222 protein-coding genes, 1 tRNA gene, 3 pseudogenes and 1 riboswitch (2 of these 227 cut by a window edge) are annotated in these 219,577 nt (G+C 66.4%); of the genes and pseudogenes, 112 read left to right on the forward strand and 114 right to left on the reverse strand.

Features of this window, described 5'->3' with window-relative positions:
* The 3 genes from QFZ83_RS07935 to QFZ83_RS07945 form a co-directional block, all read left to right on the forward strand.
* Window positions 1-745, forward strand: the 3' portion of a protein-coding gene (locus QFZ83_RS07935; protein ID WP_307504689.1) for a sigma-54 dependent transcriptional regulator. It extends 710 nt beyond the left edge of the window; only the last 745 of its 1,455 coding nucleotides appear in the window; the start codon falls outside the window, past its left edge; the stop codon is at window positions 743-745.
* Between the two features lie 82 nt (window positions 746-827).
* Entirely contained in the window at window positions 828-5,522 is a 4,695-nt protein-coding gene (locus tag QFZ83_RS07940) for a PAS domain S-box protein (RefSeq protein WP_307504692.1), read from the forward strand.
* Window positions 5,523-5,585: 63 nt separating this feature from the next.
* A complete protein-coding gene (locus QFZ83_RS07945) occupies window positions 5,586-6,626 on the forward strand; it encodes a chemotaxis protein CheB (RefSeq protein ID WP_307504694.1) in 1,041 nt (346 codons plus the stop codon).
* Window positions 6,627-6,661: 35 nt separating this feature from the next.
* Here QFZ83_RS07945 and QFZ83_RS07950 read toward each other — a convergent pair whose 3' ends face one another.
* Together QFZ83_RS07950 and QFZ83_RS07955 are read right to left on the reverse strand one after the other, a co-directional pair.
* The gene (locus QFZ83_RS07950; RefSeq protein ID WP_307504697.1) at window positions 6,662-7,075 is read right to left on the reverse strand and encodes an antitoxin Xre/MbcA/ParS toxin-binding domain-containing protein; all 414 of its coding nucleotides are present in this window, start codon (window positions 7,073-7,075) and stop codon (window positions 6,662-6,664) included.
* Window positions 7,072-8,022, reverse strand: coding sequence for a manganese catalase family protein (locus tag QFZ83_RS07955; protein WP_013541486.1), 951 nt, complete (start codon window positions 8,020-8,022; stop codon window positions 7,072-7,074). Before QFZ83_RS07955 ends, QFZ83_RS07950 begins: the two co-directional genes overlap by 4 nt.
* Before the next feature lie 223 nt (window positions 8,023-8,245).
* Here QFZ83_RS07955 and QFZ83_RS07960 point away from each other — a divergent pair, with 223 nt between their 5' ends.
* From QFZ83_RS07960 to QFZ83_RS07975, 4 genes are all read left to right on the forward strand, one after another.
* Window positions 8,246-8,761: a CinA family protein gene (locus QFZ83_RS07960; protein WP_307504701.1), complete on the forward strand. Its 516-nt coding sequence runs from the start codon at window positions 8,246-8,248 to the stop codon at window positions 8,759-8,761.
* Window positions 8,762-8,824: 63 nt separating this feature from the next.
* Window positions 8,825-9,250 carry a TraR/DksA family transcriptional regulator gene (locus QFZ83_RS07965; RefSeq protein ID WP_307504704.1) on the forward strand — a complete coding sequence of 142 codons (426 nt, stop codon included), beginning with the start codon at window positions 8,825-8,827 and terminating at the stop codon, window positions 9,248-9,250.
* Between the two features lie 24 nt (window positions 9,251-9,274).
* Window positions 9,275-10,177, forward strand: a complete 903-nt coding sequence (locus QFZ83_RS07970; RefSeq protein WP_307504706.1) for an NAD(P)/FAD-dependent oxidoreductase — start codon at window positions 9,275-9,277, stop codon at window positions 10,175-10,177.
* Window positions 10,178-10,281: 104 nt separating this feature from the next.
* Entirely contained in the window at window positions 10,282-10,491 is a 210-nt protein-coding gene (locus QFZ83_RS07975; RefSeq protein WP_307504708.1) for a KGG domain-containing protein, read from the forward strand.
* Between the two features lie 33 nt (window positions 10,492-10,524).
* Here QFZ83_RS07975 and QFZ83_RS07980 read toward each other — a convergent pair whose 3' ends face one another.
* Window positions 10,525-11,124 carry a hypothetical protein gene (locus tag QFZ83_RS07980; protein ID WP_307504710.1) on the reverse strand — a complete coding sequence of 200 codons (600 nt, stop codon included), beginning with the start codon at window positions 11,122-11,124 and terminating at the stop codon, window positions 10,525-10,527.
* A 269-nt stretch (window positions 11,125-11,393) separates the two neighbouring features.
* Between QFZ83_RS07980 and QFZ83_RS07985 the strand changes: the two genes are divergently transcribed.
* From QFZ83_RS07985 to QFZ83_RS07995, 3 genes are read left to right on the forward strand one after another with little or no spacing between them, the layout of a single operon-like run.
* A complete protein-coding gene (locus tag QFZ83_RS07985) occupies window positions 11,394-11,897 on the forward strand; it encodes a PA2169 family four-helix-bundle protein (protein WP_307504713.1) in 504 nt (167 codons plus the stop codon).
* A 16-nt stretch (window positions 11,898-11,913) separates the two neighbouring features.
* A complete protein-coding gene (locus QFZ83_RS07990; protein ID WP_307504716.1) occupies window positions 11,914-12,108 on the forward strand; it encodes a hypothetical protein in 195 nt (64 codons plus the stop codon).
* Window positions 12,109-12,125: 17 nt separating this feature from the next.
* Window positions 12,126-12,380, forward strand: a complete 255-nt coding sequence (locus QFZ83_RS07995; protein WP_307504718.1) for a hypothetical protein — start codon at window positions 12,126-12,128, stop codon at window positions 12,378-12,380.
* A gap of 24 nt (window positions 12,381-12,404) precedes the next feature.
* Here QFZ83_RS07995 and QFZ83_RS08000 read toward each other — a convergent pair whose 3' ends face one another.
* The 8 genes from QFZ83_RS08000 to QFZ83_RS08035 form a co-directional block, all read right to left on the reverse strand.
* Complete coding sequence (locus tag QFZ83_RS08000) at window positions 12,405-13,817, reverse strand: Coenzyme F420 hydrogenase/dehydrogenase, beta subunit C-terminal domain (protein ID WP_307504721.1); 1,413 nt, start codon at window positions 13,815-13,817, stop codon at window positions 12,405-12,407.
* Window positions 13,810-15,009, reverse strand: coding sequence for a polysaccharide pyruvyl transferase family protein (locus tag QFZ83_RS08005; protein WP_307504724.1), 1,200 nt, complete (start codon window positions 15,007-15,009; stop codon window positions 13,810-13,812). The genes QFZ83_RS08000 and QFZ83_RS08005 overlap by 8 nt, the downstream gene beginning before the upstream one ends.
* A gap of 11 nt (window positions 15,010-15,020) precedes the next feature.
* Window positions 15,021-16,136, reverse strand: a complete 1,116-nt coding sequence (locus QFZ83_RS08010) for an OBAP family protein (protein WP_307504726.1) — start codon at window positions 16,134-16,136, stop codon at window positions 15,021-15,023.
* A gap of 13 nt (window positions 16,137-16,149) precedes the next feature.
* Entirely contained in the window at window positions 16,150-17,022 is an 873-nt protein-coding gene (locus tag QFZ83_RS08015) for an SDR family oxidoreductase (RefSeq protein ID WP_307504729.1), read from the reverse strand.
* A gap of 61 nt (window positions 17,023-17,083) precedes the next feature.
* Window positions 17,084-17,332, reverse strand: coding sequence for a hypothetical protein (locus QFZ83_RS08020; protein WP_307504732.1), 249 nt, complete (start codon window positions 17,330-17,332; stop codon window positions 17,084-17,086).
* Complete coding sequence (locus tag QFZ83_RS08025; protein ID WP_307504734.1) at window positions 17,329-18,396, reverse strand: SDR family oxidoreductase; 1,068 nt, start codon at window positions 18,394-18,396, stop codon at window positions 17,329-17,331. Before QFZ83_RS08025 ends, QFZ83_RS08020 begins: the two co-directional genes overlap by 4 nt.
* 198 nt (window positions 18,397-18,594) lie before the next feature.
* A complete protein-coding gene (locus tag QFZ83_RS08030) occupies window positions 18,595-18,861 on the reverse strand; it encodes a hypothetical protein (protein ID WP_306878653.1) in 267 nt (88 codons plus the stop codon).
* Complete coding sequence (locus tag QFZ83_RS08035) at window positions 18,858-19,166, reverse strand: hypothetical protein (RefSeq protein WP_013541503.1); 309 nt, start codon at window positions 19,164-19,166, stop codon at window positions 18,858-18,860. Before QFZ83_RS08035 ends, QFZ83_RS08030 begins: the two co-directional genes overlap by 4 nt.
* A 218-nt stretch (window positions 19,167-19,384) precedes the next feature.
* Here QFZ83_RS08035 and QFZ83_RS08040 point away from each other — a divergent pair, with 218 nt between their 5' ends.
* On the forward strand, window positions 19,385-19,588 hold the full coding sequence (locus tag QFZ83_RS08040; RefSeq protein WP_307504737.1) for a hypothetical protein: 204 nt from the start codon (window positions 19,385-19,387) through the stop codon (window positions 19,586-19,588).
* Between the two features lie 21 nt (window positions 19,589-19,609).
* Here the strand turns inward: QFZ83_RS08040 and QFZ83_RS08045 are convergent, their stop codons facing one another.
* Window positions 19,610-19,927 (reverse strand): DUF2934 domain-containing protein, encoded by a 318-nt coding sequence (locus QFZ83_RS08045; protein ID WP_307504740.1) that lies wholly within the window; start codon window positions 19,925-19,927, stop codon window positions 19,610-19,612.
* Between the two features lie 220 nt (window positions 19,928-20,147).
* Here QFZ83_RS08045 and QFZ83_RS08050 point away from each other — a divergent pair, with 220 nt between their 5' ends.
* The gene (locus QFZ83_RS08050) at window positions 20,148-20,678 is read left to right on the forward strand and encodes a DUF4142 domain-containing protein (RefSeq protein WP_307504743.1); all 531 of its coding nucleotides are present in this window, start codon (window positions 20,148-20,150) and stop codon (window positions 20,676-20,678) included.
* Between the two features lie 93 nt (window positions 20,679-20,771).
* Here the strand turns inward: QFZ83_RS08050 and QFZ83_RS08055 are convergent, their stop codons facing one another.
* The 5 genes from QFZ83_RS08055 to QFZ83_RS08075 all read right to left on the reverse strand — a co-directional run bounded on the left by QFZ83_RS08055 (window position 20,772) and on the right by QFZ83_RS08075 (window position 24,896).
* A complete protein-coding gene (locus QFZ83_RS08055) occupies window positions 20,772-21,047 on the reverse strand; it encodes a hypothetical protein (RefSeq protein ID WP_307504745.1) in 276 nt (91 codons plus the stop codon).
* A gap of 22 nt (window positions 21,048-21,069) precedes the next feature.
* The gene (locus QFZ83_RS08060; RefSeq protein WP_013541508.1) at window positions 21,070-21,561 is read right to left on the reverse strand and encodes a ferritin-like domain-containing protein; all 492 of its coding nucleotides are present in this window, start codon (window positions 21,559-21,561) and stop codon (window positions 21,070-21,072) included.
* A gap of 118 nt (window positions 21,562-21,679) precedes the next feature.
* A complete protein-coding gene (locus tag QFZ83_RS08065) occupies window positions 21,680-22,594 on the reverse strand; it encodes an alpha/beta fold hydrolase (protein ID WP_307504749.1) in 915 nt (304 codons plus the stop codon).
* Entirely contained in the window at window positions 22,591-23,490 is a 900-nt protein-coding gene (locus tag QFZ83_RS08070; RefSeq protein ID WP_307504753.1) for a ZIP family metal transporter, read from the reverse strand. The genes QFZ83_RS08065 and QFZ83_RS08070 overlap by 4 nt, the downstream gene beginning before the upstream one ends.
* A 188-nt stretch (window positions 23,491-23,678) precedes the next feature.
* Window positions 23,679-24,896 carry an AraC family transcriptional regulator gene (locus QFZ83_RS08075; protein WP_307504756.1) on the reverse strand — a complete coding sequence of 406 codons (1,218 nt, stop codon included), beginning with the start codon at window positions 24,894-24,896 and terminating at the stop codon, window positions 23,679-23,681.
* Window positions 24,897-24,916: 20 nt separating this feature from the next.
* On the opposite strand from QFZ83_RS08075, the gene QFZ83_RS08080 reads away from it, so the two are divergent.
* Together QFZ83_RS08080 and QFZ83_RS08085 are read left to right on the forward strand one after the other, a co-directional pair.
* Window positions 24,917-25,735: an SDR family oxidoreductase gene (locus QFZ83_RS08080; RefSeq protein WP_307504759.1), complete on the forward strand. Its 819-nt coding sequence runs from the start codon at window positions 24,917-24,919 to the stop codon at window positions 25,733-25,735.
* A 15-nt stretch (window positions 25,736-25,750) separates the two neighbouring features.
* Window positions 25,751-26,047, forward strand: coding sequence for a YciI family protein (locus QFZ83_RS08085; protein WP_307504762.1), 297 nt, complete (start codon window positions 25,751-25,753; stop codon window positions 26,045-26,047).
* 35 nt (window positions 26,048-26,082) lie between these two features.
* Here QFZ83_RS08085 and QFZ83_RS08090 read toward each other — a convergent pair whose 3' ends face one another.
* Both QFZ83_RS08090 and QFZ83_RS08095 read right to left on the reverse strand, forming a co-directional pair.
* Window positions 26,083-26,511 (reverse strand): DUF6766 family protein, encoded by a 429-nt coding sequence (locus QFZ83_RS08090; RefSeq protein ID WP_307504764.1) that lies wholly within the window; start codon window positions 26,509-26,511, stop codon window positions 26,083-26,085.
* Window positions 26,512-26,669: 158 nt separating this feature from the next.
* Window positions 26,670-26,906, reverse strand: a complete 237-nt coding sequence (locus tag QFZ83_RS08095) for a hypothetical protein (RefSeq protein ID WP_307504767.1) — start codon at window positions 26,904-26,906, stop codon at window positions 26,670-26,672.
* A 177-nt stretch (window positions 26,907-27,083) separates the two neighbouring features.
* Between QFZ83_RS08095 and QFZ83_RS08100 the strand changes: the two genes are divergently transcribed.
* Window positions 27,084-27,281, forward strand: a complete 198-nt coding sequence (locus QFZ83_RS08100) for an aminoglycoside phosphotransferase (protein WP_307504770.1) — start codon at window positions 27,084-27,086, stop codon at window positions 27,279-27,281.
* 70 nt (window positions 27,282-27,351) lie between these two features.
* Here the strand turns inward: QFZ83_RS08100 and QFZ83_RS08105 are convergent, their stop codons facing one another.
* From QFZ83_RS08105 to QFZ83_RS08125, 5 genes are all read right to left on the reverse strand, one after another.
* Window positions 27,352-28,134, reverse strand: a complete 783-nt coding sequence (locus tag QFZ83_RS08105) for an exodeoxyribonuclease III (RefSeq protein WP_307504772.1) — start codon at window positions 28,132-28,134, stop codon at window positions 27,352-27,354.
* Window positions 28,135-28,229: 95 nt separating this feature from the next.
* Window positions 28,230-28,544, reverse strand: coding sequence for a hypothetical protein (locus tag QFZ83_RS08110; protein ID WP_307504775.1), 315 nt, complete (start codon window positions 28,542-28,544; stop codon window positions 28,230-28,232).
* A gap of 163 nt (window positions 28,545-28,707) precedes the next feature.
* Entirely contained in the window at window positions 28,708-29,115 is a 408-nt protein-coding gene (locus QFZ83_RS08115) for a VOC family protein (RefSeq protein ID WP_307504778.1), read from the reverse strand.
* Between the two features lie 34 nt (window positions 29,116-29,149).
* A complete protein-coding gene (locus QFZ83_RS08120; RefSeq protein ID WP_307504781.1) occupies window positions 29,150-29,587 on the reverse strand; it encodes a PPC domain-containing DNA-binding protein in 438 nt (145 codons plus the stop codon).
* Between the two features lie 42 nt (window positions 29,588-29,629).
* Window positions 29,630-30,007: a hypothetical protein gene (locus QFZ83_RS08125; RefSeq protein ID WP_307504782.1), complete on the reverse strand. Its 378-nt coding sequence runs from the start codon at window positions 30,005-30,007 to the stop codon at window positions 29,630-29,632.
* A gap of 443 nt (window positions 30,008-30,450) precedes the next feature.
* Between QFZ83_RS08125 and QFZ83_RS08130 the strand changes: the two are divergent.
* A pseudogene (locus QFZ83_RS08130) lies at window positions 30,451-34,564 on the forward strand (CheR family methyltransferase).
* A gap of 39 nt (window positions 34,565-34,603) precedes the next feature.
* On the opposite strand, the gene QFZ83_RS08135 reads toward QFZ83_RS08130, so the two are convergent.
* Window positions 34,604-34,942 (reverse strand): PRC-barrel domain-containing protein, encoded by a 339-nt coding sequence (locus tag QFZ83_RS08135; protein WP_306878635.1) that lies wholly within the window; start codon window positions 34,940-34,942, stop codon window positions 34,604-34,606.
* Between the two features lie 244 nt (window positions 34,943-35,186).
* Between QFZ83_RS08135 and QFZ83_RS08140 the strand changes: the two genes are divergently transcribed.
* A complete protein-coding gene (locus QFZ83_RS08140) occupies window positions 35,187-35,567 on the forward strand; it encodes a hypothetical protein (protein WP_307504785.1) in 381 nt (126 codons plus the stop codon).
* Window positions 35,568-35,582: 15 nt separating this feature from the next.
* On the opposite strand, the gene QFZ83_RS08145 is transcribed toward QFZ83_RS08140, so the two are convergent.
* Window positions 35,583-36,365: a metallophosphoesterase gene (locus tag QFZ83_RS08145; RefSeq protein ID WP_306878633.1), complete on the reverse strand. Its 783-nt coding sequence runs from the start codon at window positions 36,363-36,365 to the stop codon at window positions 35,583-35,585.
* A gap of 170 nt (window positions 36,366-36,535) precedes the next feature.
* Here QFZ83_RS08145 and QFZ83_RS08150 point away from each other — a divergent pair, with 170 nt between their 5' ends.
* Entirely contained in the window at window positions 36,536-37,435 is a 900-nt protein-coding gene (locus tag QFZ83_RS08150; RefSeq protein ID WP_307504789.1) for a nucleotidyltransferase, read from the forward strand.
* Between the two features lie 48 nt (window positions 37,436-37,483).
* Here the strand turns inward: QFZ83_RS08150 and QFZ83_RS08155 are convergent, their stop codons facing one another.
* On the reverse strand, window positions 37,484-37,765 hold the full coding sequence (locus QFZ83_RS08155; RefSeq protein ID WP_306878631.1) for a hypothetical protein: 282 nt from the start codon (window positions 37,763-37,765) through the stop codon (window positions 37,484-37,486).
* Between the two features lie 183 nt (window positions 37,766-37,948).
* Window positions 37,949-38,197 (reverse strand): hypothetical protein, encoded by a 249-nt coding sequence (locus tag QFZ83_RS08160; RefSeq protein ID WP_307504791.1) that lies wholly within the window; start codon window positions 38,195-38,197, stop codon window positions 37,949-37,951.
* Window positions 38,198-38,584: 387 nt separating this feature from the next.
* Between QFZ83_RS08160 and QFZ83_RS08165 the strand changes: the two genes are divergently transcribed.
* Both QFZ83_RS08165 and QFZ83_RS08170 read left to right on the forward strand, forming a co-directional pair.
* On the forward strand, window positions 38,585-39,580 hold the full coding sequence (locus QFZ83_RS08165; RefSeq protein ID WP_307504793.1) for a tripartite tricarboxylate transporter substrate binding protein: 996 nt from the start codon (window positions 38,585-38,587) through the stop codon (window positions 39,578-39,580).
* A gap of 20 nt (window positions 39,581-39,600) precedes the next feature.
* On the forward strand, window positions 39,601-40,584 hold the full coding sequence (locus QFZ83_RS08170; RefSeq protein ID WP_307512659.1) for a D-2-hydroxyacid dehydrogenase family protein: 984 nt from the start codon (window positions 39,601-39,603) through the stop codon (window positions 40,582-40,584).
* Window positions 40,585-40,605: 21 nt separating this feature from the next.
* Here QFZ83_RS08170 and QFZ83_RS08175 read toward each other — a convergent pair whose 3' ends face one another.
* Genes QFZ83_RS08175 through QFZ83_RS08185 form a run of 3 tightly spaced genes read right to left on the reverse strand, consistent with a single transcriptional unit; the run spans window position 40,606 to window position 44,522 of the window.
* Entirely contained in the window at window positions 40,606-42,726 is a 2,121-nt protein-coding gene (locus QFZ83_RS08175) for an acetate--CoA ligase family protein (RefSeq protein ID WP_307504796.1), read from the reverse strand.
* Window positions 42,723-43,541 (reverse strand): enoyl-CoA hydratase/isomerase family protein, encoded by an 819-nt coding sequence (locus tag QFZ83_RS08180; protein ID WP_307504799.1) that lies wholly within the window; start codon window positions 43,539-43,541, stop codon window positions 42,723-42,725. The genes QFZ83_RS08175 and QFZ83_RS08180 overlap by 4 nt, the downstream gene beginning before the upstream one ends.
* 12 nt (window positions 43,542-43,553) lie before the next feature.
* Entirely contained in the window at window positions 43,554-44,522 is a 969-nt protein-coding gene (locus QFZ83_RS08185; RefSeq protein ID WP_307504801.1) for a tripartite tricarboxylate transporter substrate binding protein, read from the reverse strand.
* A gap of 141 nt (window positions 44,523-44,663) precedes the next feature.
* On the opposite strand from QFZ83_RS08185, the gene QFZ83_RS08190 reads away from it, so the two are divergent.
* On the forward strand, window positions 44,664-45,434 hold the full coding sequence (locus QFZ83_RS08190; RefSeq protein WP_307504804.1) for an IclR family transcriptional regulator: 771 nt from the start codon (window positions 44,664-44,666) through the stop codon (window positions 45,432-45,434).
* A gap of 16 nt (window positions 45,435-45,450) precedes the next feature.
* Here QFZ83_RS08190 and QFZ83_RS08195 read toward each other — a convergent pair whose 3' ends face one another.
* Window positions 45,451-46,596: an ABC transporter substrate-binding protein gene (locus QFZ83_RS08195; protein ID WP_307504807.1), complete on the reverse strand. Its 1,146-nt coding sequence runs from the start codon at window positions 46,594-46,596 to the stop codon at window positions 45,451-45,453.
* A 119-nt stretch (window positions 46,597-46,715) separates the two neighbouring features.
* Window positions 46,716-47,612, reverse strand: a complete 897-nt coding sequence (locus tag QFZ83_RS08200) for an amidohydrolase family protein (RefSeq protein WP_307504810.1) — start codon at window positions 47,610-47,612, stop codon at window positions 46,716-46,718.
* Window positions 47,613-47,691: 79 nt separating this feature from the next.
* Here QFZ83_RS08200 and QFZ83_RS08205 point away from each other — a divergent pair, with 79 nt between their 5' ends.
* A complete protein-coding gene (locus tag QFZ83_RS08205) occupies window positions 47,692-49,395 on the forward strand; it encodes a M14 family zinc carboxypeptidase (protein WP_307504813.1) in 1,704 nt (567 codons plus the stop codon).
* Between the two features lie 12 nt (window positions 49,396-49,407).
* Here QFZ83_RS08205 and QFZ83_RS08210 read toward each other — a convergent pair whose 3' ends face one another.
* Both QFZ83_RS08210 and QFZ83_RS08215 read right to left on the reverse strand, forming a co-directional pair.
* Window positions 49,408-49,653, reverse strand: coding sequence for a DUF333 domain-containing protein (locus tag QFZ83_RS08210; RefSeq protein WP_307504816.1), 246 nt, complete (start codon window positions 49,651-49,653; stop codon window positions 49,408-49,410).
* A complete protein-coding gene (locus tag QFZ83_RS08215) occupies window positions 49,650-51,341 on the reverse strand; it encodes a hypothetical protein (protein ID WP_307504819.1) in 1,692 nt (563 codons plus the stop codon). The genes QFZ83_RS08210 and QFZ83_RS08215 overlap by 4 nt, the downstream gene beginning before the upstream one ends.
* Window positions 51,342-51,574: 233 nt before the next feature.
* On the opposite strand from QFZ83_RS08215, the gene QFZ83_RS08220 reads away from it, so the two are divergent.
* A complete protein-coding gene (locus QFZ83_RS08220; RefSeq protein ID WP_307504823.1) occupies window positions 51,575-51,805 on the forward strand; it encodes a hypothetical protein in 231 nt (76 codons plus the stop codon).
* A gap of 80 nt (window positions 51,806-51,885) precedes the next feature.
* Here the strand turns inward: QFZ83_RS08220 and QFZ83_RS08225 are convergent, their stop codons facing one another.
* From QFZ83_RS08225 to QFZ83_RS08240, 4 genes are all read right to left on the reverse strand, one after another.
* Window positions 51,886-54,135, reverse strand: coding sequence for a hypothetical protein (locus QFZ83_RS08225; protein WP_307504826.1), 2,250 nt, complete (start codon window positions 54,133-54,135; stop codon window positions 51,886-51,888).
* Entirely contained in the window at window positions 54,135-54,638 is a 504-nt protein-coding gene (locus QFZ83_RS08230) for a pyridoxamine 5'-phosphate oxidase family protein (protein ID WP_307504828.1), read from the reverse strand. Before QFZ83_RS08230 ends, QFZ83_RS08225 begins: the two co-directional genes overlap by 1 nt.
* A gap of 95 nt (window positions 54,639-54,733) precedes the next feature.
* Window positions 54,734-55,228, reverse strand: coding sequence for a hemerythrin domain-containing protein (locus tag QFZ83_RS08235; protein WP_307504831.1), 495 nt, complete (start codon window positions 55,226-55,228; stop codon window positions 54,734-54,736).
* Window positions 55,229-55,355: 127 nt separating this feature from the next.
* A complete protein-coding gene (locus QFZ83_RS08240) occupies window positions 55,356-55,601 on the reverse strand; it encodes a hypothetical protein (protein WP_306878611.1) in 246 nt (81 codons plus the stop codon).
* Window positions 55,602-55,765: 164 nt separating this feature from the next.
* Between QFZ83_RS08240 and QFZ83_RS08245 the strand changes: the two genes are divergently transcribed.
* Entirely contained in the window at window positions 55,766-56,038 is a 273-nt protein-coding gene (locus QFZ83_RS08245) for a hypothetical protein (protein WP_306878610.1), read from the forward strand.
* Between the two features lie 35 nt (window positions 56,039-56,073).
* On the opposite strand, the gene QFZ83_RS08250 is transcribed toward QFZ83_RS08245, so the two are convergent.
* The 5 genes from QFZ83_RS08250 to QFZ83_RS08270 are packed head-to-tail and all read right to left on the reverse strand — an operon-like array spanning window position 56,074 to window position 62,176.
* Window positions 56,074-57,399 (reverse strand): four-carbon acid sugar kinase family protein, encoded by a 1,326-nt coding sequence (locus QFZ83_RS08250; protein ID WP_307504834.1) that lies wholly within the window; start codon window positions 57,397-57,399, stop codon window positions 56,074-56,076.
* A complete protein-coding gene (locus tag QFZ83_RS08255) occupies window positions 57,396-58,664 on the reverse strand; it encodes a ribulose-bisphosphate carboxylase large subunit family protein (RefSeq protein WP_307504837.1) in 1,269 nt (422 codons plus the stop codon). Before QFZ83_RS08255 ends, QFZ83_RS08250 begins: the two co-directional genes overlap by 4 nt.
* Before the next feature lie 2 nt (window positions 58,665-58,666).
* On the reverse strand, window positions 58,667-59,206 hold the full coding sequence (locus QFZ83_RS08260; protein ID WP_101490957.1) for a VOC family protein: 540 nt from the start codon (window positions 59,204-59,206) through the stop codon (window positions 58,667-58,669).
* Between the two features lie 37 nt (window positions 59,207-59,243).
* Window positions 59,244-61,139 carry a TRAP transporter large permease subunit gene (locus QFZ83_RS08265; RefSeq protein ID WP_307504841.1) on the reverse strand — a complete coding sequence of 632 codons (1,896 nt, stop codon included), beginning with the start codon at window positions 61,137-61,139 and terminating at the stop codon, window positions 59,244-59,246.
* An 8-nt stretch (window positions 61,140-61,147) separates the two neighbouring features.
* A complete protein-coding gene (locus QFZ83_RS08270; protein ID WP_013542287.1) occupies window positions 61,148-62,176 on the reverse strand; it encodes a TRAP transporter substrate-binding protein in 1,029 nt (342 codons plus the stop codon).
* A 125-nt stretch (window positions 62,177-62,301) separates the two neighbouring features.
* On the opposite strand from QFZ83_RS08270, the gene QFZ83_RS08275 reads away from it, so the two are divergent.
* Window positions 62,302-63,363: a LacI family DNA-binding transcriptional regulator gene (locus tag QFZ83_RS08275; RefSeq protein ID WP_307504843.1), complete on the forward strand. Its 1,062-nt coding sequence runs from the start codon at window positions 62,302-62,304 to the stop codon at window positions 63,361-63,363.
* A gap of 166 nt (window positions 63,364-63,529) precedes the next feature.
* Here QFZ83_RS08275 and QFZ83_RS08280 read toward each other — a convergent pair whose 3' ends face one another.
* Genes QFZ83_RS08280 through QFZ83_RS08290 form a run of 3 tightly spaced genes read right to left on the reverse strand, consistent with a single transcriptional unit; the run spans window position 63,530 to window position 66,428 of the window.
* On the reverse strand, window positions 63,530-65,335 hold the full coding sequence (locus QFZ83_RS08280; protein WP_307504846.1) for an ABC transporter ATP-binding protein: 1,806 nt from the start codon (window positions 65,333-65,335) through the stop codon (window positions 63,530-63,532).
* 6 nt (window positions 65,336-65,341) lie between these two features.
* The gene (gene alkB / locus QFZ83_RS08285) at window positions 65,342-65,989 is read right to left on the reverse strand and encodes a DNA oxidative demethylase AlkB (RefSeq protein WP_307504849.1); all 648 of its coding nucleotides are present in this window, start codon (window positions 65,987-65,989) and stop codon (window positions 65,342-65,344) included.
* A gap of 37 nt (window positions 65,990-66,026) precedes the next feature.
* The gene (locus QFZ83_RS08290) at window positions 66,027-66,428 is read right to left on the reverse strand and encodes a hypothetical protein (protein WP_013542283.1); all 402 of its coding nucleotides are present in this window, start codon (window positions 66,426-66,428) and stop codon (window positions 66,027-66,029) included.
* Between the two features lie 300 nt (window positions 66,429-66,728).
* On the opposite strand from QFZ83_RS08290, the gene QFZ83_RS08295 reads away from it, so the two are divergent.
* Together QFZ83_RS08295 and QFZ83_RS08300 are read left to right on the forward strand one after the other, a co-directional pair.
* Window positions 66,729-67,001 carry a hypothetical protein gene (locus tag QFZ83_RS08295; RefSeq protein WP_234974791.1) on the forward strand — a complete coding sequence of 91 codons (273 nt, stop codon included), beginning with the start codon at window positions 66,729-66,731 and terminating at the stop codon, window positions 66,999-67,001.
* A 95-nt stretch (window positions 67,002-67,096) separates the two neighbouring features.
* Window positions 67,097-68,731, forward strand: coding sequence for a phospholipase D family protein (locus QFZ83_RS08300; RefSeq protein ID WP_307504852.1), 1,635 nt, complete (start codon window positions 67,097-67,099; stop codon window positions 68,729-68,731).
* Here the strand turns inward: QFZ83_RS08300 and QFZ83_RS08305 are convergent.
* The 5 genes from QFZ83_RS08305 to QFZ83_RS08325 all read right to left on the reverse strand — a co-directional run bounded on the left by QFZ83_RS08305 (window position 68,728) and on the right by QFZ83_RS08325 (window position 71,526).
* Window positions 68,728-68,994 (reverse strand): hypothetical protein, encoded by a 267-nt coding sequence (locus tag QFZ83_RS08305; RefSeq protein ID WP_307504855.1) that lies wholly within the window; start codon window positions 68,992-68,994, stop codon window positions 68,728-68,730. The two genes, QFZ83_RS08300 and QFZ83_RS08305, sit on opposite strands and share 4 nt — an antisense overlap.
* A 127-nt stretch (window positions 68,995-69,121) precedes the next feature.
* Entirely contained in the window at window positions 69,122-69,625 is a 504-nt protein-coding gene (locus tag QFZ83_RS08310) for a murein hydrolase activator EnvC (RefSeq protein ID WP_306878601.1), read from the reverse strand.
* Between the two features lie 131 nt (window positions 69,626-69,756).
* Complete coding sequence (locus QFZ83_RS08315) at window positions 69,757-70,245, reverse strand: CreA family protein (protein WP_307504858.1); 489 nt, start codon at window positions 70,243-70,245, stop codon at window positions 69,757-69,759.
* Window positions 70,246-70,255: 10 nt separating this feature from the next.
* Window positions 70,256-70,807 carry an NUDIX hydrolase gene (locus QFZ83_RS08320; protein WP_013542278.1) on the reverse strand — a complete coding sequence of 184 codons (552 nt, stop codon included), beginning with the start codon at window positions 70,805-70,807 and terminating at the stop codon, window positions 70,256-70,258.
* Between the two features lie 17 nt (window positions 70,808-70,824).
* The gene (locus QFZ83_RS08325) at window positions 70,825-71,526 is read right to left on the reverse strand and encodes a fumarylacetoacetate hydrolase family protein (RefSeq protein ID WP_307504862.1); all 702 of its coding nucleotides are present in this window, start codon (window positions 71,524-71,526) and stop codon (window positions 70,825-70,827) included.
* A 159-nt stretch (window positions 71,527-71,685) separates the two neighbouring features.
* Here QFZ83_RS08325 and QFZ83_RS08330 point away from each other — a divergent pair, with 159 nt between their 5' ends.
* Genes QFZ83_RS08330 through pgeF form a run of 3 tightly spaced genes read left to right on the forward strand, consistent with a single transcriptional unit; the run spans window position 71,686 to window position 74,062 of the window.
* A complete protein-coding gene (locus tag QFZ83_RS08330) occupies window positions 71,686-72,603 on the forward strand; it encodes a tetratricopeptide repeat protein (RefSeq protein WP_307504864.1) in 918 nt (305 codons plus the stop codon).
* 22 nt (window positions 72,604-72,625) lie between these two features.
* A complete protein-coding gene (gene maiA, locus QFZ83_RS08335) occupies window positions 72,626-73,264 on the forward strand; it encodes a maleylacetoacetate isomerase (RefSeq protein WP_307504866.1) in 639 nt (212 codons plus the stop codon).
* A complete protein-coding gene (gene pgeF / locus QFZ83_RS08340; protein ID WP_307504869.1) occupies window positions 73,265-74,062 on the forward strand; it encodes a peptidoglycan editing factor PgeF in 798 nt (265 codons plus the stop codon).
* On the opposite strand, the gene QFZ83_RS08345 is transcribed toward pgeF, so the two are convergent.
* Window positions 73,994-74,311 carry a hypothetical protein gene (locus QFZ83_RS08345; RefSeq protein ID WP_307504873.1) on the reverse strand — a complete coding sequence of 106 codons (318 nt, stop codon included), beginning with the start codon at window positions 74,309-74,311 and terminating at the stop codon, window positions 73,994-73,996. The two genes, pgeF and QFZ83_RS08345, sit on opposite strands and share 69 nt — an antisense overlap.
* Before the next feature lie 113 nt (window positions 74,312-74,424).
* Between QFZ83_RS08345 and phaC the strand changes: the two genes are divergently transcribed.
* Window positions 74,425-76,194, forward strand: a complete 1,770-nt coding sequence (gene phaC / locus QFZ83_RS08350) for a class I poly(R)-hydroxyalkanoic acid synthase (RefSeq protein WP_307504876.1) — start codon at window positions 74,425-74,427, stop codon at window positions 76,192-76,194.
* A 53-nt stretch (window positions 76,195-76,247) separates the two neighbouring features.
* Window positions 76,248-77,426 carry an acetyl-CoA C-acetyltransferase gene (locus QFZ83_RS08355; protein ID WP_013542271.1) on the forward strand — a complete coding sequence of 393 codons (1,179 nt, stop codon included), beginning with the start codon at window positions 76,248-76,250 and terminating at the stop codon, window positions 77,424-77,426.
* A gap of 25 nt (window positions 77,427-77,451) precedes the next feature.
* Here the strand turns inward: QFZ83_RS08355 and QFZ83_RS08360 are convergent, their stop codons facing one another.
* Window positions 77,452-78,084: a glutathione S-transferase family protein gene (locus QFZ83_RS08360; RefSeq protein WP_307504882.1), complete on the reverse strand. Its 633-nt coding sequence runs from the start codon at window positions 78,082-78,084 to the stop codon at window positions 77,452-77,454.
* 28 nt (window positions 78,085-78,112) lie between these two features.
* Between QFZ83_RS08360 and yghU the strand changes: the two genes are divergently transcribed.
* Window positions 78,113-78,991 (forward strand): glutathione-dependent disulfide-bond oxidoreductase, encoded by an 879-nt coding sequence (yghU, locus tag QFZ83_RS08365; RefSeq protein WP_307504883.1) that lies wholly within the window; start codon window positions 78,113-78,115, stop codon window positions 78,989-78,991.
* A gap of 216 nt (window positions 78,992-79,207) precedes the next feature.
* Here yghU and QFZ83_RS08370 read toward each other — a convergent pair whose 3' ends face one another.
* On the reverse strand, window positions 79,208-80,125 hold the full coding sequence (locus QFZ83_RS08370; RefSeq protein WP_307504886.1) for a LysR family transcriptional regulator: 918 nt from the start codon (window positions 80,123-80,125) through the stop codon (window positions 79,208-79,210).
* A gap of 148 nt (window positions 80,126-80,273) precedes the next feature.
* Between QFZ83_RS08370 and QFZ83_RS08375 the strand changes: the two genes are divergently transcribed.
* Genes QFZ83_RS08375 through QFZ83_RS08395 form a run of 5 tightly spaced genes read left to right on the forward strand, consistent with a single transcriptional unit; the run spans window position 80,274 to window position 85,261 of the window.
* Window positions 80,274-81,254 (forward strand): tripartite tricarboxylate transporter substrate binding protein, encoded by a 981-nt coding sequence (locus tag QFZ83_RS08375; protein ID WP_307504888.1) that lies wholly within the window; start codon window positions 80,274-80,276, stop codon window positions 81,252-81,254.
* 7 nt (window positions 81,255-81,261) lie between these two features.
* On the forward strand, window positions 81,262-82,152 hold the full coding sequence (locus tag QFZ83_RS08380) for a MaoC family dehydratase N-terminal domain-containing protein (protein WP_307504892.1): 891 nt from the start codon (window positions 81,262-81,264) through the stop codon (window positions 82,150-82,152).
* A gap of 14 nt (window positions 82,153-82,166) precedes the next feature.
* A complete protein-coding gene (locus QFZ83_RS08385) occupies window positions 82,167-83,348 on the forward strand; it encodes a CaiB/BaiF CoA-transferase family protein (RefSeq protein ID WP_307504894.1) in 1,182 nt (393 codons plus the stop codon).
* Entirely contained in the window at window positions 83,345-84,205 is an 861-nt protein-coding gene (locus QFZ83_RS08390) for a CoA ester lyase (RefSeq protein WP_307504898.1), read from the forward strand. Before QFZ83_RS08385 ends, QFZ83_RS08390 begins: the two co-directional genes overlap by 4 nt.
* Before the next feature lie 51 nt (window positions 84,206-84,256).
* The gene (locus QFZ83_RS08395; RefSeq protein WP_307504901.1) at window positions 84,257-85,261 is read left to right on the forward strand and encodes a tripartite tricarboxylate transporter substrate-binding protein; all 1,005 of its coding nucleotides are present in this window, start codon (window positions 84,257-84,259) and stop codon (window positions 85,259-85,261) included.
* 47 nt (window positions 85,262-85,308) lie between these two features.
* Here the strand turns inward: QFZ83_RS08395 and QFZ83_RS08400 are convergent, their stop codons facing one another.
* From QFZ83_RS08400 to QFZ83_RS08415, 4 genes are all read right to left on the reverse strand, one after another.
* Window positions 85,309-85,662, reverse strand: coding sequence for a VOC family protein (locus QFZ83_RS08400; protein WP_307504904.1), 354 nt, complete (start codon window positions 85,660-85,662; stop codon window positions 85,309-85,311).
* Between the two features lie 70 nt (window positions 85,663-85,732).
* The gene (locus QFZ83_RS08405) at window positions 85,733-86,560 is read right to left on the reverse strand and encodes a helix-turn-helix domain-containing protein (protein WP_307504905.1); all 828 of its coding nucleotides are present in this window, start codon (window positions 86,558-86,560) and stop codon (window positions 85,733-85,735) included.
* A 13-nt stretch (window positions 86,561-86,573) separates the two neighbouring features.
* Window positions 86,574-87,089, reverse strand: coding sequence for a CinA family protein (locus QFZ83_RS08410; RefSeq protein WP_307504908.1), 516 nt, complete (start codon window positions 87,087-87,089; stop codon window positions 86,574-86,576).
* Window positions 87,086-87,736, reverse strand: a complete 651-nt coding sequence (locus tag QFZ83_RS08415) for a DJ-1/PfpI family protein (protein WP_307504911.1) — start codon at window positions 87,734-87,736, stop codon at window positions 87,086-87,088. Before QFZ83_RS08415 ends, QFZ83_RS08410 begins: the two co-directional genes overlap by 4 nt.
* A gap of 194 nt (window positions 87,737-87,930) precedes the next feature.
* Between QFZ83_RS08415 and phbB the strand changes: the two genes are divergently transcribed.
* From phbB to ybaL, 3 genes are all read left to right on the forward strand, one after another.
* The gene (phbB, locus tag QFZ83_RS08420; protein WP_013542260.1) at window positions 87,931-88,668 is read left to right on the forward strand and encodes an acetoacetyl-CoA reductase; all 738 of its coding nucleotides are present in this window, start codon (window positions 87,931-87,933) and stop codon (window positions 88,666-88,668) included.
* Between the two features lie 126 nt (window positions 88,669-88,794).
* On the forward strand, window positions 88,795-90,138 hold the full coding sequence (locus QFZ83_RS08425; RefSeq protein ID WP_013542259.1) for a dicarboxylate/amino acid:cation symporter: 1,344 nt from the start codon (window positions 88,795-88,797) through the stop codon (window positions 90,136-90,138).
* A gap of 108 nt (window positions 90,139-90,246) precedes the next feature.
* Window positions 90,247-91,956 carry a YbaL family putative K(+) efflux transporter gene (gene ybaL / locus QFZ83_RS08430; protein WP_307512660.1) on the forward strand — a complete coding sequence of 570 codons (1,710 nt, stop codon included), beginning with the start codon at window positions 90,247-90,249 and terminating at the stop codon, window positions 91,954-91,956.
* 22 nt (window positions 91,957-91,978) lie between these two features.
* Here ybaL and QFZ83_RS08435 read toward each other — a convergent pair whose 3' ends face one another.
* Window positions 91,979-92,383 carry a hypothetical protein gene (locus QFZ83_RS08435; protein WP_307504914.1) on the reverse strand — a complete coding sequence of 135 codons (405 nt, stop codon included), beginning with the start codon at window positions 92,381-92,383 and terminating at the stop codon, window positions 91,979-91,981.
* Window positions 92,384-92,531: 148 nt separating this feature from the next.
* On the opposite strand from QFZ83_RS08435, the gene QFZ83_RS08440 reads away from it, so the two are divergent.
* The 9 genes from QFZ83_RS08440 to QFZ83_RS08480 all read left to right on the forward strand — a co-directional run bounded on the left by QFZ83_RS08440 (window position 92,532) and on the right by QFZ83_RS08480 (window position 104,930).
* Complete coding sequence (locus QFZ83_RS08440) at window positions 92,532-92,762, forward strand: hypothetical protein (protein WP_307504916.1); 231 nt, start codon at window positions 92,532-92,534, stop codon at window positions 92,760-92,762.
* Between the two features lie 83 nt (window positions 92,763-92,845).
* A riboswitch (cobalamin riboswitch) is annotated at window positions 92,846-93,125 on the forward strand.
* A 128-nt stretch (window positions 93,126-93,253) separates the two neighbouring features.
* On the forward strand, window positions 93,254-95,467 hold the full coding sequence (locus QFZ83_RS08445; RefSeq protein WP_307504919.1) for a TonB-dependent siderophore receptor: 2,214 nt from the start codon (window positions 93,254-93,256) through the stop codon (window positions 95,465-95,467).
* A gap of 14 nt (window positions 95,468-95,481) precedes the next feature.
* Window positions 95,482-97,044, forward strand: coding sequence for a PepSY domain-containing protein (locus QFZ83_RS08450; protein WP_307504922.1), 1,563 nt, complete (start codon window positions 95,482-95,484; stop codon window positions 97,042-97,044).
* 72 nt (window positions 97,045-97,116) lie between these two features.
* Window positions 97,117-97,794, forward strand: a complete 678-nt coding sequence (locus tag QFZ83_RS08455; protein ID WP_307504925.1) for an energy-coupling factor ABC transporter permease — start codon at window positions 97,117-97,119, stop codon at window positions 97,792-97,794.
* A gap of 106 nt (window positions 97,795-97,900) precedes the next feature.
* Window positions 97,901-98,965, forward strand: a complete 1,065-nt coding sequence (cobW, locus tag QFZ83_RS08460; protein WP_307504928.1) for a cobalamin biosynthesis protein CobW — start codon at window positions 97,901-97,903, stop codon at window positions 98,963-98,965.
* Window positions 98,966-98,969: 4 nt separating this feature from the next.
* Window positions 98,970-102,782, forward strand: a complete 3,813-nt coding sequence (gene cobN, locus QFZ83_RS08465; RefSeq protein WP_307504931.1) for a cobaltochelatase subunit CobN — start codon at window positions 98,970-98,972, stop codon at window positions 102,780-102,782.
* Complete coding sequence (locus QFZ83_RS08470) at window positions 102,779-103,855, forward strand: ATP-binding protein (RefSeq protein ID WP_307504934.1); 1,077 nt, start codon at window positions 102,779-102,781, stop codon at window positions 103,853-103,855. The genes cobN and QFZ83_RS08470 overlap by 4 nt, the downstream gene beginning before the upstream one ends.
* A gap of 140 nt (window positions 103,856-103,995) precedes the next feature.
* On the forward strand, window positions 103,996-104,508 hold the full coding sequence (locus tag QFZ83_RS08475) for a VWA domain-containing protein (protein WP_307504939.1): 513 nt from the start codon (window positions 103,996-103,998) through the stop codon (window positions 104,506-104,508).
* 83 nt (window positions 104,509-104,591) lie between these two features.
* A complete protein-coding gene (locus tag QFZ83_RS08480) occupies window positions 104,592-104,930 on the forward strand; it encodes a DUF1090 family protein (RefSeq protein WP_307504942.1) in 339 nt (112 codons plus the stop codon).
* A gap of 17 nt (window positions 104,931-104,947) precedes the next feature.
* On the opposite strand, the gene QFZ83_RS08485 is transcribed toward QFZ83_RS08480, so the two are convergent.
* Genes QFZ83_RS08485 through QFZ83_RS08505 form a run of 5 tightly spaced genes read right to left on the reverse strand, consistent with a single transcriptional unit; the run spans window position 104,948 to window position 109,271 of the window.
* Window positions 104,948-105,490 (reverse strand): SET domain-containing protein, encoded by a 543-nt coding sequence (locus QFZ83_RS08485; protein WP_307504946.1) that lies wholly within the window; start codon window positions 105,488-105,490, stop codon window positions 104,948-104,950.
* The gene (locus tag QFZ83_RS08490; RefSeq protein WP_307504949.1) at window positions 105,487-106,341 is read right to left on the reverse strand and encodes a GNAT family N-acetyltransferase; all 855 of its coding nucleotides are present in this window, start codon (window positions 106,339-106,341) and stop codon (window positions 105,487-105,489) included. Before QFZ83_RS08490 ends, QFZ83_RS08485 begins: the two co-directional genes overlap by 4 nt.
* A gap of 23 nt (window positions 106,342-106,364) precedes the next feature.
* Window positions 106,365-107,303, reverse strand: coding sequence for an ABC transporter substrate-binding protein (locus QFZ83_RS08495; RefSeq protein ID WP_307504952.1), 939 nt, complete (start codon window positions 107,301-107,303; stop codon window positions 106,365-106,367).
* A 22-nt stretch (window positions 107,304-107,325) separates the two neighbouring features.
* Window positions 107,326-108,177 carry a PA4780 family RIO1-like protein kinase gene (locus QFZ83_RS08500; RefSeq protein ID WP_013542244.1) on the reverse strand — a complete coding sequence of 284 codons (852 nt, stop codon included), beginning with the start codon at window positions 108,175-108,177 and terminating at the stop codon, window positions 107,326-107,328.
* On the reverse strand, window positions 108,174-109,271 hold the full coding sequence (locus QFZ83_RS08505) for a GNAT family N-acetyltransferase (protein ID WP_307504956.1): 1,098 nt from the start codon (window positions 109,269-109,271) through the stop codon (window positions 108,174-108,176). The genes QFZ83_RS08500 and QFZ83_RS08505 overlap by 4 nt, the downstream gene beginning before the upstream one ends.
* Window positions 109,272-109,639: 368 nt before the next feature.
* Here QFZ83_RS08505 and QFZ83_RS08510 point away from each other — a divergent pair, with 368 nt between their 5' ends.
* A complete protein-coding gene (locus tag QFZ83_RS08510; RefSeq protein ID WP_307504959.1) occupies window positions 109,640-111,604 on the forward strand; it encodes an ankyrin repeat domain-containing protein in 1,965 nt (654 codons plus the stop codon).
* Between the two features lie 160 nt (window positions 111,605-111,764).
* On the opposite strand, the gene QFZ83_RS08515 is transcribed toward QFZ83_RS08510, so the two are convergent.
* Window positions 111,765-111,998 carry a DUF1266 domain-containing protein gene (locus tag QFZ83_RS08515; RefSeq protein WP_307504962.1) on the reverse strand — a complete coding sequence of 78 codons (234 nt, stop codon included), beginning with the start codon at window positions 111,996-111,998 and terminating at the stop codon, window positions 111,765-111,767.
* Between the two features lie 136 nt (window positions 111,999-112,134).
* On the opposite strand from QFZ83_RS08515, the gene QFZ83_RS08520 reads away from it, so the two are divergent.
* Window positions 112,135-112,521: a hypothetical protein gene (locus QFZ83_RS08520; protein WP_307504969.1), complete on the forward strand. Its 387-nt coding sequence runs from the start codon at window positions 112,135-112,137 to the stop codon at window positions 112,519-112,521.
* Window positions 112,522-112,686: 165 nt separating this feature from the next.
* Here QFZ83_RS08520 and QFZ83_RS08525 read toward each other — a convergent pair whose 3' ends face one another.
* From QFZ83_RS08525 to QFZ83_RS08535, 3 genes are all read right to left on the reverse strand, one after another.
* Window positions 112,687-113,121: a VOC family protein gene (locus tag QFZ83_RS08525; protein WP_307504974.1), complete on the reverse strand. Its 435-nt coding sequence runs from the start codon at window positions 113,119-113,121 to the stop codon at window positions 112,687-112,689.
* A 159-nt stretch (window positions 113,122-113,280) separates the two neighbouring features.
* Window positions 113,281-113,550: a hypothetical protein gene (locus tag QFZ83_RS08530; RefSeq protein WP_013542240.1), complete on the reverse strand. Its 270-nt coding sequence runs from the start codon at window positions 113,548-113,550 to the stop codon at window positions 113,281-113,283.
* Window positions 113,551-113,959: 409 nt separating this feature from the next.
* Complete coding sequence (locus QFZ83_RS08535) at window positions 113,960-115,402, reverse strand: PLP-dependent aminotransferase family protein (protein ID WP_307504977.1); 1,443 nt, start codon at window positions 115,400-115,402, stop codon at window positions 113,960-113,962.
* A gap of 99 nt (window positions 115,403-115,501) precedes the next feature.
* On the opposite strand from QFZ83_RS08535, the gene QFZ83_RS08540 reads away from it, so the two are divergent.
* From QFZ83_RS08540 to QFZ83_RS08560, 5 genes are all read left to right on the forward strand, one after another.
* Window positions 115,502-116,245: an NAD(P)-dependent oxidoreductase gene (locus tag QFZ83_RS08540; protein ID WP_307504980.1), complete on the forward strand. Its 744-nt coding sequence runs from the start codon at window positions 115,502-115,504 to the stop codon at window positions 116,243-116,245.
* Complete coding sequence (locus tag QFZ83_RS08545; RefSeq protein ID WP_306878533.1) at window positions 116,242-116,775, forward strand: cupin domain-containing protein; 534 nt, start codon at window positions 116,242-116,244, stop codon at window positions 116,773-116,775. The genes QFZ83_RS08540 and QFZ83_RS08545 overlap by 4 nt, the downstream gene beginning before the upstream one ends.
* Window positions 116,776-116,850: 75 nt before the next feature.
* Entirely contained in the window at window positions 116,851-117,186 is a 336-nt protein-coding gene (locus QFZ83_RS08550; protein ID WP_042579342.1) for an SMR family transporter, read from the forward strand.
* Between the two features lie 6 nt (window positions 117,187-117,192).
* The gene (locus QFZ83_RS08555; protein ID WP_307504989.1) at window positions 117,193-117,993 is read left to right on the forward strand and encodes an APH(3'') family aminoglycoside O-phosphotransferase; all 801 of its coding nucleotides are present in this window, start codon (window positions 117,193-117,195) and stop codon (window positions 117,991-117,993) included.
* Window positions 117,994-118,241: 248 nt separating this feature from the next.
* Window positions 118,242-118,622, forward strand: coding sequence for a helicase SNF2 (locus tag QFZ83_RS08560; RefSeq protein ID WP_307504993.1), 381 nt, complete (start codon window positions 118,242-118,244; stop codon window positions 118,620-118,622).
* Between the two features lie 106 nt (window positions 118,623-118,728).
* Here the strand turns inward: QFZ83_RS08560 and QFZ83_RS08565 are convergent, their stop codons facing one another.
* Both QFZ83_RS08565 and QFZ83_RS08570 read right to left on the reverse strand, forming a co-directional pair.
* Window positions 118,729-119,118: a DUF427 domain-containing protein gene (locus QFZ83_RS08565; protein WP_307504996.1), complete on the reverse strand. Its 390-nt coding sequence runs from the start codon at window positions 119,116-119,118 to the stop codon at window positions 118,729-118,731.
* Between the two features lie 187 nt (window positions 119,119-119,305).
* Window positions 119,306-119,623: a multidrug efflux SMR transporter gene (locus QFZ83_RS08570; RefSeq protein WP_306878526.1), complete on the reverse strand. Its 318-nt coding sequence runs from the start codon at window positions 119,621-119,623 to the stop codon at window positions 119,306-119,308.
* 87 nt (window positions 119,624-119,710) lie between these two features.
* On the opposite strand from QFZ83_RS08570, the gene QFZ83_RS08575 reads away from it, so the two are divergent.
* A complete protein-coding gene (locus QFZ83_RS08575; protein WP_307504998.1) occupies window positions 119,711-120,124 on the forward strand; it encodes a helix-turn-helix domain-containing protein in 414 nt (137 codons plus the stop codon).
* A gap of 36 nt (window positions 120,125-120,160) precedes the next feature.
* On the opposite strand, the gene QFZ83_RS08580 is transcribed toward QFZ83_RS08575, so the two are convergent.
* The 3 genes and pseudogenes from QFZ83_RS08580 to QFZ83_RS08590 form a co-directional block, all read right to left on the reverse strand.
* Window positions 120,161-121,120 (reverse strand): ABC transporter substrate-binding protein, encoded by a 960-nt coding sequence (locus QFZ83_RS08580; RefSeq protein WP_013542232.1) that lies wholly within the window; start codon window positions 121,118-121,120, stop codon window positions 120,161-120,163.
* A 50-nt stretch (window positions 121,121-121,170) separates the two neighbouring features.
* Window positions 121,171-122,254 (reverse strand): annotated as a pseudogene (locus tag QFZ83_RS08585) (sugar phosphate isomerase/epimerase family protein).
* 54 nt (window positions 122,255-122,308) lie between these two features.
* On the reverse strand, window positions 122,309-123,367 hold the full coding sequence (locus QFZ83_RS08590; RefSeq protein WP_307505003.1) for a LacI family DNA-binding transcriptional regulator: 1,059 nt from the start codon (window positions 123,365-123,367) through the stop codon (window positions 122,309-122,311).
* A 170-nt stretch (window positions 123,368-123,537) separates the two neighbouring features.
* Between QFZ83_RS08590 and QFZ83_RS08595 the strand changes: the two genes are divergently transcribed.
* Window positions 123,538-124,203: an FABP family protein gene (locus QFZ83_RS08595; protein WP_306878521.1), complete on the forward strand. Its 666-nt coding sequence runs from the start codon at window positions 123,538-123,540 to the stop codon at window positions 124,201-124,203.
* Here QFZ83_RS08595 and QFZ83_RS08600 read toward each other — a convergent pair.
* Window positions 124,173-125,318, reverse strand: coding sequence for an SRPBCC family protein (locus QFZ83_RS08600; protein WP_307505006.1), 1,146 nt, complete (start codon window positions 125,316-125,318; stop codon window positions 124,173-124,175). The two genes, QFZ83_RS08595 and QFZ83_RS08600, sit on opposite strands and share 31 nt — an antisense overlap.
* Before the next feature lie 102 nt (window positions 125,319-125,420).
* Complete coding sequence (locus QFZ83_RS08605; RefSeq protein WP_307505009.1) at window positions 125,421-126,332, reverse strand: LysR family transcriptional regulator; 912 nt, start codon at window positions 126,330-126,332, stop codon at window positions 125,421-125,423.
* 88 nt (window positions 126,333-126,420) lie between these two features.
* On the opposite strand from QFZ83_RS08605, the gene QFZ83_RS08610 reads away from it, so the two are divergent.
* The 4 genes from QFZ83_RS08610 to QFZ83_RS08625 all read left to right on the forward strand — a co-directional run bounded on the left by QFZ83_RS08610 (window position 126,421) and on the right by QFZ83_RS08625 (window position 131,359).
* Entirely contained in the window at window positions 126,421-127,812 is a 1,392-nt protein-coding gene (locus tag QFZ83_RS08610; RefSeq protein WP_307505012.1) for an acyclic terpene utilization AtuA family protein, read from the forward strand.
* A complete protein-coding gene (locus QFZ83_RS08615; RefSeq protein ID WP_307505015.1) occupies window positions 127,809-128,174 on the forward strand; it encodes a hypothetical protein in 366 nt (121 codons plus the stop codon). The genes QFZ83_RS08610 and QFZ83_RS08615 overlap by 4 nt, the downstream gene beginning before the upstream one ends.
* A gap of 45 nt (window positions 128,175-128,219) precedes the next feature.
* Window positions 128,220-129,185 carry a tripartite tricarboxylate transporter substrate binding protein gene (locus QFZ83_RS08620; RefSeq protein ID WP_307505018.1) on the forward strand — a complete coding sequence of 322 codons (966 nt, stop codon included), beginning with the start codon at window positions 128,220-128,222 and terminating at the stop codon, window positions 129,183-129,185.
* Between the two features lie 77 nt (window positions 129,186-129,262).
* Window positions 129,263-131,359, forward strand: coding sequence for an alpha/beta hydrolase domain-containing protein (locus QFZ83_RS08625; RefSeq protein ID WP_307505020.1), 2,097 nt, complete (start codon window positions 129,263-129,265; stop codon window positions 131,357-131,359).
* On the opposite strand, the gene QFZ83_RS08630 is transcribed toward QFZ83_RS08625, so the two are convergent.
* Window positions 131,360-132,139, reverse strand: a complete 780-nt coding sequence (locus QFZ83_RS08630; protein ID WP_307505023.1) for an NAD(P)H-dependent oxidoreductase — start codon at window positions 132,137-132,139, stop codon at window positions 131,360-131,362.
* A gap of 92 nt (window positions 132,140-132,231) precedes the next feature.
* On the opposite strand from QFZ83_RS08630, the gene QFZ83_RS08635 reads away from it, so the two are divergent.
* From QFZ83_RS08635 to QFZ83_RS08665, 7 genes are all read left to right on the forward strand, one after another.
* The gene (locus QFZ83_RS08635; protein ID WP_307505024.1) at window positions 132,232-133,131 is read left to right on the forward strand and encodes a LysR family transcriptional regulator; all 900 of its coding nucleotides are present in this window, start codon (window positions 132,232-132,234) and stop codon (window positions 133,129-133,131) included.
* 330 nt (window positions 133,132-133,461) lie between these two features.
* Window positions 133,462-134,097, forward strand: a complete 636-nt coding sequence (locus QFZ83_RS08640; protein ID WP_307505027.1) for a hypothetical protein — start codon at window positions 133,462-133,464, stop codon at window positions 134,095-134,097.
* Between the two features lie 960 nt (window positions 134,098-135,057).
* Window positions 135,058-135,843: a hypothetical protein gene (locus QFZ83_RS08645; protein ID WP_307505029.1), complete on the forward strand. Its 786-nt coding sequence runs from the start codon at window positions 135,058-135,060 to the stop codon at window positions 135,841-135,843.
* A 94-nt stretch (window positions 135,844-135,937) separates the two neighbouring features.
* A complete protein-coding gene (locus QFZ83_RS08650) occupies window positions 135,938-136,309 on the forward strand; it encodes a hypothetical protein (protein ID WP_307505034.1) in 372 nt (123 codons plus the stop codon).
* A gap of 106 nt (window positions 136,310-136,415) precedes the next feature.
* Complete coding sequence (locus QFZ83_RS08655) at window positions 136,416-136,769, forward strand: hypothetical protein (protein ID WP_307505037.1); 354 nt, start codon at window positions 136,416-136,418, stop codon at window positions 136,767-136,769.
* A gap of 561 nt (window positions 136,770-137,330) precedes the next feature.
* Window positions 137,331-137,873, forward strand: a complete 543-nt coding sequence (locus QFZ83_RS08660; RefSeq protein WP_307505039.1) for a hypothetical protein — start codon at window positions 137,331-137,333, stop codon at window positions 137,871-137,873.
* Window positions 137,874-138,030: 157 nt separating this feature from the next.
* Window positions 138,031-138,582: a hypothetical protein gene (locus QFZ83_RS08665; RefSeq protein ID WP_307505042.1), complete on the forward strand. Its 552-nt coding sequence runs from the start codon at window positions 138,031-138,033 to the stop codon at window positions 138,580-138,582.
* Window positions 138,583-138,629: 47 nt separating this feature from the next.
* Here QFZ83_RS08665 and QFZ83_RS08670 read toward each other — a convergent pair whose 3' ends face one another.
* The gene (locus QFZ83_RS08670) at window positions 138,630-139,631 is read right to left on the reverse strand and encodes an AraC family transcriptional regulator (protein ID WP_307505045.1); all 1,002 of its coding nucleotides are present in this window, start codon (window positions 139,629-139,631) and stop codon (window positions 138,630-138,632) included.
* 141 nt (window positions 139,632-139,772) lie between these two features.
* On the opposite strand from QFZ83_RS08670, the gene QFZ83_RS08675 reads away from it, so the two are divergent.
* Window positions 139,773-140,165: an ester cyclase gene (locus QFZ83_RS08675; protein WP_307505048.1), complete on the forward strand. Its 393-nt coding sequence runs from the start codon at window positions 139,773-139,775 to the stop codon at window positions 140,163-140,165.
* Window positions 140,166-140,461: 296 nt separating this feature from the next.
* Here the strand turns inward: QFZ83_RS08675 and QFZ83_RS08680 are convergent, their stop codons facing one another.
* From QFZ83_RS08680 to QFZ83_RS08695, 4 genes are all read right to left on the reverse strand, one after another.
* Entirely contained in the window at window positions 140,462-141,718 is a 1,257-nt protein-coding gene (locus QFZ83_RS08680) for a sensor domain-containing diguanylate cyclase (RefSeq protein WP_307505051.1), read from the reverse strand.
* Entirely contained in the window at window positions 141,715-142,158 is a 444-nt protein-coding gene (locus QFZ83_RS08685) for a cupin domain-containing protein (RefSeq protein WP_307505054.1), read from the reverse strand. Before QFZ83_RS08685 ends, QFZ83_RS08680 begins: the two co-directional genes overlap by 4 nt.
* A gap of 161 nt (window positions 142,159-142,319) precedes the next feature.
* Window positions 142,320-142,964 carry a dihydrofolate reductase family protein gene (locus QFZ83_RS08690; protein WP_307512661.1) on the reverse strand — a complete coding sequence of 215 codons (645 nt, stop codon included), beginning with the start codon at window positions 142,962-142,964 and terminating at the stop codon, window positions 142,320-142,322.
* A 188-nt stretch (window positions 142,965-143,152) separates the two neighbouring features.
* Complete coding sequence (locus QFZ83_RS08695; RefSeq protein WP_307505057.1) at window positions 143,153-144,079, reverse strand: LysR family transcriptional regulator; 927 nt, start codon at window positions 144,077-144,079, stop codon at window positions 143,153-143,155.
* Between the two features lie 141 nt (window positions 144,080-144,220).
* Here QFZ83_RS08695 and QFZ83_RS08700 point away from each other — a divergent pair, with 141 nt between their 5' ends.
* From QFZ83_RS08700 to QFZ83_RS08710, 3 genes are all read left to right on the forward strand, one after another.
* The gene (locus QFZ83_RS08700; protein ID WP_307505059.1) at window positions 144,221-145,660 is read left to right on the forward strand and encodes an MFS transporter; all 1,440 of its coding nucleotides are present in this window, start codon (window positions 144,221-144,223) and stop codon (window positions 145,658-145,660) included.
* A gap of 123 nt (window positions 145,661-145,783) precedes the next feature.
* Window positions 145,784-146,140: a hypothetical protein gene (locus tag QFZ83_RS08705; RefSeq protein ID WP_307505062.1), complete on the forward strand. Its 357-nt coding sequence runs from the start codon at window positions 145,784-145,786 to the stop codon at window positions 146,138-146,140.
* Window positions 146,141-146,194: 54 nt separating this feature from the next.
* A complete protein-coding gene (locus tag QFZ83_RS08710; RefSeq protein WP_307505065.1) occupies window positions 146,195-146,869 on the forward strand; it encodes a tRNA-uridine aminocarboxypropyltransferase in 675 nt (224 codons plus the stop codon).
* Between the two features lie 135 nt (window positions 146,870-147,004).
* Here the strand turns inward: QFZ83_RS08710 and QFZ83_RS08715 are convergent, their stop codons facing one another.
* Window positions 147,005-147,898, reverse strand: coding sequence for a DMT family transporter (locus QFZ83_RS08715; RefSeq protein ID WP_307505069.1), 894 nt, complete (start codon window positions 147,896-147,898; stop codon window positions 147,005-147,007).
* A gap of 252 nt (window positions 147,899-148,150) precedes the next feature.
* Between QFZ83_RS08715 and QFZ83_RS08720 the strand changes: the two genes are divergently transcribed.
* Window positions 148,151-149,560 (forward strand): DUF2130 domain-containing protein, encoded by a 1,410-nt coding sequence (locus QFZ83_RS08720; RefSeq protein ID WP_307505071.1) that lies wholly within the window; start codon window positions 148,151-148,153, stop codon window positions 149,558-149,560.
* 25 nt (window positions 149,561-149,585) lie between these two features.
* On the opposite strand, the gene QFZ83_RS08725 is transcribed toward QFZ83_RS08720, so the two are convergent.
* The gene (locus QFZ83_RS08725) at window positions 149,586-150,437 is read right to left on the reverse strand and encodes a phytanoyl-CoA dioxygenase family protein (protein WP_307505074.1); all 852 of its coding nucleotides are present in this window, start codon (window positions 150,435-150,437) and stop codon (window positions 149,586-149,588) included.
* A gap of 35 nt (window positions 150,438-150,472) precedes the next feature.
* Here QFZ83_RS08725 and QFZ83_RS08730 point away from each other — a divergent pair, with 35 nt between their 5' ends.
* The gene (locus QFZ83_RS08730) at window positions 150,473-150,856 is read left to right on the forward strand and encodes a hypothetical protein (protein WP_307505078.1); all 384 of its coding nucleotides are present in this window, start codon (window positions 150,473-150,475) and stop codon (window positions 150,854-150,856) included.
* A 32-nt stretch (window positions 150,857-150,888) separates the two neighbouring features.
* On the opposite strand, the gene QFZ83_RS08735 is transcribed toward QFZ83_RS08730, so the two are convergent.
* The 3 genes from QFZ83_RS08735 to QFZ83_RS08745 all read right to left on the reverse strand — a co-directional run bounded on the left by QFZ83_RS08735 (window position 150,889) and on the right by QFZ83_RS08745 (window position 154,621).
* On the reverse strand, window positions 150,889-151,275 hold the full coding sequence (locus tag QFZ83_RS08735) for a VOC family protein (protein WP_307505081.1): 387 nt from the start codon (window positions 151,273-151,275) through the stop codon (window positions 150,889-150,891).
* Between the two features lie 190 nt (window positions 151,276-151,465).
* Entirely contained in the window at window positions 151,466-152,884 is a 1,419-nt protein-coding gene (locus QFZ83_RS08740) for an alkaline phosphatase PhoX (protein ID WP_307505083.1), read from the reverse strand.
* Window positions 152,885-153,112: 228 nt separating this feature from the next.
* Complete coding sequence (locus QFZ83_RS08745; protein ID WP_307505086.1) at window positions 153,113-154,621, reverse strand: HD domain-containing phosphohydrolase; 1,509 nt, start codon at window positions 154,619-154,621, stop codon at window positions 153,113-153,115.
* Between QFZ83_RS08745 and QFZ83_RS08750 the strand changes: the two genes are divergently transcribed.
* Complete coding sequence (locus QFZ83_RS08750; protein WP_373457497.1) at window positions 154,532-155,431, forward strand: DUF308 domain-containing protein; 900 nt, start codon at window positions 154,532-154,534, stop codon at window positions 155,429-155,431. The genes QFZ83_RS08745 and QFZ83_RS08750 overlap by 90 nt on opposite strands.
* Before the next feature lie 74 nt (window positions 155,432-155,505).
* Here the strand turns inward: QFZ83_RS08750 and QFZ83_RS08755 are convergent, their stop codons facing one another.
* The 5 genes from QFZ83_RS08755 to QFZ83_RS08775 form a co-directional block, all read right to left on the reverse strand.
* Window positions 155,506-156,141 carry a hypothetical protein gene (locus tag QFZ83_RS08755; RefSeq protein WP_307505089.1) on the reverse strand — a complete coding sequence of 212 codons (636 nt, stop codon included), beginning with the start codon at window positions 156,139-156,141 and terminating at the stop codon, window positions 155,506-155,508.
* 110 nt (window positions 156,142-156,251) lie between these two features.
* On the reverse strand, window positions 156,252-157,307 hold the full coding sequence (locus QFZ83_RS08760; RefSeq protein ID WP_307505093.1) for a hypothetical protein: 1,056 nt from the start codon (window positions 157,305-157,307) through the stop codon (window positions 156,252-156,254).
* The gene (locus QFZ83_RS08765; protein ID WP_307505096.1) at window positions 157,304-158,314 is read right to left on the reverse strand and encodes a hypothetical protein; all 1,011 of its coding nucleotides are present in this window, start codon (window positions 158,312-158,314) and stop codon (window positions 157,304-157,306) included. The genes QFZ83_RS08760 and QFZ83_RS08765 overlap by 4 nt, the downstream gene beginning before the upstream one ends.
* Window positions 158,315-158,431: 117 nt before the next feature.
* Window positions 158,432-158,719 (reverse strand): hypothetical protein, encoded by a 288-nt coding sequence (locus tag QFZ83_RS08770; RefSeq protein WP_307505098.1) that lies wholly within the window; start codon window positions 158,717-158,719, stop codon window positions 158,432-158,434.
* A 473-nt stretch (window positions 158,720-159,192) separates the two neighbouring features.
* A complete protein-coding gene (locus tag QFZ83_RS08775; RefSeq protein ID WP_307505101.1) occupies window positions 159,193-160,062 on the reverse strand; it encodes a helix-turn-helix domain-containing protein in 870 nt (289 codons plus the stop codon).
* 185 nt (window positions 160,063-160,247) lie between these two features.
* On the opposite strand from QFZ83_RS08775, the gene QFZ83_RS08780 reads away from it, so the two are divergent.
* The 3 genes from QFZ83_RS08780 to QFZ83_RS08790 all read left to right on the forward strand — a co-directional run bounded on the left by QFZ83_RS08780 (window position 160,248) and on the right by QFZ83_RS08790 (window position 163,451).
* Window positions 160,248-161,117 carry a fumarylacetoacetate hydrolase family protein gene (locus QFZ83_RS08780; protein ID WP_307505103.1) on the forward strand — a complete coding sequence of 290 codons (870 nt, stop codon included), beginning with the start codon at window positions 160,248-160,250 and terminating at the stop codon, window positions 161,115-161,117.
* Between the two features lie 11 nt (window positions 161,118-161,128).
* Complete coding sequence (locus QFZ83_RS08785) at window positions 161,129-161,917, forward strand: alpha/beta fold hydrolase (protein ID WP_307505107.1); 789 nt, start codon at window positions 161,129-161,131, stop codon at window positions 161,915-161,917.
* 61 nt (window positions 161,918-161,978) lie between these two features.
* The gene (locus QFZ83_RS08790; protein ID WP_307505110.1) at window positions 161,979-163,451 is read left to right on the forward strand and encodes an amidohydrolase family protein; all 1,473 of its coding nucleotides are present in this window, start codon (window positions 161,979-161,981) and stop codon (window positions 163,449-163,451) included.
* Here QFZ83_RS08790 and QFZ83_RS08795 read toward each other — a convergent pair.
* Window positions 163,367-164,575 carry an MBL fold metallo-hydrolase gene (locus tag QFZ83_RS08795; RefSeq protein WP_307505113.1) on the reverse strand — a complete coding sequence of 403 codons (1,209 nt, stop codon included), beginning with the start codon at window positions 164,573-164,575 and terminating at the stop codon, window positions 163,367-163,369. The two genes, QFZ83_RS08790 and QFZ83_RS08795, sit on opposite strands and share 85 nt — an antisense overlap.
* A 417-nt stretch (window positions 164,576-164,992) precedes the next feature.
* On the opposite strand from QFZ83_RS08795, the gene QFZ83_RS08800 reads away from it, so the two are divergent.
* A complete protein-coding gene (locus QFZ83_RS08800; protein ID WP_307505115.1) occupies window positions 164,993-165,988 on the forward strand; it encodes an OmpA family protein in 996 nt (331 codons plus the stop codon).
* 6 nt (window positions 165,989-165,994) lie between these two features.
* Here QFZ83_RS08800 and QFZ83_RS08805 read toward each other — a convergent pair whose 3' ends face one another.
* Together QFZ83_RS08805 and QFZ83_RS08810 are read right to left on the reverse strand one after the other, a co-directional pair.
* Window positions 165,995-166,639: a hypothetical protein gene (locus QFZ83_RS08805; protein WP_307505117.1), complete on the reverse strand. Its 645-nt coding sequence runs from the start codon at window positions 166,637-166,639 to the stop codon at window positions 165,995-165,997.
* Between the two features lie 46 nt (window positions 166,640-166,685).
* Complete coding sequence (locus tag QFZ83_RS08810) at window positions 166,686-167,180, reverse strand: Lrp/AsnC family transcriptional regulator (protein ID WP_307505119.1); 495 nt, start codon at window positions 167,178-167,180, stop codon at window positions 166,686-166,688.
* Between the two features lie 65 nt (window positions 167,181-167,245).
* Between QFZ83_RS08810 and ilvB the strand changes: the two genes are divergently transcribed.
* On the forward strand, window positions 167,246-169,042 hold the full coding sequence (gene ilvB / locus QFZ83_RS08815) for a biosynthetic-type acetolactate synthase large subunit (protein WP_307505121.1): 1,797 nt from the start codon (window positions 167,246-167,248) through the stop codon (window positions 169,040-169,042).
* A 147-nt stretch (window positions 169,043-169,189) separates the two neighbouring features.
* On the opposite strand, the gene QFZ83_RS08820 is transcribed toward ilvB, so the two are convergent.
* On the reverse strand, window positions 169,190-170,749 hold the full coding sequence (locus QFZ83_RS08820) for a sodium:proton antiporter (protein ID WP_307505123.1): 1,560 nt from the start codon (window positions 170,747-170,749) through the stop codon (window positions 169,190-169,192).
* 115 nt (window positions 170,750-170,864) lie between these two features.
* Between QFZ83_RS08820 and QFZ83_RS08825 the strand changes: the two genes are divergently transcribed.
* Entirely contained in the window at window positions 170,865-171,443 is a 579-nt protein-coding gene (locus QFZ83_RS08825; protein ID WP_307505126.1) for a TetR/AcrR family transcriptional regulator, read from the forward strand.
* Between the two features lie 92 nt (window positions 171,444-171,535).
* Window positions 171,536-172,276, forward strand: a complete 741-nt coding sequence (locus tag QFZ83_RS08830; protein ID WP_307505129.1) for a 3-oxoacyl-ACP reductase family protein — start codon at window positions 171,536-171,538, stop codon at window positions 172,274-172,276.
* A gap of 24 nt (window positions 172,277-172,300) precedes the next feature.
* Here the strand turns inward: QFZ83_RS08830 and QFZ83_RS08835 are convergent, their stop codons facing one another.
* A complete protein-coding gene (locus QFZ83_RS08835) occupies window positions 172,301-173,314 on the reverse strand; it encodes an alpha/beta fold hydrolase (protein ID WP_307505135.1) in 1,014 nt (337 codons plus the stop codon).
* Window positions 173,315-173,442: 128 nt separating this feature from the next.
* Window positions 173,443-173,919 (reverse strand): MarR family winged helix-turn-helix transcriptional regulator, encoded by a 477-nt coding sequence (locus QFZ83_RS08840; protein ID WP_307505138.1) that lies wholly within the window; start codon window positions 173,917-173,919, stop codon window positions 173,443-173,445.
* Window positions 173,920-174,215: 296 nt separating this feature from the next.
* Here QFZ83_RS08840 and QFZ83_RS08845 point away from each other — a divergent pair, with 296 nt between their 5' ends.
* Window positions 174,216-175,187 (forward strand): hypothetical protein, encoded by a 972-nt coding sequence (locus QFZ83_RS08845; protein WP_013542178.1) that lies wholly within the window; start codon window positions 174,216-174,218, stop codon window positions 175,185-175,187.
* A 58-nt stretch (window positions 175,188-175,245) separates the two neighbouring features.
* Here QFZ83_RS08845 and QFZ83_RS08850 read toward each other — a convergent pair.
* The 3 genes and pseudogenes from QFZ83_RS08850 to QFZ83_RS08860 all read right to left on the reverse strand — a co-directional run.
* A pseudogene (locus QFZ83_RS08850) lies at window positions 175,246-175,350 on the reverse strand (helix-turn-helix domain-containing protein); the annotation flags it as partial.
* 39 nt (window positions 175,351-175,389) lie between these two features.
* Window positions 175,390-177,129, reverse strand: coding sequence for a hypothetical protein (locus tag QFZ83_RS08855; RefSeq protein ID WP_307505143.1), 1,740 nt, complete (start codon window positions 177,127-177,129; stop codon window positions 175,390-175,392).
* Window positions 177,130-177,142: 13 nt separating this feature from the next.
* Window positions 177,143-177,526 carry a response regulator gene (locus QFZ83_RS08860; RefSeq protein ID WP_307505146.1) on the reverse strand — a complete coding sequence of 128 codons (384 nt, stop codon included), beginning with the start codon at window positions 177,524-177,526 and terminating at the stop codon, window positions 177,143-177,145.
* Window positions 177,527-177,699: 173 nt separating this feature from the next.
* Between QFZ83_RS08860 and QFZ83_RS08865 the strand changes: the two genes are divergently transcribed.
* From QFZ83_RS08865 to QFZ83_RS08875, 3 genes are all read left to right on the forward strand, one after another.
* Window positions 177,700-178,056 (forward strand): response regulator, encoded by a 357-nt coding sequence (locus QFZ83_RS08865; RefSeq protein ID WP_013542175.1) that lies wholly within the window; start codon window positions 177,700-177,702, stop codon window positions 178,054-178,056.
* Window positions 178,057-178,118: 62 nt separating this feature from the next.
* The gene (gene dusA / locus QFZ83_RS08870) at window positions 178,119-179,093 is read left to right on the forward strand and encodes a tRNA dihydrouridine(20/20a) synthase DusA (protein ID WP_373457498.1); all 975 of its coding nucleotides are present in this window, start codon (window positions 178,119-178,121) and stop codon (window positions 179,091-179,093) included.
* Between the two features lie 230 nt (window positions 179,094-179,323).
* Entirely contained in the window at window positions 179,324-180,109 is a 786-nt protein-coding gene (locus tag QFZ83_RS08875; protein ID WP_307505156.1) for an IclR family transcriptional regulator, read from the forward strand.
* A gap of 120 nt (window positions 180,110-180,229) precedes the next feature.
* Here QFZ83_RS08875 and QFZ83_RS08880 read toward each other — a convergent pair whose 3' ends face one another.
* Window positions 180,230-180,877 carry a GntR family transcriptional regulator gene (locus QFZ83_RS08880; RefSeq protein ID WP_013542172.1) on the reverse strand — a complete coding sequence of 216 codons (648 nt, stop codon included), beginning with the start codon at window positions 180,875-180,877 and terminating at the stop codon, window positions 180,230-180,232.
* A gap of 144 nt (window positions 180,878-181,021) precedes the next feature.
* Between QFZ83_RS08880 and scpA the strand changes: the two genes are divergently transcribed.
* From scpA to QFZ83_RS08920, 8 genes are read left to right on the forward strand one after another with little or no spacing between them, the layout of a single operon-like run.
* Window positions 181,022-183,184 (forward strand): methylmalonyl-CoA mutase, encoded by a 2,163-nt coding sequence (scpA, locus tag QFZ83_RS08885; RefSeq protein ID WP_307505159.1) that lies wholly within the window; start codon window positions 181,022-181,024, stop codon window positions 183,182-183,184.
* Window positions 183,185-183,198: 14 nt separating this feature from the next.
* On the forward strand, window positions 183,199-183,675 hold the full coding sequence (locus tag QFZ83_RS08890; protein ID WP_307505162.1) for a GNAT family N-acetyltransferase: 477 nt from the start codon (window positions 183,199-183,201) through the stop codon (window positions 183,673-183,675).
* Entirely contained in the window at window positions 183,669-184,718 is a 1,050-nt protein-coding gene (meaB, locus tag QFZ83_RS08895; protein ID WP_307505165.1) for a methylmalonyl Co-A mutase-associated GTPase MeaB, read from the forward strand. The genes QFZ83_RS08890 and meaB overlap by 7 nt, the downstream gene beginning before the upstream one ends.
* 37 nt (window positions 184,719-184,755) lie before the next feature.
* The gene (locus QFZ83_RS08900) at window positions 184,756-186,300 is read left to right on the forward strand and encodes an acyl-CoA carboxylase subunit beta (protein ID WP_013542168.1); all 1,545 of its coding nucleotides are present in this window, start codon (window positions 184,756-184,758) and stop codon (window positions 186,298-186,300) included.
* Window positions 186,301-186,306: 6 nt separating this feature from the next.
* Window positions 186,307-186,990: a hypothetical protein gene (locus QFZ83_RS08905; protein ID WP_306878446.1), complete on the forward strand. Its 684-nt coding sequence runs from the start codon at window positions 186,307-186,309 to the stop codon at window positions 186,988-186,990.
* A gap of 27 nt (window positions 186,991-187,017) precedes the next feature.
* Window positions 187,018-189,066, forward strand: coding sequence for an acetyl-CoA carboxylase biotin carboxylase subunit (gene accC / locus QFZ83_RS08910; RefSeq protein WP_307505170.1), 2,049 nt, complete (start codon window positions 187,018-187,020; stop codon window positions 189,064-189,066).
* Complete coding sequence (bioB, locus tag QFZ83_RS08915; protein WP_307505173.1) at window positions 189,066-190,097, forward strand: biotin synthase BioB; 1,032 nt, start codon at window positions 189,066-189,068, stop codon at window positions 190,095-190,097. The genes accC and bioB overlap by 1 nt, the downstream gene beginning before the upstream one ends.
* A complete protein-coding gene (locus QFZ83_RS08920) occupies window positions 190,094-190,582 on the forward strand; it encodes a VOC family protein (protein WP_307505176.1) in 489 nt (162 codons plus the stop codon). The genes bioB and QFZ83_RS08920 overlap by 4 nt, the downstream gene beginning before the upstream one ends.
* 121 nt (window positions 190,583-190,703) lie before the next feature.
* Here QFZ83_RS08920 and QFZ83_RS08925 read toward each other — a convergent pair whose 3' ends face one another.
* The gene (locus QFZ83_RS08925; protein ID WP_307505180.1) at window positions 190,704-191,201 is read right to left on the reverse strand and encodes an Lrp/AsnC family transcriptional regulator; all 498 of its coding nucleotides are present in this window, start codon (window positions 191,199-191,201) and stop codon (window positions 190,704-190,706) included.
* 121 nt (window positions 191,202-191,322) lie between these two features.
* On the opposite strand from QFZ83_RS08925, the gene yedA reads away from it, so the two are divergent.
* Window positions 191,323-192,240: a drug/metabolite exporter YedA gene (yedA, locus tag QFZ83_RS08930; RefSeq protein ID WP_307505183.1), complete on the forward strand. Its 918-nt coding sequence runs from the start codon at window positions 191,323-191,325 to the stop codon at window positions 192,238-192,240.
* Between the two features lie 14 nt (window positions 192,241-192,254).
* On the opposite strand, the gene QFZ83_RS08935 is transcribed toward yedA, so the two are convergent.
* From QFZ83_RS08935 to QFZ83_RS08950, 4 genes are all read right to left on the reverse strand, one after another.
* Window positions 192,255-192,893, reverse strand: coding sequence for a LysE family translocator (locus QFZ83_RS08935; protein ID WP_307505186.1), 639 nt, complete (start codon window positions 192,891-192,893; stop codon window positions 192,255-192,257).
* Window positions 192,890-193,525 (reverse strand): RnfABCDGE type electron transport complex subunit B, encoded by a 636-nt coding sequence (locus QFZ83_RS08940; RefSeq protein ID WP_013542161.1) that lies wholly within the window; start codon window positions 193,523-193,525, stop codon window positions 192,890-192,892. The genes QFZ83_RS08935 and QFZ83_RS08940 overlap by 4 nt, the downstream gene beginning before the upstream one ends.
* Window positions 193,526-193,542: 17 nt before the next feature.
* The gene (locus QFZ83_RS08945) at window positions 193,543-194,982 is read right to left on the reverse strand and encodes a polyhydroxyalkanoate depolymerase (protein WP_306878433.1); all 1,440 of its coding nucleotides are present in this window, start codon (window positions 194,980-194,982) and stop codon (window positions 193,543-193,545) included.
* A 157-nt stretch (window positions 194,983-195,139) separates the two neighbouring features.
* Window positions 195,140-196,336 (reverse strand): amino acid aminotransferase, encoded by a 1,197-nt coding sequence (locus tag QFZ83_RS08950; RefSeq protein ID WP_307505190.1) that lies wholly within the window; start codon window positions 196,334-196,336, stop codon window positions 195,140-195,142.
* 105 nt (window positions 196,337-196,441) lie between these two features.
* Between QFZ83_RS08950 and uvrB the strand changes: the two genes are divergently transcribed.
* The 10 genes from uvrB to QFZ83_RS09000 all read left to right on the forward strand — a co-directional run bounded on the left by uvrB (window position 196,442) and on the right by QFZ83_RS09000 (window position 205,173).
* Window positions 196,442-198,559: an excinuclease ABC subunit UvrB gene (uvrB, locus tag QFZ83_RS08955; protein WP_307505193.1), complete on the forward strand. Its 2,118-nt coding sequence runs from the start codon at window positions 196,442-196,444 to the stop codon at window positions 198,557-198,559.
* A gap of 234 nt (window positions 198,560-198,793) precedes the next feature.
* Window positions 198,794-199,330, forward strand: a complete 537-nt coding sequence (iscR, locus tag QFZ83_RS08960; protein WP_007828186.1) for a Fe-S cluster assembly transcriptional regulator IscR — start codon at window positions 198,794-198,796, stop codon at window positions 199,328-199,330.
* Window positions 199,331-199,418: 88 nt separating this feature from the next.
* Complete coding sequence (locus tag QFZ83_RS08965; protein WP_306878425.1) at window positions 199,419-200,639, forward strand: IscS subfamily cysteine desulfurase; 1,221 nt, start codon at window positions 199,419-199,421, stop codon at window positions 200,637-200,639.
* Between the two features lie 50 nt (window positions 200,640-200,689).
* Window positions 200,690-201,109 (forward strand): Fe-S cluster assembly scaffold IscU, encoded by a 420-nt coding sequence (iscU, locus tag QFZ83_RS08970; protein ID WP_307505196.1) that lies wholly within the window; start codon window positions 200,690-200,692, stop codon window positions 201,107-201,109.
* A gap of 1 nt (window position 201,110) precedes the next feature.
* Window positions 201,111-201,434, forward strand: a complete 324-nt coding sequence (iscA, locus tag QFZ83_RS08975) for an iron-sulfur cluster assembly protein IscA (RefSeq protein WP_007828190.1) — start codon at window positions 201,111-201,113, stop codon at window positions 201,432-201,434.
* A 63-nt stretch (window positions 201,435-201,497) separates the two neighbouring features.
* On the forward strand, window positions 201,498-202,016 hold the full coding sequence (gene hscB / locus QFZ83_RS08980; protein WP_306878422.1) for a Fe-S protein assembly co-chaperone HscB: 519 nt from the start codon (window positions 201,498-201,500) through the stop codon (window positions 202,014-202,016).
* 6 nt (window positions 202,017-202,022) lie between these two features.
* Window positions 202,023-203,885, forward strand: coding sequence for a Fe-S protein assembly chaperone HscA (hscA, locus tag QFZ83_RS08985; RefSeq protein WP_307505200.1), 1,863 nt, complete (start codon window positions 202,023-202,025; stop codon window positions 203,883-203,885).
* Window positions 203,886-203,894: 9 nt separating this feature from the next.
* A complete protein-coding gene (gene fdx / locus QFZ83_RS08990; RefSeq protein WP_013542153.1) occupies window positions 203,895-204,233 on the forward strand; it encodes an ISC system 2Fe-2S type ferredoxin in 339 nt (112 codons plus the stop codon).
* Window positions 204,234-204,318: 85 nt separating this feature from the next.
* A complete protein-coding gene (dnaQ, locus tag QFZ83_RS08995; protein WP_306878419.1) occupies window positions 204,319-205,041 on the forward strand; it encodes a DNA polymerase III subunit epsilon in 723 nt (240 codons plus the stop codon).
* Between the two features lie 57 nt (window positions 205,042-205,098).
* A tRNA-Val gene (locus QFZ83_RS09000) sits at window positions 205,099-205,173 on the forward strand.
* Window positions 205,174-205,224: 51 nt separating this feature from the next.
* Here the strand turns inward: QFZ83_RS09000 and QFZ83_RS09005 are convergent.
* Window positions 205,225-206,022 carry a DUF1266 domain-containing protein gene (locus tag QFZ83_RS09005; RefSeq protein WP_307505204.1) on the reverse strand — a complete coding sequence of 266 codons (798 nt, stop codon included), beginning with the start codon at window positions 206,020-206,022 and terminating at the stop codon, window positions 205,225-205,227.
* Window positions 206,023-206,366: 344 nt separating this feature from the next.
* Here QFZ83_RS09005 and QFZ83_RS09010 point away from each other — a divergent pair, with 344 nt between their 5' ends.
* From QFZ83_RS09010 to QFZ83_RS09020, 3 genes are all read left to right on the forward strand, one after another.
* Entirely contained in the window at window positions 206,367-207,470 is a 1,104-nt protein-coding gene (locus QFZ83_RS09010) for an NAD(P)/FAD-dependent oxidoreductase (RefSeq protein ID WP_307505207.1), read from the forward strand.
* 130 nt (window positions 207,471-207,600) lie between these two features.
* On the forward strand, window positions 207,601-207,897 hold the full coding sequence (locus tag QFZ83_RS09015; RefSeq protein ID WP_013542148.1) for a DUF883 family protein: 297 nt from the start codon (window positions 207,601-207,603) through the stop codon (window positions 207,895-207,897).
* A gap of 69 nt (window positions 207,898-207,966) precedes the next feature.
* Window positions 207,967-208,677 carry a phage holin family protein gene (locus tag QFZ83_RS09020; RefSeq protein ID WP_306878415.1) on the forward strand — a complete coding sequence of 237 codons (711 nt, stop codon included), beginning with the start codon at window positions 207,967-207,969 and terminating at the stop codon, window positions 208,675-208,677.
* A 17-nt stretch (window positions 208,678-208,694) separates the two neighbouring features.
* Here QFZ83_RS09020 and QFZ83_RS09025 read toward each other — a convergent pair whose 3' ends face one another.
* Window positions 208,695-209,771: a quinone-dependent dihydroorotate dehydrogenase gene (locus QFZ83_RS09025; protein WP_307505211.1), complete on the reverse strand. Its 1,077-nt coding sequence runs from the start codon at window positions 209,769-209,771 to the stop codon at window positions 208,695-208,697.
* Window positions 209,772-209,816: 45 nt separating this feature from the next.
* Between QFZ83_RS09025 and rpiA the strand changes: the two genes are divergently transcribed.
* Entirely contained in the window at window positions 209,817-210,530 is a 714-nt protein-coding gene (gene rpiA / locus QFZ83_RS09030) for a ribose-5-phosphate isomerase RpiA (RefSeq protein ID WP_307505214.1), read from the forward strand.
* An 18-nt stretch (window positions 210,531-210,548) separates the two neighbouring features.
* On the opposite strand, the gene QFZ83_RS09035 is transcribed toward rpiA, so the two are convergent.
* From QFZ83_RS09035 to QFZ83_RS09055, 5 genes are all read right to left on the reverse strand, one after another.
* Window positions 210,549-211,196 (reverse strand): glutaredoxin family protein, encoded by a 648-nt coding sequence (locus QFZ83_RS09035; protein WP_307505217.1) that lies wholly within the window; start codon window positions 211,194-211,196, stop codon window positions 210,549-210,551.
* Between the two features lie 30 nt (window positions 211,197-211,226).
* Entirely contained in the window at window positions 211,227-213,284 is a 2,058-nt protein-coding gene (locus QFZ83_RS09040; RefSeq protein WP_307505220.1) for a M3 family metallopeptidase, read from the reverse strand.
* A 5-nt stretch (window positions 213,285-213,289) separates the two neighbouring features.
* Entirely contained in the window at window positions 213,290-214,141 is an 852-nt protein-coding gene (folD, locus tag QFZ83_RS09045; RefSeq protein WP_307505222.1) for a bifunctional methylenetetrahydrofolate dehydrogenase/methenyltetrahydrofolate cyclohydrolase FolD, read from the reverse strand.
* A 76-nt stretch (window positions 214,142-214,217) separates the two neighbouring features.
* On the reverse strand, window positions 214,218-214,850 hold the full coding sequence (locus tag QFZ83_RS09050; RefSeq protein ID WP_012747279.1) for a response regulator transcription factor: 633 nt from the start codon (window positions 214,848-214,850) through the stop codon (window positions 214,218-214,220).
* Window positions 214,847-217,387, reverse strand: coding sequence for a PAS domain S-box protein (locus tag QFZ83_RS09055; RefSeq protein WP_013542141.1), 2,541 nt, complete (start codon window positions 217,385-217,387; stop codon window positions 214,847-214,849). Before QFZ83_RS09055 ends, QFZ83_RS09050 begins: the two co-directional genes overlap by 4 nt.
* A 217-nt stretch (window positions 217,388-217,604) precedes the next feature.
* On the opposite strand from QFZ83_RS09055, the gene aceE reads away from it, so the two are divergent.
* Window positions 217,605-219,577 carry the 5' portion of a pyruvate dehydrogenase (acetyl-transferring), homodimeric type gene (gene aceE, locus QFZ83_RS09060; RefSeq protein WP_307505225.1) on the forward strand. It continues 757 nt past the right edge of the window, so the window shows 1,973 of its 2,730 coding nt (coding positions 1-1,973); it begins with the start codon at window positions 217,605-217,607; its stop codon lies beyond the right edge, outside the window.

Below are 219,577 nucleotides of genomic sequence, written 5' to 3' on the forward strand. Positions count from 1 at the left end.
GCTGTTCCTGGACGAAGTGACCGAGATGCCGCTGGAGCTGCAGGTAAAGCTGCTGCGGGTGCTGGAGACCGGCACCTTCATGCGCGTGGGCTCCACGCAGGTGCAGCAGACCGATGTGCGCGTGATCGCGGCAACCAACCGCGATGCGGCCGCGGCGGTGGCGAGCGGCCGCATGCGCGAAGACCTGCTCTACCGGCTCAATGTGTTCCCCATCGCCTTGCCGCCGCTGCGCGAACGCGGCGACGACATCGGGCTCATCGCGAGCGACTTCCTTCAGGACATGGCGCGCCAGGAAGGCGGCGGCGCCAAGCACCTGAGCCAGGGCGCGCATGCGCGCCTCGCGGCCTGGCGCTGGCCGGGCAATGTGCGCGAGCTGCGCAACGTGCTGCAGCGCGCCTGGGTGATGGCGAGCGGATCGGAGATCGACGAGGAATGGCTGCCCGCGGCCTCCGCGCAGGGGATGGCCGACGTGCCCGTGCGTACGCCGCAGACGGCTTACGACGACGCGGTCTTCGCCATGCCGCCGGCGGCCACGCCGGAACTCGGGCGCAACGGCGCGCCGGTACCGCCCGCACCGGACGGTCAGCAGCTCGTCATCGAGATCGGGACGCAGCTTGCCGACGCGGAGCGGCGGCTCATCCTCGCCACCTACGAGCGTTGCGGAGGCCACAAGGAGCGCACCGCCGCGCTGCTGGGCATCAGCATGAAGACCCTCTACAACCGGCTCAAGGAATACCGGCAGTAGCCGCCGGAGCCACAGATACCGCGCCGAACCCGAACCCGAACCGAATCCGCAAACGGGACCCGCCAACCACGCAAGGATTGCATTGAACGATTCCACGCCCGACAGGGCCGAAGAGGAAGCTGCCACGCAGTTGGACGACGCGGTGCCGTCGTTCGGCTACGGCCTCCTGCCCCTGGTGGGCCTGGCCGGCGCCGCGGGGAGCGTCGAGGCGCTGTGCGCGTTCCTGCAGGGCACCGCGTCCGATTCGGGCATGGCCTTCGTCGCCGTGCTGAACCTGTCCGACCGCGGGCCGAAGGCATTTGCCGATCTCGTCCAGACGCTGCGCGCGGCGACGGCGCTGCCCGTGGTGCCGGTCGACCAGCGGGTGCGCCTCGCACCCGACACCCTCCACGTGCTGCCCCCCGGCAGGCCGCCGCACATGCGCGGCAATTTCATCGAACCGGCCGAGCTGCCGGCGGGCGGCGGGCGCCACCTGCCGGCGGACCTTTTCTTTCGCACGCTCGCGGATTCGCACGGCCCGCATGCGACGGCGGTGGTGCTCTCGGGGCCGGACGGCGACGGCACCATCGGCATCAAGCGCGTCAAGGAGCGCGGGGGCCTGACCATCGTGCAGGACCCGCGCGAGTCGGCCGAGGGCGGCATGGCACAGACGGCCCTCGCGACCGGCATGGTCGACTGGGTGCTGCCGGCGCGCGAGATGGGCACGCGCATCGCCGCGTACTACCGCCTCGAATCGCAGCTGCGCCTGCCGCCCGAACAGCCGCCGGCGCAAGACGCCGCGATGCTGGAGGATGCCCAGTCGGACCCCGGCGAAGCGGCCCTGCGCGAGGTGCTGGCCTTCGTGCGCGACCGCACCGGCCGCGATTTCGACGACTACAAGCGCGCCACGGTGCTGCGGCGCATCGGCCGGCGCATGCAGGTCAACGGCGTGGGCAACCTGCAGGCCTACCTCGACTGCCTGCGCACGCGGCCCGGCGAGGCCGGCGCGCTGGTGCACGACATGCTCATCAGCGTGACCAACTTCTTTCGCGACAGCGACAGCTTCGCGGCCCTCGAAGCGCGTGTGCCGGAACTCTTTCGCCACAAGGGCCCGGACGACACGCTGCGCGTCTGGGTGGTGGCCTGCGCCACCGGCGAGGAGGCGTATTCGGTCGCGATGCTGCTGAGCGAATACGCGCGAACGCTGGAGAACCCACCGGCCATCCAGGTTTTCGCGACCGACCTGGACGAGGACGCGGTGCGCGCCGCGCGCGACGGCATCTACCCGCTCGCGGCCGAGGCCGACCTGGGCGAAGAGCGCATCCGGCAGTTCTTTGTGCGCGAGCCGCGCGGCCTGCGGGTGCGGCGCGAACTGCGCGAGATGGTGCTGTTTGCGGTGCACGACGTGCTGCGCGATGCGCCGTTCGCGCGCATCGACCTGGCGACCTGCCGCAACCTGCTCATCTACCTGAACCGCGATGCGCAGGCGCGCGTGCTGGAGACGCTGCACTTCGCGATGCACCCGGGCGCGCCGCTGTTCCTCGGCGTCTCGGAGGCGGCGGACGGCGACGGCCGCCTGTTCGCCGTGGCCGACAAGCCGCACCGCATCTACCTGCGCTGCCAGTCGCGCGCGGGCGCAGCGGTGCCGCCCCGGCCCGTCGGCCCGCCGAGAGCGGCCGCGGCGCGGCACTCGCAGGCGGTGATCCCCCTGGCGGCGATTGCGCCGCCCGTCGCACCGCAGGCCATGCTGCCGACCCTGCGCGGCGGGCAAACCATGACCTGGGCCGAAATGCACCTGCAGCTGGTCGACCTGCTGGCGCCGCCCTCGATCCTGGTGGACGCCGGGCACGAGATGCTGCACATCTCGCCCGCGGCCACGGCGTTCCTGTACTTCGGCGGCGGTGAGCCTTCGCGCAACGTGATGCAGGCCATCGTGCCCGACCTGAAGGCCGAACTGCAGACGGCGCTCCATCACGCGCACGAGCGGCACGAGCCTGTGGAGGTGGCACCGGTGCGGGCGCGCATCGCCGGCGGCGAGGTGGAGGTGACCGTCAGCGTGCGGCCGGTGGAGGCCTTCGGCGGCGGCTTCCTGGTGCTGCTGCGCCGCCAGGACTTGCGCCAGGACGTGCGCCAGGACGCGCACAAGGAGGCGGGCGAGGGGAGCTCCGGCGAGACCGCCCCTGCGGCCGGCGACGCCTTCGCCGTCCTGCCGCGTGTGAAGCCCGAGCCCATCGCCAGCCACCTGGAGCGCGAGGTCGGACGCCTGAAGGCGCGCCTGCGCCAGACGGTGGAGCAGTACGAGGTCTCGACCGAGGAACTCAAGGCGAGCAACGAAGAGCTGCACGCGATGAACGAGGAGCTGCATGCGGCCGCCGAGGAGCTGGACACCAGCCGCGAGGAGCTGCAGTCGATCAACGAAGAGCTGACCACGGTCAACCAGGAGCTGAAGAACAAGGTCGACGACCTGGGCCATGCCAACAGCGATATCGTGAATCTGATGGACGCGACGGCCATCGCCACCGTGTTCCTGGACCGGAACCTGCGCGTGATGCGCTTCACGCCGAGCGCGGCGGCCATCTTCAAGCTGATCGCGAGCGACACGGGGCGGCCGCTCTCGGACCTGGTCACCGGGCTGGACTACCCCGAGCTTTCGGGCGACGCGCGCGGTGTGCTGCGCTCGCTGCAGCCTTCGGAGCGCGAGGTCGGCGACGCGCGGGGCAACTGGTATCTGGCGCGCGCGCGGCCCTACCGCACCATCGAGGACGTGATCGCCGGCGTGGTGCTGACCTTCGTGGACATCACCGAGCGCAAGGCCGCGCAGGAGTCGCTCAGGCAATCGCAGGAGCGCTTCAGCGCCATCGTGAACCAGGCCTCGGTGGGCGTGGCGCAGATGCGGCTGGACGGCGAGATCACCTTCGCCAACACCTGCTACCGCGCGCTCACCGGCTACGGGGACGACGAGCTGCTGGGCCGGCGCATGCTCGATTTCGTGCACCCGGCGGACCTGCCGGCCACGCAGTCGCTCTTCGAGCGGCTCGCCGCGCAGGGCAAGCCGTTCCAGGCCGAGAACCGCATCGTGCGCAAGAACGGCGAAGTCATGTGGCTGCACAAGAGCGTGACGGTGCTCACCGACGGCAGCGGCCGGCCCGACTCGGCGCTGATCGTCTGCACCGACGTGAGCGAGCGCAAGTTGGCCGAGGAAGCGCTGCGCGAGAGCCAGGAGCGCATGCGGCTGATGCTGGAGAACGCGATCGAGTACGCCATCTTCTCGGTCGACATGGAGCGCCGCGTGACGAGCTGGAACGCCGGCGCCGAGCGGCTGCTGGGCTACAGCGAGCAGGAGATCCTCGGCCACTCGGCCGACCTGATCTTCACCGAGGAAGACCGCGCCGCCGGCGCGCCGGTCGAGGAGGCCCGCACAGCGCTCGCCGAAGGCCGCGCGGCGGACGACCGGCTGCACCAGCGCAAGGACGGCTCGCGCTTCTGGGCCAGCGGCGCGCTTATGCCGATGCACGACGGCGAGGGCAGGTCGATCGGGCTGGTGAAGGTGCTGCGCGACCAGAGCAAGCAGCGCGCCGCGCAGCAGGAGCTGGAGCAAAGCCGCAGCGAGCTGCTCTCCGCTCTGCGCGCCAACGAGGCCGCGCGCCGCGCGCTGGAAACGGCCGACGCGGCGAAAGACCGCTTTCTGGCGGTGCTCTCGCACGAGCTGCGCAATCCGCTCGCCTCGATCAGCGGCGCAGCCGAGCTGCTCGCGCCCGAATCGCTCGCCACGCAGGACCAGGCGCGTGCCGCCCGCGTGATCCGCCGCCAGGCCTCGGTCATGAAGGTCATGCTGGGCGAACTGCTCGATGTGTCGAGCCTGCGGCAGGGCCGGCTTGCGCTCAGCCGCGAGCGCATCAGCGCGCAGGCCATTGCGGATGCGGCGCTGGAGACGGTGCGGCCGCTCATCGAGCACGGGCGCCACACGCTCGATCTGGACATCGCCGAGGATGAGATCGCGCTGGACGCCGACCCGATCCGGCTCAGCCAGGTGCTGTCGAACCTGCTGTCGAACGCCGCCAAGTACACGCCCGCGCCGGGGCGCATCGCGCTGTCGGTGCGGGCCGAGGTGCGCGACGCGGTGTTCGAGGTGACCGACGACGGCATCGGCATGGAGCCCGAGTCGATCGAGACGATGTTCGAGATGTTCGTGCAGAGCGAGCATGCGCACGCGCGCGCCAACGGCGGCTTGGGCATCGGGCTCGCACTGGTGCGCAACATCGTGGAGCTGCACGGCGGCACCGTCACCGGCCACAGCGAAGGGCTGGGCCGGGGGTGCCGCTTCACGGTGCGGATTCCCACCGCGCGGCCGGCTGCGGCCATGTCGCCGCTCGCACCCGCGGCCGGCGGCGAGGCGCCGGTGCGGCTGCAGCGGCTGCTGCTCGCCGACGACAACGTCGATGCGCTCTGGGGCCTGGAGCAGATGCTCTCCAGGGCGGGCTTCGCCGTCGAGACGGTGAACAACGGCATCGATGCATTGCGCGTGGCACAGGCGCTGCGCCCCGACGCGGCGGTGCTCGACATCGGCATGCCCGGCATGGACGGCCACGAGGTGGCGCGCCGCATCCGCGCCGAACCCTGGGGCCGCGAGCTGGTGCTGATCGCCGCCACCGGCTGGGGCCAGCCGGCCGACCGGGCCGCGGCGCTGGCGGCGGGGTTCGACGAGCACGTCGCCAAGCCGGTGACGGCCTCCGACCTGCAGCGGCTGCTGCGCGCGCACGAGGCGGGCCGCCAGGCACGCCGTTTGCCCGATGCATGAATGCCGCATCCCTACCGGCACCGACCGCGCGCGGGGCCATCCACCCACTTCGCGTTCACGGCCATGACAACGAACAACGAAAAACCTCTGCCCCCAACCCGCACTCCGGCGCGCGCCATCTTCATCGGTGCCTCGTCGGGCGGCGTGTACGCGATGCTCGAACTCGCAGCGGCGCTGCCCGCGAACTTTCCGGTGCCGGTGTTCCTCGTGCAGCACATCGGCGCGCACCGCAGCCAGCTCGCGCAGCTCCTGAGCGCGCGCGGGCCCAACCCCGCCGTGGCGGCGAACGACGGCGATGCGCCGGCCGCCGGCACCATCCACGTCGCGCCGCCCGACCACCACATGCTGCTCGAAGGCGGTGTGATCCGCGTGACCCGCGGCCCGAAGGAACACCATGCACGCCCCGCCATCGACCCCCTGTTTCGTTCGGCCGCGCTGGAGATGGGCGCGGGCGCCATCGGCGTGGTGCTCACCGGCATGCTTGAAGACGGCAGCGCGGGCCTGCGCGCCATCAAGGACTGCGGCGGCACGGTCGTCGTGCAGGATCCGGCCGACGCCTTCGAGCCGGGCATGCCGCGCGCCGCCCTGTCGGTGGTGCGCGCCGACCACGTGGTGCCGCTGTCGCAGATGGCGGACCTGCTCCTTGCGCTGGCCCGCGAAGAACCCGTTGCGCCGGCCGACCGCAACCTCGCACCGTCGCCCGCGCTGCGCCGCGAGCATGCCTTGGGCGAGGGAAGGCACACCATGGAGAAACTGAAAGAGATCGCGACGCCCTCGACCTTCAGCTGCCCCGACTGCGGCGGCGTGCTGTTCGAACTCGACGACAAGCGGCCGGTGCGCTACCGCTGCCACACCGGCCACGCCTTCGGCCTCCGCAGCCTGGCCGCGACCCAGGAGCAGGTGACCGATGCCGCGCTGTGGACAGGCCTGCGCGTGCTGCAGGAAAAAGAAGCGATCCTCCGGCGCCTGGCCGAAGTGCAGCGCGAGAGCGACGCCGCGGCAGCCGCGGATTGCGAGCGCGAAGCCGACGAAATCGCGCAGGTCGCCAACGCGATGCGCAAGCTCACGGTGAAGACGCCCAGCCCCGCGAGCTTCGAGGCGTAGCCGCGAAGGCGGGGCGCGTTGCTCTGCGCGTTGATCTACGCGTTCTGAAGAAAGCGCTCCATGCGGGCCGCCTCCGCCACGCGGGCGGGCTCTGCATCGAGCAACTCGAGCGGCGTTCGGTCGTCCAGCGCGCAGTGCGGCCGAACGAACCACTGCACGCGCTCCCAGTCGTCGGTCCACCCCGCCAGTTCGGCCGCGATGCGCGCGACCGCGCCGCGCTGGGACATGTCCGCCTTCTCGAACTGGAACACCGGAAACCACAGCGCCTCCTGCCAGGTGAAGAACAGCAGGCCGCGGCAGGCGATCTGGCGCGAAAGCCACACGCAGCCGCCCGGATGCCGGTCGGCCACGCGCGGCACGATCTCGCTGTCGCGCGCCAGCCCGCCGGCGGTGCGGTAGCCGGCGAGCAGTTCGGTGAAGCGCCGGTCCAGAGGCTCGATCTCGTTCACTTGCGCGGCTTGCCCTTGGCGGGGTCCAGGCCTTCGGGCTGGGGGCCCAGGCCGGCGGCATCGGCAAGCAGCGCCTGCTCGCCCATGCCGAGTTCGGCGCCGGTCGTCGGATCGATGTCGCGGCGCGACTGGGTGCGTGCCGCCATCTGCTGCACGACGGGCGCCTCGGCATCGGAGAGCGTGACGCTGGCCAGGCCGTCGCCTTCGTCCACCGGCGCGTCGCCCTCTGCAAGCGTGCGGAAGTCCCAGCGCTCGCCCTGGTTCCACGGGCCGCGCAGGTCGGGGTCGCCCTTGGACATGTCGAAGTACACGTTGGTGAAGCGCGGATCGCCCGGCAGCTTGCCCGGCGGGAAGTTCGGCTCGATGGCGTAGAGCGCCTTCTCGAACGACTTCTGGTGCGCGATCTCGCGCGTCATGAGGAAGGTCAGCGCGTCCTTCACGCCGGGGTCGTCGGTGAGGTTGATGAGGCGCTCGTAGACGATCTTGGCGCGCGCCTCGGCCGCGATGTTCGAGCGCAGGTCTGCGGTGGGCTCGCCGATGGTGTCGATGTAGGCGGCCGTCCACGGCACACCGGCCGAGTTGACCAGCGGCGGCCCGCCGCCGTAGAGCACCTGCGTGATGTGGCTGTCGTTGCCCGCGCCGGTGATGGTGCGGTACATCTCGCCTTCTTCCTCGACGCCTTCGGCCAGCCGGCCCTTGGCGCCCTTGTTCAGCATGCCGACGATGGTGCCGATGATCTCCAGGTGGCTCAGCTCCTCGGTGGAGATGTCGAACAGCATGTCCTTGCGGCCCGCATCGTCCTCGCCGAGCGCCTGGGTGAAGTAGCGGCAGGCCGCGGCGAGTTCGCCCTGCGGGCCGCCGAACTGCTCGAGCATGAGGTTGGCGAGGCCGGGGTTGCACTCGCTCACGCGCACGGTGTATTGAAGTCGCTTGTTGTGAGAAAACATGAAATAGCTCCTGGGTCTTGAGTGGGTTGGTGAATGAAAAAGGGAATGCGTCGGGGGCGACGGGCGCCGCGCGGTGCGTTGCGTGCGCATCGCGGCCACCCGGCGGATGTCGCGGCAAGCGGCATGCCGGGCGGCGCATGCAGGGGCCTCATGCGCGGCGACTCCCCGCAGGATCAGTCCTCGTCCGACACGGCGCGGCAGGGCGCGTCCCTAAGTTGATTGCATGACTGCGAACAACACCGCGCCCGACCATCGCGAGACCGTCGACTACCTGAAGCGGCACGCGCTCGTGGTGGTCACGGCCGAGTCGTGCACCGCGGGCCTCATCGCTTCGCGCCTGGCCGCCGCGCCGGGCGCGGGCGAGGTGCTGGAGTGCGCCTTCGTCGTGTACGACCCGAAGGCCAAGCGGCGGTGCCTGGGCGTGCCCGCCGAGGTGCTGGAGCGCAACAACCTCACGAGCGAGCCGGTGGCGCTGGAGATGGCGCGCGGCGCATTGCGCCACAGCGATGCGAACGTGGCCGTGTCCAACACCGGCGTGGCCGACGATTCCGACCCCGAGATCACGCCGGGCACCCAGTGCTACGCATGGGTGTTCCGCGACGCGCAGGGCGTGCGCGAGTTCACCGAGACCCGCGTCTTCGAGGGCGAACGCAACCAGATCCGCGAGGCCAGCGCGGACTACGCGCTCGGCCGCATCGCCCACTACCACGCGCAGAGCGGCGGGCAACACCGCGCCTGACATCGGCCGCGAACAGCGCCGCACTTTCATGCGGACAACAGAGCGAAAGAAAAAGGAACACCCATGACCTCGATCACCGATACCGATACCGACACCGAACGCGAGCGATGGCGCAGCACGCTCGATGCGCGCGAGGCCGTCCTCGCGGCCGATCTGCGCACCGCCGCCGCCGAACTGCCCGATGCGCGCAACGCCGACGACACCGAACGTGCGCGCGCTCCGGCCCGCGACCCCATCGACATCGCAGACGAGCGCTTGCAGAACGGCCTGCGCTATGCGGAGGCCGAGCGCGACATGGCCGAGCTGCGCGACATCGATGCGGCCCGCGCGCGGCTGGAGAGCGGCGAGTTCGGCTTCTGCATCGATTGCGGCACCGAGATCCCGCGCGCGCGGCTGGAGGCGATGCCCGCCGCCGCGCGCTGCATCGCATGCCAGGAGCGCCACGAAGAGGCGCACCCGGCCGAGGTGCGGCTCCCGCCGGACCTCTGATCCGTCCTTCGCTCGTCCTGCGCCATGTACGACGCCCTCGTCGTCGGAGGCGGCCCCGCGGGCCTGCTGGCTGCCGTCTACCTTGCGCGGTTCCGGCGCTCGGTGGCGCTGCTCGATGCCGGGCAGAGCCGCGTCGCGCGCATTCCGCAGTCGCACAACTATCCGGGTTTCGGCGACGGCGTTTCCGGCGTGGCGGTGCGGGACATGCTCCGTGAGCAGGTCGGCCGCTATCCGGTGGACCGGATCGACGGCTTCGCGGAACACGTCGAGCGGCGCGAGGAGGGTGGCTTTCGCCTGCACATGCGGGGTCGCGCGCTCGATGTCGATGGCCGGCTGCTGCTGCTCGCCACGGGCGTGACCGACATTCCGCCTCCGATGCCGCATCTGCGCGAAGCGCTCGAAGCGGGCCTGCTGCGCTATTGCCCGGTGTGCGATGCCTACGAGGTCATAGGGCAGGCGGTCGGCGTGTATTCGGATGGCGAGGCAGGCATCGGCGAGGCGCTGTACCTGCGCCACTTCAGCGCTGACGTCACGCTCTTCATGGCCTCCGGCGGGCAGGCGCTGCCGCCGCCGCAGCGCCGCCGCCTCGCCGATGCGGGCATCCGCTGGAACGATGCGCCCATCGAGGCGATCCGCCGCGAGGGCGGGCGGGTGGCCGTCGTGCACGCGGGCGGCACCGCGTGGTGCGACACGCTCTACTGCGCGCTCGGCGTGGCGGTGCATTCGCGGATGGCCGAGAGCTTGGGCGCCGCGCTCGATGCGACCGGCTATGTCGAGGTCGATGCGCACCATGCGACGGCCGTGCCGGGGCTCTATGCCGCCGGCGACGTGTGCACGGGGCTGAACCAGATCGCGGTGGCGCTCGGCGGCGCGGCGATCGCGGCCTCGGCGATGCACCGCGCACTGCCGCCCGACTGGCCGCGCTGATCGCCTTCGGGCAGTTGCCGGGCACGCCGGTTGCCTCGCACGCGGTGGCGGGCATTCCGGCCCGCGCCAGCACCGCGCTGCATTCGCGGACACCGAAGAGACCCATGACGACGATCGATCACGACGCACCCTTGCGCCCGCGGCGCGGCTTTGCAGGCATGGACCCCGAGCGCCGGCGCGAGATCGCGCGGCTCGGCGGCCGTGCCGCCCACGAACTGGGCCGAGCGCACGAGTTCACGCCCGAGGAAGCCCGCGAGGCGCGCGCCAAGAGCCTGCGCGCGCAGGAGGCGGATGGCGGCGCGTCCGGTCCCTGATGTCGTCGGCCGTGCGGGTTGGGTGGTGCGGCGTCAGTCGAAAGGAATCGCCGCGCGCAGCACCTTCAGCTCGAAGGAGCGCGCCAGCACCGCGTCGAAACCCGCGGCGCTGCTGGTGGCCGGCAGGCCCCGCGTGGCCACCGCATCCTCGATGGCGATCAGCCGCCCATCGAAACCGGCGCCGCGTGCCAGCCGGCCCAGCGAGCGCGCTTCGCCGGCCGAGGTGCGCAGATCGATCACCGCGAAATCCGGCTGCTCGCGCACCAGTGCTTCATACCCGGTCACGGTATTCACCGCGAGATCGATCCGGTAGCCCGCATGCGAAAGCAGCCCGGCAAGGCGTGCGAGGAGGTGCATGTCGTCCGAGACCACGAGCGCTCGCTCGCTCTCGGCGGTGCCATGCCGCGCGTGGGTCATGAGCTCGCCGATGCGCTCGGCGAGTTCGTGCGCCTGCCGCGCGACCACCGCGCCGGCCTTGTGCAGCACCGCGGGCGGCGCGTCGTCGCGCGCCAGCACTTCGGTGGCGGCGGAAATGGCGGCGAGCGCATTGCGCGCATCGTGCGCACAGCGATCGAGTCGGGTGGGAGCGCGAAGAGACATGGACGGATTCATGGCGAAGGGAATGGCGGACATGGCGCGATGCTCCTGCACGCGGTGTGCCTGCCGCTTGCGAAGACGCAGAGGGCGCACCGGGTGCGCGGGCGTCAGTCTTGCGGCAAGTTTTGCCGGCACGGAAAAGACTTACAGCGGCCGTGCAGCGTGGATGACACGCGCGGCGCCGCGAGTGCCCACCATGGGATTTCAGCGGGCACCTGGCGGCACAGATCCAAAGACCAGCCGCGGGCCTCGTTGCCGATCCGGCATTCGCAAGCAATCCATTTTTTTCTGAAGGAGTCCACCCCATGCCCACCTACACCACTGGCGGCACCCCCGTTTCCACCGGCGCCACGCTCGAGGCCGACGACGTGGTCGACGTGCTCGACGACCTCTTGGAGAACGCCCGCGACGGCGAATACGGCTTCAAGGCCTGCGCCGACGAGGTCGAGTCGGCGCAGCTCAAGCAGGTGTTCCGCGACCGCGCCGCGGCCTGCGCGACCGCTGCGACCGAACTGGGCAGGATGATCGAGCGCTTCGGCGGCAAGGTCGACGACGGCGGCAGCGTGAGCGGCGCGATGCACCGCGGCTGGGTCCATGTGAAGGGCTCGCTCGGCGCCGACAGCGCGCTCTCGATGCTCGAGGAATGCGAGCGCGGCGAAGACGCCGCGGTGGCGCGCTACCGCAAGGCACTGAAGGAGCCGCTGCCGGCCGACGTGCGCGCGCTGGTCGAGCGCCAGGCCGAGGGCGCCCAGCGCAACCACGACCAGATCAAGGCGCTGCGCGACCGGTTCCGCAGCAACAAGGGCTGATGAGGAGGATCGCGCCATGGCCGAGACACCCAAGCAGTCGCCAGTGAACATCGACCAGAACCGCGCGGTCGGGCAGGACAGCCCGGCCGAGGGCAGCCACATGGGCCGCGAGGCCGACAAGAAGACCGGCTATCCCGGCTCGCCCGACATCGGCACCAACGCGGCGCAGAAGGCGCAGGTCGGCGAGAAGCTGCCGCCGTCCAAAGACTGAAAGGGAGCAAGTACGCCATGAAGGATTCGATCCGCCAGATCAAGCCTGGGGCCTTCCAGCAGTCGGTCGCGGGCGAGGAAGACCCGGGCGCCTCGATCGACCTGCCGCCCGCCGCCGCGCCCCGGCGCGGCGATGAAGCGCCGGCCGGCACACCCGGCACCGGCGAAGTGCAATGCCCGGCGTGCGGCGGCAGCGGCCGTGGCATCGGGGATGCGGCCTGCCCGGAGTGCAACGGCACCGGCAAGGTGAACCGCGGCATCGGCGGCGGTTGAGCAACGTGGTGGCGCAGGGCGCCGCTACGTGCTTTCCGCCGTCCGCGCGATGCGCGCGAACCATGCGCCGAGCTTGCCGCGTGAGTACGCAAGCGCGTGATAGAGCGCGAGTGCGGCGCGCGCCCAACCCAGGTACAGCCATGGCGCGCGTGCAGCCCGCGACACCGCGAAGAGCCGCCGGCTCCAGGTGCTGATCGCGGCGCGCGTGCGGTACACCAGCTTGCGCTGCCATGCGATGCCGGTGTCGGCATGCACTCGCTTGATCGGGCGCACGCTGCCGGCACGGGCGCGTTGCCAACTGAGTCGGTAAGCGAGTCCTTCGCGCCGGTGCCGCAGGCCCGCCGCCTGTGTGCGCGCCACGAACGCCGCATCGACCGGTGCCAATGCCAGCCGCCCTTCGTCGATGGCGCGCGCCACCATCGCCTGCATGCGCGCACTGCGCACGATCACGACATTGGTGCCGCGCCCGTCGGAGGTATACGGCTCCAGCCACGCATCGCCGAACGCGATGTCGGCGGTCTCGCTCACCACGTCGTCGCAGAAATTACAGGCCTCGTTCTGGAAGAAGCCGGAACCCCAGTCGCCTTCAGCCAGGTGGAACCAGTCGCGCTGCACCGTGCGGCCGTCGCGCAGTTCGAAGTGCGCGGTGTACCAGTTGGCCGGGCGCTGCGCGTTCTTCAGCCGGAAGTCCACGCCGCGCACTTCGGCCATCGGCACGCCCATCTGCACCGCGAAGCTCTCGATGAGGCGCGTGCTCTTCATGTGGCCGCAGAAGAGGCCCAGCGTGGCGACGATGCGCTCGCGCATCACCGGGTCTTCGCGCCGCAGCAACTGCACCGCCTTCACGAAGCAGGGCACGCCGACCACGGCGTAGCGCCCGGGTTCGCGGCGGATCGTCTCCAGCACCTCGGACATCTCCACCGGGTAGTAGCGCGACTTGGCGCCCGCCGCCAGCTCATCGGATGTGCGCGAGAGGCGGTAGCGAAAGAGGCGTTCGCCATCGGCTGGCGCCACGTGCGCGACCGCATCGACCGCGCCGGTGCGCAGCAACTCGTTGGCGGTCCAGCTCACCATGCTGCCCGAGCTGCCGCGTTCGCGAAAGCCGGCTTCCGCGACATGGCCGACATAGGCGGCACCGAAGCGCCCGACCTCGCCGTCGGCATGTGCGGTGTCCGCGAACAGGTCGTCGGCCAGTTGCGATTCGTTGGCCGCGACCGGCGAGAACGGACAGGTGCGCGCAAACGCGGCCGGCCCCTGGCGCAGCCATGCCGGCGCGCCGCGTGGCCTGAGCTCGCCGTAGCGGTCGAGCGCCATGTCGACCCTGTGCGCATCGAGCCGGCCCTGCGCGGCGCAACTGCCGCAGCCGATGCACAGCCCCGCGCGCACGATCGCATCGGGCCCCGCCGGGTTCGCGTGTTCGAGGTGGCGCTCAGGCACGTCGCGCCTCGCGCGCATCGAGCGCGGCGGTCGAAGCCAGCGGCGCCAGCGCGTCCTGCAGGTAGGCCATCGACGTGGCGCGCAGCGCGGCGATGCGCGCATGCACCGCGGCCGCCACCGGCACCGAAAGCCCGACCTCCCAGTTTCCCGGCGCCGTGGCCGCATCGACCAGGTGCCGCCGCGCGCCGAGCGTGACGAGCAGGTCGTCGATCTTGATGGCGCGGTAGGGCGACTGCTCGCAGACGAAAGGCTTGCCGTGGCGCAGCGCGAACACGCAGCCATGAAAGAAATTGGTGGCCACCGCGCCCGCGAGCGCCATGAAGCGCGCGAAGTCTTCGGGGCCGGCGGTGAGCCACTGCACGTCGGCCCAGTCGTTGCGGTAGCCGATGCTCACGATGTGCAGGCCGTGCCGCCGCGCATGCGCGCGCACCCGCTCGGCGAACCAGCCGCTGAAGTTGTGGCCATACAGCGCGATGCAACGCGACGCGGGGTTGTCGTCGCCATCGGCCTCCGGCGGCCGCAGCGCCGAAGCGAACTGAAGGCAGGGGTCGAGCACCAGCGCGGGCACATCGCCCAGGCTCTGCGCGATGAGCGCGCGCGAATTACCGTCGCGCACCGAAAGCGCATCGAAGCGGCGCAGCGCCGCGGCGCGGTGCGGCGGCACGCCGCGCGCCACCGGGTGGTTGCCGAAGCTGGCCGCATAGGCCACGAGGCGACCGGCGCGCAGGCCTTCGCCGAAGAAGGGCGGGCAGTCGCGGAACCAGGGATGCGCGAAGTTCCAGACCTCGTCGCTGCCGACCACCACCGCGTCGCAGCGCGGCATGTCCTGCGGGCTTTCGAGTTCGAAGGGGCGCGTCAGCGGCAGCGCCTCGATGGCGTCGAGAAAGCGCCGCGTCTTGCGCGCATACATGCGCCGGTCGGCGGGCGGCGTGGCGCCGGGCTGCGCCGGCTGCAGCGCGCAGCGCCACTCGGCGAGGTCGATGCGGCGCGAACGGTGGTCGAGCACCACCGCGCGGTACCCCAGGCCGCGCAGCCCTTCGGCCAGGCAGCGGGCCTGCCAGTACGAGCCGTAGTTGATGCAGCGATGGAAGGTGAGCACGCCGACCTGCGGCATCGGCGCGGGCTCCGGCAAGCGCGGCAGGTGGCGCCCGGAGCCATCACGGGGAGGAAGGAGCAGCGCGGGCATTTGCATGACGGACAACGCTAGCGGCGCATGCACGGCACCGCGTCGGACGATGCGCCGTGGCCCGGTGCGTGCCGCACGCGGTGCGCGGGCACGTCGATTGCCCGTGGACCCCGGCCATGAACCACGTCCCCATGCAGGTGCAACTCGGCAACGGGTGGGCCTGTCAGATCGAGGTTCACTGCAAGCAAAACGGTTCTTGCAACGGCCGCGCGGAAGTCTCGTGCAACGGCACGCGGCGCTGCGTGCTGATGGCATTGAACGTCGAAGGCTCCGACGACGTGCTCGACAACCTGATGCAGCGCGTGCGCCTCTACATGGCGCACGCGGCCTGCCCGGAGGACGACGGCGATTGACCGGTCGATCAGCGTGCGGCACCCGCAGGCGCGTGCGCATGCGGCGCGGCCGTCGGGTCGGCGAGCTGCACGGCCTGGCCCTTCTGCCAGGCATCGGCGCCGGGCGCGATGGACGGCGCGGCGATGTCTTCGCGGTTCTTGCGCTTCTCGGCGCTCTGCACGCCGAAGCGGCGGTCGCGCTCTTCCACCATGGCGGCGTTCGCCTGCCCCGTCGGCGGTGAAACCCATCATGAGCTGCGGCGCGCCGAGCGGCAGTTCCTTCTGCTGGTCGGTGTGCCAGGTGTGGAAGGTCTTGCCGTAGGTGCCGACCAGCTTCTTCATGAGCGCATGCTCGGCCGCCTGCGGAATGCCCGGTGCGATGAGCTGGCCCGACTTCACCTCGTGCACATGGCTGTGCCACAGCGCCTTCTCGGCATCGGGCAGCGTGTTGAACAGGCGCTCGCTCACGATGTATTCCACGCCCATGAGCTTGGCCGACTTCTGGTTGCCGTCGAAGATCACGCACTGGATCACTTCGTCGTTGAGCACGGCGCAGTAGTGGTGCGCTTCCATCTGCGCGTCCATTCGGCCGCTGTAGAAGTGGAAGCCGTCGAGGTAGGCGTTGAGCGCTTCGATGGGCGGCTTGTCCTGCAGCAGGGCCGCGCCGGTTTCCAGCACCGCGGTGCCGGCGCGCTTGTCCGCGCCGGGCGCCTCGACGTTCGACGGGCTTGGCTTGTCGCCGCAGGCCGCGATGGCGGCCGCGAGCGCCAGCAGCGCCGCCCCTTGCAGCAGATGCCGCATCGCGTGGCGCGGCTCAGATGAAGGGCACGCCGCCCGTCACCGGGATCGTCGCGCCCGAGATATAGCTCGCCTGGTCGGAGGCGAGCAGCACGTACACCGCCTGCAGTTCCGCGGGCTGGCCGGGCCGCTTCATCGGCGTCTGCTTGCCGAACTCCTTCACCTTCTCGGGCGGCATGGTCGAGGGAATGAGCGGCGTCCAGAACGGGCCGGGCGCCACGCAGTTCACGCGGATGCCTTTCTCGGCGAGCAGTTGCGCCATACCGCCGGACATGTTCTGGATCGCGCCCTTGGTCGCCGCATAGGCCACCAGCGTGGCGTTGGGCTTGTCGGCGTTGACCGAGGCGGTGCTGATGATCGATGCGCCGGGCTTCATGCGCGCGGCGGCGGCCTTGCAGAGGAAGAAGTTCGCATACACGTTGGTGCGGAAGGTGCGGTCGAACTCCTCGGCCGAGATCTCGTCGAGCGACTTGTGCGTCATCTGGAAGGCCGCGTTGTTCACCAGCACGTCGAGCCGGCCGAAGGCGTCGAAGGCCTGGTCCACCAGCTTGCGGCAATGCGCTTCCTCGCAGATGTCGCCGGGCACCGCCACGCAGCGGCGGCCCGCGCGCTCGATCCACTCGCGGGTGACCTTCGCGTCTTCCTCTTCCTCGGCGAGGTAGGAGATGAGCACGTCGGCGCCTTCGCGCGCGAAGGCAATGGCCACCGCGCGGCCGATGCCGCTGTCGCCGCCGGTGATGAGGGCGGCCTTGCCCTCGAGCTTGCCGCTGCCGACGTAGCTCTCTTCGCCGAAATCGGGTGGCGGCGACATCTTCGATTCGAGGCCGGGCGGCTGCTGGGCGGGCGTGGAAAAGGGTGGTTGGGGGCCGGTCTGGCGAGGGTCTGTCATGGCGGGTCCTGTCTGGATCGGTGGAGTTCAGTGGAGGGTTGGAATGGATCGGCGCGGCCGGTCAGGCGCCGGCATCGTTCTCGCGCGGCGTGCCGCGTGCGGCGCGGCGCTTCTGCGTGTCCTTGCTGTCCGCATCGGGACTGGCGGCGTCGCGGTCGGCGGCTTTCTTCATGCCGCGCTCGAGGTCCTGCGTGCCGGCGCCGCCGCCGATGGCGGGCTCCTCGCCGTTCACCGCGTCGGGCGCCTGCACGCGCTGGCCGCCGGAGGCCGGATCAGGGGCTGGACGGGCTGGATTGCGGGGCGTGTTCATCGTGTGCTCCTTGCGTTTCTCGAGAAAAGGGCAAATGCGGTGACGGCGGCGATCGCGCCGAGGCCGAGCCATACCGCATCGGTGGGCTTTGTCTTCCTCTCGCTGCGGAAGCCGCCGTCGATGGCGCAGCCGCGCGAGGGTTCGAAGAGATTGCCGTCGCTGTGCGCGGCGGGCGCGGCACGGCGCATCGCGGCGCCGCCGACCCAGCCGAGCACGCGCGCCATCAGGTTCGGCGCGAGCGCATGCATCAGGATGCCCGGCCGCGCCGGTGCGCCGATGTAGGTGCGTGCGCGCGGCCGCGTGGCCAGCGCCACGAGCGAGGCCGCCACGCGGCGCGGATCGAGCACCGGCGGCGGCGGCGCGACGCGGTGCCCGCTGTAGTTCGCGCCATGCGACATGCCGGGCGAATCGACGAAGGTCGGGAACACCTCGCAGACGTGGATGCCCGGAAATTCGGCGAGCTCCGCGCGCAGCGACTCCGAGAACCCGCGGATGCCGAACTTGCTGGCGGTGTAGGCCGTCGCATAGGGCGTGGCGACCCAGCCGCCGAGCGAGATCATGTTGACCAGCGTGCCGCGGCCGCGCTCGCGAAAGTGCGGCACGATGGCGTAGGCGCCGTGCATGTGGCCCAGCAGGTTGGCCTCGACCACGCGCCGGTGCGAGGCGAGCGGCGTCTCCTCGAAGCGTCCGACGGCGCCGACGCCCACGTTGTTGATCCACATGTCCACGTGGCCGAAATGGGCGATGGCCGATTCGGCGAGCGCCGCCATCGCGGCGGGGTCGGTCACGTCGGTCGGTATGGCGAGCGCGCGTGCGCCGGCCGCTTCGCACTCGGCGGCCAGCGACTGCAAGGCCTTCTGGTTGCGCGCGGCCAGCGCGAGCGAGGCGCCTTGCGCGGCGAAGGCGAGGGCGGTGGCGCGGCCGATGCCGCTGGAGGCGCCGGTGAGCACCACGACCTGCGAGCGCAGCGTGCGCGGGGTGGCATCGGCCGGACCGTCATGGGCCGACGATGGTGTGGATGGCGTGGTTCCTGCGGGGGATTTCGCGGCGGAAATGGGGGACACGGGGCAGCTCCTGCGGGCAAGTGAGGCCCCTACCTTTTGACCTGCGGCGCGCCGCGTGCGCGCGAGGCTTGCGCATCCGGGCGTCGGACAAAGCCCACGGGTTTCCCGCTTGTTGCGTGCATGCCGCAGCCATGCGGGAACCGAGGAAAGGTCGCGGCCCCAAGCGCACTCAAGGCGGCGTTCTGTCCTTGCGTTCAGTCAGTCGTGGCGCCGCCGCGTCAATGCCTCCAGCGCGATCAGCGCGGCATCGAGCTTGTCCGCACAGGCGCGCCACTGGTTGCGCGCGCCCGGCGAAGGCAGCGGGCCGCCGTCGCGCACGGCCACCCGCACGGCGTCGAGCCACACGTCGACCTGCTCGCGCGCGACCGCCTCTTCGGCGCCCTGGTGTGCGAGCGTGCTCTCCAGCCGCTCGATGCGCGCGTGCCAGTCCGCGGCGTCCGCTGCCTGGTCGTTGGTGCGTGTCATGCGCGCTGCACGGAAGAGGGCGCCCGCGGAAACGAAGGCACGGCCCGCGCGCTGCGGGCGAGCGCATTGCGGCCCTCGGCCGTGATGGCGGTGACCACGGCGCGCGCGATGCGCCGCTCGCCGGTGCGCAGCAGCTCGGGCGGCTCGGTCAGTGCTTCGAGCAGCGAGGCGCTGCGCAGCGCGAGGATGCGGTGGATGTCTTCCGGCGCGGAGCACACCACCGGCAACTGCCGGCGCGACAGGAGTTCGAGCAGTTGGTAGTACTCGGCCACGCGGAGGTCTCGGGGCGTCGTCTTTTTTCTCATGCGGATACCTGGAAGGAGAAGGAAGGTCGATGAAGGAAACCGGACAACCTTCTCCCGGCAAACGGCATGCCTGCGCTCCGGGTGCGCCGAGCGCGACAGGCACTTCCTTGGCGATTGGGTGGCGTCCGACACCTCTGCGGCATCGTGCGTTCAGCCTTTGCGGCAAGCCCGCTCGCGCAGCCCGTGCACGGCGCGCATAACCGAAAGGAGCACACACGATGACCAAGCCAAGGAAGCCCGGGGTACCCACGTCGCCGCAAGAAGTGCAGGCGCCGTTGGGCGGTGCGAACGCAACGCAAAAAGCACCCGCGAAGAAAGAAGGACCGACCGCCACGCGCACCACGCGCGAAGGCGCGTCGGTCGGCAAGGCCGGCAACTCGACCGCCGGCGGCGCGGCCGACCAGCTCACGCCGAAGGACTAGCGTGGCCGGCGCGGCCGGGGCTCAGCCCTTGCGGCCGTCGACCTGCGATTCGGCGTCGAGCCAGTCCTGCACCTCGTCGCCGGGTTCGCCGCCGCGGCGCACGTGAGCGTCGTAGGCGGCATTGCGGATGCGCTCTTCCCTTGCGGCCGGGTCCTCGCCCTGCATCGACTGCTGTTGTTGCTGCCGGCCGGGCCCATCGGATGCATTGGACGCAGCGGACGAAGGCTGCGTGGCCGCCTCGCTCGCGGCTCCCGCGCCTTGCGCTCCTTGTGCGCTCGTGCCCAGGGGCTGCTGGTTCTCTGGATTGCTGCTGCTGCTGCTGCTGCTTGTCTTCGGCATGGTCACCTCCTGTATGTACGCCGTTGAACACGCCGGCCAACCTACGCCGTTGCGGTGGCGCCGCCGTCGGACAAGTGCCCGATTTCGACCGATGAATGCGAAAAGTTCGAAGCGCGGCGCGAGAGAATTCTTGGCACGCGGTTTTGATCTTTTTCCTACAGCGAACGCGTCGGCGTGCGTGCGAGCCTGCGGCCTTCGATCAACTCCGTGGAGCGCACCCATGACCCTGTCTTCCCGCCATCTCGCAGCAACATTTGCAGTCAGCTTTTCGCTGCTGGCCGCCTCCTCCGCCTGGGCCGCGGACAAGCTCGCGGCCGCCGACGCCTCGATGCTCAAGGACATCGCCCAGGCCAACATGGCAGAGGTCGAGACCGGCAAGCTCGCGCTCGAGAAAAGCACCAACCCCGAGATCAAGAAGTTCGCCCAGATGATGGTCGACGACCACAGCAAGGGCTTGGCCGACGTGAAGACGCTCGCATCGGCCAAGGGCACCGAGCTGCCCGACGGCCCCGACGTCAAGCACAAGGCGACGGCGCTCGAATTCAAGGCGCTCTCGGGCGACATGTTCAACAGCCGCTATGCGAAGCAGGCCGGCGTCGGCGACCACGAGGCCACCGAGAAACTGCTGAAGAAGACGCAGGCCGAGGCGAAGGACGCCGACCTCAAGGCGCTGGCCGGCAAGATGCTGCCGATCGTGCAGGGGCACCTGCAGCATGCGCGCCAACTGGTCGCCACCACCGACAAGAAGTAGCAACCGCAACCGCACCGCATTGCGGTGTCGGAACGAAGATCGAGGGCGCGAGCTTGAAGCTCCGCCCTCGATTCGCTTTACGCGTCTGCGCAATCAGTGGAGAAGGGGAGGCCTCTGCATCTCGGTGTCGGTGGGGCCGGCCACGTCGGAGGGCTCCAGCACCACGCGCTCGGCGCCGGTCTGCGCATGCACGAGCAGCGCGCGCTCGCGCAGCAGGCCCATGCAGGCGGTCAGCGTCGAGAGCTGGTCGACCGGCTCGCCGCCGGCCAGGAATTCCAGCGTGGCGCGGGGCACATGCACGAACAGGCGCCGGTGGTCGAGCAGCCGGATGCTGAACTCGTAGCCGTCGCCTTCGTAGCAGTCGGACATGCGAACCCGCCCCTGCAGCCCGTCAGGCTGTCGCTTCCTCGATCTGCGCGGCTTCGGCCAGCAGGCCCAGGCGCTGGTCGGTGGCCTGTTCCTCCGAGAGGCTGGTCTGGAGCAGCGGAAGGGCGTCTGCAAAGCCCAGCTTCTTCGCGAGCAGGCACAGCGACGTGTAGCCGGCGATCTCGTAGTGCTCGGCCTTCTGCGCGGCGCCGATGAGCGCCGCATCGAGCACCGGGCCTTTCTCGATCAGGTCGACCAGCGACATCGTTTCTTCGACCAGGCCTTCCATGCCGTCGCACTTGATGCGCTTGAGCTTGAAGCCGCACTGTTCGGCGACCTGCTCCAGGCGCTCGACCTGGTTGCGCGTTTCCTGCAGATGGTCTTCGAACGCCTGCTGCAGATCGGGGTCGGTGGCCGCGCGCGCGAGCTTGGGCAGCGAGCGCGTCATCTGCTTCTCGGCGTTGTAGGTGTCCGAGATCTCGTGCACGAAAAGGTCCTTCACGGACTTGACTGGCATGGATGGCTCCTTCGTTGAGGTGGGTTGAAAAGTGCAAAGGTGGCGGCCGTTCCGCGGCGTCCATGTAGGCCATTTGCGATTCGATTCGCCAGTGCCGCGGCATCGGGTGCCGCTGCCGTCAACGCGGGTTCTTGCCGCGTGATTCCGTTGCTGCAGCGGCTGCGGCACGACCGTCGCCGAGGAACTCGACGAGCAGCGCATTCACCTCGTCGGGCTCTTCGTGGTGCAGCCAGTGCGAGGCCCGCGGCAGCCGCACGACGTGGCCGTTGCGGCAGTAGCGCAGCGCGGCTTGCGCGAGGCCCGGCTCCAGCGCGGAATCGGCATCGCCCCAGACGATGCGCACCGGCGCCTCGATCTTCTCGGCGCGCGGCCGCGCGAGCGGCATGGCGCGGTACCAGTCGAGCATCGCGCGCAGCGCATCCGGCTCGGCCCAGGCCGCGCGGTAGCCCGCGAGCTTGTCTTCGCCGAAGGTGCCGGGGCGGCTCGAATGTGTGAGCGCCGCCTGCAGCAGCGCGAAGTTGTTGGCACGCAGCAGCGCTTCGGGAATCCACCGCAACTGGAAGAAGCCGACATAGGTGCTGCGCAGCATCTGCAGCGGGTGCGTCAGCGCGTACGAGAAGAACGTGGCGGGGTGGGGCGCGTTGAGGATCGCCAGGCGCTCCACCGCCGCCGGCTCGCGCGCCGCGAGGTGCCACGCCACCATGCCGCCCCAGTCGTGGCCGACGAGGCAGAAGCGCGGCGCGTTCAGCGCCTGTGCGATGCCCATCACGTCGTCGGCCAGCGTGTCGAGGGTGTAGGCGCCGGTGCCTTCGGGCTTCTGCGATTCGCCGTAGCCGCGCTGGTCGGGAACCGCCACGCGCCAGCCCGCATCGACCAGCGGCTGCACCTGCTGGCGCCATGCGCCCCAGTACTCGGGGAAACCGTGCAGCAGCATCACGAGCGGCGCGCCTTCGGCGCCCGCGGTGGCGACATGGAGCGACACGCCGTTCGTGTCGAGGGTCCGGTGCATCAGCGTGGCTTCCATCGTGTTCATCCCAAGGCGGTGTCCAGGACCATCATCAGCACGAAGCCGAGCATCAAACCGGTGGTCGCGTGGGCCTCGTGGCCCTTGCGGTGCGACTCCGGAATGATCTCGTGGCTGATGACGAACAGCATCGCGCCCGCCGCCATCGCAAGGCCCCAGGGCAGCAGCGCGGCGGTGAGCCCGATGACGGCCGCGCCCAGCACGGCGGCCAATGGCTCGACCAGCCCCGACAGCACGCCGAGCTCGACCGATGCCAGCTTGCCGTAGCCCACGCTGCGCAGCGCGAGCGCGACGACCAGGCCCTCGGGCACGTCCTGGATCGAGATGCCGGTGGTGAGCGCGGTCGCGCCCACCGCATCGGTGCCCGCGAACGCGACGCCGATGGCCAGCCCCTCGGGCAGGTTGTGCAGCACGATGGCCAAGACGAAGAGCCAAACGCGCTTGAGCGCGCGCGACTCGGGCCCTTCGAGGCCCTTGACGAAATGCTCGTGCGGCACGGCGCGGTCGATCGCCAGCAGCACCATCGCGCCGAGCAGCACGCCCGCGCCCACCAGCGCGCCGCTGCCCCAAGCGCCGGCGCCTTGCGACTTCGCCGCCGCGAGCGCGGGAATGACGAGCGAGAACGAACTCGCCGCCAGCATCACGCCCGCGCCGAAGCCCAGCATGCTGTCGTAGGCGCGCTGCGAGAACTGCTGCGAGAGCAGCACCGGCACCGTGCCGAGCGCGGTCGCCAGCGCGGCGATGCAGCCGCCGGTGAGCGCCGCGCCGACCGGCGAGCCCGAGCGCGCGAGATTCGCGCCTTCGATCAACAGCAGCAGCAAGCCGGCGCACGCGATGCCGGCGCCGAGCCAGCGCCGCGCGGTGCGGGCCGAGAGGGCGGTCTTGGGAAAGCGGATATCAGCCATGCCGGGTACGGGTGTGAGAACAGGGAGCGGGGCGCAACAGGCACGCAGCGTGTTGGCCTGTTGCAGCCGCATTCGTAGGACCCATGCCCGCCGCGCGGGGAAAACCGCCTACTTGCTGTTGTTTGTTCTCGCACCGGCGTCTGTGTGCGCGCAGCTCGCGGAGATCGCCGACCCGATCGGCCGGATGCTCAGCCGGCGCGCTGCAGCTCGCCCATTTCGGAGCGCACGGTTTGCGGCGTCTTGCCGGTCCAGACATGGAACGCGCGGGCGAAGGAATTGGAGTCCTCGAAGCCCAGCAGGAACGAGATTTCGGCGCTCGACATCTCGGTGTTGCGCAGGTAATGGTGGGCCAGCGAATCGCGCAAGGCATCGAGCGTCTGCTGGAACGAGGTGCCCTCGTCCCGCAGCCTGCGTTGCAAGGTGCGAGTGCTGACCGCGAGCTTCCGGCTGACCGCCTGCATGGAGACCTCGCCGGCCGGCAAGGTCTCCAGCAGCGTGCTGCGCACGCGCTCGGCCATGCCGGCGCTTCGGTCGAGATCGGCCAGCCGCTGGCGCAGCGAAGGCTCGAAGAACGACCACATCTTGTGGTTCTCGGTGAGGAAGGGACGCTCGACGTCGGCCGCGGCGAACACCAGCGTGGCCCGCGGCGCATCGGTCACCGGCAGGCCGAAGAACGAGGTGTAGATGAGCGCCTCCGCTTCGGTGGCGGGCGGCGAGGGCCAGCTCACGCGCAAGGGCTGCACCGGGCTGCGCGTTGCGAGGCGCGCCAGCTGGACGAAGAACACCAGCTTGAACGCGAGGAACACGCTGGGCGGCCGCTCGGTGGGGTCGAGGAAATCGATGGTGACGGTCGTGTGCGCCGTCGTGCGTTCGAGCCTGATCGCCATGGGCGCGATCAGCTTCACGTATTTGGCAATCCGCTCGAGGGCGCCGTTCATGTCGGCGCTGCAGAGCGCGGCGAAAAGCTCGGGATCGAACCAGTCGGACGTCATGACCTGCGCGATGCGCAGTGGCGCCGGCAAGTCGGGATCAATCGACAGGGCTTCCGCTTCGAGGGCTTCCCAAAGCCTGAAGAAATCAGCCGAATCCAGCCGGACGTTCTGGCGCGTGAATAAATCGGCCGGCAATTGCGCGCGGCGCAATACGGGGGAGGTGGCAAGTCCGGCGTCCTGCATCAATAACCGCCATCCGGGCCAGACTGAAAAATCCAGAGTTGAATTGCTGCGCCGGACAATTGGAAGGCTTTGATTTTCTGAATTCATGAGGCAGTCTACGCTGCGAATCGCGCCACCGCAATCGCGAAACACGCCAACCTGAGCTTGCCGGGTTGGCGCGTTTTGCCGGTAGATTGGCGCATTCCGCGCGTGCCATTGGCGCAATTCGCAGGCAAAGTATGGGCTGGTCAAATCTCCAACGATCGATTCGAATGAACAAAGAAATGAAAAAAACCGTATTGATTACAGGCGCCTCATCGGGTTTTGGCCTGATGCTCGCCAACAAACTTCACCAGCAGGGATTCAATGTCATCGGCACCAGCCGGGAGCCTGAGAAGTACGCGAGCAGGGTGCAATTCAAATTGCTGCGCCTGGATATCGATGACGACAATTCCGTCAAATCTTTCACCGAAGAATTGTTCAGATATACCCAGCGGCTGGACGTGCTGGTCAATAACGCAGGCTACATGGTCACCGGCCTCGCCGAAGAAACACCCACGGACCTGGGCCGCCAGCAATTCGAGACGAACTTCTGGGGCACGGTGAAAGTCACCAACGCCTTGTTGCCGCATTTCCGGGCGCAGAAGCAGGGGCGAATCATCACGGTGAGTTCCATCGTGGGCCGCATCGGCCCGCCGAATCTCTCGTACTACACCGCCTCGAAGCATGCCGTTCAGGGCTATTTCAAATCCTTGCGCTTCGAGCTGGATCAATTCAATATCAAGGTCAGCATGGTGGAGCCGGTCTGGTTCAAGACCAACCTTGGCAGCCATGCCATTTCAGCGGGAAATGGGCGAATTGCAGATTACGACGCCTACCGCAAACAGGCCAATGCGGCCACGCAAAAAGGACTTGATGAAGCCGAGGCGCCGGATGCGGTGGTCAATACCATCACTCGACTTATTGAAAGCAAAAATCCGAAATTCAGCAATCCCGTAGGAAAGATGACCGGGATGATCCTTTTTCTTCAGAGTTATCTGCCCAGAATGTTCGAAGGCTCGATCTTGAAAAGCGTGCAATCAGCCAAATAGGCATTTGGAATTAATATGAAATACTACCTTTGCAAATTCATTCCGCCGCGCGCGGATTTCCTGGCGACCATGTCTGCCGACGAGCAAACATGGATGAAACAGCACGGTGCTTACCTGAATGAGCTTCTTGTGCAGGAATTGATTGTTGCCCACGGCCCGGTGCTGGACCCGGCCGGAGGATATGGCGTTTCGCTATTCCAAATTGCCGATGATCAGGATATTGCGACCCTGACATCGGCAGACCCGATCATTAAAAATGGCGTGGGTCATTACGAGCATCACCCCATGCTCCATTTGAAATTCCGGGGCTGATTCATTCCAATTGAATTGCGGCCCGAAACAGGAATTCAGCCGCCGCGATCGTCCTTTTCCCTCAGCGCAGTCCATCGCGGATCGGTGTGGCGGCCGCTGTATTCCTGGTCGATCTCGTCGATCACACGGTCGGCGTTCTTCGGGTCGACCGCCGCAAGAATCGCGTCGATCTTGGCCTCGACGCGGTCGTCGCCTTCCTTGGACTGTGGCGAGCCGAGGTACAGCAGGAAGGCGAGGCCGCCCACCTGCCAGAGCAACTGCAGGAACTCGGACTGCCAGTTCTCCAGCGTGTCCCGCATCATCTCGATGAGGTAGCCGTTGACTTCCACCGGATGGCCGAACTGCGTCTGTTCGTTCGCATAGGCGAACCAGCCGAAGACCCAGTGGCCGATCAGCGAGATGAGAAAAAAGCCGGCCGTGACCCAGGCGAAGCCGTAGAGCTTCCAGATCGATTTCTTCTTCATGAGCGAGCACCCCTTGTTTGTTGTTCGACGAAGGGAAATTCGGCGCGCCCCGCAAGCAAGGGGCAGAAGGAAAAAACCGGCGTTGCATCGCCGGAGAGTCCTACGCGTGTGCGGCCACGGCCACCGAACTCCAGCGCGGGCGACGCTGCCCGCTGTCTCTATTGCTTCGCAGGCTGGGGCGCGCTCTGGCTCTGCGCGGCCGGCGGCGGGGAGGGTGCCTCGCCGCGCTTGTCCACTGCATAGAAATACGCCAGCGCGCCGAGGAAGATGAGCACCGCGGCGCTCGCGCCCCAGGCGAACACGCGGCGGTTGTCGCGGTCGTCGCTTGTTTCGCGGAGCTCGCGGTGGTCGTCGCGATGGTCGTCGCTGTGGGTGTTGGTGGGTGTGTTGTTCATTGCCGATCTCCTTTGAGCCAGCATTCGAGCGACCCGCGCGGCGAACTGTAGGAGCGCGCCGCCGTTGGGATGCGGTTGTCTTCTACATGTGCGGCAGCACCCGTGCCTAGCGTTGGAGGCGAACGGCAAGCATCGGATCGCGAGTGCTTCGCCCCGTCACTTCACAGGAGATGCCCCATGGCACAACCGGACTTCGACATCCCCGTTCCCGAGAAAGCCGACTCGCTGCGCGCGCGCCTGCAGGCGCTGGCCGAGCGGGTCGGCGTGCTGGCGCCGGGCGCGCCGCTCACCGACGAACTCGTGGCGTTTGCCGAAGGCGCGATCGACATGGCGCGCGACGGACGCCAGCAGCTCACGGCAGATCGCGCAGCGTGAAATACATCGGGCCGGGCACCAGCGCCGGCGTGCGCGACCGCGTGCCGCCCGGAGCGCCGCGGTGGTGGGCCTACGCGCCGGGAATGTTGAGCTCGACCCATGCCGGCGCATGGTCGCTCGCACCGGTGCGCCCGCGCACGTCGCGGTCCACGCCGGCGCTGCGAAGCATCGGCGCGAGTTCGGCGTTCAGCAGCAGATGGTCGATGCGAAGTCCGGCGTCGCGCGGATAGCGGTTGCGCCAGTACGTCCAGAAGGTGAACGGCACGCGGTCGGGATGTGTCGCGCGAATCGCATCGGTCCAGCCTTGCTTCTGCAGTTGCGCGAACGCCGCGCGGCTTTCGGGCTGCAGCAGCGCGTCGTCGCGCCACGAGGCCGGGTTGTAGATGTCGGCATCGGTCGGCACGACGTTGTAGTCGCCGGCCAGCACGACGGGCATGCCGCTCGAAAAGAGCTTCTTCGCATGCCGGTTGAAGGCCTCGAACCACTGCAGCTTGTAGTCGAACTTCGGCCCCGGCTGCGGATTGCCGTTGGGCAGGTAGAGGCAGCCGACGAGCACGCCGCCGACCACCGCCTCGATGTACCGGCTCTGCGTGTCGGCTTCCATGCCCGGCAGGCCGCGCCCGGTGTCGATCGGCTCCCGTCCGCGCGCGAGGATGGCGACACCGTTCCAGGCACGCTGCCCGTGCGCGACGATGCCGTATCCCGAGCTGCGGATCGCATCGACCGGCAGGGCGGCATCGGGAGACTTGAGTTCCTGCAGGCAGGCGACGTCGGGCTTCGATTCATCGAGCCATTCGAGCAGGCGGGCGAGGCGGCTGTTGATGCCGTTGACGTTGAATGTGGCGATCTTCATCAGGGGCAAGCCGGGGGATCTGAGAGCGTGGCAATGAGCGCGTGAGATCGTCCGGCCCTTTGATCCCGCCGGCTCCGGCCGCGGCGACCGGGCGCTTACCCGACGCGGTTCTCGATCGGCTCGGCAGGCGCTCGCGAGCGAAGCTCGAAGGCCGGACGCCGCCTGCGCTCGCGCTGCACCGGTGGTGCGGCCGCCACGCTGGGCTGCGCTGTTGCGCCGAGTGCGCCCCACAGGCCCGCGAAATGAACGTCCGCCTCCTTGCGCAGTCTGGCGATCTGCTCGATGCGGGCGTCCGGAATGCCCAGGCGCCCGCCTTGCGTGCGCTGGTGAAGTTGGTGAATGGCCGTGTAGGCGGCGGTTTCTGCTGCCATCCAGGCGACGAATGCAGCAGGGGCGGGGTCTTCGGCCATCGGTTTCCTTCGGTGGTGTCTATCTATCTGCGCGCGGCGACATGGAATCTAGAAGCCTTCCGGCAACCATTTGTAGGCGGGCGCCCTCAAGGTGCGCCGGAATACGCCGTCCCGTATCCCGTTCGTCACCCGGAGGCAGAGGCAGCTCGAACGGGAGTCAGCGTCACACCGGCACCTGGACGATGGTGTGGACAAAACAGAGCTTGTGGCCCTCGGGGTCGAGGCAGTAGGCCGCGTAGAAGTCCGGCGCGTACCGTAGCCGGAGGCCCGGCGCACCCTGGTCGGTGGCGCCATGCGCCAGGGCGGTTGCCCAGACGGCATCGACCACGGACCGCGACGGGGCCAGAAAACTCACCTGGCTGCCGTTGCCGCACGAGGGTGGCTGGCCGTTCACCGGGGTGCCGATCACGAACTGCGGCCAGCGCTGGCCCGGATGCTGCCAACAGATTCCCGCGGGGCCGGCCCGCGAAGGATCGACGCTCCGCTGGAGGCCGAAGTGCGCGAGCACGGCGTCGTAGAACGCGCACATCCGCCCGAGGTCTTTCACGCCGATCTGTACGTGGGCGAACATCTTCGAAGGACGCGGCGATGAGGGGATGGCGGGGTCAGGCGTCGATGTCGATCAGGGCCAGTCCGGTCTCGGGGTTGCAGGTCTTGCGCAGGTAGCCGGGCGACTCGATCAGCAGCACCTCGAGCGTCGGCTGCACGGTGGCCTGCAGCACGTGGCCGCCGATCGTGCTGCCATCGCGCCGGCTCAGCACCGCGTGCGCATGCACCTTGGGCCGATCGCCGTCGAGCGCGATGTCGCCGTTGAAGGAAAGCACCTCGACCTGCTCCTGGACCGGAATCCGTTCGTACTCCTTCCGCTCCCAGTCGAAGTAGCCGAGCACCGCGCCACGCAGCGCGCCGATGGCGCTGAAGCGGCTGGCCGAGAGCGCGTTGTCCTCCGCGAATTTCTCCAGGAGGGAGACGACGTCGTCTCCCTTGTCGAAGACCAGCGCGATGGTGCGCTCGGGGCTGGTGTTGAGGATCTTGGATTTCATGGCGAGGGGTTCCTGTGAGGTTGGGCAGGGAGTGCGCGGCGTTCAGCGCGCGGGTTTCTGCTTGCAATCCGTGGCGGACGGCTCCTTGCAGTCGTCCCGCCGCGGCGGTGCCGAGGGCGCTTCAGGCGTCTTGCCGGCGCTGTTCGGTTCGGCGTCCTGCACATGCGCGGGTGGCGTCTTCACCAGGCCGGGGTCCTTTCCCACGGGCGCCGGCTTGGTGAGCGCAGGATCGACAGCGGCGGGTGGTTTGACGATGAAGTCCGATTGGCCGCCTGGCCTTGCCGGCGCATCGGCTGGCGCGCGCTGCTGCCCCGGCGGCGATTGCGCCGCGGCCAGCCCGGCAACAAGTGCCAGCGCACCGGCCATCAAAGCGGCTTTGGCAGCCGACGCCATCGCTGTAACTGAAGCCCCTGCAGACATCGTTCAACTCCTTCGCTCTTGCATGCGGTCCACCGTTTCACCGGGAAGTCCGTGTCCATGTAGGCGCTGTTCACCGGCGACCGCAGGGCGCATTCGCAGCCTCGGCGCCTGGGCCGCGTTGCCATTCCTGGCGTCGAATGCCACGGCGTGACCTCCTACATCCACGGCTGGATTCAAGTCGGAAACTGCACAAATCAGGGGGAGCGACAGGCCGCGACAGGCCGCATCTGCGAACAGCGGCCGTCCAGGATGGCGACCGGCATGAGGAGTTTCGGTGCCTCCTCGACGCGGGCAAAATCGCAATCCGCCACCGAGCGGCTCCATGGCCGCTTCCGTCCATCTGTAGTGAGCACGATTTGCCCGATTCCACATCTTCCGCTGCGGATGAGCCCGTCCCCTCCGAGTCCACCCCTGCCGTCCCTTCCGACGCTTCCGCCGCTTCCATGTCGGACGCGGATGCGGCCCTCATCCCGAGCTCGCTGAATTTCCCGGTCATCGGCATCGGCGCATCGGCGGGCGGTCTCGAGGCACTGCTGCGCTTCTTCGAGCACCTCCCCGCGCGTGCCGGCATGGCCTTCGTGGTGATCCTTCACCTGTCGCCCAAGCACGAAAGCAGCGCCGCCGACATCCTGCAGCGCACCACGCGCATGAAGGTGTCGCAGGTGACCAGGCCCACGCCGATCGAAGTCGACCAGGTCTACGTGATCCCGCCCGGGGTCGAGCTGACGATGAACGACGGCTACCTGCGCGTCGCGCCGAGCGAGCGCGCAAAGGGCCAGCATGTGACGGTGGACGTCTTCTTCCGCACGCTGGCCGAAGCCCATCGCGAACGCGCGGTGTCGGTCGTGATGTCGGGCACCGGCAGCGACGGGGCGGTCGGGCTCACGCGCATCAAGGAGCGCGGCGGCATCGCGATCGCGCAGGCGCCCGACGATGCGGCGCACACCGGCATGCCGATGGCGGCCATTGCCACCGGCATGGTCGACATCGTGCTGCCGGCCGCGGAAATCGGCCAGCGGCTGATCGATCTCTGGACCAACGCCCGCCAGATCCGGATGCCCGATGCCGAGAAGATCGGCGGGTTCGTCGCGCCGCCCGAAACGCAGGCGGCCGCCCAGCAGGCGGAGCAGGCACTGCAGGAAATCATCGGCCTGCTGCGCACCCACACCCGGCACGACTTCAGGCACTACAAGCGGGCCACCGTGCTGCGCCGCATCGAACGCAGGCTGCAGGTGAACCGGCTGACGGACCTGCCGGCGTACCGGGACTTTTTGCGGGAGCATCCGGAAGAGGCCGGGCCGTTGCTGCAGGACATGCTCATCAGCGTGACCAACTTCTTTCGCGACCGCGAATCCTTCGAGGCGCTGGAGCGCGATGCGCTGCCGGAGCTGGTGCGGCGCAAGCAGCCGGGCGACCCGCTGCGCGCCTGGGTCCGCGGGCTGCGCCACCGGCGAGGAAGCCTATTCGCTGAGCATCCTGCTGCGCGAGCAGGCGGAACTGCACGCACGGCCGCTGGAGATCCAGATCTTCGCGACCGACATCGACGACCGCGCCATCGCCACCGCGCGCAAGGCCGTCTATGCGCAAGGCATCGTGGAAGACATGACGCCCTCGCGGCTGCGGCAGTTCTTCATGAAGGACCATGACCAGTACCGCGTATCGACCACGGTGCGCGAGCCGGTGCTGTTCGCATCGCACAACCTGCTGCGCGATCCGCCGTTCTCGCGGCTCGACCTGATCTGCTGCCGCAACCTGCTGATTTATCTGGACCGCGCCGCGCAGGCCCATGTGCTGGAGATGTTCCGCATTGCGCTCAAGCCGGGCGGCTACCTGTTCCTGGGCACCTCCGAATCGGTCGATGCGGTGGGCAGCCTCTTCACGCCGGTCGACAAGAAGAACCGCATCTTCCGCGTCAATCCGGACCTGCCGCCCGGGCGCCACATGCCGCTGATCAGCGACACGCCGCCCGCGCCGCAGGCCGGCGCCTTCGTGCCGCCGCGGCGGGCGTCCAAGCGCACCGGCTCCGAGCGCGCGAGCTTCGCGGAGCTGCACCAGGCGGCGCTGGAGCAGTTCTCGCCGCCCAGCGTGCTGATCAACGCCGAGCACGAGGTGCTGCACCTGTCGAACGGTGTCGGGCGCTTCCTGGAGCGCGCGAGCGGCGAGCCATCGAACAACCTTTTGAACAACGTGCGCCCGGACATTCGCCTGGAGCTGCGCACGGCGCTCTTCAAGGCGAGCCAGACGGCGCGCAGCGTGGAAACGCGGCTGGTCGAGCGGCAGCAGAACGGGCGCCAGGTCTTCCTGAACATCATCGTGAGGCCGCTGCAGCAGGCCGAAGGCGAGTCGCAGCAGCTCACGCTGGTCGTCTTCGACGAGGTCGAGGAAAGCATGCGCGCGAACGACGGCGAGCCGGTCGACGCGGCGCGCGAACTGCTGATCGGGCAGCTCGAGGAAGAGATTCGCCAGCTCAAGCTGCACCTGCAGGACACCATCGAGAGCGCGGAAACCTCCACCGAGGAACTGAAGGCATCGAACGAGGAGCTGCAGGCCATCAACGAAGAGCTGCGTTCGGCCAGCGAGGAACTGGAGACGAGCAAGGAGGAGCTCCAGTCGATGAACGAGGAGCTGGTGACGGTCAACTTCGAGCTGAAGGTCAAGGTCGAGGAGCACGGCCACATCAACGACGACCTGCAGAACCTGATCGCGTCCTCGGAGATCGCCACCGTGTTCGTGGACCGCGGGATGCACGTCAAGCGCTACACCCCGCACGCGGGCAACCTGTTCAACCTGATTCCCTCGGACCTGGGGCGCTCGCTCTTCGACATCACGAGCCGGCTGGACTACCCCGAGCTCGAGGAAGACACGGCGGCGGCCTTCAACGAGCTGCGCACCATCGAGCGCCATGTGCCGAGCGCCGACGGCCGGCACTTCCTCGCGCGCATCCTTCCGTACCGCACGGCCGAGGACAAGATCGAGGGCGCGATCCTCAACTTCTTCGATGTCTCCGAGCTGCGCTTTGCCCAGGACAAGGTGCGTGCCGGCGAGGAGCGCCTGCGCCGGGTGGCGGCGACCACGCGCGACTTCGCGATCATCACCACCGACGAGGCCGGACTCATCACTACCTGGAACGCCGGCGCGCAGCGCATCTTCGGCTACACGGAAGAAGAGATGCTGCGCCGCCCGATCACGGTCATCTTCACCGCCGAAGACCAGGCGCACGGCGTGCCGCAGCAGGAGATGCGCCGCGCGGCCGAAACCGGCCGCGCCGCGGACGAGCGCTGGCACCAGCGCAAGGACGGCAGCCGCTTCTTCTGCAGCGGCGTCACGAGCGCGCTGGACCCCGCGAGCGGCGGCGGCTTCGCCAAGATCGCGCGGGACATGACCGGCACGAAGCAGCAGGAACTGGCGCAGGAGCACCGGCTGTTCAAGGAGAAGCAGGCCAACTTGAGCGCGCAGATGGCCAACGAGCTGAAGGACAAGTTCCTGGCCGTGATGTCGCACGAGCTCAAGCAGCCGCTGAACCTCATCCAGATGAATGCCGAACTGCTCATGCACCTGCCAGCGGCCGCGCAGATTCCGGCCGTGCAGCGCGTGGGCGAAACCATCAAGCGCGCCGTGGCGAGCCAGACGCGGATCATCAACGACCTGCTGGACCTGTCGCGCATCCGCACGGGCAAGCTGCGGCTGTCGCGTGTCACGGTCGACCTGGGCGAGCTGGTGCAGTCGGTGGCCCAGGCCGCCGTGGCCGATGCCCCGAAGAAGAAACTGCTGCTGGAGACCCATTGCGACGAGGCGGTGCATTGCCACGGCGACCGCGTGCGCGTCGAGCAGATCGCCTGGAACCTGCTGAGCAACGCGGTCAAGTTCACGCCCGACGGCGGACGCATCAGCGTGCGCCTGGAAACCGAGGGCGACTTTGCCAGGCTCACCGTGGCCGACACCGGCTGCGGCATCGCCGCGGAGTTCTTGCCGCACGTGTTCGGCATGTTCAACCAGGCCGACGGCGACACGGCGCTGCCCAACGGCGGGCTGGGCATCGGCCTCGCGCTCGTGCAGGAACTCGCGCTGGCGCACGGCGGCCGCGCGGAGGTGAAGTCGGCGGGGCCGGGGGAGGGCGCGGAGTTCACCGTGTGGCTGCCGGGCAGCGGCGCGACCGACAGGCCGGCGAAGAATGTGCCGCACGCCGAAGTGAGCTTCGGCGGCTGGCGAATTCTCGCGGTGGACGACTATGTCGATGCGCTGGCGCCCTTTGCCGAGGTGCTGCGCCTGGAAGGGGCCGTCGTGGACGTCGCCGACAGCGCGCGCAAGGGCCTGGAACTGCTCGACGCCAACACCTACGACCTGCTGGTGTCCGACCTCGGCATGCCCGAGATGGACGGCTACCAGTTCATCGCGGAAGTGCGCAAGCGCCCGGCCACGCGCGCGCTGCACGCGATTGCCATGTCCGGCTTCGGGCGGCGCGCCGACGCGCGCCGCGCGCTGGAAGCCGGCTTCAATGCGCACCTGCCCAAGCCCGCCTCCATCGAGGAACTGAAGGCCGCCATCGCCAGGCTCTGAAGCCGCGGCGCAGACGACTGCAGGACACGCCGTCCGGCGTCAGAACCCGTAGTACTTGTTGATGCTGCGGGTGTAGGGCTCGTCGTAGTCGGGAATGCTGGCAGTGGCATACCGCGGCGCGCCTTCGAGCGTCGCCTTGTCCAGCGGCACCACGTAGCCGTCCTGGGCGGTGTCGTACTTCAGCATGTTCCACGGGATCGGATAGCGGTCGGTGCCGATGCCGAGAAAGCCGCCGAACTCCAGCACCGCGTAGCGCACCTGGCCCGACAGCTTGTCGATCATGAGGTCATCGATGCTCCCGAGTTTGTCGCCCGCGGGGTTGTAGACCGTCGTGCCTTCGACGCGGTCCGATGAAATGACATTGGTCGTGCTTGCCATGGCCGTTTTCTCCATGCCGACGCGCCTGGGAAGCGCCGGCGCCAGTGATGCAAAGCCCAGGCGAGTGGTGTCTCTCGCGCGTGCCAGGCGGTTCATCGGCCATGCGCGATTCGCGCTGTAGGAATCGGGCTGAGAGCGCGCGCGGCCCTGTCGATTTGATTGACGGCGGGCTCAGGCGATGTCCGACACGCGGGGCGGCGCAACGCGGTGATGTTGGCGCGACAAGGAGCATGAAATGACGGACATGACGACTACGACAACAACCAAGGACGGTGGCGGCACGCGCATGCGGGCTGTCTGTGCTTACGCGGGCCTGGCGGGCCTGATGATGGTCGCGGGCGCCACATTCGCGCAGGGCTCGTCGACAGGCAATCCCAAGGGATCGGTCGCGCCCAGCACGCAGGGCAATTCGGCGAGTCATCCAGCCGAGCCGGCGCGCACCGTGGACACCGGGCGCTCCGATCCCCTGGATTCGAGCAAGGGGCCGCCCGAGGTGCGAGGCCATCGCACGCAGCGGCCCGGAGGCGGGTCGGCCACGGGCGGGCTCACACGGCGCAATCCGCAGGACAACGCGACCTCGCCGGCACCGGCGCCCAGCAACGCGAACTCCAGGCCCGGCAAGTAGGTTGCCTGGCTCGCCCTAGGCCTGGGCGTCCGCCGGCGTCTTTTCGTCGACCGGCTCGCGCGGCAACTCGTAGAGAAAGAAGGACGACGTATCGGGCCGCGTGCGCTGCAGCAACGGCTTGGCCACGTTGTAGACCGGAACGCCGTTGATGGTGCGGCCCTCGAGCGTGCCGCGATGCGCGTGGCCGTGGAACACGGCGTCCATCGGGTAGCGCAGCAACGGGGCTTCCAGCCGGCTGCTTCCGAGGAAGGGAAAGATCTCCGCCGGTTCGCCCTCGACGGTGCCGACGATGGGCGCGTAATGCAGGAGCGCGATGCGCCGCCGCGTACGCAGCTTGGCCAACGCCGATTCGAGCTTCATCGCCTCGTTCAGCGCCTCCTGCACGAACAGCTTGATCGCGGGCTCGCCCCACGCACCGAGCGTGCCGCGGCCGAAGCCGCCGCCGAAACCTTTCACGCCGGCGATGCCCACGCCTTCGATCTCGCACGCCGAGCCGTCGAGCACGCGCACGCCCGCGTGGATCAGCGTGTCGGCGACGACCTCGGGCGTGCCCGATTCGTAGTCATGGTTGCCCAGCACCGCGACCACCGGGATGTGAACCGCGCCGAGCTCCTCGGCGAGGATGCGGGCTTCTTCCGCCGTGCCGTAGTCGGTCAGGTCGCCGCACAGCAAGAGCGCGTCGGCCGTTTCGTCGGCCTCGGCAAACAGGCTGCGCAGCGTGCCGGCGGAGTCCTTCTGGACATGGATGTCGCCGACGGCGGCAAAGCGGATGTGGGTCGAGGATTTCGGTGCAGGCATGGCGGCTCGCTTCTTCTTTCGTCTTTAGGTTCTGGAGGTTGAGCCCAGACTGGGCCGTGCCCCGCGCCACCGTCATCGGTCTCATCCCGCAGTCGCTGTAGGCGCCTGCCGACGCGCGTTGAGGCCGTTTGCTTTGCCTCCACGCCGCCGGGTCGCGCCACCTTTCGCGCATGCCATCCACGACTGCGCTCGCCCCCTCCCTCGAAGAAGAAGTCGCGCCGCATGTGGCCGACTTCTACCGCCGAAGCCTGCGCGCCCTGCGCGACGCGGGCATTCCCTTTTTGGTGGGCGGCGCCTTCTCGCTGGCCTGCTACACCGGCATCCGCCGTGCGACCAAGGACCTGGACCTGTTCATCCTGCGCGAGGACTTCGAGCGCGTTGCCGCGCTGATGCAGCAGCACGGCTGGCGCACCGAGATGACCTATCCGCACTGGCTGGCGAAGGTGTACGAGGGCGACGCATTCATCGACCTCATCTTCAACTCGGGCAACGGCGTCACGCCGGTCGATGCGCGCTGGTTTCAGGGCAACTGCCGCTCCGAGGTGCTGGGCGTGCCGGTGCACGTGGCCAATGTGGAAGACAGCCTGCTGTCCAAGGCCTTCATCATGGAACGCGAGCGTTACGACGGCGGCGACATCGCCCACCTGCTGCTGGCCCGTGCCGAGCGGCTGGACTGGGCCAGCCTGCTGGAGCGCTTCGGTCCGCATTGGCGGGTGTTGCTGGCCCACCTCGTCCTGTTCGGCTACATCTACCCCGGCGAACGCCACCGCATACCGGAATGGGTCATGACCCGCCTGAGCGGCCGCCTGGCCGATGAAGCGCACGGACCCGCGGCGCCATCGGACCGCAACGTGTGCGCCGGCACCTTGCTGTCTCGCGAGCAGTATCTCCACGATGTCCAGCAGGGCGGCTATGTGGACGGGCGCCTGACGCCTGCGAGCGGCATGACGGAGCGGGACGTGGCGGTGTGGAGCCAGGACATCGAGGCGCCACCTCCGGGGGTGGTGACCGGGAGCGACACGCCCGCGGAGCCATCGGGGGAAAGCGGCGCCAGCGAGCCACGGAGCTGACTGGGGCGCTAAAGCCGATACGTTTTCACCTCGCTTGCGGGGGAGCGCTCAGAACCTCGTTTCCACTCGCAGCCGGAATTCTTCGTCCGCGCTGCCTTCGTCGTCGGCGACCGCGATTCTCAGACGCGCCTGTTCGTGCCGCAGCGCAAGCTCGCAGCGCCGCTCGAGCGTGGTGGCGTCGTTCGGCGTGTCGTCGTCGAAGTCAATCAGGAACTGCGACTCTTCATGGGTGAGGCCATGGAGGATTTCCTGGTTCCGCGAATTGATGGCAAGGAGGCTGTCCGCCAGAAGGCGCGCACGCCGCTCGCTCGAAATTTCAAGTGTCTGCATGAAGAACTCCTTGGGTGGCGCTCTTTGTTCGAAGCTCTTCGAAAAGGATCAAAGAGGTCGAATGCATGGTCGCGCTACGGCTGGATGCCCCTGTAGGCAGGCGTCGCGTATTGCGCGCGATGAAAGCCGATTTGACCCCGAAGCAGGCGACGCGTGCGGAAGATCGCAGCGGTGCCCTGTTGCCTATTGAAGCGGGACGGCTTCCTGCACTGAGGAAAACTGAGTCATGGGCGTGGGGGGCGAACTCATCGCGGGGTCCACCAGCTGCAAATCCCGGGGCTCGCACGGCGCCGAAATCGACTTGCCGTCAAACCGCACCCGGATGTGCGAATAGTTCGCGCTGGCGACGGTGCCGAACCGGCCCTCGCAAATGACGCGGTCACCCCGTTGGAACGACGCGCCGAACCGATCCCTGATGTCTTTGAAGCTCATACCTGGCCTGTGGAAATGGAACGGCCATGGTCCCATTGCGTGGCCGCTTTCTCTGTCGGCCGTTGGGTGTTCCGAGCTGTAGGACGGGCCAGCCGCCGCGCGAGGGACAACACCGATCGGGCAAGAAAAAGCCCGCACGAGGCGGGCAAGGGTAGCCCTGAGAAGGGGAGGAGGGAGAAAACAAGGGGCTACCGAAGTGAAGTCTAACGTACTAATAGCATTGTGGTGCATCGCATTCGAACTGGATTGAAAGCAGGTTTTTCAATTCCAAGGAGTGGAATCGGCGGGATGCGGCCAAGGCACCTCCGGCCTAAGCTGGTGTATCGAAAGAAAAGCCAAGGATGCTCACCGCATGCAGCGGTGCATCCACAAGCCAAGGAGACACGCGTGCCCTCAACCTTCGCCCCTTCCCGGCGCCACTTCAACGCCATGGGAGGCGCGCTCGCGCTCACGGCGCTGGCCCCGTGCGCCTGGGCCGACAACAACACTTTCCCGTCCAAGCAGATCCGCATCGTCGTGCCGTTCTCGCCCGGCGGTCCTACCGACCTCATGGCGCGCGCGATCGGCAAGATCATGTCGACGAACCTGGGCCAGCCCGTGATCATCGACAACAAGCCCGGTGGCGGTGGCGTCATCGGCATGAGCGAGGTGAAGCACCAGCCGGCCGACGGCTACACGCTGGTGTTCCCGTCGATCCTGGCGGTGACCAATCCGGCGCTGATGCCCGGCTATCCCTTCGATACCCTGCGCGATTTCGCTCCGTTGACCGTGGTGGGTTTCGTGCCCCACGCGGTCGTGGTGCGCACCGATTTCCCCGCGCCTGACCTGCAGGCGCTGGTCGCGAGCGCGAAAGCCAGGCCGGAGGGCCTGTCGTACGGCTCGTCCGGCAACGGCACCTCGGCGCATCTGGGCGCGGCGCTGTTCGCAAAGCGCGCCGGCATGCGCGCGACGCACGTGCCCTATCGCGGCGCCGGCCCCGCGGTGCAGGACCTTTTGGGTGGGCAGATCCAGTTCATGTTCCTCGACATGAGCAGCGCCTTGCCGTTCATTCAGGCCGGCAAGCTGCGCGCGCTCGCGGTCGCGACGGCCACGCGCTTCGAGGGGCTGCCTGCCGTGCGGACCGTGGCCGAGCAGGGCTACCCCGGCTTCGAGGTACATGGCTGGTACGGCCTGCTGCTCAAGGCCGGCACGCCGGCGGCCGTGACGCAGCGCCTCTACGCCGAAGTGAAACGCGCCCTCGACACCAAGGAGGTCCGCGATCTCTTCAAGGCCCAGGGCATCACCCCCGGCGGCATGCCGCCCGAGCAGTTCACCACGCTCGTGCGCAACGACCTGGCGATGTGGAAGCGCACGGTCGACGAACTTCACATCACGCTGCAATGAAAGCCAAGGAACACCCGCGCATGCGCATCGCCATCCCCGACGACTACCAGGACTGTGTTCGCGGCCTCGACTGCTTTTCGAAGCTCGATGCCCACGAGACGCGCATCTTCAACGACACGGTCAAGGGCGCCGATGCGCTGGCCGAGCGCTTCGCCGACACGGAGGCCATCGTGCTGACACGCGAGCGCACGCGCATCGATGCGGCGCTGCTCGACCGCTTGCCCAGGCTCCGGCTGATCAGCCAGACCGGCAAGCTCGCGGGTCACGTCGACCTGGCGGCTTGCACCGCGCGCGGCGTGCTCGTGGCCGAGGGCAGCGGGGCCGGGTCCGCCACGGCTGAGCTGAGTTGGGCGCTCGCACTCGCGAGCCGCCGGCATCTGGTGGACGAAGCCAACCGCATGCGCCAGGGGCTCTGGCAGGGACACCTCGGCCAGCAACTGGGCGGGCAGCGCCTCGGTGTCTGGAGCTATGGCCGCATCGGCCGGCAGGTGGCCGCCTACGGCCGCGTGTTCGGCATGAAGGTCTGGGTGTGGGGCCGCGAGGCATCGACCGCCGCGGCGCGCGCCGACGGGTTCGAGGCGGCGCCGTCGCGCGAAGCCTTCTTCGCCGAGAGCGATGTGATCAGCCTGCACGTGCGGCTCACGGCGGAGACGCACGGGCTGGTCACGGCCGATGACCTCGCGCGCATGAAGCGCACGGCGCTGCTGGTCAACACCAGCCGTGCCGAGCTGGTCGCCGAGGGCGCGCTCGAGCGGGCGCTGCGCGCTGGCCATCCAGGGTTCGCGGCCGTCGATGTGTACGAGCAGGAGCCCGTCATGGCGAAGGACCATCCGCTCCTCGCATTGCCCAACGTGCTGTGCACGCCGCACATCGGCTATGTCGAGAAGGACAACTACGAGCGCTATTTCGGCATCGCCTTCGACAACATCAACGCGTTCGCCGAAGGGCGGCTTACCGATGTCGTGAACCCCGAAGCGCTGGAGGCCGCGCGCCGCAGGACCTGATCCGGCGGCGCGCCCACCCGGTCATCCGCGTGCGAGCACCGCCACCCCGTCCGCCGCTCGCACGCCTTCTCCCTTCGGCAGCACGAACACCGGGTTGATCTCCGCCTCGACGAGCCGCTCGCCGAGCGCGTCGATCATTCGCGAGAACGCGACGATCGCCGACACCAGCGCATCGACATCGGCCAGCTTGCGCCCCCGGAACCCATCGAGCAGCGGCCAGGTGCGCAGCTCGCGCACGAGCGAGAGCGCTTCGTCGCGGTTCAATCCACCGGGCGGCACCATGCGCAGCGCCGTGTCCTTGAGCAGTTCGGCCGTGACGCCGCCCATGCCGAGCAGCACCGCGGAGCCGAGCGGATCGCGATGGCAGCCGAGGATCAGTTCCACACCGCCTTCGACCATCTCCTGCACCAGGAACTGCGCCGGCCGCACGCCGGCGCGCTCGCTCACCTCTGCGGCCATGCGCTCGAGCCGTTCGCCGACGCGGTCTGCCGCGATGCCGACGGCCACGCCGCCGACATCGCTCTTGTGGGTGATCTCGGACGACAGGATCTTGAGCACGACCTTGTCTGCGCCCAGCTCGCGCGCCGCCGCGACCGCTTCTTCGGCGTTGCCGACGATGCGCTCGCGCACGCACGGCACGCCGAAGCGGACGAACAGGTTCTTCGCTTCTGCTTCGTTCAACGGGCCATCGGGGAGGTCGTCGATGCGGACGGTGACGGTCGCGTCACCGTCTCGCGCCGCAGGCTCTTTCCACTGCGCCGTTTCCAGCATCGCCGCGAGCGCGCTCGTGCAGCTTTCGGGCGCCATGAAGGCGGGCACACCGCGTTGGTTCAAGAGGCTCGCGATGCCGGGCGCATGCGGGCTCACGAACACGATCAGCGGCTTGTCGCTGCCCGGCAGGCTGTCGTGGATGGCGCTGGCCATCAGGTCAGGCATCGCGAGGCCCGAAGAGCCGACGATCACCACCACCGCGTCGTAGCTCGGGCTGGCCAGCAGCGAGGTGATCGCGCCGCGCAGCAGGGCAGGCTGCAGGCCCGCCAACGTGACGTCGATGGGGTTGCGGTCCAGCACCGCGTGGTCGCCGGACTGCAGCGCCCGCAGCGCGGCGGCCGTCGCTTCGTCGGGTGCCGGCGTCTCGAAGCCCGCGGTGCCGAGGCTGTCGGCCACCAGCGTTCCCGCGCCGCCGGTCGATGTGAGCACCGCGACGCGGCGGCCCGCGAGGCGCCGGCCGGTGACCAGCGCGGCGGGCAGGTCGAGCAGGTCGGAAAAGGTCTGCGCGCGGACGATGCCGACTTCGCGGAACAGCGCGTCGTACATGCGGTCCGCGCCCGCGAGCGCGCCGGTGTGGGACACGGCTGCCGCCGCGCCCGATTCGGAACGCCCGACCTTGAACACGACGACCGGCTTGCCCTTGCGCGCCGCCTTCAGCGCCGCGGCCTTGAACTTCGCGGGGTTGCGCACGCCTTCCATGTAGAGCGCGATCACCGAGGTCGCCTCGTCGTCCGCCAGGTGGTCGATGAAGTCGGCCATGTCGAGGTCGGCCTCGTTGCTGGTGGAGATCAGCTTCGACAACCCGATGCCGCGCGCCGCCGCGCGCGACAGCAGCGCGCCGAGAATGCCGCCGCTCTGCGACACGACGCCGATGCTGCCGGCCTCGAAGTCCTGCATCTCCAGCGCGCCCGTGGCCGAGAGCGTGATGCGGTCCGTGAGATTGACCAGCCCGATGGTGTTGGGCCCCAGGATGCGCATGTTGCCCGCGGCCCCCAGCAACTGCTGCTGGCGCCGCGCGCCTTCCGCGCCGACCTCGGTGTAGCCGCTGGCCAGCACGATGGCCGCCGCCGTGCCGCGCGCGGCCAGCTCGCGCACCGCCTCGTGCGCGCGCTCGGCGCCAAGCAGCACGATGCCCACGTCGGGCGCCTCGGGCAGCGATTGCACGTCGGGGTAGCTCTTGAGCCCGCCGATCACGTCGGCGCGCGGGTTCACCGGATAGATCGCGCCGCCGAAGCCGTGCTTCGTGAGGTACGCGACGGGGCGGCCCGCTGTCTTCGTCGGGTCGGCCGAGGCGCCGATCACCGCCACGCTGCGTGGCTTCATCAACCGTGCGATCGCGTTGTCGGGCATGTCGGGCAAGAGGGCGCTCATGCCGCCTTCTCCTTGCCCGCATTCAGGAACGCCAGCACCGCATCGCGATGCTGCTGCGTCGTGTAGCAGATGCCCTGCGCCTGGCTGCCCTTGGCGAACACCTGTTCGGCTGGCGATTCGAAGCTCTGGTTCAGGATCGACTTGCCCAGCGCGATCGCCGCCGCGGAGCCTTGCGACAGCTCGGTCGCCCATGCGTGCGCATCGGCGAGCAGGTTCTGCGCGCTGGTCACGCGGTCGGCAATGCCGAGCCGCAACGCTTCGTCGGGCTCGACCTTGCGGCCGGTGAAGATCAGTTCCTTGGCGCGCGAAAGGCCCACGCGACGTGGCAGGAAATACATGCCGCCGCCATCCGGAATCAGCCCGCGCTTGATGTAGCTCCACGCGAAGCTGGCGGCGTCGGAGGCCAGCACGAAATCGCAGGCCATCGCCATGTCGGCGCCGAGCCCGTTGGCGCCGCCGTTGACGGCCGCGATCACCGGCTTGGGCATCGTGTGGAGCAGCGACACCGAGTGGTGCACGCGCTGCTGACGGCTCCAGCCGTTGAAGCCGACCTCGCCCGCGGGTGCGTCCATGCGCCGCTGCATGCCGGCCACGTCGCCGCCCGCGCAGAAGCCCTTGCCGGCGCCGGTCAGCACCAGCGCGCGCACGCTGTTGTCGGCACCGATTTTTTCGAGCGCAGCGATGAAGTCGCTGCGCATGCCGTCGGTGATGGCGTTGCGTTTCTCGGGGCGGTTCAGCGTCAGGGTCGCGATGCCGGCGCGGATTTCCAGCTCGATCAGCGACGGTGCCGTGTCGGGTGTGGTGGTGGTGCTCATGGGGAATGTTCCTCAGTCTGTGGTGATGTGGTTGTCCTTGACGACCTTGCGCCAGCGCACTTCTTCGGCGCGCACGTAGGTGTCGAGTTGCGCGGGCGCGCCGACGTCGACGGCGAGGCCTTCCGCTTCGGTCTGCTTGATGAAGGCGGGCGTCTTGACGGCTTTCTTGACCGCGGCGTTGAGCTGGTCGATCACATCCTTGGGCGTCTTGGCCGCGACGTAGAGGCCGTACCAGCTTTCGGCCGCATAGCCGGGCACGCCGGCCTCGGCGAGCGTCGGCACGCTGGCGTAGGCAGGGGAACGGCGCGCGGTGGTCACGCCGAGCGCGCGCATCTTGCCGCTGTCCACGAAGGGGCGCACGGCCGATGCGGTGGCGAACATCATGTCCACCTGGCCGCCCAGCAGGTCGGTCATGGCGGGGCCGGCGCCGCGGTAGGGAATGTGCGTCAGATCGACCTTGGCGAGGTTCTTGAAGAGCTCGCCGGCCAGGTGCGCCGAGGTGCCGTTGCCCTGCGATGCAAAGGTCAGCTTGCCCGGCTTCGCCTTGGCTGCGGCGATGAGGTCCGCGACGGTCTTGTAGGGGCTGTCGGTGCGCACCACCAGCACGTTGGGCGAGACGCCGATCAGCGCCACGGGTGCGAAGGCCTTGTCGGTGTCGTAGGGCAGCTTGGCCTGCAGCGCCGGGTTCACCGCATGCGCGAAGGTCGCCATGACGAGCGTGTAGCCATCGGGCGCGCTCTTGGCGACGAAGTCGCTGCCGATGATCGTGCCGGCGCCCGGCTTGTTGTCGACGATGACGGGCTGGCCCAGCGCCTCCGACATGCCGACGCCGAGCGTGCGCGTGATCGCATCGGTGCCGCCGCCGGGCGCGAAGGGCACCACGATGCGCAGCGGCTTGTCGGGGAAGGCAGCCCAGGTGGCGAGCGGCGCAATGGCGATCAGCGATAGCGCGAGCGCACGAAACGGTGTGAATGTCGGCATGCCTGTGTCTCTCTTTGTAGGGGGAAGCTAGGGGATGAAGCGAGCCTTCAGCTTAGGTCGCATACTCCGGCCGCGCACCGGTCCAATTCCACTGAATGGAAATAGAGGACGGCCCGCCCCTCTGGGAATCAAGGAGACAACATGGCAAGCACGCTCAACCGTTCGCTCGAACGGGGCATGGAAATCCTTCGCGCCTTCCGGCCTGGCTCCACCTTGCTCGGCAACAGCGAGATCGCAGAGCGCACCGGCCTCTCGCCCGCGACGGTGAGCCGCCTCACGCAGACGCTGGTGGTGGCCGGCATGCTGGCGCACGACCGGAGTGCGCGCGCCTACCGATTGGCCGCACCGGTGTTGAGCCTGGCGCATGCCATGCGCACCGGCTCGGTCGTGCTGCAGGCCGCGGCGCCGCTGATGCGGGCGCTGGCCGAAAAGCTGCGCATCAATGTCGGGCTGGCGGTGGCCGACCGCTCGGAGATGGTCTATCTGGAATCGATCCGCTACAACCGCCGCGCGTCGCTGCGCAGCGTGGTGAGTGGGCAGCGCGTGCCGATCGAGCTGACCTCGCTGGGACGCGCCTGGCTGGCCGTGGCGCCGGCCGACGCGCGCGAGGCGCTGTTCGCGGAATTCGCCGCACGAAGAACCGACTGGCCCTGGCTGCGCAAGGACATCGAGAAGTCCATCGAGAGCGTCGTGCTGCGGGGCTGGTGCGCCGCCTCGTGGCAGCCGGAAGTGGTGGCGCTGGCCGCGCCGCTGAAGCTGGAATCCGCGTGGGGCTACGTGTTGAACGTGAGCGTGTCGTCCACGGAATCATCGAGCGACGTGGCGGGTGAACTCGCCGCGCCGCTGTTGGCCCTGAGCCAGAAGATCACCCGCGCGGTGGACACGCGGGAGCCCGCCGGCGCGATGCGCTAGCAGGCCTTCGTCGATGTCAGCGGCGGACCTTGCCGTCTTCCGTGAGCATCGACAGCTCGACGTAGTTCGACGCCTTGTGGTCGCGCGCGCTGAAGTCGACGTGGAAGCCGCCGAAGTCGGTGTTCTGCATCGATTCGAGCCCGGCGACGAGCGAGTCGCGCGTGGCCGGCTTGCCGGCGCGCTTCAGGCCTTCGGTGAACACCTTGGCCGCCACGTAGCCTTCCATGCTCGAGTAGTTCGGCTTGGCGTCGCCGCCGGCCTTGCGCACGGCCTCCACGTACTCGCGCGAGATCGCGGTGCTCGTGGAGAACGGGGAGGGCATCACTTGGCTGATCACCACGCCGCGGGCTTCCTTGCCGAGCTCGTCGGCCAGTGCCTGCGTGCCGACGAACGACACGTTGAAGAAGGTGCCGCCGTAGCCGGCCTTGCGCGCCTCGCGGATGAACGCGGCGCACGCCTTGTAGGCACCCACCTGGATCACGGCGGCGGGCTGGGCGGCCATGATGTCCTTCACCGCCTTGCTCACGTTGACCGAGTTGCGCTCGACGGTGCCGATGGCAACCGGCGCCAGGCCGATGGGCTTGAGCGCGCTGAGGACGCCCGAGAGTCCGGCCTGTCCGTAGGCGTCGTTCTGGTGGAACACCGCGATCTTCTGGATGCCGAGCGAGGTGAGCTGCTTGACGATGAGCGCGGTCTCGTCGTCGTACGAGGCGCGCACGTGGAACACGGTCTTGCGGAACGGATCGCGCAATGCCTCGGCACCGGTGAAGGGGCCGAAGAACGGGATCTTCGCGGCGTCGACCAGCGGCATCGCGGCCATGCAGGTGGGCGTGCCGACGTAGCCGAAGAGGGCGAAGACGTCGTCCTTGATGAGCTTGTCGGTGTTGGCCTTGCAGCGCTCGGGCTCGTAGCCGTCGTCGAGCGTGCGCAGTTCGATGGTGCGGCCGTTAACACCGCCGGTGGCGTTGAGCGCGTCGAAGTAGATGCGCGCGCCCTGGTTCATCTGCAGGCCCAGTTGCTCCGCGGGGCCGCTGAAGGCGGCGGATTGGCCGAGCACGATGCGTGCGGGTTGGGCAAGGGCGGGGAGTGCGATGGCGGCGCCGGCAACGGCAACGTACTTGATCGCGTCTCTGCGGTGGAGGGAGGTTTTGAGGAAGGGCATGGGATGGCGATGCCGAGCGGTCGAAGCCTCTCCGGGGAAGCCGACAGGCCCTTCGCCGCTCGTGTGGAAAGGTAATCCAGTGTAACCGTGAGTTCGGGTAAACCCTCGGTTCAGTCGGGCTATCGCACCCCGAACAACCCCGCCGCATTCCCCCACGCCACGCGCTGCGCGACGGCCGGCGGCAGGTCGCCGAGCCAGTTGCGGTAGCCCTGCATGGTCTCGTCGTAGGAACTCCAGCGCTGGTTGACCCAGGTGTCGGAACCGACGAGGAAGCGGTCGGGAAACGCCAGGATCAGCTCGCGCCACGGCGCGCACAGCTTGCCGCCTTCGCAGGTGAGGCCCGGGCGGTACGACAGCTCGCCCATCAGCTTCGGATAGCGCTCCAGCATCTGCCGCACCCGCGCGACCGGCGCGCCGCCGATACCGGTGTGCGCCCAGATCAGCCGCAGCTCGCGGCCTTGCGTGGGCGAGTGCGCCATCAGCAGGTCGACCGCCTCGTCGTCCACGTGCGCGAGCACGGCGAGCTGGCGCTGCTCGGCCAGCAGCATCAGCTTCTTTGCGACCGGGCCGTTGGCGTTGGCGCTCTCGTACAGGTGGAATTCGCCGATGCCGCGGTAGGGGCCGCTCGCGGTGCCGCGTGCGAGTTCGGTCTGCACCATCTCGTAGATGGTCTCGTCGCGGAACCAGTTGGTGTAGTCGGCGCGGTTGCGGTAGAGGCGCACGAAGGGCACGACCGTGACGCCGGCTTCGCGCGTCTCGCGCAGCGCCGCGAGCGTGCGCGTGCCTTCGTTGGGCCGCGAGTTGCCGACGATGGCGCGCACGCCGTTGCGCTGCATGCGCGCGAGCGCCTCGGCCGGCGGAAACGGGCCGCTGCTGCCGTTCCAGGCTTCCTCGTTGTAGTGGAGATGGGCGTCGAAGATCGGGCCGGTGTAGTCGGCCGCCTGTGCCGAAAAAGCGAAGACCGCGCCGCAGGCCAGGAGCGCAGCGCGAAAGAGGGAGGAAGAGAAGGGAGCCATGGATGTTCCTTGCGAGATGCCCGTGGAAGACACGCGATCGTCGATGCAGAATCGGTTTCGATCAACGGAGCCTTTCCCGATGTCTGCTGAACAAGACCGCCAGTACCTCACGCCGTACGAAAACGGCAACCGCAACCAGACCACCACCTGGGCCGAATGCGTCGCTTTCTACGAACGGCTCGCGAAGGACTTTCCCTCGGTGCTGCGATGGACGCAGATCGGCACCTCGGACAACGGCATTCCGATGCACGTGGGCATCGTCACTGCCGATGCGCAGTTCGACCGCGAGGCGCTCAAGCGCGAGGGGCGTCCGGTCTTCTTCAACAACAACGGCATCCACCCGGGCGAGCCCGAGGGCATCGACACCTGCATGGCGCTGGTGCGCGATTTCTGCACCGAGCCCGCGCGGCTCGCGGCACTGGGCGACACGGTCTTCCTGTTCATTCCGGTCTACAACGTGGACGGCTGCCTCAACCGGCAAAGCACATCCCGCGTCAATCAACTGGGCCCGGAATCGTTCGGCTTTCGCGGCAACGCGCGGCACCTGGACCTGAACCGCGACTTCATCAAGTGCGACAGCCTCGCCGCACAGGCGTTCAACCGCTTCTTCACCGCGTGGGACCCGGACGTGATGGTCGACACCCACACCTCGAACGGTGCCGACTACGCCTACACGATGACGCTGATCCCGACCCAGCCCGACAAGCTCGGCGGCGGCCTCGGCCGGTTCCTGCGCGGCCGCATGCTGCCGGCGATCTACGGCGACATGGACGCGCGCGGCTGGCCCACCTGCCCCTACGTGAACTGCGTGGCCGAGACGCCCGACGACGGCATCGCCGACTTCCTCGATTCGCCGCGCTTCTCGACCGGCTACGCGGCGCTGCACCACACCATCGGCTTCATGCCCGAGACGCACATGCTCAAGCCCTACGCCGACCGTGTCGCGGCGATGCGGACGCTGGTCGAGGTGGTGCTGGATTTCACTGTCGCGCATGCGGCGGAAATTCAGGTGCTGCGCCGTGAGGCCAAGGCCGGTGCCGCGCAGCAGGCGCAGTGGCCGCTGTTGTGGCGTTCGGACCAGAGCCGGCCGAACAGCTTTCGCTTCAAGGGGTACGAGGCGGTCTACACGCCGAGCAGCCTGGGCAACTACCAGCGCCTGTCTTACGACCGCAATCAGCCTTGGGAAAAAGACATCCCGTACTTCGATCGCTTCGTGGAAGAGGTGGCCGTCGCCGCGCCCAAGGCCTATCTCGTTCCGCAGGCCTGGCGCGAAGTGATCGAGCGGCTGGAGTGGAACGGCGTGGCGCTGCGCAGGTTGGAAGAAGACGAGGTCTTCGAGAACGCCCGCGTGTACCGCATCGAGCACGTGGCCCCGCGCCCCGGTCCGTACGAAGGGCACATGTTCCATGACGAGGTGACGCTCATTCCGCGCACCGAGACCGTCCATGCGCGCGCGGGCGACGTGTGGATTTCGCTCGACCAGCCCAAGGCCCGCTACATCGTCGAAACGCTGGAGCCCGAAGCCCACGACAGCTTCTTTCGCTGGGGTTTCTTCAACGGCGTGCTCGAAAAGAAGGAGAGCTTCTCGGCCTACGTGTTCGAAGACACGGCGCACCGGATGCTGGAAGAGGAGCCGGCGCTGAAGGCCGGCTTCGATGCATGGAAGAAGAACAACCCCGACAAGCTCGGCGACCCGCAGGCGGTACTGGGCTTTATCTTTGCGCACGGCCAGCGCCATGCGGAGGCCGGGTGGCGACGCTACCCGGTGGTGGGATTGAGCTGACGCCGCGCCGTTCTACTTCGCGGGGTGATCTCGCCGATAGAGCGCCCACTCCTCGATCTCTTTGCCATCGGGCAACTGGCAGATGCCGTACTGCCCCTTGTCGTTCGACTTCATCAGCGTCTTGCCGCCGAGCTTCTGGCAATAGACCGATGCCGGGTTCGCCATGCCGACCCGGGGCGGTTCGGGCTGAGGTTGGGGTTGCGCACAGGCCGTGAGAACGAGTGCGCAGTAGGGGAGCAGCAGGTACTTGTGGGTCATCGGGCCAGTGTTGTAGATGTCGTCGTTTTCGGCTTCGACGACGGCTCCCACGAATCGGGTGTGGTCGCGACCAGTCCCTTGAAGTCCTTCCACGACCGCGCGCCCGGCACGGTGCGCCCGCCGATCACCACCACCTTCGCATACGCGACCATGCGCTCGCGCAGGTAGCGGCGGTCCGATTCGGGCCAGGTCTCGATCGAATGCGGTCCGCGCGCCAGCACGATTTCCTTCACGCCGCGGATGCGGTTGTAGGCCGCGACGGTGCCCTCCAGCGTTTCCGCGCGGTCCCACAGGCCCTTGCCGAAGAAGGCCGCGGGCCAGCGGTCCATGCCCGCGAGCGGAGCGGAGTTCGGATAGAAAAGGATGTGGTGGTCCGCCGCCATGCCGCCCAGGAACAGGTTGCGGTCCGCGAGATCGGGCGCGTCGCCCACATAGCCCGCGCCGCTCGCGAACGACGACAGCAAGATCGCGCCGCGGATGTTTCGCAGGCCCCGGGGCTTGGCGCAGGTGACTTCCGGCAGGTCGAAGCTGCAGGAGGCGACGTAGTTGGTGGTCATCGCCCAGGCGGTCGACATCGAGCCGCGCGAGTAGCCGCCCAGCACCAGCGGAATCTCGTTGGCCTTCATGCCCGCCAGCAGCCGGCCGCGCGCGGCGGTGCCCTCGAGCACCTCGCCCGAGGGCGTGAGCATGCGCAGGCCCCGGCCGTCTTCGAGCTGCCCGAGCGTGCGGAACACGTCCTCGCCTTGCTCCAGCGTGTTGGTGTCGCTGAAGCCGCCCGAGATGCCTTCGCCGCGCCGGTCGTAGGCCAGCACGTCGAAGCCCGCCTGGTTCAGCGCATGCAGGTTCTCGCGCCACCAGCGCTGGCCCATGGTTTCGGTGGTGGCGTTGGGGAACTGGATGGGCGTGGTCTTGCCCGTTTTCTCGTCGATGCGGTAGGAGACCTCGTCCGGATGCTGGATCGCCGTGAGCTGCCCGCCGCCACCCGGCGCCATGATCGCAAGCGCGCGCACCTTGCCGCCCTTGCCATCGTCCACGCCGGCGCCTTCGATGTACCAGCCGCGCAGCTTGATGTCGGCGGTCTTCTTCAGGTCGATGCGCTCGAAGGCATCGGGCGGCACGGTGAACTCGACTGTGTAGGTGCGGCCTTCCGCTTCGGCGATGCCTTCGCGGTAGGGCGCCTTCGCGAAGAAGGCGGGCCGGCGGATCTGCTTCAGGTCGACCTGCCCGTCGGGATCGATCTTTCCGGAGGGATCGACCACGCCGGTGGAGCGCGTGGCGCGCTCCTTGTTCGGCGGGAGCCAGCGCTGCATCTGCGCGTTGATGCGCTTGAAGCAGGCCGCATCTTCCTTGCAGGCGCGCCATCGGGCCTTGAGCTTGTCGTCGGTGAATTCGCTGATGTGATAGTCGCCGCCCGCGTAGCTCGCCGGCGTGGGGTTGGCCGTGAGCAGCAGTGGCACGCAGACGGTGTTGCCCGTGCCCTTGGGGCCCTGGTGCAGCAGGTAGCCGGGCAGCATCGCATTGCGGTCGGTGCCGACCCAGGCGGTGCAGTCGGTGGGCGGCGGCGTGCTGTTGTCAGCCTGTCGCTTGGCTTCGGTGCTGCCCGTGCAGGCCGACAGCGCGAGCAGTGCACAAAGGCCCAGTGCGCAGAGACTTCGTTCGAGGCGGGGCGACAGGTCGTTGAGGGTCATGCGGGCGAGGGCTCGTGCAGGGAGGCGTGCCATTGTGTGCGCCGTCCATGACGGAAGCCGGGGGGCAATGGCGCTTTGTGATGCGGGAGGGCTCCTACCGCGCGGGCCGGGCTGTCCAGTGGAACGCGATTTCAGTCCGACCGGCAATAAAGCAGGTCTGCGGAATTTATTGCCGCTCTGGTAATAGTTCCTTGGGTCGCACGAGGGCGAGCCACTACCCTCGACCCCCTCATATGGAAGCAACCCCCTTTGCCATCGACCTGCCGGAGCACTGGACCGGCTCCTTCAAGCTCACGCAGACACCCGCCGGCAGCTATGTCGGCATGGCCAGCCTGAGCTTCGGCGGCGATCCTCGATGGGTGCTCGTGATCACCCCGCAACTCAGCCTGGACGCCGCCATGGAGCGCGTCAGGCTCCGGGTCGGCCACTTCATCCGCGAGCGGAGCGCGAGGCCCGGCGCCTGACGTGCAATCCCCGAGCCCCTGCAACGCGGCCCGGAAGTTTCATAGCCCCTGTATCTATCCGTCTGAGCTGATTCCCGCCACTACGACGACGGCGCGGGCGGCACCGTGGCTGCGGCGGTCGGCGAGTGCTGCAGCGCGGTGGGCAGCCGGTGGTCCAGCCAGTCCATGCGCCAGGCCAGCACCACGAGCGCCAGCGCCAGCACCGCCGCGGCGGCGACACCGGCCGCGCCGTGCCGCTCGCGGTACGGATCGCGCGCTACCCGCCGCGCGCCCGGCGGCACGTGCGCGGTCTGCGACAGCATGCCGCCCAGCCGCACATTGACCTTCATGCGCCCGTTGATGGCCCAGCCGCTCGCGTCCAGGATCGGCCCCAGGCTGCGCTGGCGCAGCTTGAGCCAGGCGATCAGCATGCTCGGCCCGGAGATCGCCGCGACGATGCCGATGAGCGCCACCGGTATCCATTGCCCCAGGTCGACGAACTTGCCGAAGATGGCGACCAGCACCGCGCTGATGCTCCCGAGGGCGACGCCGATGGCGGCCACGGTGCCGACATCCACGCGGCCCGCCGTGCGGGGCGCAGCAGCGGGCGTCTTGGCCGCGCCCGTTGCTGCGGCCTGATCGGCGGTCGTGAGCTTGGTCGCAAAGCTCGTCAGCGTGCCCTGGCCCGCCGCCTCGCTCGCGGCCGCGCGCTTGGCGACCTGCTCCTCGATCACCCGCACGAACTTCTTGTAGGGCGCGAAGAAGGCCTGCGCCACGCTGGTCGGGTTCTCGATCAGCTTGGTGATGGTGGCGTCCCAGTCGCGGCCCTGGCGGTCGTAGAAGACGCCGTTGCGGCCCACGAACAGAAAGTCGATGTCGCCCGCGGTGAACGCCGCGACGATGCTCATCTTCTGCCCCTGGCGCGTGCAGTCGCAGTACGCGAGGCAGGTCTTCGCAAGGCCCGCCAGCACGGCGTGCTTGGCCGTGTCCTGCACCTGCACCGTGAGCTCGCAACTGCGGCCGTCCAGGTAGAGCGTGCCGGCCTGGAAGATCGCGCCCTCGCGCCGGTAGAAGGCCTTGAACGACACGAAGTTGTTGAGCAGCACCACGAGGTCGCGCTGCAGCCGGATCAGCTTCTCCAGGTCGACGAGCAGGTTGTTGTGCGTCTCGGCGGCTTCGTCGTCGTGAAGCAGCGCGAGCAGCGGCTCGCGCGTCTGCAGGAAGGCGTCGAGCTGCGCGAGCGACAGCGCGGCGGCGGCGTTGTCGGGCCGCTTGGCCATCAGCGCTTGCAGCGGCGCGAGCTGCTGCTTGATGGCCTGCCACTCCGTTTCCGCGAGTTCGTCGCGCGCGCCCAGCAGCGGCGTGACGGCGCGTTCGGCGAACGCGGCGATGTCTCCGGTCCACGCGGGGTTGATGCGGTTGCCATGCAGCGGAAGCACGCAGCGCGGCGTGACGGGCGCGAGCGGCAGGTCGGCAATCGGGTCGGCGCTCAGGTCGAGCCTGTTCGCGCCCAACGCGTCATAGGCCTCGGGCGAAGGGTTCAGCGCCGCCACGGCCTGCGCATCGAACGCGGCGACACGGCAGCGCGCGAAGTAGTCGTCTAGCTTGGCCTGCACCTTGCGCGTGGCATCCGCTGCGACCAGCGTGGGCTCGCCGAGCGGCATCAGTGCCTTGTCGTTCGCATCGGCCTTGGCATGCCAGCCGCGCGCGGCCTGCACCTCGGCGAAGAAGGCTTCGATGCGGGCGCGGTCGACGCCCGGCGTGGCCTTGTGCCGGTCGGGCACGCTGCCGTGGGTGCGAATGATCTCGGCAACCGTGGCGCGCACGGCGTCGTCCTCGGCCGTCTCGGGCGTGATGACGCCGTCGCCGTTGAAACGCATGGCCGCCAGCAACTCGCCGCGGTCGGCGATGTCGGCCAGCGTGAGCGTGGCCGAATCGGGCTTGCTCTGGATCTGCAACAGGCGGCGCGCCTCCTCGATCAGGCGCGCGCCATCGGCGTTGCCGGCATCCAGGTCGTCCAGCGCCAGCACGTCGCTGCCTTGCAGCAGCACGTCGGGATTGCGCAGCCGCGCACACACCCATTCGCAGGCCGCGACCACTTCGGGCGGGCGCACGCGGCCATCGCCGTCGGCATCGATGAGGTCGAGCGTGCGCGCATCGAAATCGATGCCGCGTGTCGGGCAGGCGAGGGCGACCCACAGCTTCTGGTCCAGCTCGCCGAGGCGGGCGATATCTTCGCCCGTGCGAAAGATGACCTGGTCGGCACCCCCGACCCGGATGAACTGCCAGCGGTGCGGCGCCGTCGTGGGCGATGGTGATTGCGATGGCGTTTGCGTTGGCACCGCACTCATCAGGAAACGGCGACCTTCTTGTGTTCCCCCAGGTTCTTGGGCGTCTCGCCGGTCATGGCGGCCTTGGCCATCTTGAACAGCTGCACCATCTTGCTGTCGTCCACGTCCCAGTACTCGGCGCGCAGCACGCTCACCGCGAGCAGGCCCAGGTTCGGGTCGGTCGGGCCTTCAGGGAACCAGGCCTTGGCCATCTTGGTGAACAGCGCTTCCTTCTTCGCGGGGTCTTCCAGCAGCGCCGCATGGCCCGAAACGGAGACGTAGCTGTCGTCGTCGGTGTTGGCGTAGGAGACGTTCACGGTCGGGTCGGTCGCAACGTGCTGTGCAATTTCTCCGTCCTTGGGCACGAAGAAGTAGAGGGTCGCGTTTTCGTCCACGTCCTTGTTCTGCGTGGTCAGCGGGTGGCTGTGCAGCTGGCCATCGGCATGGCGGTGCGTGAGCATGCCGAAGCGCGTGTCCTTGATCAGTTCCCAGAGCTTGCTGGTGTTTCCGGTGGTGGCGGTCATGGCGGGGGTTTCCATAGGTTGAAGCGTCCGGCACCGGGGTGCCGGTGCCGGACGCGGGGGGCGGGCTGGAGGGAGGCGTATTGGGGCGGAGCGTCTTACGCCGGCTCGCCCATCAGTTCGCTCATCAGCTCTTCCTTGCGCGCCATGAGCTGTTCGCGCATGGCCACAAGGTCGAGGCCGCGGGCGGCGCGCGCCTTGGGGAACATCTCGTTGCGCTCTTCCTTCACGTGGTGGTCGATGTACTCGCCCAGCACCTTCACCTTGGCATCGAACATGTCGTCGATCTCGGTGGCTTCCTGGATCTGCGCGATCAGGTCCTTGGCGCTCGCGTGTTCGACCTCGGCCTCATCGAGCAGGTCGGTCTCCTTGATCGCTTCGCGCACGGCGGGGTAGAAGATTTCTTCCTCGATCTGCGTGTGGACCGTCAGTTCCGCGCAGATCTGGTTGGCCAGTTCGCGCTTCTTGTCGGCCGCGCTGGCGGCCTTGGAGTTCGCCAGTTCCTCGTAGGCAGTGAACATCTTCTTGACTTTCTTGTGGTCCGTGTCCAGAAGGCTGCATGCATCGGGTTCGGCGCGCTTGGTGGTGGGCATCGTGGGGCTCCATGTGGTTGGTGGAAAACCTCAGGTTGCAGAGCGCACCCGCGCCGGTGCGTAGGATTTTTCCGCATGCGCGTGCAGGCGATTCAAAGGACGGTGGGCCGGGTCCTGGACGCTGGCATCAGTTGTCGTCCGCCTTGTCCTCGGTCTTGAAAAGCCCGCGCACATTCAGCGCGGCCAGGCACACCTGCAGGGCGATCAACGCCCACGCCTGGGTGTGCACGCCCCACACCACCCACAGCACATTGCTCGCGAGGAACACCCAGAAGCCGACATTGCGGCGACCCTTCGCGTTGGACCCGACCAGCCAGGCGGCGGCAACCGAAGCGGCGAAGGCTGGCCATTGCACGAGAGAGAGGATTTCCATGGTGAGCGTGGTTGTTTGTATGTGGATGTTCGCGGACCGTAGCGCAGCCCGCGTCCGCCGATCGGTCGCTTCCGCCGACGCGCAACGTGGGCCGGTTCTCACATGCATCCGTCGAGGAGCGGCGCAGATTGGGTGTCAACGCAAGCAAAGAAAGACAGGCCACCATGGACACCACATCACCGCCGCTCGATGAGCGTCTCGTCACCTTCACCTACCGGGGCTGGATGTTCCTGTGCCGCGCGGAGCGGATCGACGACCTGACCTACCGGCCCGTCGTGCGCTGCCAGGGCCGGTCGGACAAGCCGGAAGACATCGAGCTGCCCGACGACACCGACAACGCCTCCTACGGCACGGAAGCGGAGGCACTGCGCCACGCCGAGCAGCAGGCGGTGCGCTGGGTGCACGACCGCACCAGCGACGGACAGGGGCAGATGTAGAGACGCAGAGACGCAGAGACGCAGCTTCGGCGGGTTCAGCCCGCGCCGTGCACCAGCCGCTCGAACACGTCGTCGGTGCCCATCTGGCCGCCCTTGAGCATGATCTCCATGCCATCGAGCCGCGTGTCGTCGCTGTGCACGCGGCACAACGAGGCGCCCGCACCCATGTCGGCCACGTAGGAGAGGCCCCAGGCATCGAGCGCCTGTACACCGTGGCTCGAGGTGTCGCCACCGGCCACGCCCACGCGCCGCAGCGGTACGTGCGCCAGCACTTGAACCAGCAAATCTCCACCGGCGCGTGCGAGGGCTTGGGCATCGACGTCCGGAGACGGCGATGCCTGATCGGGCGGGCGGGTGCAAGCGAGAACGTGGCGGCCACGGGCGAGCGCCTGTGCGATGTCGCGCGCGTGGCGCTGCAAGGTCGGCGCATCGCGTTGGGCGAGTCGCGGCGCGTCGAGCCACACGATGTCGAACGACTGCGCCGCCGCGACTTGGCGCGCGGTGACGGGAGAGAGGCTGCCTGCAAGAACGAGCACGGGGCCTGTCGCTGGTGTCACGGCAGCGGCAGTTTGCGCATCGGCGCGCGGGCCGAGCGCCGCGGCCAGCGCATCGACCACGCTGCTCGGTCCCACGGCCAGCAATGTGTCGCGTCGGGCTTGCGCCCACAGTACCTCGCCGATGGCAGCGAGTTGCGCCGCGTCAGCCACGTCGAACAGCACGGCCTCAGGTGGCTTGGCGGGTGAAGGCGGGTGCAGAGTTCGTTGCAGTGCCTCGCGGAGCGCGTGGCTGCCACTCGATGCCGCCGTGAAAGGAATGGAGCGCACGTCCGCCAGGCCTTGTCCGGCGAGGTGCAGCCGCAGGTCCGCCTCGTGCATCGGCGTGACCGGGTGCCGGCTCATCGTCGGATGTCGGTCGATACGAAACACCTCGCCGCCGGCGCCCGCTGCGGCAAACAGATGGCCGAAGAGGCAATGGCGCCCGAGGTTCGGCTGCCCGCCGACGATCGCGGTCCACGGCTGCTCGACCGCGCCGCGCAATGCGCGCACTGCGGCGCCGATGGAGCCGATGTGCGGCGCGCTGTCGAAGGTCGAGCAGGTCTTGTAGTGCAGCACGCGCGCGCCGAGCGAGTGGAACAGCGCGGCGACGGGCGCGAGCTCGGCCTGGATCGCCTCCGGTGTCATGGCGCGCGCCGCGCCCGCGATGCCCAGCACGTCGAGCGGTCCGGCTCGCTCGATGCGCGCGGCATCGGGCGTCTCGAGGAACAGCAGCGCGCGCAAGCCCGCGCGGGCCGCGGTTCCGAGCGTGTCGGTCGCGCCGGTGAAATCGTCGCCGTAGTAGACGACGGCCGGAGCCGGCGTCATGGCTTGCCGAAGAAGGCGAGGGCGCGCGCGAGTTCGGGCGCGTGCTTCGCGGCGTCCTGCAGCGCCGTGCCCGCGCGCGCGGCCGACCAGGCCTGGCGGATGCTGGTCACGCCGGCTTCCGCGCCGTCGGGGTGCGCGAGGATGCCGCCGCCGGCCATGAAGAGAAGGTCGTCGCTGCCGATGGCGGCCCAGGTCGCGGGCACGGTGCCCGCCCATTGGCCCGACGAGAAGGCGGGCATCACGCGGTCGTCCGCCGCATCGGTGAGCGGCGTGAAGCAGTCGCGCGCGGATTCGATGACTTCGCTGTCGGGCTGGGAGAACTTGCCCTGCAGGCCGTGCACATGCATGTGGTCCACGCCCGCGAGCCGCCACAGCGTCTGGTAGGCCTGGAACGAAATGCCCAGCAACGGGTGCCGCGACAGCGCGCCGTAACCATTGCGGTGGCCGTGCAGTGCAAGGCCCGTGTGGCGCCGCAGCGTCTGGATGCCCGAGTGCCCGCACCAGTTGAGGCTGGCCATCACGCAGGAGCCGCCTTCGCGCTCGACGAGGTCGGCGTGGCGCTTCATCGCATCGGTTTCGTCGGTGATGTTGAAGGCCACCATCACATGCTTGCCAGTGCGCTCCTGGTGGGCGCGCACGACCGCCATCACGGCAGGCACGCGCTCTGCGAGCGGGGCATGCGCGGGGTCGGCGCAGACCTCGTCGTCCTTGATGAAATCGACGCCCGCGGCGCAGAGCCGGCCGACCAGCGCCGCTGTCTCGGCCGCCGACAGGCCCACGTTCGGCTTGATGATCGTGCCGACCAGCGCGCCGTTCGAAACGCCCGTGGCGCGCCGCGTGCCCGCGATGCCGATGCGCGGCATCTCGAATTGCGCGCGGTAGGCGGCCGGCACGTGCAGCGATTCGAGCCGCAGGCCCGTCACTTCGCCCAGGTCGTAGAGATTGCCCGAGACGGTCGCCGCAAGCGTCGGCAGGTTGGCGCCGATGTTCGCCACGGGAAACGAGATGTCGACATGCGCACGCCGCCACGGACCGCGCGTGCCCTTGCGTTCGAGCAGCGCGTTCGGCAGGCTCGGCGCTGGCGCAGGTTCCAGCTCGGTGATCGCCTCGACCGTCGCTCGCGCACGTTCGCGCAGCGCATCGGTCTCGCCCTCGACCCGCGTGAAGGTGCCGCACGACTGCTCGCCGGCCATTACCTCGGCCACGGCCGCCGGGTCCACCGGCGTCTCGATCAGGTAGCGCGCGCGGATGCGTTCGGCCGCCATCGTCACAGCTTGCTCAGGTCGGGAAAGGGGCGCACGGGTTCGCTGCCGTCCCAGCCTTCGGAGGCGCTGCGGATCAGGTCGAACATCTTGCCCTTGGGCCCCGCCACTTCGGAGAGTTCGATCACCGTGCCCGGGTGGTACTCGGTATCGAAGTAGATGAAGCGGCCGCGCTCTCCCACTTCGCCGCTCATCACAGGCTTGAAGCCCTGCGCGGTGAGGCGCGCGAGGTCGGCGTCGTAGTCGGCGGTCCAGTAGGCGACGTGCTGCAGGCCGGTGCGCCCGGCCTGGAGGAAGTCGCGGTACATCGAGGGCACGTCGTTGCGCGTCTGGATCAGCTCGACCTGCACATAGCCCGAGTTCGCGAGCGCCACCGAGTTGTGCGGCTCGTGCGCCTCGCCGTTGTAGCGGTAGTTCTTGATCGGCACCTTGGGGTTGTAGAACCACGGGCCCACGCCCAGCGTGGTGCTCCAGTAGTCCATGGCGGCTTCGATGTCGTGCACGACATAGCCCAGCTGGCGGATCTCGCCGAGGAATCGACTCATTGCGGTTGGCTCCGGTGATGTGAGTGTGTTGTTGTGATCAGAATTTCAGGAAGCCGGTCGAGAACCACGGGAAGGCGGCCACGATGACCAGGCCCACCAGCATCGCGGCGATGTAGCCCCAGATGTGGCGGATGCCCTCGTCGGGGTTGACCTTGCTCACGGCGCAGGCGCCGTAGTAGCCGACGCCGAAGGGCGGTGCGAAGAGGCCGATGCCCATCGAGAAGATCACGACCATCGCGTAGTGCACCTCGTGCACGCCCGCGGCCTTGGCGATGGGGAACAGCAGCGGTCCGAACAGCACGATGGCCGGAATGCCTTCGAGCACGCTGCCCAGCACGATGAACGCGACGATCGACACGGCCAGGAAGCCGTACGCGCCGCCCGGCAGCGCGCCCATGATGCGGGCCAGGTCCTGCGAGAAGCCCGACTGCGTGAGGCCCCAGGCCATGGCCGTGGCGCAGCCGACGATGAAGATGATTGCGCCGGAGAGCGAGGCGGTGTCGATCAGCATCGGTTTGAGCCGTTTCCAGTCGAACTGCCGGTACACGAAGAGCCCGACCAGCGCCGAGTACACGATGCCGATGGTCGACACCTCGGTGGCCGTGGCCACGCCCTCGACCACCGCGGCGCGGATCACGAAGGGCAGCAGCACCGCGGGCAGCGCGACCATCAGCAGCTTGCCGATTTCGCGCTTGCTGTAGCGCTGCACACCGCTGAGGTCTTCGCGGCGGTAGCGCCACCACACGACCACGCACAGTGCCACGCCGAGCACCACCGCCGGCAGCAGCCCGCCTGTGAAGAGCGCGGCAATCGAGATGCCCGTGACCGAGCCGATGGTGATGAGCACGATCGACGGCGGAATCGTCTCGGTCTGCGCACCGGTGGCCGAGAGCAGCGCCACCAGGTCGCCGGGCTTGGCGCCGCGCTTGACCATCTCGGGGAACAGCACCGGCGCAATGGCGGCCATGTCGGCGATCTTGGAGCCCGAGATGCCCGACACCAGGTACATCGCGCCGATCAGCACATACGACAGGCCGCCGCGCACATGGCCCAGCAGGCTCGCGAGGAACTGGATCATGGCGCGCGCCATGCCCGTCATCTCGATCAGCGCGCCCAGGAAGATGAAGAGCGGCACCGCGAGCAGGATGAGGTGCGACATGCCTTCATCGAGCCGCCCCACCATCACCAGCAGCGGCGTGCGCGTGGTGAGCGCCAGATACCCGAAGGTGGCCAGCGCGAAAGAGAACGCGATGGGCACACCCGAGAGCACGGTGGCGGCCACCACGACCACGAAGAAGATCACGAGGTTGAACTTGCCGAGCGTCGCGAACAGCGGCGCGGCGAGCCAGAAGGCGGCCACCAGCGCGGCCATGCCGAGCACCGCGACGGCGATCTGTCGGCCCGTGCACACGCGCACGAGGCGCAGCAGCGCCATCACCAGCATGATGCCGATGCCAGCCGGAATGGCGGCCGCGCGCCAGGCGTTGCTGATCTCCAGCGCGGGCGTGACGATGAACGACTCCTCGTGCGCATAGTCGATCGAGGGCCAGACGATGAGCACCAGGAACGCGATGGACGCCGCGATGGCGAAAGCATCGAGCATGGCGCGCGTCGAAGGCGTCACCTTCTGCAGCAGCGCCGTCATGCGCATGTGCTCGCCGCGCCGCAGCGCCACGACCGCGCCCAGCATCGAGAGCCAGAGAAAGAGGATCGACGCGAGCTCGTCCGACCACACCAGCGGCGCATGGAACACGTAGCGCGACACCACGCCCGCGAACAGCACGCAGATCTCGGCCAGCACCAGCAGCGCGGCCACCGCCTCGACGGCGCCGCCGATCACGCGGTCGGCGCGCCCGGCGATGCCGCTCAGCGCATTGGCCGAAGGCCCGGCACCCACGAACGGGGCCGCCTCGAAAGTGGATTCATGCACCATGAGCCCGCTCAGGCCAGCTTGCCGACGGTGCCTTCGAGCAGCGCCCAGGCCTCGGGGCCGAAGCGGCCCTTCCACTCGCCGTAGAAGCCCGATTCGCGCAGCTTCGCGCGGAAGCTGTCGGCCGTGGGGCGGTTGATGGTGAGGCCCTTGGCCTGCAGGTCGCCGACGACCGATTCGTTGAGCTTCTTGATGTCTTCGCGCTGCTGCATGCCGGCGTCGTTGATGGCGCGCGCGACGATGGTCTTCAGGTCGTCGGGCAGGGCGTCCCATGCGCGGCCGTTGGCGATGAACCAGTAGCCGTCCCAGATGTGGTTGGTGAGCGAGCAGAACTTCTGCACCTCGAAGAGCTTGGCGACCTGGATGATCGGCAGCGGATTTTCTTGCGCATCGACGATCTTCGTCTGCAGCGCGGAATACACCTCGCTGAACTGCAGGCTCGCGGGCGCGGCGCCCAGGCCCTTGAACATCGAGATCGACAGCGGGCTCACCGGCACGCGGATCTTCAGGCCGTCCATGTCCTTCGCGTTCGCGACCGCGGCCTTGCTGCTGGTGGTCTGGCGGAAGCCGTTGTCCCACATCTTCTCGAAGGCGTAGAGGCGCGACTTGGCGATGGCGCCGCGCACATGGGCGCCGACCTTGCCGTCCATCGCGGCCCATACCTGGCCGTAGTCGTTGAATGCGAAGCCCACCGCGTTGATGGCGGCCACCGGCACCAGCGTGGCGATGACGAGTGCCGAGGGCGTGAAGAACTCGATGCCGCCCGAGCGCACCTGCGCGAGCATGTCGGTGTCGCCGCCGAGCTGGTTGTTCGGGAAGATCTTGATCTCGACCCGGCCCTTGGTTTCCTTGGCGATGCGGTCGGCCGCCTCTTGCGCACGGATGTTCAGCGGGTGGCTGAGCGGCAGGTTGTTGCCGTACTTGTACGAGAACTCCGCGGCGCGCGCGATGCGCGGCACGGCCGACACGATGCCGGCGGCGGGGAGGGCGGAAAGGGTGCGCAGCGCACCTCTGCGGTTCAGGCGGGTCAGCGATGTCATGTCTTTTGTCTCCAGGATCTTCGGAATGCGGTTGATGCAATCTGATGCATCAGTGGATTCGGGCCACAGCGAAGATAAAAGGATGCATCATCCGGGTCAAACTCGATCCTGATGGTTTTTGATGTATGCGGGATAACCCTTCACCTCCTCCTCCTTCCGATGCACGGCGCGCGCGCGTGGTCGATATCGCCCGCGCGGCGCAGGTGTCGACCGCCACTGTCGACCGCGTGCTCAACCGCCGGCCCGGCGTGCGCGACGCGACGGTGCAGCGCGTGCTCAAGGCCGCGGGCGAGCTCGACTACCTGCCGGGCCCGGAGCTCTATGCGGCGCTGACGCCGCCGCCGCTGCGGCTCGTGTTCCTGCTGCCGGCGGGCACCAACCGCTTCATCCGCATGCTGGGCGACATGGTGGGTTACTCGCAGGAGCACTGGGCGCCGTTCAACGTGCAGTGCCGCACGGTGTTCATCGAGAGCTTCAATCCGCATGAGCTGGCCAACGCGCTGCGCAAACACGGCCAGCGCTGCGACGGCATCGCGATGATGGCGCTGGAGCATCCGGCGGTGCGCGAGGCGGTGGCCGCGCTGGCGGCCCGCGGGCTGCCGGTGGTCACGCTGATCTCGGACCTGTCGAACTCCGAGCGCGCCGCGTTCGTGGGGCTGGACAACCGGGCTGCGGGCCGCACCGCGGGCTATCTCATCGGCCGCTTCATCGGCGCGCGCGCCGCGAAGGCCGCGCTCATCGCGGGCAGCCTCAGCTACAAGGCGCATGAGGAGCGCGAGGCAGGCTTCCTTCATGTCATCGACGAGATGTTCCCGAAGCTCGAAGTCGTGGGCCTGCGCGAAGGCCAGGACGACGCGGGCAAGAACTACCGGCAGACCCGCGCGCTGCTGGAGCAATACCCCGACATGGGCGGCATCTACAACATCGGCGGCGCGTCAGATGGCGTGGCGCGGGCGCTGAAGGAAGCGGGACGCGAGCAGAAGGTGGTCTTCATCGGCCACGGCCTCACGCCCGACACGCGTGCGCTGCTGATCGACGGCAGCATGGACGCAGTCATCACGCAGAGTCCGCACACCACGCTGATGAGCTGCGTGCGCATCTTCACCAACCTGCGCGACAAGCGCGAGGCGCTGAGCGGCGTGGAAACGACGCGCAGCCAGGTGATCTTCAGGGAAAACTTGCCCTGAGAAGGTGTGAACGAATCCGCCATGCCCGCTCATCCCGCCCAGACACACCCGCTCGGCGTTGCAAATGCTCGCCATAGCCCGAGCTATGGCTGCGCTTTGCGCCTTGATCGGGCGCGCCTGGGCGGGCTGCTCGGGCACGCCGGATTCATTCACACCTTCTGAGCCCTCAGGCCGGCGCCGTCATGCGTTGCAGCAGCGGCTGGCGCGCCAACACTTCGTCGCGTGGCCCGTGGTCGAGCACGCGGCCGGCCTCCATCAGCAGCACGGTGTCGAAGCGATCGAGCAGGCTCAGGCGGTGGATCGACGCGATCACGCAGGCGTTGGGGAATGCCGCTGCGATGCGTTCGAGCACGCGCGCTTCGGTGTTGGCGTCGAGCGCACTGGTCGGCTCGTCGAGCAGCAGCAGCGAGCTGCCTTCGGCCGCGAGCACGCCGCGCGCGAGGCACAGGCGCTGGCGCTGCCCGCCCGAGAGGTTGAAGCCACGCTCCGACACGGCCGTGTCGAGATCGCCGTGGTTGGCCTTCAGCACCTCGTCGAAGGTGCTGGTGTGCAGCGCCGCGAGCAGGCGCGCATCGTCCGCGGGCTGGCCGAAGGCGAGGTTCTCGCGCACGCTGGCTTCGAAGAGCTCGGTCTCCTGCGGGATCAGCGTGGCGAGCCGGCGCAGTTGTGGCCAATCGACCGGCTGACCGTCGAGCGTGAGCGTGCCGGCATTCGGCGTGTAGAGGCCGGCGAGCACGCGCAGCAGCGTGCTCTTGCCGCCGCCGCTCGGGCCGACGAGGGCCACGCGTTGGCCGCGGCGCAGGGTGAGGGCGACGTCGTGCAGGCCGCTGCGTGGTGGTTCGGTTGCATCCGTGAGGGGCTCGCCGCGCGGCGCGTACTTCCACTGCAGCGCCTCGACGCCGAGTTGCGCCCATGTCGCACCGGCATCGATGCGCTCGCGCTCGGGCACTTGTTCCGGCGCGGTGGCGAGCACGTCGCCCGACGGCGCCCGCCAGATCGGTTCGGCGCTCGAGTAGTCGGTGTGCATGCGCGCGAAGAAACTGAAGTTGGCCGCCACAGAAGTCACCACGCCGGCGGCCTGTTGTGCGTACTGGTAGATCATGAACACCGCGCCCAGCATCACCGCCTGCCCCGGCGTGCGCGCCTGCCACACGTAGATGACGACCAGCCCCCAGGTCAGCGCCAGGCCCATCAAATCAACCGCAAACCATTTGCCCTCGTTCAGCACCACGGTGCGCTTGAGCGGCAGAGAAATCGCCGCCATGCGACGGCGCAGCAACAGCCGCGACGCACCTTGCAGCCGCAGGCCGATCACCGTCGATGCGTTGCCCAGGAAGTCGAGCAGCGCCGACACGTAGCGCCGGTCGGCATCGTTCTCGGCGCGGGCGAGCTTCATCAGCGCGCGGTCGATGCGCACGATCACGAGGCCGATCAGCACATAGCCCGCAAGGGCGGTCGCGCCGCTGGTGCGCGACAGCAGCGCGAGCGCCACCAGCGGCCCGACGAAGTTGACCGCGTTGGTGAGCCAGATGAACTGGTTCTGCGCGAAGTCCGCCAGCGCCCGGCTGGCCTGGTGCACGCGGTGCTGCAGCTCGCCCGAATGGTGGCCGTCGTGCCAGGCCAGCGGCGCGGCGGCGATGCGCGCATAGAGCTCGTCGGCGAGGCGCTCCCGCACCTTCAGGCCGACGTTGCGCTCCAGGATGCGGCCCGGCCCGTGCAGCGCCCACGCGCCCACGTACACCGCGGCCAGCGTGCCGATCCAGCGGCCCGCGCCGCTGAAGTCGCTGCGCTGCAGCGCGTTGATGGCCTGGCCCGCGAGATAAGGCAGCGTGAGGCGGATCAGTTGCGAGGAAGCCAGCAGGGCGGTGGCGCCGAGCAGTTGCCCGCGTGCGCCGGCCGCGAAGTGCCAGAGCGCGGCATAGAGCGCGCGGATCGCGTTGCCGGGGTCGTTCGTCTCGGTCGTCTTCTGCATGCGTGGTCAGCCGGCCTTGCGGAATGTGAGGTTGATGCGAAGGCTGCCGAGCGCCGGATGCGGCTGGTCTTTCAGCGGCAGCACGCCGTGATAGCGCAGCCGGTCTTCGCCGCCCCAGACCACGACGTCGCCGTGCTGGAGCGGAATGCGCACGGCCTTGTCGCCGCGCTCGTGGCCGCCGAACAGGAACACGGCCGGCATGCCGAGTGAGACGGAGACGATGGGGGCGCCGTAGTCGTGCTCGTCCTTGTCCTGGTGCAGCGAGAGCCGCGCGCCGGGTGCGTAGCGGTTGACCAGGCAGGCATCGGGCGCGAAGCCGTCGAAGCCAGCGGCCGATGCAGCCTCGCGGGCGAGGCGGGCGAACGACGTGGGCATGGCGGGCCACGGCTTGCCGGTGTCGGGGTCGGTGGGGCTGTAACGGTAGCCGCGGCGGTCGCTGGTCCAGCCGAGCGCGCCGCAGTTGGTGAGCGCGACCGACATGGTGAAGCCGCCGGGGGTGACGAGATGGCGGAAGGGGGCGTCTTGCGAGATGGCCTTGACCGCCGAGAGCAACTCGTCGGCAAAGGGCAGGGCGAAACCAGGGAGGACGAAGGCGCCGGGACCGATCGCTTCGCGCGCTTCGCGGGGTGGATCGTCGAACAGATCGAGCGTCATGCGGAAAGCCGGCCCGCTCGGGGCCGGTGCGAAACGCCTAGCGAACCGTCGACATCACCGTCGCACGGCAGCGCGGCTGGTCGCGCGGGGCGAGCAGGTTGCAGTTGTTGAGCGCGCGTTCCTGCATGTCGCTGAGCTTGGGGCGTTCCTGCTGGTACTGGGGTTGGCGCTGGTATTCGGGCACGTAGACCGGTGCGGGTTCCTGCCAGCGCTGGCGGCGCTCGTATTCGCGGCGCTGTTCGTATTCACGCCGCTCGTAGTCGCGGCGGTCTTCCCGTTCGCGGTCGTTCCGAAGGCGCCACATGCAGGAGTTGAAGTCCATGCCCGAACGGCCGCTGGCGCAGTAGCGGCGGTCGTTTTCATAAACGTAGTCGCCCTGGGCCATGGCGGGAACGGAGGTCATGAGGCCGAGGAAGGCCAGGAGAGCGAGTTTTTTCATGATGAGTGGCCTGTTCTGTGATTGCCGTCTGTCTGCGCAGTGTGAAAGGTCTGCCCCGGGGTGAATGTAGCCTGTCGTCCTGCGCGCACGTAGGGTCGAAGGAGCCTGCGTCCGCGCCGTTGCATGCTCAACGCTCGACCTCCGCCGCGGGTCTACGCGGGCGGATCGGCTTGTCCGCCCTGCGGCGGTGCCGCAACCGATGTACTCATAAATCCGCATATCCGCCTCACATGAACGAGTGAAGTAGGTCTAAGGAATTCACTTATTGAAGCGTCCGGACAAACGCTTATGGTGATGAACATGGACATCGTTCGTCTCGACATTCGCGTGCCGGAAGGCTGGAGCTGCTGGTTCGCGCTCGCGCTCACGCCCCACGGCACCTATGCCGGGTTTGCGGAATTGAGCCACCAGGGCATTGCGCGGTGCGCACTGGTGATCACCCGCCAGCTGTCGTCGGACGCGGCGGTGCGTCGTGCGACCGCTCGCGCTGAGCACTTCGTCCGGCAATGGATGCCGCAACGCAGCCCGGGCCCCGACATCTCGGGCTCCACCACCGTTCCCGGCAGCGCCTGAGCGGCGAGCGCGGCGGCCCGCGCTCATGGTAGAAACCGCGAGCCGCGGATGTCCGCCGTTGCGCTTCGTGCGCTTGCCACTCCTCTCTCGCTTCCATGCCTCCTAACCCTGGTCGCCCTGATCGGGCTGAAAAACCGTGTGCCCCGTGGTTCGCATGGCTGCTCGCCTGCCTCGCCGCGCTCTGCATGGCCGGTTGCGCGGGCCTGCCCACCGACGTGCAGCGCAAGCCCTCGATGGCCATCGCCGATGGCGCGGACACCCTGCTCGGACGCCTCGTGAAATCGGCTGCGCCGCCCGGCGAGCCGCTGAGCGGATTCCGCCTGCTGCCGATGCCGCAGTTCTCGCTGCATGCGCGCATCGAACTCGCGCGCCGCGCGCAGCGCTCCATCGACGTGCAGTACTACCTCGTGCAGAACGACGAGACCGGCCGCTACCTGCTGCGCGCCCTGCGCGATGCTGCAGACCGCGGCGTGCGGGTGCGCCTCCTGGTGGACGACCTCTACACCGCGGGCGCCGACCCGCTCTTCACCAGCTTTGCCTCGCATCCGAACGTCGAAGTGCGCCTCTTCAATCCGTTCCCCGCGGGCCGCGACCGCCTCGGCACGCGCTGGGCCGCATCGCTGTTCGACTTCGACCGGGTGCACCGCCGCATGCACAACAAGCTGTACGTGGTGGACGACACGATGGCGGTCATGGGCGGGCGCAACATCGCCAACGAGTATTTCCTGCGCGACGGGGGCTCGAACTTCATCGACATCGACACGCTGGTGGCCGGCGCGGTGGTGCACCGGCTGTCGTCGCTGTTCGACATGTACTGGAACAGCCCCTACGTGTACCCGATCGAATCGCTGGTAGCCAAGGGCAGCGAATCGCCGAAGGAACTGCGCGCGCTTTTCGACCGGCTCACCAGCGGGCCCGAAACGCTGCACCCCGAGGAGCCGGGCTCCACCGACCTCTTGGGCAACAACCCGCTGGCCAAGGACCTGGACGCGGGCACGCTGAAGCTGGTGTGGGCGCGCGCCGAGGCGTATGCCGACCCGCCGGCCAAGGCCCTCGCGCCCACGCCGGAAGGCCGCGGCCTGCCGGCCGACGAGGCGAGCGAGAGCGTGCTCTTCAACGTGCGGCGGTATCTGCGCGGCGCGCAGAGCGAGATCATGCAGACCACGCCCTACCTGATTCCCGGGCGCGGCGGCATGGAGTCGATCCGCATCATCCGCGGCAACGGCGTGAGCTACAGCATCGTGACCAACTCGCTGGCCGCCACCGACGAATCGCTGGTGCACATCGGCTACCGCCGCTACCGTGCCCAGATGCTGCGGCTGGGCGTGGAGCTGTATGAGCTCAGCCCCAAGCGGGTGGAGGAGACCAGGCGCTTCGGCATGTACGGCTCGGCCAGCGGGCGGCTGCATGGCAAGTCGGCGGTGATCGACCGCAAGACGGTGTTCATCGGCTCGATGAATTTCGATCCGCGCTCGGAGCTGCACAACACCGAGATCGGCATCTTCATCTTCAGCCCGCAGATCGCACAGCAGCTCACCAGCCTGATCGGGTTCATCCGGCTCGATGGCGCCTATCAGCTGCAGCTTGGGCCGAAGGGCGGCATCGAATGGGTGAGCCCGGCCTCGGGCGATGCGGCCGACACCATCCTGCACACCGAGCCCGAAACGCATTTCTGGGCGCGCTGGAAGCTGGAGTTGCTGGCGCCTCTGGTGCCGGAGAGCCTGCTTTAGCGGACGGTGGACATGACCGTCGCACGGCAACGCGCACGGTCATGGCGGGTGGGCAGCACGATGCAGTTGTCCAGGGCGCGCTTCTGCATGTCGCTCAGCCGCGGGCCCTCACGCGGCGCTTCGCGCTCGGGCTCGTAGTAGTAGGGCTGTGGTGGCGGCCGGCCGTAGTAGTCGTAGTCGCGATCGCGGCTGTGGCGGGTCGTTTCACAACCGGCGAGGCCCAAGGCCAGGAGACCACCCCAAAGAATCGGGTTCAGGCGCAAGTTCGTTCTCCATTTCCAAGGTCGAGGGGAGGGCTGCAAGACGCGCCCTGTCCCGGGTCTGGTGGCGAGGAGCTTAGTCCCGTGCCAGACGGGCAACCTGAAGAAATGATGAATGAACGCCGGGGCGTTACTGCTGCAGCCGCCCGTTGAGGTACGGCTCGGGGTCGACGGCGGTGCCGTTCTTGCGGATCTCGAAGTGCAGCTTCACGCGATCGGTGTCGCTGCGGCCCATTTCGGCGATCTTCTCGCCCTGGCGCACGACCGCGTTTTCCTTCACGAGGATGGTCTGCGCATGCGCATAGGCGGTGAGGAAGGTCTCGTTGTGCTTGACGATGACCATGTTGCCGTAGGAGCGCAGTTCGCTGCCCACGTACACCACGCGGCCATCGGCCGACGCGACGATCGGATCGCCGAGGTTGCCCGCGATGTCCAGCCCCTTGTTGCGCACGCCGTCGAAGCGGGCGATGGTGGTGCCGCTCGCGGGACGGATGAAGAGTGCCTGTTTCGCCGGGGGCGGCGTGACGGTTTGGCCGGGCCGTGCCGGCGTCAGGGGGACGGTGTCGCAGCCGGCGAGGGCGGCGGCAATCAGTGCTGCGGCACCGGCGCGGAAAAGAAAAGTCTGGATTTGCATGGCGCTGTTGGAACGGGTTCGTTGCGGAGGGTTCCTGCGGTCTGGCACGCCGGGCGCGCCACGCGGGCGATGCTAGCAAACTCGTACGCACCGTCCGGAAGGGCGGAACGCACGAAGGGCTATGGCTGTCGTTACTTCAGCGGAATCGGCGTGCCGCGGTCGATGGGCACCGCGGTCACGCTGTTCTTGGGCGAGCCGTCGATCAGCAAGTCGGAGTAGGTGAGATAGACCAGCGTGTTGCGCTTGGCATCGACCATGCGCACCACGCGCAGGCGCTTGAAGAGCACCGAGAGCCGCTCGCTATACACCTCTTCGCGCTTGGGCAGCGGCTGCGTGACGTTGACCGGCCCGACTTGGCGGCAGGCGATGGATGCTTCGGCCTTGTCCTCGGCCACGCCGAACGCGCCGGCAATGCCGCCGGTCTTGGCGCGCGACACATAGCAGGTCACGCCGTTGACCTTCGGATCGTCGTAGGCCTCGATCACGATCTTGTGGTCGGGACCGATGAGCTTGAAGGCGGTGTCGACTTCGCCCACCGTTTCCGCCTTGGCCGCCGAGGCCGCCAGTGCGAAGCCGAGGCTGGCGCCGCAGAAGAGGACGGCGCGAAGTTGCTTGTTCATGAGGTTCGGGTCAAACGATGCTGAGTTCGTGCACGCGGTCGAAGCTGCCGCGGCGGCGGTCTTCGAAGAAATGTTCCAGCGCCTCGCGCACGGTGCGAAAGGCGATCTCGTCCCAGGGAATTTCTTCCTCGGTGAAGAGCTTCGCCTCGATGGTTTCGTGGCCCGGATCGAACTTGTCGTCCAGCAGCCGCGCGCGGTAGAACAGGTGCACCTGGCCCACGCGCACGACGCTGATCACCGCGAACAGGCCCTGCATCTCGAAGTTCGCGCCGGCCTCTTCGTCGGTCTCGCGGGCGGCGCCCTGGGCGGTCGATTCCTCGAGTTCCATGAAGCCCGCCGGCAGCGTCCACTTGCCCCAGCGCGGTTCGATGTTGCGCTTGCACAGCAGCACCTTGTCGCCCAGGACCGGGATGGTGCCCACCACGTTCAGCGGGTTCTCGTAGTGGATCGTGTGGCAGGCCGGGCAGACGGCGCGCGGCTTGGTGTCGCCGTCGTCCGGAATGCGGTAGACCACCGCGGTGCCGCAGTTCTTGCAGTGCTTGATGGGGACGCGCAGGAGCATGGGCGGTGCTGCCGTCTTCAGGCGATCTTGACGGTGAGCGTCGGCAGGCCGGCGACCTTGCACACGAGCGTGTCGCCCGAGACCACGGCCGCGACGCCTTCGGGCGTGCCGCTGTAGATCAGGTCGCCGGGCTGCAGCTCCCAGGCGGCCGACAGGTGCTCGATGGTTTCGGCTACGTTCCAGATCAGCTTGCTCACGGTGCTGCGCTGGCGGTCGACGCCGTTGACCTGCAGCGAGATTTCGGCGTTCTCGGCATCGCCGGCCGCGGCCACCGGCACGATCGGGCCGATGGGCGCGCTCTGCTCGAAGCCCTTGCCGATGTCCCAGGGGCGGCCTTGTTTCTTCATTTCGCCCTGCAGGTCGCGGCGCGTCATGTCGAGGCCGACGGCGTATCCGTAGATGTGCTTGTGCGCATCGGCGGCCAAGATGTTCTTTCCGCCCGTGCCGATGGCCACGACGAGTTCGATCTCGTGATGCAGGTTCTTCGTGAGCGAGGGGTAGGCCATGGTGCCGGTCTGGCCTTCGTCGACCACCACCAGCGCGTCGGTGGGCTTCATGAAGAAGAAGGGCGGTTCGCGGCCGGTGAAACCCATTTCCTTGGCGTGATCTTCGTAGTTGCGGCCCACGCAGTAGATGCGGTGCACCGGAAAGTGGGCGGGCTGTCCGGCCACCGGAACCGAAACGGTGGCGGGCGGGGCGAAAACAAACTCGGAAGCCATTGCGAGGTGTCCTTTTTCAGCGGAACGGAGAGGGGAGACCGGCAGTGTGCCAGAGGCGGCGCAGGGTTGCCGCAGCGCCGGACCGGGGATTTTCGGGCGCTTCACAATAGGCGCCCTGCGTTTCCGTCACGCTCTTTCTTCGATTTTTCCCGCCACACCATGCCCATTCGAATCGGCAAAGCCGGCAAAGCCACGGCCCTCAACGAACTCGGCCGCCGACGCGACGACGAGGGCGACCAGGACGGCGCCCTCGAGGCCTACGCCCAGGCCAGCGCCATCCATCCCGGCTGGTCGGTGCCCTGGTACAACGCCGGCCTCATCCACAAGTACCGCGGCGAATGGGCCGCTTCGCTGCAGGCCAACGCCCGCGCCGTGCAGTGCGAGCCGGGCGACGAGGGCGCGCTGTGGAACCTGGGCATCGCCGCCACCGCGCTCGGCGACTGGACGACGGCGCGGCGTGCGTGGCGGCAGTACGGCATCGATATTCCGGAGGGCGAAGGGCCGGTCGACTATTTCGTCGGGCTCACGCCGATCCGCGTGCACGGCGACGAGGGCACCGAGGTGGTGTGGGCCGACCGCATCGACCCCGCGCGCGCCATCCTGCGCAACGTGCCCACGCCCGCGTGCGGCCATCGCTATGGCGACCTCGTGCTGCACGACGGCGCGCCCAACGGCTACCGGCTGCGCGGCGAGCGCGAGGTGGCGGTGTTCGATGCGCTCGAAGTGATCGCGCCGTCGGCGCATTCGACCTACGAGGTCTCGGTGGAAGGCGCGACCGCGGAGGACATCGAGGCGCTGGTGCAGCGCTTCAAGGCTGCGGACGGCTTCGCCGAGAACTGGACCGACAGCATGGAGATGCTCTGCCGTGCCTGCTCCGAAGGCCGGCCCTTCGGCGAGGGCCGGCACAACCACGGCGCCGACGAGGCGCCCGGCACGCTCGGGCCGTGGCGCCTTGGCATCGCCTCGCGCGAGGAGGCCGGCGCCCGCCGCATCCTCGACGAATGGAAGGCCGCGACATCGCCGGAGGTCGTGCTGCACGATTTCCGCTGCGTGCTGCCGGCTACCCCGCGCTCCTAGCGAGCGCTATCCTTGGAAAATCATGAAGCTGCATAACTATTTCCGCTCCTCCTCCTCGTTCCGCGTGCGCATCGCCCTCAGCCTGAAGGGCCTCGACTACGAATACGTTCCCGTGCACATCGCGCGCGGCGAACACCGCACCGGCCCCTACGCCGCCCTCTCGGCCGACAAGCTTGTGCCGCTGCTCGAAGACGAGGGCGAGCGCTTTTCGCAATCGATGGCCATCATCGAATATCTGGACGAGACGCACCCCGAGCCGCCGCTGCTGCCGAGCGACCCGGTCGGCCGCGCCCATGTGCGCGCATTGGCGCAGTCCATCGCCTGCGAGATCCATCCGCTCAACAACCTGCGCGTGCTCAAGTACCTGGTGAAAGACCTGAAGCTCGACGACGAGGCCAAGAACGCCTGGTACCGCCACTGGGTGCGCGACGGGATGGAGGCCTTCGAGCGCCAGCTCGCGCTGCATCCGGGCGGCACCTTCTGCTACGGCAACACGCCGACGCTGGCCGATTGCTGCCTCGTGCCGCAGATCTTCAACGGCCGTCGTTTCGACTGCGACTTCAGCGGCCTGCCGCGCAGCATGGCCGCCTTCGATGCCTGCATGCAACTGGAAGCCTTCCAGCGCGCGCAGCCTTCGCAAGCACCCGACGCGGAAGTTTGATTGAACGCCGCCGTCATCGATTCGCGCTGGCTCGTGCCGGACTGGCCCGCACCGTCGAACGTGCGGGCCGTGTGCACCACGCGCGAGGGCGGCGTTTCGCACGGCCGCTACGAGAGCCTGAACCTCGGCGATCACGTGGGCGACCTGACCGCCGATGTGGCCGAGAACCGCCACCGGCTCGGGCAAGCCATCGCCGCGCGGCCGGTTTTTTTGCAGCAGGTGCACGGCACCGGCGTCGTGACGCTCGATGCCGAATCGGAACCCGTGCGCGGCGACGCCACGGTGGCCGATGCCTGCACGGCCACGGAGGTCGGGCTGGCCTGCACCATCATGGTGGCGGACTGTTTGCCCGTGCTTTTCACCGACGAGTCGGGCCAGCGGGTTGCCGCTGCGCATGCAGGTTGGCGTGGCCTTGCCGGCGGCGTGCTCGAGGAGGCGGCCCGATGCTTTGCGCCCGAGCCGCAGGCGGGTCCGGCGCGCGGCGACAGCAGGGTCATCGCATGGCTCGGCCCGTGCATCGGCCCGAAAGCCTTCGAGGTCGGCGAGGAAGTCAAGGCCGCGTTCGAGGCCCATGCGCCGGAAGCGGCGAGCTGCTTCAAGCCTGCGGGCGTGCCCGGCAAATGGCTGGCGGACCTGCCGGCCTTGGCGCGTCAGCGGTTGCGCGCGGCCGGTGTCGATGCGGTGTACGGCAATGACGGCAGCGACACGTGGTGCACCGTCGGCAACCCGTCACGGTTCTTTTCGCACCGGCGGGACGGCGTCAGCGGGCGCTTCGCCGCGCTGGTCTGGAAGGCTTGAGTCTTCCTTCGTTGCGGCCTCTGCTGCGGCGCGGCGTGCTTCTTCCTGTGCTTCGGCCTCGCGCTGCTTGATCGCGCGCCGCCGCCCCGGCGCCCCCATCAGGTAAACCACCAGTGCCACCGGCGCCAATCCGTACAAAAGAAATGTGAAGATGGCGCCCAGCACGGTGCCTGTGGTGTTGGTGGCTTCGGCCACCGACATCATCACGACGACGTAGAGCCAGCCGATCACGATCAGATGAATGAACACGGGAAGTTTCAGTCGGTAAGAGAAAAGAGCGGCGTTGTCGGTGCCGTGCGAATGCAGGATACTCAAAACACGCACCCATCCGGATTCGACTCAGGCGAGGACCAGGAGACATGATGAAGCAACAAGCGACGGGGGCGGATGCATTCGCGCCCTTCCAGAAGGCACTTTCCGAGGGCTGGACCCAGGCACTGGCATCGTTCCAGCAGTCCGCCGCGAAGGGGGCCTCGGCCTTCGATGTCGGCGGCAGTCCCCTTTGGCAAATACCGCAGATGCCGCAGATGCCGGGGGGCGCAAAGATGCCCGATCTCCCGAAGATCGCCATCGACCCCCAGAAGCTCCAGTCCATCCAGCAGCAGTACGTGGCGGAAGCCACGGCGCTGTGGAGCCAAGGCTTCCAGGCCAAGCCCGAGGGCGACAAGCGATTCGCCTCCGATGCTTGGGGCAGCAACCCGCTCGCCGCCTTCTCGGCGGCCGTGTACCTGCTCAACGGCCGCACCATGCTGAACATGGCCGAGGCCATCGACGCCGACGAAAAGACCAAGGCGCGCCTGCGCTTCGCGGTCGAGCAATGGATGGCGGCTTCGTCGCCCAGCAACTCGCTCGCGTTCAACGCCGAGGCCCAGAAGAAGGCCATCGACTCGCAGGGCGAGAGCATCGCCAAGGGCATCCAGAACCTGCTCAACGACGTGAAGCAGGGGCACATGAGCATGACCGACGAGAGCGCCTTCGAAGTGGGGCGCAACGTGGCCACCACCGAGGGCGCGGTGGTCTTCGAGAACGAGTTCTTCCAGCTCCTCGAATACAAGCCGCTCACCGCCAAGGTGTACGAGCGGCCCTTCCTGCTGGTGCCGCCTTGCATCAACAAGTTCTACATCCTCGACCTGCAGCCCGAGAACTCGCTGATCCGCTATGCGAACGAGCAGGGCCACCGGGTGTTCGTGGTGAGCTGGCGCAACCCCGACGAATCGCTCGCCAAGGCCACCTGGGACGACTACATCGAGAACGCCGCGATCCAGGCGATCCACACGGTGCAGGACATCAGCGGCAGCAAGCAGATCAACACGCTCGGCTTCTGCGTGGGCGGCACCATCCTGAGCACCGCGCTGGCCGTGCTCGCGGGGCGCGGCGAAAAGCCCGCCGCCTCGGTCACGCTGCTCACCACGTTCCTGGACTTCAGCGACACCGGCATCCTGGACATCTTCGTGGACGAGCCGATGGTCGCGTACCGCGAAATGCAGCTGGGCAAGGGCGGCCTGCTGCCCGGCGGCGACCTGGCTTCCACCTTCAGCTTCCTGCGCCCCAACGACCTCGTGTGGAATTACGTGGTCGGCAACTATCTGAAGGGCGAGACGCCGCCGCCCTTCGATTTGCTCTACTGGAACAGCGACGCCACCAACCTGCCGGGCCCGTTCTACGCCTGGTACCTGCGCAACACGTACCACGAGAACAAGCTCGCCAAGCCGAATGCGCTCACGGTGTGCGGCCAGAAGATCGATCTCGGCAAGATCGATATCCCGGCCTACATCTACGGTTCGCGCGAAGACCACATCGTGCCGATCGGCGGCGCGTATGCATCGACGCAACTGCTGCCGGGCAAGAAGCGCTTCGTGATGGGCGCCTCGGGCCACATTGCCGGCGTGATCAACCCGCCCGCGAAGAAGAAGCGCAGCCACTGGATTCGCGAGGACGGCAAGTTCCCGAAGACGCAAGCTGAATGGCTCACGGGAGCGACGGAGCACCCGGGCAGTTGGTGGACCGACTGGGCACAATGGCTCAAGGGCCACGCGGGCAAGCAGATTCCCGCACCCAAGGTCTACGGCAACGGCAAGGCCTACAAGGCCATCGAACCGGCGCCAGGGCGCTATGTGAAGGCCAGGGCCTGATCCCGACCGAACAACCACACCCCCGATTTCAAATCACTTCAACGGAGAACCTCATGGAAGACATCGTCATCGTTTCGGCCGTACGCACGCCGGTCGGCAAGTTCGGCGGCTCGCTCGCCGGCATCGCAGCCACCGAGCTGGGTGCCCTGGTCATCAAGGAAGTGATTGCGCGCGCGAACCTCACGGCCGAGCAGGTCGGCGAGGCCATCATGGGCCAGGTGCTGGCGGCCGGTGCCGGCCAGAACCCCGCGCGCCAGGCGTGGCTCAAGAGCGGCGGCGCCAAGGAAACCCCGGCGCTCACCATCAATGCCGTCTGCGGCTCGGGCCTGAAGGCCGTGATGCTCGCGGCGCAGGCCGTGGCCACGGGCGACAGCGAAATCGTGATCGCCGGCGGCCAGGAAAACATGAGCGCCGCACCGCACGTGCTGCCCAACTCGCGCAACGGCCAGCGCATGGGCGACTGGAAGCTGGTCGACACCATGATCGTGGACGGCCTGTGGGACGTCTACAACCAGTACCACATGGGCATCACCGCCGAGAACGTGGCCAAGAAGTACGGCATCGACCGCGCCGCGCAAGATGAGCTCGCGCTCGCCAGCCAGACCAAGGCCGCCGCCGCGCAGGACGCCGGCAAGTTCAAGGACGAAATCGTCGGCGTGAGCATTCCGCAGAAGAAGGGCGACCCGGTCGTCTTCAGCCAGGACGAATTCATCAACCGCAAGACCAGCGCCGAAGGCCTGGCCGGTCTGCGTCCCGCCTTCGACAAGGCCGGCGGCGTGACCGCGGGCAATGCCTCGGGCCTGAACGACGGCGCCGCCGCCGTGATGGTGATGACGGCCAAGAAGGCCGCCGCGCTCGGCCTGAAGCCGCTCGGCCGCATCGCCAGCTACGCCACCGCCGGCCTCGACCCCGCCATCATGGGCATGGGCCCGGTGCCCGCATCGACCAAGGCGCTGCAGCGCGCCGGCTGGAAGGCCGCCGACCTCGACCTGCTCGAGATCAACGAAGCCTTCGCTGCGCAGGCCTGCGCGGTGAACAAGGAAATGGGTTGGGACGTGAACAAGGTCAACGTGAACGGCGGCGCCATCGCCATCGGTCACCCGATCGGCGCGTCGGGCTGCCGCATCCTGGTGACGCTGCTGCACGAAATGCAGCGCCAGAACGCGAAGAAGGGCATTGCTTCGCTGTGCATCGGCGGCGGCATGGGCGTAGCGCTGACTATCGAACGTTGATCGCCAAGGGCGCCGTCGTCGTCGCTCAGCGCGACATCGACGGCCGCTCGGCCATCGCAGCGCGCCAGCGCACGATCTCGGGGTGCTGTTCCCCGGGCTTGACCCGCACGATGCGCGCGAAATCCACCGCCACCACGGCGGTGATGTCGGCCAGGCTGAAGCGGTCGGTGGCGACGAACTCGCGGCCGGCCAGCCGGTCGTTCAACGTCTGGAAGAAATGCTGCACGCGCGCCAGCCCGCGCTGCGCCAGTTCCGGAATCTGCGCATAGTTCACCGGACCCGGCAGCGCCCGGTTGGCCAGCGCCGGCGAGCCGTTGCGCATCGTCTCGGCGATGGCCAGCAAACCCTCGAATTCGATGCGCCAGTTCCAACTCGCGATCTCCGCTTTTTCGGCGGGCGTGCGGCCCATCAGCGGTGGCTCTGGGTATTGCGCCTCCAGCCAAGCGGCGATGGCGGCGTTGTCGGTCAGCAGGCCGTCTTCCTCGGTGCGCAGGGCCGGCACCGTGCACTGCGGATTGATCGCGCGGTAGGCCTCGCCCAATTGCTCACCACGAACCAGATCGACCTGCACCGTCTCGTGGGCAATGCCCTTCTCGGCCAGCAGGATGCGCGCGCGGCGCGGGCTCGGCGCCGTGGCGCAGTCATAGAGAATGATCATCGTCTGTCCAACTTTCGGAACTCATCGCATGAATGGCACGACCGCCTACACGCCGCCCACCGTCTGGTCCTGGAACAAGGAAAGCGGCGGCCGCTTCGCGAACATCAACCGCCCCATCGCAGGCGCCACCCATGAGAAAGACCTGCCGGTGGGCAAGCACCCGCTGCAACTCTATTCGCTGGCGACGCCCAATGGCGTGAAAGTGACGGTGATGCTCGAAGAACTGCTGGCGCTGGGCCACACGGGCGCCGAGTACGACGCCTGGCTGATCCGCATCAGCGAAGGCGATCAGTTCGGCAGCGGCTTCGTGGCGGTGAACCCCAATTCCAAGATTCCCGCGCTGATGGACCGCAGCAGCGCCACGCCGATCCGGGTGTTCGAGTCGGGCGCGATCCTGCAGTACCTCGCCGAGAAATTCGGCAACGCGTTCTTTCCGACCGAGCCGGCGGCGCGCGCCGAATGCCTGTCGTGGCTCTTCTGGCAGATGGGCAGTGCGCCGTACCTGGGTGGCGGGTTCGGGCACTTCTATGCCTATGCGCCGACGAAAATCGAATACGCCATCGACCGCTTCGCGATGGAGGTGAAGCGCCAGCTCGACGTGCTCGACCGCCGGCTCGCCGAGAGCCGCTACCTCGCCGGCGACGACTACACGATTGCCGACATCGCCGTCTGGCCCTGGTACGGCGCGCTCTCCAAGGGACAGCTCTACGAATCGGGCGAGTTCCTGCAGGTGAGCGAATACAAGAACGTGCGGCGCTGGAGCGACGAGATCGCGCAGCGCCCCGCGGCGCAGCGCGGCCGCATGGTTAACCGCGCCTGGGGCCAGCCCGAGAGCCAACTGCATGAGCGCCACGACGCCGCCGATTTCGACACCCGCACGCAAGACAAGCTCGACACCCCGAAGTGAGCGCCATGCAGCGCTGAATGGGGCGACGGCGGCGCATCTTGTTCACCGCCTGATTTTTAAGCAAAGTGTGGAATCTCTTTGTAAATCAACGAGTTAAATTCGTTTTACAAGGCTCCACATGAGTTGTCCCCAAAGTTGTGCACAGAAAATGGGGATGAGATCGCAGGCCTGAGATGCCGATTGCAAGTTGGCGCAATAGCACAAGAAAAGGCTTTTTCAGGCGTTCGCCGAAGCCGTTTCGCCCGCCGCGTAATGCCGGCACAGCGTATCGACCAGCGCCTGCGCATACACCGGCAATGCCGCCCGGCTGCGCACCAGCAGATACCGCTCCCGCACGCACCACGCATCGCTGAGGTCGATCAGCGCGAGCTGCATGCTTTCCTGATTGCGCCGCGCCGCCGACTCAGGCACCACGCCGATGCCCACGCCGCTGCCGATCATTCGGCACATCGCATCGAAGCTGCCGAGCTGGATGCGCAGCTTCTGGCGTTTGCCCAGGTTGTCGGTGATCTGCGCCAGAAAGGTCTGCAGCGTGCTGCCTTGCTGCATGCCGATGGCGTCTTCGTCGAGCGTCTCGGCGAATGAAATCTTTCGGCGCTTCGCAAAGCGGTGCTTGCGCGAGGTGACCAGCACCAGCCGGTCGGTGCTGAAGTGGATCGCCTCCAGGCCCAGCGTGTCGACGCGGCCCGCGACGATGCCGATGTCTGCGCGGCCGTCGAGCACGCCGCGCGGGATCTGAGCATTCGGTTTTTCCTGAAGGTCGACGTTGATGCGCGGGTTGCGCGCAAGAAAGCCCGGCAGGATTTCGGGCAGGAAATCGGTCACCGCGGTGGTGTTGGCGAACACGCGCAGATGGCCGCGCAGGCCACCGCCGTACTCGAGCAGGTCGTCACGCAGTTGTTCGGTCTGGTTGAGCACGAGGCGCGCGTGGTGAAGAAAGGCTTCGCCCGGCGGCAGCAGGCGCACGCCGCGCGCTTCGCGCTGCAGCAGTTGCAGGCCGGCTTGCGTCTCGAGTGCCTTGATGCGTGCACTGGCCGCGGCGAGCGACAGGTGCTGCCGCTCGGCCGCCCGCGTGAGGTTGCCGAGCTCGGCGGTGGCGACGAAAAGGCGCAGGTCGGTCAGGTCGAAAAGCATGGCGCATCGTAGCCAAGCCTTCGGAATTTCAGAAGCCTGGGTTCCGAATTCGCAGATTGCGCGCGGTGCCATGGCGCACGACCATGCGGCCATGGAGACACAACACAACCCAACGACGGGCGGATCAACAGTCCGCCGCTCTGCCGACATGAGGTTCCTCGCACGCGCGCTACTGGCCTTTACCGCCGCAGCAGTGTTCATTTACACGGGCTCTGCGCGCGCCCAGCCTTATCCCTCGCGCCCCATCACGCTCGTGGTGCCGCAGGCCGCGGGCGGCACCAACGACATCGTCGGCCGCCTCGTCGGCCAGAAGCTCGGCGAGGTGATGAACAACGCCAGCGTGGTGGTCGACAACCGGCCCGGCGCGGGCGGCAACATCGGCACGCAACTCGTCGCCAAGGGCCCGAAGGACGGCTACACGCTGCTCATGACGATCAGCAGCAGCCAGGCGATCAACCCCGCGCTCTACAAGAACCCGGGTTTCGATCCGGTGAAGGACTTCAAGCCCGTCGGCCTGATCGGCGCGGTGCCCAATGTGCTGCTGGTCAACCCCACGTTCCCCGCGAAGAACTTCGCCGAGTTCCTGAAGCTCGCACGCGAGAAGGGCGCCAGCTACCAGTACGCCTCGGCCGGCAACGGCACGCTCAACCACCTGCTCGGCGAAATGCTCAACAGCATGGCCGGTTTCTCGCTGCAGCACGTGCCGTACAAGGGCGTGGCGCCCGCGCTCAACGACGTGCTGGGCGGCCAGTTGCCCATCGTGTTCGCGAGCCTGCCTTCGGCGCTCTCGCACATCAAGGCCGGCAAGCTGCGCGCCTTGGCCGTGAGCGGCGACAAGCGCTCGCCGGTGCTGCCCGACGTGCCCACCATCGCCGAGGCGGTGCCGGGCTACAACGGCACGCTGTGGATCGGCCTCTTCGCGCCCGCGGGCGTGCCGGCCGATGTGCTCGCTACGCTGCAGGACGCGACGCGCAAGGCGCTCGCCGCCAAGGACCTGCGCGACAAGCTCGACCAGCAAGGCGTCGAGATCGCGGCGCCCACCACGCCCGAGCAATTTTCGAAACTGCTGCAGGACGACCTCGCCAAGTGGGCGCGGATCGTGAAGGCCTCCGGCGCTGCGGTCGATTGAAGAAACCATGAACCCTGAAAATTCGACCCCCTCGATCGACGCCGACGGGCTCGCAAAGCTCCAAGCCTGGCAAGGCCGCAGCGAGACGCTAGCCGACGACATCACCGCCGCGCCCGTGCGCGCGCTCTCCGCCACGCTCGACCGCGACGACGCACCGCCCGCAGCCGGCACGCACCTGCCCGCGCTCTGGCACTGGCTCTACTTTCTGCCGCACCACCGCCAGTCCGAGATCGGCGAAGACGGCCATGCGAAGCGCGGCGGGTTCCTGCCGCCCGTGCCGTTGCCGCGCCGCATGTGGGCGGGTGGACGGTTGAACTGGCAAGCGAGCAACCCGCTGCAGGTCGGTGACAAGGTCGAGCGCACCTCGACCATCGCTTCGGTCACCCACAAAGCCGGCCGCACCGGCGAACTCGTCTTCGTGCTCGTGCGCCACGAGGTGCGCAACGCGCGCGGCCTCGCGCTGACCGAAGAGCACGACATCGTCTATCGTGCCGCCGCCGCGCCCGGCGAGAAGACGCCGCCGCCCACGCCCGCGTCGAAGGACGCCGCCTTCAGCCGCGAGATCGTGCCCGACGACGTGCTGCTGTTCCGCTACTCGGCGCTCACCTTCAACGGCCACCGCATCCACTACGACCGCCGCTACGTGACCGAGGTCGAGGGCTATCCAGGCCTGATCGTGCACGGCCCTCTGATTGCGACGCTGCTGGTCGACCTGCTGCGCCGCAACGTGCCGGGCGCGCAGCTCGCGCGCTTCGAATTCCGCGCCGTGCGGCCGACCTTCGACATCGCGCCGTTCCGCGTGCATGGCAAGCCAGGCGCCGACAACAAGACCTTCAGCCTCTGGGGCGAAGACGCCGACGGCTGGCTCACGATGCAGGCCACGGCCGTGCTGGCTTGAGGAAAGACACGCACATGACAAGACCTCTGGACGGCATCACCGTCATCTCGCTCGAACACGCCATCGCCGCGCCGTTCTGCACCCGGCAACTGGCTGATCTCGGCGCGCGCGTCATCAAGGTGGAGCGCCCCGAGGTGGGCGACTTCGCGCGCGCCTACGACGGGCGCGTCGGCGGCGAAGCCTCGCACTTCGTCTGGGTGAACCGTTCGAAGGAAAGCCTCACGCTCGACCTGAAGCAACCCGCCGCGCTCGCGGTGCTGCAGGAGCTGGTCGCCGGTGCCGACGTGCTGGTGCAGAACCTCGCCCCCGGCGCCGCCGCGCGCATGGGGCTCGGCGCCGAAGCGCTGCAGGCCAAGCATCCGCGCCTCATCGTCTGCGACATCTCGGGCTATGGCGAAGACGGCCCGTACCGCGACAAGAAGGCCTATGACCTGCTGATCCAGAGCGAGGCTGGTTTTCTCTCGGTCACCGGCACGCCGGACGACCCGTGCAAATCGGGCAACTCCATCGCCGACATCGCGGCGGGCATGTACGCCTACACCGGCATCCTCGCGGCGCTGCTCCAGCGCGGCAAGACCGGCAAGGGCTCGCACATCGACGTGTCGATGCTCGAATCGCTCGCCGAGTGGATGGGCTACCCGATGTACTACGCCTACGAAGGCGCGCCGCCGCCGCCGCGCAGCGCTGCCTCGCACGCGACCATCTACCCCTACGGTCCGTTCCCCGCGGGCGACGGCGGAACGGTGATGCTGGGCCTGCAGAACGAGCGCGAATGGCGCGCCTTCTGCGAGAAGGTGCTGCTGCAGGCGGGGCTCGCCACCGACGCGCGCTTCGACAGCAACGCGCGCCGCAACGAACACCGCGAGGCGCTGCGCGCGATCATCGTGGAGACATTCGGCGCGCTGAGCACGGCGCAGGTGCTGGAGCGGCTCGATGCCGCGCAGATCGCCAACGCGCGCATGAACGACATGGCCGGGCTCTGGGCGCATCCGCAACTGCAGGCGCGCGATCGGTGGCGGCAGGTGGGTTCGCCGGCAGGCGATATCCCGGCGCTGCTGCCGGCCGGGCGGCAGAGCGCGTTCGACTACCGCATGGATGCGATTCCCGCCGTGGGCGAGCACACCGAGTCGATCCTGCGCGCGCTCGGGCGCAGCGATGCGGACATTGCGGCGCTGCGCGAGGCGAGGGCGGTTTGAGCACGACGCAGCTCGCGCTCGCGCGCACCTTTCTCTTCGTGCCCGCCGACCGGCCGGAGCGCCATGCGCGGGCGCTGGCTGCGGGCACGGGTGGCGTGATCGTCGACCTGGAAGACGCGGTCGCGCCGGAGCGCAAGGCGTCGGCGCGTGAGGGCCTTGCGGCCTCGTTCGGCGCGTTGCCTGAAGCGGGCCGCCAACGCTTGCTGGTGCGCATCAATGCGAGCGGCACGCCATGGCACGACGACGACCGCACGGCAGTCGCCGCGCTGGTTGCACAAGGCCTGATCGCAGGCGTGGTGCTGCCTAAGGCCGAGCGCGCTGGTGATCTGCGGCAACTGGCCGAAGCCATCGGCGCGACAGGCCTGCTCGTGCCCCTCATCGAATCGGCGGCGGGCCTCGCAGCGGTCGATGAACTCGCCACGGCCCCGCAGGTGCTCCGGCTCGCGTTCGGCAATCTCGATTTCCAGGCCGACGTCGGCTTGGCCTGCGATGCCGACGAAACCGAGCTGGTGCCCGTGCGCCTCGCATTGCTGCTGGCCACGCGTCGCGCCGGTCTGCACGCATCCATCGATGGCGTGACCGCGGACTGGCGCGACCCGCAGCGCCTTGCTGCCGACACGGCGCGCGCACGCCGCGGCGGCTTCGGCGCCAAGTTGTGCATCCATCCCGACCAGGTCGCCCCTGTGCACGCCGCACTCGGCCCGACCGCTGACGAACTCGCATGGGCTCATCGCGTGATCGACGCAATCCGGTCCGCCGGCGGCGGCGTGGTCAGCCTTGACGGCCGCATGGTCGATGCGCCGGTGGTGCGCCTCGCCGAACGCCTGCTCGCGCTCGATGCGCAGCCGCCGCCCTGAGCAACGCTGAACGAACGAAGAAGACAGATCCAACAACCTAGGAGACAAAAAGTGAACCTGAAGAAAAATTGGAAAACACGAACCCTGCTGGTCGCATCGTTGGGCGCCTGCCTCATGGCCGCGCAATCGCCGGCCACCGCGCAGGCCCCCTGGCCCGACAAGCCCATCACCATGGTCGTGCCGTACTCGGCCGGCGGCCCCACCGACGTGGTGGCGCGCATGCTGGCCATTCCCATGGCCAAGTCGCTCGGCCAGCCGGTGATCGTGGAGAACACCGTGGGCGCGGGCGGCACCATCGCGCCGGCGCGCGTGGCCAAGGCCGCGCCCAACGGCTACACCATCCTCACCCACCACATGGGCATGGCCACCGCGCCCGCGCTCTACAAGAAGCTCAACTACGACCCGCTGAAAGACTTCGAATACGTCGGCCAGGTGATGGACGTGCCGATGACGCTGCTCTCGCGCAAGGACTTTCCGGCCAACAACTTCCAGGAGCTGCTGGCCTACGTGAAGACCAACAAGGACAAGGTCACGCTCGCCAACGCCGGCATCGGCGCGGTGTCGCAGCTGTGCGGCTTGTTGTTCGCGCACCAGATCGGTGTGCAGCTCACCACCGTGCCCTACAAGGGCGCGGGCCCGGCGCTCAACGACCTCATGGGCGGGCAGGTCGACCTCCTGTGCGACCAGACCACGCAGACGGCGCCGGTCATCAAGGACGGCCAGCGCGTGAAGGTGTTCGGGGTGACGACACCCCAACGCCTGTCGAGCATGCCCAACATCCCGACGCTCGATGAGCAGGGCCTGAAGGGCTTCGACGTGAAGGTGTGGCACGGCGTGTATGCGCCCAAGGGCACGCCGCCCGCGGTGATGGAAAAGCTCAACGCGGCCCTGCGCGTCGCGCTGCAGGACGACATGGTGAAGAAGCGCTTTGCCGAACTGAGCACCGAGGCCGTGCCGATGGAGAAGGTCACGTCGGAGAGCCTGCGCACGCACCTTGCGGCTGAGATCGACAAGTGGGGCAAGGTGATCCGCGCTGCGGGTGTGCAGGCGGATTGAGGTCGTCCTGGAGCGAGGGGGCGGCCCCCGTCGTTGCGCTTTCCTTTCTATTGCGCTGACCAGACCGCCAGCTCGTACCCGTCCGGGTCCAGGAAATGGAAGCGGCGCCCGCCCGGAAAGGCAAAGACCGGGCGAGTGATCGTGGCACCCGCGGCTTCGATGCGCACTTGCGTCTCGGCGAGGTCGTCCGCATAGACGATGACCAGCGGGCCCCCTGGGCGCACAGCCTCGCCCGTGGTGAAGCCGCCGGTCAGCCGACCGTCGCTGAACTCGCTGTACGTCGGTCCGTAGTCGGTGAAAGTCCAGTCGAATGCCGAACCGTAGAACGCCTTGCTGCGCGCGATGTCGGCGACGTTGAACTCGATGTTGTCGATTCGTCGGTCTCGGCCGGAGGTTGCCATTTGTTTGTCCTGGTTGGATGAGTGGCCGCCATGATCGCCTGACGGCAATCTCGGGTCTTGAACAAAACGGTCAGCCGGGAACACCCAGGGGGCAACGGACGTGGTTCAGCAAAGCTGAAGCGGTCATTCCGCAGAGTGCCTTGACCTCACGGGCGAGATGGGACTGATCCGCATAGCCGGCATCGATCGCCAGCGCGGCCAAACCGGCGTCTCGCAGCTCACGAGCCGTGGACATAAAGTGCTGGAAGCGCAGGATGCGTTCCAATGTCTTGGGCCCGTAGCCGAAGTGATCGCGGCAGTGACGCAACAAGCTGCGTTCGCTGACGCCCAGGCTCTCGCGCATGCTGGCTGTGACCGAGCCTTCGTCATTTGATCGCAAGGCAGCAAAGCGGAAGATCGCCGAGGCTTTCTTGTCCGGCTTGCCGGTCGTCTGCGGCATTGCCATCAACTGGTTCTGAAATACCTCTGTCTGCCGAGCAATGGATTCGGCCTCTTCCATTCGGGAGACGAAATCTCTGGCCCGGACTCCCTGCAAATCGGTCAATTCGACGGCTTGACCAACGATTTTCGACAGCGGAATGCCCAGCCAATGGCGCGCCGCTCCGGGTTGGAAGCGCGCGCCGAGCACGCGCGCACCGGGTGGTAGATCGGGACGGGCAGCGACGACGTCAGGCCCAGCGACCCACAGTCGACCGGCTCGCCAGATCAGGTCGACGCACCCGTCCGGCACGATGGCGATATCTCCGGCATGCGAGTCCGGCAGAACGCTTGTCCAGATCGATTGGAAATGGGCTTGCAATCCGGGTGGAGGAGCGTCTTCCCGGTACTGTCCGACGGAGCCGCCGATGCCAGACGGTTCTGGTGCGGTGGCGCGCGAAGACAAGGACGTTGTTTTCATCTGGGGGCTTGTGCTAGCTGCCCTTGTCTCGCAGGACTTCATCGAACAGCGCCAGCAACTGCCGCGCGAACAGCGCCATGTTCGCGGGGCGATCGGTGGTCCCGTTCTCGATGGTCCGGCTCACGGTGACTGCGCCCGCGACAGCCACGCACACATGCCCCGGCGCATCGCCATAAGGGCTGCCCGACGGCCCGGCGGCGCCGCTCTCGCAAATGCCCCAGGTCGCGTGATGGCTCTCGCGAATGCGGGCGGCGATGAAGCGGGCGTAGGGCTCGGTTTCCCCGCGCATGTCGCCGATGTCTTCACGCGTCAGGCCCAGCAGTGCTTTTCCGGCGCGCCGCGAGTAGACGACCGCGCCGCCGAGGAAGAAAGCCGATGCGCCCGGAATCGCGAGCAGAGCGGCCGAGACGAGGCCGCCCGCCGACGACTCGGCGACCGCTACTGTCTGTCGCCGTTCGCGCAGCGTCGTACCGATGCGGGCGGCGAGCACGGCGAGCGGCTCAAGTCCTGAAGAAGGCGCAGCGCTCACGGCGTCTTCCGCAGCTTGCCGCCCGGCTGCCGCACATACGCCGGCGCACGCTCGTGGCTCGCCGTATTGCCGTAGACCGTGTCCGCCGGGTAGTACTCGGCCTGCAGCTGCACCTTGGCGGCGGCTTCCTCGCCGGCTGTGTGCGCGATGAACGCGAGCATCAGGTCGGTGCCGGCCGAGACACCGGCCGAAGTCCAGGTGTCGCCGTCCTGCACGAAGCGCTGTTCGACCACCTTCACGTCGCCCAGCGCCCGCAGGCGATCGAGCGAACCCCAGTGCGTGGTGGCTGTCTTGCCTGCGAGCAGGCCCGCCGCATGCAAGACGAAGGCGCCGGTGCATACCGACAGCAGCGCCTTGCACCCCGGTGCCTGCTTGGCCAGGAACTGCACCATCGCGGGGTTGTCGACCTCGCGCCGCGTGCCCATGCCGCCGGGCACGAGCAGGTAGTCGAGGGGCGGGCAGTCGGCGAACGACACGTGCGGATTGATCGAAAGGCCCTTGGCGCAGACCACCGGCCCGGTTTTCTCCGCGACGATCAGGCAGTTCTCAGGTCCCGCGGCGAGCTTGCTCCACATCGTGAGCATTTCCCAGGGGCCGACGAAATCGAGTTCCTCGACGTCGGGGAATACGATGATCCCGAAATTCATACTTTCGAACTCCTTGAGGTCGATGCGTGAGCAAGAGCGTACAGAGCTGAGCATATAGGTTGCACCTTTGCAGCGCTCCGTGACAGCTGGTTGCAAGCTTGGCTCAGTGTTTTCCTCAGAGGTCGGTGGCGTGAAAATGGCTAGAGTGAAGGCGGCCGTTCAGGCTTTTGCCAAGCAAACATCAAGGAAATTTCATGAGCAAGAAAGTTGCATATGTCACCGGGGGCATGGGTGGCATCGGAACAGCCATCTGCCAACGTCTGCACAGAGACGGATTCACCGTGGTCGCCGGTTGCGGCCCCACACGCGACCATGCCAAGTGGCTCGCCGAACAGAAAGCCGAAGGCTTCGAGTTCCACGCCTCGGTCGGCAATGTCGGCGACTGGCAATCCACCGTCGAGGCTTTTTCCGCCGCCAAGGCGGCGCATGGCCCCATCGACGTGCTGGTCAACAACGCCGGCATCACGCGCGACCGCATGTTCCTCAAGATGACCCCCGAGGACTGGAGCGCGGTGATCGAGACCAACCTCAACAGCATGTTCAACGTCACCAAGCAGGTGGTGGGCGACATGGTGGAAAAGGGCTGGGGCCGCATCATCAACATCAGCTCGGTCAACGGCGCCAAGGGCCAGGCGGGCCAGACCAACTATTCGGCCGCCAAGGCCGGCATGCACGGCTTCACGATGGCGCTGGCGCAGGAGCTGGCCAACAAGGGCGTGACGGTCAACACCGTGAGCCCGGGCTACATCGGCACCGACATGGTCAAGGCCATCCGCCAGGAAGTGCTCGACAAGATCGTGGCCACCATCCCGGTCAAGCGCCTGGGTGAGCCAAGCGAAATCGCCTCGATCATTTCGTGGCTGGCCACGGACGAAGGCGGCTACTCCACCGGGGCCGACTTCTCGGTCAACGGCGGCCTCCACATGCATTGAGCATGCTGACCGCAACCTGATGAAAGAACCCGCTTCGGCGGGTTTTTTTGTTCCTGCGATGTGGCTTTTACGAATGGAAAACACCCGATACGAGCCTACAGTTCTCAACCCTTCCGGAGGCAAGTCATGGAACACACAACAAACACATCCGCCAAGAAGCTCCCGCTCTACCGCTCCCTCTATGTGCAGGTGATCACCGCGGTGATCATCGGCGTGCTTCTGGGTTATTTCTACCCGGCAATCGGGGAGAGCATGAAACCGCTGGGCGACGGCTTCATCAAGCTCATCAAGATGATCATCGCGCCGATCATCTTCTGCACCGTGGTGGTCGGAATCGCCGGCATGGAAGACATGAAGAAGGTCGGCAAGACCGGCGGCCTCGCACTCCTGTACTTCGAGGTCGTGAGCTCCATCGCGCTGGTGGTCGGCCTCGTGCTGGTCAACGTGCTCAAGCCCGGCGCCGGCATGAACATCGATGCGGCCACGCTCGACACCAAGGCCATCGCCGCCTACACCGGCCCGGGCAAGATGACCGGCACGGTCGACTTTCTGCTCAACATCATTCCCAGCACCATCGTCGATGCCTTCGCCAAGGGCGAGATCCTGCAGGTGCTCCTGATCGCGGTGCTGTTCGGCTTTGCCCTGCACCGCTTCGGCGGCCGCGGCACGCTGGTGTTCGACGTGATCGAGAAAGGCTCGCACGTGCTCTTCGTGATCGTCGGCTACATCATGAAGCTCGCACCCATCGGTGCGTTCGGCGCCATGGCTTTTACGATCGGCAAGTACGGCGTGGGGAGCCTCTTCTCGCTGGGCAAGCTGATGGGCACGTTCTATCTCACCTGCCTCCTGTTCATCTTCGTGGTGCTCGGGCTCATTGCGCGATTCCACGGTTTCAGCATCTGGAAGTTCATCAAGTACATCAAGGAAGAACTCCTGATCGTGCTGGGCACGTCCTCCAGCGAATCGGTGCTGCCGCGCATGATGGAAAAGATGGAGAACCTGGGCGCGAACAAGACCTGCGTGGGCCTCGTGATCCCGACCGGCTACTCGTTCAACCTGGACGGCACGTCGATCTACCTCACGATGGCCGCGGTGTTCATCGCGCAGGCGACCAACACGCCGATGACGCTGGTGCAGGAGATCACGCTGCTCGCGGTGCTGCTGCTCACCTCGAAGGGCGCGGCGGGCGTCACCGGCAGCGGCTTCATCGTGCTGGCTGCGACGCTCTCGGCCGTGGGCCACGTGCCGGTGGCGGGGCTCGCGCTCATCCTGGGCATCGACCGCTTCATGTCGGAAGCCCGCGCGCTGACCAACCTGATCGGCAACGGCGTGGCGACCATCGTGGTGGCCAAGTGGACCAACGAGCTCGACATGAATCGCCTGCAGGCGGGCCTGAACAACGAGAGCTGGGTCGAATCGCAAGAGCCCGAAGTGCTGGAAGGCGCCCGCGACAGCAAGATGGCCGGCTGAGGCTCTTGTCTTGCTCCCTCTCCCGCAAACGGGAGAGGGAGCAAGACCGAAGGCCGGTCAGAGGGCATTGACATGAAGGGCCACCCCTCGTTCCTGCAAAATGCAGCGATGCCGCACAGCGTTTCCCTCATCAACACCATTGCCGCCGGCCTCGGCCTCGCGCTGGTGTTCGGTTTCCTGGCAGCCAAGCTGCGGCTGCCGGCCCTCGTGGGGTACCTCCTCGCGGGCGTGATCATCGGCCCCTTCACTCCCGGCTTCGTGGCCGACGCAAGCATCGCCGCGCAGCTCGCCGAAATCGGCGTCATGTTGCTGATGTTCGGCGTCGGCCTTCACTTTTCCCTCGACGACCTCCTGGCCGTGCGCAAGATCGCGCTGCCCGGCGCACTGGCGCAGATCGCTGTCGCCACGCTGCTGGGCGGTGGCCTTGCGATGTGGTGGGGCTGGAGCCCCGGCGCCGCACTCGTGTTCGGCCTCGCGCTCTCGGTGGCCAGCACGGTCGTGCTGCTGCGCGCGCTCGAGAGCCTGGGCATCCTGGATTCATTCACCGGCCGCATCGCCATCGGCTGGCTCGTCGTCGAAGACCTCGCCATGGTGCTCGTGCTGGTGCTCATGCCGCCGCTGGCAGGCGCGCTCGGCGGCACCCCCGACAACGGCGGCGGCCCCGCGGACCCGCTCTGGCAGACCCTCGGCCTCACGCTCTTGCAGGTCGGCGGCTTCGTCGCGCTGATGCTCGTGGTGGGCCGGCGCGTGTTCCCGTGGATCCTCTGGCAGGTCACGCGTACCGGTTCCCGCGAGCTCTTCACGCTGTGCGTGGTGGCCGCCGCCGTGAGCATCGCCTTCGCCTCGGCGGCGCTCTTCGGCGTGTCGTTCGCGCTCGGTGCCTTCTTTGCCGGCATGGTCATGCGCGAGTCGCAGTTCAGCCACCGTGCCGCGCAGGAATCGCTGCCGTTGCGCGATGCCTTCGCGGTGCTGTTCTTCGTGTCGGTGGGCATGTTGTTCGACCCCTCGGTGCTCATCGACCGCCCTCTGCAGGTGCTCGCGGTGGTCCTGGTGATCGTGCTGGGCAAGTCGCTCGCGGCCTGCGCGCTGGTGCTGGTGTTCCGCTACCCGCTGGCCACGGCGCTCACGGTGAGCGCGAGCCTGGCGCAGATCGGCGAGTTCTCTTTCATCCTGGCGGGGCTGGGCGTGTCGCTCGGCCTGCTGCCGGTCGAGGGGCAGAGCCTGGTGCTCGCGGGCGCGCTCATTTCCATTGCGACCAACCCGCTGTGGTTCAGCCTCATCGCGCCGATGCAGAAGTGGCTCCATGCCCACTCCTCATTCGCACGCAAGCTCGAATCGCGCAGCGACCCACTGGCGGAACTGCCGATGACCACCGAAGCGAAGTACCTCTCCAAGCAGGTGGTGCTGGTCGGCTATGGCCGCGTCGGGCGCCGCATCGCGGCCGAACTCGAGGCGAACGACATTCCCTACGTGGTGGCCGAGCAGAACCGCGAGCTGGTCGAGAAGCTGCGCGAGGGCGGCATCGCCGCCGTGTGGGGCGATGCGGCGGACCCGGCCGTGCTTATCCAGGCGCACATCGCGCGCGCCCGCGTGCTGGTGGTGGCCACGCCCGACACCCTGAACGTGCGCCAGATGATCGAGACCGCGCGCACGCTCAACCCGGCGATCCAGACCGTGATCCGCAGCCACAACGAGCAGGAGGCCGCGCTGCTCAAGCAGGAAACGGCCGTCACGGTCTTCCTCGGCGAGCAGGAACTCGCCCAGGCCATGGCGCGCGACGTCGTGCAGCGCGCGGCGTCGATGACCATGCCGGCTTGAAGTCCGAAGGGCGGGCGCCGTTTCAGAGATCTTCGATGACCAGCGTGCGGTAGCGCTGCGCGATGGAATAGGGCACGGTACGCACCAGTTCCATCATCTGATTCGCTGCCGCTTCGTCCTTTGTCTTCACAAGGAGGCCCGTGTGGCCTTCGCGCGCCAGCTTGGTGTAAGCGCGCACGGTGGCCGCATCGGTGCCGGCGGAGGGCAGCGGGTTGTCCGAGTCGCTGACGGTCGGCGAGATTTCTCGCAGCACCGTTTCGGCGTCGATCAAGTAGACCTCGTCGCCGCTCACGCCGTTTTCGATCAACCGATGGCCGATGCGGTCGGCGTCGTCGGCGCTCGGGAACATCACCATCGAATAGCCGCTCGGATAGAACGCGCCGCCGATGGTGGCGCGCATGTTGGACTCCAGAATGAAGTGCTTCATGTTGCCTCCGGGTTCTTTCGTGAGGAAGGTCTCTGCAGACAACACTAGTTCGCGCCACTGGCGAGCTCTGTAGGAGAAGCCCGGAAGCTGTCAACCGCGCTCTTCGCCCATTCATTGACAGAAAACCCGCTGCATGAACCGTCTTTCCATGTCCCCATCACGAAACATCGCGCTCACCGTCCACGAACTGGAAGCGGGCGAGTTCTATTGGGTGCTCATGGAGGAAGCGGCCGACGGCGATGCGGCTGAAAACGACCGGCGCCATGTCTACGTGCCGCTGGAGGCGGCGCACGATCCCTACGCCAGCTATTCGAACGCGCTGGTCGCCGGTGTCGCGGTGATGCGGCGGCTCTTCGGCTCGGAAGGAAAAACCGCCTGAGCCTCCAGGGACCACGGGGCGCCGGCCTCGCCCGGGGCGCTCCCTATAATTCCGGCCGTCGAGTTTTGTAATCTTTTATTAGCAAACTCGCACGGTTCGAAGGTGCCCCGCATGCCATTCCGTGGCTTGGGGGTTAAACGGGAAGCAGGTGCGCTGCGTCTTCACGGACGCATCCATTCCTGCGCTGCCCCCGCAACGGTCAGCGGATCTGGAAAACCTCGCGTCGATGTCTCTCTTCTTTCGAGCATCGGCAGCCACTGCGCTTTTGCGTGGGAAGGCGAGGGTTTCGGCTTCGATGCGCACGCACAGTGCCATCGGCGCGCTCCGCAAGCCCGGATACCGGCCTTCGCAACCGCTTTCGGACGCTGCGGGAGTGCGGGTCCGGGCATGCCGTTTCGCCCTCTGCGCGAACCGGCCCGCCCTCAGCCGCCTCCCTCGACGTCCTCATTCGGTCGGGAGCCTGCGGGGACGCAGGTCGCAGGAGAAGTCACATGGGTCAAGCATCGCCGGCGCGCGGTCGCACGGTTGCGCCGTTGCCGCAGCTGCCGCAATCGGCGCAATTGCAATGGGCACGCCTTTCACGTCTTTCTTTGGGCGTGGGACTGGCCTTCGGCGCAGGCAGCGCGCTGGGCCAGCCGGCCGGAGCGACAAACAGCGGCAACAACAACAGCCTCACACCCGTGCAGGTAGACGCCAGCCGGCACACGCCGCTCGCGATGGACGAGCCGACCCAGACCGGCAGCCGCCTCGGCCTCACGCCGCTGGAAACGCCCGCGAGCATCGAGGTGCTGACGGGCGACACCATCCGCGCACGCGGCGATGTTTCGGTGGTCGAAGCGGTGACCCGCGCCACCGGCATCACCGGCTCGCCCGGCCCCGGCAACGGCGGCACGGCCCTGGCGGCCCGCGGCTTCACCGGCCACGGCTCGGCGATGCAGCTTTTCGACGGCACGCGCCTCTATGCGGGTGCCGGCACCGTCACCTTTCCGTTCGATACCTGGTCGGTCGATCGCATCGAGGTACTGCGCGGCGCGGCGTCGGTGATGTTCGGTGAAGGCGCCATCGGCGGCGCGATCAACGTCGTGCCCAAGAAGCCCACGCGCGGCCCGATCCAGAACGAGGCGCTCGTCACGGCGGGCTCCGACGCGACGCGTCAGGTCGCCTTCGGCAGCGGCGGGGCGATCAACGACATGCTTTCCTATCGCTTCGACATCAGCCACCGCAAGACCGACGGCTTCATGGTGCGCGGCGATGCCGAGAGCCTGGCCGTGGGCGGCGCGGTGCGGCTCGATGTGTCGCCGCAGCTGCAATTCACGCTCTCGCACGACGAGGGCCGCCAGTCGCCACAGCGCTACTACGGCGTGCCGCTCATCAACGGCCGCGTGAGCAGCCTCACCCGCGAGCAGAACTACAACCCCGACGACGCCGAGATCAAGTATCGCGACCGCTGGACCCGCTTCGATGCCCAATGGACACCCAGCGAGGCCGTCACCGTGCGCAACCAGCTCTACCACCTGGACAGCAAGCGCCACTGGCGCAACAGCGAGACCTATACCTACAACGCCACCACGCGCCGCGTGACGCGCGGCGACTACCTGGAAATCGGCCATGACCAGGAGCAGATCGGCAACCGCACCGACGCCACCTTCAAGCACTCGCTGTTCGGCCTGAAGAACCAGGTGCTGGTGGGTTTCGATGCGAACCGCATCGACTTCCAGCACACCAACGATTCGCCGTACGGCGGCCGCTCGGTGGTCGACCCGTTCGTCTTCAACCCCGGCTACTACGCCTCGCCCGTGGCCTATACGCCGCGCTACAAGACCAAGACCAGCACCTACGCCTTCTTCGCCGAAGACAAGCTGGCCTTCAACGAACAGTGGTCGGTGGTCGGTAGCCTGCGCTGGGACCGCGCGAAGGTCGTGCGCACCGACCTGCAGAACGCCGCCAACAACCTCCAGAAGACCTTTGAGTACGCCACTGGCCGCCTCGGCGTGGTGTATGCGCCCGATGCCTCGCAGTCGTTCTACGCCCAGGTGGCGCGCGCGGCCGATCCGTTGACCTCGGTGATCAGCACATCGGCCACGCAGGCTCCGTTCGAGTTGAGCACCGGCAAGCAGGTCGAGATCGGCTACAAGCGCCAACTGGCCGAAGGCCGCGGCGCCTGGTCCATCGCGGCCTACCGCCTCGAGAAGGACAAGCTGCTCTCGCGTTCCGCGAGCGACCCCGCCGTCAACCAGCAGGTCGGCAAGCAGTCGTCCGAAGGCATCGAGGCCACGCTCGATCTGGCGCTGACCTCCACGCTCAGGCTCGAAGCCAACATCGCCAAGCTCCGTGCGCGCTACGACGACTTCAACGAGGTCGTCGGCGGCCGCGTGATCTCGCGCGCCGGCAACACGCCGTTCGGCGTGCCCGAAGAGGCCGCGAACCTCGACCTCAATTGGCGCTTCCTGCCCCAGTGGGAGGCCGATTTCGGTGTGCGCTACGTCGGCTCGCGCCAGGTCGATGCGGCCAACTCGCGCAAGATCGGCTCCTACACCGTGGTCGATGCGGGCGTGAGCTGGCAGGCCAACCCGTCACTCAAGCTCGCGTTCCGCGCCTACAACCTGGCCAATCGCACGTACCCGCTGTCGTTCTCGAACAGCGGCAACCAGTGGCTGCTGGGCCGGCCGCGCTCGGTCGAAGTCTCGGCGCTGGTGAAGTTCTGAGTACCCAGGCGCCCATGTCCCCCACGAAGCCGCATCACCAAGGCGTCTGGCGCCGCGCCTGGCCGCGGGTTCGCCACTGGCTCTACTGGACCCACCGGTGGCTGGGCATCGGCGGCTGCCTGCTGTTCGTGATGTGGTTCGTCACCGGCGTGGTGATGATGTACGTGGGCTATCCCTCGCTCACCGAGCCGGAGCGGCTCGCGGGCCTGGCGCCGCTGAAGTTCGAGCAGGCGGTCGTCGCGCCTTCGGCGGCGCTCGATGCCTTGCCGGCCGCAGCACGCACACAGCCGCCACGGCGCATCGCGCTGGAGATGCGGCAGGACGCGCCCGATGCCGGCCCGGTGTGGCGCATCGTCGATGCGCGCGGCGAGCGCTTCGCCGTCTCGGCCCGCGACGGCCAACTGCTGGGGCCGGTCGATGCCGCCCGCGCCGAGGCCATTGCGCGCGGCTTCTCGCGCCAGAGCGGCGCACATTGGGCCGAGACACTGGACCGCGACCAGTGGACCGTGCCGCAGGGCCTGAACCCGCTGCGCCCGCTGCACCGCATCGAACTCGGCGACGTCGCCGGCACCGAGCTCTATGTGTCCTCGCGCACCGGCGAGGTGGTACGCGACACCACGCGCTCCGAGCGCTTCTGGAACTGGCTCGGCTCGGTGCCGCACTGGATCTACTTCACGCCGATTCGCGCCGATCCGCCGCTGTGGCACGACGTGGTGGTGTGGCTGTCGGCCGCCTGCATCGTCTCGGCGGTCACGGGCATCGTGATTGGCATCCTGCGCGTTCGCCTGCGCCGGCGTTTTCGCAACGGTGCCGTCACGCCCTACACCGGCTGGATGGCCTGGCACCACATCGCCGGGCTGATCGGCGGCTTCTTCGTGCTGACCTGGATCGTGAGCGGCTGGCTGTCGATGAACCCGAACGGCTGGTTCGAGCGCAACCCGGTCGATGCCGCCGCGATGGCGCGCTACACCGGTGCGGGCGCATCGCCGGTTCCGTGGCCGATGGCGGTGCAGCCCGTGGAGGAGGGCGCCGAGGCCCCGCGCGAAGCGCTCCTGCTGTGGTTCGACGGCAAGCCGTTCTGGCAATTGCGCGACGCACAGGCGCGCACGCGTGTGGTCGATGCCGTCACCGGCACGCCCGCCGCCATCGGCCGCGACGACATCGTGCGCGCCGCCGCCCGCCTGCGCCCCGGCGCTTCCATCGCCGAGGCCACCCTGCTGACGCGTGAAGATTTCCACTGGTACGGCCACCACCGCGACCGCGTCGTGCCGGTATGGCGCCTCGCGTTCGGCGATGCTGCGCACAGCTGGGTCTACATCGACCCGGCGAGCGGCCAGGTCGCGGGCAGCAGCAACCGCAACACCCGGCTGAACCGCTGGCTCTTCAACGCGGCGCACAGCCTCGACTTTCCATGGCTCATCCACTACCGCCCCGCCTGGGACATCGTCGTCTGGCTTCTGTCGATCATCGGTGCCGTCGCCTCGGCGAGCGGCGTGGTGATCGGCTGGCGGCGGCTGAGGCGCAAGCCCAAGGCGCCGGCGGTGCCGGCGGCGCGGCGCGCGCTCCAGCGGTCGTGACGGCGCTTGCGTGATCCACCCCATCCACCAACAATCAACTTTCGCACTGCGGTGCACTACAGGAGGTGCTCGATGCACATCGAACCAGGTCTAGTCGACGGATCCAAGATTTTCCTCAGCTACGCGACAGCCGCCGCCGCGCTGGCCTACACGGGCAAGGTCGCCTTCGACACCGTCTTGAAGGACGGCATCGCCGCCCTGGCGCTGCGCTCGGCCATTGCCGTGGCGCTGGTGTTCTGCTTCTTCGAAGTGCTGCCGCATCACCCCGTGGGCGTCTCCGAGGTGCACCTGATCCTCGGCACGACGCTGCTGCTGGTGTTCGGGCTCGCGCCGGCAGCCATTGGCCTCGCGGGCGGGCTGCTGATCCAGAGCCTGTTCTTCGAGCCGCAAGACCTGCCGCAGTTCGGCATGAACGTCACCACCTTGCTGGTACCCCTGTTCGCGACGGCGGCCCTGGCGCAGCGCATCATTCCCAAGAACGTGGCCTACGTGGACCTGAGCTACCAGCAGGCCTTCAAGCTGTCGGTGGCCTACCAGGGCGGCATCGTGGTCTGGGTCGGCTTCTGGGCGCTCTACGGACGTGGCACGGGCCTCGAGAACCTGGGCCAGATCGCCAGCTTCGGCGCGGCCTACATGACCGTCGTGCTCGTCGAACCGCTGGTCGACCTGGGCGTGCTGGCTGCCGCCAAGGGCTGGCGCCGGCTGCAGGGCACGGTCTTCGTCGAGCGCCGCCTGTACGGCGGCGTCTGACTCGAATCTCTCCATCGCCACGCGTCCGCGCCGGCAGTTCCCTCGCGGCGCGCTGCGGCGTGCCGCCATCCATCTTCGCGCCCAGGCGCTTGAACGCATCCATTCCATGACACAGAGCAACGCCAAGATCCCCGTCACCATCGTCACGGGCTTCCTCGGCAGCGGCAAGACCACGCTGCTGCGCCACATCCTCGGCAACGCCGAAGGCCGCCGCATCGCGGTGATCGTCAACGAGTTCGGCGAGCTCGGCATCGATGGCGAAATCCTCCGCGGCTGCGGCATCGGCTGCGACGATGAAGGCAACGAGCGCGAAGGCGCGCTGTACGAGCTGGCCAACGGCTGCGTCTGCTGCACCGTGCAGGAAGAGTTTCTGCCCGTGATGCTGCAGCTGGCCGAGCGCCGCGGCGACATCGACGCGGTGATCATCGAGACCTCGGGCCTCGCGCTGCCCAAGCCGTTGGTGCAGGCCTTCCAGTGGCCGGACATCGCGAACATCTTCACCGTCGATTCGGTGGTCACCGTGGTCGACGGCCCGGCGGCCGCCTCGGGCCAGTTCGCCGCGAACCCCGAAGCCGTCGACGAAGCGCGCCGCGCCGATCCCAACCTCGATCACGAATCGCCGCTGCACGAACTCTTCGAAGACCAGCTCTCGGCCGCCGACCTCGTGGTGCTCAACAAGACCGACCTGATGGACGACGCCACGCGCGCGCAGGTCGAGGCGCTGGTGCGCGAAGAGCTGCCGCCCGAGGTGAAGATCGTCGCCGCCACCGAAGGCAAGCTGCCGCTCGCGCTGCTGCTGGGCCAGGGCCGGGCGGCCGAAACCACGATCCACCTGCGCGAGAGCCACCACGACCACGAGGAAGACCACGACCACGACGAGTTCGACTCGCTCGTGATCGACCTGCCGCCGGTGGACCGCGACGTTCTCCTGGCCGCGCTCGCCGCGCTGGTAGAGCAGCACACCATCTACCGCGTGAAGGGCTTCGTCGCGATTCCGGGCAAGCCGATGCGCCTGTTGGTGCAAGGCGTGGGCCGCCGCTTCGACCACCACTTCGACCGCCGCTGGCGCGACGACGAAGCGCAGCGCACGCGCCTCGTGTTCATCGGCGAAGACCTGGACGAAGGCGCGCTGCGCAAGGCGCTCGAAGGCGTGGCTGCCGTGCCAGCCTGACCCCATGCACTTGCTGAGCACCCAGCCCGGACGCTTCGTCGAAGACGACAGCGTCGTCACCCGGCTCGACCAGACGCCGGGCGATATCGTGGTGCTCAGTTCCGCCGACACCACGCTCGCGCTGCTCGCCGCCGCGCGCACGGCGCTCGCTGCCACCGACCCCGGCTACCCGTCGCTGCGGCTGGCCAACCTCATGTACCTGCGCCAGCCGGCTTCGCTCGACCTGTACGTCGACGAGGTGCTGCAGCATGCGCGCGTGGTGGTGGTCGATCACCTGGGTGCCGAATCGGCCTGGGCCTACGGGTTGCAGCAACTGGAGAAGCTGGCCAAGCGCAAGGGCCAGCAGCTCGCGATGTTCTCGGGCGATCTGCAGGAAGACGAAGACCTGCTCGCGCGCGGCACGGTGCCGCGTGCGGTCGGTCGCCAGCTCTGGCAGTACATGCGCGCGGGCGGTTCGGGCAACGCGATGCAGTTCCTGCGCGCGGTGGCCTTCCATGGCCTCGGCCACGGCGAGGCGCCGCTGCCGCCGCGCAGCCTGCCGCAAGTCGCGCTGCATGTGCCGCGCGGCATCGATGCGGCGCACACCGTGGCCGGCATCGACGACCTGCGCGCCGGATGGCATGCGGATGCGCCGGTGGTGGCGCTGGTGTTCTATCGATCTCACTTGCTGTCGGGCAATACGGCAGCTTTCGATGCGCTCGCTGCCGCGCTGCATGCCGAAGGATTGAACCCGCTCCCGGTCGCGCTCGATTCGCTGAAAGACCCGCTGTGCCTGTCCGCATTTCGCGGCCTGTGCAGCGAGCACGATGTGCAGCTCGTGCTCAACACCACCGCCTTCGCCGCGCTCGGGCAGGGCGCGCAGGACGATGCAGGCGAAGCCCTCGCACTGGGCGGCGATGCGCCGGTGCTCCAAGTGATCGTGAGCGGCGGCAATCGCGAAGACTGGCTGGCGGACAGCCAGGGCCTGCGCCCGCGCGACATCGCGATGCAGATCGCGCTGCCCGAAATGGACGGCCGCATCATCACGCGCGCCGTGAGCTTCAAGGGCCTCTCGCACCGCTGCGAACTCACGCAGACCGAGGTGGTGAGCTACCAGCCCGAGCCGGACCGCATCGCCTTCGTGGCCGAGTTGGCGCGCCGCTGGTGTCGCCTTCGCAGCCTGCCGGTGGCCGACAAGCGCATCGCGCTGATCCTCGCGAACTACCCGGGCAGCGAAGGTCGCATCGGCAGTGGCGTGGGGCTCGACACGCCGGCTTCGGTGATCGCGATCCTGCGCGCGATGCAAGCCGAGGGCTATGTGCTCGGTGATGCCATCCCCACCGATGGCGATGCGCTGATGCAGAAGCTGCAGGAAGGCATTGCGAACGACCCTGCCCAATGGTCCGCACGCCCCGCCTGGCAGAGCTACGCGCTCGCCGACTACCGCGCGCGGCTCGCGGCCTTGCCCGAAGGCATGGCCGAAGCCATCGATGCGCGCTGGGGCACGCCCGAGCAGGACCCGATGCTGCGGCAAGACCGCTTCATGATCGCCGGGCTTCGTCTGGGCCGCGTGTTCGTCGGCATCCAGCCCGCACGCGCACTCGGCACGCTGGGCGCTGCGGACTACGCGAGCTACCACGACGCCGAACTCGTGCCGCCGCACAGCTACCTCGCTTTCTATTTCTGGCTGCGCGATGTGTTCGCCATCGACGCGGTCGTGCATGTCGGCAAGCATGGCAACCTCGAATGGCTGCCGGGCAAGAGCATCGCGCTATCGCAGACCTGCTGGCCCGATGCGATCCTCGGGCCGCTGCCGAACGTCTACCCGTTCATCGTCAACGACCCGGGCGAGGGCGCGCAGGCCAAGCGGCGCACGCAGGCGGTGATCGTCGATCACCTGATGCCGCCGCTCACGCGCGCCGAGAACCACGGCCCGCTGCAGGATCTGGAGCGCCAGGTGGACGAGTACTACGACGCGCTGCTGGTCGATGCGCGGCGCGCAAAGGTGCTGCGCGCGCAGATCCTCGCGGCCGTGCGGGCGCAGCACCTAGTCGAGGAACTGGGCATTCCGGGCGTGGAAGACGACGCGGTGCTGGCGCGCGTCGATGCGTACCTGTGCGAGCTGAAGGAAACGCAGATCCGCGACGGACTGCATGTGTTCGGCGCCTCGCCACAGGCGCGGCTGCGGCGCGACACGCTGCTCGCGCTCGCACGGTATCCATCCGCGGACGGCACGGGTGCGAATGCCGGTCTGTTGGGCGCGCTGGCGCAAGACCTGCTGCCGGGCGAAGCCTTCGACCCGCTCGACATCGATGCGGCCAAGCCGTGGCAGGGCACGCGGCCTGAGTTGCTGCAATCGGTGAGCGCCGACGCATGGCGGCATCACGGCGACACGCGCGAGCGGCTGGAGCTTCTCGCACAGCGCCTGCTGCAAGAGAACGCCTGCCCGTCCGACATGCCGCACACCGCTGCCGTGATGGGCCGTATCGAACGAAGTCTCGCGCCCGCGCTCGACGCCTGCGGCCCGCACGAATTGCATCAGCTTTCGCGCGCGTTGCAAGGCCGTTTCGTCCCCCCCGGCCCAAGCGGTTCCCCCTCGCGCGGCCGCCCCGATGTGCTGCCGACCGGCCGCAACTTCTACGCGGTCGATACGCGTGCCATCCCCACGCCGACTGCCTGGATGCTCGGCCTCGAGTCCGCCGCGCAACTGGTCGAGCGCCATCTGCAGGAGCACGGCGATTACCCCGTGGCGCTGGGCCTGTCGGTCTGGGGCACGGCCACCATGCGCACCGGCGGCGACGATCTCGCGCAGGCCTTCGCGCTGATCGGCGTGCGGCCCAAGTGGGCACCGGGCAGCCAGCGCGTGGTCGATTTCGAGGTGCTGCCTACGGTGGGCCTTGGGCGTCCGCGCATCGACGTGACGCTGCGTATCTCTGGGTTTTTTCGCGATGCCTTTCCCAACGCCGTGCAGATGTTCGATGCCGCAGTGCAGGCCATCGCATCGCAGGAAGACGAGGACGCTGAGCGCAACCCGATCCGTGCACGCATCCTGCGGGAAGCGGCCGCGCTCGAAGCAGAAGGTTCGACCGCCGAAGACGCGCGCACCCAAGCCGGCTGGCGCGTGTTCGGCTCCGCGCCCGGCAGCTACGGCTCCGGCCTGCAGCCGCTCTTCGACCACGGCGACTGGCAGACCGACAACGACCTCTCCAACGCCTACGTCGGCGGTAGCGCGCACGCGTACGGGCAGGGCAGCGACGGCGTGCCCGCAACCGATGCGCTCGTGCGGCGCCTGCGCACCATGAACGTCGTCCTGCAGAACCAGGACAGCCGCGAGCACGACCTGCTCGACTCCAATGACTACTACCAGTTCCAGGGCGGCATGGCCGCCGCCGTGCGCCACCTGAGCGGCCAGCAGCCCGCGATGTACCACGGCGACCACGGCAACCCGCAGGCGCCGCGCGTGCGCACGTTGAAGGAAGAAATAAGCCGTGTGATCCGCGCGCGCGTGGTCAACCCGAAGTGGATCGATGGTGTCAAGCGCCACGGCTACAAGGGCGCCTTCGAGATGGCGGCGACGGTCGATTACCTCTTCGGCTTCGACGCCACCGCGCGCGTGGTCGGCGACCACCAGTACGCGATGGTGGCCGACGCCTACGTGCTCGACGCCGACACCCGCGACTTCGTGAACCAACACAATCCGCGCGCGCTGCACGACATGCTGAGTCGTTTGCTCGAAGCCATGCAGCGCGGCCTCTGGCAGTCGCCCGGCGACTACCAGACCCAACTCGAAAACCTGCTGCTCGACCACGAGCAGCAGATGGAAGGAACCCTCCGATGACCACTGCCGCCCCGATGCCGGTGCCTTTTCCCTTTTCCGCAATTGCGGGCCAACCGCACCTGCGGCAGGCGCTGCTGCTGGCCGCGATCGATCCCGGCCTTGGCGGCGTGTTGATCGAAGGCCCGCGCGGCACCGCCAAGACCACGGCGGCGCGTGCGCTGGCCGAGTTGCTGCCGGGCGCGCCTTTCGTCACGCTGCCGCTGGGCGCGAGCCTCGAAAGCCTCGTGGGCACGCTCGACCTGGGGCAGGCACTTGCGGGCCACGAGCTGAAGTTCGCGCCCGGCCTGCTGGCACGCGCGAACGGCGGCGTGCTGTATGTGGACGAAATCAACCTGCTGCCCGATGCGCTGATCGATTCGCTGCTCGATGCGGCGGCCAGCGGCGTCAACGTGGTCGAGCGCGACGGCATTTCGCACCGGCATGCGGCGCGCTTCGTGCTGGTCGGCACGATGAATCCGGAGGAGGGCACGCTGCGCCCGCAGTTGCTCGACCGCTTCGGCCTTTGCGTGCAGCTTCGCAACATCGAGGACGCGGCCGAGCGGCAGGCGATCGTGCGCGCGCGGCTCGCGTTCGATGTCGATCCGCAGGGCTTTCGCGCGAAGCATGCGGAGGCGGAAGCCGCGCTTGCGGCCGCGCTCGTCAAGGCGCGCGCCATCGTCGCGGATGCCTCCGCGCTGCCCTACGGCGACGACGTGCACGAAGCCGTCGGCGCGCTGTGCATCGCGTCGCAGGTCGACGGCCTGCGCGCCGATCTGGTGATGCTGCGCTCGGCGCGCGCGCTCGCGGCCTGGGAGGGCGCGGGGGCCATCACCGCCGATCACGTGCAGCGTGTAGCCGAAGCTGTGCTGCTGCATCGACGCAAGCCGGAAGCCGAAGGCGCGGCATCGGCATCGGCTCCTGTGACCCCAAACACCCAGCGCGCGCCGAACTCGAGCGGCACCGGCCAGAACAACGCAGCCGACCAGGACTGGGGCGCCATGCCGCCCGAGCCCGTCGGCATCGAACGCGTCAAGCCGCTGCGCCCGCTGATCCCTTCGCAAACCGCGCAGCAGGCCGCCCCAAAAAAAGCCTGAGCCTCCGGGACGCCGCACCCGCTGGCGCACGCCAGGGCGACTGGAGGCAGGGCAGGCAACGGGACGCATGGCACGGCGCCGCATCGCCGGGGGCCGCGCTCGACTGGCCGCGCACGCTGGCGAATCGAGGCGCCGGCACGTTGCGCGCGGAACACCTGCGCCGCCGCCCGCTGCAGGCTCGCAGCGGCGCGCTGCATTGCTTTTTGCTCGACTGCTCCGCCTCGATGCGCAACGACGGCAACCTCGCGCGCGCCAAGGGCCTGCTGCTGTCGCTGATGGAAGAGGCCTACCAGCGGCGCGACCATGTGGCGCTGCTGTGCTTTGCCGGCGAGGTGGTCGAGCTGCGCCTGCCGCCGCGCCGCGCCAGCGCCTGGAACGACGACTGGGTCGCGCCCATCGCCGCCGGCGGTGGCACGCCGCTCGCGCTCGGCGTGCAGCGCGCCGACCAGTTGCTCGCACACAGCGCGGCGCGCCAGCGCTGGCTGTGGCTGCTCACCGATGGCCGCAGCAGCGAGAGCCCGATGCGTCCCGAAGCGGCCGACTTTGCCTGCGTGGTCGACTTCGAAGCGGCGCGCGTGCCGCTGCACCGCGCGCAGCAACTCGCGGCGCGTTGGCAGGCGCGCTACCTTCCTGCCCCAGGGCGTTCTGGGTGAACCGCGGGTGTTCGCCGCGCCTTTGCCCGCATGGCATAGGGCCGGGCGCCCCCGACACGAGGTGTTTCGGGTACCTTCGCGGCATGCGCTTCAAACCCTGCTTCCTCGCCCTTGCATGGGCCCTGGCCATGCCCGCCTTCGCACAGACGACGCCGCCCGAGCCGCTGGATGCGGCCGATTGCAAGGCGCAGGAAGCGGTGCTCGAGCGCGACATGGCGCTCGCCCGCTCCCGCGGCCAGATGCTGCGCCGGCGCGAACTCGGCGACGAATTGGCCGCACTCCAGACGCGCTGCGTGGCGCTCGCGCCCGCGCAGGGCCGCGCGGCGCGCATCGAAAAACTGGAGCAGGAAATCCGCACGCTCCGCGCGGAGCTGGAGCGGGCCGAGGAACAACTGCGCAGCCTGAAGGCCGAGTCGCACTGAGGGCGACTTCTGTCAGCTCACCACGGCAGGTCGCTGAATGGCGAGGGCTTGGCGGGCGCTGCGTCGGTCGCGACGTCTTTTTCCCCTGTGTCGTCCACGGGTGCCAGCATCGTCCCGCGGCAGTTCGGTGAGCCGCAATGGCAGGGGTACTTCGATGGCGGCGAGCCGTCGTCGGCCGTCAGCGAGTAGTCGATGAACAACTCGTCGCCCGCGCTCACCGGCACGAGTGTCTGGAACTTCAGCACCATCTCGCCGGCTTCGTCGTACTCCTCGACGGCTTCGCAATTCGGTTCGCAGGCGTGGTTCAGGTGCCGGGTGCCGTTGCCGCCCTTGGCGCCGTCGATGGTCTCGTTGTTCGACAGCGTGAACAGGTAGGTGAGCTGGTCGTCCCAAGCCCTGGCGGCGATTTCCTCTTTCGTGTAGCGGCGGCCTTCGTAGAGGCCGAGAAACGCCTCCGCCGGCAGGTCGCGGGTCGCAAAGGCGCCCAGGCCGTGGATGCCGCTCGGGCCGACGCGGATGAACGGGGTGGAAGAGGTGGGCTGCTTTTGACGGGATTTCATGAGAGGGGCCGGGCGTTGACGGGTCGGTGAATGGTCAACGCCATTTCGATCTGGCGGATGACAGCCGTTGCGCCGCGCGCAGTGGCTGCATGGAAGAGCGGGCTGCCGGTGGGCTCGTCGACCAGCCGCCAGCGCGTGCCGGGGCGGGCGGCCGCGAGCGCGTCGAGCAAGCCGTGGGCCGCGGCTTCGTCGATGGCCGCGGCGTCGGGCAGCGTGTTGCCGGTGGGCGGCATGACGGCGTAGGCGACGACCGCTGCGCCGCGCGTCACGCCAAGTGCGATGGCCGCCTCGTTGTCGATGGCGTCCAGCACGGTCGGCAGTTCACGGCGCCATGTGGGGCGGGAGACCGCTGCGCAAGCCGTGTGCACGGCCGCGAGGTCGGCATGGTCGAGCGTCTTCGCTGTGACGGTGCTCTGCGCCTCGAAGCTTCCTTCCAGCACGTCGAGCGTTCTGAGTTCATCGAAGCCCGCCTGGCCGTACAGCGTACGCGCCGGGTTCTGCGCGATGACTTCGAGAAAGACGCGCTGCAGCCCCGCCTTCGACCAGGCCTCGGCCTGCGCGTCGATGAGCTGCCGCGCCAGTCCGCGGCGACGGTGCGTGCCTGCAATGCCGAAGCCCGCAAGGTAGCCGCGCAGTCCGCGCCGGCCGGCGAGCGAGATGCCGCAGGCGGTGCCGTCGGCCGTGATGACGCGGGACAGCGTCAGGTCGACCACCGCGCGCCGCAGGTGCCGCGCGAAAAGCGGCTCGTCGAAGTGGACGGGCACGAAGTAGCCCTCGTAGGCCCGGTTCCAGAGCGCCGTGAGTTCGCTGTGCGTGAAGTCCGAGGCGGATGGCGTGGTTGTCGTGGTCATGAATCGTGCGGCGGTCGAAGCGCTCAGCGCGGCGGATTGCCCAGCGAGGCGAGGCAGTTCACGATGGCGTCGGCCGCTTCGTCCAGCCGCGGGCCGGGCCGCATCATCAGGTCGAAGCGCGCCGATGCGAAGCTGCAGACGCGCCCGCGCTGGATGGCGCTCATGGCCGACCAGCCGGGCCGCGAAGCCATCGAGGAAATCTCGCCGAGCGCCGAGACCATCAGCACGTCGGGGTCGGCGCGCACCACGAATTCGGGGCTCATCTTGGGGAACGGGCCGAGCGTGCCCGGCACCGCGTTGGCGAGGCCCAGGCGCGCGAGCGTCTCGCCGATGAACGAGCTTTCGCTCGCCGCCGCCATGCCGCCGTGCACCTCGAAATAGACGCGCCGACCCTGCCAGCCGAGCGGCACGCGGGCCCGCGCGGCGTTGAGCCGCGCATCGAGCGTGCGCCAGACCGCCTCGCCCGCGCCGGGCTTGCCGGTGGCGCGCGCCACGGTTTCCATCACCCGCCGCATGTCGGCGTGGGTCTTGGCATCCAGCGCCAGCACCTTGATGCCAAGGCGCTCCAGCGGCTCGGCGACGCGGCTGCGCGGACGCACCAGCACGAGGTCGGGTTTGAGCGCGACGATGCGCTCGATATTCGCGTCGTCCATGCCGCCGACCTGCGGCAGCTTCTTCACCGACACGGGCCAGTTGGCGTGGCGGTCGACACCGACCAGCCGGTCGCACGCATCGAGCGCGCAGACCGTCTCGGTGAGCGAGGGCATCAGCGACACGATGCGCCTGGCCGGCGCCTGCAGTTCGAGCGTGGTGCCGCGGTCGTCCTCCAGGCGGATGCCGGCCGCATGCGCCGCCGAGCCGACGCCGAGCGCCACGAAGGCCGCGGCCCTGGCGATCTGGCGGACGGCGGTGGTGGCGTTGAAGAAAAGCGGCTGGCGCTGGAGCAGGGCGTTGGAGGTCATCGAGGCGGGCGTGAGCAGCCCGCTATTGTCGCGGCGTCTGCATGCGCAGGAGCCGCGCCGCCTCTTCCGCGCGCGCGTCGTCCACCTCGCGCAGCACGTTGCTCAGGTCGACCGGGCCAGTCTCGCGCACGAAGGTGCCTGAAAGCTCCGTCTCGGGCCGCAGCAGGCCGCGCTCGTAGAGCTGCCAGATCTCGTCGCCGTAGTGCGTCTTCAGCAGCGCGGGCGCGTACTGGCCGAAGAAGTTGCGCAGGTTCTCCACGTCGCGCAGCAGCATGCGCTTGGCGTGGTTGTTGCCGGCTGCGTCCACCGCCTGCGGCAGGTCGATGATCACCGGGCCGTCTTCGGCCAGCAGCACGTTGAACTCCGAGAGGTCACCGTGCACCACGCCCGCGCACAGCATGCGCATCACTTCGCGCAAAAGGCTCGCGTGGTGCAACAGGGCGTCTTCGGGCGAGAAGGCCACGTCGTTCAGGCGCGGGGCGGCGTCGCCGTTGGCGTCGGTCACCAGGTCCATCAGCAGCACGCCTTCGAGGAAGTTGTGCGGTGTCGGCACCCGCACGCCAGCGGCGGCCAGGCGGTAGAGCGCATCGACCTCGGCGCTCTGCCAGATGGCTTCGGTCACCTGCCGGCCGAACTTCGTGCCCTTGGCCATGGCGCGGGCCTCGCGCGTGTTCTTCACGCGGCGGTTCTCGGTGTAGTCGACGGCCTGGCGGAAGCTGCGCTTGTCGGCCTCCTTGTAGACCTTGGCGCAGCGCGTTTCCTCGCCGCAGCGCACGACGTAGACCATGGCTTCCTTGCCGCTCATGAGCTGGCGTACGACGGTGTCGATCAGGCCCTCGTCCACGAGGGTCTGCAGTCTTTGTGGTGTTTTCAAGTGCGCGCCTCCCGCGAAGCCGGCGAACGGGCCGAGAGGAAGGCTCTCAGGCTTTCCGTGCCGATCTGGTAGGCCCCATCATGCCTGTGCGGGACGAAGCCGAGCTGCCGGTTGATGGCGAGCATCGGTGCGTTGACCTCCGCGTTCTGCGTGACGGCCATCACCACCTCGGGGTGGCGCTCGCGCACCAGTTGCAGCATCAACGCCTTCACGCCCTTGGCCAGGCCCTTGCCGCGCCAGTTGCGGGCCACGCCCGTGAGCCGCTGGAACATGCGGTCGGGGTAGAGCTGGTTCCAGCTTGCATCGCACACCGCGGCCACCTCGCCGCCATCGAGCAGCAGCACGAGAAAGTGCTCGCCGCCGCGGCGATCGATTTCGGCATACCAGGCGCGGAAGTCTTCGAGCTCGTAGCGCATGGGCGGGCGGGAGAGACCGGTGGTGGGTGCGTCTTCGAGCAATGCCGAGAGCGGCGCCATCAGCGTGGCGAGGCGCTCGAAGGGCACGCGGCCTGCGTGGATCTCCAGGCGCAGACCGTGCGCGGGCGCGAGGGCTTCGGCGCGCCAGCGGGCAAGCGCGCCGTCGTCGAGGCCGGCGAAGGCCATGCGGTTCTCCATGCTGCGGTGCTTTTCGCTCGCACCGATGGCGGCAAGGAATGCGTGGCTCTCGGGGAGGTGAGCATTGAAAGTTGCCGTGGTTTTGCCCTGCGTATCCATCAACGCCAGCAGTTCGCGTAACAAGAGGCTGGCGATACCTTGGCGCCGGCTGAACTGCCGCACTCCACCCCAGGCATTGACGAACGGTGCATGGGCCTCGTAGTCGGATGTGGCTTCGCGGCGCAGGCCCAAGTTGATGTTGCCGAGCAGGTTGCCGTGCGCATCCCGCGCAAAGATGCGACTCACCACATGCAGCGGCGTGTACTGGCGTACGTTCTGCGCGGTGTGGGCATCGTCGGGCTGCGGTTCGCCCGGATAGTCTTCCTCGGAGCGCAGCCGCCAGTAAGCGAGGGCCTGCGCCCATTCTTCGGCGGACGCCCGCTGCGGATCGAAAACGGAAATCGAAAACTGCCGCGCATCGGCGGCACGTGTTTCAAGCATGGTTGGCCTTGATTCGAAAAAATGAACGGATCGCGCGCGGCACGACAGGCGTGCCAGCGGCGGCGTTTGAATCGGGCGGTTTGTCGCGGCAGAACGCCGCGAGGATCGAACCGGCTGCTGGCTATGCCTTCAGGGGCACAGGCTGCGCAGGAGGCGCTTCAGCAGCAGTTCTTGATGATCGACCCGACAACAAACCGTAGAGGGGTGGGGGCATGAATAGCAGTGTCTTCCATCGCGCACCTCCGGTCTGTGTTGTGAATCGAGGGGTCGAATGTAGCGAGGTTCGCGCGGCCTGTGAAGTGCCATGTGGCGCGATGTCGTGCCGTGTGCCTGCGGCAGAATCAAAAAACCAACACACAGGGAGTGCCATGGATCCGAAGAAGATTTTCGAGGCCGCGCGCGAAGCCGATGTGCAAACCGTGCGTGCATGCATCGAAGCCGGGGCCGACATGGCCGCGGTGAACAAGCAGGGCTTCACCGCGCTGCAGTGCGCCGCGATGGGGTCGAACCAGACCGAGGTCGAGCCGAATCTCGCCGTGTTGCGATTGCTGCTCGAAGCCGGAAGCCCGCTGGAATACATCGGCACCGATGGCCGCACCGCGCTCTACCTCGCAGCCGAATTCGCGCCGACGACCGATGCGGTGGAGTTGCTGCTGGACGCCGGCGCCAACGCCGACGTGAGCGACAGCCACGGCAACCACGTCACGGTGAACGCGATGATGGAAGAGGTGGTCGAGCTCCTCGCACGCGTCACGGGCAAGCCGATTCCCGAACCGCCGCCGCCCGAACCCGATCCCGTGAAGATGACGGCCGCGCAATGGCGCGCCGCGAAGGCAAAGATCGACGAGGTGTTCGATGCGCTGGCGAAGGCCGGGCTCGTCACGCTGCAGGACGCGGGGCAGACGCAGTCCGACGGTTTCTCCGATTGCTCCGAGGCATTTCGCGAGCGCGGCGGCAAGGCGGCCGGCGTGCATGGCTTCTGCTTCTACACACGGCAGGACTTGAATCGCGCGAAGAGCACCAGCCAGCTGTCGCTTGCGTTCTGGGGCGCGCCGAAGGGCGCCGATGCGGACATGCAGCGCGTCGGCGAACTCATCGTCGAACACTTTCGCAAGGCGGGGTTCGAGGTGCGGTGGAATGGGGCGGCGGCGATGCGGCCGGAGGTCGATTTGAGGCAGGCGAGCTCGCAGGCAGCGGAACCCCCGGCCAAGCCGGAACCATCTGCTGCGCTCGCTGAAAAATCGTCGGGCGAGCAAGGCGCCCAGTCGAGCTTTCTCTATTTCACCGGCCAAGGCTCCGACAAGGTCTACCAGGTCCACCTGCGCCCGAAGGACGACGGTTGGGTGGTCGACTACGGCAACGGCCGCCGCGGCGGCACGCTCGCTACCGGCACCAAGACCAGCAGCCCGGTCGCCTTCGAGGCCGCGCTGAAGGTCTACGAAAAGGTCGTGAAGGAGAAAACTTCCAAGGGCTACACGCCGGACCAGTCGGGCGCGCTCTACACCTCGACCGACCTGGCCGGCCGCATCAGCGGCGAGCTGCCGCAGTTGCCCACGCTGATCCTCGAGGAGCAGGTGGCGCGCTACTTCGACGACGCGGGCTGGGGCCTGCAGGAAAAAGCCGATGGCGAAAACCGCATCCTGCTGATCGAGGGCGAGACGGTGCGCGGCACCAACCGCCGCGGGCTCTTCGTGGACATTCCGCAGGCCTGGACCGGTGTAGCCGATGCCGCATCGACGGGCCGCACCGTCATTGCGGGCGAGCATGTGGGCGATGCCTTCAAGGCGTTCGACCTGCTGGAGCTCGATGGCCAGGACCTGCGCGGGGCACCTTTTATCGAACGCTTCGGCCATCTGCAGAAGGCAGCCGGACGCCTGCCGTGGATGGTGGTGCTCGATCTCGAAACCACCGCCGAAGGCAAGCGCCGCCGCGCTGCGCAATTGCTGGCCGCGCACGGCGAAGGCTATGTGCTCAAGGCGCTCGCCGCGCCGTTTGCAGCGGGGCGCAGCACCACGAGCCTGAAGTTCAAGTTCAACCAGAGCGCGACCTGCGAGGTGATTCGCGTGAACGCGCAGCGCTCGGTGGCGGTAGGGCTGCGCGACGAGACCGGCGCGATGGTCGACATGGGCAACGTGACCGTGCCGCCCAACGAAACGCTGCCGGCTGCGGGCACGCTGGTCGAGGTGCGCTATCTGTACCGCTATGCGGGCGGCAAGTTCGAGCAGCCGGTCTACAAGGGGCAGCGGCCGGACATGACGGCTGAGGATGCGGTGCTGTCGCAGGTCACGCGGATCAAGGATCGCGGTGCGGTGATGGATGGCGGAGCGGGATGACTCGCCAGGCCGGCATGACCGGCGAACCAACTTCTCGCCTTTAAAGCTTCCCCGCGAGAACAAGACCTTGATTGGGCGGGGCGCTAAAAGTCATGAATTGAATTTTTTCTGCAATTGCAGCGCTGAAAATTCGCAATAACCGCCACCCCGCCCCAATTCCTCACAGGGGAGACAGCACCCAGGGACTCTTTGCATCCGTCATGAGGTCTTCGGCAATACCGATAATTCCGCCGAGCATCATGGTCTGACCCGCCCAGCTCGCTCGGCCAATGATGTAGCTTTTTGCAAATTGTGGCCAGGAGGAAAAATTGGAAAGCAATTCTTTGTTTGCATACGCAAGAACTCGGTTGAATTCAGCCTGCTCAATGTAAAAATCCGTGCGCAAGACGTGCATTGCGCTGGCGGTGAGCTCAGCGCTGGTTGCTTGCGATTCACCCGATGCCCAGCCGCCTGAGCGAGTGCCCCCAGCGCCTGCTGTCTACACGGTGGTGCTGCCGCCAGTCGTGTATGGGCATTACCAGGGCCGCCAGATGTCCGAATCCGAAGACGCGTGCGGCGTGCCGGACCCGTTGCGCCAGGCGGTACAAGATCAGTTGAAGGCGCGATATGAGGTTGTGCGCCCCGTGTCGGGTCCCGCAGGGGAAGCCGTCCCTGTGCTGAAGATCGAAATCATGGACATCGTGACCGTCAGCGCCGGCGGTCCCACGATCGTGGTCATCCACGCCATGCTCGAACGACCGGGACTGCCAGCTACGCAATTCAAAGGCATGCGCCAGATGCACACCCAAGACGCCGATATCACGGCGGAGACCACCGAATGCAGCGCAATGGACGCAGTGATTCGCGGCTTGGGCGCAGACGTTGCCGCATGGATGCTCAAGCCGGTAGACGGCGTGTCTCTAGTGAACGGAGAGTGAGCTCGCAAGCGGACTGCGAGGTGATCCGCGTGAACGCGCAGCGCTCGGTGGCCGTGGGACTGCGCGACGGAACGGGCGCGACGGTCGACATGGGCAACGTGACCGTGCCGCCCAACGAAGCGCACGGGCGGAAGTTTCTTGGCTCAAGCGCGCGCTGCGCCGCCCTCAGCCCAGTTGCTCTGCAAGCGCGACGATGATGCCCTCGGGCCCGCGGATATAAGCAAGCCGATACGACTCCCCGTACTGCATCTGGCCAATGATTTCCGCGCCATGTGCCTGCATGCGCGCAACGACGTCGTCGATGCCCTCGACGGCAAACATGACGCGGCGAATGCCCAGGGCGTTCACCGGCGTATTCACAGGCCCGAACCTCACGGCCTCCGGCGTGTGGAACTTGTCCAGTTCGATGCCCTGCCCATCGGGAGTGCGCAGCATCGCGATGGTGGACCGGACATCTCCAAGCCCGATGAGCTGCCCGACGGAAGGCCCTTCGACTGTGGTCTGGCCTTCGAGTTCGAGGCCCAGTTCGATGAAGAACGCCTTCACTGCCTCGAGGTCGTCGACAACGATCAGCACGTTGTCCATTCGCTTGATTGCCATGTCTTGGGTCTCCTTTGAGTGGTGTCGTTTGTTTGGGAGAGGCGGCGTCCATGTCGGGCCGTGCAGGCGACTTTACCGACGAACGTTCTGCCCGGGAACTGCTCTCGTTCGATGGACAGGCCGCGATCCATCGCAGCCCTCGGCACACACAGCCAATCGTCAGCTCTCGGTTGCGGGCGGCTTCCGCCGTTCGGCCTCGCTCACCTGAAACAACTCCCCGGCCTTCCGCGCCATATCGGCTGCGAGCCAGAGCACGTTGTCCAGATGCCGAGGCCCTTCGCCGGTGTGCCAGTCGATGTCTTCTCCGTAGCAGATCCACAGCAGGGATTCGAGTTGGGTGAGGGCGTTTTCTAGGAGGTCCGCCGCGTCCTGGGCGTTCTCTTTGGGGGATACCGGCGTGCGGGGCCGGGCTATAGTCTTGGTAGCCATTGGTGTGCGTTCCTTCGAAAGATTGAGCACGTCTTTGGTTAGACGGCCGGGGTGCTACAACACCTCGGCCGTCGCCTTTGATACCTCGCATTCGCGTCGCTGCTTTCGCATCGACAACTCGCCGCGAGGCGAAGCGATTCATCCATTCATGCGGGTCGCTGGGTGTGGCACCTTCCTTGTTCCCTTGGTGGGGTCCTGAGTGGCAGGGGCATTCACTTTAGAGAAGAGCGCGTGCGATGTGGCCTTTGCGCGCATCACGAAGTCTTGATTCGCGCCAACAAATGCAGCTTCGGATGCGTGGCGTAGGCGAACGCCGAACGGGCGCTCTTCGGGTGTCAATTGCGCAATCTTTGAGCGGCGAAATTCACGATCTACAACGCGTGGACCGAGGCTCGCATCGCCCCGTATTTCAGCGTGAGGCCAGCGCAGCGCGCAGCTTCGTCGCAAGCTGCTTCGCCTCTGCAGCCGAGCCAATGTTGGTGAAGCCCATCAGCAGCCCTTCGTCGCGAAAGCTCGCCGTGCCTCGCGTCGAGAGCGGCTGGCAGTTGAGGCCCGCGAGTTGCGCGCGGCGGGCCAGTTCGGTATCGCGTTCGCGGTGCTTGTCGAAGCGCGCGATGAGGTGCATGCCGCCGCTCTTCAAGTCGATGCGTACGTCGTCACCAAAAGCCTTCAGCAATGCGGCCACGAGCATGCCGCGCCGCCGCGCGTAGAGAAGCCGCATCTTCTTCAGGTGACGCGGGAAAAAACCGCCGCGCATGAAGTCCGCGACGACGGCCTGCGTGATCTGCGGGCTGCCGTTGGAGCCGGTCCGCGCGGCTTCGGCGAACGCGGCAGAGAGCGATTCGGGCGCCGCCACATAGCCCAATGCCAAGCCCGGATACAGCACCTTCGAGAAGCTCCCCGCATACAGCACGCGGTCGTGGCCATCGAGGCTCTTGAGCGCGGGCAGCGGCGGGCCGGCGTAGCGGTATTCGCCGTCGTAGTCGTCTTCGATGATCCAGGCTTTGCTTCGCGAGGCCCATTCGAGCAACTGCAGCCGGCGCGCGAGCGACATCGAAACGCCGAGCGGCGCCTGGTGCGACGGCGTGACGATGGCCATTCGCGCGGCGGCCGCCTTGCGCACGCCGCGCGCGACGACCATGCCTTCGTCGTCCACCAGCACGGGCACTGCGCGCAGGCCCTTGCTGCGCAGCACTTCCTGCGTGGGCGGATAGCCCGGGTCTTCGACCCACACCGCGTCGCCCTTGCTGAGCAACGTGTGCGCGATGAGCGAGAGTGACGCGCGATACCCGCCGGTCACGAAGACCTGCGAAGGCTTGCACGACACGCCGCGCGACACCAGCAGGTAAGCCGCGATGGCCGCGCGCAGCGGTGCATAGCCCGAGGGGTTGCCGTAGAACATGTCGGCCGCGGTCGCTGCCCTCGCGCGTCGGGCGGTGAGGCGCGCCCAGAGCTTGCGCGGAAAAGCATCGAGCGCCGGAATGCCCAGTTGCAGCGGCGGTGGAGGCGCGGCATCGGCGAGCACTTCGCCATCGGTGGGGGCTTCGCTCCGCCGACGTTCGCGCCGTGCCGGGCGTTGCGAAGGCAGCGAAGGAGAGACCACCGTGCCCGCTTGCCCTTGCGAGGAGAAATAGCCTTCGCCCATGAGCAGGTTGTAGGCCGTCTCGATGGTGCCGCGCGAAACGCCCAACTCGCTCGCCAGGTCGCGCGCCGATGCCACGCGGTCGCCCGGATGGAGCACGCCCTGCTCGATGGCGGTTCTGAAGCGCGCGTAGATCTGCCGGTACAGCGGCGTCGGCGTGCTGCGGTCGATCTCCAGAAGGGCGGTGGAAGCGGTTTTGTCTTGAATCATGGCCTTGTCATTCTGACGAATCTTGCCTCTTTTTGATGGGACATCGAAAACCTAGGATCGAGCCATCGACCAGAACTTCCAGCAAGAAAAGGACATGCGATGCGCGAGAAGATATTCGTGGCGGGCGCGGCCGGTGCCATCGGCACCGCGCTGGTTCCGCTGTTGACCGAGGCCGGCTACGACGTGTACGGCAGCACCCGCCGCGCCGACCGCGCAGAAGTGCTCGAAGCCCGGGGCGTGACGCCGGTCGTCGTCGATGTGTTCGATGCCGAGGCGCTTCGCGCAGCGTTGCTTCGCGTGAGGCCCGAGATCGTGGTTCATCAACTCACCGATCTGCCGGCCGATCTCGATCCGAAGCTGATGACCGAAGCGGCGCATCGCAACGCCCGCGTGCGCACCGAAGGCACGCGCAACCTCGTGGCCGCGGCGCTGGCGGCGGGCAGCCACCGGCTGGTCGCGCAGAGCATCGCCTGGGCTTATGCGCCGGGGCAGAGGCCGCACGTCGAAGACGATCCGCTCGACCTCGAGGCCGATGGCACCCGCCGCGTGAGCGTGGGCGGGGTGGCGGCGCTGGAGCGCAGCGTGCTGGGGGCCGTCGGCATCAAGGCCACGGTGCTGCGCTACGGGCAGATCTACGGGCCGGGCACGTCGACGGCCGTGCCCAAGGGCGCGAGCCCGGTCCACGTGGAGGCCGCGGCCTGGGCGGCGGTGATGGCGCTGCGGCATGCGCAGGGCGGCGTCTTCAACATCGCCGAGGACAACGCCGAGGTCAGCAGCGAGAAGGCAAAGCGCGAGTTGGGCTGGTATGCATCGCTGCGGCTGCCCAAGGAGCTGGCGGCATGAAGGCGGCGCGACCTCTTCATCGCAGCGAGGTCGGGGCCGGCGTTGCCGCGCTCTCCGTGATGCTGGCAGCGGGCTGGGCATTGATGCCGCACGGCAGCAAGCAGGACGCCGTGCAATGGCTGGACGACGTGTGCAGTGCGGTGAGCCGGCCGATGTTCTCGTCCGCCCCGGCACCCGTGGGTTCGGGCGAGGCGGCACGGCCCGCGACTTCGACCAAGGTGATCTCGTGCGAAGCGCTGCCGCATGTGCCGGGCAAGTCGGTGACCACGGTCATCGTCGACTTTCCGCCGCTCGCTTTTTCGCCGGCGCATCGGCATCCGGGCTCGGTGACGGCGATCATCCTGGGCGGCACGATCCGCTCGCAGCTTGGCGGCGGGCCGGTCGGCACGTACAAGACCGGCGAGACCTTCTTCGAGCCGCCGGGCACGCTGCATGTCTTCGCGGAGAACCCCGATCCGGTGAAGCCCGCGAAGCTGGTGGCGGTGTTCGTGGCGGACGAGAACTGCGGGCCGCTGTTGCTGCCGCCTTGAGCGGGCACGGCAGAACCGCGGCCGGGCAAAGGGGTGAACCCCGCTGCCTCGAACCGCCGGCGTTAGAGTCCCTCGATGGCTCTTACCTACGTCTATCTCGCGGTCGCCATCGTCGTCGAAGTGCTGGCGACCAGCTTCCTCAAAGCATCCGACAGCTTCACCCGGCTGTGGCCCAGCGTGGCCACGGTGGTGGGCTATGCGGTGTCGTTCTACTTTCTCTCGCTCGCGCTGCGCGTGCTGCCTACCGGCATCGCGTATGCGATCTGGTCGGGCGTGGGCATCGTGCTCATCTCAGTGGTGAGCTGGCTGTGGTTCGGGCAGTCGCTGGACGGTCCCGCGATTGCCGGGCTGGGGCTGATCATCGCGGGCGTGGTGGTGGTCAATGTGTTCTCGAAATCGGTGGGGCACTGAGTGGACATGGCGAACCTGTTGCCCAAACTCCCGCTCGGCAAGACGTGGATTCGCGCGAGCGAAGGCGAATCCGGCGATGCCGTGTACCGGCGCAGCGATGGCGCTGCGTTCGCGAAGGTTTCACTCGGCGAGGGCGCGGTGCAACTCGATGAAGAGCGCCGTCGCACCGAGTGGCTCGCGCCGTTCGCGCTCGGGTCGGCGGCCGTGCTGGACTGGCATGCGTCGAGCGACGGCGCATGCCTCGTGACGCGCGCCGTAGCGGGTGTGCCGGCCAGCGATCTTTCCGCGTCGGGCTTGCTGAAGGCGTGGCCATCCATCGCCGAGCGGGTGAGGGCGCTGCACGAAATTCCGGTGGCCGATTGCCCGTTCGCGCGCAGCCTTTCGACGATGTTCGACCGCGCCGCGGATGTCGTCACGCGGAACGCGGTGAACCCGGATTTCCTCGACCCTGAGCACCAGTCCATTCCGCCGCCGGTGCTGCTGGATCGCCTGCGTGCGCAACTGTCCGAACGGCTCGCGCAAGAGACGCGCGACCTCGTGGTCTGCCATGGCGATGCGTGCCTGCCGAACTTCATGGTCGATGCCGAAACGCTGCGCTGCACCGGCTTCATCGACCTGGGACGGCTCGGAACGGCGGACCGGTACGTCGACTTTTCACTGCTGCTCGCCAACGCGCGCGAGACCTGGACGGATGCGGCGCAACCGCTCGCGGCGCGCCAGTCGCTCTTCGAGGCGCATCGCATTTCCACCCCCGACGACGAGCGCCTCGCCTTCTATCTGCACCTGGACCCGCTGACCTGGGGATGAAGCGGGATGGCGGCCGTGCAGGCCACGATTGTTTCCCAGTTGTGAACACCGCGGTTCCTTTTGCCGAGGGTTTTTACTTAGATGGCGGCGCACAATTCATCTCACGGACCAGCCACACAGTTGATTGATCCGAGTGAACAGGGCCCCGAGCGAGGTGGCCGCCCCCGGAGGGACGGTGACCCACCCAAGACCGGTTCGAAATCAACCAAGCAAGAACTTGAACTTGAACTGAACTGAAGGAAATCGAAATGAATGCCTCCAAGCTCCTCTCCGCCGTTGCTGTTGCCCTGATGGCCGTCGCCGGCGCCGCCCACGCTGAAACCTACGAAGGCGTGCACCAAGTGAACTCCACCGTCAGCCGCGCCGACGTCGCTGGCCAGGCCGTGATTGCCGCTCGCAGCGCGAACCCGTACGCCACCGGCGCCAATGCAGGCCCTGCACAAGTGTTCGTCTCCTCGACCAGCCGCGCCGCCGTCCGTGCCGAAGCCGCTGTTGCTGCACGCAGCGAGAACCCGTATGCCGAAGGCGCCTCGTCGCGTGTCGCTCCGGTGCTGGCCAGCGGTGTGGACCGCGCCACGGTGCGTGCCGCAGCCCGCGCCGCTGCTCGCGGCGACGCACTGCCGCTGTAACCACAGCACTCGCCTTCCTCGCCGTCATCGGCGAGCGAACGTACAAAAGCCGGGCCCTGCGAAAGCGGGGCCCGGCTTTTTGTTTGTCGACTCAGGGGAGTTGAGGCTAGACGATGCGTTCTTCGATCGGCCCCACGCGGTCCGGATAGAAGGCCACGTGGTCCTTGATCTGCGAGACCGAATCGTAGGGCGCTTCGTAGGTCCACACCGCATTCACCGAGCGCTCGCCGCCCGCGGGAATGCTGTAGTAGTTGGCCTCGCCCTTGTAGGGGCAGTAGGTGGCGTGCTGCGTGCGCTCCAGCAGCGACATCTTCACGTCCTTGCGCGGGATGTAGTGCACCGTTCCGAAGTGCGATTCGCGCAGCGTGAGCGCCTCGCGCGTATCGGCGACGACGCAACCGTCGACCGACACCACCACGCGGTGCGGATTGCGCGCGATGTTGATGGCATGGTCGGGGCCGGGAATCTTGATGGTTCGTTCTGCAGTGGCGAGCATGAGCAGGCTCCTTCGGTCAGGTCGGGGTGACGGCAAGAAATCGGCGGACGGGCATCTTGCTCCCATGTCGTGACGGTTTGAAGCCCCCTGCGAATCGGCCCAGTGCCGGAGTGGTTAAAGGCCATCCACTCTCGTTGATAACGAATACCGAAGTTCCAAATTTGCTGCCGCGGTGGCGCTTTCCGCGTCAGGCTTCGGTGAGCCGCAGGCCCACCGAGCCCGCAATGACGAGCACGATGCAGCCCAGCCGCGCCGCCGAGAGCGCCTCGCCGAACCACAGCACGCCCATCAGCACCACACCGACCGAGCCGATGCCGGTCCAGATCGCGTAGGCCGGGCCGAGCGGCAGGTAGCGCAGCGCCTTGGCCAAGAGAAAGATGCTGATGAGCGCGGTGAGCACGCCGAGCACCGACGGCACGAGCCGCGTCCAGTCCTCCGATTGCTTGAGCGCCGCGGCCATCGCGATCTCGACGAGGCCGGCGGCCAGTAGAAAAATCCATCCCATGAAAGACTCCTTGTCGTGCGGGGAAAGAGCGAAACCCGATACTTCCCGCCACCTCTCTTCGCAACAAGTACGTACCTTCTGGTAACCATGGGAATTGAAAAGCCGTCGTCGAAAACGCTCGCGCCTGTGGCAGATGAGGCCGACGCTGCGGGCGACGTGTGGAACGCCGGCTGCCCCTCGCGCCGCGTGCTCGAACTCATCGCGAACAAGTGGGCGCTGCTCGTCATTCCGCTGCTGCGCGGCAAGCCGCTGCGCAACAACGAACTGCTGCGCCAGGTCGGCGGCATCTCGCAGAAGATGCTCACGCAGACCCTGCGCGACCTGGAGCTCAATGGATTGGTGCTGCGCGACGACCGGCAGACGGTGCCGCCGCATGTGGAGTACCGGCTCAGCGCGCTCGGCCTGTCGCTCAGCAAGACGCTGCTGGCCGTGGACCGCTGGGCCGACTCGAACCACGCGGCGATCGACCGGGCGCAGCAGGAGGCGCGCGCCCGGTTCTAGGTGAAGTGATGCGTTGCGTTGCGATGCGGCCCGGGCTCAGAACGGCGAGTCGGGGAAGTAGTACTTCGCCGCGTTCTCCTTGGTCACCAGCACCGACGGAATGATCGTCGTCGCCGGCATCGCACCGCCTTCCACGCGTGACTTCGCCGTGAGGTTCATCGCGTCGGCGATCATGCTCGGCGCGTAGGTCACGTCGGCCGAGACGATCTTGTCGCCGTCCATCACCTTCTTGATGTAGCCCTTGGCGCCGGCGCCGCCCACCACCAGCTTCACGTCGTCGCGCTTGGCCTGCTCGATGGCCTTCTGCACGCCCACGGCCATGTCGTCGTCGGAGGCCCACACGGCATCGATCTGCTTGAAGCGCGTGAGGTAGTCCTGCATGACCTTGAACGCGTCGTCGCGGTTCCAGTTGCCGTGCTTGGCATCGAGCACCTTGATGCCGGGGTTGGCCTTCATCACTTCGTTGAAGGCGTCCACGCGCTGGTTGTCGATGACGGTCGGAATGCCGCGCAGGATGACCACGTTGCCCTTGCCGCCCATCGTCTTGGCCATGTACTCGCCCGCCACCTTGCCGAAGCCCGGGTTGTCGCCGGCCACGTAGGCGCTCTGCGCGTTGGGGTCGGTCAGGCCCCGGTCGACCACCGTCACGAACACGCCCTTGGACTTGACCTGCGCGACCGGCTTGGTGAGCGGCGCCGATTCGAAGGGCAGGATGACCAGCGTGTCGATCTTGTTGACCGTCTGCAGGTCCTGCACCTGGTTGGCCTGTTCGGTGGCCGAGCCCGCGGTCTTCACGAAGACCTTGATGCCCGGGTACTGCTTCTCCAGTTCGGCCTTGGTGCGGTTGGCCCAGTACACGACGCCGCCGGTCCAGCCGTGCGTGGCGGCGGGCACCGAGACGCCCATCACCATCGCCTTGTTCTGGGCCAGCGCGGGCATGCTGGCAAGGGCGCACACGGCCAGTGCGATGCCCGAAAAGATTCTTCTGTTCGTCATGGTCTCTTGTCTCCTTCGTTGTAGATAAAGCTAGCTCGTTGGGTTGCTGACTACTTCTTCGCCGGTGTCGTCGTCGTCTCCAGACCCAGCATCCGGCGAAGCTGCTGGGTATCGGTCTCGGCGCCCGCGAAGTCGTCGAAGGCTTTCTCGGTCGTGCGGATGATGTGGCGGCGAATGAATTCCGCGCCCTCGGCCGCGCCGTCCTCGGGGTGCTTGAGGCAGCACTCCCACTCGAGCACGGCCCAGCTGTCGTAGTTGTATTGCGCCATCTTCGAGAAGATGGCGCCGAAGTCGATCTGCCCGTCGCCCAGCGACCGGAACGCGCCCCGCGCGGTTCACCCACGGCTGGAATCCCGAGTACACGCCCTGGCGGCCCGTGGGGCGGAACTCCGCATCCTTGATGTGCAGCGCCTTGATGCGCGAGTGGTAGATGTCGATGAACTCCAGGTAGTCCAGTTGCTGCAGCAGGAAGTGCGACGGGTCGTAGTTGATGCAGCAGCGCGGATGGTTCTTCACGCGCTCCAGCAACATCTCGAAGGTCACGCCATCGAACAGGTCTTCGCCCGGATGCAGCTCGAAGCAGACGTTGCAGTCAGCGTCCTCGAAGGCATCGAAGATCGGGTGCCAGCGCTTGGCGAGTTCGTCGAACGCGGCCTCGATCAATCCGGCGGGGCGCGGCGGCCACGGATAGAGGTAAGGCCACGCCAGTGCCCCCGGAAAGCTCACGTTGCTCTTGAGGCCCAGGTTGCGCGAGGCCTTGGCCGAGAACAGCATCTGCTCCACCGCCCACGCCTGCCGCGCCACGGGGTTGCGCCGGTACGCCTCGGGCGCGAAGCCATCGAAGGCTTCGTCATACGCGGGGTGCACCGCCACGAGCTGGCCCTGCAGGTGCGTGCCGAGCTCGGTGATCTCTACGCCGTTCTCACGCGCCACGCCGGCCACTTCGTCGCAGTAGGTCTTGGATTCAGCCGCCTTCTTCAGGTCAAAGATGCGCGCGTCCCACGAGGGAATCTGCACGCCCTTGAAGCCGAGCCCGCCGGCCCAGCGCGTGATCGATGCCCACGAATCGAACGGTGCGCTGTCGCTGGCGAACTGCGCGAGATAGATGCCTGGGCCCTTGATGTTGGTGGCCATGTCGACGCTCCTGCAAAAAGTTGGGTCAGTCGGAGGAGGGCAGCGCCGCCGCGTTCACGGCAGGTTGTCCTTGAGGTAGATGTCGATGCGGATTCGCTCCTGGTCCGCATGCACCGGCTCGCGCGTGAGGCGAGAAATCGCAAGCCGAAGGGCCGAGCGGATCTCGTGCCCCGCGTCCTGGTTGATGACCGCGGCCATCGTGCCGTCGAGCAGATCGGCGCGCGCGGCGGGTGTGAGTTCGTGGCCGACGAAAACGATCTTTCCCGCGCGCCCGCTCGCCTTGAGCGTGGCCGAGATGCCCGGATTGCCCGCGCCCACGCTGTAGAGCGCCACCAGCTTCGGGTGCGCGGCCAAGAGGCGCGCCGAGAGTTGCCGCGCGAGCTTCGGGTCGTCCTTGCCTTCTATCGGCGGCAGCACGCGCAACCCCGGGTACTCCGCCGCCATCACCTGGCTGAAGCCCAGGCTGCGCTCGGCATGGTCGCGCAGCGAGAGGCTGCCCACGATCACGCCGACCTCACCCTTGGCAACGCCCGAGAAGCGGCCGACCAGCGTGCCCGCGGTGCGGCCGGCGGCCACGTTGTCGATGCCCACGAAGTGCTGGCGCTGCGACTTCGGCACGTCCGACACCAGCGTGATCACGGCGATGCCTTGCGCCACCAGCTTGTCGATGGCCGCCTGCACCAGCGGATGGTCGAGCGCCATCACGACGGCCGTGTCGCACTGGCTGCGCAGCGCGAGGATGCGGCGCGCGAGGCGCTGCGGTTCGAACACGTCGACCTGGTGCGTCTGCGCGCTCACGCGGTGGTCTTCCATCCAGCCGCTGCTGCCGGTGATCTGCTCGCGCAGCATCTCGATGAATGTGTTGTTGCCCGAGGGCAGGAGGAAGCTCACGCGGTGCGGATGCGGCCGTGCGAGGCGTGCGGCCGCCGGGTCAGGGCGGTAGTTCAGCCGCTCGACGGCCTGTTGCACCTGCGCGATCGAGCGCGCGTGCACGCCGGTGCGTTTGTTGAGCACCCGGTCCACGGTGGCCAGGCTCACGTCGGCTTCGCGCGCCACGTCGCTGAGTGTGGCCCGTCCGGTTTGCAGGGGAAGTCGCTGGGTGCTGGAGGGCATGGGGCGGATTTTGAGGTGCGTACCTCATTTTGATGTGGGGGGAAACCCGGGAAGGCGGTTTAGGCCGGGTATGTCGTGCTTCCTGGCGAGGGGAGCGCTGGAAGATTCGGCAGCCGGACGCCCTCTTTTGGCGATACTTCCGCCCGTCACACCCAGAACCAGGAAAAAACATGGCCGATTATCCCCACGACATCTACACAGAACCCGAACCCGATCCGCACACGCTCTCGAACTTGGGCCCGCTCACCGGCCTCGCCGGCATCTGGACCAGCGCCACGGGCCACGACGTGGCACCGAAGGAAGACGGCCCCGAAACGGAGGCCTATGTCGAGCACGCCGAGTTCCAGCCCATCGACGCGCAGACCAACGGGCCGCAGATCTTCTACGGGCTGCGTTACCACGTGCGCATCGTCAAGCCCGACGAGGTCGAGAGCTTTCACGACCAGGTCGGCTACTGGCTCTGGGAGGCCGCCACCGGCACGGTGATCCAGACGCTGACGATTCCGCGCGGGCAGGCCGTCATGGCCATGGGGCACGCGGCCCCCGATGCGAAGTCGTTCAAGCTCGAAGCGGTGCGCGGCGCAGCGACCAACGGCATCCTGTCGAACCCGTTCCTGGAGCATGCGTTCAAGACGCTGCGCTACGACATCTCCGTGACGATCCACGACAACGCGAGCTGGTCGTATGAGCAAGTCACGCTGCTCGACGTGCGCGGCAAGCCCGAGCCCTTTCGCCACACCGACCGCAACACGCTGCACAAGATCGCCGAGCCCACGCCGAACCCGACCGCGCGCGCCGCGCTGGCTCAGCTGGTCGCCGCTTCCACGTCCGCGTGAAACTTCGCCGAGCACCACTCGGTGGCGCCGAAGTAGAGCGAGGCCTGCGCGCCGCTCGCCAGCGTTGACTGCGCCGACACGCCGAGCGCGAAGTCTTCGTCCAGTGCGCCCCAGAACGATGCGACGTTCTTGCGCCAGTAGTTCGTGGCTTTCTCGCTCTTCGGCAGCTCGGGAATCAGCGTGCTCGCGATCACGCGCGAGCGGCCGGGCGCCTCGGGCAGCACGGTGAAGGCGTTGGCGTGGTCGCCCTCGTGCAGGATGAAGGTGGCCGGGAAGAAGAAGTAAATGATGTTCGAGTGCGGGCCGACCTGCCACTCGCTCGAAGGCAAGTCGCGCAAGCCTTCGATGCTGCGCTTGGGCAGGAACAGGCGGTGATGCTGCCGGTCGTGGTCGGCCATCAGCAGGTTGTCATAGAACAGCGCCGCAATGCTGTTGCGGTGCGCGTACTGGAAGTGATAGGTCTCCAGGTTCGCCTCGAACGGAATCTTCCAGTTCGCCGCGTTGTCGAAGGCGTGCTGGTGAAACGGCACCCAGCGGTCGTAGCCCCAAGAGCGCAGATCGGCGCTGAAGCGGCCGAGCCAGGCATCGATGTCGAGCGCGGCGCTTTCCCCCTCGGCCACCGCGCTAGGAACTACCCACACGAAGCCCAGCGCCTCCGCCACCGGCACGCGCGCGAGGCTGCAGTCCGAAGCGGGCGCATGCGGAAAGTCTTCGCCCGAGGGGCGGCCGCGCAACGTGCCGTCGAGCCCGTAGGTCCAGCTGTGGTACGGGCACACGAGCGCGCGCTGGTTCGACAGGCCCGCCGGCTTGAGCCGTGCGCCGCGGTGCCGGCAGGCGTTGATGAATCCGTTGAGCCGGCCGTCCTGTGTGCGCACAAGCAGGAGCGGCAGGCCCGCGACGTCGATGGCGAACGAATCGCCTGCGTTGGCGAGCGATGCCGAAGGGCAGAGCGCCAGCGGGTAGCGGCGAAAGATGCGCTCCACTTCGAGCGCGTGGCGTGCCGCGTCGAGGTAGCGCGACACAGGACTCACAGCCGGTTCGCCGCGCTCGCTGCCGCCGGTTTCGATGAGCGCGAGCGCGCGGCGGATCAGTGCGATCTGTTCTTCTTGCTGCATGTGGCTTGTCTCCGTGCAGGTGGGCTGCGCCCATTGTGTCGAACGGACCGCTTGACCGCTTGTATCAACTGGTCAAGTTACCCCATTGCCACATAGGCAGACTCAGTCCAGCCGCAGCGACCCGAGCCGCGCCACCACCAGGTCGTGCAACGTCTGCGCCGCCACCGACAAGCTGCCTTCACGCCGCTGCACCAGATACAGCGTGCGCGTGAGCGCAGGCAGCGGCAGTGGCTGCGTCACCAGCGTCTCGCGCCAGAAGTGAAAGAGCGTGAGCGCCGGCACCACGCTGATGCCCAGCCCGGCCTCCACCAGCCCCATCACCGTGGCCAGGTGCTCCACCTCGAACACCGCGTTCAGCCGCAGTGGGTGCAGCGCCGCATCGAGCGCCTGCCGCACGCTGCTGTTGCGCGCCATCTGGATGAAGGGCCATGGCGCGATCTTCTTGACCGTGAGGCGTGCTTCGTGCGCGAGCGGATGGTCGGCGCGGCACACGAGGTGAAAGCGATCGGTGCAGAGCTTGCGCGCAAGCAGGTCGCTGTCGGCCGCCGCACTCGAAGCCGCGAGCGCGAAGTCGGCCTGGCCGCTGCGCACCAGCGCGACGCAGGCATCGGACAGCGCATCGTCCAGGTCGATGCGGATACCGGGCCAGGCCTGCATGAACTCCGCGAACACCGTGGGCAGCCAACCCGCCGCGAGCGAGGGCAGGGCTGCGATGCGCACGCGGCCCTTGCGGCGCTCGACGTGGTCGGCCAGGTCGCCCATCGCGCTGCCCATGTCGTCGAGCAGGCGGCGCGCCGCGCTCTCGAAGAGCCGGCCTTCGGGCGTGAGCTGCACGCTGCGCGTGTCGCGGTCGAAGAGGCGCGTGCCGATGGCGTCTTCGAGCGTGCGGATGAGCGCGCTGAACGCAGGCTGCGACAGGTGGCTGGTCTGCGCCGCGCGCGTGAAGTTGCGGTGCTCAGCCAGCGCGAGAAAGGCGCGCAGTTGCCGCGTGGAGAGGTCGGGCGTCTTTCTCATGTCTCGGGCCTTCTTATTTGAAATGCAGATCAATTGATCCGGATTTTCGATTTTACGGATTGCAACCCTTTGCCTACATTGCACCTCGATGAATGCCCAATCACTGCCCCCTTTGCTGATCGGCTGCGCGGCTGGTTTCTCCGGCGACCGCACCGATGCGGCCGGGCCGGTGGTCGATACGCTGATCGCGCGGCTTGCCGATGGCCCCGCCGGGCAGCGGGCCTTTCTGATCTTCGAGACGCTGGCGGAGCGCACGCTGGCACTCGCGCAGCTTCGTCGCCGCGACAACCCGGAGGCCGGCTACGAGCCGCTGCTCGATGCGATGCTGCGGCCGGTGCTCGCGCGTTGCCTCGCGCACGGCATCCGCATCGTGAGCAACTTCGGCGCGGCGAATCCGCGTGCCGCGGCGCGGCACATCGCCCGCATGGCGCGCGAGTTGGGTGCCGATGCGCCGCGCATCGCGGTGGTGGAGGGCGATGACCTTTCCGGCACCGAACATCGCGCGCTGCTGAAAGATGCGCTCGGCCCGCAGGTCGAGGGTTTGCGCGTCGTCAGCGCCAACGCGTACATCGGCGCCGAGCCCATCGCCGCCGCGCTCGATGCGGGCGCGCAGATCGTCGTGTGCGGCCGCGTGGCCGACCCGTCGCTCACCGTCGGCCCGGCCATGTCGCACTTCGGATGGCGCGCCGACGACTGGCACCGCCTCGGCCGCGCCACCATGGCGGGCCATCTGCTCGAATGCGGCGCGCAGGTCTGCGGCGGCTACTTCGCCGACCCGGGCTACAAAGACGTGCCCGGGCTCGAAGCAGTCGGCTTTCCGATTGCAGAGATCGATGCCGACGGCCACTGCACCATCGGCAAGGCCGACAACACAGGCGGCCTCGTGAGCGAAGCCACGGTGAAGGAGCAGTTGCTCTACGAGGTGCACGACCCGGCCGCCTACCTGACGCCCGACGTGGTCGCCGACATCGCCGAAGCCGAAGTGCGCGCGCTGCCGGGCAAGGACCGCGTCGAACTCTCCGGCGTGCGCGGCCATGCGCGACCGAGCCACTACAAGGTCAACGTCTGCCACGAAGGCGGCTGGCTGGCCGAGGGAGAAATCTCCTATGCCGGCCCGCGCGCCGAAGGCCGCGCCCGGCTCGCGGCGGACGTGCTGCGCAAGCGGCTCGACGGGCTCGCAGTGCGCGTCGACCTGATCGGCGCACTGAGCATCCTCGGCGACGACGCCGGCCGCGCGCTCGCCGACACGCCCGACACGGGCCTGCGTGATATGCGCCTGCGTGTCGCCGCAGCGCACGCAGACCGCGCACAAGCCGAGCGCCTGGCGCGCGAGGTGATGGCGCTCTATACCTGCGGCCCCGCGGGCGGCGGCGGCGTGCGCACCGCGCTCACGCCGCGGCTCAACACGCTTTCGTGCCTGTTGCCGCGTGAATCGGTGCTGGTGCGCTTCGAACTGCTCGACGCGGAGGCGCTGGCATGAGCACGCAAGACAACATGATCGAAGTCCCGCTCTACCGCGCAGCCCACGGCCGCACCGGCGACAAGGGCGACCGCTCCAACATCAGCGTGATCGCGTGGCGCGCCGAGTTCTATCCGCTGCTGCTCGAACAGCTCACGCCCGAGCGCGTGGCCGCGCAGTTCCGTCACCGCGCGCCATCGCACGTGCAGCGCTTCGTGCTGCCCAGGCTGCATGCGATGAATTTCGTGCTCGATGCGGTGCTCGACGGCGGCGTCAACGATGCGCTGAACCTTGATGCGCACGGCAAGGCGCTCTCGTTCCTGCTGCTCGACATGCCGATCCAGATACCGCGCGCGCTCGAACCCTTGCTGGCCGGGCCGTAGCTGCAGCGTTCCTTTTTTCCTACTCATCCATCCGGAGACAAAACAATGAAACGATTTCCCCTCGCCATATTGACCACGGCACTCGCGCTGACCCCGCTGCTGAGCCATGCACAGGCCTTCCCCGAAAAGTCCATCACCTTCGTCGTGCCCTTCGCGGCCGGGACCGCCACCGACCAGATCGCGCGTGCGCTCGGCAACAGCATCACGGCCGAGACCAAGCAGCCCGTCATCATCGACAACAAGGCCGGCGCGAGCGGCTTCATCGCCTCGCAGAACGTGGCCAAGGCACCGGCCGATGGCTACACCGTGCTCATCACCACCAACACCACGCACGCCGCCAACGAGCACCTGTTCAAGAAGCTGCCCTACGACCCCGTGAAAGACTTCGCCCCCATCGCCGCGCTCGGCAAGGGCGGGCAGATCATGGTGGTGAACCCGTCTTTCCCCGCCAAGACCGTGGCCGAGTTCGTCGCGCTCGCGAAGAAGGAGCCGGGCAAGTACAGCTTCGGCAGCGGCAGTTCATCGAGCCGCATGGCGGGCGAGCTGCTGCAGCAGATGGCCGACATCAAGCTGCTGCACGTGCCCTACAAGAGCAACACGCTGGCCGTGACCGACCTGCTCGGCGGGCAGATCCACATGATGATCACCGACACCGCCACGGGCCTGCCGCAGGTGAAGGGCGGCAAGCTGCGCGCGCTGGGCATGTCGAGCGCCAGCCGCTCGCCGCTCGCGCCTGACGTGCCCACCATTTCCGAGGCCGGCGTGAAGGGCTACGAGATGGGCTACTGGTTCGCAGCGTACGCGCCCGCGAAGACACCGCCCGCAGTCGTCAAGCGTTTGAACGAGTTGCTCGTGAAGGCCGCGAAGAGCGAGTCGGCGAAGACTGCCTTCTACGAACCGACCGGCACCGAGGTGTTCACCACCTCGCCCGAGGAACTGGCCAAGTTCCAGGCCGGCGAATCGCAGAAGTGGGGCCGCATCGTGAAGGCCGCCGGCATCGAAGCCGAGTGATGCCCCCGCGGTGATGCGCATGCCGTGGCGGAGATCGGCGCCGCGGAATACAGAACACCACAACAGGAGACAAAACCATGAAACGCTGGAGCCTTGCGGCTGCCACGGTGGCTTCGGCCGCCCTTTTTCTGAGTGCCTGCGGCGGAAGCGGCGGTGGAGGCGGGGGCTTCGTGCTGCCGCCCATCGCCGGCAACCCGCCACCCACCACGCAACCGCCGGCTGCGACCGCGCCGAAGTTCAAGCTCGCGATCAGCAAGACCGAAGACGTGCCCGGCACCTTCGGCAGTGCAGGCGCCTACGAGAAGATCAGCGGCACCTTCACCGGCGAGGTCGATCCGAAGGACGCGCGCAACGCGATCATTCAAGACCTGCAGCTCGCGCCGCTCAACGCCAACGGCAAGGTCGAGTACACGTCGGACTTCGTGCTCTTCAAACCCAAGGACATGACGAAGGCCAGCGGCGTGCTCCGCTACGACGCACCGAACCGCGGCAACATCGTGAACCTCGATCCGTACTTCGCCTCGCGCGGCTACGTGTTCCTCACGGCCGCGTGGCAGGGCGACGTGCCCGCAGCCGCCGGCAAGCTCACGCTCAACGTGCCGGTCGCGAAGAACGCCGATGGCAGCACCATCACCGGCCCCTACCGCGCCGAGCTGCTGCCCACAGTGGGGACGAACGATTCGCTGCCGCTGCCCGGCGGCCCCTTCAACGCCGCGATGCAGGCCTACGCCACCGCGAGCCTGGACAACACGAAACCCGGCTACGTGCTCACGCGCCGCATCAACGAGGGCGATGCGCGCCAGCTCATTCCCGCGAGCGAGTGGAAGTTCGCCAAGTGCGGCGCCGGCACGCCATTCCCTGGCACGCCCGACGAGACCAACGTGTGCCTGAAGGACAAATGGGACCCGGCCTACATGTACGAGCTGGTCTACATCGCAAAAGATCCGAAGGTCATGGGCCTCGGCCTTGCCGCGCTGCGCGACATGATCACCTTCTTCCATCGCGACGCGAGCGATGCGGCAGGCACGGCCAACCCGGTGGCCGCGGCGATCAAGAACACCATCGCTTCGGGCGTCTCGCAGTGCGGCAATTTCATGAAGACCTTCGTGCACCTCGGTTTCAACGAGGATCGCGCGGGCCAGAAGGTGTTCGACGGCGTGTTCGCACAAATTGCCGCGCGGCAGACCAACATCAACATGCGCTTCTCCATCCCCGGTGGCGGCGGTGGCGTGCGCACCGACCACACGGCCTTCGGCCAGGCCGGCACGCGCGGCCTCTCGAAGGACTACGTGGACGACGTGGCCCAGCGCCGCGGCGGCATCCTCTCGCGCTGCGAGGCGAGCGGCACTTGCCCCAAGCTCTTCATCGGCTTCAGCGGCACGGAGTTCTGGACCCTGCAGGGCTCGCCGCTGCTCACCGATGCGTGGGGCACCTCAGACCTCGTGCAGCCGGCCAACGCGCGCATCTACTACTACGCGAGCACGCATCATCTGCTCGGTCTTGCATCGCTGCCGGGTGCGAGCGCCGGCGCGCTCTACACGACCAACGCGAACACGAGCGTCATCCCCGTCGTGCGCGCGCTGTACCAGAACCTCGAGGAGTGGGTCGTGAGCGGCACCACGCCGCCCGACAGCCAGGTGCCCAAGATCGCCAACGCGACGCTCGTGCGCCCGGCGCAGGTCAAGTTCCCGGCCGTTCCGGGCGCGAACTACACGGGCCTCGTCAACACCTATTCGCTGCTCGACTGGGGCCCGAACTATCGCCCGCAAGACGAGACCGGTATCGCCACCCAGGTGCCGCCCGCGTACCTGGGCCGCGACTACGCGATCCTCGTGCCACAGGTCGATGCGGACGGCAACGACATCGCCGGCATCCGCAGCATCGACGTGGCCGTGCCCGTCGGCACCAACACCGGCTGGAACTACACGAACAAGCCCGGCACCATCGACCAGGCGGGACTCTTCGGCGCGTACTTCCCGTTCGTGAAGACCACGGCGCAACGCGCCGGCACGACCGACCCGCGGCTCTCGCTGCAGGAGCGCTACACCGACCAGGCGGGCTACGTCGCAGCAGTGACCAACGCGGCCAACGACCTGGTGGCCAAGCGCTTCATGCTGCGCGTCGATGCCGATGCGGCGATTGCGAACGCAACGGCCAACCCCGTGCTGCCCTGATCAATCCGCAACGTGCGCCGCGAACCCGGTGCGGCCCGGCGCAACGTCGGGCCGCAGGGTGAGGGCGGGAATCTCGTAGTCGCCCGCGTTCTGCGGTCGGAAGGCGATGGGTGTCGTCGTCCACAGCGCATCGAGACGATCACCGAGTTCTTCGGTGATGCGCGCATAGGCCCCGTCATCGACCTTGCCCGTGCGGTACACCACGTACGGCGGCAGCACCTCGAAGCCCGGGTAGTAGAGGATGCCGTGGTGAATGGGAAACAGCAGGTCGTCCATCGGCCCGTTGATGCCGCGCGGACTGTAGTGCGGCGCCCAGCCGCCGGTGGTGACCACGAGCATCGCGCGCTTGCCCGCCAGCGTGCCTTCGCCGAAGCGGTCGCCCCAGTGCGTGTCGGAGTGCTCGCCGATGCCGTAGGCAAAGCCATAGGCATACACGCGCTCGACCCATCCCTTGAGGATCGCGGGCATCGAGTACCACCAGAGCGGAAACTGGAAGATCACCGCATCGGCCCACAGCAGCTTCGCCTGCTCGGCGGCGATGTCTTCGGGCTGCGTGCCATCTTCGAAGGCGCGCAGCGAATCGAGCACCGGATCGAAATGCGCGCCGGGCTCGACATGCGCGAAGTCCGCCACATCGAGCGGCGCCTTCCATTGCATCGCATAGAGATCGGACACCTGCACTTCGTGCCCGGCTTGGGCGAGACGCTCCAGCATGAAGTTTTTCAGCGAGCCGTTGAGCGAACGGGCTTCGGGGTGCGCGTGGACGAGGAGGACTTTCACGGTTGAATTGCCTGTGGAATGAAGAACATGCCCGCAGGTTAGGAGCGGTGGCGATATATTGGAAATGAATAGTTCGAATTCCAGCCATTGCCATGAACAATTTCAGCCGCCTCGACCTCAACCTGTTGATCACGCTCGATGTGCTGCTCGCCGAGCGCAACGTCACCCGCGCCGCTGAGCGGCTGAACCTCTCGCAGCCCTCGGTGAGCGTGCAGCTCGCCAAGCTGCGCGAGGCTTTCGCCGACCCGCTGCTGGTGCCTGCGCAGCGCGGCATGCGGCCGACTGCGCGTGCCGACGAACTGCGTGAACCGCTGCGCGAAGCGCTGGAGTCATTGGGCCGCGCGGTGGCGCCCACCAAGCCCTTCGACCCGGCCGAGGCGACGACCACCTGGCGCGTGGCCGCGGCCGACTATGCGGAGTCGGCGATCCTGCTGCCGGCGCTCGCCGGGCTGCGCAAGGCAGCGCCGAACACGCGGCTGGCCGTGGTGGAGGCGGTGCCGTCGCGCATGGCGCGGCAGCTGGAGCATGGGGAGATCGACCTGTTCTTTCACACGAGCGTGGGTGCGCCGGCTGGGCTGCATCGGCGGGTGCTGTTCAACGAGCGCTATGTGCTGGCGGGGAGGGCAGGGCATCCGCGGCTGAAGCGGCGGCCGACGCTGGCGCAGTTCTGCGCGATGGAGCACGTGGTGGTGTCGATGAGCGGCGGCGGTTTTATCGGGCCGACGGACGATGCGCTGGCGCAGATGGGACTGGCGCGCCGCGTGGCGCTGTCGGTGCCGCACTTTCTTTTCATGATGTCGGTGCTGGCCGAGACCGACATGGTGGCGATGCTGCCCGAGCGATTGGCGCGCGGCGCGCCGGGACTACGGGTGGTGGAGGCACCGCTGGAAGTGCCGGGGTATGAGATGGCGATGCTGTGGCATGAAAGGCGGCATCGGGATGCGGGGCATCGGTGGGTGAGGGAGTGGATTGCGGGGAGTTGTGGCGGCTGAGGAGATTGAAATTCGGTGGCGGACAGGTCTTCGAGCGGTATGTCGGGTGACGTAGATCGACTATGGGCAGACGCCCGCTTGATGTTTCGATGTCGGCTCAGATTGAATGCGGGCGGTCGGTGCACCTATCGTGGATGGGTACTATCGGCCATAACCCGTCATTCGACGGCGGTGCTCAGTTCGAGCATCAACGTACGCGTTCGGTCTTGGCGATGCGATTGAACTCTGGCGCGCTTGCCAGGGGCTGTGATCGGGGGGCAAGCGTCGGTGCTGCAGCAAAATCCGGCCTGGAGGCCCAGTAGTGGCCCGGCGTCCTAACTCAAGTCATATTTGGATGTGAAACCTGCGTTGTTAGAAAAAATCGCCGCTGCTCTCGACGCCCGAGGTCTTGAACGACTGGAGCCAGAATTCTGGATTCAAGAGATCGAGCCCGACGTTCAGCTTCTTGTAAGTCTGCGATCAAGACGCGACGCGAGAGGCTTTTGGCTGGAATTCGGTCTCGGAGTCCGCTTTGATGACATCGAGAAGGTTCTTGCGCAGACGATGGGCATCGATTTGTTGGCACAAACTGGGATGCTCGGAGCCGACCTTCGGCACTTGGTTGACCGAACTACAGCCAGCGGTTGGGGCTTCGCATCTGAAGCGGACTTCGAAACGCGTGGCTTCGAACCTCTCATGGAAACTTTCGATCTGGGTCTTTCCAAGATGAAGGAGTACACCGACCGCGCGCGCCTTCGCCTGTTGATTGATAACGCCATATCTGGGATCTTTGAAGAGCCTGTCATGTGTCGATTTCATCACTATGCTCCGATCGTCCTGTACTTGGATGGCGAGATCGCCCTCGCGTCGGAGTTCCTGTGCAAGAAGTTGCAGGAGGCCAAAGAAGAGGCCGGGTGCAAGAGCTCACCCTTTGTCGAAAGCTATACCGCATTTTCCAATGCGCTTCTCGCGCGGATGGCGCACTGAGCAAGTGAGATTTGAGGCTTACACGCGAGAGCCACTAGATGACTTGCGGTGATACACAAGGTCGATTCGGACTAAGCCACTTTCAAGCGGGCTGTGCCTGGGCTTTGCCTGGCTGAACGTCGGCTATGAAGCAGACCGTGGGACTGCAACGCACCCTTTGCGCCGGCAACTCATGCGGCTACAGTCGGCCAGAAGCGGACATTCATCGTTGCGAAAACTCGGCCATAGGTAAACGGCAACTGGAAAAGATCATGCGAATTTTCTACTTGGTTTGGTTTTTCTTTTGCACAGGATGGGGTTACCTCTCTGCGACCTTTCCCTTGGAACAGACTTCGTCTTTGCTAGAGGAAGCATCCTGGTTTCCAGTAGTATTTTTTAGTTCTCTCGTGATGATATGGATCGAGCTCAAGACGCTTCCGGCACAGAAATTGGCCTCAGCTCCCTCACTCCAATTGAAGCCTTGGAATAGACCAACTGGGATGGCGATGTTCATAGGGCTTACTTTCGCTTTTTCGGGTTTCTGGGGCGTTCTTCTTTGGTGGGTCTACGGTCTGTCAAGCCCGCATGTCGCCTTGCGATTCTTCTGCATGGGCACCGGCCTGGTAGGCGCCTGCTGGGCCGTCTACCTGGCGTTCCCCAATCGATTCTCGGCACCCGGTGACGCACGGCGCTAGTCGTCTCAACGTAGGCTGCACCCATCCAAGAGCGGTCACCCGGGACCAGGGCAGGAACCTCTGTTTTTTTCAGTATGAGAGTGTTTCCCGTGGCAACCAGCGCCACGTTGATACACCCGAAAATCAACTGTTTTCCGTAGTTGACGTTCAATATTTGCTCGCCTAAAAGAAGCGGATGAGGGAAACAAGAACGTTACAGACGGGTCTAGTGGCCTGCGCGCTGCTGGTTCTAACGGGATGCGCATCGCGCCCAGGCCGAGACATTCAGGGGGATTTGGCGCTTTACATGCCGGAACCAATCCGGCAACGCTTTGCAAGCGCACCTCGTGCGGAGTCCTTGGGATCGGCGCCAACTCTCAACTTCTTTGAGAACCGGCAAGAGCGAGAACTCAAGGGCAACCTGGGCTTGGTCTCCATCGTTCGGGAGCAAGCGCACATGACATGGCAGCAAGGCCAGTTGTTATTGATCGCCGGTTCAGACGTGGCCCGCGAGAGGACCATGGACAACAGCGCCAGAGCGCGCTTTCGTCGCATGACGCTATGCGGGCTAGTGCCTGTAGTCAGCGAGAGCGCAGTCGGCCTGAGGCTTAACAACACCGTGATCGTTCCGGTCGGCAAGAGCTTCGTTCCGTTCGACACGGCCTCGGACGCGTCCTTAAGCGATCGCTACAGACTTTCAAAGTTCGATGGCGACGTCGCGACTCTTTGTGCACCATCGCCCAGCAAGACCTTCTCGTATCGCACCGAGACTGAACGGCAGGTCAAGGAAGTCAACAGTCGCGGCCCCGACTTCAACAAGCAGGTCACGATCAACGATTCCGTGACCTGCAGGACTGGCTCCGATGTGCAGCCACTTTCGCAACTCAACCCCGGAGCGAAAGGCTTGTACTTGAGGGTGGAATGCGAACACAAGGACAACGTCGAGAACCTGCAACGTCGCAGCCTTGCCTGGCTCGTCGACGCCGGGATGTATCTTCCTCTGGAAGAAGTCGGCTGGCAGGGAACCATCAAAACGCGCTATGCCCGTTTTGGCTATGCGACACCGACGGGTCCCGTGTCTGCGCAACAGTAGATGTGGATTTCCGTACCCGTTTGATCCGCGTTTCCGTCGTCCCAGCTTCTCCAGCGCATAGTCGAGAGTTGGACCATCTGACCATCCAGACACTATGGATTTTAGTTTTTCCACAGCTCAAGTCGTCGCCTTCTTGTTTGCGGGCAGAGGCGTGGTAGCCGTCTCGGTAGAGGACTCACCAGCACCGCATGGATTCCGGCTCGAGAATTCGGATTCGGGTGCGGCGGCATTGGTGAAGCAGCTTATGCCTTTACGGGATATGTCGAGGGAACCGCTTTTCTGCATCGGTACGGCCTCGGAGGCCAGCATGGAAGGCGTTCTGTCGGAGGAGCTGCTGTCTGCACCTATTCGCAGATTCCTCATGGCGCAAGGGATGTACGAAGCCTTTGCGAAACGGAATTCTCTCGACTCGACTGAAGCACAAACACTCCTGCGAGCTTTTCGTGACTTGTTTCCGAAGCGATGAAAACTTGAGGAAGCAGTCGTTGACTACTGCTAGTGTCGGCCACCACCAGCCGTTCGCGGCGTCAGGCGAAATTCGGCCTGAAGCCGACTTACGCGGCCCCGCATATATGAAACTGCAAAAGGCAATGCGAATTCTGGCTGGGACTGCAATTGTTCTCGCGATCACGGCACCGCTGGGTTTCATGACCAGTTGCGCCATCACGGTTTCTCGGTACGGAGATGCGTTCGAGCAAACACAGGACCACGAAGCAATGCAAGCTGTAGTAGCTCGCTTCGGTTCACCATCTGTGCATGAGACCGAAGACAGTTCCTTTCTTGTTTATGCAGCGCAGCCCTGCAGGACGCCATGTGTCACCCGCCTGTGGTGGGAGCATCCTGTGCCCGCAGGTATTGAAGCCTGGTCTGTCGAGTTTGACGCTGACGGTAAGGTCAACCACAAAGCACATTGGGTGTCGCCTTGAGCGTTTGAAGCTGCGCGGCCCCCCGCGTGACGGCAGATCGACCGGCAACAGTCGGCCCAGAGCCGACCTTCGGCATTGCTGCAGAATTCTTTCGCGCAGCCATCCAAATGGGGAGACAGGAAATGGGAAGCCAAGGAAATGGAAGAGTAAGGAGAAGAAAATGATTGATCTGCTACTTCCGTACATTGCCTTGACGCTGCTGATCTCGAGCGTCATTTCCGGGATCGTGGCCGTTCTGTCACGCATATCGCATGCTGACGGAAATCTCGCCGGGCCGGTCCCGTACGGCCAATCTCTTCCCCTACCTTGTCGGGATACTTCCTGGTCTTCTGACCAAAAGAGGGCAAGAAGCCAGGAACAGATTTGTTCTCTGGCTTTTCATTGCGGTTGTTTGCGGAGTGGTGTCCGGCGTAATGATCGCTTCTCATGCAGCAGTTGGCTAACCACCCGCGACCCGCAGGAGGACTGACCGATTCGAGCTCGAAGCTCATTAGTCGCGACAGGCCCCGTCGGCCAACACCAGACGCTCCATCTTCAACGTCATCGCAACTCTTAACGATCATGCTGCAAGCCAGAAGCGATCGAAAACTCCGTGCGGGTCTCGGGCAATTTTTTATCACGAATGCCGGCTTGGTCTGTTTACGCTTCGTGTGCCGACTTCAACTTGGCGCAATCTTCGCGGGCGGATTATTTGTCGCAAGCATCAGCGAAGTTCGATCGCAACCGTCTGAGCCATCAAGCACTAGCCTGGAGAGGAAGACATCCGTCATTGGGTACAGAAGCGTCGACGAAGCGATGCGAGCGCTGAAAGACAAGCCCGGTTCTTCGGTGACCATCACTAAGCCGGACAGTTGGGTCATCATCAACGAGCCAGGACCCTTGTCTACGCAATGGTCGTTCACGCCTGCGGGCCACTACGCGCACCCCGCCGTCGTTCGTCGTGCACTCAAGATTGCCGACAACGGTGCCGTCTCAATCGAGACAACGGCCTTGTGCGAAGCGCAGAAAGTGTCTTGCGATAAGTTGATCGACGAGTTCCGGCAGCTCAATGAGCGCGCCCGACAGTCTGTGCAGAGACGCTTGCAAGACCCAGCGTCTCGCTGACGTGATGTGCATATGACATCCGTCGCCACGAGAAGACATCCAGAGCCGCTGTTGCACTAGGCGAGGCAACATCAAGTACTTGGCAAAAAAGATGAGCGACTCCACCCGTCTTGAGCTGCAATGGGACAACGCGGACTACACGTAGGGAACTACTGAGATGGTCTCCAGTGCGGCCGTGGATTTCGTCACTCGGAAGGAATGGGACGAGAATGCCTTGGGGAAAAGTATCCGGAGATCAGAAGCAATGCCGATCACAGTGCTCACGATACCCGTCATCGAATGGGCACGCGCTCATCCGACGATGTTCTTTGACGATGGAAAAGTCACCGCTCAAAGCATCATCGAGCAGCTGATGGATGGGGCACGGACCTTGGGCGCAACAACCGCCGAAACTCTCTCTATTGGTACATGGCATATCGTCGCGGCAGAGGAAGACTGGTTTCTTAACGCGCGGCTTCCGATCCCGGAAAATCTCAGGTTTGACCGCCTTGTTGACTTTCCGGAACAAGGTCAGAACTGCGTCCGCCCCGAATTTCTGGCTGCAGCTTTCGCTCGGGATGTCATCGTCAAGGCGGAGAATTCAGGAGCAATCATTCTTGGGACTGTTTTGCCCGCAGATGAAATCTATGCAGTGCTTGCAAATAGGAAAGCTTGGCGTCGTGTCATTGGATTTCGCGGCGTTGGACCTCAAAGCAACACGGAGCAATGAACGTCCGCTATCGGCAAAGGCGAGTGACTGCAAAGGGCCCTAAGCAGTCATCGGATTCGCTCCGAAGCGGTCATTCGATGTCTCGTTGTAGTCTCGATACCCGTCGACGCGGATCGGATGTTGCATTCGGTCTCGCGCACGAACCGACGGCGGAATTCGCCTGGCGTGCATCCTTCAATGCTGCGAAAGAACTTGGTGAAGTTGGTCGCCTCGTCAAAGCCAAGCTGCCGCGCGATGGCGGAAATCGGCATCTCCGTATGTACGAGCAGGCGCTTGGCTTCCAGCGCAAGGCGCGAGGCAATAAAGGCCTTTGCACCGACGCCGGCCACCGCACTGCAGATGCGAGTGAGAGTCCTCTCAGAACATCCCATGGCATGTGCATAGCGCGAAACGTGATGCCACTGATGCACCTTCGCGTCCAAAAGCCGTTTGAAAAGACGAAAGCGCTCCGGCGCGTCGGCCGACGCTCCAGCGGGCGGCTGTTGCTCGGTGTGAAAGATGTGCAGCCGCATCACGAGCGTTGCAAGTTCACTCTGGAGCAGCCAGTTCAGCAGCGGTTGCCGGGCTTCGAGCGCGCACTCCTCCTCGAGCCGCGCGAGCGTGTCGGCCAAGAACCGACTGGTCGACCGATCGAGGCGCAGGTGACCAGGAAGCGCATCGATCAGTTCAGGCATCTGAAGGCGTTCCTCGCCTCGCGAAGCCTGCAGCAGTTCGGGTCTGAACAGCAGAAGGTTTGCGTCCCAACGGCTTCCCGGGCCGAAGCGGTGAACCTGTCCGGGCCGGATGGTCAGTAGCGATCCCGCGCCACACTCAATGTGCCTGAAATCCACCACGGCGCGGCATTTTCCGCGTCTGACGTGCACGAACATGTGAAAGTCGTAGCGGTGGTGACGCTGGAGGTGGGCTTGGGGCACCCTTCGTCTTAAGTCCGACATAGAGAAGACCTCGAGATCCAGTGTGCTCTCGGCCGAAGGCCGATATTGGACCTGCTCGATATCGATGGGTCTCGTTCCGCGCGGCATCGACCCATTCTGTCCGATATTGACCATTCAGCAACCGACTTTGATCGTGTCGAACACGCCGGCAGCTCGAACAATATGGGACGCGGGTACCGGGCGGCCACCAAGCCCCGCGTCCCATCCTGGTAGACATTTCCGAGGCGACAGATGCAATCCACAAACCGACAGTTCATGACTCGCTTCGTGGAGTTCATCAACACAGCGGACCCCCGGCTCGCCACAGAGTTGGTTTCTCCGGCCGCCGTGTTTCAAGTTCCTGGGCGCGCCGAGCCCGTGCACGGGCCACAAGGCTACCTGGAGATCATCGGGATGATGCGCGGCGGGTTCCCCGACGTTCAATGGACCCTTGAGGAAACCGTCATCGAAGGTGATGTCATCGCTGCGCGATTCACGATGCGTGGGACGCATCGCGGGCCTTTTTTCGGCGTGCCTCCCACCGGCAAGACGATTGCCGTGCAAGCGCTGAACATTTATCGATTCTCGACCGGGAAGATCGTCTCCGAAGTGGGGCAACCGGACCTGCTCGGACTGATGCAGCAGATCGGCGCGTTGCCCCGTTCCTGAGGACCAAGGCTGGACCAAAGGACCGCTTCTGCCCGAGAGCCGAAGCCAGCCCGCAGCTCCAACTTCTTTGCAGCAATCCTTATCCGCAGCCGCTGCTCCACACGCTAGAGACCCCCCCGGATGCCGCTGCGATTGAAGCGGCAGCACATCTCAGGCAGACATACGCGACGGGCCCACCGCCTGCCGTTCAGGATGCGCGGCATCCGCCGGAGCTGCGCGTCGGCGGCTTCATCGTCTGACAGCAAGTAGCGCACCTTGAGACGCCGCGGCGCACGTCCAGGTTGGCGACAACTCGATCAAGACCAACCCTCGAAGTGGCGCACGCGGTTGCGGCCGTCCCGCTTGGCGACATACAGCGCGCGGTCCGCGCGCGTGAGCATCACGTTGGGTGAACCATCTTCGTCAGCCGCGGCGGTCGCGACACCGATGCTGGCAGTGACTTTGACATCGGGCCAGGACGCGTCCTCGAGCGCGCGCCGCAACTGCTCGGCGCGTTGCTGTGCGGTCCCGGCATCCATGCCTGGCAGCACGACGCAGAACTCTTCCCCGCCAAAGCGGGCGGCGAGGCCGTCGTGGCCGATCTGGTCGCGGATGATGGCCGCGGCCTGCACCAGCACCCGATCGCCGGTGGGATGACCGTGGGCGTCGTTGATGCGTTTGAAATGGTCCAGGTCGATCATCAGCAGGCTCAGCGGTGCGGCCTCGCGGACATGGAGATTCCACGCTGCGTGCAGTCGCCGGTCCAGGCTGCGACGGTTCCACAGCGACGTCAGCGGATCGGTCATGCTCTCGAGCTCCAGGCCGGCCATGGCATGCCGCAACTCGAGTTGCGCGACGACTTGTCGGGCGAGCGACTGCAGCGCCTTGCGTTCTGACGCCGCCAAGGCGCGCGGCTCGCGATCGATCACGCAGACGGTGCCGATCGGGAGCCCGTCCGCGGTGACCAACGGCGCACCCGCATAGAACCGGATGCCGGGTTCGCCTGTCACCAGCGGGCTGCCGGCAAAACGCGGATCCAGTTGGGCATCGCGCACCTCGAACACCTCGTCCGGCTGCAAGATGGCGTGGGCACAAAACGCGAGCTCGCGAGGCGTCTCGCTGACCCCCAGCCCGACACGCGACTTGAACCATTGGCGATCCTGGTCGATGAGCGAGATGAGCGCGATCGGCGTCTTGCACACGGCCGACGCGAGCGTCGTCACATCGTCGTATGCCTGCTCCGCGGTGGTGTCGAGCACCTGGTAGCGGTGCAGGGCCGCGAGACGCTGCTCTTCATTGAAGGGCTTGGCGGCACCGGCTCCGACCGACACGGTAGGCGCATCGGGGGCAGTGTCTTCATCGGGGACAGGGCTCGCACTCTGGTTCAACGTAGATTCCTTCTTGCTGGTGCCGCGCAGGAGCGTACGCCCCTGGGTTGAAGTGCATCGTACAAGCTTGGAAAACAATCGGCCCACGTCCGGACACTCGCCGCGCCCGGGCGGCGCCGCAAGCAGAAAGAGGTGCCCTTCGCGGTACAGCAATCCGTATTTCTTCGAACCCAGCGCGCCGCTCAACCCGCCACAGAGACCCCATGGCGCTCGAGAACAGCCAGCAGTGCCGGCACATCGGGCGGCCCCGCCGGAACCTCGTGGTCGATGGCGGTGAACATCTGAGCAGCCAACGCGCCTTGCCCGGTGATCTCCAGCATCCGCCCGCCACCTTTGCCGTACTGGAATCCGTGCACCGTTCCGCGCGGCACATGCACGAGCGTTCCAGGCTGACACGCGTGAATGCGCCCGTCGCAGTGAAAGTCAATCTCACCGTCGAGGACGTAGAAGGATTCGTCCCAATCGTGGCTGTGCGGCGGTGGGCCGGTTCCCTCGCTACCCTGTTGAAAGGTGATCCCATAGCTTTGGGTCGCCGCATTCGAAGCCAGGACGGTGACGTGCGTGCCAAGCACATTCAGAGGAACTTCGCGCTGATCGCGCGTCAGGACAAAGTACGGAATCGTCATGTTCCATCCTCCAGGTCGGGAGCGCGATTTTGCGCGCCGCACGAGGGGCGCACAAGCCATAACCCGAGGCGCTTTCACCATCTCCGCCTCAATGCAGATCGCGTTCTCCAGACACGTCGATACGCGGTCTCCAGAATGACCGATGTCTTCTGCTTCTCTTTCTACTTCCTCGCGAATTTCAGATGCACCACATCCGGCGTCGCGACCGTCTTCACCATCGCAAGACCCTTCAGGGCATCGGCGTCCTCGAACAAGCGTTCACCGCCGCCGAGCAGCGTGGGCGCCAGATGAAGCTGCACTTCATCGACCAAGCCCGCCTTCAGGTACTGGCGCGCAACATGGGCACCGCCCGCGAGTGCCACGTCTTTTTCACCGGCCGCGCGCCGGGCCTGGTCCAGCGCACTTTCGATCCCGTCAGTCACGAAGGTGAAGGTCGTGCCGCCCTCCATCACCAACGGCTCGCGCGCGTGATGCGTCAGCACGAACACCGGGTGGCGAAAGGGTGGATTGCTGCCCCACCAGCCATCCCAAGGCTCGGTCGTATTCCACGGCCCCCTCCCGCCGCCGAACATGTTGCGGCCCATGATGGTCGCGCCGATATTGGCGAGCACTTCTTCCATCACCGGCGTGCTCTCGTTCACCACGCCGCCTTCCATGCCATGCGGGCGCCGCCAGGCCTCCAGGCCGAACACCCACTTGTGCAATTGCTCGCCGCCAGTGCCGAGCGGTTCTTTCAAACTCTGGTTCGGACCGGCGACAAAACCGTCCAGTGACATCGAGATCCTCAATCGAAGCTTTGATGACATGCTGCTCACTCCTTGGTGCAGGGCGTTGCGGAAAAAAATGGATAGGCGTCCTGACCTGTTCAGGGCTCGGATCGAGCGGCGAGTCTAGAAGCCGACGCTCGATGCGGCAATGACAACGAAGCTTCGGTTTCTGCCACGTGGGGCCGGGCCACGAAGCCGACGTGCAAGGCCGAAGCGCGAACGCAGTATCACGGCGCTTTCGTCTGCTCGTTCAGCGGCCGGCAAACCTCCAGCACCACGCCGCGCAGCCACCGATGCGCAGGGTCGCGGTCCAGACGCGGATGCCACATCTGCGAGACGGTGATCTGCTCCATCGGCATCGGCAGCGGAAACGAGTGCAGCGTACCGCGCGCTCTCAGGTGTTCGAAGTACGAGGAAGGGATCAGCGCCACCATGTCGGTCGCGGCCGCGATCGACAACGCGGTGCTGAAGCTGGGCACCACGACCGCCGCGTTGCGCACCAGGCCTATCGCCGCGAGTGCGACGTCCACCGGCCCCTCGGTCCGGCCGTGGCGCGAGGTGACCACGTGGTCGCAGGCCGCGTAGCGCTCGACGGTGATCCCGGGTGCGGCGAGCAGGGGATGGCCTTCGCGCACCACGGCGACGAAGTGGTCGCGAAACAGCGCCTGCACGCGCACCTCCGGGCCGGACTCGCCGAGCACGCCGATGTCCAGGTCGATCAACCCTTCGCGCAAGGGGCGAACGTCCTTGTTGGGCTTGGGCGCGAAGCGCAGGCGAACGCCGGGCGCCTCGTGCGCGGCGCGCGCCACCAGCTGATGCGCGAAGCCTTCGATGAAGCCGTCGTTGGCCCGAATGGTGAAGAGGTGCTGGAGCGTGCGCGGGTCCATGTCCGCACCGGCGGGGTGGAGCACCGCGCGTGATTCCTGAACCAGCTCCCTCACGCGATCGCGCAGTGCCAGCGCGTGCGGCGTGAGCACCATCGCGCGGCCCGCGCGCACCAGGAGCTCGTCTCCGGTCGATTCCCGCAACCGCGCGAGTGCGCGGCTCATGGCCGACTCGCTCAGGCCCAGGCGCTCGGCGGCTCTCGCGACGCTGCCTTCGGAAAGAAGCGCGTTCAACGCGAACAGCAGGTTCAGGTCGGTGTCTGTCGGCATGGCCCGCAAGCTATCACGGCTGCGCCAGTTTCGACAGGCGCCGCATGCAGGAACAAGCTGCGCGCCACGCGCTGGGCAAGCCGTGTGCGCGGTCCTAAGCTGACCTGACGCGATAAAGCGTGCCTCCTCCAGTTGCCAATCATGTTGTCATCCACGCTTCAACCGAACGCTTCTTCTTCCACCCCGGCCCGCACCGTCCAGACCCCGGAGGCGAACGCGGTGCCCGATGCCGATGGCCTGCCGCTGCCCCGGCGCCTCGCGGCCGTCGCCGCGATCCTGGGCGCGGGTGTGCTCGTGGTGCTCGACGGTGCCATCGCCAACATCGCGCTGCCGAGCATCGCGCAGCAATTGCAGGCGACACCCGCCGATGCCGTCTGGATCGTCACCGCCTACCAGCTCGCCGTGGTGATGTTCCTGTTACCGGCTTCTGCCATCGGGGAGCGGTTCGGGTATCGGCGTGTGTTCGCCGGTGGCGTGGCGCTGTTCACTGCCGCATCGGTGCTGTGCGCGGTGGCCCCGTCGCTGCCGTGGCTCGTGGCCGCGCGGTGCCTTCAGGGCCTGGGCAGCGCGGCCGTGATGCCCCTTGGGCTCGCGTTGCTGCGCTTCACTTATCCGCGCCGATTGCTGGCGCGCTCCATCGCCTGGAATGCGCTCGCCGTCGCGGCCGCTTCGGCAGCGGGGCCCACCCTTGGCGCCTTGCTGCTCTCGGTGGCAGGCTGGCCGTGGCTCTTTGCGGTGAACCTGCCGATCGGCCTCGTCGTGCTTGTCGTCTGCGCGGCGTTGCCGAGCCCGCAGCGCTCGGCACGCCAGATCGACGTGTGGAGCATCGCGCTCAACGCGGCCCTGTTTGCTGCCTTCGTCATGGGATGCGATCGGCTCGTGGCGCATCCGCTGCAAGGCGGCGCGATGCTCGCGCTGTCGGCCATCTGCATGGTCTTGCTGGTGCGGCGCGAAATGCCCAAGGCGGCACCGTTGGTTCCGCTCGACCTGCTGCGCGTGCATTCCTTTCGGGTGTCGGTGATTGCTTCGGTGTGCTGCTTCACCGGCCAGATGGCGGCCCTTGTCGCGCTGCCGTTCTACATCCAGCACGAACTCGGTCAGAGCGCGGTGACCGCCGGCCTCTTGATGACCCCGTGGCCCCTGGCGGTGATGCTGGCCGCGCCGCTGTCGGCACGCCTGGCCCAGCGCATTCCGACCGCCGTGCTGTGCGCGGCGGGGAGCGCGTGTTTCGCGCTGGGCCTGGCCTTGTGCGCGCTGTGGCCGCTGCACGGCAACCCGGCATTGCCGATCGCGTTGTTCACGAGCCTCGCCGGCCTGGGCTTCGGCTTCTTCCAGACGCCCAACAACCAGAACATGCTGCTCTCGGCACCCAAGGAACGCAGCGGCGCGGCCGGTGGCGCACAAGGTACGGCGCGGCTCACGGGGCTGACGCTCGGCAGCCTGGGAATGAGCCTGGCATTCGGGTTGCTGTCGCCGTACAACGCGGTGCATTGGGGGCTCGGGATCGCGGCGCTGGCCGCGTTGGCCGGGAGCGTGGTGAGTCTGCTCCGGAGCTCCGCACGCACCGTTGTAGCCGCATGACCGATGCTTGCAGGCGAGGTGCCATCGCACATGGCGTGGCGGGGCATTGCGCACGCGTTGGTCGGATAGCATCCCGGCAACTCACTTGCTGCTGCCCCGCAGCAGCACAACGAATCGCTGGATATGCGCACCGTCATTTACTACTCGCTGATGCTCTTGCTCGGATTTGCCTGGTACAGGTTCGGGCAAAACCTGCTTCGGAAAGAGCGTTGGAATGCAAACGGCGAGCGCACCGAAGGAATCGTGGGGCCCGTGGGATTTCTGGTGACCGCAGTCTTGGGGTGCTGCCTCCTGTTCGCCTTGTTGCGTGCACTGGTCCTGGGCGAGGTGTCATGCATCGGCAAGGCTTGCAAGATGCAGGTCTACAACCTTGCGATGCAGCCTGGGGAGTACTGGGCCAACGTGTTCTTTCTCACGTGGGTCGTGCTTGCCCTTGGCTATGCGATGTATGTGACGCTCAAGATCTCGTTTCGGGCGTAAGAGACATCTCCTTCCACGCATTGTCTGGCCAGGCACGCTGAATAAAATTCAGCCATGTCCGCCGCTTTGGTCCCACGCCCCCAGTGCACCGCTTGCCTGCGCCCGCGCAGCGGCTGCATTTGCCGCTGGGTCGTGCCCACCGCCCACGCGGTGGAGGTATTGGTGCTGCAGCACCCGCTGGAGGTACACCAGGCCAAAGGCAGTGCCCGCCTGCTGCACCTCAGCTTGGCGCACTGCCGCTTGGTGGTGGGTGAGGCATTTGCCGTGCCCGTCTGGCCGGTGGACGGCAAGCACACGCTGCTGCTGTATCCGGACAGTCTGCAAGATACCGCCCCGGACCTGCGGGTCCCACCCGCGCTACCGCCCGAGTGGTCGCAAGCCCCGTCGAGCCTGCGTCTGGTCGTGCTGGACGGCACCTGGCGCAAAAGCCGAAAGATGCTCTACCAAAGCCCGGCACTGCAACAGTTGCCCCGCTTGGCCCTGCACAACCTGCCGCCTTCGCACTACCGTATCCGCAAAGCCCATGGGCCCGACCAACTGTCCACGCTGGAGGCGACCTGCTACGCCTTGTGCCAACTGGAAGGCGGTGCGGCGCGGTTCCAGCCCTTGTTGAATGCCTTCGACGGGTTTGTCGAGTACCTGGAGCAGGCGGGCGGGCAGCGAAACGCGCAACCCGACGAGCCCTGCCCTCGACCCAGGGTTACGGAGTTCATTCAAGTGACCAGCTAGATGGCTGGTTTTGGCCGACCGTAGCCGCTCACCGCATCCAGAACTCCCGGCCTCAACCCGTCATCCAGCCATTCAAGATCCTCGCTTGAACTTGCCGCAAAAACATCTGGCTTCGCACACGCGCTTCGCCGCAATTCAAGCCGCCTGCCGCTTCTTCCCCGCAGATCTCGGCGCCTCGCTTCGCGCCAACCACAGCCCGCTCGCGATGATCAACGCGCCGCCGCCCAGCGTCCACACATCGGCCGTGGCTTGCCAGAACAGCCAGTCCAGCAGGAGTCCCCAGGCGAGGGCGCTGTATTCGAAGGGGGCGATGGCAGCAGCCTGTCCGTGCCGAAAGGCCTCGGCGATGGCCAACTGGCCCAGGAAGCCGCTGATCGCCAGGCCTGCAAGCACCCACGTGTGCTCCGCCTGGATCGGCACCCATTGCGGCGCCGACAGCAGACCGCCGCCGACCGCCATGCCGGCCGTGGCCCAGAAGACCAGCGCGGCGCTCGGTTCGGTGCGGCTGATGAGCCGGCCCAGCACGTTCGACAGCGCATAGCAGACGGCCGCCACCAGAATCGCCACGGCACCCGCCGAGAGAAAGGCCCCTTGCTCGGGCCGCAGCGCGATGACGACACCGATGAAGCCCAGCCCGATCGCGATCCAATGCCGCGGCTGAACCGACTCGCCCAGCAGCGGCACCGCGATGAGCACCATCAGCAGCGGAGCGATGAAAGTGAGCGTGTAGGCCTCGGCAAGGCCCAGGGATTTCAGGCCATAGACGAAGAGCACGAGCATCGTCATGTTGAGCACGGTGCGCAGCAGGTGCAGACGCCAGCGCGTCCGGCGGTTGAATACGCCACCTGCCTCGCGCCGCCAGGCGATGTAGAGGCACACCAAAGGCAAGGCCGTGAGGCCGCGCAGCGCCATCACCTGCACCGGCGGGTAATGTCCGGCCAGGCTCTTGAGCAGCGCGTCCATGCAGGCGAAGAAGGCGCAAGCCAACAGCATCGCGGCGATGCCGCGCAGGGTTCCGGTCGAGTGCATGGGCGGGTGATGGCGGCCAGGGGAAGGGACTTGTTCTTGACCGCCTGGCAGAGGCGCAGCGAGTGTCTGGTCCTGGCCGAGGCACAAGTCTAGCCTTGGCCCGCGACAGCAAGCAGTCGCGCGGCCGGGGCCTGGCGTTCGCCCTCGTGGCACGATTCGGCCCTGAGGCAATCACGGCGCGGGCGATCATGAAGCGAATCGAGGCCCGCCGCGCGCGTGCAGGTTGCACCCCACACACACGAGTAATCAGTCATGCATGAAATCATCTGCCCGCACTGCGGGAAAGCCTTCAAGATCGACGAGGCCGGGTACGCCGACATCCTCAAGCAGGTTCGCGACAGCGACTTCGACAAGCAACTGCACGAGCGGCTCGAGTTGGCCGCGCAGGACAAACGCAATGCCGTCGAACTCGCCCAGGCCCAGGCCGCCAGCCGGTTGCAGGCGGCAGCCGCAGCCAAGGACGCCGAGATCCAGCAACTGAAGGCCAGCCTCGATGCCGGCGAGGTCGCGCGAAAACTCGCGGTGAGCGAAGCCCTCGGCACCATCGAAAAAGAACGTGACGCGCTCGCCAGCGAACTCGAACGGGCCCGGCAAGACAAGCGGGCCGCCGCCGAGCTGGCCCAGGCGAAGCACGCGAGCGAACTGGAGCGGGGCGCTGCCGCCAAGGACGCGGAGATCCAGTCGCTGAAGGCCAAGCTCGACGCCATCGAAGTGGCGCAGCGGCTCGCGGTCACCCAGGCCGTGAGCGTGGTCGAGAAGGAGCGCGACGAACTCAGGAGCGGCCTCGGCCGGGCCGAGCTCGAAAAGCAACTCGCCGAGAAGTCGCTCAAGGACAAGTACGAAACGCAGATCAAGGACCGCGACGACGCGATCGAGCGCCTGAAGGACTTGAAGGCACGCCTCTCGACCAAGATGGTCGGCGAGACCCTGGAGCAGCACTGCGAAACCGAGTTCAACCGCATCCGGGCAATGGCGTTTCCGCGGGCGTATTTCGAGAAGGACAACGACGCGCGCTCCGGCAGCAAGGGCGACTACGTCTTTCGCGATGCGGACGAGGCGGGCACCGAGATCGTCTCGATCATGTTCGAGATGAAGAACGAGAGCGACCGCACCGCCACGAAGAACAGGAACGAAGACTTCCTGAAGGAGCTCGACAAGGACCGCACCGAGAAGGGCTGCGAATACGCGGTGCTGGTCTCCCTGCTGGAGCCCGACAGCGAGCTCTACAACACCGGCATCGTCGATGTGTTCCATCGCTACCCGAAGATGTACGTCGTGCGGCCGCAGTTCTTTCTGCCGATCATCACGCTGCTGCGCAACGCGGCGATGAACTCGCTCAAGTACAAGTCCGAGCTTGCGCTTTTCAAGGCGCAGAACATCGACGTCACGAATTTCGAGAACGAGCTGGAGACGTTCAAGAACGCATTCGCGAAAAACTACGACCTGGCTTCGCGGCGCTTCCAGACCGCCATCGAAGAGATCGACAAGTCGATCGACCACCTGCAAAAAACGAAGGAGGCGCTGCTCGGCACCGACCGCAACCTTCGCCTGGCGAACGACAAGGCGCAGGACGTGACGATCAAGAAGCTGACGCGCGGCAACCCGACGATGGCGGCCAAGTTCGCCGATCTGAAGAAGGATGCGCCTCCCGACGCGGGATGAGCCGCGTCATCCGCGCACGGCGATTTCAGGTGCCGTTGGAGAAGAAGCAGCGAGCCGTCGCCATCATCCGCACGTTCTTCGTTGAATTGACCGATGGCGTGTGCAAGAGGCGCAGGTCCATCAGGAACACGTCGCCCGCGCGGCCGGACATCTCGACGATGCCGATGTCCAGTTGCTCAAGATTTCGCGCAAGGTCTCCCGGCGTCTTCAGCACCTCGCGCAGCCGCGAGGCCGATGCTTGCCCCGGCGTGCCGACACGATGCGATCCGGCCAACGCCAGGGTTGCGCCACCGCCGGGCGCCACGTCGTCGATGAGAAAGAAAGCCTGGATACCGGGCAGCGGCCCTTGCGTCGGCGCCGACACATCGACATGCCAGTTCAATCGCTCGAGCGTCGAGGCGCCTTGGTTGGGCGGCGAGAGGAGCAGTTGTGTGTCCTGAACGGCAGAGGGCGCGCGCCCGCCAAGTCGGGTGACGTATTCGATGAGGTCGGGCGTTACGAGTGCTTGATGCAAGCCGGGAACCTTCACGAGCGCCGAGAGCTTTCCGATCTGCTGGAAGACTGGCAGCCGTTGCAGCGAAGCCGGCAGGCTCTTTCCTCCGGGCAACGCCTTCAGCCGCTTGAGTTCGTCCAGAAGCTTCTGCTTGACGCCCGCCACGTGCTTCTTTGGATGGAAGCCTTCGAGCCGTAGATAGCCTTGGTCGATGAAGAGGTCGGAGGGGGATGAATTCATTGCTTGAAAGCTGCGGCGGTTAGCCGATGAAGTTCGAAGCAGGTGGAAGCGAGGATACGAATACGGAGGCAACCCGGTAGCGCTGATGCAGCGCGCGGCTACCATCGGAAACAGGCAGCCATGAACGGATTTTCTCCGCATCATGGTCTCTCGCTCCAGCCATCCACCTCACCTCAGCAATGACCCGAACCCACTGGATCGTCGCTGCAGCCATCTGGGTCTGCGCCGTGCTCCTGGCATTCGCTCACAGAGACGAGCTTGCGGCGAGCACCGTCGGCACCCTTGCCCTTTTGGCGCTGTTCGCGCCCGCAGCCATCGCCTTGTACGCGCTGGTGCATGTGCTGGGCGAAGGCGCTGTGCTTCTGCTGTTTCTGGGCGCCTTCAAGGTGGTCACCTTGGGACAGGTCCGAGCGGATTTCGGCGAAGCAGGCCTGAGCTTTCCTTGGTACGGATTCGCGCGCGCCGACGACGGCGCACTGGTGGCTTCCGAAGCCGCAATGACGCTCATCGCCATTGCGGCGTACGCAGTTGCGGGTTTCATCGGGTATCTCTTCTTCGCCTGATCTCCGCCCGACCGGCGCCCGACGCATCGCAGCTACCCCTCTGCAATCTCCTCGTGAATACAGAGATAGTTCCCCTCCGTGTCCTTGAACCACGCCGCCTTCTCCGAGCCGAGCACGCAGACATGGTCGACGGTCTTCAGCTCGGGGTAGTCGTAGTCCTCGAACACCACGCCGGCGCGCTTCAGGTTCGCGATGCTGGCGGCGATGTCGTCGACCTGGAAGCTGATCGCCGTGTGGTCGGCCTTGGTTCCCTCCGGTTTGGGGAACAGCGACAGCGTGCTGCCGCCCACCGCGTAGACGAACTTGCCGTCGGGCCGGAGGCCCCCGGGTTTCAGGCCCAGGCAACCCTCGTAGAAGGCGCGGGCGCGGTCCATGTCCTTGACGGGGAGCATGGTCGTGACAGACGAGTCGGACAACATGAACGGTCCTTTCGTACAAGTCGGCACAGCGGTGGTTGCTGGGGCCATCACCTTGGCTGGTCGGCCGGATTTCAGCTTACGCCGACAACCGCGGCGGCGCCATATGGCAAACGCATCGGCCGCAGGATCGACCGTCGATCGGTCTTCCTGCGCTGTGCCGGGCGAACGCCTCGCCTCTGGCCTTGTCTTCTTACTTCGCCGCTGACGGCAGCGTGATCTCGAAGGTGATGCCCGCTCCCCCGGTGCCGCGCTGCGAGCTGAAATACAGCCGCTTGCCATCGGGCGACAGGGCGGGGCCGACGACCTCGCTGTCGTCGTGGCCGACCAGGCGCACGAGCGGCTGGGAGGTGCCCGATTCCATCCGCAGCACGCCGATTTCCAGGTTGCCCGCGTCTTCCGCCACCAGGATGTCGCCCAGGGCCGAGATCGTGAGGTTGTCCGGCTCGTCGATCGAGTGCGTGGCCGGGTCCTTGTTCATGCCGTCGTAGATCGCCTCGAGCGTCTGGTTCTGCGTGTCGTAGGCCCAGATGTGCGCGTTGTACGAGGTCACGAAGTACACGATGCCGTTGAAGAACCAGATGCCTTCGGCCTTCCTGAACCCGGCGCCGGGCGGCGTGAGGCCCGCGGTGCGCATGCTCGAGCGCACGGTGGCCTGCGGCTTGTCGGGGTTGACGACGTCCAGCCATTCCACCGCCAGCGGCTGGCCGAAGTCCTTCGGATACGGCTTGGCCGGATCGGCCACGTCGATGTCGCTCGCGATGTCCTTGATCTTGAGCACCTGCAGCCGGCCCGTCTTCATTGCCGCGCGCGGGGCGCCTTCGGGCCAGTCGCTCGCATCGCAGACGAAGCGGTAGACGCGGCCGAGGGATGCGTCTTCGGTCAGATAAAGCGTCTTGTGAACGGGGTCCACGCACACGGCTTCGTGTGCGTAGAGACCCAGCGCCGGCAGGCTCGGGGCGCTGCTCGCGTCGACCCAGGGCTTGGTGGGGTCGCACTCCCACACCATGCCGCTGGAATGTTCCTCGCACGACAGCCAGGTGTTCCAGGGCGTGGGGCCGCCAGCGCAGTTGGTCGTTGTGCCTTTCAGGATCGGGTACGAATCGACCACCGTGCCGTTGGCGTCGAAGCGCAACGCGCCGACACCGCCGCCGGCCTTGCTGATTTCCGAGTTGCTCACGTAGATCCAGCCGCCGTTGGCGGTCGGGTAGGTCGCGCCGCCATCCGGCGAGCCATGCCATGTGTAGCTTCCTGCGGCGATGGCGCCCGACTGCGCAACGATGCGCGAGGTGAAGCCCTTGGGCAGCATCACGCCGTTGGCATCGGCGGGCTCCAGCGCCGAGAACTCCGCGAAGGGGCTCTTCTTGACGACGGGCGGCTCGACCGGCGGCTGGGCGGGTGTCGGCGCCGGAGCGGGCGAAGGCGAAGGTGCGGGCGGCGCACCGGCAATCGGCGGGAAGGCAACGCCGTTGCTGCCGCCACCGCCGCAGGCCGCGAGAAAGGCCGGGAGCGTGACCACGCCCGCGGTGGCGAAGCTCTGCCGCAGGAAGGTGCGGCGCTGGGGAAGATCGAGGGGGACGGTGGGGAAGGACGTGTTTTTTGCGGTTTTCATCGTTTGGTCAGGTCGTGTTCAGGTCTTTTGACGGCGCGATTCTTTAGTGCCGACATGAAGCGTTCGTGACGATGAAAATTTGCGCGGAGCGGGCGGGAGCGATTTCGGTTGCGGAGTCCTTCGGCTCCGGTACGAATCGCATCCCGGTTGCAGTTGCACCAGCGAAAGAAAAAGGCAAGGGCGCCACGGCGCTCGCTCGCCGTTGCCGCTACCGGCCGGAGCCCGTCCTCAAATCAGCCCGCGGGTCGCCGCCTTCAACGTCGCGGCCGCGCGCGTCGAACATTCGAGCTTGAGGAACACGCGCTCGACATGCGTTCGCACCGTGCGCGGGCTGATGCCCAGCGCGCGGGCGACTTCCTTGGTGTTCTCGCCCTTGCTGATGCAGCGCAGAACCTCCAGTTCGCGCTCCGACAAAGCCTGCTCGCCGCGCTGTTGTTGCGGCGCCGCGGATCTCGAAGGCGCATGCGACATCGCGCAGGCAAGCAGCGCATCGACAACGTGCTGATCGAAGCGCCCCGCCTCCACGTCTTCCTTCATGCACCCCAGCGCCTCTGCTTCGCTGAACTCCGCCCGCCACGGACGCCGCGTGCGAAGAGCAACCCACCGCTCGGCCGCCGCGACGAACTGCGCCTCCGGCGGCATCGCCGTGCCCGACCGGCCGCGGAAGTAACCCGAGCCATCGCGCCGCTCGAAAGCGAAGGACGCGATTTCCGCTTCGGCCGCGAGCCCGTCGATTTGCCCGGCGGCGCGCGAAGTCCAGTACGGCACCAGCCGCATGCGCTCCAGCGACGAGGCCGGCAGCGGCTCGGGCGCGTTCCAGATCGCGTTGGGCACCGACGCGCGGCCGATGCCGTGGATCAGCCCGGCTTTGTACGTGCGGTGGCACAGGGCCTCGTCCAGGCCCGCGTGCGCGCTGCCGTCGCGCGCCAGCTGGGCCACGCGGCGGGAGTAACCCGTCATCCAGGGCAGCTTGAGATCGATCACGTCGCCCACCAGCTCCAGCCCGACGCGCTGGAGCATCGATGCGGGCTGGTCGGCCGCGTCGGTCCACGGCGGGGTGGGGGCGTCCAGCGTCTTCATCCACGTCGCGACGTGTGGCGTGCTGGCATCGACCAGCGCGCCGGGGTACACGCTGTTCGCGCGCCCGCGGGCCAGCGTGAGCGCTTCGTCGAGCCCGTAGAGGCGGCTGAAGATTTCGAGATCGCTCGCCAGCGCCACGACGTAAGTTGCGAGCGGCACCTCGTCGCCTTGCAGCAGGCCGGGCACGCCGCCGCCGTCGTAGGTCTCGAAGATCGCGCGCAGCGCCGCTTCGGTGTCGGGGAGAAGGCCCAGCGTGTTCGCGATATCGCCGGCGATTTCGCAATGGATGTTGGCCATGTCGAGCATCGCGCTCGGGATGGCCGCGCTGCGCGGCTGATGTTGTTGTTGATGCTGCTGCTGTTGTTGCTGCGGTGCTCGCGGCTTCTGCGATGCGAGCATGGCTTGCCGGCCCTGCACGTCGTCGTCCATGAAGTCCGCGAACTCCTGCGCGTTGGCCGTGCAGCCCGACCAGCGCAGCAGCGCGACGTGCCGGGCGGCCTCGACCTGCGAAGGGGCGCAGCGGGCTTCTGTCGCGATCATTCCCGCGAGCCACGCGGTGCGCAGCGAATGGTCGGTCGGCTGGCCCATGCTCAGGTCGCCGATGAAGGCGAGGGCGCGCACGGCGTCGAATACGGCGATGGTGGTGTCGTCTGGCATCACGGAGGCGGTGAAGAGGGGCAAAAGCACAGGATCGCACAGTCGATTTATTTCAAGGCGCCCTTGTCGGTCATTCGACCGATACCGCGATGGGGAGGGGCCAAACAGAATTGGCTGCAGCCGCTCCGCTCGAGGGGCGACGAGCTTTTTCTCTTCTCTCTTCTTCCTCTTCTTTCCAATCTCGCGGCCTCGACCGCCATTGCCATGTCAGACACGAATCAGTCGCCACTTCAACTTCAACCGCTTCTTCAACGAGCCGCGTGGCTGCGCAAGCTCTACTTCACGCGCGCCGCCTTTTCCTTTGTGTGGGTCGCGCTCGCCTTCACCGTCGCCAAGGGCTCGCCCATTTTGGCGACCGCGCTGCTCGTCGTTTACCCCGCATGGGACGCGCTGGCCAACCTGTGGGACGCGCGGATGACGGGCGGCGCCAAGGCCAACCCCACGCAGGTGCTGAATGCCTGGATCAGCGCGCTGGTCACCGTGGCCGTCGCGGTTTCGCTGGGGCTCAAGCTGCAGCTCATCCTGGCGATCTTCGGCGCGTGGGCCATCGTCGCGGGGCTGCTTCAGCTGGCGACTGCGATTCGCCGGCGCAAGAGCGACAAAGGGCAGTGGGTGATGATGCTCAGCGGGGCTCAGTCGGCGCTGGCCGGCGGGTTTTTTGTGGCGCAGCAGGGGAGTGCGGCGCCTGTGGTGCAGACGTTTGCTGGGTATGCGGCGGTGGGGGCTGTCTACTTTTTGATTTCGGGGCTGGTGATCTTGTTTCGGCGACCCAAGAGCGGGGCCAGTGGATTGGCTTCCAAGCAGGGCTGATGCGGTTATCGAAGCAGTCGATCGCTTCGGCGCAAACGGTCACCTCTGCGATAAATAGTTGTCGGACCGGCTGACTACCGCTGCTTTCGCTGCTGGATGGTGCGCGCCACCGTCATGCGATCAATGTCGTCCACCGACATGATGGGCGCATACATGAGATCGAGCGGATCGTTGATACGTTTCCAGCCCAAACGCATTTCCCCAACGATACGCAGGAGCATCTTCGCTACGCGGGTGCTCAGGACTTGCGGAGAGGCTCGCGATCCATCAGTGTTGTATTGAAGGCGCGCACTCGACAGCACCGAAGTGTTTTGCATAGGGCTGTGCATCGAAAACTGAAACCTGAAATTCCGACTCCTGGAATTGATATCACGGTCCGTTAGAACAATGAAATAGGTTCGCGGAGAGGCTTCGGGGAGCAGCGTTGCCGCCTTGGCACCGAGCGGAAAATAGTCCTCCGCAGCGTACTGATTGGTCCCTGAAAAAGGCTCGATGTTGCCTGGGGGTGTCCACAGGGTTGACTTGACCCATAACCCCGTTTCGACGGTGAGACCTCGGGCGATGTTGGCAACGACCTGCTCCGATATGTCATCGGTAGGGATGACGTAGAAGTGCACTGCATCGACAGGACTTGTGAGAGGCAGGCTTTGATTCTGGGCGTGTGCGCAGAACGAAAGCGGCAGGGCCAAGAGGAGGGGACGACGACGCATGGATCTTCCTTGGATGTCCGACGATGAATGTTCAGCCAGCACTAGCGCGATTGCGCGGTGTGGAAATGGGAGTGCCCGAATCTTTGCCTTTCTCTTCAGGCAGAGGCGCTTCAGTTTGCCCTCTGCACCTCATCCATAGGCCTGCCAATACGGCGACGTTTCCATATGAAGCCGTCTGCCAAATAGTGGTGAAAGTTAAAAATTAGATGCGCAATAAGAACGGTTGGAAATCCCAGCCAAAGCAGGCTTTCACCAATTTTATCGGCGACGACGTAAAAAATAGCGCCAAAAACTAAGCATCCTGAGAAAAATATGGTCGGGCGCTTCAGGATTCCAATCAATGATTTTCGAGGCGTCGCGGTGCTCGTCAATTCACCGGTGTTGTTTCTTTTCTTGATATCGCTTCGTTGTTGGCGATAGACGAATACCAGATACTGAATGTTGTGCCAAACATTGACGACCAGCCAGCCCAGAGTAATGTCATTGATCAATATATAGCTGACCAGCGAAATCAATAAGTGAGAAAACAAAAAACTGTTGAAGAGAGAGTTTTCCTTCTCTGCGCGTCTGCAATGCCACAGGCGTGCAGACCAGATCAATGCACCAACGATAGCCACAATTTCTATTGCAGAGGCTAACTCTTGCGGAACAGGAGGCAGCCAGATCGGATATCCCAAGAAACTATCGGGCGCCTGAGCGCTGCGATGCAAATATCCCCAAATGGGAAAAATATAGATCAAAAAATAAGGCAGCCCTTGATAAGGCACCTGCAGCCGGCGGTCGCAGCGTCTTGCTATTCCATAACTCTGGCGAGTCACGTGAAACGCCTGAAGCACAAAGTAGAGAGCCAGCAGCCCGGCCGCTTCATAAGCAAGAGCGATGATCGTCAAGCCCGCCGCTATTAAAACTGGGGCGGCAAAAATCAAAATCCAATGAGTCTTGATGCTCGGGGAAATCTGACGAATGCGCGTGTAGGTTGCAATGAGATGAGGATTGGCAAACAACCAAATATCAATATAAAGCACGGCCAGCATCATTGGGGCAGACAACGATGCCAATGCCCCGGCTGATAAAGCTACAAACAAATTGATAAATACCAGCCAATGCTCTTGCCGCGTCGCCGCAATACCGGTATTGCCAAATACGGTCTGCACCTGCGTCGTCATGTCACGGCGATCGGGGTGGGCGGAGGGCGGGGTGACCCAAGGGGTGCCAATTTGGCCGGCACTGTAAATCCGGAGCGAGGTCGCAAATAGCTTTCAAGATCAATTCGCATGTTTTCGAACGCGGTACTCCTGGCGGCCGAAAATCTGGATTCCAAGGTTGCGCGATCGAAAACTCCAGACAAACCCGCGGGAGGAAGTCGCTGGTAGGGATCGTAGTTTTCAGTGATCTCACACGGATAGCAGTGTCCGTTTGCATCGAACTGGCTGTTGATTTTTAATTTATAAACGGCGCCACCGTCTTTGGCTGGGTCTATAGGAAAGCTGAAAATCAGATCGAGTTCGGAAGATTTCAGGTTGACGTCATTCTCAATCGGCGTAAAGCCAGCACTCCGGTATGCATTGATCAAACGCTCCTTGAGATCGGGCAAGCCGATGCCGGTATAGGAGTTGCCGAATAGATTTTTTTCCCCTTTCCACTGGGGCTTGTAATTGAAGCTGAACGACGGCGCCAGATGAGTGCGACCGCTCAATTCGATATTTGAATACGCTTTGTCGATTGCCGGTAAGAGAAGCGAGGTCAGCTTGTATTGCATCATCCAGGGCAGCGCCTTCATTTCCTGCTCGTTGCTGATTTCAGTGAATCTCAAAAAGCACGGATTGCAATTTCTCCTACTGTCCAACAGCGACTCGTCGATGGACACAAGAATCGTCGGATTTATCTCCGTTTTCGGATTGATGATCAACTCAAAAAGAATAACCGTGGGCTTGTCTTTTTGCGAATTTGCAGAAACGAAGGTGAAACCCGATTCCTGAAAAGCCTTGCGCACCATCGATCTGAATTCGGTGGTGCTCATATTCCCATAAGCAGCCACGGGGAGAGCAGTTCCTTGCTTCTTGTGAGTTAGATCTAGAACACTCGATGATGGCCATTGGGAGAAAGCAGCCGCGCCAGCTAGTAAACAGAGTCCGCCAATTAAAGCTTTGCGAACACCAGAAGTAATAGACATGTGATGCTTCATTTAAAGAGAGCGGCGGCCGGTTGAATCCGCCGCCGCATGCTGCCATAGGGGGCAGCGATCCGGGGACCTGCGCATGCTCCGTCAGCCGGAGCATGCACACATCAATCAGGCTTGCCCAGCCCGCTCGCTCAAACACCGCTGATGCAACTCCGCCGCCTGATCCACCATATCCGCCGCGAGCCAGATCACGTTCTCCAGATGCTTCGGCCCGTCGCCGCGGGACCAGTCGATGCCTTCGCTGTAGCAGCACCACAGCAGCGACTTCAACTGCTCCAGCCTGTTCTCCAGAAGGTCGGCCGCGCTGGGTCCGTCCGTGATGGTGGGGGCGGTGCCGGTGGTCGACTTGTCACGGGGTGCCGGTGCAGGGGGCCCGGCCATAATTCGTTTAGCCATTTGTTGTGCTCTCTTTCAGAGTAGTTGCACGTCATGTGGTTAGACGGCTGGGGTGCTGACACATCCCGGCCGTCGCCTTTTGTGCCTCGCGTTTTCCATCGAGTGCGCATGGCACCGATGGCCCGCCGCGAGGCGAAGCGGTCATCTTTCAGAAAAAAAAGCGCGTCGTATCAGCGCCTTCATTGCTCCATACAGTGCGTCGCCGAGCGACAGGGGCGTCCACTTTAGAGAGAGACCGCGCGGGCGGGGAAACTGAATGCGCTAGTAAGTCGCGGATCGCACAGGTTTCGTTTGCTCGTTGCTCGTTGCTCGTTGCTCGTTGCTCGTTCGCTCCATCGCTCCATCGCTGCGCGTGGCCGACAGCCGATGCATGCAGCTCAACCGATCAGCCGCCCGATCACGAGTACGGAACGAACTTCAATCGCAGTCGCGGCCTCGATCAGCCGCACACGATTCCAAAGCCCCCAACAGCGCTAGGAAGACCGACTCTCCCGCGGTATCCCCGTGACAGTGACCGGCGAAGGCGCGCGTGTGGCGCGCTTGAAGATCGAAGGCGAAATCCCCGTGTGCTCCTTGAAAAAGCGCGAGAAATTCCCCGGGGCCGAGAACCCGAGGTCGAGTGCAACGTCGGTGAGCTTGCCGCCATCGCTCACCCTGCGCATCGCCTCCTCGACGCGCACGCCGCTCCAGAACACCTGCGGCGTCGTGTGCAACTGGTCGCGGAACAGCGCGAAGAAATGCGCGCGCGAAAGGCCGACCTTGGCGGCGATTTCGTCGATCGTCGTTTTCTCGGAAACATGCGCGCGCATGTGCGCGATGGCGGCACGCAACCGGTGGTCGAGCGTCACACCGATGCCGCCAGCGATCGGCGCCGCATCGCCACCCGTGGCGGAAGCGGCGATGGCCGCTTCGAGCAGCCGCTCGACCTCCTTGTCGATGTGCTCGCGTGCCGCACCGGTGGAGATCATCAAATCCAGCACGCGCCAGCACGAACGCCGCAGCGCATCGCCGATGGGCACGCGCGGTGACGGAAACCGAAAGCTCCGGTCCTTCGCCAGGCCGAGTTCGTCGAGCCAGTCCTTCTTGATCATGAAGACGATGAACAGGCTCGATCCGTTGTCCTCCAGTCGAACCATGTCGTGCGCCTCGAACGCGTTGACGCCGAGCGCCACGCTTTCGCTGTAGCCGACGACTTCGGTGCCGACATGCGCGCAGGCCCGCGCGCCGCCCAGCCAGAGGGCGAGCTGTGTTTCGGAGTGCGCGTGCGCCACCAGGTTGGCGCTCGCCTCCAGGACGATCGCGGTGCCGAACGCGCCTTCGTGGAGTGCATAGGCTTCCTGCATCTGTGCGCTTCATCGAGTTGGTTTCGGGCGATTGTTCTCCCGTGCGGCGCCGGCCCGCGTAGCGCATCGGGTAAGTCCTTAGAAGCACACCAGACGATTCGATACGCCGCCGGATCGGCCGATAAGCGCCGCCGGCCCGCGATTTCTAAAGTTGGCGCATCGCTAAAACACAGGAGCAAACCTTCATGCGAATCGCCACTTTCACGAGCGAGGGCCACCGCAAGGTGGGCCTTGTTTCCGCCGACGGCAAGACCGTCACGCCACTGCAACTCACGCCGGAGCAGGCAGACAGCGGCGTGCTGACGCTGATCGAAATTCTCGCCAGGGGCGGATCGCTTCCGGAAGCATCGGGGCCCGCAGTCGACTTGCGCGAAGTGGTGCTCGATGCACCGCTGCCCAAACCGCGGCGCAACCTCTGGTGCGTCGGCCGCAACTACCACGCGCATGCCAAGGAGCTGTCGGCATCGGTGTTCAAGGACAACGCCGCCAAGACCGATGAGTGGCCGATCGTGTTCACCAAGGTGCCCGAGTGCGTCGTCGGGCCGCACGACGAGGTGCTGGTTCCCGCGGGCGTGTCGGCGCAGATCGACTACGAGGCCGAACTGGCCGTGGTCATCGGCAAGGGCGGCAAGAACATCGCGCGCGACGCCGCGATGTCGCATGTGTTCGGCTACACGGTGGTCAACGACGTGACGGCGCGTGACGTGCAGATGCGCCACGGGCAGTGGGACCTGGGCAAGTCGTTCGACACCTTCTGCCCGATGGGCCCGTGGATCGTCACGGCCGACGAGTTCGACGGTACGAAGACGCGCGTGCGCTGCTGGGTCAACGGCGAGTTGCGCCAGGACGGACCGACCGAGAACATGATCTTCGACATTCCCACGCTCATCGAGACGATCTCGCGCGGCATCACGCTCTACCCCGGCGATGTCATCGCCACCGGCACGCCGGCCGGCGTGGGCATGGGCATGAACCCGCCGCGCTACCTGCGCGCCGGCGACGTGGTGCGGGTCGAAATCGACCGGCTGGGCGCCATCGAGAACAAGTTCGTCTGAAGGGGCTGCACATGACGACTCAAGTTTTGAACGGCCTGACTGTCGAGGTCGATGGCGAGGGCGAAGCGCTGCTGTGCATCCACGGGCTGGGCGGATCGTCGAACAACTGGACGCCCATCCTGCCGGCGCTCGGCGGTTTTCAGCGCATCAGGCCTGACCTGCCGGGCAGCGCGCGGTCACCGCTGCCGGCAGACGGCACGGCCTTGTCGATCGATGGCTATGTGGATTCCATGCTGCGGTTGCTCTCGGCGCTCGAGGTCGCATCGGTGCATGTGATGGCGCATTCGCTCGGAACCATCGTCGCGCAGCATCTGGCGGTGCGGAGCCCCGGCACCGTGAAATCGCTGGCGCTGTTCGGCCCGCTGGCGGCGCCACCGGATGCGGCGCGCCCCAACATCGCGGCGCGTGCCAACGCAGCGCGCGGCGGGGCCGCTGCCATGCAGGAGATCGCCGATGCGATCGTGAAGGGCGCGACGAGCACGCAGACAAAGGAGCAGCAGCCGGCGGTGCTCGCCCTGGTGCGCGAGAGCGTGATGCGCCAGCCGCCCGAGGGCTATGCGCAAAGTTGCGAGGCGCTGGCCGAAGCTCAGTCGGCCGCGCTCGAACGCATTGATGCGCCGACGCTCCTGGTCACCGGCGACCAGGACGGCGTGGCCCCGGTGGCCAACGTCCAGGCGATGCAGGCACGCATCGCCGGCAGCCGGCTCGTCGTGCTCGAGGAGTGCGGCCACTGGACCACCTTCGAGCAACCGCAGCGCTGCATGCAGGCGCTCGAAGCCTTCTACGCGGCGCTTCGTTGAGACATCAGCCGATTCGATTTAGGTAACCCATTGCCGGCACCACAAGCCGGAGGAGACAACGATGACCCGTATTGCATTCACCAATGTCCGCATCTTCGACGGCTCGGGCGAGGAGCCCTACGCCGGCGACCTTCTGGTCGAGGGAAAACGCATCGTCGAGGTGGCGCGCTTTCCCCAGCGCGTGAGCACCGACGACGCGCGCGTGATCGATGGCAAGGGCCGCTTTCTCATGCCGGGCATGACCGAGGCCCACACGCATTTCTCGTGGAACGACCAGCCGTCGCTCGCGGCCATCCAGTTCATGCCGCCCGAGGAACACATGCTCTGGTGCGTGCGCGTTGCCAAGCGCTACCTCGACATGGGGTGGACATCGGCCATCGGCGCGGCTGCGGCGAAACCGCGGCTGGACGTGGTGCTGCGCAATGCCATCGACGCGGGCGAGTTCCCGGGGCCGCGCTACCTCGCCGGCAGCCAGGAGATCACGACCATCGGCGCGCTGGGCGACAACACGCTGCCGCACATGAAGTTCGAGGAGCTGAGCTTCGGCAGCGTGTGCAGCGGGCCCGAAGAAATCCGCAGGTCGGCGCGCACCTTCATCAAGTACGGGGTCGACCATCTGAAGATCAACCTGTCGGGCGAATACATCGCGGGCTTGCCGGCCGAAATGTCGCCCTTTGCCGAAGACGAAGTCGCCATGCTCGCGCAGGAGGCCAAGCGCTACGGCAAGCGCATGGCGGCCCACGCGCGGTCGAGCGAATCGGTCAAGCAGTGCGTGCGCCACGGCATCGAGATGGTCTACCACGCGAGCTTTGCGGACGAGGAGGCGCTCGACATGCTGGAGGCCGCGAAAGAAAAGCACTTCGTCGCGCCCGGCATCGGCTGGCTGATTCGCACGACCTACCACGCGGCCGAGTACGGCATCACCGAGGCCGTGGCGACGCAGATGGGCTACAAGCGCGAGCTGGAGATCGCATCGGCCTCATTGCGCGAGATGCACAAGCGCGGCATCCGCATCCTGCCGGGCGGCGACTACGGCTTTGCATGGATGCCGCACGGCACCAATGCCAACGACCTTCAGTACTTCGTCGACTACATCGGCATGACGCCGAAGGAGGCGCTGATGGCGGCAACGCGGCTGGGCGGGCAGATCATGTTGCGGCCCGACGAGCTGGGGCAATTGAAGGCGGGCTTTCTTGCCGACATCGTCCTGGTCGATGGCGACCCGCTGCAAGACCTGTCGTTGCTGACGGATCCCGCCAAGGTGCAACTGGTCATGAAGGACGGCGTGATCCACAAGGACTGCGCGACGCCCGTGCCGTCGCATGCCGCGCTGCATCTGGAGGGTGGGGACACGCCGCTGCGGGAACAAGGCGTCAAGGAGCCTTGGCTGAGATGCACTGACTCCTGCGGAGCCGGCTGCTCGCTCATGGTCGCGGCGAGCAGCCGCCTTCAATCGTTGACGCATTCCAGCTGTCCGGAACGGGGGTTCGGTCCCTGCTTGCCAGGGCCAGGGCCGGTGGCTGGCAGGCCGTAATCGGCTTTCACGTCGGCGTTGTCTACAGGTCGGAAGCCCGCGGCATCGAGTACCCAGGCATCGAAATAGTTCGACGGGTTCATCGGCGTCGTGCCATTGCTCTTCATGAACGCCGTAAGCAACGGAACCTCCGATTCGAGGTAAGGGAAGTGCAGCCCGTATTCGAGCTTGTAGCCCACGCTCACGCCATCGACCAGGGTGGCGCGGGTGCCGAGATGGTGGGGCTGGAAATACTTGATGCCGAAAGCCGGCATCAGTACGCGCGCCTGGTTGACCACGCGCGATTCGGGGCCACCTTGCCAGACATCGATGTTGGGCACCTTGGCCGCGCGCACAGCGTCGGCGAGGTTGGAGAAAGGCGCGCCGTAGACGGTCTCCGAAGGCGTGCCCTTGCCGACGACACGGGGGATGAAGAGGTCGACGCCTCCTGCGCCGCTGTCGGAGGCATAGAGCGTCAGTACCTTGTCCTTGTTCTTCGTCTGTGCAGTGACGAGAAATCCAAACGTCTCCACACCTGTCGTGCCGTTGCCGGCCTGTCCACAGTCCAGGCTGTGCAACCAGCGCACCACGCGCACGGTCACGAAATCGTTCATCTTCAGTGTTTCGCCACCCTTGAGGGTGGTGCACTGCGATTCGGGGTTGCCATACGCGAGCACAGCTGCGCAAACGGCGGCGGGGGCGTAGATCGGCTTTCCAGTTTGCTTGGCGTACTCAGGGATCTGCAGGGCGTGATCGCCATGCTCATGGCCTACGAGAAAGAAGTCGACAGTCCCGCGCTTGGTCAACGCCGTCAAAGCCTTCTGGACGGCTGCCGGATTGGGTGTGCGACCGGAGTTGACGACCTCGCCGTCCAGGATGAAGCCAAGGTCGCCGACCTGATAGTGCCAGTTGCTGATGCCGAACCAGGTGGTCCGAAGGTCCGACGGAGCCTTTGCGAGCGGATCGACCGGCTCCTGAGCAGGCGGCTCGGCGGGTGTGTTCGGGACCGCGGCAGGCGGCGTATTGGCACCGATGCCGATCAGGGGCAGACCGTTGTTGTCGGAGCCGCCACCACATGCGGCCAACGTCAAAGTCAGCGCCGCGGCGGCCGCAAGCGAGGTGTACGCAAACATTCTGAGTTTCATTTTTTGCCTCTGTATTTTTCAGATTGATTCTTCGATGCCACTCTGCAAAGTCAGCCTGGCGCAAAGACCGGCTGGGGACAGAAAGCGAATCCAGGACCGCCTTCCAGCAGAGCCGCAATCGTGTCGTTTGCAAGCTGTCGAAGTGCTGTCAACGCGGACAGTTGGGCGTCGGTACAAACCCTGCGCGTGTCGATCCGTCGCGGGTGGTGGCCGCGAGCCCGGCCAGATTTCACGCTCGTGCGTCAGGTAGCGTGGAGGCGACAACGCTGGGATAGCTACTGCGTTCGGCCCGCAGAGCCGGTGCCTCGACCGACTGCTCACGGCTCACGGCATAGGCCGTCCGTCGAATGCACAACGGCTCGTGCCCGTCCTAGCATTCCGGGCGTCGCCGCTTCTTACGTCATTCCGACGTTTCCGATGAAACAGCTCGCCTTCCTCGCTGCAATGGCCGCGCTTTTTTGCACGGCCGCGTTCGCCGCCGCGCCACCCGAAAAAGACCACCCCCTCGTCGGCCGTTACGAAGGCGCGGTGCTCGACGGCACCAAGGTCACGGCGTACGACGAGGTCGGGCTCATCAAGGAGCCGTTCCAGAACTGGGGCGGCGGCAAGCCCGATCTGCTGAAGCTCGAGGGCAAGGTCTCGCTCTATCACTACAAGCTGCCGGCCGGCCGCTCGCTGCTCGAAGTGCAGCGCAACTATGAGGCGAGCCTGAAGGCTAAGGGCTTCGATGTGCTCTTCACCTGCGGCACCGCCAACGCCTCCTGCTACCAGAAGCGCCCCAACAGCGTGGACACCAACACGCCCTACGACTTTGCGCTCGCCTTCGACGACCCCGAGTGGCCGCGCCTGGGCAAGAGCGGCGACTACGTGCGCAACTACTTTTCGGTGAGCGGGCGTTACCTGCTCGCGAAGAAGACCGGCCCCACCGGCACCGTGTACGCGAGCATCGCGCTGGCCGAGCACAACGCCGATGTCGGCAGCCACGCCTTCGTGCGCGTGGTCGAAAGCAAGGCGATGGATGGCGACAAGATCGTGTTCGTCGATGCCTCGGCCATGCAGAAGAGCCTGGCAGAGACGGGGCGCATCAACCTCTACGGCATCCTGTTCGACCTGGACAAGGACGTGATCCGTCCCGAGTCGCAGCCCACCCTGGACGAGATGACCAAGCTCATGCGCAACAACCCGCCGCTGAAGCTCTCGGTGGTGGGGCACACCGATGCGCAGGGCGAAGCGAAGCACAACGACGACTTGTCCAAGCGCCGCGCAGTCGCGGTGATCGGCGTGCTGGTGAAGGCGGGCGTGGACCCGCGGCGCTTCACGACGCGCGGCGCGGGTGCGGCGGAGCCGGTGGCGCCGAATGACAACGAGGCGGGGCGGGCGAAGAACCGGCGGGTGGAACTGGTGCGGCTTTGAGCTGGATCAAGCCTTCAACACTGCGAACTTCGTAGCCCAGTTCCCCGGCGCGGCATCGACCAGCGCGTTCAGGTGCGCCTGCAGGCGGTCGGCGATGCCCGTCAGCGTCGTGCCTTCGGCCAGCGGTTCGTTGCCGCTGATGACGTCGATCCATTCGTCGGCATCCTCGTCGCCGGCTTCTTCCGGCACTTCCCATCCGCCTGCGGCACCGAGCAAGTAGCGCAGGTGGTACTCGATGGCGAAGCCCGGCTCGACCGTGCCTTCGCGGCGCACGCGCGCAAGGCTTGCGATGGCCGCTGCCAGCGACTCGGTGCTGAAGCTGCGGCTTTCCTCTTCGGTCGCCAGCTCCGAGCCATCGACGGCGTAGCCCGCGAGTTCGCGCCAGTAGGCCTCGTTGTGCGTGCCGTCGCGCTGCGCCATGTACTGGCTCGCGAAGCGCGCGGCGAGGTCGATGTCGGCGATGAGGGGCGAGAGCACGAGGTCGCTGCTGAAGTCGAAGCCGAAAAAGTACATCGTGCCGTCGAGCGTCACCGCCTCGATGGCGCCGACGTGTCCCTTGCGTCCGGCAAGGGGCAGGGGGACGGCGGGGCCGGTCTCGGTGGAGGCGGCGGTCGGGGCCGGCGGTTTTTTCTTCTTGAAGAAATCGAACATCCGAAGATCCTTTGGGGGAGTTCAGGTCAACGCGATGCCCGCATCTTCAGATGACGGGCACGCTGGTTTCCTTCAGCACCCGCAGCACAAAGTGCGATTTGCTGTGCCTGATGCCGGGGATCTTGTAGAGCTTTTCGCGCAGCAGCCGCTCGTAGTCGCGCGTGTCGCGCACGGCGATGCGGATGTAGTAGTCGTAGTCGCCCGAGACGAGGTAGGCCTCCTGAATCTCGGGAATGGTCGCGAGCACCCGGCCGAAGTCGTAGAGCGTTTCGTCGGTGTGGCTCTCGAGCGTGACCTGCACGATCACCGAATCGTGATAGCCGAGCTTGGCCGGATCGACGTCGACCGTGTAGCGCTTGATGACGCCCTGCGCCTCCAGCTTCTTGATGCGCGTCCAGCAACTGGTGGGCGACAAGCCGACCTCGTTGCCGATTTCCTGCAGGGTCTTGCGCGAGTCGAGCAGCAGCACGCGGAGGATGGCCATGTCGATCTTGTCGAAAGATCCTTCTTCAGAAGATGCTGTTTTCCGATTGGTTTTCATAAAACGGACCAAAAGAGCCAAAAGAATGAAGCAAATTCTGCATCAATAACGGAAGAATTGACGGCATGAGATTGCTTGATCCAAACGTTCTGCCCCTCACGGCCTCCTTGTCCCTTCATCCCGAAGCGCCCCCTCGCGTGCGCAATGGGGCGGAGGCCTTGCTCGATACGCTGGTCGAGTGCGGCGTCGACACCCTCTTCGGCTACCCCGGCGGCGCCGCGCTGCCGCTCTACGACGCGCTGCACGGCGAGCCGCGCCTGCGCCATGTGCTGGTGCGCCACGAGCAGGCGGCGGTGCATGCGGCCGAGGGCTATGCGCGCAGCACGGGGCGGGTGGGCGTGGTGCTGGTCACCTCGGGGCCGGGGGTGGGCAACACGATCACGGGGCTGCTCGATGCCATGAGCGATTCGGTGCCGGTGCTGTGCATCAGCGGGCAGGTGGCCACGGCGGTCATCGGCACGCAGGCTTTTCAGGAAAGCGATGCGCTGGGCATGTCGCGCTCGGTGACCAAGTGGAACCAGCAGGTGCGCGCGGCCGACGACGTGCCGGCGCTGGTGCGGCGTGCATTGGAGATCGCATCGACGGGCCGGCCGGGGCCGGTGCTGCTCGATGTGCCGAAGGACATCCAGTTGATGCGTCTGGGTCACGGTGGCGCGTCGACGCCGCTGCGCCCACTGCGTCAGAGCCGGGCGGCGCTGCCGCCGAAGGCGATGCTGCAGCGCGCGGCCGACTTGCTATCGACCGCGCGCCGGCCGGTGCTCTATGGCGGCGGCGGGCTCATCAACTCCGGCCCTGCGGCCTGCGAGGCCTTCACGCAACTGGTGAACCGCCTGCATGCGCCTTGCACGCTGACACTGATGGGGCTCGGTGCATTCCCCGCATCGGACCCGAAGTTCATCGGCATGCTGGGCATGCACGGCAACCTGGAAGCCAATCTTGCGATGCATGAAGCCGACCTCGTGGTGTGCGTCGGCGCCCGCTTCGACGACCGCGTGACCGGCAAGCTCGACGAGTTCTGCCCGCACGCGCGAAAGATCCACATCGACATCGATCCGACGAGCATCAACAAGGTCGTGCAGGTCGATGTGCCGATGGTGGGCGACTGCGCGGCGATCCTCGATGCGGTGCTGGCGCTGCTGCCCCAAGAGGGCTTCGCGCCCGAGCGGCTGGCGCCGTGGTGGGCGCGCATCGAGCGCTGGCGGGCCGAAGACTGCCTGAAGTTCGAGCCGCGCGCGGATGCGATCCTGCCGCAGCAACTCGTGTCGTCGCTGCAGCAGGCTATCGGCCGCAGCGGGCGCGATGCGATCGTCTCGACCGACGTGGGCCAGCACCAGATGTGGGCCGCGCAGTACCTGCGCTTCGACAGCCCGCGGCACTGGCTCACCTCAGGTGGCGCGGGCACGATGGGCTACGGATTGCCCGCAGCCATCGGCGCGCAGATCGGCCACCCCGATGCGCTGTGCGTGTGCGTGAGCGGCGATGCCTCGGTGCTCATGAACATCCAGGAGTTGTCGACTGCCGTGCAGCACCGCACGCCGGTGAAGCTGGTGCTGTGCAACAACGGCTACATGGGCATGGTGCGGCAGTGGCAGGAACTGAACCACGGCAACCGCCTGAGCCACAGCTGGAACGAGGCGCTGCCGGATTTCGTGGCGCTGGCGAAGGCGTTTGGCTGGGGGGCGCGGCGGGTGTCGGACCCTGCCGAACTCGAAGCCGCGCTGGCCGAGTGCCTCGCGAGCGAGGGGCCGTTCTTTCTCGACGTGCAGGTCGCCGCGCAGGAGAACTGCTTTCCGATGATGCCGTCGGGGCATGGGCATCACCGGGTGATGTTGGCGAAGGACAGGTGGTACGAGGAGGCGTGATGCCTGGTTTTTCTCCCTCCCCTTCCGGGGGCGGGCGGGGGTGGGGGCAAGCGGCGCTCGATAAAGCGCTGCGATGAATTGAACGCCGTCGTGCCCCCATCCCAACCTTCCCCCGGAAGGGGAAGGAGCAAGAGAAGGGCGCAGACGCTACACGCTTTGCAATCTCACGTCGTCGGCAGGAATGGCATTGAGCTCCGCCCAATCCATCTCCTCTTCAAGCCGGTGGTACGTGTCGTCCTCGATCTCCCCGCTCTCGCGCAGCGCCTCGAGTGCCTGCCGCTGCGCACGGATGGCCGTGGCGCGCAGGCGGTCGTGCGTGGTCTGGGCCTGCGGCTGGCTTTCGTCGGCGGCGATGGTGCGTGCGGCGCGGTATTCGTCGCGCACGGCATCGGCTTCGCCGCCGGGCTCCGCTTCGAGTGCCGACAGCGCCGCATCCATCATCGCGATGCGCGCGAGCGAGACTTCCTGATCCTGTGAGCCGTCCGGATCGATCTTCAGCGCCTTGATCAGCGGCCCGATGGTGAAGCCCTGGATCACCAGCGTGCCGAGCACGACGGCGAACGCGCTCAGCACGATGAGGTCGCGCCCCGGAAAATCCGCCGGCAGCGCAAAGGCCGTGGCCATGGTGACCAGCCCGCGCATGCCCGACCATCCGACAAGAAAGCCGATGCGCTTGGAAGGGATCGAGATGCCCTTGGGCTTCCGGCCGAGGCGGTGCTTCACCATGCGCATCGCCGCGCCGTAGAACATCACCCAGGCGACCCGCACGGCAATAACCAATGCCAGCACGATGGCCGCGAACTGCAACGCGTGCGTGAGTGCGGGCCCGGAGAGGCGATCGAGAATGCCGCGCGCCTGCAGCCCCATCAGGAAGAACGCGAGCACGTTGAGCGTGAACACCACCGCGCCCCACACCGCATACGACTGCACGCGATCCCGCGGTCCGCTCAGGCTCGGCGCGTACTGGCCCAGCTTCATGCCGAAGGCGACCACCGAGATGATCGGCGACAGGTGCAGCCGCTCGGCCAGGATCCACGCGGCAAAGGTCATCACGAACTGGAAGATGATGGCCGAGCGCGTGCCTGCGAAGAGCGGACGGATCAGCTGCAGATAGATCTTGCCGAGCAGCACGCCGAGCACCGCGCCGCCCGGCACCGCCACCAGCAGCATCGGCAGCGAACTCGCAATGGGCTGGTGCGCAGCGCCCGCCGCCGACACTGCCACGCCGAACACCAGCAGCGCGACCGCATCGTTGAGCAGGCTCTCGCCGTTGATGAGCGACAGCGTGCGCCGCGGAATGCGGAACTGCTGCATCACCGCCGCCGCGGCCACCGCATCGGGCGGCGCGACGATGGCGCCGAGCGTGATGGCCGCGGCAATCGGCAAGCCCGCGAAAGCCCAGCCGGCCCATGCGACCACGGCGGTGGTGAGCAGCACCGCGACCAGCACCAGGGAGACGAGCGGCATCCAGTTGCGCCGCAGCTCGCGCGGCGAGGTGTCGAAGGCCGAGTCGAGGAGGGCGGGCGCGATGAAGAGCGCGAGCGCCAGGTGCGGATCGAAATTGATGTGCGGCACCCACGGCATCGCGCCGAGTCCGACGCCGGCCAGCGCCAGCAGCGACGGGTAGGGCAGTGCGAGGCGGCGCGAGAGCTGCAGGAGCAGGCAGGCCGCGACCAGCATGAGAAGGACGTTTTCGAAGATGTCCACGGGGGCTCCTCAGGTCTTCATGTTGTTCGGCGAATACTAAGAGGAGCCTTTGCGCCGAGGTAGGTATTGCTTGGTTATGGACATTTCGATCCGAAATTACCTATACTCCGCGCCCATGGCCCGACCCAAAGCATTCGACCGCGAGACCGCCCTTCAGGGCGCGATCCCCGTGTTCTCCGACCTCGGCTACGACGGCACCTCCACCGAGGTGTTGCTCAAGGCCATGGGCATCAGCCGGCAGAGCATGTACGACACCTTCGGCGACAAGCGAAAGCTGTACCTTGAGGCGCTGCAGTACTACATCGCCGGCAGCGTGGCCGAGCAGATCCGCGTGCTCAACGGCGCGAGTTCGCCGCTGAAGGGCATCGAGGCGATGCTGAACGCGATGGCCTCCAAACGGAGCACCGAAGCGGAACCTGGCTGCTTGGGGATTGGCGCCATTTGCGAATTCGGCCGTTCGGATGCGGAGGTGTCACTGCTCACTGATACGGCGGGCCGCACCTTGCTCTCGGCCATCGAGCGGCGCATCACCGAGGCGAAGGCGGCAGGCGAAATCGGCAAGGCGGTGGACACGCGGGATGCCGCGCAGTTCGTGTCGGCCACGCTCTCGGGGCTGAAGATCGCGGCGCGTGGCGGTGCCCCGGCCGAGACGCTGCGCGGGGTGGTGAAGGTGGCGGTTCGCAGCTTGAAGTAAGCGGCGGGCGGGCAAATCGAAGAGCGCCTATGTGGGCGCATTTTTTGGCTCTATTCTGGATCGATTGATCTCTTAAAAAAGGACAAACCATCATGTCTGAAACATTGAGCGGCAAGGCCGCATTGGTCACGGGCGGCTCGCGCGGCATCGGCGCGGCCATCGTGCGTCGTCTCGCGAAGGACGGCGCGGCGGTTGCGTTCACCTATGCGGCATCGGAAGAAAAGGCGAAGGCGCTCGAGGCCGAGATCGCATCGCAGGGCGGCAAGGTGCTGGCCATCAAGGCCGACAGCGCCGACGCGCAAGCGGTGCAGCAGGCGGTGTCGCAAACGGTGGAGGCCTTCGGTCGCCTCGACGTGCTCGTCAACAGCGCCGGTATCCTGATTCACGGCATGGTCGACAACTACGCGCTGGCCGACTTCGACCGCATGGTGGCCGTCAACGTGCGCGCCGTGTTCGTTGCCACGCAGGCCGCGGTGCCGCACATGCGCGAGGGCGGCCGCGTGATCACCATCGGCAGCGTGACGGCGGACCGCAGCGGCTTCGCGGGCTCGTCGGTCTACAGCATGACCAAGGGCGCGGTGGCTTCGCTCACGCGGGGCCTGGCGCGCGACCTGGGCCCGCGCGGCATCACGGTGAACGTGGTGCAGCCGGGGCCGACCGACACCGACATGTCGCCGCAGGGCGAGATCGGGGAACGCGTGCGCTCGCTGATCGCCCTGGGGCGCATGGGAAAGGACAGCGAAATCGCCAGCCTCGTGGCGTACCTCGCGGGGCCCGATGCGGGCTTCGTGACGGGCGCGGCGCTCACCGCGGACGGTGGCTACCTCGCCTGATGCCGCACCGGGCCGATCGCTCGATCAGGACTTGATGAACGCCAGCAGGTCGGCGTTGAACTTGTCCTTGTGCGTGTCGGTCAGGCCGTGCGGCGCGCCGGGGTAGACGATGAGCTTGTTGTTCTTCACCAGCTTGGCCGAGGCCAGGCCCGCGGCGCCGATCGGCACGATCTGGTCGTCGTCGCCGTGGATGATGAGCGTGGGCACGTCGAACTTCTTCAGGTCTTCGGTGAAGTCGGTTTCCGAGAACGCCTTGATCGAGTCGTAGGTGTTCTTGTGGCCGCCGAGCATGCCTTGCGCCCACCACGAATCGATGAGGCCTTGCGACACCTTGGCGCCCGGACGGTTGAAGCCGAAGAAGGGACCCGAGGGCACGTCCTTGTAGAACTGCGAGCGGTTGGCCAGTTGCGCGGCGCGCAGGCCGTCGAACACTTCGATGGGCAGGCCGCCGGGGTTGGCGGCGGTCTTGAGCATCTGCGGCGGCACGGCCGAGATGAGCGCGGCCTTGGCGACGCGCTTGGTGCCGTGGCGGCCGATGTAGCGCGCCACTTCGCCGCCGCCGGTGGAGAAGCCGACGAGCACGGCGTTCTTCAGGTCCAGCGTTTCGATGACGGTGGCGAGGTCGTCGGCGTAGGTGTCCATGTCGTTGCCGTTCCAGGGCTGGCTGGAGCGGCCGTGGCCGCGGCGGTCATGCGCGACGGCGCGATAGCCCTGCGAGGCGAGGAAGAGCATCTGCGATTCCCAGCTGTCGGAGTTGAGCGGCCAGCCGTGGCTGAACACGACGGGCTGGCCGGTGGCGGGGCCCCAGTCCTTGAAGTAGAGCTGCGTGCCGTCCTTGGTCGTGATGATGTTGCTCATGGTCTGCTTTCCTTTGAGTGAAGAGGTGGGAACCGCGCCGGCTTTCGGCGCGGCGGTGGAGGCGGCGGATGCCGCGGACGAGAAGCCGGTGCCCACGAGGGCGCCGGCTGCAACGGAGGCGCCACCGAGCAGCAGGCTGCGGCGGGTGGCGGTGGAATTGTTCAGGCTGTTGGCGGACATGGTGCGTTCTTTCGATGACGTGGTGGAGAGGGAGGAGATAGACGAAGGCCTGAATTCAGATCGCATGTATTAATATCGCATGCGATACAAAGGGCTTGAAAAAACAGGAAGGCGGATGCGGCGAGCCATCACGCGTTCCTGTCGAGGTTCGAACGCAGTGCGAGCAGCTGGTCGCGCAGGTTGCCGATGTCCTGAGGCTCCAGCGCCATCGCTTCGGCCACGCAGGCCGGCAACGCGCGGGCCTTCTTGTGCATCGCGCGGCCTTCTGTGGTGAGCGACACGATGACCTGACGCTCGTCCGATGCCGAACGTACGCGCTGGATGAGTCCGCGCGCTTCGAGGCGCTTGAGCAAGGGCGTGAGGGTGGTGGTTTCGAGCGCGAGGCGCTTGCAGATTTCGGAGACGTTGACCGAATCTTTCTCCCACAGCACGAGCATGACGAGGTACTGCAGGTAGGTGAGGTCCAGGTCGCGCAGCAGGCCGCGGTACACCTTGTTGAGGCTCAACATCGTGGAGTACACGGCGAAGCAGAGCTGCTCGTCGAGCGCCAGCGGATTGGTCGCGGGGGCTTCGGCGGGTGGGACGGCGGGGCGCTTGGAAGGCATGGGCCGGATATTAGGTCGCATGCGATCTAATGGCAAGCGATGTTTTTTGTGGCCACGGTGCAGTGGTGGCCGGTGCGGCCTACCAGCATGGCGATGCAGCAGAACCGATGGCAAACTTGGTCTTGATGACCTCGGACTTGCCCAAGGAGGAAACAGTAAAGCCCACTGGACACTGGCATAGAACCCATGCATCACAAGAGCGGGCATCAGGCGTGCCCAGTGCCAAGGACCGTGCAGTTCGTTGACTACGTGGCCATTGATCCCAAAATCAAAATGAGCGGTGTGGAGGCAAAAAAATGGCCCGTGTGATCAAACCCGAAAAAGGCAACCGTGCTGAATCGGTACAAGCAATCTGGAAGCAAGCAGGACTTGTCGAAAGAGAAAGACACTCACTCGGTTCAGTCTTGAGCTTTGACGCGAACCTCGCACAGGGGCGAATTAGCCCAGCGATCGGGTACTCGCGCTCAATTGCATTAGACGCGGCGTGCACTGCCATCGTTGCGCGCTGGAACGCCACCTCCGAGGCGGATGTTCTGCTTCGACGAGCCTTTGCATTGTTCTATTGGCATGTCGAGCTTGACCTTGCCGAGCGATCGACCGGGAACTGGAGCGACGTGGTGCCAGACGACGCCTTTTATGAAATGCTGAACTGGCAGGGCTTGGCGGCAGCGTGCGGTGAAGCAGAGTTCTCCAATTGGATCGCACTGCACTTGTGCAATCTTTTTCTCAGTGGCGGTGTGATCAAGAACGCTTACGACTACAAAGCTGACACCCCTGGCCGGGAATTCACTGAGATGCTTCAGGTGACTCTTGCAACTCGTCGCTGGCCGGATTCCAAAGATGTCTCCGCTTGGAAAGCGTATGGCCCGTTGTTGACCACTGCACACAATCCGGCAAGCTTCGCAGCAGCACTGGTGGACTATTGCGATTACCGGGTTGCGCAGTGCCTGGGGTATGACGGAATCGACGCCGTCAACCGGCGCAGGCCATCGCAGTACGCATCTATCCTGGATCTCGGGGGGTGGTCGCAATCTTTTCCCCTCGAACTGTTCACGCTGAAACTTGCTTACGAGCAGGCGACCGGCGGCTCGATGAACTTGAATGCCGACCATCCGTTGCTTCAAACGAGCTTGATGACGATGCCTTTTCCTGGCTTGACGCCGCTCCACCGCGACGAGTTGGTTGATCGAGTGAGTGCTTTCTATGTGTCGGCTTTTGCCGATCGTGGGCTTAGGCAGCCAATCACTTTGCGCTATCCGATGACTTGAGTGGAAAGGATTGGCTCCGTACATGCGTTGACCACACCTCACTCGAACGAGCTAAGCCTCAATCCAGCGCTTTCCGATAGCCACCCGGCGGTTTTCCAAGCTGGTTCCTGAAACAGTGGCTGAAGTGGCTCGCATCGCTAAAGCCGCTGCGATAAGCAATCTCCGAAACCTGATGCGGCCAATATCGAACGAATGAGCGATCTCAGGAGTGGCCGTCCACCCGCATCTGAAAAAGGAAGTAAGGCGGAATGCACGCACCGCGCCCCTCGGGCTGGCCCTCGGCCTGTGCGCAGATGTAGTCGTCGCGGCAAGGCTGCTGCGCCGAGCAACTGCGCAGGTTGCCGGGCCGCGTGTGTTTGGCAAGGCATTCGCCGAAGGGCTTGTTCGCGGCGAGGCACTGGTTGAAGTCGCTGAGGATGGCGATGCCGCCGCAGGTGCCGTTCTTGTCGAGCGGATTGCACGGCCCCGAGCACATGCCGCCCGGGAAGCCGACCGAGGTTTTCTCGCACACGGAGAACACGCCTTCGCACGCGACGCGCGGCAGCTTTTCGGCGCGGTCCAGCCAGGGGTTGGCGGACTGCGTGATGCGCGTGGGTTCGCAGCTTGCGCCGACGGTGGCTTTCTCGGGTGCGGGGTTTGGAACGTCCGGCTCGGCGAGCGGCCGGAACGGATCGGGCTGCGGCGTGGACAGCGCGGCGTGCACATACGTGCCACGGCGCGCCAGTTCGTCCTGTAGATGCGGCGAGTGCGGCAAGGCGAGCGTATTGCCAGTCGTGAAGTTGCGCGATGCGCCGCGCCGGTCGATGCCCAGCAGATGAAAGCCCGCGACCGCGCGGCTCTGGTGGCAACCCGCACAGCTGAGATCGTCGAGCCGGCGCAGCACGGCCTGCGGCGATTGCAGCGTGCGGCTGCCGGGTACTGCCTGCCAGTCGCCGGGCGAGAAGACCTGCGCGAACGGCCGGTTCGCCAGACGCGCGAGGCCACGCGGTGCGACCGAGATCGATTCGGTCGCGAGGAATTTTTCGGGGATATGCACCGAGGCCTCGTCCAGCGCGCGCAGGTTGGCGGGCTGCTGCAGCCACTGCTGAAGTTCCTTGCGCAGCGGCGCGTTGGCCTTCAGGCGCGCGACGTCGGGCGTGTTCTCAAGCGGTGCAACGTCGAAGCGCTTCGTGCCGGCATTCCATCGGAAGGCGCGCAGCATGTACTCGGCATGGCCACCGAGATCGGGCCGCACCGCGGAAGGCCAGCGCACGCTCTGCAGGTTGGTGGTGACCTGCGCAATGCGCGCGGGTGCGAGGCGCTGCGGTGCGAGTGGGCCGTCGGGCGACGCCAGCCAGCGGCCGAGCGCCTCGTCCTTCATCGAAGGCTGCGGCGGCTGCCAGAGCCGCGCTGCGGCGGCGCAACTGCCGTTCGCATCCGGTGCATCGCCGCGCAGTTCCACGTTGATGGTCATCGGTAGGCGCGACTGCATGGCTGCGGTGCGATATGCGAGCCGGTACACGAGCCGCGTCTCGCCGCATGCGCCGTTCTGGAACGGCCGGCGGTCCATGCGGTTGGCCACGCCGACCAGTTCGAAAAAAGCATCGGGGCTCGCGAGCCAGCGCGCATCGAACAGCCGGTGCGGATAGCGCGAAATGCCGACGCCGGCCTGCTTGTCCGTGCGCTGGATGCGCGCGAGGCTTTCGCCGAGCGGCGTGGCGATGGATTGCCAGGCCGCAGAGCGAATCAACAATTGGTTGGTGGCGATGCCGTCGGACGACGCGGGCGCATCGCCGATCCAGTGGGCGAAGCTTGCGCCGGATTTTTCGGCGGCTTGCAGGGCAGAGGGAGAAGTGACGAGGAGCAGCGGGTCGGCCGCGTGCGCGAAGGCAGGCGCGAGAGTCAGTGCAAGAGTGATTGCAAGGGCGTTTGCAAGGGGCAGGCAGTGTTTGAAGATCGGCACGCGGCCGATTGTGTCAGCGCCGGGGCGTGATGTTCAGCTTCGCGCAGAAGTCGTAGAAGGCCTCCAGTTGCAGCGACTTGTCGAACACCGCGTCGACGCCCGCCGACAGCGCGCCTTCGCGCACTTCCGAGGTCGCATAGTTCATGAGCACCACGGTACGCTGCTCGGGCAGCTTGTTGTCTTTCAGGTATTGCGCCACGGTCAGGCCGTTGCCCTTGGCGAGAAATACATCGATCACCGCCGCATCCCATTCGCCGGGGTTGGCCTTGAGCCAGTCGATGGCTTCATCGGAAGTGGTTGCGGTGCCGATGACATCGCATTCGGAAAATTCTTGCAGCCCGTCGGTCAGCGTCGTCGCGATCAGAGGGTTGTCTTCTATGAGATAGATGCGGGTCATTGTTGTGTACGAAAGCGAGGTGCGGTCCATCGGCTTGTCTCGGCCGAGGAGGTCATTGTCGGGACGGACTCCCGGCGCCGAGTAAGACAACGCCGCCATCTGTCGTACATCCCTGTAGGGTGGTGGGCCCAGGTGGCTGCAGCAGGCCTTGTTGTCTGGAAAAATGTCACGCAATGACAAATGCCCCGCCACCCAAGCTTCGTGTACTGCTCGTGGAGGACGACGCCGACACGCTCGCTGCCACCCTGAAACTGCTCGAGGCCCTGGGGCACTGGGCCACGGGCGTCAAAAGCGCCGAGGCCGCGATCTCGCGCTTCTTCGAGGGCGCCTTCGATGTGGTGATGGTGGACATCGGCCTGCCCGCACTGTCGGGGCACGACCTGGCCGAGCGGCTGCTGCGCGACTACCGCGTGCCTGTGATCTTCGTGACCGGGCAGGCGCAACCGGCAAAGCCGCTGCCGGGGACGGCTTGGCTGCGCAAACCCTATACGGTCGAGCAGTTGACCGAGGCGCTCGCGCTGGCCGCGTGAGAAAATCGCCGCCTTCTCTGCCCGATGTCCGGGCCGATGTCGACACCACAGGATCACGCGTTTTGGAAGAGAAGGTCATCTCCGTTGCCCCGATGATGGATTGGACGGACCGTCATTGCCGGTACTTCCACCGCCTGATGTCCCGCCACGCGCTGCTCTACACCGAGATGGTGACGACCGGCGCCTTGGTGCATGGCGACGTGCCTCGGCACCTTCGCTTCAACGCCGAAGAACATCCCGTGGCGCTGCAGCTCGGCGGCAGCGAGCCGGCCGACCTCGCGCACTGCGCCAAGCTCGGCGAGGAATGGGGCTACGACGAGATCAACCTCAATTGCGGCTGCCCGAGCGAGCGCGTGCAGCGCGGTGCGTTCGGCGCCTGCCTCATGAACGAGCCGAAGCTGGTGGCCGATTGCGTGAAGGCGATGGTCGATGTGGTGAGCGTGCCGGTCACGGTCAAGCACCGCATCGGCATCGACAAGATCGAGCGCTACGAGTTCGTGCGCGACTTCGTCGGCCAGGTGAGCGAGGCGGGGTGCGATACCTTCATCGTCCATGCGCGCAATGCGTGGCTGCAGGGCCTGAGCCCGAAGCAGAACCGCGAGATCCCGCCGCTGCGCTATGCGCTGGTGCATCGGCTGAAGCACGACTTTCCAGGCCTGAAGTTCTCCATCAACGGCGGCATTTCCGTCAACGAACAAGTGCATGAACACCTGCGGTTGCTCGATGGCGTGATGGTCGGGCGGGAGGCGTATCACAACCCCTGGTGGCTGGCCGAGTGGGACGCCGAATTCTTCGGCGCCGCGCCGCAGCCGATGACGCGCGAAGAGGTGGAGTCGCTGATGTGCGACTACATGGTTCGCGAAGCGGCCGAGCACGGCACGCAGTGGTCGTCGATCGCGCGCCACATGCTGGGCCTGCGCAACGGCCTGCCCGGCGCGCGCCGCTGGCGGCAAGTCTGGAGCGACCATCGCATGAAGACGCGCCCCCCGCACGAGGTGATGGCGCTGGCGCACGAGCCGGTCGCGCAGGCCGCCTGACCGGGCCGGCCGCCGAGGCCGGTTTTCTGCTTCCGCTGCTCATTCGGGCCTTCTCCAACTCGGAGATTTCGTGTCTTTGTTTGCCCGAAACGCCCTTTTTAGCCCCTGAATCGGGGCATTTCATCGTCTTTTAACGGAACATGGTTCCGAAACAATGCAACAACAAGTGTGGCTTGTGCACCTGTTTTTGCTCAAGAATAAAGAGGTCAGGGAAACAAAAAAGGTTCTTCATGAGTGAAGCTGTTGGCAGCAAAGAGGAAGTGAGCGCGCTCGCACGCGGCTTGTCACTGCTCAAGACCATCGGGATGGCTGCCGCCCCGATGGGCAACCGGGATCTGGCCGACACGACGGGCATTCCCAAGGCCACCGTCTCGCGGCTGACCGCGACGCTGGTAGGCGCCGGCTACCTGCGCCAGTCGCGCGACAGCGAGCGTTTCAGCCTGGGGCCCGCGCTGCTCGACATGAGCAGCCGGTATCTGCTGCATTTCGACCTGCGAACGGTGGCGCGGCCGCACTTGACGGAGCTGTCCGAATTCGCGGGCGCCAGCATCCACATGGGCGTGCGCGACGATCTCGACCTGCTCGTCATCGATTCGCTGCGGCCGCGTTCCGCACTGATCAGCTCGCGCATCGAGGTCGGCTCGCGCCTGTCGATCACGACTTCGGCCGCGGGCCGGGCCTACCTGGCGGCACTGCCGCAGCCCGAGCGGGACGCGCTGCTGGAGCAGATCCGCATCGAGACGGGCGAGAACTGGTTTTCCGTGGCGCCGCGGCTGATGGCGGGCATCGAGGAATACGAGCGCCTCGGCTATTGCAGCTCGTTCGGCGAGTGGCATCCCCACATCCACGCCCTCGGCTTTGCGCTGCAGGGGCCGCGCGGCGAACGCTACGGCCTGAGCTGTGGTGGCCCGGCCTACCTGCTGCCCAAGGACGTCATGCTGGAACGCGTGGCGCCCCGGCTGCTGGAAGCGGCGCGGCGGATCGCGGCCGAAGCCGGCACAGCCATCCGCGACTGAACGCAAACAAGGCGTGCCTTTTCGCGGGATACCGCGGAACCGGCTTTGCCGGGCCGCAGGTATCGCCCCCGGAAGGGGGAACGCGAAGCGACACGAAGTGCGCGAAGCCTGGGGGTGAGCCTATGCGGCCGCTTCGAGGCCGCTCGTGAAGTGCTCGCGCATGCGGGCCATGGCCGCCGCCGCGTCGCGTGCCTCGATGGCGGCCATCACCGACCGGTGCTCCGCCAACGACTCGGCAATGCGCCCGGCCTTCAGCAGCGAGTTGTGCCGGTTGAGCTTCATCACCTTGCGCAGGTCCGCCACCATCTGGTCGCGCCACTTGTTGTTGGCGATGGCCAGCAACTGCATGTGGAAGCGCTCGTTCACCGCGAAGAAATGCTCCCGGTCTTCCTTGCCCGGTGCGGCGGCGGCTTCGAGCTCGGCGTGCAGCTTTTTCAGCTCGGCACGCTCGGCATCGGTGGCACGCTCGGCCACCACGCCGGCCGCATCGCTCTCCAGCAGCGAGAGCAGGTGATAGACGTCCGCCAGGTCCTGCTCGGACACCTCGGTCACGTAGGCGCCGCGGCGCACCTTCATCGTCACCAGCCCTTCGGCGGCCAGCACCTTCAGGGCTTCCCGCAGCGGGGTGCGGCTGATGCCGTATTCCTCGGCCAGCTTGAGTTCGTCGATCCAGCTGCCGGGCTCCAGCTCGCGGCGGAAAATCCGCTGGCGCAGCAGCTCGGCCACCTCTTCATAGAGGGCTCGCGGGGTGAGGGTGACAGCGGACATGGGCAGGAATGTACCGCAAAAATTGGGTTTGAATTAATAATTACGGATCGGTTAGACTCGCGGCCGGCTTGCAAATCCCTGCAAGCGAATTTGCGAATCCCTCCGTAATCCCCTGCAAGACAACTGCAAAGCGGCGTCCCCCTCATGAGCAGCACACCCGAACCCACCTTCAAGCCCGCCGACCTCGGTGCCTGGGCCAAGTCCGCTGCCAAGTCCGCACCGGGCGGCGACGTGAATGCGCTGAACTGGATCACGCCCGATGGCATCACCGTCAAGCCGCTCTACACGGCGGCCGACCTGCAGGGCCTGAAGTACACCGACACGCTGCCTGGCTTCGAGCCTTACCTGCGCGGCCCGCAGGCCACCATGTACGCGGTGCGCCCGTGGACCATTCGCCAGTACGCGGGCTTCTCGACCGCGGAAGAGTCGAACGCCTTCTACCGCAAGGCTCTCGCTGCGGGCGGCCAGGGCGTGAGCGTGGCCTTCGACCTGGCCACCCACCGCGGCTACGACAGCGACCATCCGCGCGTGACCGGCGACGTCGGCAAGGCCGGCGTGGCGATCGATTCGGTGGAAGACATGAAGATCCTGTTCGACCAGATCCCGCTGGACAAGGTCTCCGTGTCGATGACGATGAACGGCGCCGTGCTGCCGGTGCTGGCGGGCTACATCGTCGCGGCCGAAGAGCAGGGCGTGGCGCAGGACCAACTGAGCGGAACCATCCAGAACGACATCCTCAAGGAGTTCATGGTCCGCAACACCTACATATTTCCGCCGGCGCCGAGCATGCGGATCATCGGCGACATCATCGAGTACACGGCAGAGAACATGCCGAAGTTCAACTCGATCAGCATCAGCGGCTATCACATGCAGGAAGCCGGCGCGAACCAGGCGCTGGAACTTGCGTTCACGCTGGCCGATGGCAAGGAATACGTGAAGACCGCACTGGCCAAGGGCCTGGATGTCGACGGCTTCGCCGGGCGCCTGAGCTTCTTCTGGGCCATCGGCATGAACTTCTATCTCGAAGTGGCCAAGATGCGCGCCGCGCGCCTGTTGTGGTGCCGGATCATGAAGGAGTTCGAGCCCAAGAACCCCAAGAGCCTGATGCTGCGCACGCACTGCCAGACCTCGGGCTGGTCGCTCACCGAGCAGGACCCGTACAACAACATCGTGCGCACCACCATCGAGGCGATGGCCGCGGTGTTCGGCGGCACGCAGAGCCTGCACACCAACGCGCTGGACGAAGCGATTGCGCTGCCCACCGAGTTCAGCTCGCGCATCGCGCGCAACACGCAGCTCATCATCCAGGAAGAGACGCACATCACGAACGTGGTCGACCCCTGGGCCGGCAGCTACATGATGGAAAAGCTCACGCAGGACATGGCCGATGCGGCCTGGGCCATCATCGAAGAGGTCGAGGCGATGGGCGGCATGACCAAGGCCGTCGACAGCGGCTGGGCCAAGCTCAAGATCGAAGCGGCCGCTGCAGAAAAGCAGGCGCGCATCGACTCGGGCAAGGACGTGATCGTGGGCGTGAACAAGTACAAGCTCAAGAACGAAGATGCGATCGACAGCCTCTCGATCGACAACGTGATGGTGCGCGACCAGCAGGTGGCGCGGCTGCAGAAAATCCGCGCCTCGCGCGACACCGCCAAGGTGCAGGCCGCGCTCGACGCGCTCACCGAAGCGGCCGAGAACGGTACGGGCAACCTGCTCGCGCTGAGCATCGACGCGGTGCGCCTGCGCGCCACCGTGGGCGAGATTTCGGACGCGCTCGAAAAATCATTCGGCCGCCATCGGGCCGACACGCAAAAGGTGACCGGTGTGTACGCAGCTGCCTATGACTCGGCCGAAGGCTGGGAAAACCTCAAGACCGAAATCAACGCCTTCGCCGAAGCGCAGGGGCGCCGTCCGCGCGTGATGATTTCCAAACTCGGGCAAGACGGACACGACCGCGGCGCCAAGGTGGTGGCGACCGCGTTCGCCGACTTGGGCTTCGACGTGGACATGGGCCCGCTGTTCCAGACGCCCGAAGAGTGCGCGCGGCAAGCCATCGAGAACGACGTGCATGCCGTCGGGGTGAGCACCCTCGCAGCCGGCCACAAGACCCTCGTGCCCGCCATCATCAACGAACTGAAGAAGCAGGGCGCGGACGACATCATCGTGTTCGTCGGCGGCGTGATTCCGCGCCAGGACTACGACTTTCTCTACGAAGCCGGCGTCAAGGGCATCTACGGACCGGGCACCCCGATCCCGGCCAGCGCGAAGGACGTGCTGGAGCAGATCCGCGCGGCGGTCGCGGCCTGAGCGGGACGTCAGACGTGGGCGATCTTCTGTCGCGGCTGTCGCTGCAGCCCGTGGATTCCAGCGATTTCGAAGACATGCTGGCCGTGCGCATCGATGCGATGCGCCCGAGCCTGGAGCGTGTCGGGCGCTTCGACCTCACGCGTTCGCGCGAACGGCTGAGCGCCGGTTTCGTGGTGCCGTTCATGCATCACATCGTGCTCGACGGCGACCAGCGCGTGGGCTTCGTCACGCTCAAGCCCGAGGGCGCCGATGCGCTGCGGCTGGATCACCTGTACCTGCGCACCGGCTTCCAGGGCCGCGGCATCGGCGAATGGGTGATGCGCTGGGCCAAGGCCGAGGCAAGAGAGAAGAACCTCGACATCAAGCTCACCGCGCTCGTGCAGAGCGATGCCAACCGCTTCTACCTTCGGCACGGCTTCGTGCTCGAAGGCGAGGAGGGCGTCGACCTGCACTACCGCTGGCGCGTGACGACTGCGGAGGCCGCGTGCTGAGCACGGTGCAGGCGCTGGAAAGCGCGGTCACCGATTCGCCAGGCATGGCGCAGCGCCGTGCGATCGCCAAGGCGATCACGCTGCTCGAATCGACCCGCACCGACCATCGCGCGCAGGCCGACGAGCTGCTCACCGCGCTGCTGCCGCGCACCGGCAATTCCTTTCGCCTCGGCATCTCGGGCGTGCCCGGTGTCGGCAAATCGACCTTCATCGAGACGCTCGGCCTGCTGCTGATCGACAAGGGCCATCGCGTCGCGGTGCTCACCATCGACCCGTCGTCCACGGTTTCGGGCGGTTCCATCCTCGGCGACAAGACGCGGATGGAGCGTCTCTCGGTGCACGAGCGCGCCTACATCCGCCCGAGCCCGTCGAGCGGCACGCTCGGCGGCGTGGCCGAGAAGACGCGCGAGGCGATGCTGGTGTGCGAGGCCGCCGGCTACGACGTCGTGATCGTCGAGACCGTGGGCGTCGGCCAGAGCGAAACCGCCGTGTCCGGCATGACCGACATGTTCGTGCTGATGCAGTTGCCCAATGCCGGCGACGACTTGCAGGCGATCAAGAAGGGCGTGATGGAACTGGCCGACCTCGTGGTCATCAACAAGGCTGACATCGACAAGGACGCCGCTACGCGCGCACAGGCGCAGATCACTTCTGCGCTGCGCCTCTTCGGCCACCAGGGCAACCCCGACCACGCGCATGCGGTGCACGACGCGCACAGCGGCGCCGAGGTGCGCTTCTGGCTGCCCAGGGTGCTGCAGCTCAGCGCGCTGGCGGGCACCGGCGTCGATGCGTTCTGGAATGCCGTCACCGAATTCAGGCAACTGCAGACCGCCAACGGCAAGCTCGCCAAGCGCCGCGAAAAGCAGGCCACCGCATGGATGTGGGAACGCATCGACGCGGGGCTGAAACAAGCCTTCAGGCAGCACCCGCAGGTGCGCGAACTGCTGCCGCAAATCACCCAGCAGGTGGCGCAGGGCGCGCTGCCCGCATCGACCGCGGCGCGCAGCCTGCTCGCCGCAGCGGCCATCACGGCCAGGCCATGAGCCATCTCATTCAAGACCACAGCTTCGGAAGCACACCATGCAAGAACTGATCGAACAACTCGAAAAGCGCCGCGCCCAGGCGCGTCTGGGCGGCGGGCAAAAGCGCATCGATGCGCAGCACGCCAAGGGCAAGCTCACCGCGCGCGAGCGCATCGAGCTGCTGCTCGACGACAACACCTTCGAAGAGTGGGACATGTTCGTCGAGCACCGCTCAGTCGACTTCGGCATGGCCGAGCAGAAGATCCCGGGCGATGGCGTGGTCACCGGCTACGGAATGATCAATGGCCGCCTGGTGTTCGTGTACAGCCAGGACTTCACCGTCTTCGGCGGCGCACTCAGCGAAGCGCATGCCGAAAAAATCTGCAAGGTGATGGACCAGGCAATGAAGGTCGGCGCACCGGTCATCGGCCTCAACGATTCGGGCGGCGCGCGCATCCAGGAAGGCGTGGCCTCGCTCGGCGGCTATGCCGACGTGTTCCAGCGCAACGTGATGGCCTCGGGCGTGGTGCCGCAGATCAGCATGATCATGGGCCCGTGCGCGGGCGGCGCGGTGTATTCGCCGGCCATGACCGACTTCATCTTCATGGTGAAGGACTCCAGCTACATGTTCGTCACCGGCCCCGAAGTCGTGAAGACCGTGACGCACGAAACCGTGACGGCCGAGGAGCTCGGCGGCGCCGTCACCCACACCACCCGCAGCGGCGTGGCCGACATGGCGTTCGAGAACGACGTCGAGGCGCTGATGATGCTGCGGCGCCTGTACAACTACCTGCCGCTCAACAACCGCGAGAAGCCGCCGGTGCGCCTGGGCAACAACGGCCAGGGCGACCCGGCCGACCGGCCCGACTACTCGCTGGACACGCTGGTGCCCGACAACCCGAACAAGCCCTACGACATCAAGGAACTGATCCTCAAGGTGGTGGACGACGGCGACTTCTTCGAGCTGCAGCCCGACTACGCGAAGAACATCGTGATCGGCTTCGCGCGCATGGAAGGCCAGACGGTCGGCATCGTGGCGAACCAGCCGCTGGTGCTGGCGGGGTGCCTGGACATCAAGAGCAGCATCAAGGCGGCGCGCTTCGTGCGCTTTTGCGATGCGTTCAACATCCCGGTCGTCACTTTTGTCGATGTGCCAGGCTTCATGCCCGGCACGGGGCAGGAGTACGGCGGCATCATCAAGCACGGCGCCAAGCTGCTCTACGCGTATGCCGAATGCACGGTGCCCAAGATCACCGTCATCACGCGCAAGGCTTACGGCGGTGCGTACGACGTGATGGCCTCCAAGCACCTGCGCGGCGACGTCAACCTCGCCTGGCCGCGCGCCGAGATCGCGGTGATGGGCGCCAAGGGCGCGGTGGAAATCATCTTCCGCGAAGACAAGAACGACCCCGAGAAACTCGCCGCACGCGAAGCCGAATACAAGGCGCGCTTTGCGAACCCGTATGTGGCCGGTGCACGCGGCTACATCGACGACGTGATCCTGCCGCACGAGACGCGCAAGCGCATCTGCCGCTCGCTCGTGATGCTGCGCGAGAAGAAGCTCGAGAACCCGTGGCGCAAGCACGGCAACATTCCGCTCTGAGTTCGCATGCGCAGCCACTACCCCCAGTTTCGCGACGGTGCGGAGCCTGGACTGGTGCCCAAGCTGGGCGGCCTGCCCTGGGGCTTGCCGCCGCGCCTGTGGCCCGTTTGCAAGGAGTGCAATCGCGCCATGAGCCATCTGGCGCAACTGCCGGCGGACGGCGACGCGCTGCCGCTCGCGAGCGGCGAGGTGCTGTTCCTGTTCAAGTGCGAGTGGGACAGCATCTGCAGCTTCTGGGAGCACGACGCGGGCGCCAACGCCGCGTTCGTCGTGCAGCGCGACGAGTTGGCCGACGCACCGACTGCGCCGCCCTCGGATGCCGCCGGCGAGCCGCCTCTCCTGTTGCGCGAGATCGGGATCACAGGCTGGCGCGCCGATGACGATGGCGCGCCGCCGGAACTGGAAGCGGCCTTCTACAACTACCAGTCCCATTCCGAACTGCCCGAGGAAATCGCCTATCCCCACGATTGGGCGAGCGCCTGGCGCACGAAGAGCGGCGGCGTGCCGTACTGGACCGCCAACGGTGCGCAGCAGATGCCCGCCGGACGCCTGTTCCTGCAGATCGACAGCTGGGTCGACGTGGATGGCGACACGGCCGAGGTCGCGAACTTCTGTTCCGACGGCACGGCGTATGTGTTCGTCGATCGCTCGCAGGCGCAGCCGGTCTATTCGATGTTCATCAACCGCTGAGGCGGTCAACAATAAAACGGATTCAGCATGTTCAAGAAGATCCTGATAGCCAACCGCGGTGAGATCGCTTGCCGCGTCATCCAGACGGCCAAGAAGATGGGCATCCTCACCGTCGCCGTCTATTCCGACGCCGACAAGGAAGCTCGCCACGTCGAGCTGGCCGACGAGGCCGTGCACATCGGTGCCGCGCCCAGCCGCGAGAGTTATCTGCAGGCCGACCGCATCATCGCGGCCTGCAAGCAGACGGGTGCCGAGGCGGTGCACCCGGGCTACGGCTTCCTCTCGGAGAACGAAGCCTTCGCGCGCAAGGTCGAGGAAGAGGGCATTGCCTTCATCGGGCCGAAGCACTATTCGATCGCGGCAATGGGCGACAAGATCGCCTCGAAGAAGCTCGCGAACGAAGCCAAGGTCAACACGATTCCGGGCTGGAACGACGCCATCGAGACGGCCGAGCGCGCTGTCGAAATCGCCAAGGACATCGGCTACCCGGTGATGATCAAGGCCTCGGCCGGTGGCGGCGGCAAGGGCTTGCGCGTGGCCTTCAACGACAAGGAGGCCTTCGAGGGCTTCACCTCGTGCCGCAACGAGGCGCGCAACAGCTTCGGCGACGACCGCGTGTTCATCGAGAAGTTCGTCGAGGAGCCGCGCCACATCGAGATCCAGGTGCTGGGCGATTCGCACGGCAACGTGATCTATCTGAACGAGCGCGAATGCTCGATCCAGCGGCGCCACCAGAAGGTGATCGAAGAGGCGCCGTCGCCCTTCATCACCGATGCGACGCGCAAGGCGATGGGCGCGCAGGCGGTGCAGCTGGCCAAGGCCGTGAACTACCAGAGCGCGGGCACGGTGGAGTTCGTGGTCGGCAAGGACCAGAGCTTCTATTTCCTGGAGATGAACACGCGACTGCAGGTGGAGCACCCGGTGACGGAGTGCATCACGGGGCTGGACCTCGTCGAACTGATGATCCGCGTCGCGGCCGGCGAGAAGCTGCCGCTCACGCAGGAAGAGGTCAAACGCGACGGCTGGGCCATCGAGTGCCGCATCAACGCCGAAGACCCGTTCCGCAGCTTCCTGCCTTCGACCGGCCGCCTCGTGAAGTTCCAGCCGCCGGCCGAGACCATGTTTGCGAGCGACACCGAGCACCTGCAAGGCGTGCGCGTGGACACCGGCGTGTACGACGGCGGCGAGATCCCGATGTACTACGACTCGATGATCGCCAAGCTGATCGTGCACGGCAAGGATCGCCAGCACGCGATTGCCCGCATGCGCGAAGCGCTCAACGGCTTCGTGATCCGCGGCATCAGCAGCAACATCCCGTTCCAGGCGGCGCTGCTCGCGCATCCGAAGTTCGTGGCGGGCGACTTCAACACCGGCTTCATCGCCGAGCACTACGGCAAGGGCTTCCATGCGGAAGACGTGCCGCACACCGATCCGTCGTTCCCCGTCGCGCTCGCGGCCTATGTGCACCGCCGCTATCGCGCGCGCGCCTCGGGCATCAGTGGGCAGCTCGAAGGCCACGGCGTGAAGGTGGGCGAGCAGTTCGTGGTGGTGGAACTCGGGCCCGAGGGCAAGCACGTGCATCACCCGGTGTCGGTGACCGACTTCCACGGCAAGACCGGCGCGAGCGCCATCGCCGTCGGCGGCAAGAACTACAAGATCGACAGCGGTTCCGCGCTCGGCGCGATCCGCGTGCAGGGCATGGTCAACGACAAGCCCTTCACCGCGCAGGTCGAGCGCGGCGCGGGCAAGAACCCGCTGGCGCTGCGCGTGTCGCACGACGGCACGCAGATCGAGGCGATGGTGCTGTCGCCGCTGGGCGCGCGCCTGCTGGAGTTGATGCCCTACAAGGCGCCGCCGGACCTGAGCAAGTTCCTGATGTCGCCGATGCCGGGCCTGCTGGTCGAGGTGTCGGTGCAGCCGGGGCAGCAGGTGCGTGCCGGCGAGAAGCTGGCCGTGATCGAGGCCATGAAGATGGAAAACGTGCTGTTCGCCACGCAGGACGGCGTGGTGGGCAAGGTCTCGGCGGGCAAGGGCGAATCGCTCGCGGTCGATCAAATCATTCTGGAGTTCAACTGATGGGTGCCAACGACCTGCAACAGACGATCATGCTGCACCGGCCCGCAAAGCCGGTGACGCCGCAAGGCCCATGGTCGGTGGAGGCGATCCAGGCGCTGCTCGACAAGCCGCTGATGGACCTGCTGTTCGAGGCGCAGACCGTGCACCGGCAGCATTTCCCTGAAGGCGATATCGAGCTCGCGACGCTGCTCTCGGTCAAGACCGGCGGCTGCCCCGAGAACTGCGGCTACTGCCCGCAGTCGGCCGAGTTCGACACCGGCGTGAAGGCACAGAAGCTGATGGAGGTCGATGAGGTCGTGCGCGCCGCGCAGGCCGCCAAGGACGCAGGCGCCACGCGCTTCTGCATGGGCGCCGCATGGCGCGCACCGAAGGACCGCGACGTGGAGAAGGTGGCCGTGCTGGTCGAGGCGGTGAAGGGCCTCGGCATGCAGACCTGCGCCACGCTCGGCATGCTGGAGCCGCACCATGCGCACCAGCTCAAGGCCGCGGGCCTCGATTACTACAACCACAACCTCGACACCGCGCCCGAGTACTACACCGACATCGTCGACACGCGCACCTACCAGGACCGCCTCGACACGCTGGCCCATGTGCGCAGCGCCGGCATCAGCGTGTGCTGCGGCGGCATCGTGGGCATGGGCGAGCAGCCGGTGCACCGCGCGGGGTTGATCGCGCAGTTGGCCAATCTGAATCCGTACCCGGAGTCGGTGCCGATCAACAGCCTGGTGCGCGTGCCGGGCACGCCGCTGGCAGATTCGGAACCGGTCGATCCCTTCGACTTCGTGCGCATGATCGCGGTCGCGCGCATCACGATGCCGACCGCGCGCGTGCGGCTGTCGGCCGGGCGCCAGCAGATGGGCGACGCGGTGCAGGCGCTGTGCTTCATGGCCGGTGCGAATTCGATCTTCTATGGCGACAAGCTGCTGGTCACCGGCAATCCCGATGTGGATGCCGATGTGCAGCTGCTGCGCAAGCTCGGCTTGCAATCGCGCCGCACCACGACGACTGAAACGGTGGAGGTCTGCGCATGACGACCACGACGGCGCGTCCGTTCAAGGTGCTGGGCATCCAGCAGATTGCCATCGGCGGACCCGACAAGATGCGGCTGCAGAAGCTCTGGGTCGACATGCTCGGGCTTGAAGTCACCGGCACCTTCAAGAGCGAGCGCGAGAACGTCGACGAGGACATCTGTTCGATGGGCAGCGGGCCGTTCAAGGTCGAGGTCGACCTGATGCAGCCGCTGGACCCGGACAAGAAGCCCGCGGTGCACGCGACGCCGCTCAACCACGTGGGGCTGTGGATCGACGACCTGCCCAAGGCCGTCGAATGGCTCACGGCACAGGGCGTGCGCTTTGCGCCCGGTGGCATCCGTCAAGGTGCTGCGGGGTTCGACATCTGCTTCCTGCATCCGAAGGCGAACGAGGAGTTTCCGATTGCGGGCGAGGGCGTGCTGATCGAGATGGTGCAGGCGCCGCCCGAGGTGGTGAAGGCCTTCAACGCGCTCGCGAATCGCTGATCCTGATTCGCCAACCACCGTTCGGGCTGAGCTTGTCGAAGCCCCGCGCAAGGCTTCGACAGGCTCAGCCCGAACGGGTTTGAGGACTTCGACAGGCTCAGCCCGACGGGTTTTGGGGCTATCAAGCGTTCAGAACCTTCTTGATCGGCGGCCGCACGTCGGAGCGGTGTGGCGGCAGCATCGGCTGGTGCTCGCGCGCCGGGTTCAGGATGATCGATGTTGCCGTCTCGGTGAGGATGCAGAACTTGGTGACCACCGCGTCGAGGTGGCTCACGTCGATCACGGCGATCTCCAGGATCCAGCTGTCCTCGCCGGTCACGTTGTAGGCGTTCAGGCATTCGGGCGTGTCCTGCACGAGCTTCACGACAAGGTCGTAGTCGGCACGACCGACGCGGATGATCGCGCGGATGCCATAGCCCAGCTTGCCGAGGTTGACGGTGGCGCGATAGCCGCTGATGACCCCCGCGGCCTCCAGCTTCTTCACGCGCTCGGTCACGGCCGGCTGGCTCAGGTGCACGCGGCGGCCGAGCTCGGCCATGGTCAGGCGCGCATCGTTCTGCAATTCGGCAAGGATGCGGGTGTCGTGGGCGTCCAAAGCTGGGTTCAAGGTGAAGTCCATGGAACTCCTTTAAATCGACGGTAATGGAGCCATAGAACCGTGGAATTTCCATGGTTCACGGGAGGCGGCTTTCATACCATGGGCGGCGCTTCAGCACCAATAAAACAAGAGGCTCCTCGACATGCCGACCCTTTCTTCTTCAGCCCCAGCCGCGCCCAGCGCCAACCGTGGCGCGCTTCCGCCTCTGCTGTGGCTCTGCCTTGCCGCCACCTGGGTGGTCTGGGGCTCGACCTACCTGGCGATCAAGTACGCGCTGATCAGCTTTCCGCCATTCCTGCAGATGGGATCGCGCTTTCTCTTTGCGGGCGTGCTGCTCGCGGTGTGGATGCGTTGGCGCGGTGCCGCGTGGCCTTCGCGGCTGCAGTGGCGCAATGCGCTGGTGGTCGGCGCGTTGATGCTCGGCGGGGGCATGGGCGGCACGGCGCATGCCGAGGTGACGATCGGCTCGGGTCTGGTGGTGGCGTTCATCGCGGTGGTGCCGCTCTTGATCGCACTGCTCAATTTGATCTGGGGCATCAAGCCGACTCGCATGGAAGCGGCGGGCATCGCGCTCGGGCTCATCGGCGTGCTGATGCTCACGCAGGGCAGCGGCTTCCAGTCGTCGCCGGCGGGGCTGGCGGCGATTTCCATCGCCTGCATCTGCTGGTCGATGGGCAGCGTGCTGAGTCAGCGCAGCCTGCCGCTCGCGCCCGGTGCGATGGGCTTTGCGAGCGAGATGATCTGCGGCGGCGTGGTGCTGATGGTGCTCGCAGCGGTATCGCGCGAGAGCCTGGTGTGGCCCCCGGCGCCCGAGGCCGTCTGGGCCTGGCTGTACCTGGTGGTGTTCGGTTCGCTGATCGCTTTCAACGCCTACATGGTGCTGCTCGCGAAGGCGCCGGCCGCGCTGGCGGCGAGCTACACCTTCGTGAACCCGGTGATCGCGATGCTGCTGGGCGTGTGGATTGCCAACGAAACCGTCACCCGCTTCGAGTGGTACGCGGTGGCGGTCGTGCTGGCGGGGGTGCTGTTGCTGCTCTTCAAGCGTCCGAAGAAGGCTTGAAGCGCTGAACGCCTTCAGGTGCCCGGACGGCGCCAGAACGCGAGCGTGGCTGCCAACAGCCACATGCCGGCCGCGCAACTGCGGTTCAGCACCTTGAGGCCGCGGCGCGAAAGCCAGCGCACGGCCTGCGTGCCGGCGGCTGCGTAGGCCAGCATCACGCAGGTGTCGAGCACCACGAAGATCGCGCCGAGCAGCAAGTACTGCGGACCTTGCGGCTGGGTGATGTCGATGAACTGCGGCAGGAAGGCCGCGAAGAACAGCACCGTCTTCGGATTCGACAGCGCCACGAGCAGGCTGCGCATCAGCGCCACGCGGCCATGCGGTCGGGCCTCTGTGGCGGACTGGGCCAGCGCCGTGCCGAGGTCGGTCGCTTCGCTGCGCCAGAGCTTGATGCCGAGCCAGACGAGGTAGGCAACGCCCGCGATGCGGATCGCGTTGAACAGCACTTCCGATGCCGCGAGCAGCGAGCCCAGCCCGAGCGCAACGACCGCGATCAGCGTGATGCTGCCGAGCGACGCGCCTGCGATGCCCCAGCTCGCGCGCCTCATGCCGCCGTCGATGCCGTTGGACAGCGCCAGCAGCATCGTAGGGCCGGGAATCACGGCGAGGGCGAGTGACGCGACGACATAGATCAAAAGGGTGTCGAGTGTCATGGCTTGGGGGCGGCTTTTTCGCGTTGCTCGGCAGCGGCGCGGGCGCGCGCCAAGGCGGCTTCGACGATGGAGCGCTTGCGCGTGTCGGCGGCTTGCGGCTCGGCGACGGCGGGGGCCGGCTCAGCCTCGCGCTTCGCAGTGGCGCGGTGCTGGCCGTGGAGCTTGTAGCGCTGCAGCGCGGCTTCGGCCTGTGCCTCTGACCACGCCTGCCAGCCGCTGCGGCCCGGCGTTTCGACTTCGAGCGAGATGCAATCGACCGGGCAGACCGGAATGCAGAGTTCACAGCCCGTGCAATGCGCCTCGACGACCGTGTGCATGCGCTTGTTGATGCCGACGATCGCATCGGTCGGACAGGCATCGAGGCAGAGCGTGCAGCCGATGCACCAGGCCTCGTCGATGACGGCCATGGCGCGCGGGCCTTCGGTGCCGAATTGCGGATCGAGCGGCAGCGCGGGGCGGCCGGTGAGCAAGGCGAGGCGCTCGATGCCTTCTGCGCCACCGGGCGGACATTGGTTGATGCCCGCTTCGCCATCGGCCACGGCTTGCGCGTAGCCGGCGCAATCGGGGTAGCCGCACCGTGTGCACTGCGTTTGCGGCAGTGCGTCGTTGATGCGTGCGGCCAGCCCGTTCACAGTGGGTTGCGTGCGCCTCAGCGCGCGGTGCGGGCGCGCGGCTTCTTGGCTGCGGCCACGGGCTTCTTGGCGGGGGCGGCCACAACAGCCTTCTTTGCGGCCGGTGACTTCTTGGCAGCCACGGCGGGGATCTTCCGACCCGGCTTGATCCGATCTTCGGCCGCCAGGCTTTCGCGGGCGCCGGCGCGGCTTTGTGGCTGGTCGTTCGCGGCGATGAACTTCATCAGCTTCGGGTAGACCAGTTCGCGCCAGCGGCGGCCGCTGAAGATGCCGTAGTGGCCCGCGCCCTTGACTTCGTAGTGCTCGCGCTTCGAGTCGGCGACGCCGGTGCACAGGCTGTGCGCGGCTTCGGTCTGGCCGGAGCCGGAGATGTCGTCCAGTTCGCCTTCGACCGTCAGCAGCGCGGCGGTGCGGATGTCCTGCGGACGCACGCGCTCGATCTGGCCTTCGGGGTTCTTCACGTCCCAGGTGCCGTTCACGAGTTCGAACTGCTGGAACACGGTGCGGATGGTGTCGAGGTAGTAATCGGCGTCCATGTCGAGCACGGCGTTGTACTCGTCGTAGAACTTGCGGTGGGCCTCGGCGCTGGCGTCGTCGCCCTTGATCAGGTCCTTGAAGTAATCGTAGTGGCTCGATGCATGGCGGTCGGGGTTCATCGCGACGAAGCCGGTGTGCTGCAGGAAGCCCGGATACACACGGCGGCCTTCACCCGGGAAGCCTTGCGGCACGCGGTAGATCACGTTGTTCTCGAACCATTCGTAGCTCTTGTTCATCGCGAGGTTGTTGACCGCGGTGGGCGACTTGCGGGCGTCGATCGGGCCGCCCATCATCGTCAGCGTGAGCGGCAGCGGTTCCTTGCGGCTGGCCATGAGCGACACGGCCGCGAGCACCGGCACAGTGGGCTGGCACACGCTCACCACGTGGCAGTTGCCGTACTCGGCCTGCAGGCGGCGGATGAACTCCTGCACGTAGTTGATGTAGTCGTCGAGGTGGAATTCGCCTTCCGACATCGGCACGAGGCGCGCGTTCTTCCAGTCGGTGATGTAGACCTTGTGGTCCTGCAGCATGGTGCGCACGGTGTCGCGCAAGAGCGTGGCGTAGTGCCCCGACAGCGGCGCGACGATCAGCACCACGGGCTGGCTCTTGAGCGTCTTGAGGATGTGCGGCTCGTCGGTGAAGCGCTTGAAGCGGCGCAGTTCACAGAAAGGCTTGTCGAGCTCCACGGCCTCCTGGATGACGACCTCTTCACCATCGACCTTCACCGACTTGATGTTGAACTCGGGCTTTTCGTAATCCTTGCCGAGGCGATAGAGCAGGTCGTAGCCGGCGGCCATGCGCTGTGCCATCGGCAGTTGGCCCCACACGGCGCCCTGGCCGTAGAGCTTGGAGGCCGCCTGCGCGAAGTCCGAAAAAGGCTCCATCAGGGAACGCTGGGCTTCGTAGAGTTGATAGAGCATCGCTGGTCTTGGAGTGGAATGTTGCGGTGCAATATATCAGTGCATCTGCGGGCACGCAGGGGGCCTAACCCCTAGTCCGACCCGGCCGCGTGGGCCCTTCTGGCGAAAGGTGTGAAGGAATCGTCGGAAGACGGATTCCTCCACACGCTGCTGTCACCTAGATGACTTTGGCGATCGACGCGCAGACGTAGTCGATGTTCTTGCTGTTGAGCGCGGCCACGCACATGCGGCCGGTATCGGTGCCATACACGCCGAACTCATTGCGCAGGCGCACCATCTGGTCCTTGCTGAGGCCCGAGTAGCTGAACATGCCGATCTGCGTGGTGATGAAGCTCATGTCTTCCTTCACGCCGGCGGCCTTGAGGCCGTCGACCAGCTTCTGGCGCATGGCCTTGATGCGCACGCGCATCTCGCCGAGTTCCTTTTCCCACAGGGCGCGCAGTTCGGCGTTGCCGAGCACCGCGGCCACCACGGCACCGCCGTGGATCGGCGGGTTGCTGTAGTTGGTGCGGATGGCGATCTTGAGTTGCGACAGCACGCGGCCGGCTTCTTCCTTGTTCTCGCACAACACCGAGAGGGCGCCCACGCGTTCGCCGTACAGGCTGAAGCTCTTGGAGAAGGAGGTCGAGACGAAGAAGGTGAGGCCGGCGGCGACGAACTTGGCGACGGCCGCGCCGTCTTCCTTCAGGCCGTAGCCGAAGCCCTGGTAGGCCATGTCGAGGAAGGGCACGAGACCCTTGGCCTTGACCGTGGCGACGACTTGGTCCCACTGCTCGGACGTGATGTCGTAGCCGGTCGGGTTGTGGCAGCACGCGTGCAGAACGACGACGGTTCCCGCGGGCGCCGCATTCAGCGCGGCCAGCATGCCCTCGAAGTTGATGCCGCGCTTGGCGGCGTCGTAGTAGGGGTAACTTTCGACTTCGAAGCCCGCGTTGGTGAACAGGGCGCGGTGGTTTTCCCAGCTCGGGTCGCTGATTAGCACCTTGGCGTTGGGGTTGAGCTTCTTGAGGAAGTCGGCGCCGACCTTCAGGCCGCCGGTGCCGCCGATCGCTTGAATGGTGGCCACGCGGCCTGAGGTGACGGGCTCGCTGTCGGCACCGAAAACCAGCGTCTTCACGGCGTTGTCGTACGCCACGATGCCGTCGATGGGGAGATAACCGCGCGCCGAGGGCGCTTTCATCATGTCCTGCTCGGCGGCCTGCACGCACTGGAGCAGGGGCAGCTTGCCGTTGTCGTCGTAATAGACGCCGACGCCGAGATTGACCTTGTTGGGGTTGGTGTCGGCTGCAAATTGCTCGTTGAGGCCGAGGATCGGGTCGCGCGGTGCCATTTCGACCGCGGTGAACATAGACATGGAAAGGTCCTTTGGGATGAAAGCTTCGGTGGCAACCGGACTTGCGCTACGCTTTCCGGTTGCCTTGAATTTTACCGGCGCCATCGCCACCTGTCGGGAACAGCCATGCCAGAGAACACCGAAGCCATAGCAGACCTGAAGAAACTGGACCCGATCGGCCCGGTCAAGCAGGGCGAATTCGTCAAGTATCCCGACTCCCCGTTCGAGCTTTTCCAGCCGTATCCGCCGGCCGGCGACCAGCCGAAGGCGATCCAGGGGCTGGTCGATGGCGTGATCGACGGCGAGGTGTTCCAGACGCTGCTGGGCGTCACGGGCTCGGGCAAGACCTTCACCATGGCCAACGTGATCGCCCGATTGGGCCGGCCCGCCATCGTGTTCGCGCCCAACAAGACCCTGGCGGCGCAGCTCTACAGCGAGTTTCGCGAGTTCTTTCCGAAGAACGCCGTCGAGTACTTCGTGAGCTACTACGACTACTACCAGCCCGAGGCCTATGTGCCGCAGCGCGACCTGTTCATCGAGAAGGACTCCTCGATCAACGAGCACATCGAGCAGATGCGTTTGTCTGCCACCAAGAGCGTGCTGGAGCGGCGCGACACGGTCATCGTGGCCACGGTGAGCGCGATCTACGGCATCGGCACGCCCGAGGACTACACGCAGATGCGTTTCATCATGCGGGTGGGCGACAAGATCGGGCAGCGCGACGTGATCAGCCGGCTGATCCGCATGCAGTACACGCGCAACGAACAAGACTTTGCACGCGGCACGTTTCGCGTGCGCGGCGACACCATCGACGTGTTTCCTGCGGAACACAGCGAGTTGGCGATCCGCATCGAGCTGTTCGACGACGAGATCGAATCGCTGCAGCTCTTCGACCCGCTCACGGGGCGCATCCGCCAGAAGATTCCGCGCTTCACGGTGTACCCGTCGAGCCATTACGTGACGCCGCGCGACAAGGTGCTCGGCGCGGTCGAGACCATCAAGATCGAACTGGCCGAGCGGCTCAAGGAGTTCGTTTCGCAGGGCAAGCTGGTGGAGGCGCAGCGCCTGGAGCAGCGCACCCGATTCGACCTGGAGATGCTGGCCGAGATCGGCCACTGCAAGGGCATCGAGAACTACTCGCGCCATCTCTCGGGCGCGGCGCCCGGTGATCCGCCCGCCACGCTGACGGATTACCTGCCGAAGGACGCGCTGATGTTCCTCGACGAGAGCCACCAGATGATCGGCCAGCTCAACGCCATGTACAGCGGCGACCGCGCACGCAAGACCACGCTGGTCGAGTACGGTTTCCGGCTGCCTTCGGCGATGGACAACCGGCCGCTCAAGTTCGAGGAGTTCGAAACGCGGGTGCGGCAGGCGATCTTCGTCTCGGCCACGCCCGCGCAGTACGAAAAAGACCATTCGGGGAATGTCGTCGAGCAACTGGTGCGGCCTACGGGTCTGATCGATCCCGAGGTAGAGGTGCGTCCCGCAACGCACCAGGTGGATGACGTGCTGGGTGAGATCCGCATCCGCGTCGAGAAGAACGAGCGCGTGCTGATCACCACGCTGACCAAGCGCATGGCTGAGCAACTGACGGACTACCTGGGCGACAACGGCGTGAAGGTGCGCTATTTGCACAGCGATGTGGACACGGTCGAGCGGGTGGAAATCCTCCGCGATCTGCGGCTGGGCACTTTCGACGTGCTGGTGGGCATTAATCTCTTGCGGGAAGGCCTGGACATTCCCGAGGTGTCGCTGGTGGCGATCCTCGATGCGGACAAGGAAGGGTTCCTCCGCGCCGAGCGCTCGCTGATCCAGACCATCGGCCGCGCCGCGCGGAACCTGCACGGCAAGGCGATCCTGTATGCCGACCGGATGACCGACTCGATGAAGAAGGCAATCGACGAAACTGAGCGCCGCCGCGCCCGGCAGATTGCGCACAACGAGGCCAATGGCATCACGCCGCGCAGCATCGTTAAACAGGTGCGCGACCTGATCGACGGGGTCTACAGCGAGAAAACGGGCAAGGAAATGGCCAAGCTCGACCTGGAGCGCGCCAAGGTCGAGGACATGAGCGAGAAGGACATCGCGCGGGAAATCAAGCGGCTCGAGAAGCTCATGCTGGAGCACGCCCGCAACCTCGAATTCGAGAAGGCGGCGCGGGTGCGGGACCAATTGGCGCTGCTGCGCGAACAGGCGTTCGGCGCTTCGGGCGGCGACAACATCGTGATCTTGCCGTCGTAGGCTGGAAGTCCGCGCTCTTCAAGTGGTTGGCGCTGGGGTTTACCCCAGCAGAGTTGAGGGCCTTCTGCTATACTTGACCGAAACACTCAACAACAAAAACTAGAACTTCGCGATGAAGGACCGACTCCTACCGACTGGTTCACCAGCGTCAAGGGTCGGGCAGGGCGGAGACGAAGTCACCGCGGTCCAGGACCACGGTGTCATTTCAACGGTAAGCACTTGAAGGAGCTTGCGATGCGTCTCACTACCAAAGGCCGTTTTGCGGTCACCGCCATGATCGATCTGGCCCTGCGCCAGAACACCGGTCCGGTCACCTTGGCTGCAATCAGTCAGCGGCAGCAGATTTCGTTGTCGTATCTCGAACAGCTGTTCGGCAAGTTGCGCCGTCACGAATTGGTCGAGTCGACCCGTGGCCCCGGCGGCGGCTACAGCCTTGGCCGCAAGGCTGCGGATATTACCGTGGCCGACATCATTGTTTCTGTCGATGAGCCTATCGACGCCACGCAATGCGGTGGCAAGGAAAACTGCCTTGGCGAAGCCGGCCGCTGCATGACGCACGAACTCTGGGCTTCGCTGAACCAGCGCATGGTCGAGTTTCTCGATTCCGTCACGCTGCAGAAGCTCGTCGACGATCAGATCGCCAAGGGCGTGCAGATCGAAAACAAGCCGGTCGTCAAGCGCGCGATCTCGGCCCAGCCAGTGGTCAAGCCGATTCGCGTGAATGCGCCGAATTCGGTTTTTGCCCTCGGCAACGCCTTCGCCAAGTCCTGATGCCCTGAATCGCGGCAAGCGCCGTCGGGCGCTGCCGCGAGAGAAGCCCAGACCAAAGAACAACCCCCCACGCCAGCCCGAGCCAGCCATGGACGTCACTCCTCATTTCCCGATCTATCTCGATTACGGCGCGACCACGCCGGTCGACCCGCGTGTGGTCGACGCCATGATTCCCTGGTTGCGCGAGCACTTCGGCAACCCGGCGTCGCGCAGCCACGCATGGGGCTGGGAAGCCGAAGAGGCCGTCGAAAAGGCGCGCGGCCAAGTGGCGGACCTGATCAACGCCGACCCGCGCGAGATCGTGTGGACCTCGGGAGCTACCGAGTCGATCAACCTCGCGCTCAAGGGCGCGGCCCAGTTCTACAAGGGCAAGGGCAAGCACCTCATCACGCTGAAGACCGAGCACAAGGCTGTGCTCGACACCATGCGTGAACTCGAGCGCCAGGGCTTCGAAGTCACTTACCTCGACGTCGAGGAAAACGGCCTGGTCGATCTCGAGAAGTTCAAGGCGGCGATCCGTCCCGACACCATTCTGGCGAGCGTGCTCTTCGTGAACAACGAAATCGGCGTGATCCAGGACGTGGTCGCGCTTGGCAACGTCTGCCGCGAGAAGGGTGTGATCTTCCACGTCGATTCGGCCCAGGCCACAGGCAAAGTCGACATCGACATCACGAAGCTGCCCATCGACCTGATGAGCCTCGCCTCGCACAAGACCTATGGCCCCAAAGGCATCGGCGCGCTGTACGTGCGCCGCAAGCCGCGCATTCGCCTCGAAGCGCAAATGCACGGCGGCGGTCACGAGCGCGGGATGCGCTCGGGCACCTTGCCGACGCACCAGATCGTCGGCATGGGCGAGGCTTACCGCATCGCCAAGCTCGAGATGAAGGACGACATCGCCCATGCGCGCCGCCTGCAGCAGCGTCTGCTCGACGGGCTCAAGGACGTCGAACAGGTGTTCATCAACGGCGACCTCGAACGCCGCGTGCCGCACAACCTGAACATGAGCTTCAACTACGTCGAAGGCGAGTCGCTGATCATGGGCATCAAGGGCCTGGCGGTGTCGTCGGGTTCGGCCTGCACCTCGGCCAGCCTGGAGCCCAGCTATGTGTTGCGCGCCCTGGGCCGTAGCGACGAGCTGGCCCACAGCAGCCTTCGCATGACCATCGGCCGTTTCACGACCGAAGAAGAAATCGACTACGCCATCTCGACCATCAAGCACAACGTCGCGAAGCTGCGCGAGTTGAGCCCCCTTTGGGAGATGTTCCAGGACGGTGTCGACATCAGCACGATCCAGTGGTCGGCCCACTGACCCAGGCCCGCCCAAGGCTCCACGATTGAACAAAGTTTGAGAGGTACACCATGGCATATTCTTCCAAGGTCATCGACCACTACGAAAATCCCCGCAACGTCGGCTCCTTCGAAAAGGGTGACGACTCGGTGGGCACCGGCATGGTCGGCGCACCGGCCTGCGGCGACGTGATGAAGCTGCAGATCAAGGTCAACCCCGAAACCGGCGTGATCGAAGACGCGCGCTTCAAGACCTACGGTTGCGGCTCGGCCATTGCCTCGTCGTCGCTCGTGACCGAATGGGTCAAGGGCAAGACGCTCGACGAAGCGGCCGCACTCAAGAATGCACAGATCGCCGAAGAACTGGCGCTGCCGCCGGTCAAGATCCACTGCTCGATCCTCGCGGAAGACGCCATCAAGGCGGCCGTGAGCGACTACAAGGCCAAGCACGGCGCCAAGACCGCCGGGTCGGCCGCCGAAGCTGTTCACTGAAATGGCCGTCACGCTGACCGAAGCCGCTGCGCGCCACGTCACCCGCTACCTCGGCAAACGAGGCAAGGGCGTGGGCGTGCGGCTGGGCGTGAAGACGACTGGCTGCTCGGGCCTGGCCTACAAGCTGGAGTACGTCGACGAGTTCACACCTGAAGACGTGGTGTTCGAAGATCACGGCGTGAAGGTGCTGGTCGATCCCAAGAGCCTGGCCTACATCGACGGCACGCAGCTCGACTTCGTCCGCGAAGGTCTGAACGAAGGCTTCAAGTTCATCAACCCCAATGAGCGCGATCGCTGCGGTTGCGGAGAGAGCTTCCGCATCTGATGCGTCGTCGCTGATTGCGACCACAGCCGCCACCATGTCATGTGCTGGCGGTTTTTTCTTGCCATGAACCTGAACGACACCGACTTTGAACTGTTTGCCGTCCCAGCGACTTTCGCGCAGGACCGCGCCGCGCTCGACGCGCGCTGGAAAGAGCTGCAGCGCGAAGCGCACCCGGACCGCTTTGCCGCGCAAGGCGCCGCGGCGCAGCGCGTGGCCATGCAGTGGTCGGTGCGCATCAACGAGGCCTATCAGCGGCTGAAGGATCCGATTCGCCGCGCGAGCTACATCTGCGAGCTGCACGACGCGCCGCTGAACGCCGAGAACAACACGGCGATGCCGCCCGATTTCCTGATGCAGCAGATGGAATGGCGCGAAGCGCTCGACGACGCCGGGAACATCGCCGCGGTCGAGAAGCTGCAGGCCGAGGTCGAGGCTGCGCGCACCCGCGCGCTGTCGTCCCTCGACTGGCTGATCGACGAGAAGGGCGATTACCCCGCTGCCGCGCAGCAGGTGAGAGCCCTCATGTTCATTGAGCGCTTCGGACAGGACGTCGAAGCCAGATTCGATCAGTTGGGACAATAGGCCCTTATGGCTCTTCTTCAGATTTCCGAACCCGGCCAAGCGCCCGACCCGCATCAGCGCCGCATCGCCGTGGGCATCGACCTCGGCACCACGCATTCGCTGGTGGCCGCAGTGCGCAATGGCGTGGCCGAGTGCCTGCCCGACGACCTGGGCCGTGTGCTGTTGCCTTCGGCCGTGCGTTACCTCGACGGGGACCGCCGTCAGATCGGTTTCGATGCGCTCGCCGCACGCGCAGAGGACCCTGCCAACACCATCACCTCGGTCAAGCGCCTCATGGGTCGCGGCCTTGCCGACATCGCGAACCGCGAATCCATGTCGTACCGCATCGGCGGCGACGATGGCGGCATGGTGAAGGTGCAGACCTCGGTGGGCGAGAAGTCGCCCGTAGAGATCAGCGCCGAGATCCTGGCCACGCTGCGCTTCCGTGCCGAAGACACCTTCGATGACGAGCTCTACGGCGCCGTCATCACCGTGCCGGCCTACTTCGACGAAGGCCAGCGCCAGGCCACCAAGGACGCCGCGCAACTGGCCGGCCTCAACGTGCTGCGCCTGATCAGCGAGCCCACGGCCGCGGCCATCGCCTACGGCCTCGACAACGCGAGCGAAGGCGTCTACGCGGTCTACGACCTTGGCGGTGGCACCTTCGACATCTCGATCCTGCGACTGACCCAGGGCGTGTTCGAGGTCATCGCGACGGGCGGCGACTCGGCGCTCGGCGGCGACGACTACGACCACGCACTCGCCGATTTCGTGCTCGCGCAAACCGACGTGAAGGTCAGAAACGACAGCGACAAGGCCGCGGTGCTCGTGGCAGCCCGCGCTGCGAAAGAGGCGCTCACCGATTCGGACGCCGTCGCCTTCCACGTGGATTTGGCCGGTGGCTCTGTGCGATTCGATTTGACGCGCGCACATTTCGATGCGGCGACCAAACCGCTCACGGACAAGACCATCGCCGCCGTCCGGAAGGCCTTGCGCGATGCGAAGCTCAAGGCTGATGACCTGCAGGGCATCGTCCTGGTTGGCGGTTCCACCCGCATGCCGCAGATTCGCGAGGCGGTGGCTGCGTTCTTTGGCCGTGACCCGCTGGTCAACTTGAACCCGGATGAAGTCGTCGCGCTCGGCGCAGCGATCCAGGCCAACCAGCTGGCCGGGAACAACGGCGCGGGCGATCTGCTGCTGCTCGATGTGATCCCGCTCTCGCTTGGCATCGAGACGATGGGCGGCCTGGTCGAGCGCATCGTGCCGCGCAACCAGACCATCCCGACCGCGATGGCGCAGGACTTCACGACTTATCAAGACGGCCAGACGGCGCTCGCACTGCATGTGGTGCAGGGTGAGCGCGACTTGGTGTCCGACTGCCGCAGCCTCGCACGCTTCACGCTGCGCGGCATTCCGCCGATGGCGGCCGGCGCGGCGCGCATCCGCGTGACCTTCACTGTCGATGCCGATGGCTTGCTGAGCGTCAGCGCCAAGGAGCAGGGCAGCGGCGTCGAAGCCAGCGTGGCGGTCAAGCCGTCGTACGGCCTTTCGGACGACCAGATCGCGACCATGCTGCAGGAGAGCTTCTCCACGGCACAGCAGGACATGCAGGCCCGCGCGCTCGTCGAGGCGCGCGTCGATGCCGACCGCATGCTGCTCGCCACGCAGAGCGCGCTCGATGCCGACGGCGACCTGCTGAACGAGAACGAGCGCGCCGTCATCGACGCGTCGATGGCCGAGCTGCGCGAAGCCGCCAAGGGCAGCACCGACGCTGCCGCCATCGAAGCCGCCACCAAGACGCTGGCCAACGACACCGAAGCCTTTGCCGCCCAGCGCATGAACGCGGGCATTGCGCGCGCACTCGCCGGCCGCAAGGTCGAATCCCTCTAGAACAACAACATGCCCACGATCAAGATCTACCCGCATCCCGAGTATTGCCCGCAGGGCGCCGAGATCACCGCGCCCGCCGGCACCTCGATCTGCGAGGCGCTGCTCGACAACCACATCAACATCGAGCACGCCTGCGAGATGAGCTGCGCCTGCACCACCTGCCACGTGATCGTGAGGGAAGGCTTCAATTCGCTCAACGAAGCGGAAGAGGGCGAAGAAGACCTGCTCGACCGCGCCTGGGGCCTGGAGCCGCAATCGCGCCTGAGTTGCCAATCGATCCTGGCGCAGGAGAATGTGACGATCGAGATTCCGAAGTATTCGATCAATCACGCCAAGGAAAACCACTGATGAGCGCAGCGCCGGGCCGCCCCAAGCAAGCTCGCACCCCCTTGGGGGGCGGCGAGGACACGAAGTGCCGAGACTGGGGGCACGCATGAGTCGCCAGATCGTCCTCGATACGGAAACTACGGGCCTCTCTGCCGAGAACGGCGACCGCGTCATCGAGCTCGGCTGCGTGGAGCTGTTCGCCCGCAAGCTCACCGGCAACGACCTGCACATCTACTTCAACCCCGAGCGCGAGAGCCATGAGGACGCGCTCAAGGTGCACGGCCTGACAACCGATTTCCTGCGCGACAAGCCGAAGTTCGCCACGCTCGCCAACGACATCATTGAGTACCTGCGTGGCGCTGAGCTGATCATCCACAACGCGGCTTTCGACGTCGGGTTCCTCAACAAGGAATTCGAGCGCGCGGGCCTGCCGCCGCTGCGCACCTTCGTTGCCGAAGTGACGGACACGCTGGCCATGGCGAAGCTGGTCTACCCGGGCAAGCGGAATTCACTCGACGCCTTGTGCGACCGCTTTGGCGTCGACCGCTCGAACCGCACTTTCCACGGCGCGAAGCTAGACGCGCAACTGCTGGCCGACGTCTACATCAATCTCACGCGTGGGCAGGATGCGCTGCTGATCGACGTGGCATCGAACGAGCCCGCGCAAGGCACCACGGTGGTGGCGATCGACCTGAGCCAGTTCGAACTGCCAGTCATCACGGCGGGCGAGCAGGAGCTGGCTGCGCACGAGGCGGTGTTGTCGCAGCTCGACAAATCCAGCGGCGGCCGCACGCTGTTTCGCCAAAACGGCGGAAATGCTGTGGCATAATCGAAGGCTTCGCAGACAACGCGATTGATTCCACGGCACAGCAACTCGCTGTGCCACGGGCGGTTAGCTCAGGGGTAGAGCACAGCATTCACACTGCTGGGGTCGGAGGTTCGAAACCTCCACCGCCCACCAAAATTTCACGACACGGCACCTTCGGGTGCCGTTTTCGTTGGTGCCGCCGTTTCAGCGAAAGGGCACGCTGCGATAGGGGCTGCGGGCGTCGTTCAGCAGCATGCGGTTCGTGCGCAGCAGGTGTTCCTCGCGCGCGTCGGAATAGCGCCAGATCAGACCAGCGGCAATGTACGCGGCACTCACCTGCGACCAATCGGCATACGCCTCGCGCACCTGCGCGTTCAACGCCCCCGCGAAGCCAGCGAATTCCTCTCGCCCGATGAAGCCGAGCTGCACCGCCCAACGCGAAAGGCTCGCCAGCCGCACGGCATCCCAGGCGACCAGATTGGAGATCTGGGACGGCGAAACCTTGAAGTGCTTGCGCAAGGCATTGACCCAGCTCGGGCTGCCCGATACCAGTTGGCTCAGGTCCGTCACCGACCGTCCGCTTTCCGCCCCCAGCGCGCGGTAGTCCAGGCTCTTGCGCGCCTTGATCTGGAAGAACGCCGGAAACCACGCATCCATGACCAGCCGCAGAACGGCTGGCGTGCTCTGGGTCGCCGCATCGACCGCGGCGATGGCCTGCCAGGTGGACAGATAGGTCGAACGCTGTCCTTCCTCCGCCAGCCACCGCGCCGTTTCCTCGAAACTCTCACGGTCGTGCACGTTCCAGACTTCGGCGATGCCGCCGCGCAACTCGTCGTCATCTTTCCCGGTAACCACGGCATTCACGAAATCGCCGTTGAACGCGGACAGCGGCGCGCTGAGCGTGACCAGCCATTGCTCGTCTGCCGTGAGCGTCTCCGCGGTGCCGAAATGAAGCTTCTCGTTGTCGAGCAGCGCATGCCCGAGCGTGTCTCTGATGCCCATTGATTTCCCTCCAGTTTTCTTGAAACATGAATGCGTCCGGATTGGATGCCGGCTGAATCGGCGTGACGGCGAATCTTAAACAGCAGTTCTCGCCTGTATTTGCACTGTCGGCCCGCGCTGACGCCAAGTCCCGCTGCATGCTGGCTGGCCACTGGCGGCAACCGCATAGAAGGAGGGAAAGGAGGCGACCATGGCTACACATCCCGATATTCCAGCTCCCGTGTCACCCAAGTTGCCGGTGGAGCCCGATGAAGGGCCGAGCACGCCCCCCGACGAGCCTACGGATCCGGAGCCGCCGCCCTCCATCTCGTGAGCCGCTGGGTGGGCCGCGATAAGCTCGCGCCATGGACGAACTCGATTGCGCCGTCATTGGCGGTGGTGTGGTAGGGCTGGCAGTGGCGCGCGCATTGGCGCTTGCGGGCCGGGAGGTGCTGGTGCTCGAAGCCGAAGGTGCCATCGGCACAGGAACCAGTTCGCGCAACAGCGAAGTCATTCATGCCGGCATCTATTACCCGCAGGGCTCGCTCAAGGCGAAGCTGTGTGTGGAAGGGCGGAACGCGCTCTACGCGTATGCGGCGGAGCGCGGTGTGCCGCACCGGCGTTGCGGCAAGCTAATCGTGGCGACCTCCGCCGAGCAGGTTGTCCAACTCGAATCGATCCGCGCGAAGGCCGAGGCCAACGGTGTCGACGACCTCGTGCAGATCACCGCGCAGCAGGCACTGGAGATGGAGCCGCAACTGCATTGCACGGCGGCGCTGCATTCGCCCAGCACCGGCATCATCGACAGCCACGCACTCATGCTGAGCCTGCTCGGCGACCTGGAGAACGCGGGCGGCATGCTGGCGCTGAAGTCGCCCATCACGCGCGCCGAATGCAGCGAGCGCGGCATCGTCCTGATCGCCGAGGACGGAACGGCGCTGCGCTGCCGCAGCGTCGTCAATGCGGCGGGGCTCGGTGCGCCGGCGCTGGCCCGGCGCTTCGAAGGGCTGTCCGCGTCGGCGATCCCGACCGAGTATTTCGCCAAGGGCAACTACTTCACCCTGTCCGGCCGGGCACCCTTCAGCCGTCTCATCTACCCGGTGCCCGAGCCCGGAGGCCTTGGCGTTCACCTGACGCTCGACCTCGGCGGCCAGGCCAAGTTCGGCCCCGACGTGCAGTGGGTCGAGTCGGCCGACGACCTCGTGGTGAAACCCGCCCGCGGCGATAGCTTCTATGCCGAGGTGCGCAAGTACTGGCCTGCGCTGCCCGATGGTGGATTGATCCCGGGCTACGCCGGCATGCGGCCGAAGATATCGGGCCCCGGCGAGCCGGCTGCCGACTTCAGGATCGATGGTCCCGCGTCGCACGGCGTGCCGGGGCTGGTCAATCTGTTCGGCATCGAATCGCCGGGGCTCACCAGCAGCCTCGCGATCGGTGCCCATGTCGCCCGGCTGCTGGCCGATGCATGAGCCATCGCGCGCACAAGTCTGCACACCTGCCGCGCATGAGGGGCTTTTGAGCCTGTAACATGACACCACGCCATATGCTGGCGTGAAGCCGCCGGCGCGGTGCCGGTGCCATCACGGAGGAAAGATTCCAATGAGTGCATCCAACAATCTTGAAGCAGCAGCCGAAGACATCGCAAGCGACGTGCGCGGCGTGTTGGCCAGCAAGGACCTGGATTCGGTTCCCCACATCAAGGCGCTGCGTCAGCGCATCGACACCAAGCTCGCCATCGCGCGCGAACTCGCCGCCGAGAAGAGCAAGCTCGCCGCCAAGAAGGCGCGCGAGGCGGCCACCGCCACCAACGCCTACGCCCACGACGAACCTTGGCAGATCGCAGGCGCCGCACTGGCCGTCGGCGTGCTGGTGGGTCTGTTGCTTGGCCGCCGCTGATCGCGCTGATCCAAGCGCGCACTGCCGGGTCGTTCGTTTCCGCGCGTTGAGCGGGGCTGGAGCATGCCCATGAGGCTGCTCTCGCTACTGGGGCTGAGTGGCCGCATACGGCAACTGCGCATTGCTGCCGCCGAAGGTGCGCTGGCAGCCGAAGACCGGGTGCAACTGCTGCGCATGGCCTGGGAAGACGAGAAGCAGCGCCTGAAGCTGATGCTCGTCCTCGTGGTGGCCGTGCTCGGGCTCACTACGGTCACCGTCGCGCTGCTGTCGGTGGCGGTGGTGGTGCATTTCTGGGAAACGCCGCACCGCATCACGGCCGCATGGTCGGTCGCCGGTGTCTGGGTCGTGCTCTGGCTGGCCGCGGTGGTCGGACTGCTGCAGACCTTGCGCAATGCCTCCAACAGCTTCACTCCGGCACGCCAGGAGTTCGAGCGCGACTGGGCCTGGGTGCAGGACAGTTTCGGCCTCGGCAAGGACCCGGAAGACGAGGAAGCGCCGCGACCCCCGCGCCCGTCCACGCGCGAGGAGTTGCTGGCACGCATGGAGCGTCAACGCGAGCGCATCGCGACGCTGCAAGGTGGCCGCGAAACAGAGCCCGCCAGTCCGGAGCGCGCAGCGCCTCCGCCCAATGAGACGGCTTCTGCCGCCGCATTGCGAATTGCGCGGGCGCATCCGGTGGCGACCGGCGTTGTCGCAGCCGCCGCCGTGGTGGTGCTCCGCCCGAAGCGCCTGCTGCGCTGGGCAGCTGTCATCGCGCCGATTCTTTGGCGCATGCGCTGACGAAGAAGTGAAAGGTCTCAGGCCTTGCTGCGATCACGCAGCAGCGCCTGGGCCGTCTCGCGGACCAGCGCCGGGCCGCGGTAGATGAGGCCGGTGTAGATCTGCACCACGTCCGCGCCCGCGGCGATCTTGGCCCTGGCGTCGGCCGCGCTCAGGATGCCGCCCACGCCGATGATCGGGAAGTCCTTTCCCAATGCAGCACGCAGTTGCGCAATCACGCGGTTACTCGCCTCGCGTACCGGCGCGCCAGACAGGCCACCGGCTTCTTCCGCATGCGGCAGTCCGGCCACCGCCTCGCGAGCCAGCGTGGTGTTCGTCGCGATCACGCCGTCCATCCGGTGGCGTTGCAGTGTTGCGGCAATGACCGCGACTTGGGCTTCATCGAGATCGGGCGCGATCTTCACGAACAGTGGCGCGCGCTTGCCGTGGCGCGTGGCCAGGGTCTCGCGGCGCTCGGCCACTGCGCCGAGCAGCGCATCGAGCGCTTCGTCGCTCTGCAGCGTGCGCAGGTTGGCCGTGTTGGGGCTCGAGATGTTGATCGTCACGTAGTCGGCATGCGGGTACACGCCGTCCAGGCAGGCGAGGTAATCGTCCACCGCGCGCTCGATCGGCGTGGCAGCGTTCTTGCCGATGTTGAGGCCCAGCAGCATTGGCGATTTGCCGCCGCCGCTCTTGCGAAAACGTGCCTTCTGCACATTGGCCAGGAAGGCGTCGAGCCCTTCGTTGTTGAAACCGAGCCGGTTGATCAGCGCATCGCGCTGCGGCAGGCGGAACATGCGCGGCTTCGGATTGCCCGGCTGCGCTTTCGGCGTGACCGTGCCGACTTCGACGAACCCGAAACCCATGGCTGCAAAGGCGTCGATGCAGCGGGCGTTCTTGTCGAGCCCTGCAGCCAGGCCCACGCGGTTCGGAAAGGTCAGCCCGGCCAGCGTGACGGGGTCGTCCACGCGCGGTGCGGAATAGGCGCAGGCCAGCGGCGTGTTCTGCGTACGGGCGAGGCCGTCGAGGGTGATTTCATGGGCGTGCTCGGGATCGAAACCGAACAGGAAAGGGCGGGCCAGGCCATAGAGCGAAGAGGGCAGCAGCAGGGGCATCGGATAATTCTCGTCTCGACTTCAATGAGCCAAGGATTCTCCGCGATGACCGCACCCGCCTCCCCAGCCCCCGCGACCCCTGTCCTGTCCCAGGACGAACTCAAGACCCAGGTCGGCCTTGCCGCGCTGGCCTATGTGGTCAAGGGCGAGATCGTCGGCGTGGGCACCGGCTCGACGGTCAACAAGTTCATCGATGCGCTGGCGACGATCAAGGACGAGATCAAGGGTGCCGTCTCGAGCTCGGTGGCATCGACCGAACGCCTGCGTGCGCTCGGCATTCAAGTGTTCGACAGCAACGAGGTGGAAGAACTGGCCGTCTACATCGACGGTGCCGATGAAATCGATCACCGGGGCTTCATGGTGAAGGGCGGCGGCGCGGCGCTCACGCGCGAGAAGATCGTCGCGGCGCAGTCCAAGCGCTTCGTCTGCATCGCCGACGCCTCCAAGCTGGTCGAGACGCTGGGCGCCTTCCCGCTGCCGGTGGAGGTGGTCCCGATGGCGGTGCGCCGCGTGATGCGCCAGTTCGCCAAGCTGGGCGGAGTCGCCCAGGTGCGCGAGAAGGACGGCCTGCCGCTGGTCACCGACAACGGCCAGCACATCGTCGACGTGACGGGCCTGCAGATCGCCGATCCGCTCGCTTTCGAGTCCGAGGTGAGCCAATGGCCGGGCGTGGTGACGGTCGGCGTCTTTGCCCACCAGAAGGCCGATGTGTGCCTGCTGGGCACCGCGACGGGCGTGAAGACGATGCAGTTCGCCTGAGGGGCGAACCGCCCGGCGTCAGAACTTGATGCCCGCCGGGTTGCCTGCACCCGGATCGCTCGGTGCGGCGGGCGGTGGCGCAGGCTGTGCGGCGGGTGCTGCTGCGGCGCGGGGTGCCGGCGCCGCCTGCTGTGCGGCGACCAGGGGACGGGCCGGCCCATTGCGGTAGCCCGCGGGCAGGCTGTTGCTCTTGGGGTAGCCGGCCGCATCGAGGTACTGCGACCATTCCGCATCACCGTAGCCCTTGAGCTGCTGCGAGCCGATGGTGAGCAGCGGCAGCGAACTCTGGCTGCTCAGCCGCTGCAGCGCCTCGATTTCTTCATTGCTCTTGACTGTGCGTTCCTCGAATGGGATGCCGCGCGTGGTGAGCAGCGTGCGGGCCGCGCTGCAGGGTGCGCAGTCTTCGCTCGTGTACAGCGTGACCGGATACCGCTGCGCCACCTGCCGCAACTCGTAGGGCAGCCCTGCCGTGTTGACCGGTGAACTGGCGCCTTGCGGGGCCGCTGCCGGTTCGGTGCTGGCCGTAGGCGCGCGGTCCGAGAAAGTGACTTTGCCGTTCTTGTCGACGTTGCGATAGATCGGCTGGGCCATCGCACCTGCGGCGACGAGCAGCAGGGCGAGACCGGTCAGGCGATGCGACGGGAATTTGTAAGACGTCAGATACATGTCCCGAGTATCGCAAGCTTCAGCGCTGCATCAAGCAGGCTGGGCCTCGGCCATGCCCTGATGTCGCAGCAATGCATCAAGCTGGGGCTCGCGGCCGCGGAAAGCCTTGAACGAATCCATGGCGCTGCGGCTGCCGCCAGCCTCCAGGATGGCCTGGCGGTACTTGCGGCCGGTCTCGATGTTCGGCTCGCCGTCGGCGCCCACGGTTTCCTCGAAGGCCGCATAGGCGTCGGCGCTCAGCACCTCGGCCCACTTGTAGCTGTAGTAGCCGGCCGCGTAGCCGCCCGAGAAGATGTGGCTGAAAGTATTCGGCGTGCGGCTGAACGGCGGCGAGGGCATCACCGCCACTTCGCTGCGCACCTTGCCCAGCAGCGCCATCACGTCGCCCGGCTTCGCGGCGGCAGCGTGGTATTCGGTGTGCAGCAGCATGTCGAACAGCGAGAACTCGATCTGGCGCAGCGTCTGCAGGCCGCTCTGGAAGTTCTTGGCGGCGGTCATCTTGTCGAAGAGGGCACGCGGCAGCGGTTCGCCGGTGTCGACATGGGCCGTCATGTGGCTGAGCACGTCCCACTCCCAGCAGAAGTTTTCCATGAATTGGCTCGGCAGCTCGACCGCGTCCCACTCGACGCCGCTGATGCCCGAGACGTCGCGCTCGTTCACCTGCGTGAGCATGTGGTGCAGGCCATGGCCGAACTCGTGGAAGAGGGTGGTCACGTCGTCGTGCGTGAGAAGCGGCGGCTTGCCGTCCACGCCGCTCGCGAAGTTGCAGACCAATTGCGCGACCGGCGTCTGCAGCACGCCGTTGTCGGGGCGGAGCCACCGGGCGCGCACGTCGTCCATCCAGGCGCCGCCACGCTTGGCGGCGCGGGCGGAGGGGTCGAGGTAGAACTGGCCGACCTTCTGGCCCGCACGTTCGATGCGATAGAACTCGACGCTCGGGTGCCACGTCGGTGCGCTGTCGCGGCGGATGGACACCTCGAACAGCGTCTCGACGATCTTGAAGAGGCCCGCCATCACCTTCGGCGCGGGGAAATACTGCTTCACTTCCTGCTCGCTGAAGGCATAGCGCGCTTCCTTGAGCTTCTCGCCGATGTAGCTCCAGTCCCAGGGCTGCGGATCGGTGATGCTCAGTTGCTCGGCGGCGAAGGCACGCAGGTCGGCCAGGTCGCGTTCGCCATACGGCTTGGCCTTGGTCGCCAGATCGCGCAGGAACTTGACGACCTGCTCGGGCGATTCGGCCATCTTCGGCACGACCGACAGTTCGCCGAAATTCTTGTAGCCCAGGAGCTTCGCCTCTTCTTCGCGCAGCGCGAGGATCTCGGTGATGAGAGCCGTGTTGTCGAAGGCGGCATCGCCGAACTCGCTGGCACGCGTGACGTAGGCGCGGTAGAGCGTTTCGCGCAAGGCGCTGCTCTTGGCGAACTGCATCACCGGCAGGTAGCAGGGCATCTTGAGCGTGAGCTTGTAGCCGTCCTTGCCGTCGGCTTCGGCGGCAGCGCGCGCGGCGCTCACCACGTCTTCAGGCACGCCTTCGAGTTCGCCGAGCTTGGCGTAGTACGCGAAGGCATCGGTCGCGTCGAGCGCGTTTTCGCTGAACTTCTGGCTGAGTTCGGCCTGGCGTTCCTGGATGTCGGCAAAGCGCTTCTTGGCGTCGCCCTGCAACTCGGCGCCACCAAGCACGAAGTTGCGCACGGCGTTGCGGTGCGCCTGACGCTGCTCGGCGTTGAGCGTGGCGACGTTGATGGCCTTGTACTTGGCGTAGAGCCGTTCGTCAGAGCCCAGGCGGGTCCAGAACGCGGTGACGCGCGGCATCGCCTCGTTGTAGGCGGCGCGCAGCTCGGGTGTGTCGGCCACGGCATTGAGATGGCCGACGGCGCCCCAAGCGCGGCTGAAGCGCTCGGAAGCCACGTCGAGCACCTTCGAGATCGCGTTCCAATCGGCGGGAAATTCGGGCGCCGTCGCGGCCTGCAGGGCGGTCTCGGCATCGGTCAGCAGCGTGTCTACGGCCGGCGCCACGTGCTCGGGCCTGATGCGGTCGAACAGCGGGAGGTCGTTGAAGTCGAGGAGGGGGTTGTTCGTGATGGCCATGAAAGTTACTTTGCGGCGCGTTCGGCGGCTTCAAGGGTGTTGGCGAGCAGCATGGCGCGGGTCATCGGGCCGACGCCGCCGGGCACGGGGGTGATCCAGCTGGCCACTTCCTTCACGCCATCGAAGTCGACGTCGCCTGCCAGCTTGCCGTCCGCCTTGCGGTTCATGCCGACGTCGATGACGACGGCGCCGGGCTTCACCATGTCGGCCGTGAGCAGGTTCAGCTTGCCGACGGCGGCGACGATCACGTCGGCCTGCCGCGTGATGGCGCCCAGGTCTTGCGTGGCGCTGTGGCAGATGGTCACGGTGGCGCTCTTGGCGAGCAGCATCATGGCCATCGGCTTGCCGACGATGTTGCTGCGGCCGATGACCACCGCATGCTTGCCGCGCAGGTCGTAGCCGATCGCTTCGAGCATCTTCATGCAGCCGTGCGGCGTGCAGGGCCAGAAGCCGGGAGCGCCGGTCATCAGCGCACCGGCGCTGGCAACGTGGAAGCCGTCGACATCCTTGGCGGGCGAGATGGTCTCGATGACCTTCTGGCTGTCCATGTGTTTGGGCAGCGGCAACTGAACCAGGATGCCGTGCACCTCGGGGTCGTCGTTGAGGGCGCGGACGCGGGCCAGCAGGTCGGCCTCGGTCATGTCGGCGGGGTAGATCTCCAGCGTGGCTTCGAGGCCGGTCTGCGTGCTGTCGTTGACCTTGTGCTTTGTGTAGACCTGGCTGGCCGGGTCTTCGCCCACGAGGATGATGGAAAGAGCCGGGTTCACGCCACGGGCCTTGAGTGCGGCGGTGCGGCCTGCGACTTCGGCGCGGATGGTTTTGGCGAGGGCGTTGCCGTCGATCAGTTGGGCGGTCATCGGTTTCGATTTTCCAAGTAAAAACGCCCGCTTGCGCAGGCGTGAGGGATATGCATTGCTATCGGGGAAATAGCGTCTAGGCCTTGGCAGCAGGGGCCGCTTGGCCGAGGGCGATCTTCAGCAGATCGGCCACGGTGTTGGCGTTGAGCTTTTCCATGATGTTGGCGCGGTGCGCCTCCACCGTCTTGATGCTGATGCCCAGGTCGTCGGCGATCTGCTTGTTCAGGCGGCCGGCGACGATGCGCTCGAGCACCTGCGCCTCGCGGCCGGTGAGCTTGGACAGAAGCGCATCGCGGCTGGCCGACTGCTGATGCTGCGTGAAAGCGCCGCGCGCATGTTCGAGCATGCGCTCGACCAGCGTGACGAGTTCTTCGTCGTTGAAGGGCTTCTGGATGAAATCCATCGCGCCCTTCTTCATGCTGTCGACCGCCATCGGCACGTCGCCGTGCCCGGTGATGACCACGATCGGCAACGGGGAGCGCCGCTCGATCAGCCGATCCTGCAATTCGAGGCCGGTCATGCCGGCCATGCGGATGTCGACGATCAAACAGGCGACTTCGCGCGGGTCGTATCGGGAGAGAAAGGATTCGGCGGAATCGAAACAGCGGACTCTGTAGTCCTTGCCTTCGAGCAGCCATTGCAGCGAATCGCGTACGGCTTCGTCGTCGTCGACGACATAGACCGTGCCCTTCTTCGGAATCAAACTCATGCAGGTACCTTTGCCTCGTCGCTAGCTACGGAACTGATAGCGTCCAACACCGGAATCCAGAAGGAAAAACGGCATCCGATCACATCCGGGCCATTGTAGATGTTCTCCGCCTGCATCCGGCCGCGGTGCGACTCGACGATGGTGCGGCATAGATTCAGCCCGATGCCCATGCCTTCGGGCTTGGTGGAGAAGAAGGCTTCGTAGAGCCGGTCCATCACCTCTGGCGACAGGCCCTTGCCCGTGTCCTGCACCGAGAACTCGATGGCGTTCTGCCCCTCGATGGTCTTGGGCAGCACGCGCAACTCGACGCTGCGGCGGGCGAGCGGGCGGTCGGCGAGGTCGATCGATTCGGCCGCGTTCTTCAGCAGGTTGACCATCACCTGCTCGATCAGGATCGGGTCGACTCGCACCACCGGCAGCCGAGCGGCCACGTAGTGGTTCAGGCGCACGTTGCGGCGGCGCAGCTCGATGCCTGCGAGTTCGACGGCTTCGCTCACCATGGTGGCCACGTCGGCAGGCGTGCGGTTCGGTTCGCTGCGCTTCACGAAAGAGCGGATGCGCTGAATGATCTGGCCGGCGCGCTGGGCCTGCTTCGATGTCTTCTCCAGCGCTGCAAGCAGCGCCTCGGTGTCGATCGTCTGCCCCTTGATGCGCGACATCATCCCGTTGCAGTAGTTGGTGATGGCCGTGAGCGGCTGGTTGAGTTCGTGTGCCACGCTCGATGCCATTTCACCCATCGTGATCAGGCGGCTCGCGGCCTGGGCCTTGTCCGCCTGCGCGGCGGCCTGCTCCTCGGCATCGCGGCGCGGCGTGATGTCGGTGGCGATCACGAGTTGCGCAAGACGGCCGTCCACCCACGTCAGGTAGCGCGAGCGCACTTCGAGCCATTTGCCGAGGTGGGGCACGAAGATTTCGTTGTTGGCGGCTTGCGCGGCGGTGAGCGTGTCGATGGGAAGACCGGCGTACGGGTCCACGTCGTCCAGGCCTTCGTCGTGCGCATTCGATGCCGGTACGCCGGCCTGCGCCACCATGCCGAGATGGCCCACGGTATCGGAGCCGAACCAGAGGCGATACAGCTTGTTGGCGAACAGCAGTTCTTCGCTGCCGATGGGCGCGACCGACACCGCCGCGTCGAGCGCTTCGAGCACCGTCGTGAAGCGCTCATAAGAGGCGGACAACTGTTCGCGGATGCGTGTCGGCTCTGTGATGTCAGTCATCGACGTCATCCAGCCGGTCTGGTGGCCGCGCGCGTCGATCAGCGGAGAGACATAGAGCCGCGCGTTGAACACGCTGCCGTTCTTGCGCTTCACCCGCACCTGGAAGCCGCCGGGGAGAGCGCGTCCGTGCAGCTCTTCTTCCAGCCGCTCGTTCATCACTTCGCGGTCGGATTCCAGCCAGTAGGGAAAGGGCGGCGACTGGCCGACCAGTTCGGCTTCGCTCCAGCCGGTCATCGCGCAGAACGCGGCGTTCACGTAGGTGATGCGGCCTTGCAAGTCGAGCACGCGCATGCCGGTCAGCATGGAGTTTTCCATCGCACGGCGGAAGTTGGTTTCGGCGACCAGGCGTTGCTGGGCTTGCAGGCGTCGGCGCGTGTGGCGCCAGGTGCCGATCAGCATCCAACTGGTGAGCACGCTGAGCGCGCAGACCAGCCAGAAGAGGCCGTTGCCCACCACGCCTTGCGAGGTGCGATAGGCCTGCGCTCGCAGGATCAGCGCATTGCCGACGGGTGATACGGGCACCTCGTATTCGTTGGTTCGCTCTGACCACGGCAGCAGCCGCGTGCCGCTGTCCTTCAGGTTGGTCGTGTTGCCGGCGATGACGTTGCCCTTGGCGTCGAGCAGCGAGACCGCGTAGCGCGCCTGCACTTCAGAAGGCATGCCGTAGCGCAGCAGCCCATCGACCGAGAACTCGCCGAGCACCACGCCCGCGAACAGGCCCTGGTCGAAAAGAGGAATGTGCAACTGCAGCATCGCGGCCGGGTCGCCGCCGGCCACGGGTTGCGAATACACCGGCTGGCGCAGTTCGCGCGCCAGGGCGTAGTTACTTTCGATGTCGCCGGGCCGCAGCACATCGCCGATCAGGTGCTGCTGCGCGGGATGCACGCTGGGCGCTGCATAGCCGGCCTTGAAGCGGCGGCGGTCGTCGATCCAAGTGATGGTCTGCAGTTCGGGGAATTGGCTCACGAGCGATTCGGCGCGGCTCGTGAACTCGGTGGGATCGATCTCGCGGTTGGACGCATCGCGCGCGATGCGCATCAGTTGTTCCTGGCGCTCCAGCAACCGAAGGCGCATGCGCTGCTGGGCGTATTCGACGTCGCGGCGTACCGACTCCTGCTCGCGCTCGACTTCCTCGGTTCGCAGATACCAGAAAGCGGAAACGATGGCCGCGAGGAAAAGCAGCACCGCCGCCATCGGCGCGAGCATGGCGACCGCGTCCTGCAGGACCGGCGTTTGTCGACGCCACCAGCGGCGCCACCAGGAGAGCGGCGAGGCATTCACGGCACTGCGGGCGACCGCCAGCGGGGAGGAGAGGGGCATCCGGCGAGTTTAGGGGATTGCCCCTTGAGCGCTGACGGAAAAGCGCCAGTGCCATTGATCCGGTTGCGGTCGCGTTCGGCTTGGAAACTCACAAAAAATATCACAATAAGAAATCACCATGCGCCATTTGAAATAACGGAATTTCTATGCGAAACTCGCCCGCGTTTATTGCAGAGCGCACTAAATTACAGCCACAGCCCTAAAAGGAGAGACAAGCATGTCGGCAAATCCCGAGAACCTGTTCGGCTCGGCCGCAAACGATGCGGACGCCCAGGAGACCCGTGAATGGATGGATGCACTGTCCTCCGTCATCCAGAGCGAGGGGCCGGAGCGGGCCCACTTCCTTCTCGAGCAACTGCTCGAACATGCCCGGCAGCACAGCATCGACAAGCCGTTCTCTGCCAACACCGCCTACGTCAACACCATCGAGCCCGATCAGGAAGAGCGTTGCCCCGGCAACCTCGAGATCGAGGAGCGCCTGCGCGCCTACATGCGCTGGAACGCGATGGCGATGGTGGTCAAGGCGAACCGCCACCATCCCCCTGAAGGCGGCGACCTCGGCGGCCACATCGGCTCCTTCGCCTCGCTGGCGAACATGTTCGGCGCCGGCTTCAACCACTTCTGGCATGCCGAGAGCGAGAACCACGGCGGCGACTGCCTCTACATCCAGGGCCACGTCTCCCCCGGCATTTATGCCCGCGCTTACCTCGAAGGCCGCCTGACCGAAGAGCAACTGCTCAACTTCCGCCAGGAAGTGGACGGCAAGGGTCTCTCCAGCTACCCGCATCCCAAGTTGATGCCCCAGTTCTGGCAGTTCCCCACGGTGTCGATGGGCCTCGGCCCGCTGATGGCCATCTACCAGGCCCGCTTTCTCAAGTACCTGCATGCCCGCGGCATCGCCAACACCGAGAACCGCAAGGTCTGGGTGTTCTGCGGTGACGGCGAAATGGACGAAGTCGAATCGATGGGCGCCATCGGCCTGGCAGCGCGCGAAGGCCTCGACAACCTCGTGTTCGTCATCAACTGCAACCTGCAGCGCCTCGACGGCCCGGTGCGCGGCAACGGCAAGATCATCCAGGAGCTGGAAGGCGAATTCCGTGGCTCAGGCTGGAACGTCATCAAGCTGATCTGGGGCAGCGGCTGGGATCAGTTGATCGCACGCGACAAGGAAGGCGCGCTCCGCAAGATCATGATGGAGACGAACGACGGTGACTACCAGTCGTTCAAGGCCAACGACGGCGCCTACGTTCGCAAGCACTTCTTCGGCCGCGATCCGCGCACGCTGGAAATGGTCGCCAAGATGAGCGACGACGACATCTGGCAGCTGCGCCGCGGCGGCCACGACTCGCAGAAGGTCTATGCGGCCTTCGATGCGGCCGTCAAGCACAAGGGCCAGCCCACGGTGCTCCTGATCAAGACGGTCAAGGGCTTCGGCATGGGCAAGATCGGCGAGGGCAAGAACAACGTCCACCAGACCAAGAAGCTGAGCGACGAGGACATCATGGCCTTCCGCGACCGTTTCAACATCCCGATCCCGGACAGCCAGATCGCCGACCTGCCGTTCTACAAGCCGGCCGACGACACCCCGGAAATGAAGTACCTGCACGAGCGCCGCAAGGCCCTCGGTGGCTACCTGCCGCACCGCCGCACCAAGGCCGACGAGAGCTTCACGGTGCCCTCGCTCGAGACCTTCAAGTCGGTGATGGAGCCCACGGCCGAAGGCCGCGAGATCTCGACGACGCAGGCCTACGTTCGCTTCCTCACGCAGCTTCTGCGCGACAAGGCGCTCGGCCCGCGCGTGGTGCCCATCCTGGTGGACGAGGCCCGTACTTTCGGCATGGAAGGGTTGTTCCGCCAGATCGGCATCTACAACCCCGCAGGCCAGCAGTACACCCCGGTCGATAAGGACCAGGTCATGTACTACAAGGAAGACAAGGCCGGCCAGATCCTGCAGGAAGGCATCAACGAAGCCGGCGGCATGTCCAGCTGGATCGCGGCGGCCACCTCGTACAGCACGAACAACCGCATCATGGTGCCGTTCTACGTGTACTACTCGATGTTCGGCTTCCAGCGCATCGGCGACCTGGCCTGGGCGGCCGGCGACATGCAGGCCCGCGGCTTCCTGCTGGGCGGCACCTCGGGGCGCACCACGCTGAACGGCGAAGGCCTGCAGCACGAAGACGGTCACAG

Source organism: Variovorax sp. W1I1, from assembly GCF_030815625.1.
GTDB lineage: Bacteria > Pseudomonadota > Gammaproteobacteria > Burkholderiales > Burkholderiaceae_C > Variovorax > Variovorax paradoxus_C.

Excerpts from the sequence above, each read along its gene's own strand:
- QFZ83_RS07945 (WP_307504694.1), top strand. The coding sequence starts at position 5,586 with ATGACAACGAACAACGAAAAACCTCTGCCCCCAACCCGCACTCCGGCG.
- QFZ83_RS07955 (WP_013541486.1), bottom strand. The coding sequence starts at position 8,022 with ATGTTTTCTCACAACAAGCGACTTCAATACACCGTGCGCGTGAGCGAG.
- QFZ83_RS07960 (WP_307504701.1), top strand. The coding sequence starts at position 8,246 with ATGACTGCGAACAACACCGCGCCCGACCATCGCGAGACCGTCGACTAC.
- QFZ83_RS07965 (WP_307504704.1), top strand. The coding sequence starts at position 8,825 with ATGACCTCGATCACCGATACCGATACCGACACCGAACGCGAGCGATGG.
- QFZ83_RS07970 (WP_307504706.1), top strand. The coding sequence starts at position 9,275 with ATGTACGACGCCCTCGTCGTCGGAGGCGGCCCCGCGGGCCTGCTGGCT.
- QFZ83_RS07975 (WP_307504708.1), top strand. The coding sequence starts at position 10,282 with ATGACGACGATCGATCACGACGCACCCTTGCGCCCGCGGCGCGGCTTT.
- QFZ83_RS07980 (WP_307504710.1), bottom strand. The coding sequence starts at position 11,124 with ATGTCCGCCATTCCCTTCGCCATGAATCCGTCCATGTCTCTTCGCGCT.
- QFZ83_RS07985 (WP_307504713.1), top strand. The coding sequence starts at position 11,394 with ATGCCCACCTACACCACTGGCGGCACCCCCGTTTCCACCGGCGCCACG.
- QFZ83_RS07990 (WP_307504716.1), top strand. The coding sequence starts at position 11,914 with ATGGCCGAGACACCCAAGCAGTCGCCAGTGAACATCGACCAGAACCGC.
- QFZ83_RS07995 (WP_307504718.1), top strand. The coding sequence starts at position 12,126 with ATGAAGGATTCGATCCGCCAGATCAAGCCTGGGGCCTTCCAGCAGTCG.
- QFZ83_RS08005 (WP_307504724.1), bottom strand. The coding sequence starts at position 15,009 with ATGCAAATGCCCGCGCTGCTCCTTCCTCCCCGTGATGGCTCCGGGCGC.
- QFZ83_RS08010 (WP_307504726.1), bottom strand. The coding sequence starts at position 16,136 with ATGCGGCATCTGCTGCAAGGGGCGGCGCTGCTGGCGCTCGCGGCCGCC.
- QFZ83_RS08015 (WP_307504729.1), bottom strand. The coding sequence starts at position 17,022 with ATGACAGACCCTCGCCAGACCGGCCCCCAACCACCCTTTTCCACGCCC.
- QFZ83_RS08020 (WP_307504732.1), bottom strand. The coding sequence starts at position 17,332 with ATGAACACGCCCCGCAATCCAGCCCGTCCAGCCCCTGATCCGGCCTCC.
- QFZ83_RS08030 (WP_306878653.1), bottom strand. The coding sequence starts at position 18,861 with ATGACACGCACCAACGACCAGGCAGCGGACGCCGCGGACTGGCACGCG.
- QFZ83_RS08035 (WP_013541503.1), bottom strand. The coding sequence starts at position 19,166 with ATGAGAAAAAAGACGACGCCCCGAGACCTCCGCGTGGCCGAGTACTAC.
- QFZ83_RS08040 (WP_307504737.1), top strand. The coding sequence starts at position 19,385 with ATGACCAAGCCAAGGAAGCCCGGGGTACCCACGTCGCCGCAAGAAGTG.
- QFZ83_RS08045 (WP_307504740.1), bottom strand. The coding sequence starts at position 19,927 with ATGCCGAAGACAAGCAGCAGCAGCAGCAGCAGCAATCCAGAGAACCAG.
- QFZ83_RS08050 (WP_307504743.1), top strand. The coding sequence starts at position 20,148 with ATGACCCTGTCTTCCCGCCATCTCGCAGCAACATTTGCAGTCAGCTTT.
- QFZ83_RS08055 (WP_307504745.1), bottom strand. The coding sequence starts at position 21,047 with ATGTCCGACTGCTACGAAGGCGACGGCTACGAGTTCAGCATCCGGCTG.
- QFZ83_RS08060 (WP_013541508.1), bottom strand. The coding sequence starts at position 21,561 with ATGCCAGTCAAGTCCGTGAAGGACCTTTTCGTGCACGAGATCTCGGAC.
- QFZ83_RS08065 (WP_307504749.1), bottom strand. The coding sequence starts at position 22,594 with ATGAACACGATGGAAGCCACGCTGATGCACCGGACCCTCGACACGAAC.
- QFZ83_RS08070 (WP_307504753.1), bottom strand. The coding sequence starts at position 23,490 with ATGGCTGATATCCGCTTTCCCAAGACCGCCCTCTCGGCCCGCACCGCG.
- QFZ83_RS08080 (WP_307504759.1), top strand. The coding sequence starts at position 24,917 with ATGAACAAAGAAATGAAAAAAACCGTATTGATTACAGGCGCCTCATCG.
- QFZ83_RS08085 (WP_307504762.1), top strand. The coding sequence starts at position 25,751 with ATGAAATACTACCTTTGCAAATTCATTCCGCCGCGCGCGGATTTCCTG.
- QFZ83_RS08090 (WP_307504764.1), bottom strand. The coding sequence starts at position 26,511 with ATGAAGAAGAAATCGATCTGGAAGCTCTACGGCTTCGCCTGGGTCACG.
- QFZ83_RS08095 (WP_307504767.1), bottom strand. The coding sequence starts at position 26,906 with ATGAACAACACACCCACCAACACCCACAGCGACGACCATCGCGACGAC.
- QFZ83_RS08100 (WP_307504770.1), top strand. The coding sequence starts at position 27,084 with ATGGCACAACCGGACTTCGACATCCCCGTTCCCGAGAAAGCCGACTCG.
- QFZ83_RS08105 (WP_307504772.1), bottom strand. The coding sequence starts at position 28,134 with ATGAAGATCGCCACATTCAACGTCAACGGCATCAACAGCCGCCTCGCC.
- QFZ83_RS08110 (WP_307504775.1), bottom strand. The coding sequence starts at position 28,544 with ATGGCCGAAGACCCCGCCCCTGCTGCATTCGTCGCCTGGATGGCAGCA.
- QFZ83_RS08115 (WP_307504778.1), bottom strand. The coding sequence starts at position 29,115 with ATGTTCGCCCACGTACAGATCGGCGTGAAAGACCTCGGGCGGATGTGC.
- QFZ83_RS08120 (WP_307504781.1), bottom strand. The coding sequence starts at position 29,587 with ATGAAATCCAAGATCCTCAACACCAGCCCCGAGCGCACCATCGCGCTG.
- QFZ83_RS08125 (WP_307504782.1), bottom strand. The coding sequence starts at position 30,007 with ATGTCTGCAGGGGCTTCAGTTACAGCGATGGCGTCGGCTGCCAAAGCC.
- QFZ83_RS08135 (WP_306878635.1), bottom strand. The coding sequence starts at position 34,942 with ATGGCAAGCACGACCAATGTCATTTCATCGGACCGCGTCGAAGGCACG.
- QFZ83_RS08140 (WP_307504785.1), top strand. The coding sequence starts at position 35,187 with ATGACGACTACGACAACAACCAAGGACGGTGGCGGCACGCGCATGCGG.
- QFZ83_RS08145 (WP_306878633.1), bottom strand. The coding sequence starts at position 36,365 with ATGCCTGCACCGAAATCCTCGACCCACATCCGCTTTGCCGCCGTCGGC.
- QFZ83_RS08150 (WP_307504789.1), top strand. The coding sequence starts at position 36,536 with ATGCCATCCACGACTGCGCTCGCCCCCTCCCTCGAAGAAGAAGTCGCG.
- QFZ83_RS08155 (WP_306878631.1), bottom strand. The coding sequence starts at position 37,765 with ATGCAGACACTTGAAATTTCGAGCGAGCGGCGTGCGCGCCTTCTGGCG.
- QFZ83_RS08160 (WP_307504791.1), bottom strand. The coding sequence starts at position 38,197 with ATGAGCTTCAAAGACATCAGGGATCGGTTCGGCGCGTCGTTCCAACGG.
- QFZ83_RS08170 (WP_307512659.1), top strand. The coding sequence starts at position 39,601 with ATGCGCATCGCCATCCCCGACGACTACCAGGACTGTGTTCGCGGCCTC.
- QFZ83_RS08175 (WP_307504796.1), bottom strand. The coding sequence starts at position 42,726 with ATGAGCGCCCTCTTGCCCGACATGCCCGACAACGCGATCGCACGGTTG.
- QFZ83_RS08180 (WP_307504799.1), bottom strand. The coding sequence starts at position 43,541 with ATGAGCACCACCACCACACCCGACACGGCACCGTCGCTGATCGAGCTG.
- QFZ83_RS08185 (WP_307504801.1), bottom strand. The coding sequence starts at position 44,522 with ATGCCGACATTCACACCGTTTCGTGCGCTCGCGCTATCGCTGATCGCC.
- QFZ83_RS08190 (WP_307504804.1), top strand. The coding sequence starts at position 44,664 with ATGGCAAGCACGCTCAACCGTTCGCTCGAACGGGGCATGGAAATCCTT.
- QFZ83_RS08195 (WP_307504807.1), bottom strand. The coding sequence starts at position 46,596 with ATGCCCTTCCTCAAAACCTCCCTCCACCGCAGAGACGCGATCAAGTAC.
- QFZ83_RS08200 (WP_307504810.1), bottom strand. The coding sequence starts at position 47,612 with ATGGCTCCCTTCTCTTCCTCCCTCTTTCGCGCTGCGCTCCTGGCCTGC.
- QFZ83_RS08205 (WP_307504813.1), top strand. The coding sequence starts at position 47,692 with ATGTCTGCTGAACAAGACCGCCAGTACCTCACGCCGTACGAAAACGGC.
- QFZ83_RS08210 (WP_307504816.1), bottom strand. The coding sequence starts at position 49,653 with ATGACCCACAAGTACCTGCTGCTCCCCTACTGCGCACTCGTTCTCACG.
- QFZ83_RS08215 (WP_307504819.1), bottom strand. The coding sequence starts at position 51,341 with ATGACCCTCAACGACCTGTCGCCCCGCCTCGAACGAAGTCTCTGCGCA.
- QFZ83_RS08220 (WP_307504823.1), top strand. The coding sequence starts at position 51,575 with ATGGAAGCAACCCCCTTTGCCATCGACCTGCCGGAGCACTGGACCGGC.
- QFZ83_RS08225 (WP_307504826.1), bottom strand. The coding sequence starts at position 54,135 with ATGAGTGCGGTGCCAACGCAAACGCCATCGCAATCACCATCGCCCACG.
- QFZ83_RS08230 (WP_307504828.1), bottom strand. The coding sequence starts at position 54,638 with ATGACCGCCACCACCGGAAACACCAGCAAGCTCTGGGAACTGATCAAG.
- QFZ83_RS08235 (WP_307504831.1), bottom strand. The coding sequence starts at position 55,228 with ATGCCCACCACCAAGCGCGCCGAACCCGATGCATGCAGCCTTCTGGAC.
- QFZ83_RS08240 (WP_306878611.1), bottom strand. The coding sequence starts at position 55,601 with ATGGAAATCCTCTCTCTCGTGCAATGGCCAGCCTTCGCCGCTTCGGTT.
- QFZ83_RS08245 (WP_306878610.1), top strand. The coding sequence starts at position 55,766 with ATGGACACCACATCACCGCCGCTCGATGAGCGTCTCGTCACCTTCACC.
- QFZ83_RS08250 (WP_307504834.1), bottom strand. The coding sequence starts at position 57,399 with ATGACGCCGGCTCCGGCCGTCGTCTACTACGGCGACGATTTCACCGGC.
- QFZ83_RS08255 (WP_307504837.1), bottom strand. The coding sequence starts at position 58,664 with ATGGCGGCCGAACGCATCCGCGCGCGCTACCTGATCGAGACGCCGGTG.
- QFZ83_RS08260 (WP_101490957.1), bottom strand. The coding sequence starts at position 59,206 with ATGAGTCGATTCCTCGGCGAGATCCGCCAGCTGGGCTATGTCGTGCAC.
- QFZ83_RS08265 (WP_307504841.1), bottom strand. The coding sequence starts at position 61,139 with ATGGTGCATGAATCCACTTTCGAGGCGGCCCCGTTCGTGGGTGCCGGG.
- QFZ83_RS08270 (WP_013542287.1), bottom strand. The coding sequence starts at position 62,176 with ATGACATCGCTGACCCGCCTGAACCGCAGAGGTGCGCTGCGCACCCTT.
- QFZ83_RS08275 (WP_307504843.1), top strand. The coding sequence starts at position 62,302 with ATGCGGGATAACCCTTCACCTCCTCCTCCTTCCGATGCACGGCGCGCG.
- QFZ83_RS08280 (WP_307504846.1), bottom strand. The coding sequence starts at position 65,335 with ATGCAGAAGACGACCGAGACGAACGACCCCGGCAACGCGATCCGCGCG.
- alkB (WP_307504849.1), bottom strand. The coding sequence starts at position 65,989 with ATGACGCTCGATCTGTTCGACGATCCACCCCGCGAAGCGCGCGAAGCG.
- QFZ83_RS08290 (WP_013542283.1), bottom strand. The coding sequence starts at position 66,428 with ATGAAAAAACTCGCTCTCCTGGCCTTCCTCGGCCTCATGACCTCCGTT.
- QFZ83_RS08295 (WP_234974791.1), top strand. The coding sequence starts at position 66,729 with ATGGACATCGTTCGTCTCGACATTCGCGTGCCGGAAGGCTGGAGCTGC.
- QFZ83_RS08300 (WP_307504852.1), top strand. The coding sequence starts at position 67,097 with ATGCCTCCTAACCCTGGTCGCCCTGATCGGGCTGAAAAACCGTGTGCC.
- QFZ83_RS08310 (WP_306878601.1), bottom strand. The coding sequence starts at position 69,625 with ATGCAAATCCAGACTTTTCTTTTCCGCGCCGGTGCCGCAGCACTGATT.
- QFZ83_RS08315 (WP_307504858.1), bottom strand. The coding sequence starts at position 70,245 with ATGAACAAGCAACTTCGCGCCGTCCTCTTCTGCGGCGCCAGCCTCGGC.
- QFZ83_RS08320 (WP_013542278.1), bottom strand. The coding sequence starts at position 70,807 with ATGCTCCTGCGCGTCCCCATCAAGCACTGCAAGAACTGCGGCACCGCG.
- QFZ83_RS08325 (WP_307504862.1), bottom strand. The coding sequence starts at position 71,526 with ATGGCTTCCGAGTTTGTTTTCGCCCCGCCCGCCACCGTTTCGGTTCCG.
- QFZ83_RS08330 (WP_307504864.1), top strand. The coding sequence starts at position 71,686 with ATGCCCATTCGAATCGGCAAAGCCGGCAAAGCCACGGCCCTCAACGAA.
- maiA (WP_307504866.1), top strand. The coding sequence starts at position 72,626 with ATGAAGCTGCATAACTATTTCCGCTCCTCCTCCTCGTTCCGCGTGCGC.
- phaC (WP_307504876.1), top strand. The coding sequence starts at position 74,425 with ATGAAGCAACAAGCGACGGGGGCGGATGCATTCGCGCCCTTCCAGAAG.
- QFZ83_RS08355 (WP_013542271.1), top strand. The coding sequence starts at position 76,248 with ATGGAAGACATCGTCATCGTTTCGGCCGTACGCACGCCGGTCGGCAAG.
- QFZ83_RS08360 (WP_307504882.1), bottom strand. The coding sequence starts at position 78,084 with ATGATCATTCTCTATGACTGCGCCACGGCGCCGAGCCCGCGCCGCGCG.
- yghU (WP_307504883.1), top strand. The coding sequence starts at position 78,113 with ATGAATGGCACGACCGCCTACACGCCGCCCACCGTCTGGTCCTGGAAC.
- QFZ83_RS08370 (WP_307504886.1), bottom strand. The coding sequence starts at position 80,125 with ATGCTTTTCGACCTGACCGACCTGCGCCTTTTCGTCGCCACCGCCGAG.
- QFZ83_RS08375 (WP_307504888.1), top strand. The coding sequence starts at position 80,274 with ATGAGGTTCCTCGCACGCGCGCTACTGGCCTTTACCGCCGCAGCAGTG.
- QFZ83_RS08380 (WP_307504892.1), top strand. The coding sequence starts at position 81,262 with ATGAACCCTGAAAATTCGACCCCCTCGATCGACGCCGACGGGCTCGCA.
- QFZ83_RS08385 (WP_307504894.1), top strand. The coding sequence starts at position 82,167 with ATGACAAGACCTCTGGACGGCATCACCGTCATCTCGCTCGAACACGCC.
- QFZ83_RS08400 (WP_307504904.1), bottom strand. The coding sequence starts at position 85,662 with ATGGCAACCTCCGGCCGAGACCGACGAATCGACAACATCGAGTTCAAC.
- QFZ83_RS08405 (WP_307504905.1), bottom strand. The coding sequence starts at position 86,560 with ATGAAAACAACGTCCTTGTCTTCGCGCGCCACCGCACCAGAACCGTCT.
- QFZ83_RS08415 (WP_307504911.1), bottom strand. The coding sequence starts at position 87,736 with ATGAATTTCGGGATCATCGTATTCCCCGACGTCGAGGAACTCGATTTC.
- phbB (WP_013542260.1), top strand. The coding sequence starts at position 87,931 with ATGAGCAAGAAAGTTGCATATGTCACCGGGGGCATGGGTGGCATCGGA.
- QFZ83_RS08425 (WP_013542259.1), top strand. The coding sequence starts at position 88,795 with ATGGAACACACAACAAACACATCCGCCAAGAAGCTCCCGCTCTACCGC.
- ybaL (WP_307512660.1), top strand. The coding sequence starts at position 90,247 with ATGCCGCACAGCGTTTCCCTCATCAACACCATTGCCGCCGGCCTCGGC.
- QFZ83_RS08435 (WP_307504914.1), bottom strand. The coding sequence starts at position 92,383 with ATGAAGCACTTCATTCTGGAGTCCAACATGCGCGCCACCATCGGCGGC.
- QFZ83_RS08440 (WP_307504916.1), top strand. The coding sequence starts at position 92,532 with ATGTCCCCATCACGAAACATCGCGCTCACCGTCCACGAACTGGAAGCG.
- QFZ83_RS08445 (WP_307504919.1), top strand. The coding sequence starts at position 93,254 with ATGGGTCAAGCATCGCCGGCGCGCGGTCGCACGGTTGCGCCGTTGCCG.
- QFZ83_RS08450 (WP_307504922.1), top strand. The coding sequence starts at position 95,482 with ATGTCCCCCACGAAGCCGCATCACCAAGGCGTCTGGCGCCGCGCCTGG.
- QFZ83_RS08455 (WP_307504925.1), top strand. The coding sequence starts at position 97,117 with ATGCACATCGAACCAGGTCTAGTCGACGGATCCAAGATTTTCCTCAGC.
- cobW (WP_307504928.1), top strand. The coding sequence starts at position 97,901 with ATGACACAGAGCAACGCCAAGATCCCCGTCACCATCGTCACGGGCTTC.
- cobN (WP_307504931.1), top strand. The coding sequence starts at position 98,970 with ATGCACTTGCTGAGCACCCAGCCCGGACGCTTCGTCGAAGACGACAGC.
- QFZ83_RS08470 (WP_307504934.1), top strand. The coding sequence starts at position 102,779 with ATGACCACTGCCGCCCCGATGCCGGTGCCTTTTCCCTTTTCCGCAATT.
- QFZ83_RS08480 (WP_307504942.1), top strand. The coding sequence starts at position 104,592 with ATGCGCTTCAAACCCTGCTTCCTCGCCCTTGCATGGGCCCTGGCCATG.
- QFZ83_RS08485 (WP_307504946.1), bottom strand. The coding sequence starts at position 105,490 with ATGAAATCCCGTCAAAAGCAGCCCACCTCTTCCACCCCGTTCATCCGC.
- QFZ83_RS08490 (WP_307504949.1), bottom strand. The coding sequence starts at position 106,341 with ATGACCACGACAACCACGCCATCCGCCTCGGACTTCACGCACAGCGAA.
- QFZ83_RS08495 (WP_307504952.1), bottom strand. The coding sequence starts at position 107,303 with ATGACCTCCAACGCCCTGCTCCAGCGCCAGCCGCTTTTCTTCAACGCC.
- QFZ83_RS08505 (WP_307504956.1), bottom strand. The coding sequence starts at position 109,271 with ATGCTTGAAACACGTGCCGCCGATGCGCGGCAGTTTTCGATTTCCGTT.
- QFZ83_RS08510 (WP_307504959.1), top strand. The coding sequence starts at position 109,640 with ATGGATCCGAAGAAGATTTTCGAGGCCGCGCGCGAAGCCGATGTGCAA.
- QFZ83_RS08515 (WP_307504962.1), bottom strand. The coding sequence starts at position 111,998 with ATGCACGTCTTGCGCACGGATTTTTACATTGAGCAGGCTGAATTCAAC.
- QFZ83_RS08520 (WP_307504969.1), top strand. The coding sequence starts at position 112,135 with ATGTCCGAATCCGAAGACGCGTGCGGCGTGCCGGACCCGTTGCGCCAG.
- QFZ83_RS08525 (WP_307504974.1), bottom strand. The coding sequence starts at position 113,121 with ATGGCAATCAAGCGAATGGACAACGTGCTGATCGTTGTCGACGACCTC.
- QFZ83_RS08530 (WP_013542240.1), bottom strand. The coding sequence starts at position 113,550 with ATGGCTACCAAGACTATAGCCCGGCCCCGCACGCCGGTATCCCCCAAA.
- QFZ83_RS08535 (WP_307504977.1), bottom strand. The coding sequence starts at position 115,402 with ATGATTCAAGACAAAACCGCTTCCACCGCCCTTCTGGAGATCGACCGC.
- QFZ83_RS08540 (WP_307504980.1), top strand. The coding sequence starts at position 115,502 with ATGCGCGAGAAGATATTCGTGGCGGGCGCGGCCGGTGCCATCGGCACC.
- QFZ83_RS08545 (WP_306878533.1), top strand. The coding sequence starts at position 116,242 with ATGAAGGCGGCGCGACCTCTTCATCGCAGCGAGGTCGGGGCCGGCGTT.
- QFZ83_RS08550 (WP_042579342.1), top strand. The coding sequence starts at position 116,851 with ATGGCTCTTACCTACGTCTATCTCGCGGTCGCCATCGTCGTCGAAGTG.
- QFZ83_RS08555 (WP_307504989.1), top strand. The coding sequence starts at position 117,193 with ATGGCGAACCTGTTGCCCAAACTCCCGCTCGGCAAGACGTGGATTCGC.
- QFZ83_RS08560 (WP_307504993.1), top strand. The coding sequence starts at position 118,242 with ATGAATGCCTCCAAGCTCCTCTCCGCCGTTGCTGTTGCCCTGATGGCC.
- QFZ83_RS08565 (WP_307504996.1), bottom strand. The coding sequence starts at position 119,118 with ATGCTCGCCACTGCAGAACGAACCATCAAGATTCCCGGCCCCGACCAT.
- QFZ83_RS08570 (WP_306878526.1), bottom strand. The coding sequence starts at position 119,623 with ATGGGATGGATTTTTCTACTGGCCGCCGGCCTCGTCGAGATCGCGATG.
- QFZ83_RS08575 (WP_307504998.1), top strand. The coding sequence starts at position 119,711 with ATGGGAATTGAAAAGCCGTCGTCGAAAACGCTCGCGCCTGTGGCAGAT.
- QFZ83_RS08580 (WP_013542232.1), bottom strand. The coding sequence starts at position 121,120 with ATGACGAACAGAAGAATCTTTTCGGGCATCGCACTGGCCGTGTGCGCC.
- QFZ83_RS08590 (WP_307505003.1), bottom strand. The coding sequence starts at position 123,367 with ATGCCCTCCAGCACCCAGCGACTTCCCCTGCAAACCGGACGGGCCACA.
- QFZ83_RS08595 (WP_306878521.1), top strand. The coding sequence starts at position 123,538 with ATGGCCGATTATCCCCACGACATCTACACAGAACCCGAACCCGATCCG.
- QFZ83_RS08600 (WP_307505006.1), bottom strand. The coding sequence starts at position 125,318 with ATGCAGCAAGAAGAACAGATCGCACTGATCCGCCGCGCGCTCGCGCTC.
- QFZ83_RS08605 (WP_307505009.1), bottom strand. The coding sequence starts at position 126,332 with ATGAGAAAGACGCCCGACCTCTCCACGCGGCAACTGCGCGCCTTTCTC.
- QFZ83_RS08610 (WP_307505012.1), top strand. The coding sequence starts at position 126,421 with ATGAATGCCCAATCACTGCCCCCTTTGCTGATCGGCTGCGCGGCTGGT.
- QFZ83_RS08615 (WP_307505015.1), top strand. The coding sequence starts at position 127,809 with ATGAGCACGCAAGACAACATGATCGAAGTCCCGCTCTACCGCGCAGCC.
- QFZ83_RS08620 (WP_307505018.1), top strand. The coding sequence starts at position 128,220 with ATGAAACGATTTCCCCTCGCCATATTGACCACGGCACTCGCGCTGACC.
- QFZ83_RS08625 (WP_307505020.1), top strand. The coding sequence starts at position 129,263 with ATGAAACGCTGGAGCCTTGCGGCTGCCACGGTGGCTTCGGCCGCCCTT.
- QFZ83_RS08635 (WP_307505024.1), top strand. The coding sequence starts at position 132,232 with ATGAACAATTTCAGCCGCCTCGACCTCAACCTGTTGATCACGCTCGAT.
- QFZ83_RS08645 (WP_307505029.1), top strand. The coding sequence starts at position 135,058 with ATGCCGGAACCAATCCGGCAACGCTTTGCAAGCGCACCTCGTGCGGAG.
- QFZ83_RS08650 (WP_307505034.1), top strand. The coding sequence starts at position 135,938 with ATGGATTTTAGTTTTTCCACAGCTCAAGTCGTCGCCTTCTTGTTTGCG.
- QFZ83_RS08655 (WP_307505037.1), top strand. The coding sequence starts at position 136,416 with ATGAAACTGCAAAAGGCAATGCGAATTCTGGCTGGGACTGCAATTGTT.
- QFZ83_RS08660 (WP_307505039.1), top strand. The coding sequence starts at position 137,331 with ATGCTGCAAGCCAGAAGCGATCGAAAACTCCGTGCGGGTCTCGGGCAA.
- QFZ83_RS08665 (WP_307505042.1), top strand. The coding sequence starts at position 138,031 with ATGGTCTCCAGTGCGGCCGTGGATTTCGTCACTCGGAAGGAATGGGAC.
- QFZ83_RS08670 (WP_307505045.1), bottom strand. The coding sequence starts at position 139,631 with ATGGTCAATATCGGACAGAATGGGTCGATGCCGCGCGGAACGAGACCC.
- QFZ83_RS08675 (WP_307505048.1), top strand. The coding sequence starts at position 139,773 with ATGACTCGCTTCGTGGAGTTCATCAACACAGCGGACCCCCGGCTCGCC.
- QFZ83_RS08685 (WP_307505054.1), bottom strand. The coding sequence starts at position 142,158 with ATGACGATTCCGTACTTTGTCCTGACGCGCGATCAGCGCGAAGTTCCT.
- QFZ83_RS08690 (WP_307512661.1), bottom strand. The coding sequence starts at position 142,964 with ATGTCATCAAAGCTTCGATTGAGGATCTCGATGTCACTGGACGGTTTT.
- QFZ83_RS08695 (WP_307505057.1), bottom strand. The coding sequence starts at position 144,079 with ATGCCGACAGACACCGACCTGAACCTGCTGTTCGCGTTGAACGCGCTT.
- QFZ83_RS08700 (WP_307505059.1), top strand. The coding sequence starts at position 144,221 with ATGTTGTCATCCACGCTTCAACCGAACGCTTCTTCTTCCACCCCGGCC.
- QFZ83_RS08705 (WP_307505062.1), top strand. The coding sequence starts at position 145,784 with ATGCGCACCGTCATTTACTACTCGCTGATGCTCTTGCTCGGATTTGCC.
- QFZ83_RS08710 (WP_307505065.1), top strand. The coding sequence starts at position 146,195 with ATGTCCGCCGCTTTGGTCCCACGCCCCCAGTGCACCGCTTGCCTGCGC.
- QFZ83_RS08715 (WP_307505069.1), bottom strand. The coding sequence starts at position 147,898 with ATGCACTCGACCGGAACCCTGCGCGGCATCGCCGCGATGCTGTTGGCT.
- QFZ83_RS08720 (WP_307505071.1), top strand. The coding sequence starts at position 148,151 with ATGCATGAAATCATCTGCCCGCACTGCGGGAAAGCCTTCAAGATCGAC.
- QFZ83_RS08725 (WP_307505074.1), bottom strand. The coding sequence starts at position 150,437 with ATGATGCGGAGAAAATCCGTTCATGGCTGCCTGTTTCCGATGGTAGCC.
- QFZ83_RS08730 (WP_307505078.1), top strand. The coding sequence starts at position 150,473 with ATGACCCGAACCCACTGGATCGTCGCTGCAGCCATCTGGGTCTGCGCC.
- QFZ83_RS08735 (WP_307505081.1), bottom strand. The coding sequence starts at position 151,275 with ATGTTGTCCGACTCGTCTGTCACGACCATGCTCCCCGTCAAGGACATG.
- QFZ83_RS08740 (WP_307505083.1), bottom strand. The coding sequence starts at position 152,884 with ATGAAAACCGCAAAAAACACGTCCTTCCCCACCGTCCCCCTCGATCTT.
- QFZ83_RS08750 (WP_373457497.1), top strand. The coding sequence starts at position 154,532 with ATGGTCGGTCGGCTGGCCCATGCTCAGGTCGCCGATGAAGGCGAGGGC.
- QFZ83_RS08745 (WP_307505086.1), bottom strand. The coding sequence starts at position 154,621 with ATGCCAGACGACACCACCATCGCCGTATTCGACGCCGTGCGCGCCCTC.
- QFZ83_RS08755 (WP_307505089.1), bottom strand. The coding sequence starts at position 156,141 with ATGCGTCGTCGTCCCCTCCTCTTGGCCCTGCCGCTTTCGTTCTGCGCA.
- QFZ83_RS08760 (WP_307505093.1), bottom strand. The coding sequence starts at position 157,307 with ATGACGACGCAGGTGCAGACCGTATTTGGCAATACCGGTATTGCGGCG.
- QFZ83_RS08765 (WP_307505096.1), bottom strand. The coding sequence starts at position 158,314 with ATGTCTATTACTTCTGGTGTTCGCAAAGCTTTAATTGGCGGACTCTGT.
- QFZ83_RS08770 (WP_307505098.1), bottom strand. The coding sequence starts at position 158,719 with ATGGCTAAACGAATTATGGCCGGGCCCCCTGCACCGGCACCCCGTGAC.
- QFZ83_RS08775 (WP_307505101.1), bottom strand. The coding sequence starts at position 160,062 with ATGCAGGAAGCCTATGCACTCCACGAAGGCGCGTTCGGCACCGCGATC.
- QFZ83_RS08780 (WP_307505103.1), top strand. The coding sequence starts at position 160,248 with ATGCGAATCGCCACTTTCACGAGCGAGGGCCACCGCAAGGTGGGCCTT.
- QFZ83_RS08785 (WP_307505107.1), top strand. The coding sequence starts at position 161,129 with ATGACGACTCAAGTTTTGAACGGCCTGACTGTCGAGGTCGATGGCGAG.
- QFZ83_RS08790 (WP_307505110.1), top strand. The coding sequence starts at position 161,979 with ATGACCCGTATTGCATTCACCAATGTCCGCATCTTCGACGGCTCGGGC.
- QFZ83_RS08795 (WP_307505113.1), bottom strand. The coding sequence starts at position 164,575 with ATGAAACTCAGAATGTTTGCGTACACCTCGCTTGCGGCCGCCGCGGCG.
- QFZ83_RS08800 (WP_307505115.1), top strand. The coding sequence starts at position 164,993 with ATGAAACAGCTCGCCTTCCTCGCTGCAATGGCCGCGCTTTTTTGCACG.
- QFZ83_RS08805 (WP_307505117.1), bottom strand. The coding sequence starts at position 166,639 with ATGTTCGATTTCTTCAAGAAGAAAAAACCGCCGGCCCCGACCGCCGCC.
- QFZ83_RS08810 (WP_307505119.1), bottom strand. The coding sequence starts at position 167,180 with ATGAAAACCAATCGGAAAACAGCATCTTCTGAAGAAGGATCTTTCGAC.
- ilvB (WP_307505121.1), top strand. The coding sequence starts at position 167,246 with ATGAGATTGCTTGATCCAAACGTTCTGCCCCTCACGGCCTCCTTGTCC.
- QFZ83_RS08825 (WP_307505126.1), top strand. The coding sequence starts at position 170,865 with ATGGCCCGACCCAAAGCATTCGACCGCGAGACCGCCCTTCAGGGCGCG.
- QFZ83_RS08830 (WP_307505129.1), top strand. The coding sequence starts at position 171,536 with ATGTCTGAAACATTGAGCGGCAAGGCCGCATTGGTCACGGGCGGCTCG.
- QFZ83_RS08835 (WP_307505135.1), bottom strand. The coding sequence starts at position 173,314 with ATGTCCGCCAACAGCCTGAACAATTCCACCGCCACCCGCCGCAGCCTG.
- QFZ83_RS08840 (WP_307505138.1), bottom strand. The coding sequence starts at position 173,919 with ATGCCTTCCAAGCGCCCCGCCGTCCCACCCGCCGAAGCCCCCGCGACC.
- QFZ83_RS08845 (WP_013542178.1), top strand. The coding sequence starts at position 174,216 with ATGGCCCGTGTGATCAAACCCGAAAAAGGCAACCGTGCTGAATCGGTA.
- QFZ83_RS08860 (WP_307505146.1), bottom strand. The coding sequence starts at position 177,526 with ATGACCCGCATCTATCTCATAGAAGACAACCCTCTGATCGCGACGACG.
- QFZ83_RS08865 (WP_013542175.1), top strand. The coding sequence starts at position 177,700 with ATGACAAATGCCCCGCCACCCAAGCTTCGTGTACTGCTCGTGGAGGAC.
- QFZ83_RS08875 (WP_307505156.1), top strand. The coding sequence starts at position 179,324 with ATGAGTGAAGCTGTTGGCAGCAAAGAGGAAGTGAGCGCGCTCGCACGC.
- QFZ83_RS08880 (WP_013542172.1), bottom strand. The coding sequence starts at position 180,877 with ATGTCCGCTGTCACCCTCACCCCGCGAGCCCTCTATGAAGAGGTGGCC.
- scpA (WP_307505159.1), top strand. The coding sequence starts at position 181,022 with ATGAGCAGCACACCCGAACCCACCTTCAAGCCCGCCGACCTCGGTGCC.
- QFZ83_RS08900 (WP_013542168.1), top strand. The coding sequence starts at position 184,756 with ATGCAAGAACTGATCGAACAACTCGAAAAGCGCCGCGCCCAGGCGCGT.
- QFZ83_RS08905 (WP_306878446.1), top strand. The coding sequence starts at position 186,307 with ATGCGCAGCCACTACCCCCAGTTTCGCGACGGTGCGGAGCCTGGACTG.
- accC (WP_307505170.1), top strand. The coding sequence starts at position 187,018 with ATGTTCAAGAAGATCCTGATAGCCAACCGCGGTGAGATCGCTTGCCGC.
- bioB (WP_307505173.1), top strand. The coding sequence starts at position 189,066 with ATGGGTGCCAACGACCTGCAACAGACGATCATGCTGCACCGGCCCGCA.
- QFZ83_RS08920 (WP_307505176.1), top strand. The coding sequence starts at position 190,094 with ATGACGACCACGACGGCGCGTCCGTTCAAGGTGCTGGGCATCCAGCAG.
- QFZ83_RS08925 (WP_307505180.1), bottom strand. The coding sequence starts at position 191,201 with ATGGACTTCACCTTGAACCCAGCTTTGGACGCCCACGACACCCGCATC.
- yedA (WP_307505183.1), top strand. The coding sequence starts at position 191,323 with ATGCCGACCCTTTCTTCTTCAGCCCCAGCCGCGCCCAGCGCCAACCGT.
- QFZ83_RS08935 (WP_307505186.1), bottom strand. The coding sequence starts at position 192,893 with ATGACACTCGACACCCTTTTGATCTATGTCGTCGCGTCACTCGCCCTC.
- QFZ83_RS08945 (WP_306878433.1), bottom strand. The coding sequence starts at position 194,982 with ATGCTCTATCAACTCTACGAAGCCCAGCGTTCCCTGATGGAGCCTTTT.
- QFZ83_RS08950 (WP_307505190.1), bottom strand. The coding sequence starts at position 196,336 with ATGTCTATGTTCACCGCGGTCGAAATGGCACCGCGCGACCCGATCCTC.
- uvrB (WP_307505193.1), top strand. The coding sequence starts at position 196,442 with ATGCCAGAGAACACCGAAGCCATAGCAGACCTGAAGAAACTGGACCCG.
- iscR (WP_007828186.1), top strand. The coding sequence starts at position 198,794 with ATGCGTCTCACTACCAAAGGCCGTTTTGCGGTCACCGCCATGATCGAT.
- QFZ83_RS08965 (WP_306878425.1), top strand. The coding sequence starts at position 199,419 with ATGGACGTCACTCCTCATTTCCCGATCTATCTCGATTACGGCGCGACC.
- iscU (WP_307505196.1), top strand. The coding sequence starts at position 200,690 with ATGGCATATTCTTCCAAGGTCATCGACCACTACGAAAATCCCCGCAAC.
- iscA (WP_007828190.1), top strand. The coding sequence starts at position 201,111 with ATGGCCGTCACGCTGACCGAAGCCGCTGCGCGCCACGTCACCCGCTAC.
- hscB (WP_306878422.1), top strand. The coding sequence starts at position 201,498 with ATGAACCTGAACGACACCGACTTTGAACTGTTTGCCGTCCCAGCGACT.
- hscA (WP_307505200.1), top strand. The coding sequence starts at position 202,023 with ATGGCTCTTCTTCAGATTTCCGAACCCGGCCAAGCGCCCGACCCGCAT.
- fdx (WP_013542153.1), top strand. The coding sequence starts at position 203,895 with ATGCCCACGATCAAGATCTACCCGCATCCCGAGTATTGCCCGCAGGGC.
- dnaQ (WP_306878419.1), top strand. The coding sequence starts at position 204,319 with ATGAGTCGCCAGATCGTCCTCGATACGGAAACTACGGGCCTCTCTGCC.
- QFZ83_RS09005 (WP_307505204.1), bottom strand. The coding sequence starts at position 206,022 with ATGGGCATCAGAGACACGCTCGGGCATGCGCTGCTCGACAACGAGAAG.
- QFZ83_RS09010 (WP_307505207.1), top strand. The coding sequence starts at position 206,367 with ATGGACGAACTCGATTGCGCCGTCATTGGCGGTGGTGTGGTAGGGCTG.
- QFZ83_RS09015 (WP_013542148.1), top strand. The coding sequence starts at position 207,601 with ATGAGTGCATCCAACAATCTTGAAGCAGCAGCCGAAGACATCGCAAGC.
- QFZ83_RS09020 (WP_306878415.1), top strand. The coding sequence starts at position 207,967 with ATGAGGCTGCTCTCGCTACTGGGGCTGAGTGGCCGCATACGGCAACTG.
- QFZ83_RS09025 (WP_307505211.1), bottom strand. The coding sequence starts at position 209,771 with ATGCCCCTGCTGCTGCCCTCTTCGCTCTATGGCCTGGCCCGCCCTTTC.
- rpiA (WP_307505214.1), top strand. The coding sequence starts at position 209,817 with ATGACCGCACCCGCCTCCCCAGCCCCCGCGACCCCTGTCCTGTCCCAG.
- QFZ83_RS09035 (WP_307505217.1), bottom strand. The coding sequence starts at position 211,196 with ATGTATCTGACGTCTTACAAATTCCCGTCGCATCGCCTGACCGGTCTC.
- QFZ83_RS09040 (WP_307505220.1), bottom strand. The coding sequence starts at position 213,284 with ATGGCCATCACGAACAACCCCCTCCTCGACTTCAACGACCTCCCGCTG.
- folD (WP_307505222.1), bottom strand. The coding sequence starts at position 214,141 with ATGACCGCCCAACTGATCGACGGCAACGCCCTCGCCAAAACCATCCGC.
- QFZ83_RS09050 (WP_012747279.1), bottom strand. The coding sequence starts at position 214,850 with ATGAGTTTGATTCCGAAGAAGGGCACGGTCTATGTCGTCGACGACGAC.
- QFZ83_RS09055 (WP_013542141.1), bottom strand. The coding sequence starts at position 217,387 with ATGCCCCTCTCCTCCCCGCTGGCGGTCGCCCGCAGTGCCGTGAATGCC.